The 226,168-nt window shown below is 61.7% G+C and carries 222 protein-coding genes, 2 tRNA genes and 2 other RNA genes (1 of these 226 cut by a window edge); 92 read left to right on the plus strand and 134 right to left on the minus strand.

The features are described 5' to 3' along the window. Positions 1–278: 278 nt before the first annotated feature. Positions 279–602 (minus strand): RcnB family protein, encoded by a 324-nt coding sequence (locus tag CO666_RS02435; protein WP_097610575.1) that lies wholly within the window; start codon positions 600–602, stop codon positions 279–281. Positions 603–920: 318 nt separating this feature from the next. Between CO666_RS02435 and CO666_RS02440 the strand changes: the two genes are divergently transcribed. Both CO666_RS02440 and CO666_RS02445 read left to right on the plus strand, forming a co-directional pair. Continuing rightward, positions 921–1,304 (plus strand): VOC family protein, encoded by a 384-nt coding sequence (locus tag CO666_RS02440; protein WP_085738981.1) that lies wholly within the window; start codon positions 921–923, stop codon positions 1,302–1,304. Positions 1,305–1,471: 167 nt separating this feature from the next. Then, positions 1,472–2,803, plus strand: a complete 1,332-nt coding sequence (locus CO666_RS02445) for a hemolysin family protein (RefSeq protein ID WP_097610576.1) — start codon at positions 1,472–1,474, stop codon at positions 2,801–2,803. 88 nt (positions 2,804–2,891) lie between these two features. On the opposite strand, the gene chrA is transcribed toward CO666_RS02445, so the two are convergent. Together chrA and CO666_RS02455 are read right to left on the minus strand one after the other, a co-directional pair. Then, entirely contained in the window at positions 2,892–4,325 is a 1,434-nt protein-coding gene (gene chrA, locus CO666_RS02450) for a chromate efflux transporter (RefSeq protein WP_097610577.1), read from the minus strand. A 1-nt stretch (position 4,326) separates the two neighbouring features. Next, complete coding sequence (locus CO666_RS02455) at positions 4,327–5,142, minus strand: chromate resistance protein ChrB domain-containing protein (RefSeq protein ID WP_097610578.1); 816 nt, start codon at positions 5,140–5,142, stop codon at positions 4,327–4,329. 367 nt (positions 5,143–5,509) lie between these two features. On the opposite strand from CO666_RS02455, the gene CO666_RS02460 reads away from it, so the two are divergent. Then, the gene (locus CO666_RS02460; RefSeq protein WP_097610579.1) at positions 5,510–5,827 is read left to right on the plus strand and encodes a hypothetical protein; all 318 of its coding nucleotides are present in this window, start codon (positions 5,510–5,512) and stop codon (positions 5,825–5,827) included. A 332-nt stretch (positions 5,828–6,159) separates the two neighbouring features. Here the strand turns inward: CO666_RS02460 and CO666_RS02465 are convergent, their stop codons facing one another. Then, positions 6,160–6,462 carry a hypothetical protein gene (locus CO666_RS02465; RefSeq protein ID WP_097610580.1) on the minus strand — a complete coding sequence of 101 codons (303 nt, stop codon included), beginning with the start codon at positions 6,460–6,462 and terminating at the stop codon, positions 6,160–6,162. A gap of 165 nt (positions 6,463–6,627) precedes the next feature. Here CO666_RS02465 and CO666_RS02470 point away from each other — a divergent pair, with 165 nt between their 5' ends. After that, positions 6,628–6,933 carry a hypothetical protein gene (locus tag CO666_RS02470; protein ID WP_245436732.1) on the plus strand — a complete coding sequence of 102 codons (306 nt, stop codon included), beginning with the start codon at positions 6,628–6,630 and terminating at the stop codon, positions 6,931–6,933. Between the two features lie 28 nt (positions 6,934–6,961). On the opposite strand, the gene CO666_RS02475 is transcribed toward CO666_RS02470, so the two are convergent. The 8 genes from CO666_RS02475 to CO666_RS02510 all read right to left on the minus strand — a co-directional run bounded on the left by CO666_RS02475 (position 6,962) and on the right by CO666_RS02510 (position 15,373). Next, complete coding sequence (locus CO666_RS02475; protein WP_097611013.1) at positions 6,962–7,258, minus strand: hypothetical protein; 297 nt, start codon at positions 7,256–7,258, stop codon at positions 6,962–6,964. A 153-nt stretch (positions 7,259–7,411) separates the two neighbouring features. Continuing rightward, positions 7,412–7,487 (minus strand) — tRNA-Lys (locus CO666_RS02480). Positions 7,488–7,715: 228 nt separating this feature from the next. Continuing rightward, on the minus strand, positions 7,716–8,627 hold the full coding sequence (locus CO666_RS02485) for a PhzF family phenazine biosynthesis protein (RefSeq protein ID WP_097610581.1): 912 nt from the start codon (positions 8,625–8,627) through the stop codon (positions 7,716–7,718). A 474-nt stretch (positions 8,628–9,101) separates the two neighbouring features. Beyond that, complete coding sequence (locus CO666_RS02490; protein ID WP_097610582.1) at positions 9,102–9,872, minus strand: NUDIX hydrolase; 771 nt, start codon at positions 9,870–9,872, stop codon at positions 9,102–9,104. Between the two features lie 8 nt (positions 9,873–9,880). Further along, complete coding sequence (locus tag CO666_RS02495; RefSeq protein ID WP_097610583.1) at positions 9,881–10,990, minus strand: endonuclease/exonuclease/phosphatase family protein; 1,110 nt, start codon at positions 10,988–10,990, stop codon at positions 9,881–9,883. Positions 10,991–11,686: 696 nt separating this feature from the next. Continuing rightward, positions 11,687–12,706: an ABC transporter ATP-binding protein gene (locus tag CO666_RS02500; protein ID WP_097610584.1), complete on the minus strand. Its 1,020-nt coding sequence runs from the start codon at positions 12,704–12,706 to the stop codon at positions 11,687–11,689. After that, on the minus strand, positions 12,694–14,388 hold the full coding sequence (locus CO666_RS02505) for an ABC transporter permease (protein ID WP_097610585.1): 1,695 nt from the start codon (positions 14,386–14,388) through the stop codon (positions 12,694–12,696). Before CO666_RS02505 ends, CO666_RS02500 begins: the two co-directional genes overlap by 13 nt. 7 nt (positions 14,389–14,395) lie before the next feature. Continuing rightward, positions 14,396–15,373, minus strand: coding sequence for an ABC transporter substrate-binding protein (locus CO666_RS02510; protein WP_097610586.1), 978 nt, complete (start codon positions 15,371–15,373; stop codon positions 14,396–14,398). A gap of 707 nt (positions 15,374–16,080) precedes the next feature. Here CO666_RS02510 and CO666_RS02520 point away from each other — a divergent pair. The 3 genes from CO666_RS02520 to CO666_RS02530 all read left to right on the plus strand — a co-directional run bounded on the left by CO666_RS02520 (position 16,081) and on the right by CO666_RS02530 (position 20,254). Further along, positions 16,081–17,139 (plus strand): aldo/keto reductase, encoded by a 1,059-nt coding sequence (locus CO666_RS02520; RefSeq protein WP_097610587.1) that lies wholly within the window; start codon positions 16,081–16,083, stop codon positions 17,137–17,139. Positions 17,140–17,233: 94 nt separating this feature from the next. Further along, a complete protein-coding gene (locus CO666_RS02525) occupies positions 17,234–18,277 on the plus strand; it encodes a DUF2278 family protein (RefSeq protein WP_097610588.1) in 1,044 nt (347 codons plus the stop codon). 270 nt (positions 18,278–18,547) lie between these two features. Further along, entirely contained in the window at positions 18,548–20,254 is a 1,707-nt protein-coding gene (locus tag CO666_RS02530) for an adenylate/guanylate cyclase domain-containing protein (RefSeq protein ID WP_097610589.1), read from the plus strand. 62 nt (positions 20,255–20,316) lie between these two features. On the opposite strand, the gene CO666_RS02535 is transcribed toward CO666_RS02530, so the two are convergent. Beyond that, positions 20,317–21,537: an aminotransferase-like domain-containing protein gene (locus tag CO666_RS02535; RefSeq protein WP_097610590.1), complete on the minus strand. Its 1,221-nt coding sequence runs from the start codon at positions 21,535–21,537 to the stop codon at positions 20,317–20,319. A gap of 302 nt (positions 21,538–21,839) precedes the next feature. Here CO666_RS02535 and CO666_RS02540 point away from each other — a divergent pair, with 302 nt between their 5' ends. The 6 genes from CO666_RS02540 (at position 21,840) to CO666_RS02565 (ending at position 24,914) form a co-directional block, all read left to right on the plus strand. After that, positions 21,840–22,940: a branched-chain amino acid aminotransferase gene (locus tag CO666_RS02540; RefSeq protein WP_097611014.1), complete on the plus strand. Its 1,101-nt coding sequence runs from the start codon at positions 21,840–21,842 to the stop codon at positions 22,938–22,940. 131 nt (positions 22,941–23,071) lie between these two features. After that, positions 23,072–23,281 carry an AbrB/MazE/SpoVT family DNA-binding domain-containing protein gene (locus CO666_RS02545; protein WP_097610591.1) on the plus strand — a complete coding sequence of 70 codons (210 nt, stop codon included), beginning with the start codon at positions 23,072–23,074 and terminating at the stop codon, positions 23,279–23,281. After that, on the plus strand, positions 23,281–23,658 hold the full coding sequence (locus tag CO666_RS02550) for a type II toxin-antitoxin system VapC family toxin (protein ID WP_097610592.1): 378 nt from the start codon (positions 23,281–23,283) through the stop codon (positions 23,656–23,658). Before CO666_RS02545 ends, CO666_RS02550 begins: the two co-directional genes overlap by 1 nt. Before the next feature lie 117 nt (positions 23,659–23,775). Next, positions 23,776–24,027 (plus strand): ribbon-helix-helix domain-containing protein, encoded by a 252-nt coding sequence (locus CO666_RS02555; RefSeq protein WP_097610593.1) that lies wholly within the window; start codon positions 23,776–23,778, stop codon positions 24,025–24,027. After that, positions 24,011–24,337, plus strand: a complete 327-nt coding sequence (locus CO666_RS02560; RefSeq protein WP_097610594.1) for a type II toxin-antitoxin system RelE/ParE family toxin — start codon at positions 24,011–24,013, stop codon at positions 24,335–24,337. The genes CO666_RS02555 and CO666_RS02560 overlap by 17 nt, the downstream gene beginning before the upstream one ends. Continuing rightward, a complete protein-coding gene (locus CO666_RS02565) occupies positions 24,327–24,914 on the plus strand; it encodes a class I SAM-dependent methyltransferase (protein WP_097610595.1) in 588 nt (195 codons plus the stop codon). Before CO666_RS02560 ends, CO666_RS02565 begins: the two co-directional genes overlap by 11 nt. 42 nt (positions 24,915–24,956) lie before the next feature. Here the strand turns inward: CO666_RS02565 and CO666_RS02570 are convergent, their stop codons facing one another. The 3 genes from CO666_RS02570 to CO666_RS02580 all read right to left on the minus strand — a co-directional run bounded on the left by CO666_RS02570 (position 24,957) and on the right by CO666_RS02580 (position 27,566). Beyond that, positions 24,957–25,718, minus strand: coding sequence for a hypothetical protein (locus CO666_RS02570; protein ID WP_143540221.1), 762 nt, complete (start codon positions 25,716–25,718; stop codon positions 24,957–24,959). A gap of 98 nt (positions 25,719–25,816) precedes the next feature. Next, positions 25,817–26,836: a ketol-acid reductoisomerase gene (gene ilvC / locus CO666_RS02575; RefSeq protein ID WP_004668557.1), complete on the minus strand. Its 1,020-nt coding sequence runs from the start codon at positions 26,834–26,836 to the stop codon at positions 25,817–25,819. A gap of 49 nt (positions 26,837–26,885) precedes the next feature. Further along, positions 26,886–27,566, minus strand: a complete 681-nt coding sequence (locus CO666_RS02580) for a TetR/AcrR family transcriptional regulator C-terminal domain-containing protein (protein WP_179869611.1) — start codon at positions 27,564–27,566, stop codon at positions 26,886–26,888. 171 nt (positions 27,567–27,737) lie between these two features. On the opposite strand from CO666_RS02580, the gene CO666_RS02585 reads away from it, so the two are divergent. Together CO666_RS02585 and CO666_RS02590 are read left to right on the plus strand one after the other, a co-directional pair. Then, entirely contained in the window at positions 27,738–28,181 is a 444-nt protein-coding gene (locus CO666_RS02585) for a hypothetical protein (RefSeq protein ID WP_097610598.1), read from the plus strand. A 21-nt stretch (positions 28,182–28,202) separates the two neighbouring features. After that, positions 28,203–28,568, plus strand: a complete 366-nt coding sequence (locus CO666_RS02590; protein WP_097610599.1) for a DUF4087 domain-containing protein — start codon at positions 28,203–28,205, stop codon at positions 28,566–28,568. A 76-nt stretch (positions 28,569–28,644) separates the two neighbouring features. Here the strand turns inward: CO666_RS02590 and CO666_RS02595 are convergent, their stop codons facing one another. From CO666_RS02595 to CO666_RS02605, 3 genes are all read right to left on the minus strand, one after another. Next, positions 28,645–30,327, minus strand: coding sequence for a hypothetical protein (locus tag CO666_RS02595; RefSeq protein WP_097610600.1), 1,683 nt, complete (start codon positions 30,325–30,327; stop codon positions 28,645–28,647). Next, on the minus strand, positions 30,327–31,382 hold the full coding sequence (locus tag CO666_RS02600; protein ID WP_097610601.1) for a glycosyltransferase family 2 protein: 1,056 nt from the start codon (positions 31,380–31,382) through the stop codon (positions 30,327–30,329). Before CO666_RS02600 ends, CO666_RS02595 begins: the two co-directional genes overlap by 1 nt. A 98-nt stretch (positions 31,383–31,480) precedes the next feature. Then, a complete protein-coding gene (locus CO666_RS02605; protein WP_097610602.1) occupies positions 31,481–32,389 on the minus strand; it encodes an AraC family transcriptional regulator in 909 nt (302 codons plus the stop codon). 204 nt (positions 32,390–32,593) lie between these two features. On the opposite strand from CO666_RS02605, the gene CO666_RS02610 reads away from it, so the two are divergent. Continuing rightward, positions 32,594–33,640, plus strand: coding sequence for an NAD(P)-dependent alcohol dehydrogenase (locus tag CO666_RS02610; protein WP_097610603.1), 1,047 nt, complete (start codon positions 32,594–32,596; stop codon positions 33,638–33,640). 255 nt (positions 33,641–33,895) lie between these two features. Here the strand turns inward: CO666_RS02610 and CO666_RS02615 are convergent, their stop codons facing one another. The 3 genes from CO666_RS02615 to CO666_RS02625 all read right to left on the minus strand — a co-directional run bounded on the left by CO666_RS02615 (position 33,896) and on the right by CO666_RS02625 (position 36,492). Further along, the gene (locus CO666_RS02615; RefSeq protein WP_097610604.1) at positions 33,896–35,161 is read right to left on the minus strand and encodes an NAD(P)/FAD-dependent oxidoreductase; all 1,266 of its coding nucleotides are present in this window, start codon (positions 35,159–35,161) and stop codon (positions 33,896–33,898) included. A 177-nt stretch (positions 35,162–35,338) separates the two neighbouring features. Next, positions 35,339–35,854 carry a BA14K family protein gene (locus CO666_RS02620; protein WP_097610605.1) on the minus strand — a complete coding sequence of 172 codons (516 nt, stop codon included), beginning with the start codon at positions 35,852–35,854 and terminating at the stop codon, positions 35,339–35,341. A 173-nt stretch (positions 35,855–36,027) separates the two neighbouring features. Continuing rightward, complete coding sequence (locus tag CO666_RS02625) at positions 36,028–36,492, minus strand: Lrp/AsnC family transcriptional regulator (RefSeq protein WP_097610606.1); 465 nt, start codon at positions 36,490–36,492, stop codon at positions 36,028–36,030. Between the two features lie 155 nt (positions 36,493–36,647). Here CO666_RS02625 and CO666_RS02630 point away from each other — a divergent pair, with 155 nt between their 5' ends. The 5 genes from CO666_RS02630 to CO666_RS02650 all read left to right on the plus strand — a co-directional run bounded on the left by CO666_RS02630 (position 36,648) and on the right by CO666_RS02650 (position 40,890). Then, positions 36,648–37,367: an aspartate/glutamate racemase family protein gene (locus tag CO666_RS02630; RefSeq protein WP_097610607.1), complete on the plus strand. Its 720-nt coding sequence runs from the start codon at positions 36,648–36,650 to the stop codon at positions 37,365–37,367. 255 nt (positions 37,368–37,622) lie between these two features. Further along, positions 37,623–38,540 (plus strand): bifunctional helix-turn-helix transcriptional regulator/GNAT family N-acetyltransferase, encoded by a 918-nt coding sequence (locus tag CO666_RS02635; RefSeq protein WP_097610608.1) that lies wholly within the window; start codon positions 37,623–37,625, stop codon positions 38,538–38,540. A gap of 65 nt (positions 38,541–38,605) precedes the next feature. Further along, positions 38,606–39,229 carry a TetR/AcrR family transcriptional regulator gene (locus CO666_RS02640; protein ID WP_097610609.1) on the plus strand — a complete coding sequence of 208 codons (624 nt, stop codon included), beginning with the start codon at positions 38,606–38,608 and terminating at the stop codon, positions 39,227–39,229. Between the two features lie 95 nt (positions 39,230–39,324). Continuing rightward, a complete protein-coding gene (locus tag CO666_RS02645; protein WP_097610610.1) occupies positions 39,325–40,560 on the plus strand; it encodes an MFS transporter in 1,236 nt (411 codons plus the stop codon). 96 nt (positions 40,561–40,656) lie between these two features. After that, a complete protein-coding gene (locus CO666_RS02650; RefSeq protein WP_097610611.1) occupies positions 40,657–40,890 on the plus strand; it encodes a DUF6429 family protein in 234 nt (77 codons plus the stop codon). 3 nt (positions 40,891–40,893) lie between these two features. Here the strand turns inward: CO666_RS02650 and CO666_RS02655 are convergent, their stop codons facing one another. Continuing rightward, complete coding sequence (locus CO666_RS02655) at positions 40,894–41,277, minus strand: winged helix-turn-helix transcriptional regulator (RefSeq protein WP_097610612.1); 384 nt, start codon at positions 41,275–41,277, stop codon at positions 40,894–40,896. Between the two features lie 148 nt (positions 41,278–41,425). Between CO666_RS02655 and CO666_RS02660 the strand changes: the two genes are divergently transcribed. Further along, positions 41,426–42,325 carry an SDR family oxidoreductase gene (locus CO666_RS02660; RefSeq protein WP_097610613.1) on the plus strand — a complete coding sequence of 300 codons (900 nt, stop codon included), beginning with the start codon at positions 41,426–41,428 and terminating at the stop codon, positions 42,323–42,325. Between the two features lie 176 nt (positions 42,326–42,501). Here CO666_RS02660 and CO666_RS02665 read toward each other — a convergent pair whose 3' ends face one another. Next, entirely contained in the window at positions 42,502–43,254 is a 753-nt protein-coding gene (locus tag CO666_RS02665; RefSeq protein WP_097610614.1) for a pyridoxine 5'-phosphate synthase, read from the minus strand. Positions 43,255–43,333: 79 nt separating this feature from the next. On the opposite strand from CO666_RS02665, the gene CO666_RS33465 reads away from it, so the two are divergent. Then, the gene (locus CO666_RS33465; protein ID WP_143540222.1) at positions 43,334–43,609 is read left to right on the plus strand and encodes a hypothetical protein; all 276 of its coding nucleotides are present in this window, start codon (positions 43,334–43,336) and stop codon (positions 43,607–43,609) included. A 78-nt stretch (positions 43,610–43,687) separates the two neighbouring features. After that, the gene (locus tag CO666_RS02670; protein ID WP_097610615.1) at positions 43,688–44,380 is read left to right on the plus strand and encodes a MerR family transcriptional regulator; all 693 of its coding nucleotides are present in this window, start codon (positions 43,688–43,690) and stop codon (positions 44,378–44,380) included. A gap of 51 nt (positions 44,381–44,431) precedes the next feature. On the opposite strand, the gene CO666_RS02675 is transcribed toward CO666_RS02670, so the two are convergent. Both CO666_RS02675 and CO666_RS02680 read right to left on the minus strand, forming a co-directional pair. Next, positions 44,432–45,559, minus strand: a complete 1,128-nt coding sequence (locus CO666_RS02675) for an ATP-dependent DNA helicase (protein WP_097610616.1) — start codon at positions 45,557–45,559, stop codon at positions 44,432–44,434. Between the two features lie 82 nt (positions 45,560–45,641). Further along, on the minus strand, positions 45,642–46,568 hold the full coding sequence (locus tag CO666_RS02680; protein ID WP_097610617.1) for a LysR family transcriptional regulator: 927 nt from the start codon (positions 46,566–46,568) through the stop codon (positions 45,642–45,644). A 131-nt stretch (positions 46,569–46,699) separates the two neighbouring features. Here CO666_RS02680 and CO666_RS02685 point away from each other — a divergent pair, with 131 nt between their 5' ends. From CO666_RS02685 to CO666_RS02695, 3 genes are all read left to right on the plus strand, one after another. Further along, positions 46,700–47,179, plus strand: coding sequence for a carboxymuconolactone decarboxylase family protein (locus CO666_RS02685; RefSeq protein ID WP_097610618.1), 480 nt, complete (start codon positions 46,700–46,702; stop codon positions 47,177–47,179). Between the two features lie 96 nt (positions 47,180–47,275). Next, positions 47,276–47,692: a cupin domain-containing protein gene (locus tag CO666_RS02690; RefSeq protein WP_097611015.1), complete on the plus strand. Its 417-nt coding sequence runs from the start codon at positions 47,276–47,278 to the stop codon at positions 47,690–47,692. Between the two features lie 95 nt (positions 47,693–47,787). Beyond that, positions 47,788–49,269: a cyclic nucleotide-binding domain-containing protein gene (locus CO666_RS02695; RefSeq protein WP_097610619.1), complete on the plus strand. Its 1,482-nt coding sequence runs from the start codon at positions 47,788–47,790 to the stop codon at positions 49,267–49,269. A gap of 16 nt (positions 49,270–49,285) precedes the next feature. Here CO666_RS02695 and CO666_RS02700 read toward each other — a convergent pair whose 3' ends face one another. Beyond that, the gene (locus CO666_RS02700; RefSeq protein ID WP_097610620.1) at positions 49,286–49,774 is read right to left on the minus strand and encodes an RrF2 family transcriptional regulator; all 489 of its coding nucleotides are present in this window, start codon (positions 49,772–49,774) and stop codon (positions 49,286–49,288) included. Positions 49,775–49,979: 205 nt separating this feature from the next. On the opposite strand from CO666_RS02700, the gene CO666_RS02705 reads away from it, so the two are divergent. Genes CO666_RS02705 through CO666_RS02715 form a run of 3 tightly spaced genes read left to right on the plus strand, consistent with a single transcriptional unit; the run spans position 49,980 to position 51,689 of the window. Continuing rightward, on the plus strand, positions 49,980–50,360 hold the full coding sequence (locus CO666_RS02705) for a COG4315 family predicted lipoprotein (protein ID WP_097610621.1): 381 nt from the start codon (positions 49,980–49,982) through the stop codon (positions 50,358–50,360). A 34-nt stretch (positions 50,361–50,394) separates the two neighbouring features. Next, the gene (locus CO666_RS02710) at positions 50,395–50,910 is read left to right on the plus strand and encodes an RNA polymerase sigma factor (protein ID WP_097610622.1); all 516 of its coding nucleotides are present in this window, start codon (positions 50,395–50,397) and stop codon (positions 50,908–50,910) included. Further along, positions 50,907–51,689 (plus strand): anti-sigma factor family protein, encoded by a 783-nt coding sequence (locus tag CO666_RS02715; RefSeq protein ID WP_097610623.1) that lies wholly within the window; start codon positions 50,907–50,909, stop codon positions 51,687–51,689. The genes CO666_RS02710 and CO666_RS02715 overlap by 4 nt, the downstream gene beginning before the upstream one ends. A gap of 3 nt (positions 51,690–51,692) precedes the next feature. On the opposite strand, the gene CO666_RS02720 is transcribed toward CO666_RS02715, so the two are convergent. The 4 genes from CO666_RS02720 to CO666_RS02735 all read right to left on the minus strand — a co-directional run bounded on the left by CO666_RS02720 (position 51,693) and on the right by CO666_RS02735 (position 53,842). After that, entirely contained in the window at positions 51,693–52,064 is a 372-nt protein-coding gene (locus tag CO666_RS02720; RefSeq protein WP_097610624.1) for a nitrile hydratase accessory protein, read from the minus strand. Further along, positions 52,051–52,710, minus strand: a complete 660-nt coding sequence (nthB, locus tag CO666_RS02725; protein WP_097610625.1) for a nitrile hydratase subunit beta — start codon at positions 52,708–52,710, stop codon at positions 52,051–52,053. The genes CO666_RS02720 and nthB overlap by 14 nt, the downstream gene beginning before the upstream one ends. After that, positions 52,707–53,351 (minus strand): nitrile hydratase subunit alpha, encoded by a 645-nt coding sequence (nthA, locus tag CO666_RS02730; RefSeq protein WP_097610626.1) that lies wholly within the window; start codon positions 53,349–53,351, stop codon positions 52,707–52,709. Before nthA ends, nthB begins: the two co-directional genes overlap by 4 nt. 95 nt (positions 53,352–53,446) lie before the next feature. Continuing rightward, positions 53,447–53,842 carry a hypothetical protein gene (locus tag CO666_RS02735; RefSeq protein ID WP_097610627.1) on the minus strand — a complete coding sequence of 132 codons (396 nt, stop codon included), beginning with the start codon at positions 53,840–53,842 and terminating at the stop codon, positions 53,447–53,449. Between the two features lie 163 nt (positions 53,843–54,005). Between CO666_RS02735 and CO666_RS02740 the strand changes: the two genes are divergently transcribed. Beyond that, positions 54,006–55,277 carry an SDR family oxidoreductase gene (locus CO666_RS02740; RefSeq protein ID WP_097610628.1) on the plus strand — a complete coding sequence of 424 codons (1,272 nt, stop codon included), beginning with the start codon at positions 54,006–54,008 and terminating at the stop codon, positions 55,275–55,277. Next, complete coding sequence (locus CO666_RS02745) at positions 55,277–55,753, plus strand: DUF2269 family protein (protein ID WP_097610629.1); 477 nt, start codon at positions 55,277–55,279, stop codon at positions 55,751–55,753. The genes CO666_RS02740 and CO666_RS02745 overlap by 1 nt, the downstream gene beginning before the upstream one ends. Here CO666_RS02745 and CO666_RS02750 read toward each other — a convergent pair. Then, positions 55,745–56,338 (minus strand): LysE family translocator, encoded by a 594-nt coding sequence (locus CO666_RS02750; RefSeq protein ID WP_097610630.1) that lies wholly within the window; start codon positions 56,336–56,338, stop codon positions 55,745–55,747. The genes CO666_RS02745 and CO666_RS02750 overlap by 9 nt on opposite strands. A gap of 151 nt (positions 56,339–56,489) precedes the next feature. On the opposite strand from CO666_RS02750, the gene CO666_RS02755 reads away from it, so the two are divergent. Next, on the plus strand, positions 56,490–57,338 hold the full coding sequence (locus CO666_RS02755; protein WP_097610631.1) for an aldo/keto reductase: 849 nt from the start codon (positions 56,490–56,492) through the stop codon (positions 57,336–57,338). 186 nt (positions 57,339–57,524) lie between these two features. On the opposite strand, the gene ilvN is transcribed toward CO666_RS02755, so the two are convergent. Beyond that, the gene (ilvN, locus tag CO666_RS02765) at positions 57,525–58,097 is read right to left on the minus strand and encodes an acetolactate synthase small subunit (RefSeq protein WP_097610632.1); all 573 of its coding nucleotides are present in this window, start codon (positions 58,095–58,097) and stop codon (positions 57,525–57,527) included. A 24-nt stretch (positions 58,098–58,121) separates the two neighbouring features. Continuing rightward, the gene (locus CO666_RS02770) at positions 58,122–59,912 is read right to left on the minus strand and encodes an acetolactate synthase 3 large subunit (protein WP_097610633.1); all 1,791 of its coding nucleotides are present in this window, start codon (positions 59,910–59,912) and stop codon (positions 58,122–58,124) included. Positions 59,913–60,254: 342 nt separating this feature from the next. On the opposite strand from CO666_RS02770, the gene CO666_RS02775 reads away from it, so the two are divergent. Continuing rightward, positions 60,255–62,279, plus strand: a complete 2,025-nt coding sequence (locus CO666_RS02775; protein ID WP_097610634.1) for an ATP-binding protein — start codon at positions 60,255–60,257, stop codon at positions 62,277–62,279. Here CO666_RS02775 and CO666_RS02780 read toward each other — a convergent pair. Both CO666_RS02780 and CO666_RS02785 read right to left on the minus strand, forming a co-directional pair. Next, positions 62,264–63,190, minus strand: a complete 927-nt coding sequence (locus tag CO666_RS02780; RefSeq protein ID WP_097610635.1) for a dihydrodipicolinate synthase family protein — start codon at positions 63,188–63,190, stop codon at positions 62,264–62,266. The genes CO666_RS02775 and CO666_RS02780 overlap by 16 nt on opposite strands. 20 nt (positions 63,191–63,210) lie before the next feature. After that, the gene (locus CO666_RS02785; RefSeq protein WP_097610636.1) at positions 63,211–63,825 is read right to left on the minus strand and encodes a LysE family translocator; all 615 of its coding nucleotides are present in this window, start codon (positions 63,823–63,825) and stop codon (positions 63,211–63,213) included. Between the two features lie 95 nt (positions 63,826–63,920). Between CO666_RS02785 and pdxR the strand changes: the two genes are divergently transcribed. Next, a complete protein-coding gene (gene pdxR, locus CO666_RS02790) occupies positions 63,921–65,387 on the plus strand; it encodes a MocR-like pyridoxine biosynthesis transcription factor PdxR (RefSeq protein WP_097610637.1) in 1,467 nt (488 codons plus the stop codon). Between the two features lie 99 nt (positions 65,388–65,486). After that, positions 65,487–66,185, plus strand: a complete 699-nt coding sequence (locus CO666_RS02795; protein ID WP_097610638.1) for a lysozyme inhibitor LprI family protein — start codon at positions 65,487–65,489, stop codon at positions 66,183–66,185. 10 nt (positions 66,186–66,195) lie between these two features. Here the strand turns inward: CO666_RS02795 and miaA are convergent, their stop codons facing one another. Further along, complete coding sequence (miaA, locus tag CO666_RS02800; RefSeq protein ID WP_097610639.1) at positions 66,196–67,095, minus strand: tRNA (adenosine(37)-N6)-dimethylallyltransferase MiaA; 900 nt, start codon at positions 67,093–67,095, stop codon at positions 66,196–66,198. On the opposite strand from miaA, the gene serB reads away from it, so the two are divergent. From serB to CO666_RS02815, 3 genes are read left to right on the plus strand one after another with little or no spacing between them, the layout of a single operon-like run. Continuing rightward, on the plus strand, positions 67,094–67,984 hold the full coding sequence (serB, locus tag CO666_RS02805; protein WP_097610640.1) for a phosphoserine phosphatase SerB: 891 nt from the start codon (positions 67,094–67,096) through the stop codon (positions 67,982–67,984). The genes miaA and serB overlap by 2 nt on opposite strands. Before the next feature lie 47 nt (positions 67,985–68,031). Next, complete coding sequence (locus CO666_RS02810; RefSeq protein ID WP_097610641.1) at positions 68,032–68,325, plus strand: BrnT family toxin; 294 nt, start codon at positions 68,032–68,034, stop codon at positions 68,323–68,325. Further along, entirely contained in the window at positions 68,318–68,590 is a 273-nt protein-coding gene (locus CO666_RS02815) for a BrnA antitoxin family protein (protein ID WP_280951771.1), read from the plus strand. Before CO666_RS02810 ends, CO666_RS02815 begins: the two co-directional genes overlap by 8 nt. A 13-nt stretch (positions 68,591–68,603) precedes the next feature. Here CO666_RS02815 and CO666_RS02820 read toward each other — a convergent pair whose 3' ends face one another. The 5 genes from CO666_RS02820 to CO666_RS02840 form a co-directional block, all read right to left on the minus strand. Next, positions 68,604–70,328: a Do family serine endopeptidase gene (locus CO666_RS02820; protein ID WP_097610643.1), complete on the minus strand. Its 1,725-nt coding sequence runs from the start codon at positions 70,326–70,328 to the stop codon at positions 68,604–68,606. A gap of 205 nt (positions 70,329–70,533) precedes the next feature. Continuing rightward, positions 70,534–71,493: a protease modulator HflC gene (hflC, locus tag CO666_RS02825; RefSeq protein WP_097610644.1), complete on the minus strand. Its 960-nt coding sequence runs from the start codon at positions 71,491–71,493 to the stop codon at positions 70,534–70,536. Positions 71,494–71,496: 3 nt separating this feature from the next. After that, positions 71,497–72,579, minus strand: coding sequence for an FtsH protease activity modulator HflK (gene hflK / locus CO666_RS02830; RefSeq protein ID WP_097610645.1), 1,083 nt, complete (start codon positions 72,577–72,579; stop codon positions 71,497–71,499). A 149-nt stretch (positions 72,580–72,728) separates the two neighbouring features. Then, a complete protein-coding gene (locus CO666_RS02835) occupies positions 72,729–73,247 on the minus strand; it encodes a dihydrofolate reductase (RefSeq protein ID WP_097610646.1) in 519 nt (172 codons plus the stop codon). 13 nt (positions 73,248–73,260) lie between these two features. Further along, a complete protein-coding gene (locus tag CO666_RS02840) occupies positions 73,261–74,055 on the minus strand; it encodes a thymidylate synthase (RefSeq protein WP_097610647.1) in 795 nt (264 codons plus the stop codon). Between the two features lie 111 nt (positions 74,056–74,166). Here CO666_RS02840 and ssrA point away from each other — a divergent pair. The 4 genes from ssrA (at position 74,167) to CO666_RS02860 (ending at position 75,746) form a co-directional block, all read left to right on the plus strand. Further along, positions 74,167–74,529, plus strand: a transfer-messenger RNA (tmRNA) gene (gene ssrA, locus CO666_RS02845). A 128-nt stretch (positions 74,530–74,657) separates the two neighbouring features. Then, complete coding sequence (locus CO666_RS02850; protein ID WP_097610648.1) at positions 74,658–75,173, plus strand: SspB family protein; 516 nt, start codon at positions 74,658–74,660, stop codon at positions 75,171–75,173. A 49-nt stretch (positions 75,174–75,222) separates the two neighbouring features. Next, positions 75,223–75,417, plus strand: coding sequence for a DUF4169 family protein (locus CO666_RS02855; protein WP_085738989.1), 195 nt, complete (start codon positions 75,223–75,225; stop codon positions 75,415–75,417). Positions 75,418–75,527: 110 nt separating this feature from the next. Beyond that, positions 75,528–75,746 (plus strand): ribbon-helix-helix domain-containing protein, encoded by a 219-nt coding sequence (locus tag CO666_RS02860; protein WP_097610649.1) that lies wholly within the window; start codon positions 75,528–75,530, stop codon positions 75,744–75,746. A gap of 10 nt (positions 75,747–75,756) precedes the next feature. Here the strand turns inward: CO666_RS02860 and CO666_RS02865 are convergent, their stop codons facing one another. From CO666_RS02865 to CO666_RS02875, 3 genes are all read right to left on the minus strand, one after another. Beyond that, positions 75,757–79,449, minus strand: a complete 3,693-nt coding sequence (locus tag CO666_RS02865) for an AsmA family protein (RefSeq protein WP_097610650.1) — start codon at positions 79,447–79,449, stop codon at positions 75,757–75,759. Between the two features lie 205 nt (positions 79,450–79,654). Then, positions 79,655–81,067, minus strand: coding sequence for an FAD-binding oxidoreductase (locus tag CO666_RS02870; RefSeq protein ID WP_097610651.1), 1,413 nt, complete (start codon positions 81,065–81,067; stop codon positions 79,655–79,657). A gap of 129 nt (positions 81,068–81,196) precedes the next feature. Continuing rightward, complete coding sequence (locus tag CO666_RS02875; protein WP_097610652.1) at positions 81,197–82,231, minus strand: aldo/keto reductase; 1,035 nt, start codon at positions 82,229–82,231, stop codon at positions 81,197–81,199. 90 nt (positions 82,232–82,321) lie between these two features. On the opposite strand from CO666_RS02875, the gene CO666_RS02880 reads away from it, so the two are divergent. The 3 genes from CO666_RS02880 (at position 82,322) to CO666_RS02890 (ending at position 85,552) form a co-directional block, all read left to right on the plus strand. Continuing rightward, positions 82,322–83,224 (plus strand): LysR family transcriptional regulator, encoded by a 903-nt coding sequence (locus CO666_RS02880; RefSeq protein ID WP_097610653.1) that lies wholly within the window; start codon positions 82,322–82,324, stop codon positions 83,222–83,224. Positions 83,225–83,449: 225 nt separating this feature from the next. Further along, positions 83,450–84,544: an AbrB family transcriptional regulator gene (locus CO666_RS02885; RefSeq protein WP_097610654.1), complete on the plus strand. Its 1,095-nt coding sequence runs from the start codon at positions 83,450–83,452 to the stop codon at positions 84,542–84,544. 87 nt (positions 84,545–84,631) lie between these two features. After that, positions 84,632–85,552, plus strand: coding sequence for a LysR family transcriptional regulator (locus CO666_RS02890; protein WP_097610655.1), 921 nt, complete (start codon positions 84,632–84,634; stop codon positions 85,550–85,552). Position 85,553: 1 nt separating this feature from the next. Here the strand turns inward: CO666_RS02890 and CO666_RS02895 are convergent, their stop codons facing one another. Together CO666_RS02895 and CO666_RS02900 are read right to left on the minus strand one after the other, a co-directional pair. Then, positions 85,554–86,507, minus strand: coding sequence for an NmrA/HSCARG family protein (locus tag CO666_RS02895; protein ID WP_097610656.1), 954 nt, complete (start codon positions 86,505–86,507; stop codon positions 85,554–85,556). A gap of 191 nt (positions 86,508–86,698) precedes the next feature. Beyond that, positions 86,699–87,097: a VOC family protein gene (locus CO666_RS02900; RefSeq protein WP_097610657.1), complete on the minus strand. Its 399-nt coding sequence runs from the start codon at positions 87,095–87,097 to the stop codon at positions 86,699–86,701. Positions 87,098–87,185: 88 nt separating this feature from the next. On the opposite strand from CO666_RS02900, the gene CO666_RS02905 reads away from it, so the two are divergent. After that, positions 87,186–87,893 carry a helix-turn-helix transcriptional regulator gene (locus CO666_RS02905; protein ID WP_097610658.1) on the plus strand — a complete coding sequence of 236 codons (708 nt, stop codon included), beginning with the start codon at positions 87,186–87,188 and terminating at the stop codon, positions 87,891–87,893. On the opposite strand, the gene CO666_RS02910 is transcribed toward CO666_RS02905, so the two are convergent. Further along, positions 87,888–88,775: an AraC family transcriptional regulator gene (locus CO666_RS02910; protein ID WP_097610659.1), complete on the minus strand. Its 888-nt coding sequence runs from the start codon at positions 88,773–88,775 to the stop codon at positions 87,888–87,890. The genes CO666_RS02905 and CO666_RS02910 overlap by 6 nt on opposite strands. Positions 88,776–88,801: 26 nt before the next feature. Here CO666_RS02910 and CO666_RS02915 point away from each other — a divergent pair, with 26 nt between their 5' ends. Then, positions 88,802–89,209, plus strand: coding sequence for a DUF2000 family protein (locus CO666_RS02915; protein ID WP_097610660.1), 408 nt, complete (start codon positions 88,802–88,804; stop codon positions 89,207–89,209). A 51-nt stretch (positions 89,210–89,260) separates the two neighbouring features. Here the strand turns inward: CO666_RS02915 and CO666_RS02920 are convergent, their stop codons facing one another. The 9 genes from CO666_RS02920 to CO666_RS02965 all read right to left on the minus strand — a co-directional run bounded on the left by CO666_RS02920 (position 89,261) and on the right by CO666_RS02965 (position 103,152). After that, positions 89,261–89,926 carry a YiaD family glycine zipper/OmpA-like lipoprotein gene (locus tag CO666_RS02920; RefSeq protein ID WP_085737761.1) on the minus strand — a complete coding sequence of 222 codons (666 nt, stop codon included), beginning with the start codon at positions 89,924–89,926 and terminating at the stop codon, positions 89,261–89,263. A gap of 446 nt (positions 89,927–90,372) precedes the next feature. Beyond that, on the minus strand, positions 90,373–91,371 hold the full coding sequence (locus CO666_RS02930; protein ID WP_097610662.1) for a flagellin N-terminal helical domain-containing protein: 999 nt from the start codon (positions 91,369–91,371) through the stop codon (positions 90,373–90,375). Positions 91,372–91,643: 272 nt separating this feature from the next. Continuing rightward, positions 91,644–94,799, minus strand: coding sequence for an efflux RND transporter permease subunit (locus tag CO666_RS02935; protein WP_097610663.1), 3,156 nt, complete (start codon positions 94,797–94,799; stop codon positions 91,644–91,646). Further along, the gene (locus tag CO666_RS02940; RefSeq protein WP_097610664.1) at positions 94,796–96,001 is read right to left on the minus strand and encodes an efflux RND transporter periplasmic adaptor subunit; all 1,206 of its coding nucleotides are present in this window, start codon (positions 95,999–96,001) and stop codon (positions 94,796–94,798) included. Before CO666_RS02940 ends, CO666_RS02935 begins: the two co-directional genes overlap by 4 nt. 264 nt (positions 96,002–96,265) lie before the next feature. Beyond that, positions 96,266–97,174 carry an adenylate/guanylate cyclase domain-containing protein gene (locus tag CO666_RS02945; RefSeq protein ID WP_097610665.1) on the minus strand — a complete coding sequence of 303 codons (909 nt, stop codon included), beginning with the start codon at positions 97,172–97,174 and terminating at the stop codon, positions 96,266–96,268. A 325-nt stretch (positions 97,175–97,499) separates the two neighbouring features. Next, a complete protein-coding gene (locus tag CO666_RS02950) occupies positions 97,500–99,050 on the minus strand; it encodes a SpoVR family protein (protein ID WP_097610666.1) in 1,551 nt (516 codons plus the stop codon). Beyond that, positions 99,047–100,321, minus strand: a complete 1,275-nt coding sequence (locus CO666_RS02955; RefSeq protein ID WP_097610667.1) for a YeaH/YhbH family protein — start codon at positions 100,319–100,321, stop codon at positions 99,047–99,049. Before CO666_RS02955 ends, CO666_RS02950 begins: the two co-directional genes overlap by 4 nt. Positions 100,322–100,333: 12 nt before the next feature. Then, positions 100,334–102,277 (minus strand): PrkA family serine protein kinase, encoded by a 1,944-nt coding sequence (locus tag CO666_RS02960; RefSeq protein WP_085737768.1) that lies wholly within the window; start codon positions 102,275–102,277, stop codon positions 100,334–100,336. Positions 102,278–102,675: 398 nt separating this feature from the next. Then, positions 102,676–103,152: a VOC family protein gene (locus tag CO666_RS02965; RefSeq protein ID WP_097610668.1), complete on the minus strand. Its 477-nt coding sequence runs from the start codon at positions 103,150–103,152 to the stop codon at positions 102,676–102,678. Positions 103,153–103,384: 232 nt separating this feature from the next. Here CO666_RS02965 and CO666_RS02970 point away from each other — a divergent pair, with 232 nt between their 5' ends. After that, entirely contained in the window at positions 103,385–105,862 is a 2,478-nt protein-coding gene (locus tag CO666_RS02970) for an ATP-dependent helicase (RefSeq protein WP_097610669.1), read from the plus strand. Positions 105,863–105,883: 21 nt separating this feature from the next. On the opposite strand, the gene CO666_RS02975 is transcribed toward CO666_RS02970, so the two are convergent. After that, on the minus strand, positions 105,884–106,231 hold the full coding sequence (locus CO666_RS02975; protein ID WP_097610670.1) for a hypothetical protein: 348 nt from the start codon (positions 106,229–106,231) through the stop codon (positions 105,884–105,886). A 396-nt stretch (positions 106,232–106,627) separates the two neighbouring features. Between CO666_RS02975 and CO666_RS02980 the strand changes: the two genes are divergently transcribed. The 3 genes from CO666_RS02980 (at position 106,628) to CO666_RS02990 (ending at position 109,419) form a co-directional block, all read left to right on the plus strand. Continuing rightward, positions 106,628–107,128 carry an EF-hand domain-containing protein gene (locus CO666_RS02980; RefSeq protein ID WP_097610671.1) on the plus strand — a complete coding sequence of 167 codons (501 nt, stop codon included), beginning with the start codon at positions 106,628–106,630 and terminating at the stop codon, positions 107,126–107,128. A gap of 316 nt (positions 107,129–107,444) precedes the next feature. Further along, positions 107,445–108,071 carry a bifunctional nicotinamidase/pyrazinamidase gene (gene pncA, locus CO666_RS02985; RefSeq protein ID WP_097611016.1) on the plus strand — a complete coding sequence of 209 codons (627 nt, stop codon included), beginning with the start codon at positions 107,445–107,447 and terminating at the stop codon, positions 108,069–108,071. 208 nt (positions 108,072–108,279) lie between these two features. Next, positions 108,280–109,419 carry a GGDEF domain-containing protein gene (locus CO666_RS02990; protein ID WP_179869604.1) on the plus strand — a complete coding sequence of 380 codons (1,140 nt, stop codon included), beginning with the start codon at positions 108,280–108,282 and terminating at the stop codon, positions 109,417–109,419. A gap of 118 nt (positions 109,420–109,537) precedes the next feature. On the opposite strand, the gene CO666_RS02995 is transcribed toward CO666_RS02990, so the two are convergent. Continuing rightward, on the minus strand, positions 109,538–111,127 hold the full coding sequence (locus tag CO666_RS02995; protein WP_097610673.1) for a hypothetical protein: 1,590 nt from the start codon (positions 111,125–111,127) through the stop codon (positions 109,538–109,540). 92 nt (positions 111,128–111,219) lie between these two features. Beyond that, on the minus strand, positions 111,220–111,465 hold the full coding sequence (locus tag CO666_RS03000) for a DUF2164 domain-containing protein (protein WP_097610674.1): 246 nt from the start codon (positions 111,463–111,465) through the stop codon (positions 111,220–111,222). Between the two features lie 132 nt (positions 111,466–111,597). Between CO666_RS03000 and CO666_RS03005 the strand changes: the two genes are divergently transcribed. Both CO666_RS03005 and CO666_RS03010 read left to right on the plus strand, forming a co-directional pair. Beyond that, entirely contained in the window at positions 111,598–112,329 is a 732-nt protein-coding gene (locus tag CO666_RS03005; RefSeq protein WP_097610675.1) for an AzlC family ABC transporter permease, read from the plus strand. 3 nt (positions 112,330–112,332) lie between these two features. Then, positions 112,333–112,641 carry an AzlD family protein gene (locus tag CO666_RS03010; RefSeq protein ID WP_097610676.1) on the plus strand — a complete coding sequence of 103 codons (309 nt, stop codon included), beginning with the start codon at positions 112,333–112,335 and terminating at the stop codon, positions 112,639–112,641. Positions 112,642–112,653: 12 nt separating this feature from the next. Here CO666_RS03010 and CO666_RS03015 read toward each other — a convergent pair whose 3' ends face one another. Next, positions 112,654–114,489 (minus strand): aminopeptidase P family protein, encoded by a 1,836-nt coding sequence (locus CO666_RS03015; protein WP_097610677.1) that lies wholly within the window; start codon positions 114,487–114,489, stop codon positions 112,654–112,656. A 278-nt stretch (positions 114,490–114,767) separates the two neighbouring features. Between CO666_RS03015 and CO666_RS34005 the strand changes: the two genes are divergently transcribed. Continuing rightward, complete coding sequence (locus tag CO666_RS34005; RefSeq protein ID WP_010068771.1) at positions 114,768–114,941, plus strand: hypothetical protein; 174 nt, start codon at positions 114,768–114,770, stop codon at positions 114,939–114,941. Between the two features lie 425 nt (positions 114,942–115,366). Here the strand turns inward: CO666_RS34005 and CO666_RS03020 are convergent, their stop codons facing one another. Then, positions 115,367–116,245, minus strand: a complete 879-nt coding sequence (locus CO666_RS03020) for a 50S ribosomal protein L11 methyltransferase (protein ID WP_097610678.1) — start codon at positions 116,243–116,245, stop codon at positions 115,367–115,369. Between the two features lie 68 nt (positions 116,246–116,313). Then, entirely contained in the window at positions 116,314–116,916 is a 603-nt protein-coding gene (locus tag CO666_RS03025; protein WP_097610679.1) for an SCO family protein, read from the minus strand. A gap of 323 nt (positions 116,917–117,239) precedes the next feature. Here CO666_RS03025 and CO666_RS03030 point away from each other — a divergent pair, with 323 nt between their 5' ends. Then, positions 117,240–117,710 (plus strand): chemotaxis protein CheW, encoded by a 471-nt coding sequence (locus tag CO666_RS03030; RefSeq protein ID WP_085737779.1) that lies wholly within the window; start codon positions 117,240–117,242, stop codon positions 117,708–117,710. Between the two features lie 271 nt (positions 117,711–117,981). Here CO666_RS03030 and CO666_RS03035 read toward each other — a convergent pair whose 3' ends face one another. Together CO666_RS03035 and CO666_RS03040 are read right to left on the minus strand one after the other, a co-directional pair. Continuing rightward, a complete protein-coding gene (locus CO666_RS03035) occupies positions 117,982–118,473 on the minus strand; it encodes a CreA family protein (RefSeq protein ID WP_097611017.1) in 492 nt (163 codons plus the stop codon). A gap of 78 nt (positions 118,474–118,551) precedes the next feature. After that, positions 118,552–119,142: a 3'-5' exonuclease gene (locus tag CO666_RS03040; RefSeq protein WP_085737781.1), complete on the minus strand. Its 591-nt coding sequence runs from the start codon at positions 119,140–119,142 to the stop codon at positions 118,552–118,554. Positions 119,143–119,413: 271 nt separating this feature from the next. On the opposite strand from CO666_RS03040, the gene CO666_RS03045 reads away from it, so the two are divergent. Further along, a complete protein-coding gene (locus tag CO666_RS03045) occupies positions 119,414–119,950 on the plus strand; it encodes a GNAT family N-acetyltransferase (protein WP_097610680.1) in 537 nt (178 codons plus the stop codon). On the opposite strand, the gene CO666_RS03050 is transcribed toward CO666_RS03045, so the two are convergent. From CO666_RS03050 to CO666_RS03100, 10 genes are all read right to left on the minus strand, one after another. Next, on the minus strand, positions 119,947–120,324 hold the full coding sequence (locus tag CO666_RS03050; RefSeq protein ID WP_097610681.1) for a helix-turn-helix domain-containing protein: 378 nt from the start codon (positions 120,322–120,324) through the stop codon (positions 119,947–119,949). The genes CO666_RS03045 and CO666_RS03050 overlap by 4 nt on opposite strands. Beyond that, positions 120,324–120,620, minus strand: a complete 297-nt coding sequence (locus CO666_RS03055) for a type II toxin-antitoxin system HigB family toxin (protein ID WP_097610682.1) — start codon at positions 120,618–120,620, stop codon at positions 120,324–120,326. The genes CO666_RS03050 and CO666_RS03055 overlap by 1 nt, the downstream gene beginning before the upstream one ends. A gap of 41 nt (positions 120,621–120,661) precedes the next feature. Beyond that, on the minus strand, positions 120,662–122,818 hold the full coding sequence (gene ligA / locus CO666_RS03060; protein WP_097610683.1) for an NAD-dependent DNA ligase LigA: 2,157 nt from the start codon (positions 122,816–122,818) through the stop codon (positions 120,662–120,664). A gap of 516 nt (positions 122,819–123,334) precedes the next feature. Next, positions 123,335–125,008, minus strand: coding sequence for a DNA repair protein RecN (gene recN, locus CO666_RS03070; RefSeq protein ID WP_097610684.1), 1,674 nt, complete (start codon positions 125,006–125,008; stop codon positions 123,335–123,337). 5 nt (positions 125,009–125,013) lie between these two features. Beyond that, complete coding sequence (locus CO666_RS03075; RefSeq protein ID WP_174824440.1) at positions 125,014–125,883, minus strand: outer membrane protein assembly factor BamD; 870 nt, start codon at positions 125,881–125,883, stop codon at positions 125,014–125,016. A gap of 268 nt (positions 125,884–126,151) precedes the next feature. Further along, entirely contained in the window at positions 126,152–127,108 is a 957-nt protein-coding gene (gene lpxC, locus CO666_RS03080; protein ID WP_097610685.1) for a UDP-3-O-acyl-N-acetylglucosamine deacetylase, read from the minus strand. Between the two features lie 261 nt (positions 127,109–127,369). Continuing rightward, positions 127,370–129,085, minus strand: coding sequence for a cell division protein FtsZ (gene ftsZ, locus CO666_RS03085; RefSeq protein WP_097610686.1), 1,716 nt, complete (start codon positions 129,083–129,085; stop codon positions 127,370–127,372). A 56-nt stretch (positions 129,086–129,141) separates the two neighbouring features. Beyond that, positions 129,142–130,473 (minus strand): cell division protein FtsA, encoded by a 1,332-nt coding sequence (ftsA, locus tag CO666_RS03090; protein ID WP_003565034.1) that lies wholly within the window; start codon positions 130,471–130,473, stop codon positions 129,142–129,144. After that, positions 130,470–131,402 (minus strand): cell division protein FtsQ/DivIB, encoded by a 933-nt coding sequence (locus CO666_RS03095; protein WP_085737786.1) that lies wholly within the window; start codon positions 131,400–131,402, stop codon positions 130,470–130,472. The genes ftsA and CO666_RS03095 overlap by 4 nt, the downstream gene beginning before the upstream one ends. Then, positions 131,390–132,316: a D-alanine--D-alanine ligase gene (locus CO666_RS03100; protein ID WP_097610687.1), complete on the minus strand. Its 927-nt coding sequence runs from the start codon at positions 132,314–132,316 to the stop codon at positions 131,390–131,392. The genes CO666_RS03095 and CO666_RS03100 overlap by 13 nt, the downstream gene beginning before the upstream one ends. A gap of 447 nt (positions 132,317–132,763) precedes the next feature. Here CO666_RS03100 and CO666_RS03105 point away from each other — a divergent pair, with 447 nt between their 5' ends. Beyond that, a complete protein-coding gene (locus CO666_RS03105) occupies positions 132,764–133,693 on the plus strand; it encodes an NAD-dependent epimerase/dehydratase family protein (RefSeq protein WP_097610688.1) in 930 nt (309 codons plus the stop codon). A 3-nt stretch (positions 133,694–133,696) separates the two neighbouring features. Here CO666_RS03105 and murB read toward each other — a convergent pair whose 3' ends face one another. The 18 genes from murB to CO666_RS03195 form a co-directional block, all read right to left on the minus strand. Next, the gene (gene murB / locus CO666_RS03110) at positions 133,697–134,671 is read right to left on the minus strand and encodes a UDP-N-acetylmuramate dehydrogenase (RefSeq protein ID WP_097610689.1); all 975 of its coding nucleotides are present in this window, start codon (positions 134,669–134,671) and stop codon (positions 133,697–133,699) included. Beyond that, positions 134,668–136,083: a UDP-N-acetylmuramate--L-alanine ligase gene (murC, locus tag CO666_RS03115; RefSeq protein WP_097610690.1), complete on the minus strand. Its 1,416-nt coding sequence runs from the start codon at positions 136,081–136,083 to the stop codon at positions 134,668–134,670. The genes murB and murC overlap by 4 nt, the downstream gene beginning before the upstream one ends. Then, positions 136,080–137,204 carry an undecaprenyldiphospho-muramoylpentapeptide beta-N-acetylglucosaminyltransferase gene (gene murG / locus CO666_RS03120; RefSeq protein ID WP_097610691.1) on the minus strand — a complete coding sequence of 375 codons (1,125 nt, stop codon included), beginning with the start codon at positions 137,202–137,204 and terminating at the stop codon, positions 136,080–136,082. Before murG ends, murC begins: the two co-directional genes overlap by 4 nt. Before the next feature lie 6 nt (positions 137,205–137,210). Continuing rightward, on the minus strand, positions 137,211–138,365 hold the full coding sequence (gene ftsW, locus CO666_RS03125; protein ID WP_085737791.1) for a putative lipid II flippase FtsW: 1,155 nt from the start codon (positions 138,363–138,365) through the stop codon (positions 137,211–137,213). A gap of 1 nt (position 138,366) precedes the next feature. Then, the gene (gene murD, locus CO666_RS03130) at positions 138,367–139,779 is read right to left on the minus strand and encodes a UDP-N-acetylmuramoyl-L-alanine--D-glutamate ligase (protein ID WP_097610692.1); all 1,413 of its coding nucleotides are present in this window, start codon (positions 139,777–139,779) and stop codon (positions 138,367–138,369) included. Positions 139,780–139,786: 7 nt separating this feature from the next. After that, a complete protein-coding gene (gene mraY / locus CO666_RS03135; protein WP_085737793.1) occupies positions 139,787–140,887 on the minus strand; it encodes a phospho-N-acetylmuramoyl-pentapeptide-transferase in 1,101 nt (366 codons plus the stop codon). A 22-nt stretch (positions 140,888–140,909) separates the two neighbouring features. Next, positions 140,910–142,343, minus strand: coding sequence for a UDP-N-acetylmuramoylalanyl-D-glutamyl-2,6-diaminopimelate--D-alanyl-D-alanine ligase (locus CO666_RS03140; RefSeq protein ID WP_097610693.1), 1,434 nt, complete (start codon positions 142,341–142,343; stop codon positions 140,910–140,912). Next, positions 142,340–143,860, minus strand: a complete 1,521-nt coding sequence (locus CO666_RS03145) for a UDP-N-acetylmuramoyl-L-alanyl-D-glutamate--2,6-diaminopimelate ligase (protein ID WP_097610694.1) — start codon at positions 143,858–143,860, stop codon at positions 142,340–142,342. The genes CO666_RS03140 and CO666_RS03145 overlap by 4 nt, the downstream gene beginning before the upstream one ends. 6 nt (positions 143,861–143,866) lie before the next feature. Continuing rightward, positions 143,867–145,624: a peptidoglycan D,D-transpeptidase FtsI family protein gene (locus CO666_RS03150; RefSeq protein ID WP_097610695.1), complete on the minus strand. Its 1,758-nt coding sequence runs from the start codon at positions 145,622–145,624 to the stop codon at positions 143,867–143,869. Beyond that, positions 145,624–146,133, minus strand: coding sequence for a cell division protein FtsL (gene ftsL / locus CO666_RS03155; RefSeq protein ID WP_097610696.1), 510 nt, complete (start codon positions 146,131–146,133; stop codon positions 145,624–145,626). The genes CO666_RS03150 and ftsL overlap by 1 nt, the downstream gene beginning before the upstream one ends. A 1-nt stretch (position 146,134) precedes the next feature. Beyond that, positions 146,135–147,160: a 16S rRNA (cytosine(1402)-N(4))-methyltransferase RsmH gene (gene rsmH / locus CO666_RS03160; protein WP_097610697.1), complete on the minus strand. Its 1,026-nt coding sequence runs from the start codon at positions 147,158–147,160 to the stop codon at positions 146,135–146,137. A gap of 17 nt (positions 147,161–147,177) precedes the next feature. After that, the gene (gene mraZ, locus CO666_RS03165; protein WP_164740448.1) at positions 147,178–147,615 is read right to left on the minus strand and encodes a division/cell wall cluster transcriptional repressor MraZ; all 438 of its coding nucleotides are present in this window, start codon (positions 147,613–147,615) and stop codon (positions 147,178–147,180) included. 428 nt (positions 147,616–148,043) lie between these two features. Continuing rightward, positions 148,044–148,441: RNase P RNA component class A (gene rnpB / locus CO666_RS03170), an RNA gene on the minus strand. 54 nt (positions 148,442–148,495) lie between these two features. Continuing rightward, a complete protein-coding gene (locus CO666_RS03175) occupies positions 148,496–149,671 on the minus strand; it encodes an NAD(P)/FAD-dependent oxidoreductase (protein ID WP_097610699.1) in 1,176 nt (391 codons plus the stop codon). Between the two features lie 10 nt (positions 149,672–149,681). Then, positions 149,682–150,869, minus strand: coding sequence for an NAD(P)/FAD-dependent oxidoreductase (locus CO666_RS03180; protein WP_097610700.1), 1,188 nt, complete (start codon positions 150,867–150,869; stop codon positions 149,682–149,684). A gap of 119 nt (positions 150,870–150,988) precedes the next feature. Beyond that, positions 150,989–151,516, minus strand: a complete 528-nt coding sequence (locus tag CO666_RS03185) for a lytic transglycosylase domain-containing protein (protein ID WP_097610701.1) — start codon at positions 151,514–151,516, stop codon at positions 150,989–150,991. A gap of 252 nt (positions 151,517–151,768) precedes the next feature. Continuing rightward, positions 151,769–152,539 carry an N-acetylmuramoyl-L-alanine amidase gene (locus CO666_RS03190; protein WP_097610702.1) on the minus strand — a complete coding sequence of 257 codons (771 nt, stop codon included), beginning with the start codon at positions 152,537–152,539 and terminating at the stop codon, positions 151,769–151,771. Next, positions 152,536–153,243, minus strand: coding sequence for a J domain-containing protein (locus tag CO666_RS03195; protein ID WP_097610703.1), 708 nt, complete (start codon positions 153,241–153,243; stop codon positions 152,536–152,538). Before CO666_RS03195 ends, CO666_RS03190 begins: the two co-directional genes overlap by 4 nt. A 389-nt stretch (positions 153,244–153,632) precedes the next feature. Between CO666_RS03195 and CO666_RS03200 the strand changes: the two genes are divergently transcribed. The 3 genes from CO666_RS03200 (at position 153,633) to CO666_RS03210 (ending at position 156,576) form a co-directional block, all read left to right on the plus strand. Then, positions 153,633–154,844, plus strand: a complete 1,212-nt coding sequence (locus tag CO666_RS03200; RefSeq protein ID WP_097610704.1) for a pyrophosphate--fructose-6-phosphate 1-phosphotransferase — start codon at positions 153,633–153,635, stop codon at positions 154,842–154,844. A 57-nt stretch (positions 154,845–154,901) separates the two neighbouring features. Then, the gene (locus tag CO666_RS03205; protein WP_085737804.1) at positions 154,902–155,537 is read left to right on the plus strand and encodes a LysE family translocator; all 636 of its coding nucleotides are present in this window, start codon (positions 154,902–154,904) and stop codon (positions 155,535–155,537) included. A gap of 115 nt (positions 155,538–155,652) precedes the next feature. Continuing rightward, on the plus strand, positions 155,653–156,576 hold the full coding sequence (locus CO666_RS03210; RefSeq protein WP_097610705.1) for a lytic transglycosylase domain-containing protein: 924 nt from the start codon (positions 155,653–155,655) through the stop codon (positions 156,574–156,576). 38 nt (positions 156,577–156,614) lie between these two features. Here the strand turns inward: CO666_RS03210 and CO666_RS03215 are convergent, their stop codons facing one another. Further along, on the minus strand, positions 156,615–158,039 hold the full coding sequence (locus CO666_RS03215; RefSeq protein WP_097610706.1) for a serine hydrolase domain-containing protein: 1,425 nt from the start codon (positions 158,037–158,039) through the stop codon (positions 156,615–156,617). Positions 158,040–158,231: 192 nt separating this feature from the next. On the opposite strand from CO666_RS03215, the gene CO666_RS03220 reads away from it, so the two are divergent. The 5 genes from CO666_RS03220 (at position 158,232) to CO666_RS03240 (ending at position 163,428) form a co-directional block, all read left to right on the plus strand. Continuing rightward, positions 158,232–159,476 (plus strand): BtaA family protein, encoded by a 1,245-nt coding sequence (locus CO666_RS03220; RefSeq protein WP_097610707.1) that lies wholly within the window; start codon positions 158,232–158,234, stop codon positions 159,474–159,476. Further along, a complete protein-coding gene (locus CO666_RS03225; protein WP_097610708.1) occupies positions 159,473–160,147 on the plus strand; it encodes a class I SAM-dependent methyltransferase in 675 nt (224 codons plus the stop codon). Before CO666_RS03220 ends, CO666_RS03225 begins: the two co-directional genes overlap by 4 nt. A 127-nt stretch (positions 160,148–160,274) precedes the next feature. Next, entirely contained in the window at positions 160,275–161,072 is a 798-nt protein-coding gene (locus tag CO666_RS03230; RefSeq protein ID WP_097610709.1) for a glycoside hydrolase family 25 protein, read from the plus strand. Positions 161,073–161,153: 81 nt separating this feature from the next. Continuing rightward, on the plus strand, positions 161,154–162,380 hold the full coding sequence (locus tag CO666_RS03235; RefSeq protein WP_097610710.1) for a lytic murein transglycosylase: 1,227 nt from the start codon (positions 161,154–161,156) through the stop codon (positions 162,378–162,380). A 142-nt stretch (positions 162,381–162,522) separates the two neighbouring features. After that, positions 162,523–163,428, plus strand: a complete 906-nt coding sequence (locus tag CO666_RS03240) for a DMT family transporter (RefSeq protein WP_097610711.1) — start codon at positions 162,523–162,525, stop codon at positions 163,426–163,428. Positions 163,429–163,888: 460 nt separating this feature from the next. On the opposite strand, the gene metF is transcribed toward CO666_RS03240, so the two are convergent. From metF to CO666_RS03260, 4 genes are all read right to left on the minus strand, one after another. Then, positions 163,889–164,791: a methylenetetrahydrofolate reductase [NAD(P)H] gene (gene metF / locus CO666_RS03245; RefSeq protein ID WP_097610712.1), complete on the minus strand. Its 903-nt coding sequence runs from the start codon at positions 164,789–164,791 to the stop codon at positions 163,889–163,891. A 1-nt stretch (position 164,792) separates the two neighbouring features. Continuing rightward, positions 164,793–165,818 (minus strand): ArsR/SmtB family transcription factor, encoded by a 1,026-nt coding sequence (locus CO666_RS03250; RefSeq protein WP_097610713.1) that lies wholly within the window; start codon positions 165,816–165,818, stop codon positions 164,793–164,795. A gap of 161 nt (positions 165,819–165,979) precedes the next feature. Continuing rightward, positions 165,980–167,629 carry an energy-dependent translational throttle protein EttA gene (gene ettA, locus CO666_RS03255; RefSeq protein ID WP_097610714.1) on the minus strand — a complete coding sequence of 550 codons (1,650 nt, stop codon included), beginning with the start codon at positions 167,627–167,629 and terminating at the stop codon, positions 165,980–165,982. Between the two features lie 98 nt (positions 167,630–167,727). After that, on the minus strand, positions 167,728–168,468 hold the full coding sequence (locus tag CO666_RS03260; protein ID WP_097610715.1) for a ribonuclease T2 family protein: 741 nt from the start codon (positions 168,466–168,468) through the stop codon (positions 167,728–167,730). A 159-nt stretch (positions 168,469–168,627) separates the two neighbouring features. On the opposite strand from CO666_RS03260, the gene CO666_RS03265 reads away from it, so the two are divergent. The 4 genes from CO666_RS03265 to CO666_RS03280 are packed head-to-tail and all read left to right on the plus strand — an operon-like array spanning position 168,628 to position 173,402. Then, entirely contained in the window at positions 168,628–169,578 is a 951-nt protein-coding gene (locus CO666_RS03265) for an alpha/beta fold hydrolase (RefSeq protein WP_097610716.1), read from the plus strand. Next, entirely contained in the window at positions 169,575–170,531 is a 957-nt protein-coding gene (locus CO666_RS03270; RefSeq protein WP_097610717.1) for a DMT family transporter, read from the plus strand. Before CO666_RS03265 ends, CO666_RS03270 begins: the two co-directional genes overlap by 4 nt. A 16-nt stretch (positions 170,532–170,547) precedes the next feature. Next, positions 170,548–171,747, plus strand: coding sequence for a succinate--glutarate CoA-transferase (gene caiB / locus CO666_RS03275; RefSeq protein ID WP_097610718.1), 1,200 nt, complete (start codon positions 170,548–170,550; stop codon positions 171,745–171,747). After that, on the plus strand, positions 171,744–173,402 hold the full coding sequence (locus CO666_RS03280) for a thiamine pyrophosphate-binding protein (protein ID WP_097610719.1): 1,659 nt from the start codon (positions 171,744–171,746) through the stop codon (positions 173,400–173,402). The genes caiB and CO666_RS03280 overlap by 4 nt, the downstream gene beginning before the upstream one ends. 49 nt (positions 173,403–173,451) lie before the next feature. On the opposite strand, the gene CO666_RS03285 is transcribed toward CO666_RS03280, so the two are convergent. The 3 genes from CO666_RS03285 to CO666_RS03295 all read right to left on the minus strand — a co-directional run bounded on the left by CO666_RS03285 (position 173,452) and on the right by CO666_RS03295 (position 175,119). Further along, positions 173,452–173,796, minus strand: coding sequence for a RidA family protein (locus CO666_RS03285; RefSeq protein ID WP_010066925.1), 345 nt, complete (start codon positions 173,794–173,796; stop codon positions 173,452–173,454). 72 nt (positions 173,797–173,868) lie between these two features. Then, positions 173,869–174,207, minus strand: a complete 339-nt coding sequence (locus tag CO666_RS03290; protein WP_012484529.1) for a protein tyrosine phosphatase family protein — start codon at positions 174,205–174,207, stop codon at positions 173,869–173,871. A 72-nt stretch (positions 174,208–174,279) separates the two neighbouring features. Beyond that, a complete protein-coding gene (locus CO666_RS03295; protein ID WP_097610720.1) occupies positions 174,280–175,119 on the minus strand; it encodes an aldose 1-epimerase family protein in 840 nt (279 codons plus the stop codon). 255 nt (positions 175,120–175,374) lie between these two features. On the opposite strand from CO666_RS03295, the gene CO666_RS03300 reads away from it, so the two are divergent. The 4 genes from CO666_RS03300 (at position 175,375) to CO666_RS03315 (ending at position 179,569) form a co-directional block, all read left to right on the plus strand. Then, a complete protein-coding gene (locus CO666_RS03300; protein WP_097610721.1) occupies positions 175,375–176,775 on the plus strand; it encodes a L,D-transpeptidase in 1,401 nt (466 codons plus the stop codon). A 192-nt stretch (positions 176,776–176,967) separates the two neighbouring features. Beyond that, on the plus strand, positions 176,968–177,936 hold the full coding sequence (locus tag CO666_RS03305) for an aliphatic sulfonate ABC transporter substrate-binding protein (RefSeq protein ID WP_097610722.1): 969 nt from the start codon (positions 176,968–176,970) through the stop codon (positions 177,934–177,936). A gap of 36 nt (positions 177,937–177,972) precedes the next feature. After that, positions 177,973–178,812, plus strand: a complete 840-nt coding sequence (locus CO666_RS03310) for an ABC transporter permease (RefSeq protein WP_097610723.1) — start codon at positions 177,973–177,975, stop codon at positions 178,810–178,812. Between the two features lies 1 nt (position 178,813). After that, positions 178,814–179,569, plus strand: a complete 756-nt coding sequence (locus tag CO666_RS03315) for an ABC transporter ATP-binding protein (protein ID WP_097610724.1) — start codon at positions 178,814–178,816, stop codon at positions 179,567–179,569. 58 nt (positions 179,570–179,627) lie between these two features. Here the strand turns inward: CO666_RS03315 and CO666_RS03320 are convergent, their stop codons facing one another. The 6 genes from CO666_RS03320 to CO666_RS03345 all read right to left on the minus strand — a co-directional run bounded on the left by CO666_RS03320 (position 179,628) and on the right by CO666_RS03345 (position 187,266). Beyond that, positions 179,628–180,326 (minus strand): ParA family protein, encoded by a 699-nt coding sequence (locus tag CO666_RS03320; RefSeq protein ID WP_097610725.1) that lies wholly within the window; start codon positions 180,324–180,326, stop codon positions 179,628–179,630. A 229-nt stretch (positions 180,327–180,555) separates the two neighbouring features. Beyond that, positions 180,556–181,707: an iron-containing alcohol dehydrogenase gene (locus tag CO666_RS03325; protein WP_097610726.1), complete on the minus strand. Its 1,152-nt coding sequence runs from the start codon at positions 181,705–181,707 to the stop codon at positions 180,556–180,558. Beyond that, positions 181,704–183,089 carry an aldehyde dehydrogenase family protein gene (locus tag CO666_RS03330; RefSeq protein WP_097610727.1) on the minus strand — a complete coding sequence of 462 codons (1,386 nt, stop codon included), beginning with the start codon at positions 183,087–183,089 and terminating at the stop codon, positions 181,704–181,706. The genes CO666_RS03325 and CO666_RS03330 overlap by 4 nt, the downstream gene beginning before the upstream one ends. A gap of 207 nt (positions 183,090–183,296) precedes the next feature. Then, positions 183,297–184,664, minus strand: coding sequence for a glutamine synthetase family protein (locus CO666_RS03335; RefSeq protein WP_097610728.1), 1,368 nt, complete (start codon positions 184,662–184,664; stop codon positions 183,297–183,299). A gap of 149 nt (positions 184,665–184,813) precedes the next feature. Then, complete coding sequence (locus CO666_RS03340; protein ID WP_097610729.1) at positions 184,814–186,376, minus strand: amino acid permease; 1,563 nt, start codon at positions 186,374–186,376, stop codon at positions 184,814–184,816. Positions 186,377–186,495: 119 nt separating this feature from the next. Further along, a complete protein-coding gene (locus tag CO666_RS03345) occupies positions 186,496–187,266 on the minus strand; it encodes an N-formylglutamate amidohydrolase (protein ID WP_097610730.1) in 771 nt (256 codons plus the stop codon). A 176-nt stretch (positions 187,267–187,442) separates the two neighbouring features. Between CO666_RS03345 and CO666_RS03350 the strand changes: the two genes are divergently transcribed. From CO666_RS03350 to CO666_RS03370, 5 genes are all read left to right on the plus strand, one after another. Continuing rightward, positions 187,443–188,315, plus strand: coding sequence for a MurR/RpiR family transcriptional regulator (locus CO666_RS03350; RefSeq protein ID WP_097611018.1), 873 nt, complete (start codon positions 187,443–187,445; stop codon positions 188,313–188,315). Positions 188,316–188,505: 190 nt separating this feature from the next. Then, positions 188,506–189,609: an ABC transporter substrate-binding protein gene (locus tag CO666_RS03355; RefSeq protein WP_003565135.1), complete on the plus strand. Its 1,104-nt coding sequence runs from the start codon at positions 188,506–188,508 to the stop codon at positions 189,607–189,609. A 71-nt stretch (positions 189,610–189,680) separates the two neighbouring features. Continuing rightward, on the plus strand, positions 189,681–190,574 hold the full coding sequence (locus CO666_RS03360; protein WP_097610731.1) for an ABC transporter permease: 894 nt from the start codon (positions 189,681–189,683) through the stop codon (positions 190,572–190,574). Continuing rightward, on the plus strand, positions 190,571–191,359 hold the full coding sequence (locus CO666_RS03365) for an ABC transporter permease (RefSeq protein WP_097610732.1): 789 nt from the start codon (positions 190,571–190,573) through the stop codon (positions 191,357–191,359). Before CO666_RS03360 ends, CO666_RS03365 begins: the two co-directional genes overlap by 4 nt. 12 nt (positions 191,360–191,371) lie before the next feature. After that, complete coding sequence (locus tag CO666_RS03370; RefSeq protein ID WP_097610733.1) at positions 191,372–192,433, plus strand: ABC transporter ATP-binding protein; 1,062 nt, start codon at positions 191,372–191,374, stop codon at positions 192,431–192,433. A 308-nt stretch (positions 192,434–192,741) separates the two neighbouring features. On the opposite strand, the gene CO666_RS03375 is transcribed toward CO666_RS03370, so the two are convergent. The 5 genes from CO666_RS03375 to CO666_RS03395 form a co-directional block, all read right to left on the minus strand. Then, positions 192,742–193,743, minus strand: a complete 1,002-nt coding sequence (locus CO666_RS03375; RefSeq protein WP_097610734.1) for an ABC transporter ATP-binding protein — start codon at positions 193,741–193,743, stop codon at positions 192,742–192,744. A 10-nt stretch (positions 193,744–193,753) separates the two neighbouring features. Then, positions 193,754–194,815, minus strand: a complete 1,062-nt coding sequence (locus CO666_RS03380; RefSeq protein WP_097610735.1) for a Gfo/Idh/MocA family protein — start codon at positions 194,813–194,815, stop codon at positions 193,754–193,756. Then, the gene (locus CO666_RS03385; protein ID WP_097610736.1) at positions 194,812–195,651 is read right to left on the minus strand and encodes a carbohydrate ABC transporter permease; all 840 of its coding nucleotides are present in this window, start codon (positions 195,649–195,651) and stop codon (positions 194,812–194,814) included. The genes CO666_RS03380 and CO666_RS03385 overlap by 4 nt, the downstream gene beginning before the upstream one ends. A 9-nt stretch (positions 195,652–195,660) precedes the next feature. After that, positions 195,661–196,608, minus strand: coding sequence for a carbohydrate ABC transporter permease (locus tag CO666_RS03390; RefSeq protein ID WP_097610737.1), 948 nt, complete (start codon positions 196,606–196,608; stop codon positions 195,661–195,663). Positions 196,609–196,854: 246 nt separating this feature from the next. Beyond that, positions 196,855–198,114: an ABC transporter substrate-binding protein gene (locus tag CO666_RS03395; RefSeq protein WP_097610738.1), complete on the minus strand. Its 1,260-nt coding sequence runs from the start codon at positions 198,112–198,114 to the stop codon at positions 196,855–196,857. Here CO666_RS03395 and CO666_RS33485 point away from each other — a divergent pair. From CO666_RS33485 to CO666_RS03405, 3 genes are all read left to right on the plus strand, one after another. Beyond that, complete coding sequence (locus CO666_RS33485; protein ID WP_143540226.1) at positions 198,104–198,535, plus strand: hypothetical protein; 432 nt, start codon at positions 198,104–198,106, stop codon at positions 198,533–198,535. The genes CO666_RS03395 and CO666_RS33485 overlap by 11 nt on opposite strands. Before the next feature lie 110 nt (positions 198,536–198,645). After that, positions 198,646–199,527: a glucosamine kinase nucleotide-binding domain-containing protein gene (locus CO666_RS03400; RefSeq protein WP_097610739.1), complete on the plus strand. Its 882-nt coding sequence runs from the start codon at positions 198,646–198,648 to the stop codon at positions 199,525–199,527. Further along, positions 199,524–200,288: a GntR family transcriptional regulator gene (locus CO666_RS03405; RefSeq protein WP_097610740.1), complete on the plus strand. Its 765-nt coding sequence runs from the start codon at positions 199,524–199,526 to the stop codon at positions 200,286–200,288. Before CO666_RS03400 ends, CO666_RS03405 begins: the two co-directional genes overlap by 4 nt. A gap of 3 nt (positions 200,289–200,291) precedes the next feature. On the opposite strand, the gene CO666_RS03410 is transcribed toward CO666_RS03405, so the two are convergent. From CO666_RS03410 to metH, 3 genes are all read right to left on the minus strand, one after another. Continuing rightward, entirely contained in the window at positions 200,292–200,693 is a 402-nt protein-coding gene (locus CO666_RS03410) for a type II toxin-antitoxin system VapC family toxin (RefSeq protein ID WP_097610741.1), read from the minus strand. Continuing rightward, positions 200,690–200,923, minus strand: a complete 234-nt coding sequence (locus tag CO666_RS03415) for a type II toxin-antitoxin system Phd/YefM family antitoxin (RefSeq protein ID WP_097610742.1) — start codon at positions 200,921–200,923, stop codon at positions 200,690–200,692. Before CO666_RS03415 ends, CO666_RS03410 begins: the two co-directional genes overlap by 4 nt. Before the next feature lie 182 nt (positions 200,924–201,105). Then, positions 201,106–204,879, minus strand: a complete 3,774-nt coding sequence (gene metH / locus CO666_RS03420; protein ID WP_097610743.1) for a methionine synthase — start codon at positions 204,877–204,879, stop codon at positions 201,106–201,108. A 167-nt stretch (positions 204,880–205,046) separates the two neighbouring features. Between metH and CO666_RS03425 the strand changes: the two genes are divergently transcribed. Further along, the gene (locus CO666_RS03425; protein WP_097610744.1) at positions 205,047–206,306 is read left to right on the plus strand and encodes an AGE family epimerase/isomerase; all 1,260 of its coding nucleotides are present in this window, start codon (positions 205,047–205,049) and stop codon (positions 206,304–206,306) included. Between the two features lie 3 nt (positions 206,307–206,309). On the opposite strand, the gene CO666_RS03430 is transcribed toward CO666_RS03425, so the two are convergent. From CO666_RS03430 to CO666_RS03465, 8 genes are all read right to left on the minus strand, one after another. Further along, positions 206,310–206,933: a DUF2799 domain-containing protein gene (locus tag CO666_RS03430; protein WP_097610745.1), complete on the minus strand. Its 624-nt coding sequence runs from the start codon at positions 206,931–206,933 to the stop codon at positions 206,310–206,312. 138 nt (positions 206,934–207,071) lie between these two features. Continuing rightward, positions 207,072–207,569: a heme-degrading domain-containing protein gene (locus CO666_RS03435; protein ID WP_097610746.1), complete on the minus strand. Its 498-nt coding sequence runs from the start codon at positions 207,567–207,569 to the stop codon at positions 207,072–207,074. A gap of 88 nt (positions 207,570–207,657) precedes the next feature. Continuing rightward, entirely contained in the window at positions 207,658–208,269 is a 612-nt protein-coding gene (locus CO666_RS03440; protein ID WP_097610747.1) for a flavin reductase family protein, read from the minus strand. Between the two features lie 4 nt (positions 208,270–208,273). Continuing rightward, entirely contained in the window at positions 208,274–209,017 is a 744-nt protein-coding gene (locus CO666_RS03445) for an aspartate/glutamate racemase family protein (RefSeq protein ID WP_097610748.1), read from the minus strand. Position 209,018: 1 nt separating this feature from the next. Next, positions 209,019–209,840, minus strand: coding sequence for an ABC transporter permease (locus CO666_RS03450; protein ID WP_097610749.1), 822 nt, complete (start codon positions 209,838–209,840; stop codon positions 209,019–209,021). A 1-nt stretch (position 209,841) separates the two neighbouring features. After that, positions 209,842–210,753, minus strand: coding sequence for an ABC transporter permease (locus CO666_RS03455; RefSeq protein ID WP_097610750.1), 912 nt, complete (start codon positions 210,751–210,753; stop codon positions 209,842–209,844). A gap of 411 nt (positions 210,754–211,164) precedes the next feature. Continuing rightward, positions 211,165–212,463 (minus strand): ABC transporter substrate-binding protein, encoded by a 1,299-nt coding sequence (locus CO666_RS03460; protein ID WP_097610751.1) that lies wholly within the window; start codon positions 212,461–212,463, stop codon positions 211,165–211,167. A 53-nt stretch (positions 212,464–212,516) separates the two neighbouring features. Beyond that, positions 212,517–213,605 carry an ABC transporter ATP-binding protein gene (locus CO666_RS03465; RefSeq protein ID WP_097610752.1) on the minus strand — a complete coding sequence of 363 codons (1,089 nt, stop codon included), beginning with the start codon at positions 213,603–213,605 and terminating at the stop codon, positions 212,517–212,519. 267 nt (positions 213,606–213,872) lie between these two features. Here CO666_RS03465 and CO666_RS03470 point away from each other — a divergent pair, with 267 nt between their 5' ends. Beyond that, the gene (locus CO666_RS03470) at positions 213,873–214,583 is read left to right on the plus strand and encodes a GntR family transcriptional regulator (RefSeq protein WP_097611019.1); all 711 of its coding nucleotides are present in this window, start codon (positions 213,873–213,875) and stop codon (positions 214,581–214,583) included. Positions 214,584–214,645: 62 nt separating this feature from the next. Here the strand turns inward: CO666_RS03470 and CO666_RS03475 are convergent, their stop codons facing one another. Continuing rightward, entirely contained in the window at positions 214,646–215,059 is a 414-nt protein-coding gene (locus CO666_RS03475) for a DUF4174 domain-containing protein (protein ID WP_097611020.1), read from the minus strand. A gap of 123 nt (positions 215,060–215,182) precedes the next feature. Next, entirely contained in the window at positions 215,183–215,566 is a 384-nt protein-coding gene (locus CO666_RS03480; RefSeq protein WP_097610753.1) for a BRA0787 family protein, read from the minus strand. Between the two features lie 348 nt (positions 215,567–215,914). Between CO666_RS03480 and CO666_RS03485 the strand changes: the two genes are divergently transcribed. From CO666_RS03485 to CO666_RS03495, 3 genes are all read left to right on the plus strand, one after another. Further along, positions 215,915–216,121, plus strand: coding sequence for a hypothetical protein (locus CO666_RS03485; RefSeq protein ID WP_085737847.1), 207 nt, complete (start codon positions 215,915–215,917; stop codon positions 216,119–216,121). A gap of 21 nt (positions 216,122–216,142) precedes the next feature. After that, positions 216,143–216,382 (plus strand): DUF2934 domain-containing protein, encoded by a 240-nt coding sequence (locus tag CO666_RS03490; RefSeq protein WP_097610754.1) that lies wholly within the window; start codon positions 216,143–216,145, stop codon positions 216,380–216,382. 220 nt (positions 216,383–216,602) lie between these two features. Beyond that, positions 216,603–216,899, plus strand: coding sequence for a GIY-YIG nuclease family protein (locus tag CO666_RS03495; protein ID WP_097610755.1), 297 nt, complete (start codon positions 216,603–216,605; stop codon positions 216,897–216,899). A 631-nt stretch (positions 216,900–217,530) separates the two neighbouring features. On the opposite strand, the gene CO666_RS03500 is transcribed toward CO666_RS03495, so the two are convergent. Further along, entirely contained in the window at positions 217,531–217,725 is a 195-nt protein-coding gene (locus tag CO666_RS03500; protein WP_097610756.1) for a hypothetical protein, read from the minus strand. Positions 217,726–217,848: 123 nt separating this feature from the next. Here CO666_RS03500 and CO666_RS03505 point away from each other — a divergent pair, with 123 nt between their 5' ends. The 3 genes from CO666_RS03505 to CO666_RS03515 all read left to right on the plus strand — a co-directional run bounded on the left by CO666_RS03505 (position 217,849) and on the right by CO666_RS03515 (position 219,653). Beyond that, positions 217,849–218,574: a LuxR family transcriptional regulator gene (locus tag CO666_RS03505; RefSeq protein WP_097610757.1), complete on the plus strand. Its 726-nt coding sequence runs from the start codon at positions 217,849–217,851 to the stop codon at positions 218,572–218,574. A 225-nt stretch (positions 218,575–218,799) separates the two neighbouring features. Next, positions 218,800–219,465: an acyl-homoserine-lactone synthase gene (locus tag CO666_RS03510; RefSeq protein ID WP_097610758.1), complete on the plus strand. Its 666-nt coding sequence runs from the start codon at positions 218,800–218,802 to the stop codon at positions 219,463–219,465. Continuing rightward, positions 219,462–219,653: a hypothetical protein gene (locus tag CO666_RS03515; protein ID WP_097610759.1), complete on the plus strand. Its 192-nt coding sequence runs from the start codon at positions 219,462–219,464 to the stop codon at positions 219,651–219,653. Before CO666_RS03510 ends, CO666_RS03515 begins: the two co-directional genes overlap by 4 nt. Before the next feature lie 120 nt (positions 219,654–219,773). Here CO666_RS03515 and CO666_RS03520 read toward each other — a convergent pair whose 3' ends face one another. Further along, the gene (locus CO666_RS03520) at positions 219,774–220,142 is read right to left on the minus strand and encodes a response regulator (RefSeq protein WP_097611021.1); all 369 of its coding nucleotides are present in this window, start codon (positions 220,140–220,142) and stop codon (positions 219,774–219,776) included. A gap of 220 nt (positions 220,143–220,362) precedes the next feature. On the opposite strand from CO666_RS03520, the gene CO666_RS03525 reads away from it, so the two are divergent. Continuing rightward, positions 220,363–220,438, plus strand: a tRNA-Ile gene (locus CO666_RS03525). A 162-nt stretch (positions 220,439–220,600) separates the two neighbouring features. Here the strand turns inward: CO666_RS03525 and CO666_RS03530 are convergent. The 3 genes from CO666_RS03530 to CO666_RS03540 all read right to left on the minus strand — a co-directional run bounded on the left by CO666_RS03530 (position 220,601) and on the right by CO666_RS03540 (position 221,950). Further along, positions 220,601–221,110 (minus strand): hypothetical protein, encoded by a 510-nt coding sequence (locus CO666_RS03530; protein WP_097610760.1) that lies wholly within the window; start codon positions 221,108–221,110, stop codon positions 220,601–220,603. A 68-nt stretch (positions 221,111–221,178) separates the two neighbouring features. Beyond that, the gene (locus CO666_RS03535; protein WP_097610761.1) at positions 221,179–221,631 is read right to left on the minus strand and encodes a hypothetical protein; all 453 of its coding nucleotides are present in this window, start codon (positions 221,629–221,631) and stop codon (positions 221,179–221,181) included. Between the two features lie 64 nt (positions 221,632–221,695). Next, positions 221,696–221,950 carry a DNA adenine methylase gene (locus CO666_RS03540; RefSeq protein ID WP_143540228.1) on the minus strand — a complete coding sequence of 85 codons (255 nt, stop codon included), beginning with the start codon at positions 221,948–221,950 and terminating at the stop codon, positions 221,696–221,698. 308 nt (positions 221,951–222,258) lie between these two features. Between CO666_RS03540 and CO666_RS03545 the strand changes: the two genes are divergently transcribed. Further along, positions 222,259–222,555 carry a hypothetical protein gene (locus CO666_RS03545; protein WP_143540229.1) on the plus strand — a complete coding sequence of 99 codons (297 nt, stop codon included), beginning with the start codon at positions 222,259–222,261 and terminating at the stop codon, positions 222,553–222,555. Here the strand turns inward: CO666_RS03545 and CO666_RS03550 are convergent. The 4 genes in view from CO666_RS03550 to CO666_RS03565 are tightly spaced (at most 2 nt apart) and all read right to left on the minus strand, a layout consistent with a single transcriptional unit that may run on beyond the window. Next, a complete protein-coding gene (locus tag CO666_RS03550) occupies positions 222,552–224,366 on the minus strand; it encodes a GDSL-type esterase/lipase family protein (RefSeq protein ID WP_097610763.1) in 1,815 nt (604 codons plus the stop codon). The two genes, CO666_RS03545 and CO666_RS03550, sit on opposite strands and share 4 nt — an antisense overlap. A 2-nt stretch (positions 224,367–224,368) precedes the next feature. Continuing rightward, positions 224,369–225,043: a DUF4376 domain-containing protein gene (locus CO666_RS03555; protein WP_097610764.1), complete on the minus strand. Its 675-nt coding sequence runs from the start codon at positions 225,041–225,043 to the stop codon at positions 224,369–224,371. Next, positions 225,040–226,056, minus strand: coding sequence for a hypothetical protein (locus CO666_RS03560; RefSeq protein WP_097610765.1), 1,017 nt, complete (start codon positions 226,054–226,056; stop codon positions 225,040–225,042). The genes CO666_RS03555 and CO666_RS03560 overlap by 4 nt, the downstream gene beginning before the upstream one ends. After that, positions 226,057–226,168, minus strand: the 3' portion of a protein-coding gene (locus tag CO666_RS03565; RefSeq protein WP_097610766.1) for a YmfQ family protein. The gene runs 485 nt beyond the window's last position; only the last 112 of its 597 coding nucleotides appear in the window; its start codon lies off the right edge, out of view — the gene reads right to left on this strand; its stop codon occupies positions 226,057–226,059.

Genomic DNA, 226,168 nt, shown 5'->3' on the forward strand with positions numbered 1-226,168 from the left:
GAATGACTGTCAGGCATGTCTCCGAACATCTGTCAGGTATGTATCCGGGCTTTACACTTGACCCTGGGATCCATGCCACGACTGCTGATGGATGCCGTGTGGATGCTCGGCTCAAGGCCGAGCAGGACGGAGGGTGGGGTTAGCGGGCGGAGCCGATCAGGACGCGGTAGCCTCGTGGCGGGACAGAGAGAGCAACGATGCTTATCGAAAAAGTGTCGCTTGCAAGGCCCTCAGTCAGAAAGGGCGGCCGATGCCGCCCTCTCTCATCCATCCACCACTCAGCGCCCGACGATGACGCTGGAGATGACGCCGCTGGTGACGCCGATCAGGAGGAAGTCTTTGTCGGCGCGGACCCAGCGATAGCCGTGCGGCGGCGGCGTCAGACGGTAGCGGTGGTAGTCGTTGACGTCGTGGAGCCGGCGACGCTCGCTGGCGTTGATGCGGTATCCTTTCTTCCAATGCGGCCGGACGACCGTCTTTTCGACGATCACCTTCTTCTCGACGACCGGCGGACGGTGGAAATCGTCGGCGCTAGCATGGGAAACCACGAAGGGCGACAGAAGGAAGGAAGCGGAAAGAAGAGCTGCAAAAACCTGTTTCATTTTGTGTTCCTCATGTTGGGCACGGGAGAAAATTAGGCCCTAAAAGATGAACCGAAACTGAAATTTAAATTACACTTTCGTAATGAAATCCGATGTCTGCAGGCCTAAATTTATATTTTAGATTAAACGTATACACCCTGACGGATAACCGTTTTGCGTGGCCGGAGACATCGACGCCCCGGCGCCAAGAGCCAAGCTCCCGAAGATCGGATTCGATTTTCGGCCGGATCAGGCGCAGATTCACAATCATTGAGCACCCTCCCCGCGTCCTGTCTGGCCTCGTCGGCCATCACGCGGGGAAAACAGATGGAGGAAACCATGCCCGGCATCAGCATGCGCTATATCGTCGACGACGTCGACGCCGCCTTGGAATTCTACACGAGACATCTCGGCTTCACGGTGGCGCTTCACCCCGCCCCCAGCTTTGCCATCCTGACCCGGGACGGTTTTCGTCTGCTCGTCAGCGGCATGGTGGGACCGGGCGGCGCGTCCCAGGCAATGCCCGACGGGCGAACACCGGAACCCGGCGGATGGAATCGCATCCAGATCGAAGTCGCAGACCTGGAGGCTGAAGTCGCCACGCTGCGCCAGGCGGGCGCGCGGTTTCGCAATGAAATCGTCCAGGGCATCGGCGGCAAGCAGATCCTGCTCGAAGACCCAGCCGGAAACCCGATCGAACTCTTCGAAGCGCCGAAGAGATGAAAGCTGCTGCAGCCGTCATGCTTTCCGCGTCGACTGAATCGCACGCGATACCCTGACGACGGCGGGCCGGCATCGGCGTTGCCAACGCCAAGAATGGTGGCTGCGCCTTGCTACCTCGGCCCGAGCGTGTAGTTTCGGACTCGGGTCAATTCAGAGGTAGGGAAAACATGTCCGAATCCGCGGGCGGGCTCTTCGACTATGTCGGGATACTAGCCGTGTTGCTTCTCGTGGCGGCCAATGGCTTCTTCGTCGCCGCCGAATTCGCGCTGGTGTCGGTGAGGCGCAGCCGTGTCACCGAACTCGCCGCGGCAGGCCGCATGAATGCCTCCGCCCTCCAGCGCGCCGTCGACAATCTCGACGCCAACCTCGCGGCCACCCAGCTCGGCATCACCATCTCCTCGCTCGCCCTCGGCTGGGTCGGCGAACCGGCGCTTGCCCATCTGATCGAGCCTCTGCTGTCCTGGCTGCCCGGACAGTGGGCGACAACAGGCGCCCATACCGTCGCCATCGTCATTGCCTTCGTCATCATCACGGCATTGCACATCGTGCTCGGCGAGCTCGCGCCGAAAAGCCTGGCGCTTCAGCGCAGTGAGGCCACCTCGCTTGCCGTGGTGCGTCCACTCGGGCTTTTCCTGGTGCTGTTCAAGCCGGCGATCTTCACCCTGAACGGCATGGGCAACCTCGTACTCCGGGCCGTCGGACTTCGCGCCGGGACAGGCGAATCGTCGTTCCACTCGCCGCAGGAATTGAAGCTGCTGGTCGCCGAGAGCCAGGAGGCCGGCCTCTTGAACCAGGTGCAGCAGCAGCTCGTCGAGCGGGTCTTCAACATCGGCGACAGACCGATCTCCGACATCATGACCCCGCGCCTCGATATCGAATGGTTCGATGCCGACGACAGCGAGGCCGAGATCCTGAAGACGATCCGCGAATGCGCCCACGAACAATTGCTGGTCGCCCGCGGCTCGATCGACGAACCGATCGGCATGGTGCTGAAGAAGGACCTTCTCGATCAGGTTCTCGACGGCGGCAAGGTCAGGCCGATGGCAGTGATCAAGCAGCCGCTGGTGCTGCACGAAGGCACCTCGGTTGTGCGCGTGCTCGACAGTTTCAAGGCGTCGCCTGTCCGGCTCGCCATTATCATCGACGAATATGGCAGCCTGGAAGGCATCGTCACCCAGACCGATCTGCTCGAAGCCATCGCCGGCGACCTGCCGGGATCCAACGAAGAACCCGACATCATCGTGCGCGAAGACGGATCGCTGCTGATCGATGCGATGATGCCGGCCTTCGACGCCTTCGAGCGGCTGGGCTTGCGCGATCGTCCGGATGCCGATTTCCATACGCTTGCGGGCTTCGCCCTGCATCAGCTCCAGCACATCCCCGAAGCCGGCGAAACCTTCGTCTTCGATAACTGGCGCTTCGAAGTGCTCGATATGGACGGCATGCGCATCGACAAGATGCTGGCGACGCGTATCCAAGCGGACGGGGTGGAAGCCTGATCGCATCAGGCTTCATGAGACGCTCTTCAGTTCTTTGTCTGTGCGTGTCGCCGCCCCGGAACCGCTGCACATATCGAGGCAGCAATCATCAGCCGACAGCCAGCGTCCAGAGCATTCCTGATATCGCGCAGACAAGCAGCGTCGTGATAACAGACGTCTTGAACCGGAAGATCGCGATGGCGGCGGCGACCGACAGCGCCATTGCCGCCGGAACGGCCGATTGCAGCACGGGAATATCGAGCCGCAGTCCGCCGAGCTGGACGGCGGCGACTTCGGCAAACAGCGTGTGCACGCCGAACCAGATGGCGAGATTGAGAATGACGCCGACCACTGCCGCCGTGATCGCCGACATCGCGCCCGCCAGCGCTGCGTTGCCGCGCAGTTTTTCGATGAAGGGCGCGCCGAGAAAGATCCAGAGGAAACAGGGCACGAAGGTCACCCATGTCGTCAGGATCGCGGCAAGCGTGGCGGCGAACATCGGATCGAGCGAGCCGGAATTGCGGTAGGCCCCCATGAAGCCGACGAATTGGACGACCATGATCAGCGGTCCCGGCGTCGTCTCGGCCATGCCGAGACCGTCGAGCATCTCGCCGGGCTTCAGCCAGCCGAAATGCTGCACAGCCTCCTGGGCGACATAGGCAAGCACGGCATAGGCCCCACCGAAGGTGACGACGGCCATTTGGCTGAAGAACAGGCCGATCTGGCTGAAGACGTCGCCTGGTCCCAGGGACACGTAAATGGCGGCGACGGGCACGAGCCAGAGGGCGAGCAGTGCCGCCGAGATGCGCAGCGACCAGCCAAGATCAGGGCGCGCATGCGCCGGTATGCCCTCGCCGAGCGCGGAGTCGGCATCCGACAGCACCGGTCCGCTCCCCGCCTTGTGGCCACCGCCCGGACTGAAGGCGGCGAGCCCGAACCGGCCGCCGAGGAAGCCCGCAAAACCGGCGGCCAGCACGATCAGCGGGAACGGCACGTGGAGAAAGAAGATGGCGATGAAGGCCGCTGCCGCAATTGCCAGCATGATGTTATTTCTGAGAGCACGGCTGCCGATGCGGATGACGGCCTGCACGACGACGGCAAGCACCGCCGCCTTCAACCCGAAAAACAGGCCGGCGACGATGCCGACGCTGCCATAAGCCGCGTAGATATAGCTGAGGCAAAGGATCGACAGGAACCCCGGCAGCACGAACAGCAGGCCGGCGACGAGACCACCCAGCGTGCGGTGCATCAGCCAGCCGATATAGATGGCGAGTTGCTGCGCCTCGGGTCCGGGGAGCAGCATGCAATAGTTCAGCGCATGCAGAAACCGGTGCTCACCGATCCATCGCTTCTCGTCGACGACGATCCGGTGCATCACGGCGATCTGGCCGGCCGGACCGCCGAAGCTCAGGGCGGCGACCCGCAGCCATACCTTGAAGGCCTCGCCGAAGGAGACGCCGTGGTGATGCCTCTCCCCTGTGTCTTTTCCCGCCGTTTGGCCCGTCGCTTCTGCCATGAGTGGATTGTCGGTCATCTCGGTCATCTCATGCCTTCTTCTTCGGCGCGGGCCAGTTGTGGGTTTCCTCGGTCGCGTCCCGGCACCAGCGGAAGAAGGCGTCGTAGAGAAGCATTCCGGCCTCGAGCTGTTCCAGATCGTCGGAATACATCCTGGAGAGGCCGAGCGATGCAGCCAGCAGGCCCGGCGCCTCCGGCGCGAGATCGAGCCTTGCAGTGTCGGCAGCCCGGACGATCCTTGCGAGGTGCTGCAGCGGCGGAGATGCCAGCCCGAACTCCTCGATCATCACGTCGAAAGTGCAGAGCTCGCCGCGATGGCTCCAGAACACGTCCTCGATATCGAAGGGCACAGCCTCGAAGCGCTCGCCGACGGCGATAACCTCAGGCGCCGGCACGAACAGGAAGACCGCGTGGGGATCGACGAAGCGCCGGATCAGCCACGGACAGGCAATCCGGTCGATCTTCGGCCGCGCCCTGGTCACCCAGACGGTGCGTCCCTGCGCGTCGCGGCGCGGCAACTTCGCCTCTGGTACGACAGGTCCGGCCGCAACCCAGGCCTCGAAGCCGCCTTCGAGGCTTTCCGCCTCGATCCCGGCATGTCTGAGATGAGCGGCAACGCCATGGCTGAGCTTGGCACCCCTCTGGCAGACCACCACGACGGCATCGGCATCGATGCTATCGACCCAGGATGAAACGTCGGCATGGTCGCGCCGGATCGAGCCCGGGACCAGGCGCGGATCGAGCGCGAAGTCCTCCTCCGTACGCACATCAATGATGGTAGGCGCACCGGGAGTTCCGATGAGGCGATTGAGCTTGTCAGGAGAAATTTCGAGAAATGACGGCATGACGCGTCCTCCGTTGATCGGGTTTACCGGACGCGATTCTTCAGCATGACGCCTCGTGGGGTGATCGCGACCCCAGAACCAAAGCATTGGCAAAGAGACGCCATCCTGTCAAGGATGACGCTTCCGCGGCGGTTATGACCGTCTACACGGCGGTTGTGCTGTGCGTATGACGATGACAGATCTCTTCGGATGTCATCCCCGCAATTGGCTTTTCGCTTCCTGCTCAAGGCGCTCGTCGCTAGCGCTCCTCCCCCCTCAAGGAACCGCTTCAGCACCAAAAACCCCGCCAACACAAACACTTCGGCCCCGGAATGGAACAAAAAGCCCACTCGGCCATTTCTCTCTCACCGAAAGAGGAGAAAGTACCATGACGTACGACCCCAATAATGCCAACGACCCGAACCGCCCGCTGAACCCGAATCTGGATCTGCGCACCACGCCTGCCGCGCGCAGCAGCAATACGTGGGTTGTCTGGGTCGCTGCATTGGCCGTGATCGCTGTCGCTGCATTCGCCTATTCGCAGTGGAGCACGCCCGGCACATCCCCGGACACGACGGCTTCCACGACGCAATCCGAGCCGGCGCCGGTCAAGCCGATCGCTCCGACCGACAACAGCGCAACGCCCGCACCGGCACCAGCAACGCCGGCTCCGGCCACGCCGCCGGCTGCCCCTGCCCAGCAGTAACCCTGCTCGGCGCATAGAAACTGGAAGCCTCCCTGGCGGGCCGTATCCGACACGCCAGGGATGGTCCATGGTTTTGATTGACCTATGATCGGGAACCGATCCCGACTTGCGGTCGTGTGCCGACAAGGGGCGAGTTTTTACCAGCAGCCCTTGAACCTCTTCGGACAAGCCTTATATTTCAGTCATTGAGCTTGTCTCCGACGGCTGACCACGGATGTACTGGCAGCCGTCGTCGAGACAAATCGAGGAAGGTCGGTGCGAATTTCGCCCGGCCTTTTTTCTTGTCCTGATCATCGCCGCCGAACCGGCTCGGCCTTCGCAGGCTCGATGAATTACCTGGGAATCCTGTTGTAGAAGGATTGCGGATCGTACACGCACTCATAGTCGAGCAGGCAGAGCTTGCCGTCGCCGTCCTTGATCCTCGCAGTGTCGTATTTGTCGCCCAGACTGCATCTCGCCGGCGGATAGCGGAAACTGCGCCCACCGAAACCCATGCGCACGAAGACCTTCTTGTCCTGGCGGATGATCTGCGCAAGCTGCCCGCAGCTATGATCCCTGGCATTGACCTCCACCGCCTCGGCGGCAAAGCCCGCGGAGGGAAGCAACAGCGCGACGGCCAGGACGAGGCTTTTCATGGAGACTCCTGAACATGAGAGGGCAGAGGCAGGCCACATGTATCCATGCCGCCAGCCTTCAACGCCTTATGATAGCCTGCAAACGGCCTGGACGGAATTGGCGCGCGATCGATCATGCCGAGCACATCCCCTATCCGTTAAGATGTTTGGCCTATCCTGCCGGTCATGAAACCGACCTTTGGACGCAGGCGCCCTGCAGCATTACTCGAGCGAAAGCGGATCGAGGCCGCTCCGGCGTCTGGCAATGCTGCGGCCTATGACTGGCGCAGGATCGGTCGATACGCCAGAAACGGCGCCCTTGCCCTTCTGATCGCCGCAAAGCTTGCCGTTGCGGCCATGCACTTCGCCGCCCTCGACAAGTCCTACTCTTTCTCGCAATACGCACCGCCCATGGCGGCAATGGCGGCCCTGGTGATTTTCATCCTTGGCGCCCTCTGGCTCCTCGGCGTGAAACCGACCGACCGCGACTGAGGCGCTTGCCAATCCTGCCGCCCGAATATCAAGGGAAATTATAGGACGATGCGGGATCGAGGACGCAGGCGTAATCGAGAATGCACTGCTTGCCCGCCGCATCGCGAAAGCTGGTCGTGGTGCGCTTGTCGCCCAGGCTGCATTGGGCCGGCGGATAGCGGAAGCTGCGGCCGCCGAAGCCGACGCGGACAAACACCTTCTTATTTTCCCGGATGATCTGCGCAATCTCCCCGCAGCTGTGATCTCCCGCCTTGACCTGGATCACCCCGGCGGCAAAAGCCGGCAGCGGCAAAGACAAGGCGACAGCGAAAATGACGCTTCTCATGACCCCCTCCAGTCTATCAGAGGAAGATAGGGCGAGCGGATCGATGCGGCCAGTGGCTCCGAGAAGGCGAACCACGACCTCTCGTTCCGGAATGATTCCGGCAGGCCGGAGAATCCGGCCTGAATTGAAATTCATCAATCTTATCAAGAGATTTGGTGGGTGATGTAGGGCTCGAACCTACGACCCGCTGATTAAGAGTCAGCTGCTCTACCAACTGAGCTAATCACCCGTTCGCGCTTGGCTGCGCGGTGTGACGGGGCGTATAAACAGGATCGGCAGGCTTGTCCAGCACATCGGCGAAATTTCTTTGGTTAATTGCAAAGATTTTTCGGCACGGCTGAAATACGGCACGCAGCCCCGAAAACCGGGACCGGTTTTCGCAAAGGATTATCCGCAGATTCAAACGCATAGAACGCCCGTGGCGCGGCCTGTCGGCCCGCGCGGCACTCTGATGAAATCAAAGGTCGAGCGTGCCACTCGCCAGCCTTACGGCCTGGCCGCCGATCCGCGCATTGGAAATCGCGCCGCCGTCGACATCGATATGCAGGTGGATGAAGGAGGGCCGCTCCATCTCGACGCCCTGCTCGATCATGATCGGGTGGTGCCCGTCTGTCAGCCGGTCGAAATGGTGGATGGCGCCAGAGAGTGCGGCCGCCGCCGCGCCGGTCGCCGGGTCTTCGACGATGCCCATGCCGCTTGCGAACATGCGCGCATGGAACTTCGCCACGTGATTGACGCCGCCGCGGCAATAGACATAGGCCGAGGCAAGCGCACCATCGACGAAGGGCACGATCTTTTCCCAGAGTTGCGGATCGAAATCGACGCGCTGCGCGGCGCCGACATCGTGCACCGGAATAAGCAGGAAGGGCACGCCGGCGGTCCAGACCGAGGGCACGTGATTTTCGAAGCCGATTTCCGTCACCTTCAGCGACAGCGCGTCGGCCATGCCGAGCTTGTCGAGCGGCATGACGGCCTGCTGCGATTTGCGCGGCAAGTCGAATTCGGCAAAGCTAGCCTCGCCTTCCCGGAGCCGCACGGCGCAGCGCACCGGCCCGACATTTTCCTCGATGACAGTGACGAGATCGCGGTTTACGGCGCCATGCGTCCGTTCGGCGAGCGCAATCGCCGTACCGACTGTCGGATGGCCGGCAAACGGCAGTTCGCGTCCCGGGGTGAAGATCCTGATCCTGGCCGCATAGGCCGGATTGGCCGAAGGCTGGACGAAAACCGTCTCCGAGAGATTGATCTCCCGGGTTATCGCCTGCATCGCCTCGTCGCTGAGATCGTCTCCGTCGAAGATCACCGCCAGCGGGTTGCCCGCAAGCTTTCGATCGGTGAACACGTCATAGACGCTGTAGCTTCGCGCCACATCGGCCTCCTTGAATCGGTCATCGCGCCGCCAACCTGCCCGACCGAGCGGTCGAGTGCAAGGCGGTAAGTCCGCTAAAAACAACGCACCCCCGGCAGGAAACGCCTGCAGTCTCGGATTTATGCGTGATCGTTAATGAAAATCGATTTTGTTTTTCGGGAGGCGGCGTTGGAGCGTGTCGGAACGCGCGGGTATTGCAGGAATGGAGAGGGTGTGCCGTGGGTCACCCCCTCTGCCCTGCCGGGCATCTCCCCCACAACAAGGAGGGAGATCGGCTGGCGCGACGGCTTCCCCAAACAACTCAAGCATTATGGTTGTCGGTGCCGTTTGAGAGGAGCGCTGGTCAAGCCTCTTGCCGATCTCCACCCTTGTGGGGGAGATGGCCGGCAGGCCAGAGGGGGGTACCATACGGCACGCCGGCGCGCAGGAATCCATGTACGGCGCGCCTCTGAGAAGCCTTACCCGTGGTATCTCTCACACCCCGCGTTTACCGAAATACCAATCAATCACCGGCAGCATCGCCCGATTATACGGATAGGCCGCATGATCAGCCGAGCGGATCGCCACCGCGCCCGCAATCTCCTTGTCTTCGGCGACCAGCATGTGGGCCTCGATCCGCTCGACCATTTCGTCGGCCGTCAGGTCGAAGCGGAAGAGGCGCATCAGCGTCACCGTTCGGTTGGCGTGGCTGGCATAGAGCTGCTGCCCTGCCACGGCGTCGGAAAGATTGAAGCCGGTCTCCTCGTGGACCTCGCGGCGCATGTTGGCCTCGATGTCGCAGCTGTTGTCGACGATATCCTCCGGTTCCAGCGAGCCGGCAGCGAAATAGACCTGGCCGGGATTGGCGGTATGGGCGCCCATGCGGATCGCCACCAGCGCACCATCGGCACTTTCGAGCACCGGATAGGCGAAAATGTGCAGTCCACCCCCGCGCTGCGGCTGCCGGCGCCAGTACATGAAGGCGGAAAAGGGAATGACGTAGCCCTCGCCCGATATGCCGGCTTCAGTAAGCGACAGCCGCTGCTGGAACACCAGGCGTCCGTCGAAGAGCGCCGGGTTGGCGGCCGTCTCCTTCGCCCAGTTCTCACGGATCGCCGCTCCTTCAGTGGCGACGAAGGGATGGGTGCCGGGCAGGACTTTGAGATCGACGCCGGCGATCGGGAAGACCGTGGCTTCCGGCGGCCAGCCGGCGAAATCATCGGAAAAATCGCTGTACGGAAAGTTCTTGTTCAAATTGGTTTTCATGTTCGCTTTCAGGGGAGATCCAGGGTCATGACGACGGGGCAATGATCGGAGGCTTTCGGCCGGTCCCAGCCGGTACGCGGGTAACGCTCCACCTCCTGCCCCGGCGGGAAGATCGTGCGATAGGGCTGGCCGCTGCGGATGATTTCAGGCAGGCGGCCGGCATTATGGGCGGCAAGTGCCGGCGAAAGCCAGAGATAATCGAGTTGACAAAGCCATTGCTCCTGCGGCCCGCGGGAGTGATAGAGCGTCCAGCGGTCGAGGGCATCACGGCGGCGCACGACGTTTTCGGCAAAGCCGTCATGACTAAAGACATCGAGCGCGCTTTCGGCCTCGTCCTGATGCTCGAAACGATAACCGGCGCCGCGGCGGCCGATGACGTCGACCCGCTCCTCGTAATCGTTCATATCGCCGCAGATGGCGAAACTCTTCTTATCGGTATGGCCGGCGCCGAAGCGATCCTCGACAATGCGGCGCACGGCGCGCGCCTCGGCGCGGCGGAGCGGCATGGTCGACTGGCGCCCGTCGAGCCCTTCGCGCGGACTGCCCATCGATTTGAAATGCACCACATAGAGCGACAACGGCCGGTCGCCGATCAGAAGGTCGAGCTCCAGGCAATCGCGCTTGAAGATCTTGTCGTCGATGCGGTTGGTGAGCGCCAGTTCCTCGTCGAAGAGATCGAAGTCGCGGTAGGTGGTCATCGCATGGCTTCTGATGTCCCGAAGCTCGATCTTCTGGCCGTCGCGGGTTTCCTCGCGCATCAGCACGGCGACATCGATGCCGCGGCTGTCATTGCCTTCGACCAGAAACTTCTGGCGATAGCCGTTACCGACCATGCGGAAGAGATAGCCGTATTCGAAGGCCTGCAGAGCGGCCATATTGTCGATTTCCTGCAGGCAGAGGATATCGGCATCCGCATCGGCAATCGCCAGCGCCGTCATCTGCCGGGTGTCGTCGGTCGCGGCGATCACGCGGGCCTGCTCGAGCTGCTGATAGACGCCCTCGCTGTTGACCTCGAAAAGCTTGACGACACGGTCCTGGCGAAGCTGGTTGCGGAAGCCGGTGAAATCGAAACGGCTCAGCAGATTTTCGACATTGAAGGTGGCGAGACGAAGCGACATGGCATGAGTCCGGTTGCGGACGCTACCTTAACCAGCAGAAGCGGCAGGAAAAGGTGGTGAGCCGAGAAATATGCGGACAGACGTGACTTTGAAGCTAGAAACAAGCCGCGTCGCCAGCCGGCTCCGCAAGCGGCCGCGAGTCTGTGGGCCACAATCACGCCAACCCGCAGATATCCAAAACCATACCGCAATGCATGCCGACGAACAGATCGCCTCGACGCGTTTTTTAATGGCGCTTATATATGGCTGGGCGGACTTGAAGTAGCGTTATCGTGAGGTTGGTGTTGCCCGCCATCAGGACTGCTCGACGAGCTGCTGTTGCTCGAACCGCCATATATCTCACTTGGCTTAAACGTTCGGGTTTTCCAATCATCGCCCCGTTTCTGCCGCTCCACGGATGGGCATCCCTGAAGCACGCTCGCGGCGCTTAAAAGAACCGCCGAAAGCACCAAAACGGAGCGGATACGCCTTACTTGAATTGGCATGCGAGTATAACCCCTCGATAAACTGATTGTCGCGCCGGCTTTGCTTGAGGCGCCTGCAATAACTTGTCGTCTGTTTTAATCACGGTTTGCGAAATCGAATTCGCAAGAGATATTCAACTTCTCAGCGATTCGGAAGAAGTCGCCGGCGACTTTCAACCTTATGCTGCGGAACTTCACCTGGTTTCGCCGTAGAAGTCCGGTTCTTCCTCCATCAAAGCCGCCACCCCGAACGGATGACGACACGAACCGCCTCACCGAGCACGACGACCACGCGGCTGTAGGCACGTAGCGTCTGGCCGTTGCCGAGCGTCAGCTTCACCTCATAACGCTCACCCTCGAACAGCACGGATTCGACAGTCGCCCGCGCCCCTTCGCCACCGATGACCACCTCCTCCGGCCGCACCAGGATATCGGCGCCATCGGTATTGGCGGCCTGCAGCGCGCCCTCAAGCTCGTCCCACTCCAGCTGGCGTTCGCCCCCCATGACAGGCAGTGTCAAGATCGCGCCGCGTCCGATCAGGCCGCCGACGATGCGCCCTTCCGGCCGGGCGTAGATCTCGGCCGGCGGCGCCACCTGGAGCAGTCGCCCCTCCGACATGACGGCGACATCGGTCGCCAGCGCCATCGCCTCGCTCTGGTCGTGGGTGACGTAGATCATCGTCGCGCCCGAGCGCTGGTGGAACTCGCGAAAAGTCTCTTCCATCTCCTGTTTCAGGTGCCGGTCGAGATTGGCGAGCGGCTCGTCGAGCAGCACGACGTCGGGCGATGTCACCAGGCAGCGGGCGAGCGCCACGCGCTGGCGCTGGCCGCCGGAGAGATCGGCCGGCCGGCGTGCGGCGTAATCGGCAAGCCGCACGGTGGCGAGCGCCTCGCCGACCTTCGCCCGGTAAGCCGCGCCCGAAATGCCGCGCACCTTGAGGGGATAGCCGACATTATCCGCCACGCTCATATGCGGCCAGAGTGCATAGGACTGGAAGACCATCGCCATGTTGCGCTTTTCCGGCGGCAGCGATTGGGCGGCATCGGCAAGCAGCCGCTCGCCGAGATGGATCGAGCCATCGGAGGGCGTCTCGAAACCGGCGATCATTCTGAGCACCGTCGTCTTGCCGCAGCCGGAAGGCCCGAGCAGCGCCAGGAAGCCGCCCTCGCGCACATCGAGCGAAAAATCGCTGACGGCAGCGCGCCCGGTGCCGAAATCCTTGGCCACCCGGTTGAGGATCAGTTGCGCCATGGGACCACTCCTTTCGGCAGGCGTTTCGCCAGGACTTCCAGGAGCAGCATCATGACGACGACCATGAGGACGATGAGCACCGAGAGCGCCGAGGCAAGGTCGGAACTGCCGCTGTCGTCGAGATTGTAGATGGCGACGCCGAGCGTCTGAGTGCCGGCCGACCAGAGAAGTGCCGAAATCGTCAGCTCATTGCAGGCGATCAGGAAGACGAGGATGACGGAGGCGCCGGCGGCCGGCGCAATCAGCGGCACGATGATATCGAAAAGCCTGCGGAAAAAGCCAGCGCCGGAAAGCCGCGCTGCCTCTTCCAGCGCCGGATCGAGCTGGTGGAAGGCGCTGACGACGGGTTTCAGGCTGACGGCGAAGAAGGAGGAGAAGTAGGCGATCAGGATGATCCAGATCGTGCCGTAGAGCGAGACGTTGAGGACCGGGATGGGTGCTGCGAAGACGAGGATGAAGGCAACCGCCATGACGATGCCGGGCAGCGAATAAGGTATCTCGATCAGGCTGGAAACGATGCGCGACAGCGCGTCCCTGCGCCGCGTCAGCGCATAGGCCGCAAGCACCGCCACCACGAGAAGGCCGAGTGCGGTCGCGCCGGCGAGCGACAGCGAATTTATAAAGGCCGTGCGCGTCACCGCCTGCCGAAACAGGATCTCCTGGAACGCATGCAGCGACACGGTCTTGAAGGTGAGCGGCACGCCATAGGCCGGCACCAGTGCGCCGGCGACCAGCGCGAAAAAGGGTGCTGCCAGCATGAAGAACAGGATAAACCAGAGCAGCGGCGTGAATAGCAGGTGCCAGGCGCCGAGCTCGAAAGCGGCACTCGCGCCCGACAGGCCGATGACACGGTAATCGCGGCCGCGCAGCGCCCGGTCCTGGATCATCAGTCCGGCGACCGAAATCATTGCAGTGATTGCCGCGAGCACGGCGACATCACCGAAAGTGCGGCTGGTGAAGGCTGAGAATTTGGTGAAAATCAAGGTCGGCAGCGTGAAGATCGAGGCCGGAATGCCGAGAATGGCGGGGATGCCGAAATTGCCGGTGCAGGAAACGAAGGAGATAGCCGCACCGGCGATGATGCCGGGCAGCGACAAGGGCAGGATGATATCGCGGAACACCCGCAGGCTGGAGGCGCCAGAAAGCCGCGCTGCCTCGACGCCGTCGCGCGGCAGCGTCATCAGCCCCGCCCTGAGCGCGAGGTAGACCAGCGGCGCATGCTGCACGCCATAGAGCAGCGCGATGCCGCCCACGGAATAGAGCGGCTGCGGCGAGCCAAGCGGTGGCGCGATATCAAGCGCCTTCAGCAGCGGGCTTGATGGACCTGACATCTGCACCCAGGCAAGCGCCGTCACCTGCGGCGGGATCATCATCGGCAGCACGAAGAAGAAGCTGAGCGGCCCCTTGGCGCGAATGTCTGTCAGCGTCAGCAGGAAGGCGAAGAGGCAGCCGATGAGGAGCGAGATGACCGTGCCGAGAACGGATGTGAGAACAGTGTAATAGGTCGCGGACCAGAGCGACGGCGCGGTCAGCACATCGATCACGCCGCCATTGGCGAAGGCCCCGATCCCGACCATGGCAAGGCGGGCGAGCGGTAGCACGCTGAGGATCAGAACGACCGCAACGACAAAAGGAAACAGCCAGACGGGCTGGCTGTTTCCTGTTTTGACATATCCGTGCATGGAAAGATCAGTTCGAGCCGTAGATACCCGAGAAGGTCTTCAGATCCTGGTCGGTATTCTTCAATGCTTCAGCCGCCTTGATCGGCAGCACCTTGATCGTGTCGCGCGCCGGAAAACCTTCCGGCACCTTCATGCCGTTGCGTGCCGGGATATAGCCGAGCTTCAGAAAGCCTTCCTGGCCCTTTTCGGAGAGCACGTAATCGACGAATTTCTTGGCGGCATCGGCATTCTTGGTGCTCGCCAGGATGCCGACCGGCTCGGTGACGGCGGATACGCCTTCGCTCGGGAAGACGAACTCGACCGGCGCGCCCTTGGCCTTCTCGCGGATCGGCAGGTAGTCGACGACCACGCCATAGGCCTTTTCGCCCGAGGCGACCGACTTCAGCACGGCGCCGTTGCCGCCGGCAGCGATTGCGCCGTTTTCAGCGAGCGACTTGTAGAAATCCCAGCCGAGGCCGGGAACGGCGGCGAGTGTCTGGGCGTGGATGAGGGCGGCACCCGAGGCAAGCGGGCTCGGCATGGTGACGAGGCCCTTGGCCTCAGGCTTGGTCAGGTCCTTCCAGCTCGCAGGCTTCATCGCGGCTGATGTGTTGTACATGATGCCTGTGGTGATCAGCTTGGTCGAATAATAATAGCCTTCGGCATCATAGAGTGCAGTGTCATACTGGGCTGCCTCAGGCGACTTGTAGGCGAGCAGCTTGCCGTCTTCCCTGAGGCGCTCCAGCGTTACCACATCGGCGATCAGCAGAACGTCGGCAACCGGGTTGCCGGCCTGGATCTCGGCCTGCAGCTTGGCGATGATCTTCGGCGTGCCGTCGCGCACCCAGTCGACCTTGATATCGGGATTGGCAGCCATGAAGCCATCGACGGTCGCCTGCGCGTCTTCGTTCGGCTGGCTGGTGTAGAGAACCAGGTTTGCGGCGGACGCCGGAACGGCAAGGAAGCTCGCGGCAAGAAGTGCAGCGGCGGAAACGATCGTTTTCATGGGAGGGATCCTCATTGCGGTCACCCCTCCCCTTATTAAGCGTCGTTGACAGGCATGTGACAAGGCGCCTTAGCTGGCGGGCCATCCGGCAAGCCGTCAGCAAAGCCAGTTGAACGTGTGCAGGATTTTGAGGGAGCCCGCATCAGCATGAGCGCAGTTTGTTGACGAACCTCTGTTCGTTACCGGGCGTCATCCCCGGCCTTGTGCCACCGCTGTCTGGTTAAAATATGGAACAGATGCATATTATTGATTCTATTTGGTTTAAGACATTTCGCGGCGTCTGAGACAGGAACAGGAAGCCTAAAAAGTCAGCTGCTTGCTCCCTCGCTAAGTCAGTTCAGCTCGGCGCGGGCATTGCCTGGTTTTCCTGATGATGTCATTCCTGAGGCGGTCGTCTACGCTGCGAATAGTTCCTTCCGCCCGCCCCTTGCTCCGTCATGCTTGGCCTTGAGCCAAGCATCCATACAGCACCCGCCGACGCTCGCGGCATGGGTCCTCGGCTCAAGGCCGAAGACGACGGAGAACGGGGCTGGCGTTCCAGCCAAACTCGCCGCCGGAGCGTTGGCTGCAATGGTTGCAGACGCTCGGGACCAGCATAACGAAAGAGGTGTTGACCGACTTTGTTGGCTACTCGGCTCACGCAGACAGCTCTTGCCATTCCGCCGCTCCGTATTACGTCAATCTCATTTCGATCAAGGGAGAGTTCAATGGAATATCGTCTGCTCGGCCGTTCCGGCCTCAAGATTTCGACTTTGACCATGGGCACGATGACCTTCGGCGGCGTCGGCTGGGCAAAGATGGTCGGCGATCTCGGCACCGCCGAGGCCAAGAAGATGATCGACATGTGCATCGATGCCGGCGTCAACCTGATCGACACCGCCAATGTCTATTCATCAGGCGAATCCGAAAATATCATCGGCGAAGCGCTCGCCGGCAAGCGGCCGCAGGGCGTGCTGCTCGCCACCAAGGCCCGTTTCGGCATGGGCGAAGGCCCGAATGACAGCGGGCTCTCGCGCTACCACCTGATCCGCGAATGCGAGGCGAGCCTGAAGCGCCTGAAGACCGATGTCATCGACCTCTACCAGGTGCATGAATGGGACGGCCAGACGCCGCTCGAAGAGACGATGGAAGCGCTCGACACCCTGATCCGGCAGGGCAAGGTGCGTTATGTCGGCTGCTCGAACTATTCCGGCTGGCACATCATGAAGGCGCTCGGCATCGCCAACGAGCACCGCTACCAGCGCTTCGTCAGCCAGCAGATCCACTATACGCTGGAAGCCCGCGACGCCGAATACGAGCTGCTGCCGATCTCGATCGATCAGGGCCTCGGCGTGCTGGTCTGGAGCCCGCTCGCCGGCGGCCTGCTTTCCGGCAAACACCGCCGCAACCAGGCGGCACCCGAAGGCACGCGCCAGTTCGCCGGCTGGACGGAGCCGCCGATCCGCGACGAGAACCGCCTGTGGAACATTGTCGAGACGCTGGTCGCGATCGGGCAAGAGCGCGGCGTTTCCGCCGCTCAAATTGCGCTTGCCTGGCTGATCGGCCGCAAGGCGGTCACGTCAGTCATCATCGGCGGGCGCACCGAAGCGCAGTTCCGCGACAACATCGCCGCCGCCGAACTGAAGCTCACGGATGAGGAGCGCAAGCGCCTCGACGCCGTCAGCCTGCCGCCGGTGATCTATCCCTACTGGCACCAGCTGAACACGGCGAGCGACAGGTTTGGTGAAGCCGATCTCGAGCTTTTCGGCCCGCATATCAAGCAATAAAGCAGTTACGGCATGCACGGTGAAAGTGACGCATCACAAAAGATGCACTTTATCAGTGCTATCGTGAGATCCCGCATCGCCAGGGAGGCTCGCCATGCTGAAGAATTACAAGGTGCTGAAGGGTACGGCGAGCGCGCTGGCGCTCGATGACGACAACGATCCGCATATCGAGATCCGCATCGAGGCGAACGGCGTCAGCTACCGCATCGCGCTCAACGTCCGCTCCAAGGAATCGCCGCACGACCTGCTCTATGCCAACATCGTCGATTTCAAGCACGGGACGCTGACCGAGGCGCTCGAAGCCCTGCCGATGGGCCTGACCGACATCCGCAAGGACCATCCGGAGCTGGCGATCGACTATGTCCGCGGCGGGCTGATCGAGCGCGAGGACATGAATGTCGCGCCCTTCCAGCTCTCCGGCCCGAAGAACGATCTGCGCGATTTCATCGAGCCGATCGTCCAGGAAGGCATCGCCGATACCGACGTGCATTTCTATGCCTTCGGCGAGGCCTGGGGACCTGAAAACAACAAGCCGGACGAATATTTCCATTTCGAGCCGGGCAACGGCATCCACGATATCCACATGAACCAGGGCGACGGCGGCAGCTTCAAGGCCACCAATGCGCCGAACCAGGACGGCGCGCTGCTCGTCCATTTCAACAATACCAACGAATGGGCGGCGATCTTCCTCTGCTTCCAGTCGCAGAGCTGGAACACCAACGCCGCAACCGGCCATCCCGTTTCCGACAGCAGCGGCGGCCAGGGCCGCGGCGAAGGCACCCGCCGGCCGCAGCCGGTCGTCGCCTCCTCGCTGCGCATCATCGCCGCGCTGATCAACCCGGTGAACGGTGCAGGCGGCGTGGAAGCCGAAACGGTGACGCTCATCAACCGCTCCGACATATCGGTATCGCTCGACGGCTGGAAGCTGGAGGACGACAACGGCCGAACCCAGACGCTGTCGGGAACGATTGCCGCCGGCGAGCTGCGCACCATAGCGCTTGACGCCGCAGCCGGCGGCCCGCAGCTCGCCAACAAGGGCGGCGATATCATTCTGCGCAACCGCGAAGACGCCGTCGCCGACCGCGTCGGCTACGGCAAGAGCGAGACGGCAAACGAAGGCTGGACGACGATCTTTTGATTGGGGTTCCGGCTGGCGGGCGAGAAGGAGTGTGAGGCAACGTCCTCCCACCAAGGATCGCTTTCGGCCGGAAGGAGACTGGTCGCATCTGGAGGGCGAGCCAGAAATGCAGACTCGGGTAGTTGCAGTTCGGGTTCACCCGGAAGTGCATTTCGCGGAATAGAACTAGGCGCTTATCAGTGCCGGGAATCGGATGTAACCTCTGCCGCTCGTTGACTCACCCGCGGTTGAGCAGTAGCTTGTGAAGTCGGTCATTAGGCTTGTCCTCACATGACGGGTCAATCTCTTCAGCGTCGCCTTGCCGCCATCGTCGTTGCCGATGTGGTGGGATATTCACGCCTGATGGAGGCAGATGAAGTCGCAACGCTGGCAAACCTCAGGGAACTCCGTTCCGGCACTATCGAGCCGGCTGTGATGCGTCACAACGGTCGCATCTTCAAGGTCGTGGGCGACGGCTTCTTGATCGAATTCGGTAGCGCGGTGGAAGCGGTCGCAGCAGCGTTGGAAATACAACGGGCCACCACTGCTGTTGAGGCTTCCGGAGACCGGCACCTGCTTTTGCGTGTAGGCGTCAATCTGGGAGATGTCATTGACGACGGTTCAGACGTCCTCGGCGACGGGGTCAATGTCGCGGCGCGCCTCGAGACGCAGGCCGCGCCGGGAGGTATCTGCATTTCAGCCAGCGTTCACGGCGAGATTGTCGGCAAGATCGACGACCTCTTCTTTGATGCAGGCGAACGCTACCTGAAGAACCTCACTCGCCCGGTCCACGTGTGGCATTGGCCGGATGCGCTGCAGAGCATATTGCCGCTGCCCGAAATTCCCTCGATCGCTGTACTGCCGTTCACGAATATGAGTGGGGATGAAGCGGACGCGCCTTTCGTCGACGGCATGACCGAAGACCTGATCACCGACCTTTCCCGTACGGCTGGCCTGTTCGTCATAGCGCGCAATTCCGTGTACGGCTACAAGGACAAGCCGGTCGACGTACGGCTGGTCGCCCAGGAACTCGGCGTCCGCTACGTCCTGGAGGGGAGCGCCAGACGCGCAATCGGCCGTGTCCGCATCAATGCTCAATTGGTCGACGCGCAAGGCGGCGGGCACTTGTGGGCCGAGCGGTTTGACAGGACGGTGGAAGATGTTTTCGAATTACAGGACGAGGTTAACGCCAAGATTGTTGAAGCCCTTGTCGGCCGGCTGACCATCCCGACGCCACGCAATCGGCCGAAAAACTTTGAGGCGTACGACCTGTGTGTGCGCGCCCGCCTCCTGACGGAAGAGTCGCCGCAAACTGAGCGTGAGGCCTATATATTGCTCCAACGCGCGGTCAAGCTCGAGCCATCATATGCCGAGGCGCTCGGTCTGCTCGCCTACAACCGTTGGCTTGCCTGGACTCATTTCGGCGAGCCCGAAGATCCCAACCGGAAGATGGCGACGACATCAGCGCAGAAGGCGGTCGACCTCGATCCCAACGATGCCGGCTGCCGTTACGTTCTGGGGACCATTTTGGCTTATGAGCGGCGATGGGAGGAATCGGAGGCCGCCTTCGCCAAGGCCCTGGAGCTGGACCCCAACCACGCCGACACCTGGGCCGCCATGTCGGACATGTCAGTGCTGGATGGCAGGGTTGCCGACGGACTGGCGCAGATCGAAAAAGCTCTGCGGCTCAATCCCTATCCAGCCTGCTGGTATCTCTGTCATCTTGGGCAGGCCCAATACGCCGCGCGTGACTATGAGGCGGCGAAAGCTACACTCCGCAGGGAAGAAACGTATCGTACCAACTCACGCAAATTCCTGGCGGCTACGCTTGCGCAGTTGGGCCACCATGAGGAGGCGCGGCGAGAAGCAGAATTGTTCCTGATCGCCCACCCTCATTTCACGATCGGCCATTGGCTCAGCTCCCAGCCGCTGCGCGATGCATCGGTACGAGACCACTTTGTGGACGGCTTCCGAAAGGCCGGCCTGCCGGAGATGTGACAGCGGGTGGGGACGGCTCTCATCAATCTTCGCTTCATAGCCGGCCGCCCCCGCCCTCTCACTCAGCCACCAATCTCCGCCGCAATCAGCTTGCCCAGCCGACTGATCCCATCCTCGATCATCTGCTCATTGGCGCAGGAGAAGCTGACGCGGAAGGTGTTGGCGCCGGAGCCGTCGGCGAAGAAGGCTTTGCCGGGCACGAAGGCGACCTTGGCGGTTTCGAGCGATTTGGCGAGAAGCTTGGCGCCGTCCATGCCCTCCGGCAGCGTGATCCAGATGAACATGCCGCCTTCCGGCTTCGTCCAGCTCGTGCCCTCGGGCATATATTTCTCGAGTGCGGCCAGCATGCAGTCGCGGCGATGGCTGTAGGCCGCCTTGATCTTGGCGACCTGCGTCTCGAATCCGCGCTCGACGACATTGGCGATCGCGATCTGGTTGATTGTCGAGGAATGCAGGTCGGCCGCCTGCTTCATCAGCACCAGCTTGCGGATGACGGGCGCATTGGCGACGATGAAGCCGACGCGCAGGCCGGGCGCCAGCGTCTTGGAAAAGCTGCCGCAATAAATCGTGCGCGTATCGTTGATATGGCCCTTTTCGGCAATCTCGAGCGCCAGGATCGGCGAAATCGGATCACCGTCGTAACGCAGCGACTGATAGGCCGCATCCTCGATGACGGCGATGTCGAGCTCTTCGGCGAGCGCCAGCACCTTCTTGCGGCCATCGAGATCGACCGTTTCGCCGGTCGGATTGGAAAAATCCGCGGAGAGATAGGCGAACTTCACCTTGCCGCCGGCAGCGGCCGCGGCAACGCGATAGGAATCGGGTGTCCGGTTGCCGTTCAGCGTCAACTGGTCATAGGCCGGTTCATAAGCGTTGAAGGCCTGCAGCGCGCCGAGATAGGTCGGCCAGGTCACCAGCGCGGTATCGTTGGGCGACAGGAAGAGCTTGCCGAGATAATCGAGCCCCTGCTGCGAGCCGGAGACGATGAAGACATTGTCGAATTCGCAGGGAATACCGAGCGCGCCCATCTGCCCAGCCAGCCATTCGCGTAACGGCTTGTAGCCTTCGCTGAGCGAATATTGCAGCGCCGAATTGACCGCAGGGCCCGAGAAAATATCGGCATAGGCCTGCTGGAATTCCTCGGCCGGAAACAACGTTGGATCCGGAATGCCGCCAGCAAAGGAAATAATGTCGGGCTGGTCGAGAAGCTTCAAGAGCTCTCGGATTTCGGATGCGCGCATGCGCGACGAGCGCGACGCAAACATGGTGTCCCAGTTCAGCATGGAGGTTTCCTCGTATTTTCTATACCGCCGACAAACCATGGGGCGGAAATTATGTCAACAATACTGACCTATTTTCTTGTTACCGTGACAAAGTTTGAAGATCCGGCATTCGAAAGCCCCAGCCAATTGGGCAGACGTTGGAGGTTTCACGCAAACGGCCCAGCCTGTTGCGTGAAAATTTGCCGCTTCAAGCGACTATTCGTCTGATCAAAAGCCGAAACCGGCCGATTCAGTCCTTTCCAAAACCGGCCCGGGGGCAGTAGTGTGCGCGCCATTATTCAATGGACTATCAAGGTGCCAGCATGACCGCGACGTCGACCTCTCCTGAAATCACAATCGAATTCCATAAGTCTCCCGTTCCCGACGCCGACCGCATCAAGGCACTGGAAACACCCGGCTTCGGCAAGATCTTCACCGATCATATGGTGCTGGCACGCTGGACGGCCGACAAGGGCTGGCACGATGCAAAGGTGACGCCGCGCCGCCCCCTGGAACTCGATCCGGCAAGCGCCGTGCTGCACTACGCCCAGGAAATCTTCGAAGGCATGAAGGCCTACAAGGCCGACGACGGCCGCATTCTGCTCTTCCGGCCGGAAGAAAACGCCCGCCGCTTCGCTCGGTCGGCAGCCCGCATGGCAATGCCGGAGGTACCGGAAGACCTTTTCCTGAAGGCCGTCGAAGAACTGGTCCGAGTCGATAAGAACTGGATACCCTCGGGCGACGCCAGTCTTTATCTCCGCCCCTTCATGTTCGCCAACGAGGCGTTTCTCGGGGTTCGTCCGGCTCAGGAATATATCTTCTGCGTCATCGCCTCTCCGGTTGGCGCCTATTTCAAGGGCGGCGCGAAGGCCGTCTCCCTTTGGGTAGAGACCGAATACACCCGTGCAGCCAGCGGCGGGACAGGTGCTGCAAAATGCGGCGGAAACTACGCAGCCAGCCTCGTGGCGCAAGCCGAGGCCTCGAAGAAGGGTTGCGATCAGGTCGTCTTCCTGGATGCCGCAGAGCATCGCTGGGTCGAAGAACTCGGCGGCATGAACGTCTTCTTCGTGATGAACGATGGATCGGTGGTAACCCCGCCGTTGGGCGGCACGATCCTGCCGGGCATCACCCGGGCCTCCGTCATCGTGCTCGCTGAGGAAAAGGGCCTGCGCGTGGAGCAGCGTCCCTACTCCTTTGCGGAATGGCAGGAGGATGCCGCCAGTGGCAGGCTCGTCGAAGCCTTCGCTTGCGGCACGGCCGCGGTCCTTGCGGGCATCGGCCTGGTTCGACATGCCGGCGGCGAGTTTCTGGTCGGAGACGGACAGACCGGCAAGCTGACCAGCGAACTGCGCCAGCAGCTCGTCAGCCTGCAGAAGGGCGTAACGAACGATGAGCACGGCTGGACACGCCTCGTCACGGCCTAAACTTCAGACCTTCCACGCGAAAGGCGGCGCCAACACCGACATGGTGGGCGCCGCTTTCCACCTCGCCTGCTCGCCATTGACCATCTTCAACCGAATTCTTACATTTGCTCCATCGAAGGAGAAAAGTAAGAATGGCGACAGCAACCCTTTCTTCAAAATTCCAGATTTCCATTCCGAAGGAAGTGCGCGATGAGCAGCACTGGGCGGCGGGTCAGGAATTCGTATTCATTCCGAAAGGCAAAGGCGTGCTGCTGATGCCAGTTCCCACCCTTGCCGACCTTCACGGCATGGCCGAGGGTGCGGACAAGAACAACTACCGCGACCGGAACGATCGCTTCTGATGCGTGTGGTCGATAGTTCTGCATGGGTGGAATGGCTGACGAAAAGTGTGGCGGGAAGCCGGCTGGCGGCTGAAATCCCGCCACGCGATCAATGTATCGTGCCGACGATCGTCCAGCTCGAGCTTTCCAAATGGTTGGCACGCGAAAGGGACGACGAAGCCGTCGACGGCTTCATCGCCTATACCGCCAGATGCATTGTGGCTCCCCTCGACACAGCGCTCGCCCGCCGCGCCGCCGAAATATCCGCAGCCTTGAAGCTCGCAACCGCCGATGCGATCATCTATGCGACGGCGGAGCGCCACAATGCCGATATCCTGACATGCGATGCCCATTTCAAGGGCCTGGAGCGCGCCCTCTACATCGACAAAAAAGACTGACCCGCATGTGACCCAAGTGCTCGACGGCGGCGGTTAACGCTTTTATCACAGTCGGGGGAATGATAATCTGGCATCAGGGACAGCTGATACCAGCATGGGCGGACGGCACCGAATTCAATGGCGAAAATGACGATCTCGCTTCCGGATCACCTGGCAGATTACGTCGCGCGCCGTGTCGCAAGCGGCAGATACAGCAGCGCCAGCACATATCTGACGGAACTCATCCTTAAGGACCAGGACCATCGCAAGCTGGATGACGACGAAATACGTGAGATTCTGAGACTGGCTGAGGAGAGCGGCATCAGCGACCGGCGCATTGCCGACATCCTGTTGGAAACGAAGGCGAAACTGCGTGACAACTACCTATAGGCTGACCCGAACCGCGGACGCCGTACTGTCAGGCATCGACGAATATGCCAGCCTGCATTTCGGCGAGGCGCAGGCGGATGCCTATCTTCTCGATTGGGACAGAATTTTCGTGCTTCTTTCACGCGTACCCTCCATGGGAGACAGGTGCGACGAGCTCGGCGCCGGGCTTCGCCGCCTCCTCCACATGCGCCATGTCGCCTTCTACCGCGAAATACCGGACGGCATCCTCGTGATCGACATCATCGGCGCTGACCGGCTTTCCGACAGACACCTTCAATCCAACCGACCGGCTGGCCCGCATGCCTCATGACACGACCTCCGCCTTTTACGAGGAAAACGCCGAAACATACGCCAATCGGGTACGCAGCCTGCCAAAGCAACAGCTCGAAGCCTTCCTCGCCGGTCTCGCGCCGGGTGGCGCAATCCTCGAACTTGGCTGCGGCGGCGGGCAGGACAGCGCCTATATGCTGTCGCAAGGTTTCGACGTGACGCCGACCGATGGGTCGGCCGAGCTGGCAAGACAGGCGGAACGGCTGATCGGCAGGCCGGTCAGGGTCATGCTGTTCCAAGAGCTCGACGCCGACAGCACCTTCGACGGCGTCTGGGCGCATGCGAGCCTTCTCCACGTCCCGAGGCCGGAACTGCCCGACGTCTTCGCCCGCATCCGCCGCGCCCTGCGCCCCGGCGGCCTCCTTCACGCGAGCTTCAAGGCCGGGGAAGCAGAAGGCCATGACGACTTCGGGCGTTACTACAACTATCCTTCCGCCGAATGGCTCTCGGAGCTTTTGACGAAAGGCGGCTGGCGGAATATCGCCATCCGCCCATATGACGGCGGCGGATATGACGGCAAGCCGACCCGCTGGCTCACCATCCGCGCGCAAAAATAAAGGCCGGAGCTTTCGCGCCGGCGGGACATCACGCCTATTTTCTCACGCCGGCACCTCAATGCGAGGAGGCAGACGTCGCAACTCTCTGATTTCATCGAGGAGGCGATCGACAATCCAGTGCCGTTGCGGCGGTATCGCATCGATCAGCCCGATGAACGCATTCTCGATCACATCCCCCTTGAACCATTCAAGGGCAAGATCGCGCTTTTCCCGCGCAACATCCTGCCAAAAACCGTTGCCCCGGTAGAGACTTTGAAGATCGGCATCGGCAAGCTGAATGAAAGCGTTCGGCGTCGGCTGTTTCAGCCACAGATCAAGGCATGCCTCGAACTGCAGGTCGAGTCTTGCCATCGCCACGATCCAGTGCCAAGCCGACGCATCGAAATCAGGATCCAGCAGTCTCTTATAGGCCCAGGCCGAGTAGAAAAAATTCGCGACAGCCGCCTGTTCGGCTATCGGCCATTGCTGCCAGTCGCACAATAAAAGCTTGGAAGCGATGATCGGCGGCTCGAAACCATACGAGGATGGGCTGAGGACGGCACAGTGCAGGATACGCGGCAGGAAATGCTTGAAATCATCGGCCGAGCCGACTGTCGTTATCGCACTTGCCGCATACTCGGCCAACTCCGCCGCCTGGATCTCGCGCAAAGGAGCGGACTTGAGTGCAGTCAGAAATTTCTCGGCGTCCCGCAGCGGCGAAGCGTCCAGGGACGACGGGAAGGGATATTCCAGGAATGCAGGATAGAGGGTTCCAAGTCCGTCTTCCAGGTCCTTCCTTGCCACCCGCATGATCGCTTCAAACACGTCAGATCCAATATACCAACTTCGACAACAGACGCACCAATAGCAAAGGAGGCCGGAGCTTTCACTCCGACCTCCCCGTTTTATTTCACTGGAACCGTTTAGTTGACGGACTTGTCGACCAGCTTGTTCTTGCCGATCCAGGGCATCATGCCGCGGAGCTTCGCGCCGACTTCCTCGATCTGATGGCTGTCGTTGTTGCGGCGGATGCCCTTGAAGCGGGCCGCGCCCGACCGATATTCCTGCATCCACTCGGAGGTGAACTTGCCGGTCTGGATGTCCTTGAGGACGCGCTTCATCTCAGCCTTGGTTTCTTCGGTGATGATGCGCGGACCCGTGACGTATTCGCCCCATTCGGCCGTGTTGGAGATCGAGTAGTTCATGTTGGCGATGCCGCCTTCATAGATCAGGTCGACGATCAGCTTCACTTCGTGCAGGCACTCGAAATAGGCCATTTCAGGCGCGTAACCAGCTTCGGTCAGCGTTTCGAAACCGGCGCGGATGAGCTCGACGAGACCACCGCAGAGAACGACCTGTTCGCCGAAGAGGTCGGTTTCGCACTCTTCGCGGAAGTTGGTTTCGATGATGCCGGAACGGCCGCCGCCGACGCCGCAGGCGTAGGAGAGAGCGAGTTCAAGCGCATTGCCGGAAGCGTTCTGGTGAACGGCAACGAGGCAGGGAACGCCGCCGCCCTTCTGGTATTCGCCGCGAACCGTGTGGCCCGGGCCCTTCGGCGCGATCATGACGACGTCGACGGAAGCCTTCGGCTCGATCAGGCCGAAATGCACGTTGAGGCCGTGGGCGAAAGCGATGGCAGCGCCGTCGCGGATGTTCGGAGCGATGTCGGCCTTGTAGATGTCGGCCTGCAGTTCATCAGGCGTCGCCATCATCATCAGGTCGGCCCAGCCGGCGGCTTCGGCAACCGTCATGACCTTGAAGCCATCGGCCTCGGCCTTCTTGACCGTGGGCGAACCGGCCTTGAGCGCGATGACGAGATTCTGGGCGCCGCTGTCCTTGAGGTTCAGCGCATGGGCGCGGCCCTGCGAGCCGTAGCCGATGACGGCGACCTTCTTGGCCTTGATGAGGTTGAGATCGGCATCACGATCGTAATAGACGCGCATTTGAAGTTCCTTCCCTTGTGCTTGTCTTGTTGACTGTCATGAAAGCGGGTCAGCCGAGAGCCGGCATCTCCGCCAGAACCTTGTCCGTGCCGTAGAGCCGGAGGAAGGCGGTCACCGCCCTCTCCGCCTGGCGCGCGGTATCCCTGAGGCCGGGTTCGCCGAGCAGCATGCGCACATGCAGGTCGGAAACGACCAGGCCGTAAAGCGTGTGATAGGCCTCGTCGGCATCGGTAAAACGCAGGAGCCCCGCCCTCTTTCCGGCGTCGATCAGGGCCATGGCGCGCCGGTCGATCTGGCGGCGGCCGCGTTCGAGCAGAAGCTTGCCGAGCTTCGAGCCGTCGCGGTTCGCCTCCGTCTTGTTGATTTGGCCGATCGCCAGCCGGTTCAGCGCCAGCGAGACGTCGCCGGCGAGCACTTCGAGAAGATCGCGTGCGAAGATGACGACATGGTCGTGCAGGCTCGCTGCCGTCAGCCGCTCGCCGTTGCGCTCGAAGGTGCGCACCTTGCTCGCCTGATAGGCGATCATCGCCGACAAGAGCCCGTCACGGTCGCCGAACCACTTGTAGAGGCTTTCCTTGGAGCAATTGGCGGCGCGCGCCACACCCGAGGTCGTCAGCGCCTTCTCGCCGCCGTCGACGAGCAACCGCAGCGCCTGCTCCAGAACAGCGTTCTGGCGCGGCGAGAATTCGCTCGGCTCTGCGGTATCGACGGACACGATTATGGCTCCCAGATAAGTACCGTACGGTACGGTTCGTGAGGTTTATGCGATAAACCGGTCAGGCCGTCAAGAAGGCCCCGACAGATTTTTTATACGGGAAACCTCGGTGAGACACCAGAATTGGATAGGCGCGCTCCGGGCGATTGCATAATGTCACGCCACGCCATTTGCCGGGAGCCTTTCATGTCGCGCCTGCCTATCCTTCTCCTGCTCGGAACAATAGTCCTCGCCGCCTCCGGCGCCTTCGCGCAATCGGAAAACGAGGTCTACAACAAGATCGAGGAGCTGCATGGCGATGCCGCGGGTTTCGACCGGCCGCTGCGCCAACTCGTTCTGGCGATGCGCACGGGCGATGCCGAGGCCATCGCAGGACTTGCCGAATATCCGCTGACCGTCAAGGCCAATGGCGAGACCTACGATGTGGAGAATGCCGAGGATTTCGTCGAGAATTTCGACGATCTGGTAACGCCGGAGACCCGCAGCGCCGTCGGGCGCCAGCAATATGGCGATCTCTTTGTCAACAGTGACGGCGTTATGCTCGCCGGCGGCGCCGTCTGGATGGGCGCGGTCTGCGAGGACGACGCCTGCGAGGCAAGTCATTGGGCGATCACGGCGATCAACAACTGACATCTACGGCTGGGGAAACCAATGAAAGACAAGATCGCCATGGCGGTGATAACCGCAGCCCTTGCCATCGCGGCGAATGCACAGGCCGCCGAGACCCGTTGCGGCTGGCTCGAGAACCCGACGCCCGCCAACTGGTGGCTGGAGGACGCGGAAAATACCTGGACGATCATGACCCAGGGCGAGGACGCCGACGCGGTGGACGGCATGGAGCTCATCCCCGACATCTCCGAGCACGATTACGTCAAAACCAACGGCAATTACGGCTATGCCTGCGCCTGCATGAGTGTGGAGACGGATGGGAAGGAGCGCATCACCAAAATCCTCTCCTTCCGCCAGCTTGCGCTCGCCAAATGCCGCAATGACAAGGCGCTGAAATTTCCCGGCTGATCAGCGGATAACCCGAACCGTATGGCGGCCGCCATCATGCCCGTTTCACAGGTAATCCTCCGTGAAGAGCCACAGTTTATGACGCCGTAGCGCAAGCGGCGGGGGGCATGAGAGGCTCTGCCGGCGTCGCCTTGTCGATCGCATAGAGCTTCGCGAAACCGGCGTCCTCGACCAGTCTCAGGCCCGTCGGCATGAAGGTGCCGACGGTGCGGTCGGGGAGATCGGCATTGGCGACAAGAATAAAATCGAAACGTCTGCGCCAGTCCGACAGATAGGGCGTGAAGCCCTTATATTCCTGCATCATTGCCGGGCATGAAAGCACGCCGATGGACAGCAGATTGCCCTCGGGAACGGCGATTTCGGACCACGGTGACAGAACCGATAGCGGCTGCTTGCCTTTTGCCGTGAAGATCGTCGGCACGAAAGCATGCGAGAAGGGCACGGCAAGCGTCGGCAGGTGCCAGAAAGTTTCCTCCTTCATGAAAAAATACCGGCTGGAGTAGGCAAAGCTGATCGTCGTCTCGGCATCGTGCTCCAGAGGCAGAACAGCGGCACCGGCCGGCACCTTTTTCAGCACAGTCTCGACAGCCGCGACGTCCTTCTGTGCCAGCCACCAGTTCCAGCCGATCCAGCCTGTACGGCCGAAGACGGCGAGATTGATGACGAGGGCAAGCAACATCGCCTGCCGGCGCGTGAGATTGGCGAAGGGACACATCATCGCCATGGCGACGAGCGCCGTCATGATCGGAAAGCGCCAACTGATCCATCCGGTGCCGAGCATGTGGCGAGGCGAAACACAGGAGAGCAGCAGCAGGCCGCAGGCGGCGACGGCGAGCCCAGCATGAATGCGGATGTCGCCGGCACGTGCGGCACGCGTGCAGATGAGGATCAGCGGCAGAACCAGCATGACATCCACGATCGGGATATAGGTCACGATGGCGGAGAGCAAATTCATGACGATCAGGACGATGCTGTCGTTCCAGGCAAGGGCAAGGCCGTCGCCACCGCCACCGGGCAAAGCCGGCGTCCGCAGATAAAGTACGAGTGGCGGCAGCGCGCAGGCGCCAAGCGCTAGTGCCAGCCGGCCGGCAAGCCTGAACAGACCCGCCCTTGATCGCACTATATCGAAGCGCCAGGAAAATTCGAGGCCGCAGACGATCGCCATATAGAAGCCGAGCGAGAAGATGTGCATCACCGTCAGCAGCAGCGCGGCTGCAAGACGCCAGGCAAAAAGCATGGCGGGATTTCGGCCCTGCAGTCGCAGGTCGACGCAGGCGAAGGCGAGCGCCATGCCAAGGCCGATCTGGAAATTGATGAAGCCGCCAATCATGGTGGCGCACCAGCCAAGCGACAGTATGGCGGTCTGCCAGTGGTGCCGGCCGCCGAAAAGCGCGCGGTGCAAGCTGACCGCGCCGAGCGGCGGCAGCACGATCGCCAGGAAAAGCAACGTCCGCGCCAACCTGTCAGGGCCGACAAGCGGCCCTAGCCAAGTGCCGAGAATGTCGATCCCGACATTGGTGAAGGTGCGGCTCCAGTCGATCGCATAGATTTGCGGAAATGGCTGTTCGCCGATCCCGCCCGAAAGCAGCCAGATCCGGGCGTAGTGATTGGCGTAATCGAGAACCGGCGGAAACGGAAACAGCATCACCAGGGCCGCGGCAAGCCCGACGAAAGCGACGATCGCAGCGGTCGAATCCTGTCCGGCGATCGTTTCCTCGGGATCGGCTGCGACCGCAGCAGGCGTGACGATATGGTCCATCATCCGATCCGGCTGGTCTTTTGCGACTGCGGCTCACCGGATGCAAAGGCCGCATCCAGCGCAGCGCGCTTGTCGCCGGCGCTCATCTCCGGAAAAACTGTCGACAACTCGGCGTGTTCGCTGCCGCGCAGGATCGTCTCGATCATGAACATCGGCCGCTTCTTGCTCTCCTGCACGAGGCGACCAAGATACTCGCCGATGATGCCGATGCAGATCAGCTGGATGGCGCTGAAGGCGCTGACCGCGGCCATGATCGACGACCAGCCGGTGACCGTCTCGCCTTCCAGCCAGCGAACGAAGGTATAGACGAGCAACGCCACCGCCACACCGGCGCTGATCATGCCAAGCCATGTGGCCATACGCAGCGGCGTCGTCGAAAAACTGGTGATCGCATCGAGCGCAAAATTGATCATCTTGCGCAGCGGATATTTCGTCGTGCCGGCAAAACGGGCGTCACGCTCGTAGGGGAGAGCCACCTGCTTGCCGCCAATCCAGCTGACCATGCCACGGATAAAGCGATCGCGCTCGGGCATTGCCAGCAGGATATCGACGACGCGCCGGCGCATCAGCCGGAAATCACCAGTATCGCGGGGGATCGTCACGGAGGCGAGCTTGGACAGCGCGCGATAGAAAAGCGAAGCGGAGGCGAGCTTGAACCAGGTTTCGCCCTCACGGCGCGTGCGCTGACCGTAAACGACGTCGGCACCACGCTCGAGGATCGGCATCATCATCAAAAGCAGCTCGGGCGGATCCTGAAGATCGGCGTCGATCAGGAGCACGCGCTCGCCCCGCGACACGGACAGACCCGCCGTCGATGCCAGCTGATGACCGTGATTGCGTAGGAGGCGAACACCGAGCACCTCAGGCACTTTTGCCGCCAGATCCGAAATGATCTCCCAGGTGCCGTCCGACGAGCCGTCGTCGACGAGAATGAGCTCGAAGGCATCACCGGCAACGCTCTGCGCGGCAGCGGCGGCCCGGCGGCAGAATTCGCGCAGGCCTTCTTCCTCGTTGTGACAAGGCGCGACGATGGAAAGTAACGGAGCTTGCGTCATGCGGACGGCGGTGCCTGCTTCATGGATGGCGCCAGCCTAGCCGGGAAACGTCAAACATCCTTTAATGGCTGGCCGGCAGCCGCCGAACGTCTTCAGCGCTATTCCGCCGCCATGATCTCGCGCACGCCGTCGACGTCGCGGGCGGGCGACGCGCCGTAGAGACGGCTGTATTCGCGGCTGAACTGCGACGGGCTCTGATAGCCGACGCGGTGTCCGGCCGTGCCGGCATCGAGCCGCTCGACGAGCATCAGCCGGCGCGCCTCGTGCAGGCGAAGCTGCTTCTGATACTGCACCGGCGTCATCGCCGTCACCGACTTGAAATGGTGATGGAATGACGACACGCTCATATTGACGCGCTCGGCAAGGTCTTCGATGCGCAGCGGCCGCGCGAAATTCTCCTTCAGCCAGGCAACGGCGCGGGCGATCCTATTGCTGTGGCTGTCTGCCGTGGCGATGTTGATCAGCCGGGCGCCGTGCGGTCCCGTCAGCACCCGGTAGAGGATTTCCTGCTCGATCAGCGGCGCCATGGCGGGGATGTCGCCTGGACGATCGAGCAAACGCAGCAGGCGGACGGCGGCATCCATCAGCTCCGGCGGCGCGACGTTGACCACCATGCCGCGCTGCCCGTCAGTATGGGCGGCCGGGCGGGGAATATCGATGCGGCTGAGCAGATCCAGCAGCTTCTCGGAATCGATCGCCAACCCCAGGCAGAGATGCGGAACCTCGGGACTTGCCTCCGTGACCCGCCAGGCGACCGGCAGGTCGAGCGAGGTCAAGAGATAGTCGCCGGTGCCGTAGCTGATCTGCTCCGTGCCGAGCTGCAGGCTCTTCGCCCCCTGCAGCACGAAGGCGAAACAGGGCCGGTAGCTGCTGTGCAAGGGATCGCTGGGTTTGGACCGGCGGCTGACGTGAAGATTGCCGATGGCAGTCGAGAACTCACCGTCGCCAGGCGCAAAGCGCATCGCGATGTCGACGATTTCCTGATAGGGGCTGAAGGGCAAGGTCATGCGGCAACTCTTTCTGTCGATTGTCCGACGCCGTCGATACCGCTCATATCTAGAGTGCCTCGGCCGTTTCGCAAACAGATAGGCGCCTCACTTTTGCAGGATCGTGCAAAAAGCTGAGAGGATCGCTCTAACCCTCTCCCGCCGTTCCGGGCAATAGTCCGCCATCCCGCTCAACCCCTCCCAAAGACGAAAAGGAAGGTTCCCATGCCTATTGCAAGAGGCTACGCCGCCACCGACGCTTCCAAGCCGCTGACCCCTTTCACCTTCGAGCGCCGCAACCCGAACCCCGATGACGTCGTCATCGACATCAAGTTTGCCGGTATCTGCCATTCGGACATCCACACCGTCCGCAACGAGTGGAAGAACGCCGTCTATCCGATCGTGCCGGGCCATGAGATTGCCGGCATAGTTTCCGCCGTCGGCTCGGCCGTCACCAAATTCAAGGTCGGCGACCGCGTCGGCGTCGGCTGCTTCGTCGATTCCTGCATCGGCTGTGCCGAGCGCGACCTCGACCGCGAGCAGTATATGCCGGGTCTTTCCGGCACCTACAATGACTTCGAAGCCGACGGCAAGACGCGCACCCAGGGCGGCTATTCCGACTCGATCGTCGTCAAAGAAGGTTATGTCATGTCCATCCCGGACAATCTGCCGCTCGACGCCTCCGCGCCGCTGCTCTGCGCCGGCATCACGCTCTATTCGCCGCTGCGCCACTGGAATGCCGGCCCCGGCAAGAAGGTCGCGATCGTCGGCATGGGCGGCCTCGGCCATATGGGCGTCAAGCTGGGTTCGGCCATGGGCGCGGATATCACCGTTCTCTCCCAGAGCCTTTCCAAGAAGGAAGACGGTCTGAAGCTCGGCGCCAAGGAATATTATGCCACCAACGACCCGGAAACCTTCACCAAGCTCGCCGGCAGCTTCGACCTGATCATCTGCACCGTCAGCGCCGAGATCGACTGGAACGCCTATCTCGGCCTGCTCAAGGTGGATGGCTCCTTCGTGGTCGTCGGCGCGCCGGAGAATCCGATCCCGGTCCATGCCTTCGCGATCATCCCCGGCCGCAAGAGCATCTCCGGCTCGATGATCGGCTCGATCAAGGAAACCCAGGAAATGCTCGATTTCTGCGGCAAGCACAACATCGTCTCCGAGATCGAGAAGATCGACATCCAGCAGGTCAACGAAGCCTATGAACGCGTCCTGAAAAGCGACGTCCGCTACCGCTTCGTCATCGACATCGCCTCGCTGGCGGCCTGAGGAAATGGAAGGCGGCTCGAAAGGGCCGCCTTTTTGACGTGAGCCAGCACCCTGCATCGGCGCTCGTGCTCAGGTGCAATGGGTGGATCTTTTCCGGTGTCACACGGCACGCCCTTGCCCACGGGAGACATGGCGACGGAGATGCTCGCTGAGGTACGAGTTCAAAACCCAGGGATGACACGCATCCCCGACGCACAACCCCATTATACAGCAACTGCAACGTACAAGGATGAGACCGGAGGCAGCGCAGGATGCCTACCCCTCCTCCCGCATCGTCTCCCTCTGCGTGATCAGCCGGGCGCTGTGCTGGCCGCTGAGATAGATCCACAGCCAGCTCCAGGCGACGGAGAAGCGGGAGCGGGTGCCAATCAGGAAGTAGATATGGGCAATGCCCCAGATCCACCAGGCGATCCAGCCCTTCAGCTTGATCCGGCCGAAATCGATGATCGCCGCACTCTGGCCGATCGTCGCCAGGCTCCCCTGGTGCCGATATTTGAAGGGCGCCGGCGCCGGTTTGCCCGATAGACGGGCGCGGATGACCTTGGCGACGTAACCGCCCTGCTGCTTGGCGGCGGGCGCGATGCCGGGCACCGGCTTGCCGTCCTCGCGCATGACCGAGGCGGTATCGCCGATGACGAAGACGTCGGGCAGGCCGGGCGCGCTCAGATCCTGTTCGACGGTGACGCGCCCTGCCCGGTCGGCCGGCACATCAAGCCAGCGGGCCGCCGGCGAGGCGGTGACGCCCGCCGCCCAGACGATCGTCCGGCTCGGCACGAAGGTCTCGCCGATCTGCACGCCGTTGGCGCTGCACTCGGTCACCGGCTTGCCGAGAAGCACCCCGACCCCGAGTTTCTCCAGCGCCTGCTGCGCATAGGCCGAAAGCTCCTCGGCGAAGGTCGGCAGCACCCGCGGGCCGGCCTCGGCCAGCACGACACGGGTCTTGCGCGTATCGATGTTGCGGAATTCCTTCGGCAGGGTGAAATGCGCGAGCTCGGCGATGATGCCGGCAAGTTCGACGCCGGTCGGCCCGGCGCCGACGATGGTGAAGGTCAGCAGCGCATCGCGCACGGCGGGATCGGCCTCCAGCTCCGCCTTCTCGAAGGCGAGCAGCACGCGCCGGCGGATCGTCGTCGCGTCTTCCAGCGTCTTCAGGCCCGGCGCCACCGGCTCCCATTCGTCACGGCCGAAATAGGCATGCGTCGCTCCGGTCGCCAGAACCAGCGTGTCGTAACCGAGAGTCATGCCGTTGCGTAACGAAACCGTCTTCGCGCCGCTGTCGACGCCGGTGACCTCGCCGAGCAGCACCGTCACATCGGGCCGGTCGGCGTAGAGGCGGCGGATCGGCCAGGCGATTTCCGAGGTGGAGAGAATGGTCGTCGCCACCTGATAGAGCAGCGGCTGGAAGAGATGATGGTTGCGCCGGTCGACGAGCGTGATCCTCACCCCTGCGCCCTTCAACCCGTTGACGAGCTGCAGCCCGCCGAAACCGCCGCCGACAACGACGACATGATGATCGCTCATGACCTGCCCCTTCTACGACATTTTGCTGAAAGCAAATTTGGCCTTCGCCGCGAAGGTTGCAACCGCTGTTTCGGCATGTCTCCCCTGCGCCGATCGCAGCCGAAAAAGGCCGTCCAACGGCTTGCAAGACGTTGGACGGCCTGGGACCAGTTCATAACGCAGATGCGTCAGCGCCAATCAATAGGGACCGAGGCACTGACGGCGGGGGCCATGATAGGGCTGGAAGCTATTGTCGTACGCCCTGTACGAACGATAACGGGCATAGCACCAGCTCTCGTGGCTGCCGCCCCCTCCATAATAGGCGGACGACGCATAGGCCCGATAAGGCCTGCCATAGTAGCCGCCGTAATAGCCGTAAGGCCTGCGGTAGTAGCCGTAGGGCGAGCCATAATAGCCATAGGGCGACCCGTAATACGAACCGTAATAGGGCTGCGCCAGTGCGCCACCGATGATGGTGCCGACGGCCAGACCGCCGAGAGCCCAGCCCCAGCCTGATCCATTGTGATGATGGCCGTAATACCCGCCTCCGTGATAGCCGCCACCCCAATGACCACCATGGCCACGCCATTGCACTTGCTCTATCTGCTGCTGTGCTTCGATCCTGGGTGGGTTCATAGCCGGAAACGCCTGAGCCGGCGTGACACCGGTGGCACCCATGATCAAGCCTAACGTGACGATTGCCAGCTTTCTCATGACTATTCTCCTCTTCCTCCAAGAGGAGGAATATCCTCCCCTCCTCCTGAACCAAAGGTGAACATAATATATCGTAAAACGTTCCGTATCGAGATAAATTAATAGCTATCGATGGCGCTGAGGATTGTCGGCTTTCCCGCAATCAAACCTTGTTTTTTACAGCATGACACTCTTCATCGGGCGTAGCCCACGGGTATCGCCATTCCATGTTTCAATTCTTCCATCGAGATCGACGCCGAGACGTCGAAGAGCTCGAGCTTGCGCACGATCTGCTTGTAGATCACGTCGTAATGTTCGACGCGGGGCAGGACAATCTTCAGTATATAATCGTGATTGCCGGTCAACCGGTGCGCCTCGACGATCTCGGGAATGTCGCTGATGATCCTGCGGAAGCTTTCCGTCCATTCGTCGGAATGGTACGCCGTCTTCACCAGTGCGAAGACCGTCGTCGGCACACCCATTTTCTCCCGATCGAGCACGACGATACGCCGGGCGATATGGCCGGCTTCCTCCAGCCGCTGGATGCGCCGTGAGCAGGCCGACACCGAAAGTGCCACGCGCTCAGCAAGGTCGGTCACGGAGATGCCCGCATCCTTCTGCAGCATATCGAGAATGCGTCTGTCGCGATCATCCAGCATGTGTGAGAAATAAACCTTCCGCCTTGATTTTGCGCGATCACTCCAAATCGCGCAAAATAATAGCACATACTGGGCGCAGAGGACAAACAACGCAAACACCGCGCGCGGGCATTGCGGCATCATTCTCGAAACTCGAAGCATGGGAGCATGAAGAGATGGAAACGATCGGCCTGATCGGTGGCATGAGTTTCGAAAGTTCGGCGGTCTATTATCGCCTCGTCAACGAGATGGTGCGCGCCCGCAAGGGTGGCCTCGCCTCGGCCGAGCTTATCCTGCATTCGGTCAATTTCGAGGAAATCGTCGCGCTTCAGAAGGCCGGCGACTGGGATATGGCCGCCCGCCGTCTCGCCGATGTGGCGCTGCGCCTGCAGGTAGGCGGTGCCGGCTGCGTCCTCATCTGCACCAACACCATGCATCTGATCGCCGACGAGGTCGCCAAGAAGATCTCCGTACCGCTGATCCACATCATCGACGAGACGGCGAAATCGCTGCATGCGAGCGGCCGCAAGCGCCCGCTGCTGCTCGCCACCCGCTACACGATGGAGCACGGCTTCTATGCCGACCGCATGAAGGGCCTCGGTCTCGACATCCTGGTGCCCGATGCTGCCGACCGCACCACCGTGCACGACATCATCTTCAACGAACTCTGCGCCGGCAGGGTGCACAATAGTTCGCGCGAGAAGCTGATCGCGATCATCGACCGCGCCATGGAAAAAGGCGCCGACAGCATCATCCTCGGCTGCACCGAGATCTGCCTGATCCTCGATCCCGACCGCCTGCCGCTGCCGGGTTTCGACACGACCACGATCCATGCCCGTGCGGCAGTGGAGTTCGCGCTCGGGGCTGAGGAAGAAGCGGAAGAGGAAGCCGCCTGAATCGGATCGACAATTTAGTTGACGCAGTCAACTAAATGCATGACAAAGACCTTCACGGAGACTTTTGTCAGTTTGTCGACACAGTCGGCCTTCTTTCGTCATGCTCGGGCTGTCCCGAGCATCTGCTTCCGGTCGATAGGGCAGCAGATGCTCGGGACAAGGCCGAGGATGACGTCGAGTAAAGGGCGACGTTTGTCAGCAGACCGATAAATCTCCGTCTGGAGGCACCGATGTCTCCACCTGGAGATCTTTGTCATGTCCGATATCGCCCTCATCGAAACCGCCCGCGATTTCAACCGCTTCTATACGAATTTCCTCGGCCTCCTGAACAAGGCCTATCTCGACTCGCCCTTCACGCTGACCGATGCCCGCATCCTGTTCGAGATCGGCTCGCATGCCGGCGTCAGCGCCGTGAGCCTCGTCCGCGACCTGCATCTCGACCCGGCCTATCTCAGCCGCATCCTCAAGCGCTTTCGCGCCGAGGGGCTGGTCGAGACCAGTCCCGATCCGGCCGACCTGCGCAGCCAGATCATCACTGTCACCGAGCGGGGACGAGAGCAGTTCGAGGAACTCGGCCGGCGCGCCAACGCGCAGATCGCCGCGCGTTTCGACACTCTGGCGCGCGGCGAGCCGGAGGCGGCGGTGCGTGCCATGGGCACGATCCGCGCCCTGCTCGACCCCACCGCAAAACCGGCGCCTGCCATCATCCGCGCCCACCGCGCCGGTGATATCGGCTGGATCGTCCAGAGCCAGAGCCGCTTCTATACCGAGGAATATGGCTGGGATCTGCGCTTCGAGGCGCTGGTCGCCGAGGTCGCCGGAAAATTCCTGGCCAATTTCGATCCGGCGCTCGAATATTGCTGGATCGCCGAACGCGGCGGTATCAATGTCGGCTCCGTCCTCGTCACCAATGGCGGCGGCGGCATCGCCAAGCTGCGGCTGCTTTATGTCGACAAATCAGCCCGCGGCCTTGGGCTCGGCAAGCTGCTGGTCGACGAATGCATCCGCTTTTGCAGGCAGAAGGGCTATAGCGAGCTCCAACTCTGGACCAACGACATGCTGGAAACCGCCCGCGCCATTTACGTCAAAACAGGCTTTCGCCTTGTCTCCGAGGAGAGACATCGGATGTTCGGTCCGGAAGCCAATGGCCAAAACTGGGTTCTGACCTTGTGATTCACCTCTGTTGCGGCGCAAAATTTTGCTTGATTTGGAAATGATCATTTCCTAATTAGGCAGACATGAACACGACGACTCTCGACCATCAAGCGAAGTCCCGGGGCCGCGGCCGCCCGCGGGAATTCGACGCAGAGGCCGCCCTCGACGCGGCGCTGCGCGTCTTTTCCGAACGCGGCTACAACGCCGCCTCGATCAGCGAACTCACCGATGCCATGGGGCTTGCATCAGGCAGCGTCTACAAGGCCTTCGGCGACAAACGCGGCATCTTCCTTGCCGCCTTCGATCGCTACCGCGCGGTGCGCCGCGGCCTTCTCGACGCCAGGCTCGCCGAAGTCGAGACGGGCCGCGACAAGCTCCATGCGCTGATCACCTTCTTTTCCTCCTCCTCACACGGGCAGATCGGCAGGCAGGGCTGCCTCGTCGTCGGCAGCGCCGGCGATCTCGCGCTCTTCGACGAAGAGGCGGCCGAGCGGGTCGCCACCGCCTTCACGACCGACGAGGCGCTTCTCGCCGACCTCATCCGCCTCGGCCAGTCCGACGGCTCGATTTCGGCGGATCTCGATGTGTCGGGAGTAGCCCTTGCCCTGCTCTGCCTCACCAAGGGCATGCGCGTCATCGGCAAGACGGGACGCAGCGGCGAGCAAATGGCGGCGGCGGCCGAAGCCGCGATGAAGCTGGTGACCTGACATTTCCCGGGGAAATGCCCTGCACTTTCCCGGCGGGAAACGGGTGGCGGCAGGACAATTTGCCACTAAATTTTTAAATCACACCGGAGTTTCTGATGAGCGTTTCAGCCACCACGCCGGATAAAGCCGTTCCACGGGCGTTATCTCCCTGGCTCACCTTCCTTTTCGCCGCCGCCTGCGGGCTGGTGGCCGCCAATCTCTATTACGGCCAGCCGCTTGCAGGTCCGATCAGCGCCGAACTCGGCTTCACGCCGGCCGCGACCGGCCTGATCGTCACACTGACGCAGATCGGCTACGGCCTTGGCTTGCTGCTGATCGTGCCGCTCGGCGACCTCACGGAAAACCGCCGCCTGGTGTTGATGCTGATCGCTGTCTCGGCCGTTGCGCTGATCGGCGCGGCACTGTCGTCGACGCCCACGACCTTCCTCGTCGCCTCGCTCTGCATCGGCCTGTCCTCGGTCGCCGTTCAGGTGCTGGTTCCCTTCGCCGCCAACATGGCGCCTGATGCAACGCGCGGCCAGGTCGTCGGCAACGTCATGAGCGGCCTGCTCTGCGGCATCATGCTGGCGCGGCCCTTCGCGAGCTTCGTCGCCGAGGCCTCCTCCTGGCATGTGGTCTATTACGTCACGGCGGCATTGATGATCGCGCTCGCCGTCGTCCTGCGCGCCAACCTGCCCGTCCGGCGGCCGAAGACGAAACTGCGTTACGGCGAACTGCTCGCCTCCATGGCCCATCTGGCGCTGACCTCGCGCGTGCTGCAGCGCCGGGCGCTTTATCAGGCCGGCATGTTCGGCGCCTTCAGCCTGTTCTGGACGACGACGCCGCTGCTGCTCGCAAGCCCGGCCTTCGGCCTGACGCAGAACGGCATCGCCCTCTTTGCGCTCGCCGGTGCAGCCGGCGCCATCGCCTCTCCGATTGCCGGCCGGCTCGCCGACCGCGGCATGACGAAGGTCGCCTCGACCATCGCCATGCTGCTCGGCATGGCGTCCTTCCTGATCAGCCATTTCGCAAACGACGGCTCGCTCACCGCCCTGATCCTTCTGACCGTGGCCGCGATCATGCTCGATTTCGGGGTCACGACCAATCTCGTCTGCGGCCAACGCGCCATTTATGGCTTGAACCCGGAACACCGCAGCCGGCTGAACGGCCTCTTCATGGCCACCTTCTTTGCCGGCGGCGCGCTCGGCTCGGCGCTCGGTGGCTGGGCCTATGCGACCGGCGGATGGACGATGACGGCCTGGATCGGTTTCTGCTTCCCGGCGCTCGCCTTCCTGCTGTTCCTGACGGAAGGGCGCGACAAGCAGGAAAGCAAAATCCGAACTGATGTCTGACACCTTGACAAGGCCCGCTTCTAAATGCGGACATTCGGGCAGCAGCTTACGCATCCACCGCTGCAGAATCTTCGGTTTTTATGGGATATTGCGAGCATGGACATAGACGAAGACAAGATCGACGACACTGTTCTGGCCTTGCTATGGCTGACGCTACATGATGGGGACCGGGCCTGGAAGGGTTTCGATTGGGACGCGATGGACCGGTTGTATAAGAAGGGCCTGATCGCAAATCCCGCCGGCAAGGCCAAATCGGTCGTTCTAAGCGACGAAGGTTTGCAACGGTCGGAGGAATTGTTCCGATCCCTGTTTACGCGAACGAAGGAATGATGGCTAAGCGTTGTCGGAATCGAAGCGCAAGCGGGCGGCGCGGACGGCCTCATGATTCATCTCCGCCCAGTTGAGAAGCTGCGACAGCGGCTGGTAAAGCGAACGGCCGAGATCGGTCATCGAATATTCGACGCTCGGCGGCTTGGTCGGGAAGACTTCGCGATTGATATAACCGTCCCTCTGGAGGTCGCGCAGCGTCTGGGTCAGCATGCGCTGCGAAATATCGGGCAGCATCCGCCGCAATTCGCCGAAGCGTCGGGGCTCGGCCGCCAGCACCTCCAGCAGCAGCGTCGACCATTTGCCGCCGATGTGCTGCATCATGTCCCTGACCGGGCAATTGGAAAAATCGAGACCGGAAAGATCGATCTCGCGCCGCATCCCCGGCATCCTGTTCTTGAGGCTGAGGACCTCATCTGGTGGTTCCCTTTTGGTAACTTGCAGCCGAAAAACTGCCTCCTTTACACCGCGAAGTCAATTCCTATTCTAGTGTTAGTCTCTTTTTGAGACCACCGTCAAACGCAGAAGGAAATGACGTATGAGCGAAACCATCCTGGTCACCGGCGCCGCCGGACAGCTCGGCCAGCGTGTCATCCACCACCTCATCGAGACCTATAAGGTCGCCCCGGGGAGGATCGTCGCGGCAACACGCAGCCCCGAGAAGCTCTCCGCTCTCGCAGAGAAGGGCGTCGTCACCCGCAAGGCCGATTTCGATGACGCGGCCGGCCTGGAGAAGGCTTTTTCAGGCGTCGACCGGCTGCTGATCATCAGCACCGACGCGCTTGACACCCCGGGCAAGCGCCTCGCCCAGCACAAGGCCGCCGTCGCTGCCGCCGTCAAGGCAGGCGTCAAGCACATTGCCTATACCTCGATGCCGGCGCCCGACGATTCGCTCGTCACCTTCGCGCCCGACCACCTCGGCAGCGAAAATGCCATCAAGGCAAGCGGCATCGCCTACACGATCATTCGCGACGCCTGGTATCACGACAATTACCTGCACGGCATGCCGCACAATCTTCAGGGCGGCAAATGGTACAGTGCCACGGGCGACGGCAAGATCTCGACCATTTCGCGCGACGACTGCGCCCTGGCGATCGCAGCCGCCCTTGCCTCCGGCACCTCCGAAAGCGCCACCTATACGCTGACCGGCGCTGAACTGCTGACCAACCGACAGATCGCCGCCATCGTCTCCGAAGCCGCCGGCAAGCCGCTCGAAGTGGTCGACGTCAGTGACGAACAGCTCGGCCAGGGTATGCGCGGCGCCGGCCTCCCCGGCTTCGTCGCCGACATGCTGGTGTCGGCCGACGCCAATATCCGCGCCGGCAAATTCGACATCCTCACCGGAGACTTCTCCAAGCTGACGGGCAGACAGCCGCAGCCGCTGAAGGATTTCTTCGTGGCGCACAAGGCTGTGCTGACGGCGGCCGGCGGCCATTGAGCCTTTCGCTCATCCCTGCGCAACGTCGCAGGGATGCAGCACAACCGGACTGTGAATGAAAAGGCCGTTACCGCATATGAGTCATTCACGGCGCGGACGCGCCGTGGTTGGATTCCTGTGCCTGTCACAGGAATCCAGCGCGCCCAAGTCCTTGGGCGCAGGATTCTCCTCTTCTCTCAAACCACCTGCCCGCACGCCCGGCAGAACCGCCGAACCGTTTCCGCCATGCCGTATTCCAGCGCATCGGCGGTAAGACCATGGCCGATCGAGACCTCGGCCAGATCCGGAATGCGCTTCACCAGATCAGGCAGGTTTGCCACTGTCAGATCATGCCCGGCATTCACGCCAAGGCCGATGGCCAGCGCCGCATCCGCCGTCTTCCCCAGCGCTTCGAGAATCGGCGCTGCCCGCTCCGGCGCGTCGTAGCAGCCGCCATAGGGGCCGGTGTAAAGTTCGATCCGATCGGCGCCGACCGCCTTGGCGATCTTGACCGCTTCCGCATCGCCGTCGCCGTCGGCGAAGAGCGAGACCCGGCATCCCATCTTCTTCAGCCGCGCGATGACATCGGTGAGGAACGCCTGGTGTTTGCGGAAATCCCAGCCGTGATCGGAGGTCGCCTGCGAAGGGTCGTCCGGTACCAGCGTCACCTGCTCGGGGGCAGCACCCGCGCAAAGATCGAGGAATTCGTCGGTGGGATAACCCTCGATGTTGAACTCGGCCTTCGGGAATTCGTCATCGATCAGGTTGCGGATGACGGGCAGGTCGGAAAATCTTATATGCCGCTGGTCGGGGCGCGGATGCACCGTCAATCCGCTGGCGCCGGAAGCAAGAGCCATTCGTCCGAGCGCTTCGACGCTCGGCCAGGGCAGATCGCGCCGGTTGCGCAGCATGGCGATGGCGTTGAGGTTCACGGAGAGCTTGGCGGGCATGGCTGATATCCATCGGTCACGGAAATAAGAGGCCCTGCTTTTAAGCCAAGTGCCGTGCGATGGCCAACGAGATTCGCAGATGGATGCGATGCAGATCGCTGATGGGCGCACCCCGCGCGTACCGCAAATAGTAATTCCCGTCGCCTTTGAAGACGACCGTCAGATACCGCAGCGCAGCAGACATTTTGCTGCAGCACACCCGACAGCCGGCGCAAAATATGCAGTCACGTTGCTATCCCATTTAAAAGAGATTATTTTTAGCACTTATAAAAAAGATCGTTCACGCATAACGTGGACATTGTATCGCGTAAACGTAGGCCGCGTACTGCTTCTTTCCCACGATAAGAATGCCTAGAGGAAAACCCCACTCGCCGCGCCCGGGAAGCAACTGGCAAATCAGCATGAGGTGCAACACGATGCCCTAGGAGGGTTCATGCCAGACGGTTCCAAACGCCTGTTTGCTACCGCCGGTATTGCGTCGGAGGCCCGGTCGAAATACCGGTTTCTGCCTTCGGCCGCGCTGCCGCCGGATCTGCCAGACGGTCCCGTGCCCATTGCCGATATGGCTAACGCATTCGGCGTTACGCACAGGACACTGCATTTTTACGAAGAAAAAGGGTTGATTTCGGCCAATCGTATCGGCCTCATGCGGGTCTACGGCCAGGATGACGTGATGCGCATGGCGGTCATCACCGTCTGTCGCGAGACGGGCATGCCGATTGCCGTCATCCAGGAACTGATGGACGAGCTTCGCGGCGCCGATTCGCAGGAATCGGCCGAAGCGATCTTCCGCGAGGCCCTGCAGGCGCGCAAGCGCGAACTGACGGCCGAGATGTCGACACTGCACCGCCAGCTCCAGCAGGTCGGCGATCTCCTCGATTTCGACGACAGCATCGAGACGCAGCCGCTCAACGACAATCAGGACAGTTCCAGCCTCACCCCGCGGGAACTTCGCTGTCTGGAACTGATGGCCGAAGGCTATTCCACCCAGCGCATCGCCCGGGCGCTCGACCTGAAGCATGACGAGACCAGGGATCTCGAAGCCGGAATTATCCTGAAATTCCGCGCCAACAACCGCTTCCAGGCGATTGCCAAGGCCGTTCTGCTCGGTGTCGTGCAGGCCTAAAGCACGAACCACGCCCCGACGGCCGCCACCGTCGCTTCCCCGCCAATCCGCTCAGCGAACGATCGTCAGCGTCTCCGCCGCACGCGTGATCGCGGTATAGAGCCACCGTTCCCGCGTGTCGCGAAAGGCCCAGCTCTCGTCGAACAGCACGACGTCGTCCCACTGGGAACCCTGCGCCTTGTGAACGGTGAGCGCATAGCCGTAGTCGAACTCGTCGTAGCGCTTGCGGGTATTCCACGGGATCTCGCCTTCGACATCCTCGAAGGCCTGCTTCAACAGCTTGATCTTCGCCGCCCCGCGATCCATGTCGTCATCCTCGGGACGGACCAGCAGATTGATGCCGGGCTTCGTCGTTTCCTTGGACGAGGTCATCACCTGCCAGAGCGAGCCGTTGAGCAAGCCCTTGGCCGGATCGTTGCGGAGGCAGACGAGCTTGTCGCCGGTCTGCGGATAATCGGCATTGAAGCCTTTCAACTCGCGCAGGCGCTGGTTGTAGCGGCGCCGCGTCCGGTTGGTGCCGACAAGCACCTGGTCGGCTTTCATCACGAGGTCCTGCGTCACCTCGCTCTTCGAGATCACCTTGGCCGTGCCGTAATCGCCGTACATGATCTCATTGCCTTCGCGCACCTGCATGGCAAGCTTGATGATCGGATTGTCGCGCGCCTGACGGTGGATATCGGTGAGCAGATAATCCGGGTCCTGGTTGGTGAAGTAACCGCCGCCGCTGACCGGCGGCAACTGGCCGGGATCGCCGAGCACCAGGATCGGCGTGCCGAAGCTCATCAGGTCCTTGCCGAGCGCCTCGTCCACCATCGAGCATTCGTCGACGATGATCAGCGCGGCTTTCGCGACCGGGCTCTGCCGGTTGATCGAAAACATCGGCGCGATCGAAGTCTTGCCGGTTTCCTCGTCCTCCACCGCTTCTTCGCCGCGCGGCCGGTAGATCAGCGAATGAATGGTTTTGGCGTTGGAGGCGCCGCGCGAGCGCAGCACCTGCGCGGCCTTGCCGGTGAAGGCGGCAAACAGCACGTCGCCATCGACATTCTCGGCAAAATGCCGGGCAAGCGTGGTCTTGCCCGTTCCGGCATAGCCGAACAGGCGAAAGAGCGGCGAGCGCCCTTCGTTCAGCCATTTCGAAACAGCCTTGAGGGCTTCGTCTTGTTGCGGCGCAAATTGCATGATCAGACGACTTGGCAGGATTCGCCTGACTTAGGCAAGGCGGAAACTGATGCGGCAGGGCCATGGCGGCAGATCCCTGCACTCATCCATTCCAGCCCGGGTCCGCGCCGCTTGCGCACATGGACGGGTCCTGCGCCATCGCATCTATCAGAAAATCCAGAACCGTTTTGACGCGCAGCGGCATATTGCGCCGCGAGGGATAGACGACGGTGACCGGCAGCCGGCTCGGCTGGAAATCCTCCATCACCGGGATCAGTCGACCGGCGGCGATGTCGGGCATTGCGACGATGTGGGAGAGCACCGCAAGCCCCGCGCCGGCAAGAGTGGCCCGGTGAATGGCGACGGCGTTGCAGGCCGTCAACCGCGGCGAGATCCGGACGGTTATGTCTTCCGAGCCGTTCGAGAAGGACCATATGTTGGCCTCGCCTGCCCTGCTATAGCACAGGCATTCATGGTCCTTGATGTCCTTCGGTGCGCGCGGCGCCGCCCTGCGGGCGAGATAGGCGGGAGATGCGACGAGGAATGCCGTCGTCCAGCCGATCCGCCGGCAGACCAGGCTGCTGTCGGCGACCGGGCCAAGGCACACTTCGAGATCGAGGCGCTCCTCGATCATATCCGAGCTCTGCTCCCTGAAAAGCAGCTCAATGGAGAGCTTCGGATGGGCGGCGAGAAGATCACCCAGCCGCTCGCTCAGATAGAGACCGAGTGGAGCCGGAACGCTGAGCCTGACCTTGCCTGAAGCGATCGCTGCATCCGATCCGGCAGCATCGCCGAGTTCCTCCACCGCCTCGAGAATCCTCAGCGCCATCGGCAGCATCCGTTCCCCCTCCGCCGTCAGCGACAGGCCGCTCGTCGTGCGATGCAGGAGGCGCGTGTTGAAATGGCCTTCCAGCGCCGCGACCTGCCGCGAGACCGCCGGCTGGGTCACGTCGAGATCGTGCGCGGCGGCTGAAAACGAGCCCGTCTCCACGACGCGCTGGAAAGTCCGCAATGTCGAAACGATATCCATGCCCGCCCCCTCATACTTTTGCGCATAGGCTTTATGCCGCCAGACTAAGTGAGAATGGCTTTACAGTCCATAAATTAAGGATATATTTTATCCATAAGGATATTAAGTATCCTTAATAAGAGGAGAAAGACATGACTCAGCGATTGAACTATGCCCAGCAGTCCCCCGAGCTTTTCAAGAAGTTCATGGAATTCAGCATGGCGCTCCGTAGCAGCGTCATCGACGAGAAGCTGCAGGCCCTGGTCGAAATCCGCGCCTCGCAGATCAACGGATGCGGCTTTTGCCTCGACATGCATGTGAAGCAGGCAAAGCTCCATGGCGAGAGCGAGCTGCGGATCTATCACGTCGCCATCTGGCGGGAATCGAACCTGTTCATCCCCCGCGAACGCGCGGCGCTGGCCTGGACCGAAGCCCTGACGAAGCTGCCCGAGGGCGGTGTTCCCGACGAGATCTATGAGCGGATTCGCGGCCAGCTTTCGGAGAAGGAAATCTCCGACCTGACCTTCGTCGTCATGGCCATCAATGCCTGGAACCGCGTCAATGTCGGCTTCAAGACCGTGCCCGGCACGGCCGACAAGGCCTATGGCCTCGATAAGGCAGGCCTGAGCTAATCCTAGCAATTCATTGAGAAGATTCAATTTTGACGCTGCCGCGCCCCGGCAGCGGAGAGAGATCCGTCATGAAAATCGTCAATTATGGAGATTCCGATGATCAGAACATCATTCCTCGCCGCCGCCCTCGCTTTCCTGGCAGCCACCGGCGCCAGCGCCGATGAGCACAGCAAGGCCGCCAAGGTCACGCTCGTCTACGAGCACGAACTTCCGAACGTGCCGGGCAAGAGCCTCAAGGGCGTGCTGGTCGAATACGGCCCGGGCGGCTTCTCGGACGGCCATACCCACCCTGACTCAGCCTTCATCTACGCCACCGTGCTCGAAGGATCGATCCGCAGCCAGGTCAATGACGGTCCGGTCAAGGTCTATCAGGCAGGAGAGAGCTTCTCGGAAATGCCGGGCGACCGCCACGGCGTCAGCGCCAACGGCAGCAAGACCAAGCCAGCCCGCCTGCTCGCCGTCTTCGTGGTCGACACCAATCAGAAGGAACTGACCTTCCCGCTGCAGAACTGACGCTCCGCCGATCGTCGCCCGCGCAAAACCCGCCGCTTGCGCGGGTGGCCGACATGCTCAATCATGTACCGCCCGCCCCTCCCGGAGACTGAGAGATGATCTACGATGCGCTCTTCGGTAAGCCGTTGATTTCCCTCATCGTGGTCGGCTTTGCCGGCATCCTCGTCTGGTACTTCCTGTCCAGCCAGCGGCCGACGACGCGGCTGGTGGTGCAGATCCTCTTCTTTGCCGTGATGACGCTGATCCTCGTCGGCAGCGGCATGGAGCCCCACCGCTTTCAGGGCTATCAGTCCGAAGACCCGCAGGCCCTGCTCGTCGTTCTCGCCAAATCGCTCTGGTGGGTCCACCTGGCATGGGCCGTCATCGGTTTCATCAGGCTGTATCTGGTGCTGGAGGGCAGCCCCCGGGAAGCCCGCCTGCTCCAGGATCTCGTGATCGGCGTCGTCTATATCGGCATGGCGCTCTCGATCCTCGCCTTCGTCTTCGGCGTACCGATCGGCACCCTCGTCGCCACCTCGGGCATAATCGCCATCATCCTCGGTCTGGCGCTGCAGAACACCCTCGCCGACGTCTTCTCCGGCATCGCTCTGACGCTCGGCCGGCCCTATGTCATCGGCGACTGGATCCTGTTGAGCGACGGGACGGAAGGGCGCATCGTCGAAAGCAACTGGCGCGCGACGCACATCCTGACCAGCGCCAATAATGTCGTCGTCCTGCCGAACAGTTTCCTGGCGAAACTCGGCTTGACCAATGTCAGCCGGCCGGACGAGACGCATTTGCTGATCCTCACCATCCGCATCGCGCCCACTCGGATGCCGGCATCGATCCGCCAGGTCATGCTCTCCGCGCTCACGAGCTGCAATTCCATCGTGCGCGAACCACCGCCGGTCGTCGCATTGAAGGGGCTGGATGCCACCGCGCTCGAAGTCGAGCTGCAGTTTCGGGTGATGAGCCCCAGCCAGCGCGTTCCGGCGCGAAACGAGGTCCTCGATCTCGTCTACCGCCATTGCAAATCCGCCGGCCTGATTCTTGCCGTTCCTCCCGCGGCCAATATCCTGACCGCCGACCTGCCGACGGAAGAAAACGCCAGGCCCCCGAGCGTAACGCCGCTTGCGCTGATCGAAGCCATTCCGGTCTTTGCGACACTGACATCCGATGAAAAGCAGAAGCTCGCCGAGACCACCACTGTCCGGCATTTCCGCAAGGGCGATGTGATCGTGCGGGAGGGCGAAATGCTGCCCTCGCTGATGATGGTGCGCGCCGGCATCATCGTGGCGCAGTGCGAGGGCGAAGAGCGCGGGCGGTTTGCGCCGGGCGATTTTTTCGGCGAGACCGGCCTGCTCGCCGGCATGCAGGAGATCTGCACCCTGGAGGCCCTGACCCCGGTGACGGCCTATGAAATCGACCAGAAGACCTTTGGGCCGCTGCTCACCGAACGCCCCGCCTTGGCCGAAGAGATCGCCGGAGCCCTCGCCGGCCGCGCCGAACGCTTTCGCGACGGCGCAGCCCGGCCCCCGGAACAGGCCCACAACGTGCACGCCATCCTGAAGACCATCAAGACCATTTTCAGGGCGTAAAAATCCGCATCCCCTCTCAGCCGGCGCGCTTCAGCACCCATTCGAAGGTGCTCTGCCAGAGGTCGGGCCGCACCTCCTCGGACAGAATGCCGACAAGATCGGAGAGCCGGACGCGCCTCAGCGTATCGCGCCAGGCCTCGTCGGCCTCCCACATGATGCGCGCGACCGCGCAAGGCTTGCTGTCGCAATAGCCCGCCGGCCGGCACGGGTTGTTTTCCCGGATGTTCGTGCAGGTGAAGCTGCGCGCCTTTCCCTCGACCGCCTCGACGATGTCGAGAAAATTGATCTCGGAGGAGGATCTCGCAAGCCTGTAGCCGCCGCTCGGGCCGAGCGTGGTATCGACGAGAGCGGCTTGGGAAAGGCTTTGCAGTGCCTTGGAGAGATATTCCTTCGGCAGACCATGAAGCTCGGCGAGCGCCTTGGTGGAGAGATACCTGCCCTCAGGCAGGCCCGCGAGAATGGCGCAGCAGTGCAGCGCCCACTCGACCTGGCTTTTCAGGATCATTCAGCAACTCGTAACGGCTGGTTCTGCGAACGGAATTAAGGATATAGAATATCCGCAAAACAGCATGATGTAAATGATCCGCCAAGGCAACCGGCGGCGCTTCCCCTGCGACGACTATTTTCGCTCCATCGGGAATAAAATCGCCTCCCCCCGTGTCTCATCTCCGGTATCGCAGCATTGCGTGCCCAACCCAAGGAGAGACATCATGACATCCGTGAAATTCCTGTCCGTAACGGCCGCCGCCGCCCTTGCCGCGACCGCTGCTTTCGCAGCCGCTCCCGTCAAGGAAGTCGAATCCGCCAAGGGCAAGGTGCTGGCCGGCGAAAACGGGATGACCCTCTACACCTTCAAAAAGGACGCCAAGGGCGTTTCCAACTGCAACGACGATTGCGCCAAGAACTGGCCCCCGCTGATGGCGGCTTCCGGTGCCAAGGCCGATGGTGCATATTCGATCATCGATCGCAAGGATGGCACGAAGCAATGGGCCAAGGACGGCATGCCGCTTTATTATTGGGTCAAGGACAAGAAGGCGGGCGACATTACCGGCGACGGCGTCGGCGGCAACTGGGAACTTGCCAAGCCTTGATGGTACAGGCCTCGATCAAAAGAGAACCGCTGGCGTGAAAACACCCGCACCCGACAGTTTCGAGGGCCAGATCCTGGCCCTCCTGCCCTCGCTCAGGCGCTATTCGCGCAGCCTGACGCGCTCGGATGCCGATGGCGAGGACCTGCTCCAGGACTGTGTCGAGAAGATCCTGACGCGCCGCGGCCAGTGGCGCGGCCTCAACCTGCGCGGCTGGGTCCTGACCATCATGACCAATCTCTATCGCAACGGCCGGCGCGGCAAGGCGCGCGACGGCCTCGTCGAGCTCGACGCCGCCGACGACATCGCCGCACCCGAACCGCCGGCCGATCCGCTGGAACGCGCGCGGCTCGACAACGCACTCAACAGCCTTTCGGAGGAGCACCGCGCCGTGCTGATGCTCGTGGTCATCGAGGGATATACCTATGGCGAGGTCGCCACCGCCCTCGATATCCCGATCGGCACCGTCATGTCCCGCCTGTCGCGCGCCCGCCAGCGCGTCGCCGAGCGACTGAAGGCCGACAACATCATTACGCTTCGGAGACCGAAATGAACGAAGCCGACCCGATCGTCACCGAAGCCGATCTCCACGCCTATGCCGATGGCCAACTGTCGGAAAGCTCGCGTGCCCGCATCGAAGCCTACCTCGCCGACAATCCCGACGCGGCGACGATGGTCGCCGAATGGCGGGCGCAGAACACGGGCATTCGGTCGCTGTTTTCAGCCTATGAAAAGGCGAAAGACACCGACCCCTTGCTCGTCATTCCCCCGCGCGCCGTGTCGTCAGAGCGCAAAGGCTGGGCGATCGCCGCCTCGGCTGTTGTCATCTTCGCGCTCGGCGCCGTCAGCGGCCATTATGGCCCCTCCTTTCTGGATAAGCCGGAATTGCAGCTTGCCAGCTCCGAAACCCTGCCGAAACAGGCGGAGACGGCGTTTGCCGTCTATGCCGCTGAGGTTCGCCATCCCGTCGAGGTCTTCGCCGACGAGGAGGCCCACCTCGCCACCTGGCTCGGCAAGCGCCTGGCAATCCAGAACCTCAAAATCCCGAGCCTGCAGCCGCTCGGCTTCAAGCTGGTCGGCGGCCGCCTGCTGCCCGTCGACGGTCGGCCAGGCGCCATGTTCATGTACGAGAACCAGACCGGCGAACGCCTGACCGTCCTGGTCGGCCGCAACACCGAAAATCGCACGACCAGCTTCCGTTTCGCCTCGTCAGGCAATGTCGAAACCTTCTACTGGATCGACGGCGAACTCGGTTACGCCGTCACCGGCGAAATCTCCCGCGAGACGCTGCGCGCAGTGGCCGAGGAATGCTACCGGCAGTTCCCGTCATGAGGCTCAGCGCAGCGGATCGTTGGCAAGCTCGATCGGCTTGCCATGCGGCGTGGCTTCGGCCGCCCGCTGCCAACTCTTTTGCAGGGCAAAGATGGCGGAGGCATCCGCCAGGCCGCGACTGACGAGCAGGTCCGAAAGCGCCTCCACCCAGCAGTCGAAATAATCGCTGCCGTCTTCGGCCCGGCCGGGCTTATGTAACTCTCGTGAGAGCACGGCAGCCCATTCGCTCCAGGTGAAGATGCCCTTTTCGTGCAGATGCACGGTCATGGCGAAAGCTTCGGCCGCCCAGGGCTCCGGGAAGACGGGATTGCCCTCCGGCGACTTCGGCAGATCAGGTGATTGCGAGAGCTGAGAAAGGTTTTCACACAGGCTCAAGATAGCTCTCCCACGCATCGATCGAGACCGTCAGCGACGGGTCGGCGCCCTCGCCCCAGATCTCCGCGCCATCGAAGACGACGGTATAGAGCCATTGCGGGTTCTCGCCTTTGCCATGGGCATTATCATCGGGAAAGACGAAAGACCCCTGCACCGCTTCGACGACGCCCACCTTGGCGCGCGCATAACGCGGCAGCCGCGTATGGGTCGCCGGATTGAAATTCTTCGTCCGCACACGCTCGCCGACCGCAAAGAGCGGCGCGGCCTCGACAGGACGATCGCAAGGCCCGCCTTTCGCCAGAGCCGCCGGCACCATATCCGCCTTCAGCACCCGCTTCGGCACCGTCCCATCCTGCAGCTTGTGGCCGGACGACAGCTCCTCGCGCGTCGCAAAACCGTGCCTTTCGAGCAGCGTCTCGACACCGCGCATCCAGATCTCGTAATAGCTCGCTGCGAGATAATCGGCCGGCGGAATATTCTCGCGCGCATGCCGGCTCTCATCGATCGTCCAGGCGCCGAAAGCGCCGCAGGAAAGCGTGATGCCGAGCGCCCGCTTTTCCCATTCGGCATGGAAATAGGGCTCATCCTTTTCGGGCGCGACAGGCCCGAAGCCCATCTGCCCGCCGAGATCGTGCGGTCCGTTCATGACAGAGCCTCCGAGCTGCCGGCAACGGCCGTCCCGATCATTGCATCGCGGCTGACGAGATCGGCAAGTGCTGCCTCGTCCATCCCTTCCGTCCCGTCCGGCCGCTCGGGAATGACGAGATAACGCAGCTCCGCCGTCGAATCCCAGACACGGATCTTCTTCTCCGGAGGCAGCGTCAGCCCGAACTCGGCCAGCACGCCGCGCGGATCGATGACGGCGCGCGAGCGATAGGCCGGCGCCTTGTACCAGACCGGCGGCAGGCCGAGCACCGACCAGGGATAACAGGAACAGAGCGTACAGACGATCAGGTTATGAGTGTCGGGCGTATTGAAGACGGCACGCATATGCTCGCCCTGCCGGCCGGTAAACCCAAGACTCGCAATCGCCGCCGTCGCATCGCGCTTCAGCCAGTCCGCGAACTCCGGATCGCTCCAAGCCTTGGCGACGACACGCGCGCCATTCCGCGGCCCCACCTTCGTCTCATAGGTCTCGACAATCGCATCGATCGCCGCCGGATCGATCAACCCCTTCTCCGTCAGCAACGTCTCCAGCGCTTTCACGCGCGCCTGCATGTCGGAGTAGTGATTGTGATCATGGTCATGCCGGTGCGCATGATCGTGCTCGTCGTCATGGTCGTGCAAAGCGAAGCCCTCCCGAAACTACCCGTTATTTCTAGGTCCTGTTGACAAAGTTTGCTTCGGTGTTGGTAGGTTTGAGTTTGGCCGAAGGCATAGTCTTAATCCTGATCTGGGAACTGAATGACGTTGCGATCGAAGTGACCGCGCAGAATGAAGATATTACGCGCCTGCTCCGCTGCTTTTCTCAATCGCTCCCATAGGGCGGTTCCGATTAGATCCTCGAGCCTGGAATAACCCTCAGGCATTTCATCCGCAACTGCATCCCAAATTCTATGAAACTCTCGGATGGCAATCTGCTCTTGGCGAGAGAAAACGGGCTCGACGTATGTGTCAAATCGTTCTCCTCGTATCCAGTCTTCCCACTGATTGATTGCTTCGTTAGGAACATTCACGTGGGGTACATCTGCCTGGTATTTCCTCTGAAGTTGGTAATCCCCGACCCATTCGAAGTAATCGATGATGCCTTCACGAATGCGTTGGTCCAGAAGAACCATAGGGGTAGACTCAGACACTTTTTGAACCTTGAGGCTGATTGCCGAAATTTCATCTGGCGACCATGACGCCGATGTTCTTAGGACTTCGTCAACGGGGCCAACATGCGCCGCGGGCCTGCCATTCCTTTCTATGCGCCGTCCTCTTTTCGGCTAATCTCCCGCCATGAACATCCTGATTCTCGGCGCAACCGGCTTCATAGGCTCCGTCGTCGCGGCCCGGCTCGCGGCCGATGGGCACGCCGTGACCGGACTCGGGCGTAATCCCGGGCGGGCGCAGTTGAAGCAGCCTGCAATCGGCTGGCTCCAGGCCGATCTCTCGCACATGACGAAGCCCGAGGACTGGGACGAACTCCTCGAGGGCCAGCATGTCGTCGTCAATTGTGCCGGCGCCCTGCAGGACGGTTTGTCGGATGATCTGGCGGCCACGCAGACGGATGCGATACTGGCGCTTTTCGCCGCCGCGAAACGTTCGCGCCCTCTGATCGTGCAGATATCCGCAAGGACGGCAGGCCCGGCGGGAGATCTGCCCTTTCTCGCCACCAAGCGGCGGGCCGACGAGGCGCTGGCGGCAAGCGGCCTGCCTCACCTCATCCTGCGCCCTGCCCTCGTTCTCGGCCGCAATGCTCATGGCGGCTCGTCGCTCATCCGGGCGCTGGCCGCCTTCCCCCTGATGCTGCCGCTCACCCATGCGGAAAGCCCGGTCGAAACGCTTTCCGTGGACGATGTGGCGGAAGCCGTGTCGCGGGCGGTCGCGGGAAATCTTCGTGGGGACGTGGTTCTTGCTGCCGACGAGGCACTGACACTTGCCGATCTCGTGCGCCTGCACCGGCAATGGCTGGGCCTGCCGCCTGTCCGAGTGATCGCCCTAGCTTCTTGGCTTGCGAAGCCGGTGACCTGGCTCGCCGATGTTGCGGGCTTGCTCGGCTGGCGTTCGCCGCTGCGCTCGACGGCCATGACCGTGATGTCGGAAGGTGTGCGGCGTGCCAAAGCAGAAGGCGCGCTTCCTGCGACATCAGCCGCAGCAACGCTCGCGGCCAATCCCTCCGGCGTGCAGGATCTCTGGTTCGCCCGGCTCTATCTCCTGAAACCGCTCGTCATAGTCGGCCTGTCGGCCTTCTGGCTGCTCTCCGGCCTCATCCCGCTGCTGGTGCCGGCACAAGCCAGCACCCATTTCCTGCCCTTCATGCCCGAGGCGGCGGCAACTGCGCTGACGATCATCACCTGCCTCATCGACATCGCACTCGGCGCCGCCGTCCTTGTCCGCCCGCTCGCCAAACGCGCCCTTCTCGGCATGCTGGCCATCTCACTGGCCTATCTCGCCGGCGGCACGCTTCTCGAACCGGCGCTCTGGCTCGATCCGCTCGGCCCCCTCGTCAAGGTGCTGCCATCGATCCTGCTGACGCTGACCGCCCTCGCCACGCTGGACGAACGCTGATGCTCGCCGAACTGTTGCTGCTTGCCCATGTGATCGGCGCGACCGTGCTCTTCGGCACCGGCGCCGGCATCGCCTTCTTCATGGTGATGGCGCATCGCACACGCGATCCCGCCCTGATCGCCCATGTCGCCGCAACCGTCGTCATCGCCGACACGGTCTTCACCGCCACCGCTGCCATCCTCCAGCCCATCACGGGCTACCTGCTGGCGCGATCGATCGGCTGGGATCTGTCTGAGGGCTGGATTGCGCTGTCGCTGCTGCTCTACGTCGTCACCGGCCTGTTCTGGCTGCCTGTCGTCTGGATCCAGATCCGGCTGCGTGATCTCGCCCGCGCCGCAATAAGCTCGGGACAAGCGCTACCGCCGGCCTATCACAGCCTCTACCACATCTGGTTCGCCTGCGGCTTCCCGGCCTTCTCAGCCGTCCTCGGCATTCTCTGGCTGATGCTGACCAAACCGTCGCTCACCCTATTTTAACATCGGCCAGAGGCTCGCCACCAAAAGCACGGCCATGCTGATGTTGAACCATTTCAGCCGCACCGGATCGGAAAGCCATTCCCGCAGCGCCGAGCCGAAGCCCGCCCAGGTCGAAACACTCGGAACGTTGACGACAGCAAAAGCCAGGCCGACGACCAGCACGCTGACGATATAAAGCTCGGGATTGGTATAGGTCGCCATGGCAGTCACCGCCATCACCCAGGCTTTCGGATTGACCCATTGGAACGCCGCCGCCGAGACGAAGGACATCGGCGCCGCACCGCTCTTGCCTTCGCTGAGCGAACGCGACGAAGCGATCTTCCAGGCGATCCAGACGAGATAGGCACCGCCCGTAAACTTTAGCGCCATATAGACGGCAGGCACCGTGTGCAGCAGCGCGCCGAGACCGAGGCCGACGCCGATGAGCAGCGAGAAGAAGCCCGCGCCGATGCCGAACATATGCGGGATCGTTCGGCGAAAGCCGAAATTCACGCCTGAAGCGAAAAGCATCATATTGTTCGGCCCCGGCGTGATCGACGTCGTGAAGGCGAAAAGAAAGAGGGCGAAAAACGTATCCAGCGGCATGCGACCTCCCGAAACCGGCCTTTTGCTTCTTGTTTTCATTTAGGTCAGCATAACTGCCATAAATTCCGGATGCCATTGCATCATTGTCATGGTGACAGGATTACTTGAAAGATGGCGACACGGCCCAATCTCTTGAGCAGGAAGAAGAGCCATGCAGGACGATCCGATTCCATCAGTCACATTCCCGAACGGCGCTGAAGTGCCGGCGCTCGGCCAGGGAACCTGGGCCATGGGCGAGGATGCCGGATATGCGAAGGCCGAAATCGAAAGTCTGAGGGCTGGCATCGATCTCGGCATGACGCTGATCGACACGGCCGAAATGTATGGCGACGGCGGCGCCGAGGAGATCGTCGGCCAGGCCATCAAGGGACGGCGCGACGAGGTTTTCATCGTCAGCAAGGTCTATCCCTGGAATGCCAGCCTGAAAGGCACGATCGAAGCCTGCGAGAACAGCCTCGAACGGCTCGGCATCGACCGCATCGATCTTTATCTCCTGCACTGGCGCGGCAACTATCCGCTCGCCGAGACGGTCGAAGCCTTCGAGACGCTGAAGGCTGCGGGCAAGATCGGCGCCTGGGGCGTTTCCAACTTCGATACCGACGACATGCAGGAACTGCTCCGCGTGCCCGACGGCGCCAATGTCGCCGCCAACCAGGTGCTCTATAACCTTTCCCGCCGGGGCATCGAATTCGATCTGCTGCCCTGGTGCCAGAGCCGCAACATCCCGATCATGGCCTATTCGCCGATCGAACAGGGCCGCATCCTGCACAATGCTGAACTGATCCGCATCGCCAAGGCCTATCAGGCAACGCCCGCCCAGCTGGCGCTCGCCTTCCTGCTCAAACGCGACGGCGTCATCGTCATCCCGAAGACATCGAATGCCGAACGCGTTCGCGAAAACCGCGACTGCGTCTCGCTCGACATAACCGACGAGGATTGGCACGCACTTGACGCCGCCTTCCCGCCGCCGACGAGCAAAAGGGTGCTGGAGATGCTGTGATCGCCGAGCCGGCCCCTCATCTGCCTGCCGGCACCTTCTCCCCGCAAGCGGGGCGAAGGGGATATGCCGCACCCTCTCCGTCCCTCGCCAACCTCTCGCAGGCCACGTCCCCTCTCCCCGTCAGAACGGGGAGAGGGCTAGGGTGAGGGGCAGCCCAGCGGCACGAACCAAACAGCCTTGGCCGGCTCACATCCCCTGCGCGCCGCGGTTCATCGCGGCAATACCGGTGCGGCAGACCTCGATCAGGCCGAGCGGCTTCATGATCGCCACGAACTGGTCGATCTTCGACGACTTGCCTGTGATCTCCAGGATGAAGTGATCGATCGTCGCATCCACCACCTTGGCGTGGAAAGCGTCGGCAAGGCGCAGCGTCTCGGCGCGGGTTTCGCCCTCGCCGATCACCTTGATCAGCGCCACTTCACGTTCGATCGGCCGTTCCTGGCCGAGTTCGCGGGCGCGCACCGTCAGATCGACGACGCGGTGCACCGGCACGATGCGCTCGAGCTGCGCCTTGATCTGCTCCAGTACCTGCGGCGTGCCGCGGGTGACGACGGTGATGCGGGAAAGATGCGCCTGGTGCTCGGTCTCGGAGACGGTGAGGCTCTCGATGTTATAACCGCGACCGGAGAACAGGCCGATGACACGGGCAAGCACGCCCGGCTCGTTGTCGACGAGCACCGAGAGCGTATGGCTCTCGACGGCCGTCGTTTCCGGAGAGATGAAGTAGGCAGAGCCGGTGGGTTGAAGGTGTGCGTTCATGATCCTGGGTTTCCTACCTTATCGTTATACTAGCTGACGGCCCTTGGCGTCGATCGCATTGGCGACCGCTTCATCCGTGGCTTCGTCAGGCAGCAGCATCTCGTTGTGAGCCTTGCCCGACGGGATCATCGGGAAGCAATTGGCGAGATTGGCGACGCGGCAATCGAAGATGACGGGCTTCTTGACCTCGATCATCTCCACGATGGCGTCGTCAAGCTCGTCCGGCTTGTCGCAGCGCAGGCCGACGGCGCCATAGGCTTCCGCCAGCTTGACGAAATCGGGCATCGCTTCCGTATAGGAGTGCGACAGGCGGTTGCCGTGCAGCAGCTGCTGCCACTGGCGCACCATGCCCATATACTGGTTGTTCATGATGAAGATCTTGATCGGCGCGTCGTACTGGATCGCCGTCGACATTTCCTGGATGCACATCTGGATCGAGGCGTCGCCGGCAATGTCGATGACGAGGCTGCCGGGATGGGCGATCTGCACGCCGAGCGCCGCCGGCAGGCCGTAACCCATGGTGCCTAAGCCGCCCGAAGTCATCCAGCGGTTCGGCTGCTCGAAGCCGAAGAACTGCGCCGCCCACATCTGGTGCTGGCCGACCTCGGTGGTGATATAGGTGTCGCGGTCCTTGGTATGCGCAAAGAGCCGTTCCAGCGCATATTGCGGCATGATGACGTCGCTGTTCTTCGTATAGGCGAAGGAGTTGCGCGCCCGCCAGCGGGCGATATCGCTCCACCAGCCCTCGAGGCGGTTTTTCTCCGGCTTCTTCGGCAGCGCCCGCCACAGGCGGACCATGTCTTCGAGGACATGGCCGACATCGCCGCGGATGCCGATATCGACGCGGACGTTCTTGTTGATCGAGGAAGGATCGATATCGATATGGATCTTCTTCGAGTTCGGGGAGAAAGCGTTGAGGCGGCCGGTGATGCGGTCGTCGAAGCGCGCGCCGATGCAGACCATGACGTCGCAATCATGCATCGCCATGTTGGCCTCGTAGGAACCGTGCATGCCGAGCATCTTCAGCCAGTTCTTGCCGGAAGCGGGATAGGCGCCGAGGCCCATCAGCGTCGAGGTGATCGGGAAATCGGTGAGGTCGACCAGCTCGCGCAGCAGCTTGGAGGCTTCGGGGCCGGAATTGACGACGCCGCCGCCGGAATAGATGATCGGACGGCGCGCATTCGCCATCATCTCGATTGCCGCGTGGATCTGGTTGAGATCGCCCTGGATCTTCGGCTGGTAGCTCTTCTGGATCGCGTAATCGGCGGGCGGCGTGTAGGTGCCGGTCGCAAACTGCACGTCTTTCGGAATATCGACGACGACGGGGCCCGGACGGCCGGACTGGGCGATGCGGAAGGCCTCGTGAATGATGGCGGCGAGCTGGTTGACGTCCTTGACCAGCCAGTTGTGCTTGGTGCAGGGCCGGGTGATGCCGACCGTATCGCATTCCTGGAAGGCGTCGGAGCCGATCAGCGGGGTCGGAACCTGACCGGTCAGGCAGACGAGCGGGATCGAATCCATCAGCGCATCCTGCAGCGGCGTGACGGCATTGGTGGCGCCCGGACCCGAGGTGACCAGCATGACGCCGACCTTGCCGGTGGAGCGGGCATAACCTTCGGCCGCATGGCCTGCCCCCTGCTCGTGGCGGACGAGGATGTGCTTGATCTCGTCCTGCTGGAAGATCTCGTCGTAGATCGGCAGGACCGCGCCGCCGGGATAGCCGAAGATATGTTCGACGCCATTGTCCTTCAGCGCCTTGAGAACGATCTCCGCTCCCGTCATCCGATTGCCTGCCGCCTGATTGTCCGTGGTCATCTGTCTGTTCCGTTTGATGCTGGGATTGCGTTTGTGGCCGGAAGCCCGAATTTCGGGCATAAAAAAAGGCCCCGGAGGAGCCTGTCATCTAGCGCATGGGTGGCTACCGCCGGATGGTTACACCATCCTGCCCATGCGCTTTCCCACCACGATAAGAGCCGTTGCGATTTTCATGGTCGGCAGTGATAGACAGAAAATTTCGCAGCGTCAACGCATGCCGCAATAAAAAACTGCCTGCGCGCCCGAGCCTCCCGAAATCCCTCAAGCCCCGAAAATCCATAGGCTGAAGGATTTGTTAAAGGATGGACTCTATCCTTGTTCCCTATTGCAGGGAGTAGCCCGTTGCTCAACAACGACTTGCGCGTGTCTGGCAAGGCAGGCGAGCACGATAGACGCGATGGCCATGCGCCAGGAAATCGCTTTCTCGGCCGCGTCGTCGCATGCAGCGGATCGCGGGCGACGATCGCTGCCGTCGCCGAACAGGGCGGCACCGATCTCACCGAACTCTGGTCCGTCGGCCGGCTGATTTCGATCAGCGTCGGCCGTAACCGTGTCGTCGCCCTCGTCTACTCGATGAATACCGGCAGCCATGCCTGGGGCGAAGGCGAGGACAATTATTTCAAGATCGAGACCGAGCTTCTCGGCGAAGTCCGCGTCGACGAGGACGGGCGCGAGGAATTCTCGACCGGCATCTCGCGTTATCCCTATCTCGGCGCCATCGCCCACCGCATCCGCTCCGCCGACCTGATGCGAATCTATGATGCCGGAGAGGGCACGACGGCCGTCATCGGCAAGCTGACGCAGGACGAAAGCATCGACGCGGCGATCCACATCCCCTCGATGCTCTCCAAGCACTTCGCCGTCGTCGGCTCCACCGGCGTTGGCAAATCGACGGCCGTGTCGCTGCTGTTGCACAAGGCGATCGCGGCAGATCCAAAACTGCGGGTGCTGATCCTCGATCCGCACAACGAATTCGCCGCCGCCTTTCCCAACCACGCCGTCACCATCGACACCGATACACTCGACCTGCCCTTCTGGCTGATGCGGCTGGAAGAATTTGCCGAGGTCGTGTTTCGCGGCCGCCCGCCAGTGCCGGACGAACTCGACATGCTGCGCGACATCATGCCTGAGGCCAAACGTGCCTTCCGCGGCAGCGACAATTCGCTGGTGCGCCGCACGACGGAAAAGAGCTCGATCACTGCCGATACGCCGGTTCCCTACCGCATGGCCGATCTGCTGGCGCTGATCGACGAACGCATCGGCCGCCTGGAAGGCCGCCAGGAGAAACCCTTCCTGCGCTCGCTGAAGATGCGCCTCATCGCCGCGATCAACGATCCGCGCTATCACTTCATGTTCTCCAACAACACGATCAGCGACACGATCACCGAGACCATCGCGCAGATCTTCCGGGTCCCCGGCGAGAACCGGCCGATCTGCACCTTCCAGCTGGCCGGCATTCCCTCCGAGGTGGTCAATTCGGTCGCCTCGGTGCTCTGCCGTATGGCCTTCGAGGTGGCGCTGTGGAGCGAAGGCGCCATTCACATGCTGGTCGTTTGCGAAGAGGCCCACCGCTACATCCCCTCCGACCCCAGCCTCGGCTTCGTGCCGACGCGCCAGGCGATCGCCCGCATCGCCAAGGAGGGCCGCAAATACGGCGTCTCGCTCGGCATCATCACTCAGCGGCCGGGCGAACTCGACCAGACGATCCTGTCACAGTGCTCGACGCTCTTTGCCATGCGCCTTGCCAACGACCGCGACCAGGAAATTATCCGTTCGGCCATCCCGAATTCGTCGATCTCGACGACGAGCTTCATCTCCTCGATCGGCAACGGCGAGGCGATCGCCTTCGGCGAGGCGATCAGCGTGCCGATGCGCATGCGCTTTTCCCGCGTCGACGAGACCCTCCTGCCGAAGGCGAGCAACGCCAACAACAAGCACAGCGAGGAGGATCCGGATAGCGTCGATCTGCGCAAGATCGTCACCCGCATGCGGGCGGTAACCGTCGGACCCGACATTTCGAATTTCCAGCAGAGCCTGGCCGCATCGGTGGTGGGCTTCGACGGGGCTGATGATGCCGAAGAAGATCTCGGCGACAAGCCCTATGCCCCGCCTGCGCCATCTGCTGCGCCGCTCGAATCCTACCGGCGCGAATTGCTGCCGCAGGCGCCGCGCCTCGACCCGGCCACATCACCCTCGATCGACCCGCGGCTTGATGCGCTGCGCCGCGAGATGCGCCGCGAAGAGCCGGTCTTTCCGCGGCCGGCACCGCCGGCCGACCAGCCGGCGATCACGCGCCGCGAACCCGGCACGTCGCTGCGCGAAAGCATCCTGAAGAAACCGCTGAGCAGCCTCTACAACAAGGATTGAGCCTTCAGCTCGTTTTCCAGCGCGATCAGAGGCTCGACGGCGTCGAGCACACGCCTCCGGTCCGTCGGCCCTAGCGGCAACAGCGGTCGTGGGAGTTCTGCCTCGATCGGCAGAAGAGGATTGACCACCGCATAGACCACGCGAAGACTTCCGAACTCATTGAACGATTTCCAGAGCGGCTGCAGAGCACTATCGAGACGCCGCGTCTCGCCGCCGTCGCCAGCAATCGCCGCCTTCGTCAGGGCAAGGGCAATGTGCGGCAGCAAGCCGCCGACGACGCTGTACCAGGCGTCGGCGCCGGAAAGCAGCGCTTCGGCCGCGCCCCAGTCGCCGCTATAGCCGATCGCGAGGTTGGTCTTCTCACGCAATGCCGCCAGTTCTCCCCGCAGATCGCCATCGACAGGCAGCGGCATCTTCACCGCCCTGATCGTCTCGATATCGGAGAGGCGGTGCAGAAGATCCCGGCTGAAAGTGAAATGCGTCGTGCCGGGATTATTGTAGATGCAAAGCGGCAGCGCCGCCGCTTTCGTGACCGCAAGGAAATGCTGGTAGGCTTCTTCCTGGGTCAATGGCGTGTAAGACACCGGCGCAAGCAGAAGCGCATCCGCACCGGCGGCCTCGGCATCCCTGGCAAGATCGACGGCATGGTCCGTCCTGAGAGCCCCGACACCGACGATAATGGGAACACGACCTTTAACGCATTCGACCGCAGCTTGAGCGGCGCGCCGTCGCTCCGCGCGTGTCAGAAAGGCGTAGATCCCGGTGCTGCCGAGAAGGCCGATGGAAGCGACGCCGGCATCGCACAGCGGTTCCAGCAGACGGCAGAGAGATTCGGTGTCCACCCGGCCATTCACATCGGCAGGCGTTGGCGGAAAAGCCGAAAGTCCATGAAAGGGAGAAACTGAAGACATGATGCGGTCCTGAATAGCGGTCAATGTGAAAACAGCAGGCGCGATCCGGCGCCGGCGAAGAAGACGGCGAGACCTCCCTCGATCCATCGCCGCGCACGCGCATAGCCGCGCACCATCGGCGCCGTCGAGAACAGCACGGCATAACCGGCGAAGATCGAAATCCCCAGCAGCACGCAGCCGCCGAACGCCGTGACCGCCATCTCCGGCGAAGCGCCGGGCTTAAGGCCAAGCGACATGATCGCGACCCAGGCCAGAACCGCTTTCGGATTGCCGAGATGCATCAGAACGCCGCGGCGATACAGCGTGCCGACTTTCGCTGGCGGCCTGGCGAACTCACCTGAAGGCCGATCCGGGGCCGCCGCCGAGCGGGCCGCCCTCCAGGCGAGCCAGAGGAGGTAGACCCCACCTGCGATCTTGAGGATCAGCAGAGCGTGGGAATAACGCACGAGGAGTGTCGAGATGCCGGTGACCGCAATCAGCCCCCAGCATGAGGACATGGTGATCACCCCGGCAGCAAGCACCAGCGCCGGTCGGCGCCCCTGGCTCATTGCGACATTCATGATGGCCATGTTGCTTGGCCCGGGACTGCCTGCCGCGATTGCATAGGCGATGTAGACGACGAGAAGATCCTGCATTTGCGGTTTCCGGAAACAATCAATTCGCTTCCTTCTCTTCGAAAACTGGTCCATCATGAAGCTCCATTTTGAGGAAATATTGTGGACCATTTGCAATGTCCAAGCGGCGCAGCACCATCGAAATCCCCTCGCTCAATGCGATCGATCGAACCGCCAATGTCGGCCGCCAGCTTGCCCAGTCCCTGCGCAACGCCATCGCCTGCGGGGAGCTGAGGCCAGGCGAACGCCTTCCTTCGACACGTACCCTTGCGGCTTCGCTGAAAATCGCTCGCGGCACTGTCGTCGAGGTCTTCGATCAGTTGACTGCTGAAGGTTATCTCGAAGCGCGGATCGGAGCTGGAACCCGTGTTGCCGCTCACCTCTTGGATGCAACGCCGGGCCTCCCGTCGGCCCCGGCGATGCCGCCGGCGGCGGATGCCGTCGACCTGCCTTCCCCGGCTGCCCGGTTGATCGCAATCGCCCGTGCGCTCACTCCGCACCCACCCATACCCTTCGCTATCGCCGTCCCGGCTTCCGGTATTGCACCTGACGACAACTGGCGCCGCCTCGGCAATCGTGTGCGCGCGTCGAGACAGGCCGCACCCTCCGGTTACCACGACCCTATGGGCGTGCTCGAACTCAGGCTTGCCATTGCCGACCACGTCCGCCGCTCGCGGGCCGTTCACTGCGAGCCGGAACAGGTCATCGTCACGTCAGGCACGCAGCAAGGCCTCTACATGGCGGGCCGGGTCCTTCTGTCCCGTGACGATCAGGTATGGGCCGAAGACCCGGCCTATCCCGGCCTGACGGCGGTGCTCGACGATCTCGGCGTAAAGACGCACCGTCTGCCGGTCGATGCGCAGGGAATGAATGTGGAACACGGCCTCGAGCTCTACCCGCAGGCGCGCGCCGCATTCGTCACCCCTTCACATCAATATCCGATTGGCATGCCGCTCAGCATGGCCCGTCGCAATGCCCTGATCGCCTGGGCCGATCAAAACCGCGCCTGGATCGTCGAGGACGATTACGACAGCGAGCTGCGTTATGCCGGGCACCCGTTTCCTTCGATGCAGGGGTTGCGTCCGTCACGTGTCATCTATCTCGGCACGTTCAGCAAGGTGCTTTTTCCCGCGCTGCGCCTCGGCTATGTCATCGCCCCTTTCCCGCTCGCAGAAGCCTTCGCCGGCGCCCGCGCCATTCTCGACCGGCATTCGCCGACAGCAGAACAGCATGTTCTGGCGGCCTACATGAGGGAGGGTTACTTCGAAGCGCATATCCGGCGTATCCGCGGACTCTATGCCGAACGGCGCGCCGTCCTGCTGGCGGCGCTCGAGCAAGCCTTGCCTGAGGGATGCCGCGTTCAACCGAGCGACCAGGGCATGCATATTCTCCTATGGCTTCCCGAAGGGGTCGACGACGTAAAGATCGCAGCCCGCGCTCTGTCGGTCGGCCTCGCCGTGCGCGCAATCTCGCCCATGTATGGCGGACAGCCGGCGCGCCACGGCCTGATGCTCGGCTTCGGCGGATTTCCGCTGGAGCAGTTGCAGGCGGCAGTCGGCGAACTCGTCAAACTGCTGCTGTAAACCCCGCCTGAATTAAAGCCCGCCGCATCGAAATCTCGAAAATCGTAACCGATCGGCAATGACGATGTCGGAGACTGCCGACCTTCAGGGAGAGCCTTCATGAGATCCGTCTTGCACTTCATCGTCGTCTGCGGCGCCGGCATCCTTCTCGCGACGGCGGCTGAAGCTGCCGGCTTCGACTGTTCCAAGGCGAGCAGCGCCGACGAAAAGATCGTCTGCGGCGACGACAGGCTTTCTCATCTCGATGAGCTTTTCAACGAACGCTATGCCGCAGCGAAAAAGGCATCGCCCGACGAAGATCTCGTCCACAAGGCCCGCAATTTCCTGGCTGATCGGCGCGATTGCGGCGACGACAAATCCTGCATTCTGAGCGCCTATCTCGCCGTCCTCTGGGAAATCTCGCCCGATAAAAGCGATTTCATGGGAGGGATTTCGGCCCGATCCCTGACAGGCAGCCGATTGCCCGAGACCTCCGCGATCCCTGAAAAAGTCGGGCAATGCGCGGCCACGACGGTCCTCGAGGTTCACCCTCGTCTGGACGATGGCAATGCGCCCGCTGCCGGCGCGGACTTCGACAGCGGCACGGGTATCGACTATGCCAATGATGGCTACCAGGTTTCTTATAACAGAGAGGAAGCGCTGATCAGCTCAAAGCCCGGCGATCCCGTCACCATGTGTCTGGTCGAGATCGATCGGGATTGCGGCCCTGATGACAGCGGGCGGCTGTTCCTCGTCACCAACGACCGCACGCGCGCAAGCTGGATTCTGCCCGACGCCCAGCACAAATGCGGTGGCTGACGGGTTCTCGTCAGCTAGCCGTCAGCCGCTCCCAACTCTCGTCCATCTGGTTGCGGAACCATGTCATCTGCCGCTTGGCATATTGCCGCGTCGCCGCAGCACCCTTCTCCAACACCTGGTCGCGGCTCATCTCGCCCTTCAGCATCGCCGCGATCTGAGAAACGCCGATCGCCTTCATGACAGGCGCCTCAGCGGGCAGCTTAAGCGCCAGCAGCGCCCTCACCTCGTCTTCCGCCCCCTCGCGCAGCATCTTTTCGAAACGGCCGTTGATGCGGGCGTGCAGCACGGCCCGCTCCGGCAGCACGACGATCTTGCGGGCCTCGGCGGCATCGATGACGACAGGTCCCGACCGGCCCTGGAAATCGGCGATCGACCGCCCCGTCGCCTTCATCACCTCCAGCGCCCGGACGACACGCTGCCCGTCCTGGCGATTGAGGCTTGCCGCCATGGCGGGATCGGCCTCGGCGAGTTCCGCATGGAGCCCGTCCGGCCCCTCCACCAGGAGCCGCGTTCGCAACTCTTCCCGCAGCGCCTCCGGAATCTCGGGCATGTCGGAAAGACCGCCGGTCAGCGCCTTGAAATAAAGCCCGGTGCCGCCGACGAAGACCGGCAGCTGTCCGGCAGCCCTGAGCTTCGGCAAGAGCCCCAAGACATCGCGCAGCCAGGCCCCGGTCGAATAGGCCTCACCCGCCGGCACATGTCCGTAGAGATGATGCGGCATACCCTGCATCTCCTCTTCCGAGGGGCGTGCGGTCAGCACCCGCAGCGTGTCGTAGACCTGCATGCTGTCGGCGTTGACGACAGCGCCTCCGTGGCGCCTGGCCAATTCGACGGCGAGCGCGGACTTGCCGCTGGCGGTCGGCCCGGTTATCAGGATCGCGTTCACTGTGCTCAGAAGGTTTTCCATCATGGCTCTCGTTGCCACGCTTGTTGCCAATCCGTCAAATCCCGTGCTGACACCCAGGATCGCCGAACAGGCGGCCGAGGCGGTCAATGCTTCCGGCCTCTACTGGCTGGCCGACGGCATCGCTTGCGATATCGTCCTGCGTGACGGCACCGATGCGCAAGCAGCCGAGGCCAATATTTTCGCCGTCATAACGAGCGCGCCGATCGACCTCGTCATCCAGGAGCAGGAGACCCGCCGCAAGAAGCTGCTGATCGCCGACATGGATTCGACCATGATCGGCCAGGAATGCATCGACGAATTGGCGGCCGAAGTCGGCCTGAAGGAGAAGGTTGCTGATATCACCGCTCGCGCCATGAACGGCGAAATCGCCTTCGAACCTGCCCTGCGGGAGCGCGTCGCCCTGCTGAAGGGCCTGCCGATATCCGTCGTCGATGACGTGATCGCCAAGCGCATCACGCTCACCCCCGGCGGCCCGGAACTGATCGCCACCATGAAGTCGAAAGGTCACTACACCGCGCTGGTCTCCGGCGGCTTCACCGTCTTCACCAGCCGCATTGCCGCCACGCTCGGCTTTGACGAGAACCGCGCCAACACGCTGCTCGAAGATGGCGGCATCCTCTCCGGCTTCGTCGCCGAGCCGATCCTCGGCAAGCAGGCGAAGGTCGATGCGTTGAACGAAATTTCAGCGCACCTCGGCATTTCGCCGAACGACGCGATCGCCGTCGGCGACGGCGCCAACGATCTCGGCATGCTCCACCTTGCCGGCTCCGGCGTCGCCCTCCATGCCAAGCCTGCCGTCGCCGCCGAGGCCGCGATGCGCATCAACCACGGTGATCTCACCGCCCTGCTCTACATCCAGGGCTACCGGAAGACGGATTTCGTTTCCCGATAGCCTCTTGAAATTTACAAATTTGTACGTACAATTTTATTGGATGGGACATGCCGCGGTTTCAATGGAACGACGAGAAAAACCGAACCAACAACGCTAAGCATGGCGTATCCTTCGAGACGGCGCGCCTGATTTGGAATGATCCGCAGTATCTTCTCATTCCAGACGCGGTCTATGACGGCGAACAAAGATGGCTGGCGATCGGCACCGTGGGTTTGGTGACTGTACTACTTGCCGTCCATGTCATCCACGACGCCGAGGATGAAGAGATCATTCGAGTAATCAGCGCTCGAAAGGCGACATCGCACGAGAGAAGACGATATGAGCAATCGACCCTTGACTGACTCGCAGCTCGCCGAACTCCAGGCACTGGAGAAGCTTCGCGACGAGGATATCGACACCAGCGACATTCCCGAGATCACCGACGAACAGTGGCGCCTTGCTCGCAAGGGCAATTTGTACCGGCCACTGAAGCAATCAGTTACCATCCGCCTGGACGCCGATATCCTAGACTGGTTCAAGAGCCATGCGGGCGGACGTGGTTACCAGACGGATATCAATTCCGCGCTGCGCACCCACGTCGCCAAGTATCAAAAAAGGAGCGGCTGACCGCTCCTCTCGCTTATTCCATCGGCACCGCCACAAACCGCAGATCGCCATTCGCCGATGCGATCATCAGTTGGGCGTTGCGGCGGCCTTCCTGTTTCAGGGCCTGCACCTTGGCGGCGACCGCATCCGGTGACTTCATGAACTCCTGCGCCACCTCGACGATCACGTCGCCGGGCTTGAGGCCTTTTTCGGCCGAGGCGGAGCCGGGCGTCACTTCGGTGACGACGACGCCGTCGACGCTCTCGGCAATGCCGAAAGCCTTGCGCGTCTCGGCGCTCAGAAGCGAGAGTGACAGCCCGAGCACGTTCCTCGGCGTGGCCGCATCCGGCGTCACCTGGCCTTTGTGCGGGTCGGGTGCATCCGGCGCCGGCTGCGCCTGATCGCCGCCGTCGGGCTGGTCCATATCATTATTCTCGTCGGGATCCGGTGTAATCACGCCATCGTCCTGCGAACCGTCACCATCGCCGGGTGCTGCCGCCTGATCGCTGTCTTCCAGCCGGCCAAGCTTCACCTTGACGGTCTGCTCCTTGCCGTCGCGCAGCACCACCACGTCGACTTCCTTGCCGACACTGCTTTCGGCCACGACGCGCGGCAGGTCGCGCATTTCGCTGACGGTTTTGCCGTCGAATTTAAGGATGACGTCGCCCGCCTTGATCGAGCCGTCGTCGACCGGTCCGCCCTTGATGACGCCGGCGACCAGCGCGCCCTTGGCGCTGTCGAGCCCGAGGCTGTCGGCGATATCGTCGGTTACCGGCTGGATGCGCACGCCGAGCCAGCCGCGCCGCGTCTCGCCATATTCGCGCAATTGCTCGACGACGCCGGAGGCAAGCTCCGATGGCACCGAGAAGCCGATGCCGATCGAGCCGCCGCTCGGCGAAATGATCGCCGTGTTGATGCCGATCACCTCACCCTTCATGTTGAAGAGCGGACCACCGGAATTGCCCTTGTTGATGGCCGCATCCGTCTGGATGAAATTGTCGTAGGGCCCGGCATTGATGTTGCGGCCGCGCCCGGAAATGATGCCGACCGTCACCGAACCGCCGAAGCCGAACGGATTGCCGATCGCCATCACCCAGTCGCCGATGCGCATCGTGCTGGAATCGCCGAACTTCACCGATTTCAGCGGCGTCTTCGGCTCCACCTTCAGCACCGAAAGATCGGTTTTCGTATCGGTGCCGATCAGCTTCGCTTTCAGTTTCGAACCATTGGCGAAATTGATCTCGATGTCGTCGGCACCTTCGATCACATGGTTGTTGGTGACGATATAACCTGTGGGATCAATGACGAAACCGGAGCCGAGCGAGCTGACATTATGGTTCCCGCCCTTGTTGCCCTGCTGTTTGTTGAAGAAATCATTGAAGAATTCCTGGAACGGCGAGCCGTCTGGCGCACGTGGCGCCGGGCCGGCGCCCTCGTCGTCCTTCACATTCTGCGAGGTCGAGATGTTGACCACGGCATCGAGCAGCCCCTCGGCAAGATCGGCGACCGAAGCCGGACCGTTGCCGGGCACCCCGGTTTGCATCGGCGCGGTCTGCTGCGGTGCGGCGGGTGCGGGCGGTGCGAGTGCGGGAGCAGCCGCCTCAGGAGCAGCCGGTGCCGGTGCAGCAACCCCGGGCACCGTCGTCTCAGCCGCGGCTTGCGCATAGGCGACCCCGTTCATGCCGGCATGCGCAAGAATTGCAGCGCTGGCCATAAGCGCGAGCGTTCGTCTGAAGGGCGAGCGATTCGTGGGGGCCATCAAGCTTCCTCATAGGGGGTAAATGCGCACATTGAGCACCAGCATAAGGCGGAATGATGGAGGGTGAAATCACCTTTTCGCGAAATCCCCGTGCAATGTGATGTGGCCTCGCAAATGCCGGATCATCTCAATCATCCCACGAAAAAAGGGCCGGCACGCGGGCCAGCCCTTCCAGATTGTCGGGATGCCAACGGCATCCTTGGCGTCAGTTCGCCGGCTGAGCGGGTGCTGCCGGAGCAGCCGCACCAGGAACTGCCGCAGCCGGATTTGCCGGCGCCCGCAGGGCACCGGCGGCATTGTCGAAATAGCGGAAGAATTCCGTATTCGGCGACAGCACCAGCGTCGTGTCCTGCGATGAAAGCGCCGAGGAGTAGGCGGCCATCGAGCGATAGAACTCGAAGAAAGCCGGATCCTTGCTGAAGGCGTCGGCGAAGACGCGGTTGCGTTCCGCATCGCCCTGACCGCGCAGGATTTCCGCGTCGCGCTGGGCGCCCGCGGTCAGTTCCACGACCTGGCGGTCGGCGACGGCCCGGCGCCGCTGACCTTCTTCATTGCCCTCTGCGCGGATGCGCTCGGCTTCGGCCAGGCGTTCGGAGCGCATGGCATTGTAGGTGTTGGGCGCAACCTCCGGCGAAAGGTCGGTGCGGCGGATACGAACGTCATCGATATGCAGGCCGAGATTTTCGGCATCCGTGCGCAGGTCGTCGCGGATCTCCAGCATCATCGCGACACGCTCTTCCGAAAGCGCGGCATTGTAGTCACGCAGGCCGTAGACGCGGCGAAGCGATGAATCGAGCTGCGCCCTCAGCCGCGCTTCGGCGGCCTCGCGGTCACCCGAAACCGTTTCGCGGAAGCGGCGCACATCCGAGATATTGTAGATCACGAAGGCATCGACATCGAAGGTCTGGCCGTCCTGAACCTGAACGCGGATATTATCGAGATCGAGCCTCAGCGCCTGCTTTTCAACCAGTTGGACTCGATCAGCATCCATGAAGCCGAAGGGCAGCTTGAAATAGATGCCGGGTTCGGTCTTGACCGACTGGATTTGGCCGAAGCGGACAACGATCGCCTGTTCGCGTGCATTCACCACGAAGATCGACGAATAGAGCCCGACCAGCACGATGGCGAGGATGAGGAGAATGATGGGAAGTCTGTTCGATGTCATGGTTCAACCTCCCTGCTGCGCCGGCTTGCCGAGCTCATTGAGCGGCAGATAGGGCAACACGCCCTGCTTCTCGTCGATGATGACCTTCTTCGAGCTCTTCAGCACCTGCTCCATCGTTTCGATGAACAGCCGCTTGCGGGTCACTTCGGGAGCCTTCGAATATTCGTCGTTGATCGCAGTGAAGCGCTGCGCTTCACCTTCCGCCTCCTTCACGACACGGTCCTTGTAGGCAGCTGCGTCTTCACGGATTCGCGCCGCATCGCCTCGCGCCTGGCCGAGCTTCTGGTTCGTGTAGCGGTTGGCGTCCTCGATCGTGCTATCGCGGTCCCGGCCGGCACGCTGCACTTCTTCGAAGGCATCGGCGACTTCACGCGGCGGCGCCACGTTCTGGATCGTCACGCCGGTCACGGTCACGCCCGCGCCATAGCGGTTCATCGTATCCTGCACGATATTGAGCACATCCACTTCGATCGGCTGGCGATTGCTGCGGAAGGCGTCCTGCGCCGGACGACGCCCGACGATTTCGCGCATAGCGCTGTCGGAAACCTGCTGCAGGGTCTCTGCCGGATTTTCGACGTTGAAGAGATAGGCCTTCGGATCGCTGACCGTATAGAAGACGGCGAACTGCACGTTGATGACGCTCTTGTCGCTGGACAGCATCAGGCCGTTCGAAGACGATGCCGAGGTCGCCCCGATATTCAACTGTTGCACGGTCACCTTGACCGTCTCGACGCTTTCCATCGGCCAGAAATGGAAATGCAGGCCGGGCATCGAGATCTCTTCCTTCGGCTTACCGAACCGCAGTTCGACGCCCCGTTCATCCGGCTGCACCACATAGACGCACTGAATCAGCCAGAAGATGGCGACGATCGCCGCGACGATCACCGCCACGCCGCCGTTGAAACCGCCGGGAACGATGTTGCGCAGCTGGTCCTGGCCGCGCCGGATAATGTCTTCCAGGTCGGGCGGTCCGCCCTTGCCGCCGCCGCGCGGGCGGTTCGGCCCCTGGCCCCATGGTCCCTGATTATTATTACCGCCGCCGCCGCCCCAAGGGCCGCCGCCGCCATTCTGATTGCTCCAGGGCATCAAAACCTCGTTGTTCGTTAAGTCTTCCACGCATCCGGAACCGTGGGGGCTGAGCGGTGGATGCGTTGGTGACCGTTATAGGTATCGCCGCATCGGCTTTCAACGCAACGTGAGAAACTTGGTCAATTTAATTGGAAAATAGTTCATTTTCAGGCGTGACGGCGTTCATAGACGACGAAGCGCGTGGGATAGGTATCCTTCTCGCCGGCCGGGACTGCGATCGTCTCCCCTGCCCGCCAGATATCGGGATCGATCGCCGGGAACGAAGCGTCCCCATCGAGATCGGCTTCGACATGCGTGATGCACATCCGGTCGGCAAGGTCGATCGCCTGTGTATAGACCTGCCCGCCGCCGATAATGCAGATCTCGTCGACGCCGGTTTCCCGCGCCAGCCTTTCCGCCGCCGTCATGGCCTCGGGCAGCGAATGCGCCATCTGCACATCCGGGTGGTCTATCGTTGCCTGCCTTGATATCACCACATTCGGCCGGCCCGGCAGCGGCTTGCCGATCGAGTCGTAGGTTTTGCGGCCCATCACGACGGGCTTGCCCAATGTCAGCGCCTTGAAGCGCTTGAGATCGCTCGAGAGCCGCCAAGGCATGTCGCCGTCGCGGCCGATGATGCCGTTGCGGGCAACGGCAACGACGATGGTCTTGTGGATGTCGGCCATGAATTTTCCCGGATCAGACGGCAATCGGCGCCTTGATGCTGGCATCGGCCTCATAACCGATCAGCTCGAAATCGTCGAAGGTGAAGCCAAAAATGTCCTTCACATCGGGGTTGATGCGCATGAAGGGCAGCGGCTTCGGCCGGCGCCCCAGCTGCAGCTTCGCCTGGTCGAAATGGTTGTGATAGAGATGGGCATCACCGAGTGTATGGACAAAATCGCCAGGCTTCAGCCCGGTTACCTGAGCCACCATCATCGTCAAAAGCGCATAGGAGGCGATGTTGAACGGCACGCCGAGGAAGATGTCGGCCGAGCGCTGGTAGAGCTGGCAGGAGAGCTTGCCGTCGGCAACGTAAAACTGGAACAGGCAATGGCAGGGCGGCAGCGCCATCTCGTCCACTTCCGCCGGGTTCCAGGCCGAGACGATGTGGCGGCGCGAATTCGGGTTGTTGACGATGCCTTTGACGAGATTGGCGATCTGGTCGATATGGCCTCCATCAGGCGCCGGCCAGGAGCGCCACTGGGCGCCGTAGACCGGCCCGAGATCGCCGTTTTCGTCGGCCCATTCATCCCAGATCGAAACGCCGTTTTCCTTGAGATAGCGAATATTCGTCTCGCCCTTCAGGAACCATAAAAGCTCGTGAATGATCGAACGCAGATGCAGCTTCTTCGTGGTCAGCACGGGGAAGCCTTCCTGGAGATCGAAGCGCATCTGGTAGCCGAAGACAGACCGCGTGCCGGTACCGGTGCGGTCGCCCCGGTCGGAGCCCTTTTCCATCACATGGGTAAGGAGATCGAGATATTGCTTCATGTCGCGCTGATTCCGTTTCGGTTAATTTAAGCCTCCAGCGGCAGGAAACCAATCACCGGCAGGCATTTTCCCAGTATTTCTGACGGGACGCATAACGCTTTTATGACGTTTGCCCTTTCCTTGGGCTGAGGAAACCACTATATCAGCCTTGCCGGCTTTCGGGCCGGCTATGGCGATAAATGAGCGGTGTAATAAACCTATTGGACCCGGGGGCGGTACCCGGCGCCTCCACCAAAAACCGGCGGCCTTGAAGGCCGGCTTTTGATGGGGGCGAAACAGGATCGACAAGGGTGTAAAGATCGACTTTTTGCTCGGCATTGTACCGCCGTTATCGGGCTAAAATTGTAGTTGCAAACGACAACTATGCGGAAGCTCGTCTCGCTGCTTAATCGCAGTGTGACACTTCAAATCAAGCCCTAGTGGTTCGCACCTCTAGGCGGGGTCCGAAGGCACCTGGCAACAGAAGCCTTCACCTTCTCCCTGCCGCCGAAATCATGTATGCTGCTGAAAAACGTGACTCGGCTCCGGTCTTTCCCAAGGCGCCCGGACGTGGCATATAACCGTGTGAAAAGACTTCCGAACCGACGAAAGACAGGAAAAGCATGGGGCAGGATCATATCCGCTACGACATTCTGGCACAGGATGCACTTCGCGGCGTCATCCGCAAGGTTTTGGCGGAAGTCGGAGCGACGGGCCGCCTGCCGGGCGACCATCACTTCTTCATCACCTTCCTCACCGGCGCTGCCGGCGTTCGCATCTCCCAGCACCTCAAGTCGAAATATCCCGAGCAGATGACCATCGTCATCCAGCATCAGTTCTGGGATCTGAAAATCACCGAGACGCATTTCGAGATCGGCCTTTCCTTCTCCGACGTTCCGGAAAAGCTGGTCATCCCGTTCAATGCGATCCGCGGTTTCTACGACCCCTCCGTCAATTTCGAGCTCGAATTCGACGTGCCGTTGGCCGATGGCGAGGAACTGCCGTCAGGCGAGATCACCGCCTATCCTGTCGACGCGGCAGGAAAGCCCGATGAGGCCGCGGCCGCAAAACCCGCCGACGGCGAGGAAAAGAAGCCAGGCTCCGTCGTCTCGCTCGACTCTTTCCGCAAGAAGCAGTGATCTGAGGGAGGCCAAGCCTCCCTTTTTCATAGGGAATTCAGGCAACCGCATGAGCGCCGAAATCGTCAATCTGCGCCAGTTCCGCAAGAAGCAGGCCCGCTCCGAAAAGGAGAAACAGGCCGAGCAGAACCGCATTTCCTTCGGCCGCACCAAGGCCGAAAAGCAACTGACCCGCAGCCTGAACGAAAAGGCCGACAGGGCTCATCGCGATGGACGGATCGAGACGGATGACGACGGCGCGTGACGGCTTCACCGACTGCTTAGTTCAAAGCCGGAATGGAGTCTGCGATCAGTCACTTGAGCGGGTTTATTGAATCGATCTGCCAACCCATACCCTGGATGTGAAGCCGCTTCATGATCCGCAAGCATTCGGCGACACTGCACGGCCATCGCACCAGTTTCTCACTGGAAGATGAGTTCTGGGACGAGTTGAAGACAATCGCCGCAAGCCGTTCGATGCCGCTTGCCGCCCTGATTTCCGAAATCGACGATCACCGTTCTGCCGACAGCAATCTGTCCTCGGCGCTGCGGCTCCATGTTCTCGCCTGGATAAAGGCGGGCGGCCGGCCATGACGACCGCGATCTATTGGGCCTGAACGCCCGGCAATTGGTCGAAGTTGAGTTGGCCCGGCTGTCCCTGCTCGCCGCGCCGCGCCGCCTCCGCCTCCGCGGCCGCTCTGGCTTGCGCTTCCGCCTTCGCCTTGGCTTCGGCCTCCGCCGCGGCCTTTTGTTCGGCCGCAGCCTGCGCCAATGCGCGCAGCCGCTCTTCCTCCGCCTGCCGTTGTCGCTCCATTTCGGCGGCCTTGACGCGCTCGGCGTCGTTGAACCGGTAGAGCGCCGCCTCGCGGCGCAGCCGCTGCTTTTCGAGCACGATCGCTTGCAGCCGCTCGACACGCCGGCGCTCGCGCTCGAAGGCGCGCAGCGACAGATAGCTGGTGATATCGGTCACATCCATCGTCTTGCCGGGCGACGGCAGCATGCCGGAAAAATTCAGCCTGAGCGCCGGCTCGGCGCCGGAAAGCACCTCCGCGCCGGGATTGAGCCCGACGCCCAGCGTGGCGCTGATCCGTTCCTCCGGCAGCGCAATCTGCGCATCGGCAGTGATGCGGGCGAGATCGTTGGCGACCGTGACATTCTGCACGCGCAGTGTCCCGTCGGTGATATTGAAGGGGATGCCGAGCGGTGGCAGCTTCGCCTCGCCGTTGCTGAGCAGCGTCTCGACGATCGGGTGTACCTTGCCGGCATTGATCTGCTCCTGCATCGTATCGGTCGCGGCAAGCAGCGGCGGAAGGATGGCAAGGTTCAGCCCGCGTATGCTGGTATCGCCGAGCCTCAACTCACCCGAACCGTTGAGCGAGCCGGCGATTTCGCCGACCGTCTTGCCCGAAGCCTCCATCGAAAGCGACAGGCCGAACTTGCCGTTGGCGATTGGCGCGCCGTCGCGCAGCCAGACGACACCGGAGAGATCGGAATCGGCAAGCGCGAGCTTCGTCTGCACGAAACCGGTGCCGTCGGCATTGGTGAACAGCAAATTGCCGGAGAGCTTTCCGCCGTCCCAATTGCCGGCCATGTCGTTGAGCTGCAACTCGTCGCCCTTATAGGCGACGTTGCTGGTAAAGTCGGACACCGCCGTTTCCGGCAGGCCGGGCCAGAACTGCTTGGCAGTCAATTTCACGTTGACGTCGAGATCCTTGAAGACGGGCAGCCCGAGCGGCGCCGTCGTCAGCGCGCCATTGGCAGGATCGACGATCTGGCCGAACACCGCCTCTCCAAGCCAGCCGGCATCCGCCTTGGAGAGCGTCAGCGCACCGCTGGCGGTCGTCTTCGCAGCCTCCCGGTCGAAGCTCAGCGCGCCTGAAAACTCGTTGTCGGCGGCATGGCCCTTGAGGTCGGAAAAGACAATCTTGTCGCTATCGATGCCGGCATTGACCTGCAGACCGAACGGCAGCCCGGTTCCCGTCTGCGGCAGGGCGATCCCGTTCATGATCAGATAGGGGTCGATATCGGCGCTGTCGAGCGAAAGCGCGATCTTGCCGTTCATGAAAGTCTCCGGCCGGACATCGACCTTGCCATTGGCGGTGAACGAGGTCCGGTCGGTCGCAAAGGTCAGCGCGGCATCGGCGGGGTCGTTGTCCGATGCCTTTACCTTCAGCGTCAGGCGGCCGTTGGCGCCGACATCGACCGGCAGCGGGTCGAGCCCGGCCTGCCCGAACAGGATGGATGGCACGGCATTTTCGAGCGTCGCCTCGAGGCTCGTGGTCCCGTTGCCGGTCAGCGCCAGGAGATCGGACATGCGGTAGTCGAGATTGACGCGGCTGCCGTTCGACACGCCGGCGAGCGTCACCGTCAGTGCGTTGCCCTCGTCGCCGCCGAGCGTCAACGCGCCGCGCAGCGCCGTATTGCCGTACCAGCCGGCATTGCGCACCAGCCGGTCGAGCACCGGGTGATGCGGCAGGTGCTCACGCAGCATGGTGAAAAAGCCGCCGGGATCGGCCGATTTGAAGGTGATCTCACCCGCGCCCTTATAGTCGAGCAGCGAGCCTTCCGCCCTGCCCGTTGCCGTCAGTTCGGCGCCGGCGATATTCTTGATCGACAGCCGGTCGACGGCCAGCGCCCCGTCGGCGATGGTGAAGGTGGTCTCGACATTCTCGGCATCGACGCCGAAGGCCGTGAACTTGTCTGCCTTGAGCTGGGCGGCGATCTTGTGGTCGAGCACGTTGTCACCGGCATCCTGGCCGGTCATGAGACCGCTCAGCGCCTGCAGCGCGTCGAGATCGAGGGTGTCGCCGTTCAACGCCACAGACAAGGTCGGCGTCTGGCCGGAGATTGCCTGCCGCTCCAGCCGGCCCTTCAGCGTCGCCGGTCCGATGGCGATCTCGAGATTTTCGAAACGCTGCAATTCGTGTGTCAGGCTGACGTTGGCGGAAAAGCCGGCCTGCCGCAATTGCCGGATGGCCGGATCGACCGAGCCGGCAAGCCAGGAGGCAAGTCCGGTCGGCTGGCTGGAGGCGACCACGATCTGGCCGTTGAACGAGGGGGCGCCCTGAAGCAGCAGCTTGCCCTTGCCTTCCACCTGCGTACGCCCCGGCAGCGTCCCGGTGGCGCTGTCGATCATCCAGCCGGTACCGGCCGGCTCCAGCTCCAGCTGCACGTCGCGCAGTGTCGTATCGCCGGCGACGATCGCCGGCAGCTTGACACTCGCTTTGCCCGGCACCTGCGGGATCGGCACCTGCGCGATGACATCAATCAGCGAGCTCAGCCGCTGGCGTGCCGAAACCGCCGCATCGCGCGTCGTCTTGCCGGACGCGCCCTGATTGCCGATGCGATTGACGTCGATCTGCTGGCCGTCGGCAGTCAACAGGAATTCCGGCGCATTGCCGGTATCGAGCGTCGCCTCGCCAGTTATGACGTAGGGATCGTCCGTCGGGCCGATCTCCATCCTGTATTCGGGAATGCGGATGCGTTCATTGGTGAGCTCGAAACGGCCCTTGACGCGCGGCGGCTGCTCGTTCTTGTTGGCGGACTTGGCCATGTTGCGGTTTTCGATCGCCGCCGAAAGCTGGCCCTGATAGTTCGGTTTGCTGTCGACGAGCTTCAGCTCTCCGTCGAGATCGATGCTGACGGGGTGCTTGTCCGGCGAAAGTTTCGTGCGCATGCGCAGCACGCCCTTTTCGTCCGGCTGACTGCTGGAAATCGAAAATTTGCCGTGGTCGCCGTCGAGCGCCGCATCGCCCTCGATGCGCCAGGGGCCGGCCAGCGACTTGGCCGACATTTCCGCATTGAGGCCGGTGATGCGGCGCGAGCGGCCCAACTGATCGTCGATGAACTCGACTTCGCCGCCATTGACATGCACGTTTTCGAGAACGACGGTTTTTGCCGGTATTTCCGCGCGGCTGCCGTGCGTCCAATCGAGCGTGCCGTCCTTGAGCAATCTCAGGCGCACCTTCGGATTGACGACCCGCATGTCGAAGATCAGCGCCTCACCCGACAGGAAGGGCGCGAGCTCCGCATCCATGGAAAACTGCTCGACCTTCACGATCGGCGTGCCGTCCGCTTCCTGGCCGACGCGCACGTCATGCAGCGTCACCGACGGAAACGGCAGCAGGCGTGCATCCACTGTGCCGTAGACGGTGACTTTCTTGCCGATGATGCGGCTCGCCTGATCCTCAAAATTCTTGCGGAAATCCGTCCAGTCGATGAATAGCGGCGCAAGCAGCGCCATAAACAGCACTACGACGATCACTCCCCCCAGAAAGACGAGGAACCGGCCTACCAATGCAAGGAGTCTCCATTCGGGATTGTGTTGCCGACTCTAGAGCATGATGCCGAAAAGTGTGCGCGATTTTCGGACGACATCATGCTCTAACTCTTTAATTGAGAACAGGATTCGGACTTATGCCCGATCGGCCTAAATCCAAATCCTGTTCTAGCGCTATTCATGCCGGGAGCAAGGCCCAAGTTCATGAGAATATTCCGCGCTTTCAGCCATGGTGGAAAATCTTGCCGGGATTGAAGATATCGTCCGGATCGAGCGCCTGTTTCACCTGTCGCATCAGATCCACGGCGCCTCCGAGCTCCTGTTCCAGAAACGCCATCTTGCCTTGCCCGATCCCGTGTTCGCCGGTGCATGTCCCGTCCATGTCGAGCGCCCGCCGGTTGAGCCGCTGCACGAAGCTCTCGGCCATGGCGATGTCTTCCGCGCTTTTGTCGTCGAACAACAGCAGCACATGGAAGTTCCCGTCGCCGGCATGGCCGACGATCGGTCCCAGCAGCCCGTGCGCCTCGATATCCGCCTGCGTTTGCGAAACGCAATCGGCAAGCCTCGAGATCGGAACACACACATCGGTCGAAAGTGCGGCAAGCCCGGGCGCCAGCGCCCTTGCGGCCCAATAGGCATCGTGGCGCGCCTTCCAGAGCCTCGTCCGCTCCTCGGCGTTGGCGGTCCAGAGGAATTCGCCGCCGCCGCACTCCGCGGCGATCTCGCCAAAGGTTGCCGATTGCAGCGGCACCGTCTCGTCGGTGCCGTGGAATTCGAGAAAGAGCGTTGGGCTTTCGGCGTAGGAAAGTTTGGAATAGGCATTGCAGGCCCGCATCTGCACCGTATCGAGCAGTTCGATGCGCGCCACCGGAATGCCCATCTGGATCGTCATGATGACGGCATCGCAAGCGGCCTTGATGCTCGGAAAGGCGCAGGCCCCGCCGGCGATCTTCTGCGGGATCGCTTGCAGGCGCAGCGTCACTGAGGTCAGAATGCCAAGCGTGCCCTCGGCGCCGACGAAGAGCCGCGTCAGATCGTAACCGGCCGAGGATTTGCGGGCACGCCGGGCGGTGCGGATCTCCTCGCCATTGGCGGTGACGGCGGTAACGGCAAGCACATTGTCCTTCATTGTCCCATAGCGCACGGCATTGGTGCCGGAAGCCCGCGTCGAGGCCATGCCGCCGATCGAAGCATTGGCACCGGGATCGATCGGGAAGAACAGGCCGGTATCGCGCAGATGGATGTTCAGCGCCTCGCGCGTCACACCCGGCTCGACGGTGCAGTCGAGATCCTCCGGATTGACCTCGAGCACCCGGTTCATGCGGCTGAAATCGATCGAAATACCGCCATTGGCGGCATTGACCTGGCCCTCCAGCGAGGTGCCGACACCGAAGCCGATCACCGGCACCTTGTGGGCGGCACAGACCTTGACCGCCGCCTTCACGTCCTCGGCACTCTCGGCAAACAGCACGCCGTCCGGCAACTGCGGCGGGATGTAAGTGGTCGTGTGGGCATGCTGTTCACGGAAGGATTGACCGGTCTGGAAGCGTTCGCCGAAGCTCTGCTTGAGAATGCCGAGCACGGCTGATATCCCCGCCTCGTTGCGTATGCCGGCCTTCGCGTCCTTGAGCGCCATCCCTTTGATCTCCCTGCCATTCCGCAGAAACCATATCGTGTTTCGCTGGGTATGCGGCAAGTCAAAGCGGCTGTCCAGTTAAGAATGGGGAAGATTTCATTCCCCTTTTGTTATACGCCAGTGCGTCGTCTAGACGATCGGTGGATTGAGCCGCGCAAAACCTTCCTGCCGCCGATAGGGGAAATAGGGATAGGGAGCCGTCACGGCGCTGACGGCGTCGAGCCTTTCGATCTCATCCTTCGACAGGCTCCAGCCGACTGCGCCGAGGTTCTGCCTGAGTTGCTCCTCGTTGCGGGCACCGATGATGACGCTCGATACGGTCGGCCGGCCGAGCAGCCAGTTGATGGCGATCTGCGGCACCGTCTTTCCGGTCTCGGTGGCAATGGCATCGAGGACCTCGACAATGTCGAACAGTTTCTCGTCGTCGACGGGCGGGCCGTATTGCGCAGTCTCATGCAGCCGGCTTGCCTGAGGCAGCGGCTGGCCGCGGCGGATCTTGCCGGTCAACCGCCCCCAGGCGAGCGGGCTCCACACCAGGGCTCCGACACCCTGATCGGCGCCGAGCGGCATCAGCTCCCACTCATAATCGCGTCCCGCCAGCGAATAATAGACCTGATGGGCGACGTAACGCGGATGGCCATCACGTTCAGCGGCCGCGAGTGACTTCATCAGTTCCCAGCCGGAGAAATTGGAAACCCCAACATACCGGATCTTGCCTGACGCCACGAGACCGTCGAGCGTCGATAGCACTTCCTCGACCGGCGTCGAGGCATCGAAAGCATGGAGTTGCAGCAGGTCGATATAATCGGTGTCGAGCCGGCGCAGCGCATCCTCCGTTGCCCGGATCAGCCGCGCCCGCGACGTGCCCCAGTCCTGCGGCCCCTCACCCATCGGCAGCGCCGTCTTCGTCGAGATCAGCACGGCATCACGCCGCCCACGGATCGCCTGACCGAGCACCTCTTCGGAAGCGCCGGCGGAATAGACGTCGGCCGTGTCGAAGAGATTGACGCCGGCCTCGAGGCAGATGTCGACGAGCCGCCGCGCCTCTTGCGCATCCGTCGTGCCCCAGGCGCCGAATAGCGGGCCGCTGCCGCCAAACGTGCCGGCCCCGAAGCTCAGCACCGGCACCCTCAGGCCCGATGCGCCAAGATTTCTGTATTCCATGATTCAATCTCCTGTTTTTTAAGAGATAGATCCGATCGGATTGATGATATAGATTGCCTTAAAGCATATCATCTATGATTTGAATTCATCATGAGCCGTCAGGACATCAATCGATCGGGCGAAATGGAAGTTTTCGTCAGCGTCGTCGAGCGTGGTGGTTTTTCCGCTGCCGCGCAAGTGAAGCGCATGACGCCTTCAGCCGTCAGCAAGCTCGTCGCCCGGCTGGAGGCGCGTCTCGGCGCCCGCCTCGTCAACCGCTCAACCCGCAAGCTGCAACTGACGCCGGAGGGCTGCGCCTTCTACGAGCGCAGCATCGCGATCCTTGCCGATATCGCCGAGGCCGAACGTCAGGCTTCGTCAGGCGAACAGGCCTCGGGCCGCATCCGCATCAACACCAGTGGCTCCTTCGGCAATCATGTGCTGGCGCCGCTCCTGCCCGCCTTCATGGCGCTTCATCCCGCCGTGACGCTCGATGTTGCCCACACCGACAGGGTCGTCGACCTGATGGAGGAGCGCGCCGACGTCGCGATCCGCACAGGCCCCTTGAAGAACTCCAGTCTCATCGCCCGCAAGCTCGGCGCCACCCGCAAGCTCATCGTCGCCTCCCCCGATTATCTCAAGCGTCACGGCGAGCCGTGCACGATCGCCGATCTCCGCCGCCACTGCCGCATCGGCTTTTCCTACGCCCGCGCCGTCGAGGGCTGGCCGCTGCGCGAGGGCGGCGAGATGGTGACGGTGCCGATCACGCCGGGCGTGCAGGTCGGAGACGGCGAAGCCATGCGCCATCTCGCGATTGCCGGCGCCGGTCTCGCTCGCCTTGCCGCCTTCACCGTGCGCGCCGATCTCGAAGCCGGCCGGCTGATACGGGTGCTGGAAGCGGCCAATCCTGGCGACACGGAAGAATTCTACGCTCTCTATATGGGCCAGGGCGGACCACTGCCGGCGCGCGTGCGCGCCCTGCTCGATTTCCTCGTCAGCCATGTGCGTCTCTGATGAGATAACAAGGACTTGCGGCGGCGGCTTGAATCAAAATCGCATGACAGATCGCCGGGAAGCCAGATTTCGCACCAGATTTCGCAATTGACCGCGCTCGCGGCAGCCGCCTATACCGAGGCCGCGCCGACCGGCCCTTCAGCCGGCCTCTCTTCGTCATGCCGGAGCTTCCTCCCAATCTTCAGCCTGAGGGCTTGGCACCGGCCGGGAAAGATACGGGGATTCATGTCACTCAGCCATGCACGCCGCCTGCTGCGGGATGCCGGCCTGCCGAAATGGGCGTTACTACTCGCGCTGTCCACCGCCTTCACCGTCTTTCTCGAACTCTTCGCCCTGCCCGCCTCGCTGCTGATCGGACCGATGGTCTCCGCCATCGTGCTGGCGCTGACCGTCGGCAAGGGAAAGCTTCGCATACCGCTTCAGCCGCTGCAGTTCGGCCAGGTCCTCGTCGGCCTGATGATGGCGCGCACCATCACCCCTGATATTCTCGGCGCCATGGCGAAGGACGCGCCGCTCTTCCTGCTGTTCGTCTTCTCGGTTATCGCCATCGCCACCGGCCTCGGCTGGCTTCTGACACGCTGGCAGGTCCTGCCGGGAACGACCGCCGTCTGGGGTTCTTCGCCGGGTGCGGCCTCGGCCATGGTCATCATGTCGGAAGCCTATGGCGCCGATGCCCGTCTCGTCGCCTTCATGCAATATCTCAGGGTCGTCTTCGTCGCCGTCGGCGCTTCGGTGATCTCACGCCTTTGGGTGGCCGCAGACGGTACCCAGCCGCCGCCGCTCGTCCTCTTTCCCCCAGTCGACTGGCCAGCCTTTGCGGCGACGATCGCCTTCGCCGGCTTTTGCGCCTATGGCGTGCGCCGCCTGCGCATCCAGGGCGGCATGATCATCGTGCCGCTCTTCCTCGGCGCCTTCCTGCAGGGCATCGGCCTCCTGAAGATCGAGCTGCCGATGTGGCTGCTCGCCATCGCCTATGCGCTGGTCGGCTGGAGCATCGGCCTGCGTTTCACCCGCTCGATCATCACCCACGTCGCGCGCGCCCTGCCGAGGGTGGCAGCCTGCATCGTGCTGCTGATGGCGCTTTGCGGCTGCATGGCAGCGGCACTTCACCATTTCGCCGGCATCGATCCGCTGACGGCCTATCTCGCCACCAGCCCCGGCGGCGCCGATTCCGTCGCCATCATCGCCGCGTCAAGCGATGTCGACGTGCCCTTCGTGATGGCGATGCAGACCGGCCGTTTCCTGGTCATCCTGCTGATCGGGCCGGCGCTCGCCCGCTTCATCGCCCGCCGGTCCGGCCTTGCGGAAAATCCCGCCTAAGTCCGGAAATCGTCAGCGCACCTGGCCCACTAGCCTCACGCCCGGTTATTCCCTAAATTGCTTCAATGAACTTCACTGTGCTGAAAAATGGATAACTCAGGACTGTCTCTCGACAGAATGCGTACCTTTGTTCGCGTCGCCGAGCGAGGCAACCTCTCTACTGTGGCTAGGGAACTCGGCATCGGTCAATCCACCGTAACGCGGCATCTCAATGAACTCGAGGACGCGGTCGGTGTGCCTCTCCTCAGCCGAACCACGCGTCGTGTCACCCTTACGGACGAAGGCAGCCGCTATTATGCGAACTGCCTTCAGGTATTACGCCTGGTCGAGCAGGCTGCCGAGGAAGCCAGGAATGCGCGTCGCGCGGCCGCAGGCGCAGTCAGGCTTTCGTGTACTGCAGCGCTTGGCGTGATGCACATCACCCGCCTGATCTTCGAATTTCAGGACCAGCACCCTGATATCCGCGTCGACCTCAACTTGACCGACGAGCGCATCGACCTGGTACGCGAAGGCGTTGACCTGGCGATCCGGCTTGGACCTCTCACCGACAGTTCCATGAAGCTCCATGCGCTCGGAAAAAGCCACCGGCTGCTGGTCGGCGCTCCGGCCTATTTCTCCGCTCATGGGCGGCCGGAGCGCCCGGACGATCTCTCGCGACACGAAACCATCATAATGTCCAATGTGGCCGGGAGCGATCAGATCGCTCTCTCCTCCCGCCATGGCGAGAATCTGACGGTTCCAGTCAATGGGAGGCTGCGCGTCGATCACGGGCTTGCGGCGCGCGAAGCCCTTGCCGCAGGGCGCGGCATAGGTCCCACCCACCTTTGGCTGGTCCACGATCTCTTGGACGACGGCCGGCTCGAGGTCGTGCTCGAAGACTATCGTCCGTCGCCGGTCCCGCTGAGCCTGCTCATCGTGCCCGAGCGTTCCGCTCTTGCCCGCGTTCGCCTTCTCACCGACTTTCTTGTCGCCGAGATTTCCAAACTGCCGGGAATTCGGCAATCGTGATTTAGAGCCCGAAAGATCGCTTGTCGCCGCGCCAGCCCGTGGTCCGTAGATACTGCTCCCAATCGAGCGCCTCGGGATTGAGGCGACGGCTCCATTCCAGATCATGCTCCTTGCCGAAATAACCATATTCGACGGCATACTCGACCATCCCCAGAAGCTCGCGCACGAAAAGCTCGTTGGCGGCGAATTCCGGAAAATACCGCAGCAGGCCATCCCTGGTGAAAGCGTTTCGATATTCTGCCTTGAGGCCGGTTACCTCTCGGAAGGTTTCGACCATCTCGCGCGGCGAGATGATATCGCCGACGATCGGCAGCGTTTTGCCGTTGTAGCGCTCGGGATTTGAGAAAATTTCGAGCACTGCCGGCCCGGTCGCCGTGAGCGGATCGACAAAAGGCGCTCGAAAATCTTCGGGAAGATAGATCGGCAGCACGAGCGTGTCGCCTTCCATGCGCGGCGGATAATATTCGAGAAGGTTCGTGTAGAAGAATGCCAGCATGACGAAGGAATGAGAGATCGGCAGACCGCGAATATAGTCTGCAACGCGCGCTTTGTCGGTGAAGTGCGGAGCAAACTTCGTCCCGCCGGAGATGGCATCGACATTCTCGAGCGTGCTGAAGACGATATGTCCGACGCCTGCCTCAACCGCTGCATCCGCCAGTTGGCGGCCGATAGGAGCCTCTATGGTCGCCGGCGGCATGACGGGCGGCGTCATCAGAAATGCCCCGTCCGCGCCTTTGAAGGCAGCAACGAGATCCTTCTGGAAGCCAAGCTGGAGAGGGACGGTTACAATTTCAGCCCCAAGCCCCTCCAGGCTTAAAGCCTCGGGTGAATCCTTTTTTCGGGTTAGGGCGCGTACGCGAAAACGCTCGCTGCGAAGGAGCGATGATGCGACGCTTCGGCCCTGTTTGCTGGTGGCACCGACAATTGCGATGAGTGGCTTATCATTTGCTGACATAGTTGTGCCTCGAACTTTCCCTGTCACTGACTGCCGATTCCACAGCCAGGCGTCATACTGGAGAGAGCTTTCGGCTGATGCCGATCGCTCGGACCCGGGAGACAACTTATGTCATCAAGCTTTCTTGCTGTAGGCATGCGCAATGCATATGATAATGCCGTTTTACGGATAAATACCGTGGCCGGCCGCGCCTATCGACCGCTGAAGCGTTGTCTCGCAGCCTCGGTGACGGGCGTATAAAACGCGACGCGGGTGCCCTCCGGGTCAGAGAACTGAACCGTGCGATTTCCCCACGGCAAATTCTTGGGCTCATGCACCACCTCGACATGATCCTTGAGCCGAGCGAATTCAGCGTCGACGTCCGACACCATGAATTCAAGAATGGCGGTTTTGTTGGCGCGTGGCTCCGCACTGCCCTCCTTGAAGAGCGCGACCGTTTCCGCGCTCCCGATCGCCACGACGGCACCGGGTGTGACGATCTCGGCAAAGACGGGAGCAAGCCAGTCCGCGCGATAGCCCGTCACGAGCTCATAAAAGGCCACCATGCTTTCGATATCCGAAGCGACGAGACGGGTGGATACGAGTTTCATCATTTTCTCCTTCACGCATAATGATCTCTTTGGCTGCTCTTGTGACATAATCATCCTGCCAGCGTTGTGGCAGCAGGAGTCACCAGCCATGCGAAAAGCGGAACGGCTTTTTCAGATCATCCAGATACTTCGAAGATCAAACCGTCCGGTCACCTCGGCGCAGCTTGCGGACGAACTCGAGGTCGCACGACGAACCGTCTATCGTGACATTGCCCACTTGATTGGCCAGCGCGTTCCCATCGAAGGGGAAGCTGGCTTTGGCTACGTCCTCGACCCACGATACGATATGCCCCCGCTGATGCTGACTGCAGAGGAAATCGAGGCTGTTCTGCTGGGCGTTCAGATGGTGGCAAAGCTGGGTGACCCGGCAATCAACACTGCGGCCAGAGATGTCATCGCAAAGATTGCATCCACCGTACCGGACGACCTTCTTCCGTTCATTGCCGAACCTGCGGTCAGCCTGAAACCTGGCGAGGTCATGGACAGCCTGACGTTCGACAGTCGTCCAATCCGGCGGGCGATCAGGGAGGGGCGAAAGATTGAGCTTGAATATCGCGCCGCGAATGGCGCGGTAACCAGCCGTATCGTGTGGCCGGTGCTGCTCGGCTATGAGGATGCGCGCTGTCTTTTGATCGCATGGTGCGAATCGAAACAGGCCTTTCGCCATTTTCGCACCGAACGCATTCTCGATCTCAAGGTTCTCGAGGAGACCATCGGCCTGTCCAGAGGCAAATTGAGACAGCAATGGCTGCAATGGCGTGAAGCCGAACTTTCCCGTTCGCACCAAGCGCTATGATATGCTGCCGTTGCTGACCTTCGCTGTCCGCTGAAGCCCGGCCCAGCGCCCCGGCGTCACCCCATAGGCTTTCTTGAAATGCCGGATGAAATGCGCCTGGTCGGCAAAGCCCGTGGCGGCCGCCACATCGGCAAACCCCTCGCCCTCGCCCATCAGTGCCTTTGCCTGCTGCAGCCGCCGCATCAGCATGTAGCGGTGCGGGCTGGTGGCAAAGGCCGTGCGGAAATGCCGTGACAGGGTGAAACGGTCGAGACCGGTAATGCTCTCCAGCTCGCCGGAGCGCACTGGCCTGAGCGCATGCGCCTCCAGATAATCGCGCGCCGCCCGCACCTGTCTCCAGGCAACCGTGCCGAGAGCCCGGCGCCGCACCTGCGAATGCCGCGACAGGCCGCCGGCCACCCGGCTGACGAAATCATCGACGAAAAGCTCGTCCAGTTCCCGGTCGAGCTCACTGAGTGCTGCGAGCAGCACCTGCGCCAGTGCGCCGTCGGCGATCACGGGCTGATCGACGAAGGGAAGGCCTATCTTTTCCGCCTCAAGGCATTCCATCAACAGCGCTGGCTCCAGATAGAGCATGCGGTAATGCAGCCCGTCCTCGGTCCCCGCCCCACCGTCATGCTCTTCGTCCGGATGCAGCACGATCACCTGCCCCGGCAGGCTGAAGCGCCGCTCGCCGCGATAGGTGAAGGTCTGCACGCCCTGCAGCGTGACGCCGAGTGCATAGGTATCGTGCCGGTGCGGCTCGAAGACATTGCCGGAGAATTGCGCCTCGATGCGCTCGATACCCGGAAAGGACGGCGCAGTCAGGATGCCGCTGCCCCCTTGCGGCTCGCACAAACGTTCAAGACCCTCGAAGGCCTGTGGCGTTAGATCCTGGTTCAACGCGACACCCGATGAAAGAGACTGGAATGTTTGATACCAAAATTGCGATCGTCCTGCGAAACAATCTTACCGGCTGGCAGAAGCTGAATGTCACCGCCTTCCTGATGACCGGCGTTGCCGGCGGGCACCCCGAAATTATCGGTGAGCCCTACAAGGACCGGGCCGGTAACCTCTATAATCCGTTATCGATCCAGCCGATCATCGTGCTCTCCGCCGACGAGGCGACGATGCCAGCCATCCACCGCCGCGTGCTGGAACGCGATGTCACCGCTTCTCTTTTCATCGAGGAGATGTTTGCGACCGGCCACGATGCGGCCAACCGCGCCGTGTTCGCCGAATTCGCACCCGACGACGCCAAGGTGGTCGGCATCGCGTTGCGCGCCGAAAAGAAAATCGTCGATAAAATCACCAAGGGCGCAACGATGCAGCACTGACAAAAAAGGCCGGGAGCGACCCGGCCTTTCCTAGAAGGGCATGAGCCAGACTCAGCCTTGTGTGATCGGCGCGATCTGGATCTCGACGCGGCGGTTCTGGGCGCGGCCGGCCTCGCTGGCGTTGGACGCAACCGGCTGGGACGGGCCGAAGCCGACGGCGGAGACGCGGCGCTGGTCGATGCCCTGGCCGCCGAGATAATCGGCAACCGAAAGCGCGCGGCGCTGCGACAGATCCTGATTGTGCTGCAGGCTGCCGGTCGAATCCGTATGACCGTTGACGTCGATCAGCGTGCGATTGAATTTGCGCAGCACGATCGCCACCGAATTCAGTGTCGGATAGAAGCCGGGCTTCACCGCGTCCTGGTCGACGTCGAAGGTGATGTTCGACGGCATGTTGAGAATGATGTTGTCGCCGTTGCGGGTCACCGAAATACCGGTGCCTTGGAGCTGGGCGCGAAGCTCGGATTCCTGCTGATCCATATAATTGCCGATCGCACCGCCGGCGAGAGCGCCGACGCCGGCGCCGATCAGCGCTGCGTTACGCTTGCCGTGGCCGCCGCCGCCGACTGCCACGCCGACGAGAGCGCCGCCGATCGCGCCAAGTGCTGCGCCACCCGCCGTATTGGAAACCTTCTGCTCGCCGGTATAGGGATCTGTCGTCGTGCAGGCGCTGAGATAACTTGCTGCAACAGCCAGAAGTAGGAATTTCTTGATCATGGACAGGACGGTCTCCGTTCAAAACTGATGCGAGCAAATGGCAAGGATTGCGGCAAGAAAATGAAGATGTTCCCTTGATAGGGGAATTTCAGGCGCCGAAACAGCAGCCATGTTGCGGGAATGCGCTGATATCACCAGTTTTTGAAGGTGCAGCGCCTGCTTGCTTTATATAACGGCGTCCACCTCTCCTTCCTCATTCCTGTGCTCGTCACAGGAATCCAGCCACCGCGCGTCCGCGCGGTGAGTGACTCAATACGACGGTTGAAAAAGTCTCTCGCGCCCAAGGACTTGGGCGCACTGGATTCCTGTGACGTCCCTCGGGCAAAGCCCGAGGAGGGAATGAGGGAGAGTGAGGCTAACACAGCCCTCAAATCTTCCGCAGATATACAGGGACACCACATGATTCGAGAAACGGCGCAGCACTGCCCCAGCGTCCAATCGCCCCATCAGAAATTCTGGAACAGCTGCCTGACCGTGTCGTAGGTTGCATTGGCGATATTGAGCGATTGCAGCCCGAGCTGCTGCTGCGTCTGCAGTGCCTTGAGCTTGCTCGACTCTTCCTCCATGTCGGCATCGACGAGCCGGCCGATGCCGGCGGTGTTGTTGTCGTGCAGCTTGGTGGCGAAGTCGTTCTGCAGGTTGATGCGCTTTTCCAAAGCACCGAAAGCCGAGCCGACTGTCGTCAACTGCGACAGCGCAGCATCGACGACACTGATCATTTCACCGACCTGTCCTTGCGTCGTGGTGGACGAAAGCGAGATCACCACTTGTCCCGTGGTCGTGCCGTTTTTGCTCGTCATCAGCACGTAGTTTTGCGAGGTGCCGAGTTCGGTGGCGAAATGGTCGGATGTCAGCACGCCGTATTCGCCCGTCCCGGTGGCGCGATCGTCGATCAGATAACGCGCATCCTTGGAGGTCGTGGACCCTACAGGCGTATTGTCGATATGGTAGCTCAGCATGCCCACAGACACCGTGCCGTCGGCGTTGCGGATGAAGGAGGCCGGGATCTGGCGCGGCTGCGTCGGCGTCGTGTCGTTGTTGAGGACCACCCAATTGTCACTGTTGAAGGTCGCCGATTCCGAGACGCTGCGCAGCTGTTCCTGCAACTGCTTGATCTCTTCATTGATCTTGTCCTTGTCGACCCCGTCTTCACTCGCAGCCACCAGCTTGGCCTTGATCTCCGAGACGACATCGATGACGTTCTGGACGCCGGTATAGGCCGTGCCCATCGTGGCAGCTGCCATGCCGAGTGCATCCTGTACCGCGGAAATTGCCTTGTTGTCGGTACGCGCGGTGGTGGCGACCGACCAATAGACGGCGTTGTCACTGGCTTTGGCGACGCGCAGGCCCGTCGTGACGTGGTTCTGGGTGACATCCATCTTCCGGTTGATATCGCGCAATACATGGAGCGCCGCATCAACGGAGACGCGCTGGTAAATACTCACGGGACTAAACTCCAAAACACAACAAACGCAAACAGAACAAGAAATGAACCGTCCGCGCAGACAATCATGTCCGGGGTCGCCGGATTTCCAGCGCATTGCGGCCTTCAAGAAACGGCGAAGGCCAGTCGGTTCCTGCGAACGATCATTGCCGTTTTATGCTTAATAAACGGCTAATCTTCAGAAGTAATTTAGCTTATTTCTCAAGCCTTCATACACCATAGCAAACGCCGCCAAACGGGCGTCTGGCGGCGTTACGAAATCGGATGAAAGTCTTATTCGGCAGCCTGCAGCTGCTCATCGTCAGGCGCGGCACGCGGCCGCGTGGCGATCGCCATCTCCTCGTGCAGCCGTGCTTCCTCATGGGCGTGCGGCTTGGCGAAGCGGGCAAGCAGGAGATAGGCAACCGGCGTGATGAACAGCGTCACCAACGTCGCAGAACCGAGACCGCCAACGATCACCCAGCCGAGCGCGACGCGCGCTTCCGCGCCTGCGCCATGGGCAAAAACCAGCGGCACGCCGCCGAGGATGGTGGCGATCATCGTCATCATCACAGGGCGAAGGCGCAGCGCGCAGGCCTTCTCGATCGAGGAGCGAACGTCCTCGCCCCTGTCGCGCAGCTGATTGGCGAATTCGACGATCAGGATGCCGTTCTTCGCCATCACCCCGACGAGAAGCACGAGGCCGATCTGGCTGTAGATATTCAGGCTGGAGCCGGTGATCACCAGCGCGAAGACCGCGCAGGCAAGACCAAGCGGCACCGTCGACATGATGATCAGCGAGGACAGCACGCTTTCGAATTGCGCGGCCAGCACCAGGAAGATGATGACGATGGCAAAGCCGAAGGTCAGCGCCATACCGCTTGAATTCTCCTCGAGCGTTGCGGCCTCCGCCAGCGGCAACAGACGCGAACCTGCCGGCAGCAGCGGCGCGGCAAGTTCCGTCACCTGTTTGACGGCGACGCCGAGCGACATGCCGTTTTTGAGGCCGGCGGTGATCGCCACGGAAGCGAGCTGCTGCTCGCGGTTGAGCTGCGGCGCGACCGAGCCTTCTGTCATCGTGGCGATGACCGACATCGGCACGATCTTGCCGTCACCGGTCTTCAGGAACACGTTTTCGAGGTCGGTCGGGTCGTCGATCGGCCGCGTCGTCGAGGTCAGAAGCACGGGATAGGATTCGCCGTCGACGAAGACGTCGACTACCGAGCGCCCTTCGAGCAGCGACTGGATCGCCGTCGATAGCCCCGATATGTCGATGCCGAGATCGGAAGCGCGTTCGCGGTCGATCGCCACCGACACCTGCGCCTGGCTGGGCTCGTTGGTCAGGCGCGGCGTATCGTACTGACCGGTGGCGTCGAGCGCCTGGACCAGCTTGGCGGCCGCCGCCGTCAGCGCCTCGTGATCGTTGCCGATCAACGCCATCTGCACGCCGCTGCCGGCGCCGCGAATGCGCAGGCTGTTGGAGGAGATGGCGTTGCCGCGCAGTGCCGGCACCTTCGATGCCGCCTGATTGATGTCGCCGACGATCTCCGCCTGCGTCCTGTGCCGCTCTCCCCAGGGGGCAAGCGTCAGCACCATGAAGCCGCTATTCAGCGAACCGCCCTGGCCGGAGATCGAGAAGATGTTGCGAATGTCGCCGCTCGTCACCAGCGGCTGCAGATATTCCTCGACGAGCTGCATCTTGTCGCGGGTATATTCGAGGCTCGATCCCTGCGGCGTCGTCAGCCGCATCATCACCATCGACCGGTCCTCTTCCGGCGTCAGCTCGCTCTTGACGGTGGAAAAGGCGATGACCGCCGCACCGGCGAAGATCACCGAGAACAGAATGACGACGAAGGGCGCATTGAGGCAGCCGTGCAGCGCCCATTTATAGAGATCGGCAAGCGCCCCGCCGAAGCGGCCGAGCGCGCCATGATCTTCGAGCATCGGCTTCGTCAGCATGCGCGAGGCCAGCATCGGGCAGAGCGTCAGCGCCACGATCGACGACAGCCCGACCGAGAAGGCGAGCACGAAGCCGAATTCGCGGAACAGGCCGCCGACCTGCCCCGGCAGGAAGGAGAGCGGGATGAAGACGGCCGCCAGTGTCGCCGTCGTGGCGATGACCGCGAAAAACACCTCGCGCGTGCCGAGCACGGCGGCCGCCCGCGGCCCCATGCCTTCCGCGCGCCGGCGCACGATGTTTTCGAGCACGACGATCGCGTCGTCGACGACGAGACCGGTCGCCAGCACGATCGCCAGCAGCGTCAGGATGTTGATCGAGAAGCCGACCATATAGATCGCCGCCAGCGTGCCGATCAGCGCCACCGGCATGCTGACCGCCGGAATCAGCGTCGCCCGCCAGTCGCGCAGGAAGAGATAGATGACGGCGGTGACGATGACGGCGGCAAGCACCAGCGCCAGCACCACCTCGTGGATCGCCCCCTGGATGAAGACGGCGTCGTCGCTGGTGATCGCGATCGTCGTTCCCTCCGGCAGCGTCTTCGACAGTTGCTCGACGGCGGCCTTGATGCCGGTCGAAATGTTCAGCGTGTTCGACTGCGCCTGGCGGATGATGCCGAGGCCGATGCCCGGCTTGCCGTTCGAGCGCAGCGCCGTTTCGCCGTCTCGCGGCCCGAGCGTCACCGTCGCGACGTCGCCGAGCCGGACGCGGTCCTGCAGCATCACGTTGGAAAAATCTGCCGGCGTCTGGAGACTGGCGGTGGCGCGCACCACGATATCCTGCGTATTGCTCTTCAGCGAGCCGGCCGGCACGTCGAGCGCGGCATTATCGAGCGCCTTGATAAGGTCGCCGATGGTCAGTCCGCGGCTCGCCAGCGCGCCCTGATCGACATCGACACGAAAGACCTTCTCCTGGTCGCCATATTCCTCGACGTCGGCGACACCGTCGATGGAGGCCAGCCGATCGATCACCTCATTCTCGACCAGCTGCGTCAGGTCGTCCATGTTGAGCTTGGTGGAAGTAACGGCAAGACGCATGATCGGCGAGGAATCCGAATCCGCCTTGACGATCTGCGGCGCATCCGCCTCGTCGGGCAGGTTCTGGGTGATCCGGCCGATCGCGTCGCGCACATCGTTGGCGGCAACCGCGAGGTCGATCGCATCGGAGAATTCCAGCGTCACCCGGCTCTGGCCGAAGGAAGAGGTCGACGAGATCGACTTCAGGCCGCTGACGCGGGCGACCGCCCCCTCGATCACCTTGGTCAGTTCCTGGTCGATGGTCTGCGGCGACGCACCGTCGAAGCTGGTGCGCACGGTGACGACGGGACGGTCGACATCCGGCAGTTCGCGCACTTCGACGCCGACATAGGCCGCAAGGCCGGCGACGACCATCAGCGTATTGAACACCAGCGCCAGGATCGGGCGGCGCACGAAAAGCGCGGTGAAGCTCTGTTTGCCCGAGGCCCTGTCCTGATGAATCTCGGTCACGCTCATTGGGTCGCGACCTCCGCATTCGCGGCGACATCGGCGCTCACCCGCACCGCCCCGCCCTCACGCACACGCTGCAGGCCCTGCGTCACGATCTGGTCGCCGTCCTTGAGATCGGCTTTGACGAGCACGAAATCCGGGTTGCGCTGTACGACGCTGACCCGCACCTTGTGCGACTTGTCGTCGTTAACCTGCCAGACGAAGGATCCTTGAGAATCCCACTGCACGGACTGCGGGTCGACGGCCGGATATTTATCGCCGGGAAATTTCATGCTGACACTGAAGGACATGCCGGCGCGCAGTTCATCCGAACTGTTGTCGATCTTGGCGCGCAGGCGAAGCGTGCGGCTTGCCGCGTCGATGCGGTTGTCGACGGCCTCGACCATGCCCGAAAATACCTGTCCGGGCTTTGCCACCGACATCGCCTCGACCGGCTGGCCGACCGACACCGTGTTGGCGAAGCGCTCGGGCACCCAGAAGTCGACGAGGATTTCCGACCGGTCGTCGAGTGTGACGATCGGAATGCTTGTCGTGACGTTGTCGCCGATATTGACCGGTACGATGCCGACGATGCCATCGATCGGCGCAATAATGTTGCGCCGCGCGAGATTGAGTTCGGCCGCCTGCAGCTGCAGCCGCGCCCCCTGCTCGGCGATTTCGGAATCGAACACGTCCATGCGCGACACGCTGGACTTGATGTTGTGATAGAGATTGGATTTCTCGACGGCGGCCTTGACCGCCACATCCGCCTGGCCGCGAGCAATCACCTGTTCCTCGCTGTCGAGCTTGGCGAGCACCTGGCCGGCCTTCACCTTGTCGCCCGACTTGATGAGGATTTCGCGGATCGTGCCCGATGCCTGGGCCGTCACCGCGACCGAACGGATCGCGTCGCCCGTGCCGATGGCGTTCAGCCGGTCGTTGACGACGCCCTGGATGACGGCCTGCGTCGCGACGAGAGTGGCGCCGTTGCGTCCGCCGCCATTGCGGCGGTTCTGCCCCTGCCCTTCGCCCCGCTGCTGCCCTTGTGCCCGGGCGGGCGCGTCAGCATCCGCCGTCTCCTCAGCCTTCGGCGCGATCCTGGAAACGATGCCGTCTGGAATACCTGCATTGCGCATCGTATCGCCGGCCCCGGGCACAAAGAAAACCCACGCGGCAAAGCCGGCAACAATGACGATGAGCGAAAGTATAAACTGCTTCCAAAAAGCCATTCACGTCTCCGGAGGGACTCGAGGTTGGACCAGGGTCGGTCGAAAGAGGCGCTGCGGGATCACAATCCCATGGTGCGACAATATCGCGCGTTTACAGCTTACCGGCAAGCATAAGCAGCCGGCATTACCGATTTGTAATATCAGCGAAGAATGGAAATAACCCGGCCGCTCACTTTTGCTTGAACGAACGCCCGCCATGTCTTCGATACTGCCGATTGAAGGGCGGGATGTCGCACAAAATCTCTGCCGCTATCGGCTAGATGCCTATCGACGCATCGACCATCGCAGGCCCATGACAGCCGCAATCCCCAATATCGGCCATACCGCCCAGAACTGCCCCGTCCAGGTGAGGAGGTTGATGCCGACAAGGCCGAGCGCCACGATTGCCAGCGCGGTGATCTTGCGGTTGAACCGGGTTTGGTCGCGATTCCAGGCGAGCGCCGCGACGACGGCGAGCGCAAGCACCGGAAAGCGCGCCCAGAAAACGCCCTGCCACGATAAAAGATTGATGGCGATCAGGACAGCCGCGATGACGCCGAGCACAGCGAACAGCCTGCGCCTGCCAGGCACCGGTCTTGCCTCGGCGATTTCAGCCACCGGCTGCGGCCGTGCGGGGCCCGATCGTTCGGCAGGCGGCGTTTCGTCCCTGGCATTGCCGATCCTCACCGCATAACTCGGCACGCCTTCATCGACGTTCTTCACCATCAGCGGCCCGAGAAACTCGAAACCGACCGCGACCTTGTTGCGGACCTGATCGTAGACGGTACTGGATATGACGATGCCGCCGGCCGACGCCGAGGCCTGAAGCCGTGCAGCGATGTTGACGCCGTCGCCATAGATGTCGTCGTCTTCGACGATCACATCGCCGAGATTGATGCCGATGCGAAACAGCATGCGCCCCTCTTCCGGGCGGCGGGCGTTGAAACCGGCAAGTTCGTTCTGGGTGTCGACAGCCGCGCGCACCGCCTCGACCACGCTTGGGAAATCGGCGATCAGCCCATCGCCCCAGGTATTGATGATACGGCCGCCATGGCTTTCGATCAGCCGCCCCATCGCCTCCCGGCAGCGCTTCAGCGCCGCAAGCGTCCCCTCCTCGTCAGCCCCCATCAGCCGGGTATAATCCTGCACGTCAGCACAGAAGATCGTCGTCAGCTTGCGCCGCGTTTCACCCATGGTCTCTCGTCTCCGCGCCATCCGTTCCGGAATATTGCTGCAAAGGCCGAATTTGGTTGAGGACATCGATAGGGCGATCGCAGCGGCGGCAGATTACGAAGGCTTTGCCTTTGTTGCCACCGGTAATTGCTGATCGCCAACCCGCGTTTTCCGGCATGCGCGGCGGCATGGACAATTCAATGCCCTTCATTCGCCCAGTCATCGAGCTTCAAAAGCTCCGAAACGCGGACAAAACCCTCGTCACGCGTGACAAGGGTTGCGGCAGTTAGGCCCCTCCCATCGGCTCCCGACCCTTCCAAATCCGGCGCCTCAAGAGAAAACACTCTCACTGAACGATCTTGCGCGGGCTCGCCGTGTGTTCCCTTCCGACAGTGTTCGAACCGTCGATTTCCTGTAGCAAGACGTCATAGCCCCAGAGATCGGCGAGATGTTGCAGGACGAGTTTCGTATCGTCTTCCTGCAGATAGCAGCCATTCATGACGATGTGCTGCAGCAGCAGGCGCCGGTCGCCGGCAAGGTCGACATCGACGATATCGATGGCGGGATCGGTCCAGCCGATATCGTATTCGCGGGAGAGCTGGCGGCGAATACGCAGATAGCCGCGCTCGTTGTGGATGGCCGAAACGAGCACCCCCTCGGCCTGCTCCGGATCGTCGTAGAGATGGAACAGCCGCAACTGCCGGATCAGGTTGGGGCTCAGGAACTGGCTGATGAAACTTTCGTCCCGGTAATTGGCCCAGATGTCGCGCAGGACACCCATCGCATCGCCGCGGCCTGATATATCGGGGAACCACGCACGATCCTCTTCCGTCGGCGCCGTCACGATCCTCTCGATGTCCTGCATCATCGCAAAACCGAGCGCATAGGGATTGAAGCCCGAGAACGGCCGGTCGTCGTAGTTCGGCTGGAACACGACATTGGCATGCGACTTCAGAAATTCGAGAATGTTTCCGTCGCTGATCTGCCCGCGTTCGTGCAGCCGGTTCATGATCTGGTAATGGACGAAAGTGGCGGTTCCCTCGTTCATCACCTTGGTCTGCCGCTGGGGATGGAAATATTGGGCGACATGGCGGACGATGCGAAGGATCTCGCGTTGCCATGGCTGCAGCCGCGGCGCCGTCTTCTCGAGGAAATAAAGGATGTTGTCTTGCGGGAGGCCGAGGGCGGCGCGGCGCTTTTCCAGGCCGATGTCACCCGCCTTCTTCGCCTTGCCGACGGGAACCGTGCGCCACAGATCGTTGAACATCTGCTCTTCGTGGGCCCGGCGCTCCTGCAGCCGCTTCTCCTCCTGGCGGAGGTCGAGGGTGTTCTTGCCGGCATATCGGTGCACCCCATGCGACATCAGCGCGTGCGCCGCGTCGAGCGTGCGCTCGACGGCCACCTCTCCGTAACGTTCCTCGCAACGGGAAATATAGCCCTTGGCGAAATCGAGGTAGTCGAGGATGCCTTCCGCGTCGGTCCAGAGCTTGAAGAGATAGTTGTTCTTGAAAAAGTGGTTATGTCCGAAAGCCGCATGCGCGATGACGAGCGTCTGCATCGTCGCCGTGTTTTCCTCCATCAGATAGGAGATGCAAGGAGAGCTGTTGATGACGATCTCATAGGCAAGGTCGCGCATGCCGCGGCGGTAGAAGGCTTCATGATGGGCAAAATGCTTGCCGAAGGACCAATGGCGGTAGAAGAGCGGCATGCCGGTCGAGGAATAGGCATCCAGCATCTGCTCGGAAGTGATGACTTCGATCTGGTTCGGATAGACGTCGAGGCCGAGTTCGCCGAGCGCGATTGCCTCGCAGGCATCGTGGATCCGCTGCAGCGTTGAAAAATCCCAATCGGCACCTTCGAACAGAAGCAGCTCTTTCGACCTCAGCATCGTGGTCATGGCGTTACCTTCGATTGCGCGTCACGTTTCTGGAAGAGATCGTGGAAAACCGGAAATATCTCGTTTCGCCGGCAGACCTTGCGCATTGAGAGCGGCAGCAGTTCGGAGCGGATCCCATCATAGAGCATCCACAGAGGCGAACGGGATATCGAGGAGTCGCCGCCTTCTTCCCCGACCTCGATATAGGCGAAATACTGGCACAGCGGCAAAATCTCGCGCACCAGCTGGCCGGTCAGGTTTCCGTCCGAATGGGCGTTGTCGCCGTCCGAGGCCTGGGCGCCGTAGATGTTCCATTCCGCCGGGTCGAAGCGCGCCGCGATGATCGCCCGCATCGTCGCCAGCGCGCTGGATACCAGCGTGCCGCCCGTTGCCGGACCGTAAAAGAAGGTTTCCTCGTCGACTTCCTCGGCCCTGTCGGTATGGCGGATGAAGACGATCTCCACTTTCTTGTAGCGCTTCGACAGGAAGAGGTAGAGCAGCAGGTAGAACCGCTTCGCCAGGTCCTTCATGTGTTCCGACATCGAGCCGGACACGTCCATCAGGCAGAACATCACAGCCTTTGCCACAGGCTTCGGCTCGTTTTCAAAGCGGCGATACCGGACGTCGAGCGGATCGATATAGGGAATGCGCCGGCTTTTATCTCTCAGGGTCTTGAGTTTCGCCTCAAGTGCCACGCGGCTCTCGTCGTCCTCGCATTCCGCGATCTGCCGCTGCAGGGCTTCGATCTCTTCCCGGCGCGGACGGTGAAGCGCGACACGGCGCATCATCGCGAGCTTCGTCGTGCGACCGACGGCGATGTTGGAAGGCGATCCGGATACGGAATAGCCGGCCCGGAACGGCGTTTCCTCCTCGGTTTCGGCCAGGCGCCGTTTGGCAAGATCCGGCAGTTCCAGATCGTCGAGGAACACGTCGAGGAATTCTTCGCGCGTCAGCACGAAACGGAAGCCGTCCTCGCCGTCGCCCTCGCCTGCATCCTTGGGTTTTCCGCCCCGGCTCCCCGGCGGGCGCGGGAGGATGTCACCCTCGACGAAGGCCCTGTTTCCAGGCAGGATGTGATCGTGGATGCCTCCGCCGCCCCGGCGCAAATTCGGTTCGGCCATTCCATCGATCGGCAGGCTGATCTCCCCGCCGTCGAGCACGTCGCGGATGTTGCGGTTTTGCAGAGAGCGTTTCACCGCCTGCTGCACGGCGCCCTTCATGCGTCGAAGGAACCGCTGCCGATTTTCCAGACTTTTACCGCGCGGATTTAACCGCCGGTCGACAATGTGCATAATGGCTCCGCATTAACTTGCCTGTTTGACGCGCATGTACCATTCCACAAGGCGTCGAACCTGCCTCTCGGTGTAACCCCGCGCGGCCATGCGCGAGACGAATTCGCTGTGCTTCTTTTCCGTTTCGGAATCCTTCTTCGATCCGAAGGAAATAACCGGCAAGAGATCCTCGACCTGGGAGAACATCCGCTTTTCGATGACTTCCCGAATTTTCTCGTAGCTGGTCCATGACGGATTCTTTCCGCCGTTGGCTGCCCGCGATCTCAAGCAGAACTTGACGATTTCGTTGCGGAAATCCTTCGGATTGGCGATTCCCGCCGGCTTCTCGATTTTCGTCAGTTCCTGGTTGAGGAGCTCGCGGTCGAGAAGCTGGCCGGTATCGGGATCCTTGAAGTCCACATCTTCGATCCAGGCATCGGCATAATCGACGTAGCGGTCGAACAGGTTCTGTCCGTAGTCCGCATAGGATTCAAGATAGGCCTTCTGGATCTCATTGCCAATGAACTCTGCGTAACGCGGTGCAAGATCGGCCTTGATGAACTCCAGATAGCGCTTCTCGACATCGTCGGAAAACTGCTCGCGGCGGATCGACTGCTCCAGCACATACATCAGGTGAACCGGATCGGCGCCGATGTCTGTGGTGTCGTGGTTGAAGGTGGAGGCAAGCACCTTGAAGGCGAAACGGGTCGATATTCCGTCCATACCCTCATCGATGCCGGCAGCATCCCGGTATTCCTGAACGCTGCGGGCGCGTGGATCGGTTTCCTTAAGGCTCTCGCCGTCATAGGTGCGCATCTTCGAGAAGAACGTCGAGTTTTCGTGTTTGCGCAGGCGTGACAGCACGGAAAAACGGGCGAGCATTTCGAGCGTTGCCGGGGCGCATGGCGCATCGGCGAGTTCCGACCCCTCGATCAGCTTCTCGTAGATCTTCTGCTCTTCCATCACGCGCAGGCAATAGGGCACCTTGATCACGCAGATACGGTCGATGAAGGCCTCGTTGTTCTTGTTCGCCTTGAAGGTCTGCCATTCCGCTTCGTTCGAATGCGCCAGAACGATCCCCGAGAAGGGTATCGCGCCGATATTCTCGGAGCCGATATAGTTACCCTCCTGCGTCGCCGTCAGCAGCGGATGCAGCATCTTGATCGGGGCCTTGAACATCTCGACGAATTCGAGAATGCCCTGATTGGCGCGGTTGAGCCCGCCCGAATAGCTGTAGGCATCGGGATCGTTCTGCGAATAGGTCTCGAGCTTGCGGATGTCGACCTTGCCGACCAGCGACGAGATATCCTGATTGTTCTCGTCTCCGGGCTCGGTCTTGGCGATGGCGATCTGGCGCAACCGCGAAGGCTGAACTCTGACGACGCGGAAGCGGGAAATATCGCCGCCGAAATCGTCAAGCCGCTTCAGGCACCACGGGCTCATCAGCCCGTTCAGGCGCCGCAGCGGGATGCCGTATTGCTCCTGGAGCAGCGACCCCATCGTCTCCGGATCGAAGAGATTGAGCGGACTTTCGAAAACAGGGCTGATCTCGTCGCCGGCCTTCAGCACATAGATCGGATGAACCTCCATCAACAGCTTCAGCCGCTCCGCCAAGGACGACTTGCCGCCGCCGACCGGGCCGAGCAGGTAGAGGATCTGCTTGCGCTCCTCCAGCCCCTGCGCGGCATGCCGGAAGAAGGACACGATGCGTTCGATCGTTTCCTCCATGCCATGGAAGCCGGCAAAGGCCGGATAGATGCGGATGGTCCTGTTCATGAAGATACGGCCGAGGCGCGCGTCCCTGGCGGTGTCGACCATCTGCGGCTCACCTATCGCGGCGAGCAGGCGCTCGGTCGCATTGGCATAGGCGATCGGGTCCTTTTTGCAGAGATCGAGATACTCTTGCACCGACATATCGGTTTCACGGCGCGCTTCATAACTGCGCGTAAACGCATCGAATACGGATTCACTCAGCATGGTACCTCCATTAAGGTTATGCCGCAGGCTCTAAGCCGTATAACCATCCAGATGGTCACGGCGTTCCTAAGAATCAATAATTTCGCAGATATATTCGACGCCCACCGGCTGTTTCTAGCAATGCACAAAAGTGTGCATGCACCGGTTCTTTTTTGAACTCTACGAAACTGTTCATTATTGTAGTTGAGAAGGGTGCCTTCGCGATATCAGCACATTTCACGACGTGACAGAAAGATGAAAAGGGTGTGCAATGTCGCCCGTGATTCGAACTCTCGAAAAATCGACGATTGGCAGCCGGATCTGCGCAAAGTCGATGCTGGACAGCACGTGCCGATGCGCCCCAGACAGATGGAAGCGGGCGCATCCCGGCCGCTAGATCATGCGCCCGCCGAGATAATTCAGCCGTTGAACGCCTTTTCCAGTGCAGCGACATCGATCTTGACCATGCCGAGCATCACCTCGGTCACGCGCTTCGCCCGCTCGCGGTCGCTGTCGGCGATCATTTCAGAAAGAACACGCGGCACGATCTGCCAGGAAAGACCCCAGCGATCCCTAAGCCAGCCGCAGGCCTCCGGCGTGCCGCCATTGGCGAGAAAGGCATCCCAGACCCGATCGATCTCCACCTGGCTTTCCAGCAGAATCGCAATCGAGAACGAATGGTTGAAGCTGTCGAGCGGGCCGGCCTTCATCGCCAGGAAGGCCTGGTCGCCGAGCGTGAACTCGATCAGTTCGACGCTGCCGGGAGGCCCGCTCGGCGTTTCCGCCGGCAATATGGTGGTGCGACCGATCCTGGAATTCGGGATGATCGACACGTAGAATTCGACCGCTTCGCGGGCTTCCTCGGCAAACCAGAGATTTGAAACGACCTTCGGCATGAACAGCTTCCTTGTTGACGGTTGATCCGGACCGTTGTCCGATGAACCAAGGACGGCCGCCCCGGATCGGTTCCGACAGGCTGCACCAGGATTTTTTTCGGCCGCCTTCGCCGTAGGGAGGTCGCAGCCGCAACTTCCGCGCCTGGGAAACCTCTTGGGATAGCGGCGGTTCGGGAATGAAAGCAGAACATCTTTTCTGGTCTTTCCATCCCGAATCACTACATTACGCGCCATGAGCAACAGTTTCGACGATATTCCCTTTTTCGACGAAGAGCCGGGCGAGATGGCGCGCAAGCCGCAGCCGCCTGCCGCGCCCGCCGGAAGAGCGCCCGCCGGCGGCGGCATTGCCGCCCGCGCCATGGCGGCGCGTGACGGTGGCAAGCGGCCGGATTATCTCGCCGGACTGAATCCGGAACAGACCGAAGCGGTCGAAACCCTGGAAGGCCCAGTCCTCGTGCTCGCCGGCGCCGGCACCGGCAAGACGCGCGTGCTGACCACCCGCATCGCCCATATCCTCAATACCGGCCGCGCCTTCCCCTCGCAGATCCTCGCCGTCACCTTCACCAACAAGGCCGCCCGCGAGATGAAGGAGCGCATCGCGCTGCTCGTCGGCGGCGCCGTCGAAGGCATGCCGTGGCTCGGCACCTTCCATTCGATCGGCGTCAAGCTGCTGCGCCGCCATGGCGAGCTCGTCGGCCTGAGCTCCGGTTTCACTATTCTCGACACCGACGACGTCGTGCGGCTGATCAAGCAATTGATCCAGGCCGAGGGCCTCGACGACAAACGCTGGCCGGCCAAGCAGTTCGCCGGCATGATCGATACCTGGAAGAATAAGGGCCTCGGCCCCGCCGATATCCCCGAGGGCGATGCTCGCGCCTTTGCCAACGGCCGTGGGCGCGATCTCTATTTCGCCTATCAAAACCGCTTGTCTACGCTGAACGCCTGCGACTTCGGCGACCTGCTGATGCATCCGATCGCGATCTTCCGCAAGAACCCGGATCTCCTGAAGGAATATCACGGCCGCTTCCGCTATATCCTCGTCGACGAGTACCAAGACACCAACACCGCCCAATATATGTGGCTGAGGCTGCTGGCCCAGCGGACCAAGGGCGAGCCGCAGAATGTCTGCTGCGTCGGCGACGACGATCAGTCGATCTATGGCTGGCGCGGCGCCGAGGTCGACAATATCCTGCGCTTCGAGAAGGATTTCCCCGGCGCCAAGGTCATCAAGCTGGAGCGCAACTACCGCTCGACCGAACATATCCTCGGCGCGGCCGCCCATCTGATCGCCCACAATGAAGGCCGCCTGGGCAAGACGCTGTTCACCGACCGCGCCGATCCCGACGACGTCAAGGTGCAGGTCCACGCCTCCTGGGATTCGGAGGAGGAAGCCCGCGCCATCGGCGAGGAGATCGAGCAGCTTCAGCGCAACAAACATCTGCTGAACGACATGGCGATCCTCGTGCGCGCCTCCTTCCAGATGCGCGAATTCGAAGACCGCTTCGTCACCCTCGGCCTCAACTATCGCGTCATCGGCGGCCCGCGCTTCTACGAGCGCCTCGAAATCCGCGATGCCATGGCCTATTTCCGGCTGGTGGCGCAGCCGGCCGACGACCTCGCCTTCGAGCGGATCATCAACACGCCGAAGCGCGGCCTCGGCGATACGACGGTGCGCGCCCTCCACGATTATGCCCGCGCCCGCGACATCCCGATGCTGGCGGCCGCAGCCGACATCATCGAGACGGACGAGCTGAAGCCGAAGGCGCGAAAAGCCCTTTTCGACGTGATTCAATCTTTCCGCCGGTGGCAGGAACTGCTTGAAAACACACCACATACGGAACTTGCCGAGCAGATCCTCGAAGAGTCCGGCTATACCGATATGTGGAAGAACGACAAAAGCGCCGAGGCGCCCGGCCGCCTCGAAAACTTGAAGGAACTCATCCGCTCGATGGAAAGCTTCGAGTCGATGCGCGGTTTCCTCGAGCACGTCTCGCTCGTCATGGATGCAGAGACCAACGAGAATCTCGATGCCGTCTCGATCATGACGCTGCACTCGGCCAAGGGCCTGGAATTCGACACCGTCTTCCTTCCCGGCTGGGAAGAAGGCCTCTTCCCGCATCAGCGCTCGCTCGATGAGAGCGGCCGCGCCGGGCTGGAGGAGGAACGCCGTCTCGCCTATGTCGGCATCACCCGCGCCAAGCGCCGCTGCCACATCTGGTTCGTCTCGAACCGCCGCATCCACGGCCTCTGGCAATCGACCCTGCCCTCGCGCTTCCTCGACGAACTGCCGGAAACCCATGTCGAGGTCGCCGAGATGGAGCAGAGCTACGGCGGTTACGGCCGCGGCGGCTACGGCCAGTCGCGCTTCGACAAGGCCGAGCCCTTCGCCAATTCCTATTCCACCCCCGGCTGGAAGCGCGCCCAGGCCAACAAGAACGATGCCACCCGCGACAACTGGGGCAGCCGCTCCGGCCATGCCGTCGAACGCATCGGTTATGGCGAAAGCGGCCCGAAGGGGCGCACGATCGACGGCGAGTTGGTGGCGAAATCGACCTCGTCCGAGCCGTCGAAATTCACCCTCGGCGACCGTGTATTTCACCTCAAATTCGGCAACGGCAACATCACCGGCATCGAAGGCAACAAGCTGACGATCGAATTCGATCGCGCGGGCCAGAAGCGGGTACTGGACGGGTTCGTCGAGCGCGTGTGATCTTGCGGCGAGTGGGAACCCTCACCCGAACATCCGCATACTGCTGAGCCCGAGAATGTCGTTCAGCAGGGCGATCCCCATCCCGACGGCAACGATCGACAATCCGATCAGGAAGAGCCGCCGAGCCTTGTCGTATTTGAGCGCAAGCAGCGAGTCGCGCGCGAGCAGGTCGGCAAAAACCTTCACCTGAATGGCGATACCGACGGTCAGGAACGCCATCGGCAACAGATCGACACGGCTCCAGTCATTGGGATTGGACACCCAGAGACTGATGAAGTTGAGGGAGAAACCGAGGATGATCCCGGTCGCCGTCAGCGATCCGTTGCGGAACGTCGCATCGATTTTTTCGTCTGGCCCAGGCTCGGACATGGCTTCGCTTCCCGCTTTTGCGCAAGAAAGGCAGAAATCGCTGCGACGAGCAAGATCGATCCGGCGTTGCCCCGCTGAGAAGACGGACGAAATGCCGCAGCCGCACAAAGCAGGCCGCATCCTCCATCACTCTCCCACAAGCCGTGCCGGCACGATCTCATCCGATAAAAGGCATAAATTTGCCCGGCTGCGAACACGGAGGCAACCCAAAAAATCCAATATTTTCAATGGAACGATTTTGGTAACCGAAAGGTTAACGCGCGTTGCCCCGCCTCGTCAATCGCACTTCTCCCCTGTCAAAACGTCGCTTTGACGCTTTCCGCAAATCAGCTTAGCCCGGAGGCTGCCCACCCATGAAAGGCGGGCTTCACGACGAACTTTTCGAAGGAGGTTCAAGTGACCAGTGTTTCATCTCTCGGCAGTACATTAACCCAATACCAGTCTCCGCTTTCAAGCCTCGACAAAAATGGCGACGGCGTGATTTCGCCGGACGAACTCGCCGCCGCTTCCCAGTCCTCGACAGCGAGCAAGACCTCGACCGACGACAGCGACGACAAAAGCAGCGACATCGTCAAGAAGATCACCGCCGACATCCTGTCGCTGATGCTGTCCCTGCAGAAGACCGACGGCAGCGATGATCAGGGTGACGGCAGCGATCAGAGCGACGACTCTTCCAAGGGCGTTTTCGCCTCGATGGATACGAATGGCGACGGCAAGTTGACCGAGTCCGAATTCCTCGCCGCCGATACGAGCAGCATCAAAACGTCAGGCGACAGCGATCCGCTGCTCACCAAGGTGTTGAGCGACATGCAGACAGCGCTTCAGGCCTACAACAATACTTACGGCTCTTCCGCCGTGGCGACCGATACCGCAACCGACGACGTGGCGGCGGCCTGACCAGATGAGATGAGGCTCCGCCGGGGGAGCCTCGATCCATCGATTTGCGAAAGCGCCTTGTCAGGCAGCCTGGTTTGGCGGCAGTCGCCGCCTCTGTCGGCTTGCAGCTACCTGTGCTCCCTCGTCATTACTGTCCATTTCAACATGAGAGCCACCCCACATTCCCTCAATGATTGCATTAGCATGTGCTTTTTCAGCCGTTTGCTACCGTTAGTATCAGAATTAGCACTTGCATGTGCGCTCCCGGAAATTCACTAGTGGATGCGCTCAATGTGCTTGGCGTCTTACACTGAAATAAGCGAAGGGATTGGCCTTGATGAAAGCGCTGCTGCTCGTCGACATTCAGAACGGCTTCTGCCCGGGCGGCAATCTGCCGGTGCCGGATGGCGACAAAGTGGTTCCCATCGCAAACAGCCTGATCGACAGCGGCAAATACGACCTGATCGTCGCCTCGCAGGACTGGCATCCGCCGGGCCATGGCAGCTTCGCTTCCTCTCATCCGGGCGCGGCTCCCTTCGAGATGGGCGAACTCGCCGGCAAACCGCAGATGATGTGGCCGGACCACTGTATCCAGGGCACGCGCGATGCAGAACTGCATCCCGCGCTCAAATCGGCAGAGATCGACCTGATCCAGCAGAAGGGCGAAGATCCCGGGATCGACAGTTATTCGGCCTTCCGCGATAATGATCGGGATGCCTCCACCGGCCTCTCCGACTTCCTCGAGGATCAGGGCATCACCGATCTCGATGTCTGTGGGCTGGCGACCGATTACTGCGTCAAGTTCTCCGCGCTCGACGCGCTGGAGATGATGCCCCATGTGCGCGTCCGCTTCATCGAGGATGCCAGCCGCGGCATCTCGCCCGAAGGTGTGGCGGCCGCGATCGAGGAGATGCGCGCCCATGGCATCGCCATTATCGACAGCGCCAAGATTTTGACCGCCTGACATGGAGCGCCCTGCGTCCTTCCGGACGCACAAAGGACCTGTCGCCGGGCTGGGCTGGCGATCGCTGACGGAATGATCGCGGCCGCCGAGATCGGCCTGACGGCGTCCGTATTGGGGCGAACGCCCGGGACCAACGCCGCGCCAAGCAGGAATTTATTCATCCGCATCGCCTATGAATATCACACATGAGTGCAAGGGGTGCGGGGCAATGGGCGAGATGCGCGGACGCTTGTCGGAGATATCAAACGTTAAAGCTCGTTGGCACGGCCTGCTGATATCAGTGCTCCGGCCCTCGCGCGATTTCGCTGCCCGGCATTATGACGAGCACCGGTTCAATTGCCTCATCATGACGCTGGTCACAGGCGTGGCCGGCACCTCCCTCTGGACGTGGGACTTTACCCACGATCCCGTTGGCGCGGCCAATACGGTTTGGTTACGCCTCGCCACGCTGCCCATCGCATTGCCCTATATCGCAGCGCTTTGGTTGCGGCTCGACCGGCGCCTTGCCCTTGTCGCCGCATTGGTCATGTTTCTCGGTTGGGAGGCGTGTTTTTTCGTCATCATGGGACGCATCGAAGGCGGGTTCGTCTATGGCCTTGCCGGCTTCATGTACTTCGTCTTCATGCCTCTCCTGGCGACCCGATGCTTCACATTCGCCAGCAATGCGCTGCTGGTCTTTGCCATTGTCGCCTTTCCGGAAGTGATTGCCATGACGGGTGCCGTCCCGCTGTTTGCTGCGGACAAATACGCGGCCTTGCTGGTGCCGGCGGGAAACATGAGCATCATCGCTGCCTTTATCATGGCATGGCTTTATGGCGCCAATGACGCTTTCCGGCAAAAGCTCGAGCTTGAGGCTGCGACCGACGCGCTGACGGGCCTTTCCAACCGGCGGCGTTTCCGCCAGAGGCTTGAAGAAGTAGCGCGGCTGCAAGGCATGGTCGGCCTTTTGACCCTCGATCTCGATCATTTCAAGCAGGTCAACGACACGATCGGTCACTTCGGCGGTGACGAATTGCTCATTCAGGTCGCTCAACGCCTGCAAGCCTGCGTCCGCACCGGAGACGAAGTCGCCCGCCTGGGTGGAGACGAGTTCGCAGTCATCCTCGGCGGGGAAATAAATGAGCGCGAAGCGCGTCTCGTCGCCGAGAGGATGCTGGCGGCACTCGAGCGGCCGTTTTCGATCAGCGGCGAGAACTTGACGATTTCAGCCAGCATCGGGGTGTCGATCCGGCCGACCCACGACGGTACTGTGACGCAGATCTACGAAATTGCCGATGCCGCCATGTATGCGGTCAAGGCTAAGGGGCGGCGGGGATACGGCTTTGACGCGGTCAAGACGGCGGTCTGAGAAAAATCCCCTTTGGCGACTTCTCGCAGTCACAATGCCGGCGGTGGGCGCCTAAACGTAAGAATGCAGTTAGGCGCCGACGAGCGAAAAATTGAAGCTGAGAAGGCTGACCGCCACCTTATTTCAGGAGATAGGCGTCGTACGTCTCATCGCTCCCGGCGACCGGACCGAAGCGTTTGACGAGGTCGGCTGCGCTCAGGAAAGCTGCAATCTCCTCCGGCGTCAGCGACAACCGCCAGACGTAGCTCTCACGCAAGGAGACGGGTGCATTAATCTGATCAAGTCGCTGCGAAAGAAGAACGATAACAGGTACGTGCTCGCTCTGTCGCAGCCGGCGTGCCGTTTGCAGAACATCGGTAAGGCTGAGCGAAAGCCGCGCGTTGCGGGTATATCGTACGATGGCGCCGAACCGCTCCTCCCGCATCAGATAAGTGCGATTGGAAACATAATAAGGCAAGGCTTCCACGAGATAGTCGGGATCGGCCACGATGATCGCATCCTTGAGATCAGGGCGCGATTGAATGAACGCACCGAAATCCTTGCTTCGGCTCAAGGGGATTTCGGCGACGAAGGCCCGATTGAGTTTCTCGAGACCGGACGCAGCCTGTAGCGCCAACAACAGCAGGAAGCATAGACGCCCTAGCTTTACGATGCCGCCAGCAGCCGCCACGCCGGTAACGCCCGCCTTTTCGCGCTGGAAGTGTGCAGTGGCTGTGATCGCGATCATGAAAACCAGCCAGAGCGCCTGATGTCTGTATCCGCCGGGATAGACGAGCGTAAAAAGCAGCGAAAGCCCTAGAAGAACGAGTGCCGCTGCGATCATCGCCGGCGGCCGGTTCGCCAGCGCCAACAGACTGCCGTAGACGAGCGCGGACATCAACGTCGCGAAAATACGGGAAGCCAACGGATAGGCCACGATCAGTTCGAGGATCCTGTCGGGATAGAACTCCATAAAATGCGAACTGGGCGCCGCAAGAGCGCCAAGGGCCAGCAAAGCGAAACTCTTGCCGGCGAGATCGTTCTGTCCCGTATCGTTGAAGGTCGGGTAGACTGTCACGAAACATAAAACAATTCCAACCGCGGCGATGGCAGCGGCCGTTGCCAGGGCCCGATATTCCGTCACGGAAGGCCTTGGTCGCGCCAGAATCAAATCGAAAAACCAATAGGCAAGGAAGCCGCCGACGAGGACGACCGAATGGACGTTGGTGTTTGCCAGCAGGGCAAACAACAGACCAGGCAATATCCCGTTGCGTGTCCCTTTCTCCCAACTCAGCACGATGAGGAAAACTATAAGCATGCTGATGCCGTAATTTCGCGACATCGCGGCATAGTCGAAAATCAGAAAACTGCTGCACAACGACAACAGCATGATGGAAAGCGGCAGGTTCAGCCTAAAAACAAGGAGATAAGCCGCAGCTGCCGCAATCGTCAGCGCGAGGATCTTCAGGACGATCGGTGAGCCGACCACGATATAGGCGGCGCGCAGCAGGATATACCAGAGAGCAGGATGACCCTCGCCATGCATCTGGCGAAGCATATCGATGAAATTGTCCCCCTGAAGGGCGAGTGACAATGCACGAACCTCGTCACGCCAGACTGTTTCGGACCAGCAAAGCGCAGACGCCACCGCAAGCCAGGCCATAAAGATCAGGGCCTTGCCGAACTTGGCCGATCGAGTTTCACCGATAATAGACACCATCAAGGCCAAGCAGCACGCAACCCAGTGAACGAAAGCATGACGACCGTATCGGCGCGGAAATAATTTGGCGTTAAGTGTCGGCCTGAGTTGATTTTAGGAAGCTAGAATTTTCTTTCCCTCTCAAGAAGGTCAATATCCTCGGCGACATCTTCCATCCTCGCCAGCAAGGCGGCTTGGGCGTCCCTTAAGCCTCGATTGTAGAAGTCCGGCCCGATCTGCTGGGCGAAGAAATCGAGCAGGAATTCGGCCGGCAATGCGCCGATAGGGTCGAGCTCCCGGTCGAAATAAGCGCGGATGCGCGAAACGAGCTCAGCCTTTTCTTCCTTGGAAAATTCGATCTTTTTCATGCGTGCCTCTTTGCCGGATGCGCTCAGGACTTTGATGGTTCAGCGAAATCGATTGGTCAATCAACGAAATTCAATTGCCGCCGCAGGCCTTAGATCATAAGGAAAACCCGAATTTCCAACAGGATCACCCACATGAATCGCGCCGACTTTGTTGAAGGTTTGCGGGGCGGCTCGGCCGTTGCGCTGGCATCGGCGCCCTTTGGCGCCCTGTTCGGCGCTCTTGCGGTCGAAAACGGCATGTCGCTCGCAGAGGCCGCCTTCATGAGCGCCACCGTCTATGCCGGAGCCAGCCAGATGGTCGGCATCGAACTCTTCGGCCATAACGTCCATGCCTGGCTGATCGTGCTGTCGATCCTCGCCGTCAATTTCCGTCATGTGCTCTATTCGGCGGCCTTGGCGCGCTACATCGGCCATTTCACACCGCTGCAGAAATTCTTCACATTCTTCCTGCTCGTCGATCCGCAATTTGCCGAGGCCGCCAAGCGTAGCGAAACCGGCCGGCCGTTGACCTTCGCCTGGTATTTCGGCTTCGGCATCATCATCTACATCCCCTGGATCCTCATCAGCATCGCCGGCGGCGTGCTCGGCAAATTCATCGGCGACCCCAAGGCGATTGGTCTCGATATCCTGCTGCCGGCCTATTTCCTCGGCATCGTCCTCGGCTTCCGCAAGCGCGATAATTTCCTGCCGGTGGCGCTCGTCAGCGCCGTGGCATCCGTGCTCGCCTATCGCTATGTCGGCTCACCCTGGCATGTCAGCCTGGGGGCTGCTGCCGGCATCGTGCTTGCCGCCTTGCTGTCGCCGCCGCCGAAAGAGCTGGATCTCGAAGCCGACGCGCTTCAATCCGAAGTGCACGAGGTCTGAGCCATGGAATTCGATCTTCACATGGCGCTTGTCATCCTCGCCGCAGCAGCAGCCACCTTCGCCACCCGCATCGGCGGCTATATCCTCATCACCCGGATGAAGAGCATTCCGCCACGTATGGAAGCGGCGCTGAACGCCGTGCCGGCCGCCGTGCTGACGACGCTGGTCGCACCGGCCTTCTTCATCGGCGGATGGGAATCGAAGCTGGCGCTGATCGTCGCCCTCTTCGTCGGCCTGCGCTTCAGCCATACATGGATGCTGGTTGCCGCCTGGATCGTCGTGATGATCTGGCGCCATGCCGGCGGCTTCTGAGCCAGTATTCTCCTAATACTCCAGCGGCAGCGTGGCGTTTTCGAGCCATGCCCTGATATCGCGATCGTGGATCAGCGGCATCAGCGCCTCGCATGTGCGGCGGTGATAGTCGTTGAACCAGTGCAACTCGTCGTGGGTCAGAAGCTCAGGAATGACGAGACTGCGGTCGATCGGGCAGAAGGTCAGCGTTTCGAAGCCGAGCATAGGCGCATCGCCGCCATCGATCTCCTCGGCGCCGCGCACATAGACCAGGTTCTCGATGCGGATGCCGAAGCTGCCGGGCCGATAATAACCCGGCTCGTTGGAAAGGATCATGCCGGGCAGCAGTTCGTGCGTCGAAAGCCTGGAAATGCGCTGTGGCCCCTCATGCACCGAGAGATAAGAGCCGACGCCATGGCCCGTACCATGAGCGAAATCGGCGCCGGCCCGCCACAGAGCGATGCGCGCCAGCGGATCGAGGTCGCAGCCGCGCGTACCCTTCGGGAAACGCGCCGTACTGATCTGGATCATCCCCTTCAGCACCAGCGTGAAGAAGCGCCGATGCTCTTCCGAGACCGTACCAATGCCGACGGTGCGGGTGATGTCGGTCGTGCCGTTGATATATTGCGCGCCGGAATCGATCAGGAAGAGTTCGCCCGCCTCGATCATCCGGTTGGTCTCGGTCGTCACCCGGTAATGCATGATCGCCGCATGTTCGCCGGCGCCCGAAATCGTGTCGAAGGAAAGATCCTTCAGCGGGTTCTGCATGCTCTCGCCGACGCGAGCCCGCGTCGCTTCGAGATATTCGGCGGCGGCGATTTCGTTCACCGTGCCGGGCTTCGTTTGTGATAGCCAATAGAGGAATTCCACCATCGCCGCCCCGTCCTGCAGGTGCGCGGCCGCCGAGCCGTTGATCTCGACGTCGTTTTTCACCGCGCGCGGCAGCTTGGCGGGGTCGGCGCCTTCCACCACCTCGCCGCCGGCCTTGCGGATGATCTCAGCCAGCGCGTAGGAGGCGATATCGGGATCGATCAATATGCGGCCGCCGTCCCTGGAAACGGCGGAAAGCCTCTCTTCCAGCGCCGAGGGCGGCAGCTGCGTCGAGATCTGCCCGAGATAGGCTTCGGGCGCGATGCCAGTCTTGCGCTTGTCGAGGAAAAGCTCAGCCCGCCCGTCGGCATGGATGATGGCGCGCGCCAAGGGATGTGGCGTGTGAGGCACATCGGCGCCACGGATATTGAAAGTCCAGGCGACCGAGGAAGGATCGGCGATCAGCACTGCAGAAAGGTTCTTCTTCGAAAGATCGGCTGCGATCGTCGCGATCTTGTCGCTTGCCAGCACGCCTGCCTGGGCGACGTTCTGGATGCTGACGGCGCCGAGCGGCTCGGCCGGCCGGTCGCTCCAGAGCCTGTCGAGCGGGTTATGCGGCAGGAAGACCAGCGCCCCGCCGATCTGCGAAAGCGCCCCTTCCAGACGACGCACCTCGGCACCGGCATGCAGCCAGGGATCGATGCCGAGTCGCAGGCCCTTGGCGCCGTTGGCGCCCAGCCAGAGATGCGGCGGCTCATTGACGAGATCGCCGCCCGTAAAGACCGAACCGTCGACCTGTTCGGCAAGCTGCGTCACATAACGCCCGTCGACGAAGACGATTGCCTGCGTGCGCAGGATCAGCGCAATGCCGGCTGAACCCGTGAAGCCCGTCAGCCATGCCAGGCGTTCCGAACATGCCGGAACATATTCGCCATTGAACTCATCGGCGCGCGGCACAAGGAAGGCGTCGATGCCGAGCGAATCGAAAGCAGCGCGCAGCGCCGATACGCGATCCCTGCCGAAATGCGGCGTGGAAGTGACCTCGAAAGACTGGAACATGCTGGAAAACCCGAATGGTTGAGACGAATCCGGTTAAGGGGATGCCAGCCATGTTATCGAAATTTCAACCGATGGGGAGAAAAAGCGACGAAACGAGTCGAAACCCCTTGGCCACTCAACATTTTGACAGAACTGTGACGCCAAAAGTTAATTTGGCACGCTTTATGCATTGGCCGCATGGCTCCCATGAGCGAAACCCTCTGCCTCCGCATTTCAGAATAGCTATATAAGCGTCATCGAACGGTTCGCGATGAACCGGCAACAAAGGATTTTTTGAAATGACCGCCTCTCTCTCGCGCTTCGCATATGGCAGCCCGGTGCAGGCTGGCGAACGCCAGACCGTACGTCACGTGATCGGCGCCCGCCGCCCGCAGAATGAGGACAGCCTCAAGCTGCTCGGCGCCGGCCAGCGCGCCGCACGCCACAAGGGCGCCCCCAGCTACGCGTTCTAAGTCTGAAAGCCCGTCCGTCTCCTCCCTCCCGGACCGGCCTATTGGAACGCAGTAGAGCTCGCTCGAGCCCTCCTCCCCTTGAGCTCGCGAGCATTGACCGGATAGACCGGTCCAAGGCGGTGCCATCGGCGCCGCCTTTTTTATTGGGCTGGTGAGGGCTTTCTTGTCTTCAGGGCGGCGTAAGGAGCGGCTTCGTTTCTATAGGTGCGCAGACATCTCCCCACCCTCATCGCTGTGCTCGTCACAGGGATCCAGTGCGTCCAAGTCCTTGGGCGCGGGAAACTCTCTTCAGGGTCACGGAGTCATTCACCGCGCAGACGCGCGGTGGCTGGATTCCTGTGACAGGCACAGGAATGAGGGTGGGAAATGCCTTGCCCCAAACCAAACGCATCCTGCAGACATCCCCTCGCCGACAACTCAGAAAATCAAAGCCGATCGAAGTGAATCGTCACCCAGCCATTGCGCCAGATCGTCCTGACATGGCGAAGCCGCGCCCCGCTATAGGCGGCAATTACCTTCCAGCGCTGCGCGGCCAGAATCCCTGAAAGAATGACCGAACCGCCGGGCGCCAGATGCGTCGCAAGCTGCGGCGCCATCTTGATCAGCGGCCGGGCGAGAATATTGGCGATGATGAGATCGAAGGGGCCGTGCTCGGAAAAAGCCGTCGAATGAAAGCCCGGCGCGGTCCGGGCGACGATGCCGGAGGCGATGCCGTTGCGGCGCACGTTCTCGGCCGCCACCCGCGTTGCGACCGGATCAATGTCGGTGGCAAGGACCGGAATGTTCTTGAGCTTGCGCACCGCGATCGCCAGCACGCCGCTGCCGGTGCCGAGATCGAGCGCGTTGCGGACCGGGCGGGAGCGCACCACGGCGTCGATCACCTCCAGGCAGCCTGCCGTCGTGCCGTGATGGCCGGTACCGAAAGCCTGGCCGGCATCGATCTCGATGGCGATATCGCCGGGGCGGACCTTGTCACGGTCATGCGAGCCGTGCACCAGAAAGCGCCCGGCCCTGACGGGCTTCAGTCCCTCCAGCGATTTCACCACCCAGTCGACATCGGGGATGACTTCCCGCTGCAGCCGGGCATCGGGAAAGGCGCCCTTGAGAGCTGCCTCGACGCGGGAGCGCACATCGGCCTCGTCCTCGGTCATCATATAGATCGAGGCTTCCCAAATATCTTTCTTCTCATCAATTTCGGTGGTGCCGATGGCAAAGTCTTCTTCGCCGAAGACTTCGCTCAGAAGGTCGAGGATCTCTTCGGCCTTGCTTTCGGTCGTCGTCACGTAAAGGCGGATTTCACTCACGATAGGCGGTCTTTCCCGTTGCCGTTGCCCGCCACCGATCGAGCCGACGCCCTGTCATGCGCAAGCCGTCATCCCTTGTTGACGAGATTCTCCAGCTTCTTTACCGCCGTGTCCGGGTTTTCGCCATAGGCGATCGTTCCGGAAAACCGGCCGGCCGAATCGAGCAGGAAGACCGAAGCGGTGTGATCCATCGTATAGTCGCCGTTCGGATCCTTCTCGTCGACCGGCACTTTCTTGGCGTAGACGCGGAACCCCTTGATCACCTCGGCGATCTTGTCGGGCGGACCCGAAATGCCGGTGATGCGCTTGGAAACATTGGAGACATATTCGTTCATGATCTCGGGCGTGTCACGCTCTGGATCGACGGTCACGAAATAGGCCTGCAGCTTGTCACCCTTGGGATCGACCTTCTCCATCCAGCCGTTCAACTCGAAAAGCGTCGTCGGGCAGACTTCCGGGCAATGGGTGAAGCCGAAAAACAGCGCCGTCGGCTTGCCGCGCAGCGCCTCTTCGGTGATCGGCTGCCCGCTCTGGGAAACCAGGGTGAAGGGTACGCCGAAGGGCGGTTCCGCCACGACGTCGCCGGACATCGTGGGATAGAACCGAACCGCGCCGAGAACGCCGGCAAGTATCAGGACACCGACCCAGACGGCGATGCGGAATTTCTTCATTGGCATGATCCTCGATCCCGGCGGATATTTTCCGCCCACCCTTGCCCCGCGTGATTATAGCCCCGACCGGACGCGCGCAATTCAACAATATGTTTTCTGACCCGTGATTAATTGTCTCATCGGCAGTTGCCATCTGCAGCGGGAAATTCGCTCGCCGAAATTGGCACGGATCGAAAATGCCATGTGTTTGAATAGTTTGCCTTCAGAGCGCCGGACAATCCGCAAACACATATCGTTAGGAAAGACTTAAGCGGTCACATCTATATTTAACGGCGGTTCCGCATCGCCGCTCCCACTGGGGACAACTGGGAAGAATTCTGATCATGAACAACAACAATGCCATCAAGCAGTCGGGTGCTTATCTCGAAATCGTTTCGTTCCATCTGGGCGATCAGGAATTCTGCATCGACATCATGGCCATCCGCGAAATCCGCGGCTGGGCGCCGGTGACGCCGATGCCGCACACCCCGCCCTACGTGCTGGGCCTCATCAACCTGCGCGGCGCGGTTATCCCGGTCATCGACATGGCCTGCCGCCTCGGCATGAAAATGACCGAGCCCTCCGAGCGCTCGGCGATCATCGTCACCGACATCGCCGGTAAGCTGGTCGGCCTCTTGGTCGAACAGGTTTCCGACATGATGACCATCAAGAGCGAAGACCTGCAGCCGCCGCCGGAAATCATCCCGGAAGCCCAGCGCGCCTTCTGCCGCGGCATCGTCGCACTGGAGAAGACCATGGTCTGCTTCCTGAACCTCGACACTGTCATCGCCGACGAGCTGAATCAGGCGGCTTGATCCTATCTGGACATAGAATTCAGAGGCCCGGTTCGTCCGGGCCTTTTTTGTTTTGCTATGGTGCGTGAACGGATCTGGCTCAGCCTTAGGAAAACCCCTCCCCAACCCCTCCCCACAAGGGGGAGGGACTCACCTGGGGCTCCGCCTCGTTCCTTCTCGAAACGGCGCAGATATGGAAAGGGGGTGCGGCAGTTTAAGCCCCTCCCCCTTGTGGGGAGGGGTTTGGGGCGGGGTCTTCAGCCTCGATAGAGAAGTCGGAACTTCGCCACCCTCACGGCTTCCCATTCTTCCACGTCACGTTCTGCCCATAGAGCGGAATGGTCGAGATCGACATCTTCGCCGAACCATCGGTCAACTCGCGCGAATGGGCGAGGTAAATCAGCGTGTCGTTGGTCTTGTCGTAGATGCGGTTCACAACAAGCGTCTTCCAGATCAGCGACATGCCTTGCCGGAACACTTCGCTGCCATCTTTGGATAGGTCGATATTGCCGATCTCGATCGGCCCCGTCTGCCGGCAGGCGATGGAATTGTTGGAGGGATCTTCGAACCAGTTACCGTTCTTGAACCGATCGATCAGGCTGCGGTCGAAATAGGTAACATGGCAGGTGACGCCCTTGACCTCGGGATCGGAGACCGCCTCGACGATGATGTCATTGCCGATCCAGTCGACCCCGACCTTGCCGACGACTTCGGCCGAAACGGTGCCGGCGGAAAGGGCGGCGAAGGAAAAGGCAGTGAGAAAAAGCGTGTTGAGTTTGGACATGGCGGCTCCCTGGATGATCCGCATTCTAGATAAGCATGCGCCCATGCTTTGCAAGAAATGGTGCCCCGGGGGAAGCGATCAGCCTTTCCGGCAGGTGCAGGGCTCGTAGGCCCGCGCCGTCAACCGTCCGGGCTTCATACCGATCAGCGCCGGTATGGCGTGAACGGCGTTGGCCTTCACCGCCTTGGCCATCTCGATCGCTGCGGCCGCGCAGACAGCGGCATCTTCGGCGGCATTATGGTGTACGAAGCGCAGACCGAGATGCTCGGCAATCAGGTTCAGCCGGTGCGACAGGAAATGCGGCCAGATCCGCTGCGCCATCTTCAGACTGCAGAGATAGGTCAGTTCCGGATAAGATTGCCGATAATGATCGAGGCTCGCCCGCCAGACGCTGAAATCGAAGGCGGCATTATGTGCAATCATCGTCGCGCCGCTGATATCTTCGTGGAACTCGTCCATCACCTCGGGAAATTCCGGCGCATCCTCGACATGCTCCGGCCGGATGCCGTGGATCGCAATGTTCATCCCGGAAAAGCGCATCTCCCGCGGGCGGATCAGCCGTTCCTCGACGCGCGTCACCCTGCCCTCCTCGATCCAGGCAAGCCCGACGGAACAGGCGCTGCCACGCTGTTCATTGGCTGTCTCGAAATCGATGGCAATGGTCTTCAAGGGTAAAATCCGAATCGTCTGCCCTACCGGAATAATCATAGCCGTTGGCGAAGGCAAATTCGCAGCCTGTTGACATCCGCACGCAAATGGGGAAACTTTTGTGCATGATCAACTCTGTGACATCAACCATGCATCATATCGCCACGACCCTTCCAGGGTACGCGGGAGCGATGGTGCGTCACTAGCCGTTCGATCATCCCGAGAACCCTGCCGAGGCGAGCAGGGTTTTCGAAATCCGGCTCTCCTCCTCAAAACCCAAGGAGAGCGTCCCATGTCTGAAAACGAAGAGAATGAACCCCGCGGCCGAGCGCGCCTGCCGGACGACGTCGTCGTGCGCGCCGTCCGTCTTTCCGATGCCGAAGAGATCACCGATCTCATCAATTTGCCGGGCTACCGGGCCGGCACCCTGCGGCCGCCGTACCAGCGTATCGAGGAAGTCCGCAAGCACATGGAGAACCCCGCGCCGGGCGCGCTCAGCCTCGTCGTCACCCTGAATGGCAAGATCGTCGGCAATTGCGGCCTCAACCGCCTCTCCGGCCGCCGGCAGCACGTCGCCAGCATCGGCATGGGCGTGCATGACGACTTCACCGGCCGCGGCTTCGGGCGCATCCTGCTCGGCGCCATGGTCGACGCCGCCGATGACTGGCTCGACGTCAAACGGCTGGAATTGACCGTCTACACCGACAACGAGGCCGCGATCTGGCTCTACGAGAAGTTCGGCTTCGAGAAGGAAGGGCTTCTGCGCTCATTCGGCTACCGCGCCGGCGAGTATGTCGATGCCTATAGCATGGGGCGGCTAAGAGCCTAAGCAACCGCCAGGCGATAAGGTTTGACGAGGCATTCGGCGGGCACGCCCCATGCCTCGTTGAGTTTGAAAATCATGTCGACAGTCAAGGCACGCTTGCGATGCAGGATTTCCGAAGCGCGGGAGCGCGAACCCAGAATCTCGCCGAGATCAGCCTGGCTGCGGCCGGCCATTTCCATGAAGACATACAGAAAATCCACCGGTTCCAGTTCGACCGTGGGGAAATGCCGGTTTTCATAGGCTTCAATGAGATCGGAAAGCACGTCGAACCTGTCCGCATCCGCCGAGCCTCGCAACGGCGGATTGTCGAAATATGGAGCGACTTCGCCAAGCGCCCATTCCAGATCGCCATCGCTCCTGATCGGCCTTATGTCCATTACACAGTCTCCGGATCAATTCTGTCATATTCGGCATGCGTACCAACAAACTTGATCAATACACGCCGGTAGGCATAGGCAACGTGCACGATGAGGCGGTACTTGTTTCCGCCGATATCGAAAATCACCCTGTTGTCGCCGACAAAATCCACGTTGGCACCGAACATCCTTTTGATATCCGCCGGTCCCGCCCATTCCGCTTTGCTGACAACAGCGTGCCAGACACCGAGGGGCGCTTTAGCTTGCGGGTGCAACTGCCAAAACGCGCGCAATGTCGACTTGGCGATCACCTGCATGGAGAAACATATTCCCAATACGGGAACAAATCAAGCATCAGTCACCCGCCAATCAGCGCCAGCCACTCGTCCTCGTCCATCGTCTGCACGCCGAACTCGCGCGCCTTGTCGAGCTTGGAGCCGGCGCCGGGGCCAGCGACGACGATGTCGGTCTTCTTGGAGACCGATCCCGCCACCTTGGCGCCGAGGCTTTCGGCCCTCGCCTTCGCCTCGTCGCGGGTGAATTTTTCCAGTGAGCCGGTGAAGACCACGGTCTTGCCGGCGACCGGACTGCCTGCCGTCACCGGCTGTTCGGCCTCCTCCGGCGTCACCTCGCCGAGCAGGCGGCCGATCACCTCGATATTGCGCGGTTCCTTGTAGAATTCGACCATGGCGCGGGCCACGACCTCGCCGATGCCCTCGATGGCGTTGAGATCGTTCCAGGCGTCACCGGAGAGCGGTGCGGCCTCCTTCATGACAGTCGCAAAGGCCTCATAGGTGCCGTAGGAGCGTGCCAGCAGCTTGGCCGTCGTTTCACCGACATGACGGATGCCGAGCGCGTAGATGAAGCGGTGGAGCGCAATGCTGCGGCGTTCGTTGATCGCCGCATAGAGCTTGCCGACGCTGACCTTGCCAAAGCCATCGATATTCTCCAGCTTGGTCAGCGATTGCTGCTGGCGCTTCTCCAGCGTGAAGATCTCGGGCGCGGTGCGGATCTGCAGCGACGGATCCTCGTTTTCGAAGAAAAAGTCGATCTGTTTCGAACCCAACCCTTCGATATCGAAGGCATTGCGCGAGACGAAGTGCTTCAGATGCTCGGTCGCTTGCGCCCGGCAGATGAAGCCGCCGGTGCAGCGGCGCACCGAATCCATTTTGCCGGTCTTCTCGTTGACCTCGCGGACCGCATGCGAGCCGCAGACCGGGCAGGTCTTCGGAAACTCGTAAGAGCCGGCGTCGGCTGCACGTTTTTCCATTACCACGTCGAGGATCTGCGGAATGACGTCGCCGGCGCGCTGGACGATGACGGTATCGCCTTCGCGGATATCGTGATCATCAGGCCGAATGCGCTCGCCGCTATTGCCGATGCCCTTGATGTAGTCCTCGTTATGCAGCGTCGCATTGGTGACGACGACGCCGCCGACGGTGACCGGCTTCAACCGCGCCACCGGCGTCAGCGCCCCGGTACGGCCGACCTGGATTTCGATCTTCTCGACCTCGGTAAAGGCCTGCTCGGCCGGAAATTTGTGCGCCGTCGCCCAGCGCGGACTGCGTGAACGGAAGCCGAGGCGCTGCTGCAACTCAAGACTGTCGACCTTGTAGACGACGCCGTCGATGTCGTAATCGAGATCCGGACGCTCGAGGCCGATCTCGTCGTAATGCGCCAGGATATCGGCGACCGAATTCAGCCGCTTCATCAGCGGATTGACCGGAAACCCCCAATCCTTGAATGTCTGCACCATGCCGAACTGTGTATCAGCCGGCATGTCGGACATCTCGCCCCAGGCATAGGCGAAGAATTTCAGCTTGCGGCTCGCCGTCACCTTGGCGTCGAGCTGGCGCAGCGATCCGGCGGCCGTATTGCGCGGATTGACATAGGTCTGCTTGCCTTCCGCCTCCATCTGCCGGTTCAGCGCCAGGAAGTCGCTCTTGGCCATATAGACCTCGCCGCGGATCTCGACAACCGCGGGCACACCCTTCGGCAGTTGGTTCGGAATCTCGGCAATGGTGCGGATATTGGCGGTGACGTTTTCCCCCGTCGTGCCGTCGCCACGCGTCGCAGCCGTCGTCAGCCGGCCGTTCTCGTAGCGGATCGACATCGAGAGGCCGTCGATTTTCGGCTCGGCGGTAAAGGCGATCGACTGGTCCGGCAGGCGGCCGAGGAAGCGATAGACGCTGGCGACGAAATCCTGCACGTCTTCCTGCGAAAACGTGTTATCGAGCGACAGCATCGGCCGTGCATGGACGACGGGCGAAAAGGTGATGGAGGGTGCTGCACCGACACGCCGCGACGGACTGTCGTCGCGGATCAGCTCGGGAAACCGTGCTTCCAGCGCATCGTTGCGGCGCTTCAGCGCGTCGTAATCCGCATCCGAAATCTCCGGCCGGTCCTTGCCGTGGTAGAGCGCATCGTGATGCGCGATCTCCTTTGCCAGCCGCTCAAGCTCGGCGGCAACCTCTTCGATCGTCAACGTGTCGACGGCGGAACCTTCGGTGGACATGGAATATCACTCCAGGGAATCTGGCCAGAAATCTGCATTGTTTTTAGAGCAAAATCGCCGGATGAAAAGAGAGGCCGTGTATGTCTCATCGGGAAGATTGGCCTACCCATCCTGTTCCCAATCGCTCGCAATACGTAGCCGGATGCCGGACGTACATACGAGCGCTCATCTCTCGGCCCTCATCCCCTTCCTCGGGCTTTGCCCGAGGGATGTCACAGGGATCCAGCGTGCCCAAGTCCTTGGGCACGGGAGACTCTTCATTCGACGTCATTCACGGCGCAGACGCGCCGTGGCTGGATTCCTGTGACGAGCACAGGAATGAGGGAGATCGGGGTAAGCGTCGCGCCCAATTTCATGCCGGCGAATTGTGCAGGTAGGCCGAAGCATCATGCAGGCGCATAACAAAATCCTACCCAGCCTATTCCCAATCGCTGACATTGGCAACGGATCGCCGCTGATCGGAATGTCACGGATAGCGCGAAGCGAGACGCTCGTCACCGCCGACGGTGCTGGAAATCACCCGTTGCCGGCCAGCAGCCGCTTCGCCGCCGCCCTCGCCTCTTCGGTCACCGAAGCGCCGGCCAGCATGCGGGCGATCTCTTCGGTGCGATCCTTGTGCGCCATCGTCGCCACGCGTGTCGCGATCTTTTCCGATCCCTCGGCCGCCGGTCCCTTGGAAATCAACAGATGCGTCGCCGCCCGTGCGGCGACCTGCGGCGCATGCGTGACCGACAGCACCTGCACCCGCTCCGACAGCCGCTTCAGCCGCTGGCCGATCGCATCGGCCACGGCGCCGCCGACACCGGTATCGATTTCGTCGAAGACGAGCGTCGGGGCCGAGCCGCGATCGGCGAGCGCCACCTTCAGCGCCAGCAGGAAACGCGACAGTTCGCCGCCGGAGGCGACCTTCATGATCGAGCCCGGCCGCGTGCCCGGATTGGTCTGGACATGGAATTCGACCACATCGATGCCCTCGGCCAGCGCCTCGTGTGCATCCGTGGTGATCTCAACCATGAAGCAGGCCCGCTCGAGCTTCAGCGCCGGCAGCTCGGCCATGACGGCCGCAGCCAGTGCGGTGCCGGCGTGATGACGCTTGTCGGAGAGCGCGCGCGCCGCCGCATCGTAATTTTCCCGGGCCAGGCCGACCTCGGCTTCAAGCCGCGCAAGCCGCTCCTCGCCCGCATCGAGATCGGCGAGATCGGCGATCATGCGGACGGCAAGCGCCGGCAATTCGGTGACGGGCACGGAATATTTGCGCGAGGCGGCCCTCAGCGCAAAAAGCCGCTCCTCCACCCGCTCCAGCTCCCTCGGATCGTATTCGGTCTTGCGCAGTGCCGCCTCGACTTCCATCTGCGCGTTGGAAAGCTGGTCGAGCGCGGCATCAAGCAGTGTCACCGTGTCTTCGAGCAGGCCCGGCGCCTCATGGCTCTTGCGCTCCAGCCGGCGCACCAGCGAGGCGATATGCGGCACCGGCGACGCATTGCCGTTCAGGAACTCGGACGCTTCGGCGATATCGCCGGCGATTCGCTCGGCCTTCATCATTTTCTGGCGGCGGTCCGCGAGCTCGTCTTCCTCGCCATCCTGCGGCGAGAGCTTCTCCAACTCTTCGACGGAGGCGCGGAGGTAATCGGCTTCGCGCGCCGCACCTTCCACCTTCTCGCGATGTTTTTTCAGCGTCCGCTCGCTGTCGCGCCACAGGCGGTACAGGCGGGAAACCTCCGAGACTTCGTCGGCAAGGCCGGCGAAGGCGTCGAGCAGCGTGCGGTGGGCATTGGTGTCGACAAGGGCGCGGTCGTCATGCTGACCGTGGATTTCGACCAGCATCTGGCCGACCTGGCGCATCAGCTGCACACTGACCGGCTGGTCGTTGACATAGGCCTTGGTGCGCCCATCCGCCGATTGCTGGCGGCGGAAGATCAGGTCGCCTTCGTCGTCAATGCCGTTTTCACGCAGCAGCACGCGGGCGCCATGATCCATGCCGACGTCGAACACCGCCGTCACCTGCCCCTTGTCCTCGCCGTGGCGCACGAGGCCACCATCGCCGCGCCCGCCGAGCGCCAGCGAAAGACTGTCGAGCAGGATGGATTTTCCCGCCCCGGTCTCGCCCGTCAGCACGGAAAGACCGGTCTCGAAGGCAAGATCCAGCCGCTCGATCAGGACGATATCGCGGATCGAAAGCTGGATCAGCATTGGACTTATGAACCGAGCAGGAGTTTCTTGCCTGCCGCAGCGATCCAAGAGCCCTTGTTTTCCCGCGGCTCGGCGCCACCGGTCTGCAGCAGCTTATAGGAATCGGCGTACCACTGGCTGTCGGGATAATTGTGACCGAGAACGGCAGCGGCCGTTTGTGCCTCGTCGACGATGCCCATCGCGTAATAAGCCTCGACGAGACGCGCCAAGGCCTCTTCGATCTGGTTCGTGTTCGGATATTTCTCGACAACGATACGGAAGCGCGAGATCGCAGCGAGATATTCCTTCCGCTCCATGTAGTAGCGGCCGATCTGCATTTCCTTGCCGGCGAGCTGATCGCGCGCAAAGCGGATCTTCGCCTGTGCATCGTCGACATATTCGGAGTTCGGATAATTGTCGATGACGGCCTGCATCGCCTCGATCGTCTTTGCCGAGGCGCGCTGGTCCTGCGTCACGTCGACGATCTGCTTGGAATAGGTGAGACCGATGAGATACTGCACATAGGCAGCATCCTGGGACTTCGGATATTGCGACATGTAGCGGTTGCCCGATGCAAGCGCATCGTCCAGGCGGCCCTGCCGATATTTGACGAAGGTGCTCATCACGAGCGCCTTGCGCGCCCATTCGGAGAACGGGTTCTCGCGGTCGATCGCGTCGAACTTGCGCGCCGCTTCCGCCATATTGCCGGCCTTCATGTTGGCAAGGCCCTGGGTGTAGAGCACGTCAGGCGGATCGGTTTCGAGGCCGAGTTTGGTGATGTCGATATCGGGGTCCGACTGGCAGCCCGAGATCGCGGCGCCTGCGCTGAGCACCAGAAGCGATGCGAACAAAGCGCGCGCTGTCTTCATCATACCTTCAGATCCTGCATAACCCATTCGAAAGAACCCCACTGCCGCCGCTCGCTCCACGGCAGCCACGCCTCGCTGGCGTTTCTAGCCACAAATGTGCATCGAGAGCAACGCAATGATAAGGCATTAACGCATTTTTGTGGCAGCAGCCGCCAGAATGACCGGCTTTTCCTCTTCTCTCCACGCTGTGGCAGCTAAGCAACTGCGATAAAACACCTATCGCCGCAGCCTCGCACCGACATAAAAAAACCGCCTCCGGGAAAGAGGCGGCCTGGTCTTGAGAATATGCTGGAGGTCATGCCGACCAGGGAGCGAATTCGGAAGCGCTGACCGCAATCAGTTCGCGGGCAGCGACGCGCTGGCGCGGCGTCGACGTCTCCACCACCTCGTAGGCGGAGGGATCGGCGAGCAGCGCCTTCAGCGCATTGGCATTCATCTTGTGACCGCCGCGATAGGAACGGTAGCAGCCGATGAACTGGGCGCCGGCGAGCGACAGATCGCCGACGGCATCGAGCGTCTTGTGGCGGACGAATTCGTCCTTGGCGTAACGCAGCCCTTCGACGTTGATGACGGTATTGTCGTCCGAAATGACGACGGAATTTTCAAGCGAGGAGCCGAGCGCGTGGCCCGAAGCCCAGAGCCGCTCGACATCGCGCATGAAGCCGAAGGTGCGGGCGCGGGAAAGCTCGGCCTTGAAGACGGCGGCCGTCATGTCGCCGGCCCACTTCTGCCGGCCGATCAGCGGGCAATCGAAATCGATTTCGACTTCGAAGCGCGTACCGTCATAGGGACGGAATTCGCTCCAGGAGCCGCCGTGTTCGATGCGCACAGGCTTGGTGATACGGATATAACGGCGCTTGACGCCGAGCGAGACGAGGCCAACCTGCTCGATCGCCTCGACGAAGGGCAGCGAGCTGCCGTCCATGATCGGCATTTCGGAGCCCTGCACTTCGATCACCACATTGTCGAGGCCGAGCGCATAGATGGCGGCCATGACATGCTCGATCGTCGCGATCGAATGAGCCGGCGAGAAGCCGAGCACGGTGCAGAGATCGGTATTGCCGACCTGCGAGGAGACGGCCTTGAGTTCGGTGATGTCGCCATTGTCATGCAGGCGCTGGAAAACGACGCCGGTGCCCGATTCGGCCGGGTTCAGGGTGATCGAAACATCAGCGCCGGAATGCACCCCGATGCCCGAAAGCGTCACGGGACGCGATACCGTCGTCTGAAAACCCAGTAAGCCAATAGCCATAAAATCTGCCTTTATTTTTCCGCTCCAGCGGTTGGTGCCACGGCGCGGTTATCATTCCTTCTGCAGAAGGAGCTTTGTCCAGAGGACTCCTACGGCATTTTTCTTGCACCATACTTACGTGCGCCGGCGCTCCAATCCAAATCACTGTTTCTTTCGCTTTGTTACGAAGTCAGGCGATTGAAATCGCTCGCGAATCACAGGCCGAAAAACAGCAATGCCCGGGACCTCGATCCCGGGCATGAATGGTGCTGAAGCAGCCCCTCAATTCGACTGGCGACGCAGGAATGCCGGGATTTCCAGCTGGTCGTCTTCCTGCATCATCCGGGCCTGCGGAACCGCGCGGCCCTGGTCGTCGAGGTTGCCGCGACGCGGTGCGTAGAGGCTTGCCTCCGGCGACAGCGGACGGCGCTGCTGCGAAGCGGCCGGCGGTGCTGCCGTCATGTCGGCGGCAACGGCATCGTCTTCGCGGCGGCCGAGCGAATTGGTGATTCGCTTCAGCAGGCCCATCGGACCGCGCTCTTCCGCGGCATGGGCGGAAGCCGGCTGCGTGCGGTGGTCGAGTTCGGCCTGAACGACAGGCGGGAAATCCTCAACCTTCGGCATGCGCATCGGCTCAGGCGCCTGGCGAATGATCGGCTCCTGCCGGACCGGCTGCTGCTGGACGGGCTGGCTCACCACCGGCTGGCTCATCACGGGCGCCGGAGCTTGCTGCTGCACCTGGGGACGCATGACCGGAGCTTCCGGTGCAGGCGCGAAGATCTTGCTCTGCGGACGGAAGGTTTCCTGCTGTACCACCGGCTGCTGGAGCGGTGCGGCGGCACGCGGGGCCGGGATTTCGAGCTCGCGTTCCATCTCGGCTGCGCGGATGGTCTGCGCGATCGGATCCACGGCCTTCGGTGCCTGCATCACGGGGGCAGGCTGAACTGCGGCCGCTGCCGGAGCAACAGCCGCGGAAGGACGGATAGCAGGCTTTGCGGCCGGCTGGAAATTGCGCTCGGCGGCTTCGCTCACCGCCCGGTCGATGCCGGTCGCGACGACCGAGACGCGGATGATGCCTTCAAGCGATTCGTCGAAGGTGGCGCCGAGAATGATGTTGGCGTCGGGATCGACTTCCTCGCGGATGCGGGTCGCGGCTTCGTCTACTTCGAAGAGGGTGAGGTCGCGACCGCCGGTGATGGAGATCAACAGGCCCTGGGCACCCTTCATGGACGTCTCGTCGAGCAGCGGGTTGGCGATTGCAGCCTCGGCGGCCTGCAGCGCGCGGCCGGAGCCGGAGGCTTCGCCGGTGCCCATCATCGCACGGCCCATTTCGCGCATGACCGAGCGGACGTCGGCGAAGTCGAGGTTGATGAGACCTTCCTTCACCATCAGGTCGGTGATGCAGGCAACGCCCGAATAGAGAACCTGGTCGGCCATCGCGAAGGCGTCGGCGAAGGTCGTCTTGTCGTTGGCAATGCGGAAGAGGTTCTGGTTCGGAATGACGATCAGCGTATCGACAGACTTCTGCAGTTCCTGGATGCCCATCTCGGCCAGACGCATACGGCGGCCGCCTTCGAAATGGAACGGCTTGGTGACGACGCCGACCGTCAGGATGCCCTTGTTGCGGGCGGCCTGTGCGACGACGGGCGCAGCGCCCGTTCCGGTGCCGCCGCCCATGCCGGCGGTGACGAAGCACATATGCGTGCCGTTCAGGTGATCAATGATCTCGTCGATGCACTCTTCGGCGGCCGCACGGCCGACTTCCGGCTGCGAACCGGCGCCGAGGCCTTCGGTGACGTTGGCGCCGAGCTGGATGACCCGTTCGGCCTTCGTCATCGTCAGCGCCTGGGCGTCCGTGTTGGCGACGACGAAGTCGACGCCCTGGAGACCGGCGGTGATCATGTTGTTGACGGCGTTGCCGCCGCCGCCGCCGACGCCGAATACGGTGATGCGCGGCTTCAGCTCTGTGATGTCAGGCTTTTGCAGCTTGATGGTCATGGTACCTGTTCCTTCTCTCTCTGGCCGCATCGCCACGCCGGCCAATTACGCAAATTTCAGAAGCTTTCCTTCAGCCACTGGCCCATCCGGGCTATGCGGCTGTTATTTCCCCCAAGCGACATGAGCAGACCGCTCTGTGACGCATGTGTTTCCATGTCCGCGACCTGCGGATAGATCATCAGGCCGACCGCCGTCGAAAAGGCCGGGCCCTTGGCCGCCGTCGGCAGTCCCGAGACCCCCATCGGACGGCCGATGCGGACGTTGCGGGCAAGGATGCGCCGCGCCACATCGGCAAGGCCGGTCAACTGGCTGGCGCCGCCGGTCAGCACGACGCGCTTGCCGACGATCGGGCTGAAGCCTGAGCGCTGGATGCGGTCGCGGATCAGTTCCATCGTCTCCTCGATCCGGGCCGAAACGATGCGCGAAACCAGCGCCCGCGGCACCTGCGACGGCTGGTCGCGATCATCCTCGCCGATCGGCGGGATCGAAATCAGCTCGCGCTCGTCGGAGGAATTCGAAAGCGCCGTGGCATGCACGACCTTCAGCCGCTCCGCATCCTCGATGCGGGTCGAAAGGCCGCGCGCCAGATCGGTGGTAACGTGATGGCCGCCAAGGCCGACGGCATCGGTATGGACAAGCTTGCCTTCGGCGAAGACCGAAATCGTCGTCGTGCCGCCGCCCATGTCGATGGCCGCACAGCCAAGCTCGACTTCATCGTCGACGAGTGCGGCAAGACCGGATGCATAGGGTGTCGCAACGATTCCTTCCACCGAAAGATGCGCGCGATTGACACTGAGCTCGAGATTTTTGAGCGCCGAGCGTTCCGCGGTGACGACATGCATGTCGACGCCGAGCGCATCGCCGTACATTGCTAAGGGATCGCGGATGCCGCGCTCGCCGTCGAGCGAAAAGCCGGTCGCCAGCGAATGCAGCACCGAACGGTCCTGGCGCAGCGACTGCTGGCAGGCCGCCGACAGCACCTTCTTCAGATCGTTGAGTTCGACTTCCTGGCCGCCGAGATCGATCGTCGCGGTGTAGATGTCGCTGCCGAGGCGGCCGGCCGTCAGATTGACGATCAGGCTCTCGACGGTCAGCCCGGCCATGCGTTCAGCCGCGTCGACCGCCAGCCGAATGACGCCTTCCAGCGCGTCGAGATCTGCAATCACGCCGGTCTTGATGCCGCGGGAGCGCTGGTGGCCGATGCCGATGATCTCGATATTGTGCGTGCGGCCCGGCAGGATCTGGCTTTCCTCGCGCGGCGTCAGCCGGCCGATCATGCAGACGACCTTGGTCGAGCCGATGTCGAGCACCGAAACGACATGCGACCGCTTCGACGAAAGCGGCTTCAGGCGCGGCAATCCGAAATGGGATGAACCGAACAAGCTCATATATTCTGCCCCGCCTTCTTCAATTCCTTGGTACGCTCCGTCACCGCTGCCTGCCTGCGGACCGCCGCCTCCGGCGTCAGCTGGATCGCGGTTCTATCCGACAGCCTGAGATCGACCGCAGCAATGTCCCGCTCCAGGAGCTGGTGTTCCTTGTCGAACTTCGACAGCGTCGCCAGTGCCTGGTCGATACCGTCTTCCGGCAGCTTGACGACGACGCCGTTATCCATGTGCAGGTCCCAGCGACGGCCTGATATCCAGACATAGGCCTTCACACGGGCCTTCACATCGGGCCACTTCGAGAAGGCATCGTCGAGCGAGGCTGCTGCCGTTTCCGCATCGCGGCCGACGACGAGCGGCAGCGCCGAAAACTTGTTGTCGCGCAGCGGCGCAATGACGCTGCCGTTCTTTTCGATCAGCGAAAGCTCCTGCCCGTGCTGCCAGATGGCATAGGCCTGACGCTCCTTGAGCTTCACCTCGATCGTCTTCGGATAGACCTTGCGGACCTCGACGCTTTCGACCCAGGGAAGATGCGCGATCTTCCGGCGAGCGGCATCGACGTCAAGGGCGACCAGCGAGGTCGTGCCGTCGAGGCCGATCAGCTGCAGGATTTCGATTTCGGAAGTCTCCGAATTGCCGGAAACCTTCACGTCCTCGATGGCAAAACCAGCCGCCGTCGTCGTCGCCTGGGCGACGGCTTCCGTGTGACCGCCAAGCGACATGCCGTAAAGCCCGGTCGCAGCCAGGAAAACCAGCGCCGAAACCGTGCCCGTATGGGCGGGGATGTAGATGCGGCCGCTGCCGAGGCTGATCAGGAAGCGGGTGACGCGGCGCAGCGGGCGTGGCAGCACAAATCGCTCTTCGGCTTCCATCATCGGAAGCGCAGCATGATGGCTGGGGCGCCCTATCTTCTTGACCGTCAACGCAAACAAGACGCGTCCTCCACCATCCACCGGAGAAACTCACCAAAGGAATAGCCGGCATGACCGGCCATTTCGGGCACGAGCGAGGTTGGAGTCATGCCTGGCTGGGTATTGACCTCCAGCCAGATGATTTCGCCGTCTTCGGAGAAACGATCGTCGTAACGAAAGTCCGACCGACTGACGCCGCGACAACCGATTGCCTGATGCGCCCTTAGCGCCAATGTTTGTATTTTTTGGTAAATATTCGGTGAAATTTTCGCCGGGATGACGTGTTTTGAACCGCCTGCCGCATACTTGGAATCGTAATCATAAAAATTGTGGCCCTGCGGCACCACCTCGGTGACGCCAAGCGCGGTCTCACCCATGACGCCGCAGGTGAGTTCGCGGCCGTAGACATAGCGCTCGACGAGCACGTCCTCGCCGTAATGCCACTCGGGGGAACTGACGACCTGCGGCGGATGCGCCTGATCTTCCGTGACGATGACGACGCCGAAGCTCGACCCCTCACGCACCGGCTTCACCACATAGGGCGGCTTCATCGGATGCGCCGAGGGAAAAGCGAAACGATTGATGACTTGCGATTCGGCGACCGGAATGCCGGCGGCGGCAGCGACAAGCTTCGCCTTGTCCTTATCCATCGCCAGAGCCGAGGCGAGCACGCCCGAATGAGTATAGGGGATTTCGAGATATTCGAGGATCCCCTGGATCGTGCCGTCCTCACCGAAGGGCCCATGCAGCGCATTGAAGACGACATCCGGCTTCAGCGCCGCGAGTTTCTCGGAAACGTCACGCGCCACATCGATGCACGTCACCTTGAAGCCTCCGGCTTCGAGGGCCTCTGCGCAAGCCTTTCCCGAGGAAAGGCTGACCGGCCGTTCCGAGGAAAATCCGCCCATCAGGACAGCGACATGCTTGCGACTCATCAACACCCCCAAAAATAACTTCCATTCTCGAAATCGACGCTTGCGCGAAGCTGTCGGCACCGTTTCAGACCCTTGTCCGATCTGGCTGCAGTAGAGCATCATTATGGTTAATGAAGTGTTTACTTTCGTTAACTTCCTCTTGCCGCGCCTGCGATTTTTTAACTTTCGCTTCGTCGGACTACCGAAGCCAAGGTGCTTGCCGATCCATTGGCACAAAAGCGCCAACGCGGAAAAACCGCGCCGGCTCAATGGGATACCCCGATGTCTTGCAGTCAGTCGACGGCGTCGAGGAACGTCCACACCAGCCCACCGAGTGCCCTGTTGGAAAACGATGCAATCCAGAACAGCCAGAGCTGCTGGCCCGCAGCGGAAAACCTCGGCGATTTTTATTGATGCGATCATCAGTTCCGGCTAGCCAGAATTCTGCTCCAGCATAGGGAAAAGATCATGCGATGCCTCATCACCGGCGCAGCCGGGTTTGTCGGCCGTCCCCTCGTCGAAAGACTGCATAAGGAGAGCATCTCAGAGCTTTCGGTGACGACGCGCTTGGCGGCCTCAGCCTTCCCTGGGGATATCAGGCATTTTCCCATCGAGATGACCGAGGCGACCGACTGGACGCCGGCTCTTCAGGGCATGGATGTCATCGTCCATCTCGCCGCCCGCGTTCACATCATGAACGACCGGGCGGCCGACCCGCTTGCGGAATTCCGCCGAACGAACACTGCCGCCACGTTGAATCTTGCCGAACAAGCCGCCCGCGCCGGCGTAAAGAGGTTCGTCTTCATCAGTACCATCAAGGTCAACGGCGAAGAGAACGACCGGCCGTTTCGCCACGACGACACGCCGAAGCCCATCGATCCCTACGGCATTTCGAAGCTGGAATGCGAGATCGGCTTACGCGAAATCGCCGCCCGCACGGGCATGGAAACCGTCGTCATTCGCCCGCCGCTGGTCTACGGCCCCGGCGCCAGGGGCAACTTCGCCCTGCTCGTCAGCCTTGTCCGTAAAAGACTGCCGCTCCCCTTCGCTTCGCTGAAGAACCGCCGCACCTTGGTCGCGGTGCAAAATCTCATCGACCTGATCATCACGTGCATGGCGCATCCCGCCGCCGCAGGCGAGACGTTTCTTGCCGGAGATGGAGAGGATCTTTCAACGCCTGGGCTCATCGAGGGAATTGCCGCAGGGCTGGGCGTCAAGCCGGTGTTGCTTCCCCTCCCACCGATATTGCTGCACATGGCTGCGAAGGCGGTGGGAAAGGACGCCGTCTATCAGCGTCTTTGCGGCTCGCTGCAGGTCGACATATCCCAAGCGCGCAACGTTCTCGGCTGGTCGCCCATCGTCACGCCGCGCGAAGGTCTGAAGCTTGCCGTGACGTAAAACCTATTCGCTGGTGACGCCGTGGAACGGGCGCACTTCGCGGCCGGGCATGAAGACGCCGAGGCGCTTGATTTCCCATTCAAGCTTGATGCCCTCTTTCTCGAAGACCTCGCGGCGCACCTGTTCGCCGAGATATTCGAGATCGTAGCCGGTCGCCTGTCCCATGTTGATCATGAAGTTGCAGTGAAGCGACGACATCTGCGCACCGCCGATGACGAGGCCGCGGCAGTCTGCTTCGTCGATCAGCTTCCAGGCTGAATGGCCCGGCGGGTTCTTGAAGGTCGAGCCGCCGGTCTTTTCGCGAATCGGCTGCACCGTCTCGCGGTGATTGCGAACGGCGTCCATCTCGGCGCGGATCTGGGCGCGCTCTTCCGGATAGCCCTCGAACAGCACCGATGTGAAGATCAGGTCGGCGGGGGCCGTGGAATGCCGGTAGGAATAGCCCATCTCGGCATTGGACAGCACATGTTTGTTGCCCTTGCGGTCGACCGCGTTGACCTCGATCAACCGCTCGCGCGTCTCCACGCCGTTGGCCCCGGCATTCATGCGCGCCGCGCCGCCGATGCTGCCCGGAATACCGTAGAAGAAATGAAAGCCGCCAATACCGTTGTCCATCGCCATCGCCGCCACATGCTTGTCGGGGCAGATGGTGCCGGCCAGAATGCGGTTTTCGCCGGCAAGTTCGACGAAGCCGAACCCTTTGGCCGACAGGCGCAGCACGACGCCGGGAATGCCGCCGTCACGCACCAGAATGTTGGAGCCGACGCCGACCACCGTCAGCGGCACCTCTTCCGGCAAGATCTTCAGGAAGGCGACGAGATCATCGATGTCATGCGGCTGGAACATCAGCTCGGCGAGGCCACCGGCCCGGAACCAGGTGACGCGGTCCATGGGAGCATCCGGTGTGATACGGCCGCGGATATCCTTTACACCGTCCCCGAGAGACGCGAGAAGCTTTTCCCCATTTACCTGTTTCATGCGGACTTTCCCGATAGGCCTTCCAGTTGCTTGGGCAGCGCCGCCGCCCAGGATGTGATGCTCCCAGCCCCCAACAGAACCACGAAATCGCCAGGCTTTGCAACCTCCGCAACCATCTGCGGCAGAAGTTCCGCCGAGGTGAGAAAACGGGCGTCGCGATGGCCGCCGGATTTGATCCGCGAGACGAGTGAAACGGAATCGATGCCTTCGATCGGATCTTCGCCCGCCGCATAAACCGGCGCGAGGAAAATGCTGTCGGCATCGTTGAAGCAGGCGGCAAATTCCTCGAACAGGCTTGCAAGGCGGCTATAGCGGTGTGGCTGGTGGACCGCAATGATCCGGCCCTTGCAGGCTTCGCGGGCTGCCTTCAGCACCGCCTTGATCTCGACCGGATGGTGGCCGTAATCGTCGAAGATCTGCACCCCGTTCCATTCGCCGGTCAGCGTGAAACGACGCTTGACGCCGCCGAAGGAGGCAAGCCCCTTGGCGATATCGGCATTCGAGATGCCGAGCCGGTTGGCAACGGCGATCGCCGCCGTCGCGTTAGATATATTATGGCGCCCGGGCATCGGCATGACCAGCCCCTTGAGCTCGATCAACTGGCCGGTGCGGCGGCGGCGGATTGCGACATCGAAGATCGAGCGCGTGCCGTCGATGCGCACATTGGTGAAACGCACGTCGGCCTGCGGGTTCTCGCCATAGGTGATGATCTTGCGATCCTCGATGCGGCCGACCAGCGCCTGCACCTCGGGATGGTCGAGGCACATGACGCCGAAGCCGTAGAACGGCACGTTCTCGACGAACTGCCGGAAGGCGGCGCGCACGGCATCGAAATTGCCGTAATGGTCGAGATGCTCCGGGTCGATATTGGTGATGACGGCGACATCGGCCGGAAGCTTCAGGAAGGTGCCGTCCGATTCGTCGGCCTCGACCACCATCCACTCGCCCTCGCCCATGCGGGCATTGGTGCCGTAGGCGTTGATGATGCCGCCATTGATGACGGTCGGGTCGAGCCCGCCGGCTTCGAGCAATGTGGCGACCAGCGACGTGGTCGTCGTCTTGCCATGCGTGCCGCCGATAGCGATCGCATTGCGGAAACGCATCAACTCGGCAAGCATTTCAGCGCGGCGCACCACCGGCAGCAGCTTTTCGCGCGCGGCGATCAGTTCCGGATTGCTCTTCTTGATCGCCGTCGAGACGACGACGACTTCGGCCTCACCCAGGTTTTCCGCCCTATGACCGACGAAGACCTCGATGCCCTTGTCGCGCAGCCGCTGGACATTGGCGCTGTCGGCCTGGTCCGATCCCTGCACCTTGTGGCCGAGATTGTGCAGCACCTCGGCGATACCGCTCATGCCGATGCCGCCAATGCCGATGAAATGGACGAGACCGATCGCCTTCGGCAGTTTCATGCGCGTGTCCTCTTGAATTCCGCTATTGTCCGTTTGGCGGCAATAGCCTCAACCATGTCGGCAAGCAAGTTCGCGGCATCGGGTTTTCCAGCGAGTTTCGCCGCCGCCGCCATATGCGCAAGCTTTTCCGGATCGTTCATCACAGCCGTCAGGATCGCCGCGATCTTCTCTGGCGAAAGCTCCGACTGGGCAATGACCTTCGCTCCGCCGGTGGCCGCCAGCGCGGCGGCATTCGCCGCCTGGTCATGATCGAGAGCATGCGGGTAAGGCACGAGCACCGCAGGCCGGCCGATGACGGAGATTTCCGAAACCGTCGACGCGCCGGAACGGCAGATGACAAGGTGCGCCTTCGCCAGCCGCTCAGCCATGTCGGTGAAGAAGGGGGCGATATCGGCGCCCATCTCCAGCTTGGCGACACAGCCGCTGACCATTTCCATATCCTCGGGGCGCACCTGCTGGGTGATGCGCAGGCGCAGGCGAAGCGCGTCGTCGAGCAGGCTGATCGCCGTCGGCAGCGCCTTGGAGAAATATTGCGCGCCCTGGCTGCCGCCGAAGACGACGAGATTGAAGGCCTCGCCGGAATGCGAAGGCGTGTAAGGCACCTCGGCGGCGGCGATGACCGCCGGGCGAACCGGATTGCCCGTCGTCACCGTCTTCTCGGGGAAAGCAGCGCCCCCCTCCGGCAGGAAGCCGCCGGCGATACCCTGTACGCGGGTCGCCAAGGCCTTGTTGGCGCGGCCCATCACGGCATTCTGCTCATGGATCATCGAGGGCACGCCGAGCCGGGTGGCGGCAAGCAGCGGCGGCACGGTGGGATAGCCGCCGAAACCGACGACAATGACCGGCCGCAGCCGCTGGATCAGTGCCTTCGCCGCCCGCATGCCGCTCCACAGCGTCCACAGCGAGCGGGCGACGGCAACCGGGTTTTTCGAGCCGATCGTCGCCGATGGCACGACATGGATCTCCTCGGCCGGGAACTTGCCGGCATAACGCTCGGCCCGGCTGTCGGTGACGAGATGCACCGAATAGCCCCGCTCCTTCAGCTTGAAGGCCAGCGCCTCCGCCGGGAACACATGGCCGCCGGTCCCCCCGGCGGCAAGCAGCACGATGCCTTTGCTCATAATCTCTTACTCCGCCGGCATGCCGTGCGGGACGCGGAAGAGGCTCCGGTCCTGCGCACGTTTTTCCGGCCGATGGCGCGTCAGCGCCAGAATGAAGCCCGCGGTGACGCAGATCGCCACCATCGACGAACCGCCGTAGGAAATCAGCGGCAGCGTCATGCCCTTCGCCGGCAGCAGTTCGAGATTGACGCCGACATTGATGATCGACTGAATGCCCATCTGCAGCACCAGGCCGGCGACGGCGAAGCGGTTGAAATCGTTGCGCTCGCGATAGGCATGCGAGAGGCCGCGCAGCACCAGGACGGAAAACAGCGCGACGAGCGCCATGCAGAAGACGATGCCGAACTCCTCGGCAGCGACCGAGAAGATGAAGTCGGTATGCGCATCCGGGATGATGCGCTTGACGATACCTTCGCCCGGTCCCTGGCCGAACCAGCTGCCGCGGATGATCGCCTCGCGCGCCGTGTCGATCTGGAACGTATCGCCCTCGCCGGTCATGAACTTGTCTATTCGCAGCGCCACGTGCGGGAAGACGTAATAGGCGGTGACCAGGCCGCCGGCCCCGCCGACGCCGAGCAGCATGATCCAGATCCACGGCATGCCGGCCATGAAGAACATCCCGCCCCAGACGGCGGTCGTCAGGATGGTCTGGCCAAGGTCCGGCTGCGCGACGAGAAGAGCGGCGACGATGCCGAACAGGATGATGGCGAAGAGATTGCCGGGAATCTCAGGCTGGCGCGCATGTTCGGCAAACAGCCAGGCGCAGACCACGACGAAGGCGGGTTTCATGAATTCCGACGGCTGGATCGAAAGGCCGGCGATCCAGATCCAGCGCCTGCCGCCCTTGACCTCCTGCCCGACGAACAGCACCAGCACCATCATGGCAAGCGAGATGATCAAAAGCAGGATTGCGGTTCGCCGCACCTGGCGCGGCGTCAGGAATGACAGCCCGAGCATGACGCCGATCGAGGGGATCATGAAGGCGGCGTGGCGCTTGACGAAGTGGAAGGGCTCGAGCCCGATGCGCTCGGCAACCGCCGGAGAGGCCGCAAACGACAGCATGAAGCCGATACCCATCAGGAAGATGAACATCGCCAGGAAGAAGCGGTCGATGGTCCAGAACCAATCGGCCAGAGGCCCACGTTCCGCGCGGCTTACCATGTCATTTCTCTCCTGTTGCCGGACCGATCAGCATCGTCATTCCGTCAAGTGCCGCCACGTGGCCGACGAAGGCATCGCCCCTGACTTCGAAGTTCTTATACTGGTCGAAGCTTGCGCAAGCCGGGGATAACATCACGGCCGAAAAACCACTCTCGTCGCGCTCCGCGTCGGCTGCCGCATGCGCGACCGCCCGCTCCAGCGTGCCGGAGATCTCGTAAGGTACGGCCTCGCCGAGCGTCGCGGCGAACTCCGCCGCCGCCTCGCCGATTAGATAGGCCTTGGCGATGCGCGGGAAATAGGGCGCAAGCGTCGTGATACCACCTGATTTCGGCAGACCGCCGGCAATCCAGTAGATGCGATCATAGCTCGAAAGCGCCGGTGCTGCCGCATCGGCGTTCGTCGCCTTGGAATCGTTGACGAAGACGACGCGGCCGCGTTTACCCACAGGCTGCATGCGGTGCTTGAGGCCGGGAAAAGAGGCAAGGCCGGCGCGAATGTCGTCGGCGGAAACCCCGACGGCAAGGCAGGCGGCAACAGCGGCGGCGGCGTTCTGCGCATTATGGCTGCCGCGCAGCGTCTGGATGCCGTCGAGATCGGCGAAGGGCAGCATGGCGCCGCCGCCGGCCTGAATGAGCTTGCTGCCCTCGGCATAAATGCCCGAAGCCACCACGTTGCGGCGCGAGATGCGCACCACCTTGACGCCGGCCCGCTCGACGCGGTCGGCAATCAGCGCCGAATGGCTGTCGTCGATGCCGACGATCGCCACATCGCTGCCGGCGACCAGCCGCTCCTTGACATCGGCATAATGCTGCATCGTGCCGTGACGGTCGAGATGATCGGGGGTCAGGTTGAGCAGGATGCCGGCAGAGGGGTTCAGCGTCGGCGCCAGGTCGATCTGGTAGGAAGAGCATTCGACGACGTAGTAGCGCTCGGCCTTCGGCGGATCGAGCGTCAGCACGGCCGTGCCGATATTGCCGCCGAGCTGCGTGTCGTGGCCCGACGATTTCAGGATATGAGCGATCAACGCCGTCGTCGTCGACTTGCCGTTGGTGCCTGTTATGGCGATGAAGGGGCAATCCGGCGCATGGGCGCGGCGCTCGCGCACGAAGAGCTCGACGTCGCCGACGATATCGACGCCGGCGGCGCGCGCAAGATCGACGGTCCAGTGCGGTTTCGGATGGGTGAGCGGCACGCCGGGCGAGAGCACGAACAGTGCCTGCCGGCTCCAGTCGATCGTGTGCAGATCTTCCGTCAGGATGCCTTCGGCCGAAGCCTTGGCGACGCTGTCGGGATTGTCGTCCCAGACGGTCACCTCGGCGCCGCCTGCAACCAGCGCCCGCGCGGTGGCCAAGCCGGAGCCGCCGAGGCCGAAGAGCGCGACCTTCCTGTCCCTGAGCGTCGTGACCGGGATCATCGCCGCCTCACCGCAGCTTCAGCGTCGACAGGCCGAGCATGGCAAGGCCGACGGCGATGATCCAGAAGCGGATCACCACCTGGCTCTCGGTCCAGCCCTTTTTCTCGAAGTGATGATGGATCGGCGCCATCAGGAAGACGCGCCGGCCGGTCATCTTGAAGAAGCCGACCTGGATGATGACCGAGAGCGTCTCCATAACGAAGAGGCCGCCGATGATCGCCATGACGATCTCGTGCTTGGTGGCGACGGCGACGGTGCCGATCGTGCCGCCGAGTGCGAGCGACCCGGTGTCGCCCATGAAGATGGCCGCCGGCGGCGCGTTGAACCAGAGGAAGCCGAGACCGGCGCCGATGACGGCGCCGAGCACGACGGCAAGCTCGCCGGTGCCGGGCACGAAATTGATCTGCAGGTAGTTGGCAAACACCACGTTGCCGGCGAGGTAGGCGATGACGCCGAAAGAGGCGGCGGCGATCATCACAGGCACAATGGCAAGCCCGTCGAGACCGTCGGTCAGGTTAACGGCATTGCCGGCGCCGACGATGACGAAGCCGCCGAAGACGACGAACATGATGCCGAGATTGATCAGGAAGTCCTTGAAGAAGGGAAAGGCGATCGAGGAACCGAAGGTCGAGCCGGCAGTCCCCGACGCAAGAGCGGTGCGCATCATGAAGTAGACGGCGATGCCGGCGATAACGAATTCGATGCCGAGGCGCGCCTTGCCGGAGAAGCCCTTGTGGCTCTGCTTGGTCACCTTGAGATAATCGTCATAGAAGCCGATCGCGCCGAAGCCGAGCGTCACCAGCAGCGTGGCAACGACGTAGACGTTGGAAAGATCGGCCCACAGCAGCGACGCGCCGACGATGCCGGCAAGGATCATCAGCCCGCCCATGGTCGGCGTGCCGGCCTTCTTGAAATGCGTCTGCGGCCCGTCGGCGCGGATCGGCTGGCCCTTGCCCTGGCGGATGCGCAGCGAATTGATGATCGTCGGTCCGAACAGGAAAACGATCAGAGCTGAGGTGAAGAGAGCGGCCCCTGTGCGGAAGGTAATATATCTGAACAGGTTCAGAAATTTGAAATATTCCGACAGTTCGACAAGCCAGATCAGCATTCAGGGCCCCTTGTTTACCCGATCAAAGTTCGCGTTGCGTGTCGGAAAATGGTGGGAACTTGTCAAGGAGCGCGGCGACGATCTTGCCGAAACCGATGCCCAGAGACGATTTCACCATGAACACGTCGCCTGCTACGACCGAGTCCAGTACATAGTCCGTCAATTCGCTGGTGTTCTCGCGATATTCGACATGGACGCTTTCCGGCAGTGATTCCTTGAGCGCAGCCATCTCCGCTCCTGCGAGCCAGACATGTTCGATGCCGGCCGCAAGCAGCGGCACGGCGAGATCGCTATGAACCTTCTGCGCATACTCGCCCATCTCCAGCATGTCGCCGAGCACGGCGATACGACGCCCGCGGCCGGTCGGCTCGGAGGCCGCCAAGAGCGCGATCGCCGCGCGCATCGAAGCCGGATTGGCGTTGTAGCTCTCGTCGATCAGCGTGAAGCTGCCGTTGCCGATCGAAAGCCGGTGGCGCTTGCCCCTGCCCTTTTCCGGCTTCAGCGTCGCAAGCGCATCGATCGCCTTTTCCATGTCGGCGCCGACGATCCTGACGACGCCGAGCGCGGCGAGAGCATTCTCGGCGATATGGCGGCCGGGGGCGCCGATCGCGACTTCAAGCGTCTCGCCGCCGATCGTCAGCCACAGTGTCGAATTCTCGTCCGAGCCGTTGAATTCCGCCAGCCGGAATTCGGCCTTGGCATGCTGGCCGAAGGAGTGGATATGCTCGATGCCGAGCGACTGCGCCGTGCGGTCGAGGAAATTGAACTGGTCATTGTCGCGGTTGAGCACGACATGCCCACCGGGTTCCAGCCCCTCGAAAATCTCCGCCTTGGCGGCGGCGATCTCCTTGATACTCTTGAAATTGCCGAGATGGGCCGGCGCGATCGTCGTGATGACGGCAACGTCGGGACGGATCATCGCCACCAGCGGTCGGATCTCGCCCGGATGATTCATGCCGACTTCGAAGACGCCGTAATCCGTATCCCCGGGCATGCGTGCCAGCGTCAGAGGTACACCCCAATGGTTGTTGAAGGAGGCGACGGAGGCATGCACCTTGCCCGACGGCGACAGCACATGCCGCAGCATTTCCTTGGTGGTCGTCTTTCCAACAGAACCCGTCACGGCAATGATCCGGGCCCGCGAGCGCTCGCGCGAGGCAAGACCGAGTCGGCCGAGCGCGGCGAGCACATCTTCAACGACGATCATCGGCACCGTCAGACGGCCCATGGCGGGAAGCCTCGCCTCGCTGACGACGAGAAGCGCCGCGCCGTTCGCCATCGCCATCGATGCGTAATCATGACCGTCGACACGGTCGCCCTTGATCGCGAAGAAGGCCTCGCCTGGAGCAATCGAACGGCTGTCGATAGAAATGCCGGTGATGCCCTCGGGCAGAGTGCCGAAGGGGCGCCCCGCCATCGCCGCGATCATGTCTTCGGTCGTCCAGAGCCAGCTCAAGATTTCAGTTCCTCCAAGGCCTTGCGCACCTCCGCATGATCGGAGAACGGCAGTGTGACGCTGCCGATCGTCTGCCCTTCCTCATGCCCCTTGCCGGCGACGATCAGCGTATCGCCTGATTTCAGCATGCCGACCGCCTCGCGGATCGCCGCCGCGCGATCGCCGATCTCGGAGGCGCAGCTTGCTGCCGCCATGATCTCCGTCCGGATCGAAGCCGGCTCCTCCGAACGCGGATTGTCGTCGGTGACGATGACCACATCGGCAAGGCGGCAGGCGATTTCGCCCATGATCGGCCGTTTGCCGCGATCGCGGTCGCCGCCGCAGCCGAAAACGACGACGACGCGGCCTGTGGTGAAGGGCCTGACCGAGCTCAGCACGTTTTCCAGCGCATCCGGCTTGTGGGCGTAATCGACGTAGGCGAGCGCGCCGTCCTTGGTGTGGCCGACGAGTTCGAGACGGCCGGATGCGCCGATGAGTTTCTCGAGCGCCGCCATCGCGACCTTCGGCTCGATGCCGGTCGACATCGCAAGCCCCGCCGCAACCAGCGCGTTGGCGACCTGGAAATCGCCGGCCAGCGGTATATCCACCTCGAAAATCTCTCCGCCGATATGAATCTCCGCCGTCTGCTTGTGGCGGAAATGCTCGACACGCTTCAGCGTGAGATAGTCGCCCTTGCGCCCGACGGTGCGGACGTCGTGACCGGCGTCGGTCGCCGCCTTGATCGCCTCAGCCGACCAGGGATCGTCGGCAAAGATCACCGCCGGCGAGCCCTTCGGCAGCAGCACATCGAAGAGCCGCATCTTGGCGGCCATATAGTCCTCGATCGTCGGATGATAATCCATGTGGTCACGGCCGAGATTGGTGAAGGCGGCGGCCGCAAGCTTCACGCCGTCGAGCCGGCACTGGTCGAGACCGTGGCTGGAAGCCTCCATCGAGGCATGGGTGACACCTTCGTCGGCGAGTTCGGCAAGCAGCTTGTGCAGCGAGACCGGATCGGGCGTCGTCAGCGAGCCATATTCGTTGCGCGTCGGCGAAACCACGCCCGTCGTACCGATCATCGCGGCCGCGTGGCCCGCATGCGCCCAGATCTGCCGCGTGAATGAAGCGACGGATGTCTTGCCCGCCGTGCCGGTGACGGCGACCATGGTCTCGGGCTGCCTGCCGTAGAAACGCGAGGCGGCGATGGACAGGAAACGGCGCGGCTCGTTGACGGCAAGCACGGGGATGGGGGCCTCGACGACCTGGGAAGCGATCGCCACGACAGCGCCGCGGCCCGCGGCATCCGCGATGAAGCCCGCCCCATCCGCTTTGGTGCCGGCGACCGCGACGAAGGCATTACCCGGCGCCACATGGCGGCTATCCGACGACAGGCCTGAAATATCAAGCAAGCCTGCCGAGCCTTCGAGCTGTGCTTCAAGTTCCGGAAATTGATCTCCGGCCAGGTCTCGCAATTTCATCGCACGCACTTTTCTCTGTTGAAGCCGGTTCACCCCTCGCGAATCGGTGTCGTTATTCATTCACATTCAATAAGACACCAGCAAGGCCGATCCCCCCTCCCCGAATTTCGGCTCGATGCCGAGAATGGGGGCCGCGCGGCGGATGATCTCGCGGGCGATCGGGCCGGCGGTGCCGGCGGAGATCGTTCCGCCATATTGCTTTTCGCCGGTCTTCGGCTCGTCGCAGAAGGTGATCACCGCATATTTGGGATCGTTGATGGGGAATGCGGCAATGAAGGAGTTGAAGTTCAGCGTCGCCGAATACCGGCCGTTCACCACCTTGTCGGCCGTCCCGGTCTTGCTGCCGACGGCAAAGCCCGGCACGCGGGCGACGCGGCCAGATCCCTTGTAGCCGTTGAAGTCGAGCAGATAGCGGATCTCGTCGCTGGTCGTCTTCTTGATCACCTGCGTCGCGATCTCATCGGCCTGTTCGCGCGTGCGGGGCAGGAATGTCGGCTCGATAAGCTTGCCGCCGTTGACGAGAGCGGCGGCCGCCACTCCTGTCTGCAGCGCCGTCGTCGAGACGCCGTGGCCGAAGGAGATGGTGATCGAATTGATCTTCTTCCAGACGCGCGGCTGGCTCGGCATCTTCACTTCCGGCAGCTCGGTCTGCATCTTGGTCAGCAAGCCGAACTTGGTTAGATAATCCTTCTGCGCGTCGATGCCGACGATGTCGATGACGCGCGCCGTGCCGATATTCGAAGAATACTGGAAAATCTCGGGAACGGTCAGCCAGCGGCGCTGCCCGTGGAAATCGTGGATGGTGAAGCCGCCGATATAGATCGATTTGCTGGCATCGAAACTGTCGGTCATCTTCACCTTGCCGGTGTCGAGCGCCATGGCCAGCGAAAAGGTCTTGAAAGTCGAGCCCATTTCGAAGGTACCGTTGGTCATCCGGTTGAGCCAACCGTCCTTGGCGCCTTGCTGCGGTTCGTTCGGATCGAAATCCGGCGCCGACGCCATCGCCAGCACTTCTCCCGTATGCACGTCGATAACAGCGGCACCGGCCCCCTTGGACTGGAAGTTGTTGACGGCGTTGACGACTGCGTCGCGGACGATGTTCTGCACACGCAGGTCGATCGAAAGCCGCACCGGCTCGAGAGGCTGGTCGCTGGTCATGCCGACCGAAGCCAGGTCGGCAAGTCCCTGGTCGTCGATATATTTCTCCATGCCGGCGACGCCACGGTTGTCGATATTGACGTAACCGAGGATGTGCGCGGCGGTCGAACCGCCGGGATAGAAGCGGCGCTTCTCCGGCCGGAAGCCGATGCCGGGAATGCCGAGCGCCAGGATCTGGCTCTGCTGTTTCGGCGTCAGCTGCCGGCGCAGCCAGGCGAAATGCGAGCTCTTGACCGAGAGCTTCTTATAGGTGTCCCTGACGTCGAGCTCGGGCAGAACAGTTGCGAGCTTCTCCACCGCCTCGTCGGCATCGACGATCTTGTTCGGCTCGGCAAACAGTGAGACGGTGCGGATATCGGTCGCCAGCACCTCGCCGTTGCGGTCGAGGATATCGGGGCGCGAAGCCATCAGCCGGTCGGGCGGCAGGATGCTGGAGACGACCTCCTGATCCTTCATCGCATATTCAACGAGACGGCCGCCGATGACGACATAGACGCCCATGAAGCCGAGGATCAGCAGGCCGACGCGGCTTTTTGCCTGCCCCGATTTCTTCTTGCGCGTTCCCTCGATCGCCACGCCGGCGGAAGGACCACCGAAACGATTATAAACGCCGGCGGAAAAATGCGCCTGGCTCTTCAAAACCATGATGCGGGAAAGAAACGACATTATTCCACCGACCCCGTTTCGATCTCGTCTGCGTCTGTATCATCCTCCGCTCCGCCGTCGGGCGCCACCGCGCCGTGCGGCTCCACGGCGCCGCGCGGCGCAGGCGCCGGAACCGGCTGCGCCTTGGAGGCGCCGGCCGCGCCTTTGGCGCTGGCCACGGTCGCGCCCTTGGCGCTCGGCCCGTTGGCTTTGGCCTCCGTTACGTCGGGCACGGGAACCTCGGATTTCAGCATCGGCAATTCCTTGGCATGCACGAGCGCCGTCGAATCCGTCGGCTGCAGCTGCAACTCGTCGCTATAGGCGTTGACCAGCCGCTCCAGCCGGTTCGGCTGCGACTGCAGCGCCCAGTCGGCCTTGAGAAGGTCGATCGTGTCCTCTTCGAGCTTGATCTCGGCTTCGAGGCGATGAACCTCCTCAAGCTTCAATTCGGCGCGATGCTTGATCGTGTAGGTGACAGCGGCGGTGGCCGTCATAACGCCGATGAGCACGAGATCGAACGTTTTCAGCATATCAACCTCCAAGCTTTCCGAGACTGGCGAGATTGGGAAATCCGAAGAGCGACATATCCGCAGCCTCGGCAGCGGCATCCGTCCGGAGACCCGCACGCAGTTTGGCGGAGCGGGCGCGCGGATTGATCTGCGCCTCCGCCTCACTTGCCGAAACCATCGGCTTGCCCACAGCCGCAAAGGTTGCCGCCCGCTCATGCGCGACCGGCAGATGCCGCGACCCCGACGCCTTGCCGGCACGGTCGGAGAAGAATTTCTTGACGATGCGGTCTTCGAGCGAATGAAAGGTGACGACGACGAGCCGGCCGCCCGGCTTCAGCGCCGCTTCCGCCGCAAACAGCGCCTGCGCCAGTTCCCCGAGCTCGTCGTTGACGAAAATGCGCAAGGCCTGGAAGACACGCGTTGCTGGATGGATCTTATCCTTCATCTTGCGCGGCGTGACGAGCTCGATGAGACCGGCAAGATCGCGCGTCGTCTCGAACGGCTTTTCCTCGCGACGCTTCTCGATCGCATGCGCGATGCGCGGCGACTGGCTTTCCTCGCCGAGGAAATGAAAGATGCGGATGAGGTCGGCGACCTTGGCGCGATTGACGACATCGGCCGCCGAAACGCCTGTCGCCGACATGCGCATGTCGAGCGGCCCGTTTTTCTGAAAGGAGAAACCGCGCTCGGCCTCGTCGATCTGCATGGAGGAAACGCCGATATCGAGCACCACGCCGTCGAGTCCGCCTTGCGGCGCATGTTCGGCAAGATGTGAGAATTGCGAATGAACGAGCCGGAGACGACCGCCATGAGCAACGACCATTGCCTGGCCAGCGGCAATCGCGCTCGGATCGCGGTCGAGCGCGATCACTTCGGCACCGGCCGCAAGGATAGCCGAGCTGTAACCGCCCGCACCGAATGTGCCGTCAAGGATGAGCTTGCCGGGTGCGGGCGCCAGCGCCGAAAGCACTTCATCGAGAAGAACCGGAATGTGACGAACCGGTCCGCCACCGGCATCAGTTGAACCTCCGCCAGGATTCGCCACCATTCCGTTCCCTCGCTCTTTCAGGAACGCTTGCCCGCCAGCTTGCGCTCCCCTCGTGCCTGCGCCTGCGCGGCCACAAAAGCCTGCGGCTGCCAGAGCTGAAAATGATCCGCCCGACCGACGAAGGTCACTTCGTCCGAAATGCCGGTAAAGCCGCGAATGAAATCCGTGACCATCAGCCGCCCCTCGGCGTCGAGCTTCATGAAGACCCCGCCCCCATGAATGAGAAGCGACATCTCGTTGGCATCCGGCGAAAACGGATCCTCCGCAGCAATCTGCCGTTCGAATCTCTCGAGAAGATCCGGACCGCCGACGCTGATCGCCGGAAACACAAAGTCCTGGAAGCAATAGAGCTCCTGAACATTGCGCTGCGCCAGCACGGAACGAAATGCCGAAGGCACGGAAACCCTGCCCTTGGCATCGATCCTGTTGGTCGCGTTCGAAAGGAAGCGGTTCATCACACGAAACATCCGTTCCCGCAGGGATCCGGACCAAAAGACGCCCGAAACTCCCGATATCAGGCACAGCTTCGCAAGCCGGATGAGCGAAAACCCCTCCGACGCTTCCGGAGAGGAAGGCGCCTTTGCTTTGCGATGAACGGGCAGGTGATTGCCCCGGTGCAGTGCACATTTGGGATAGCATGGGACCATATGGGCGTCAATGGGATACGCCCAGCTTGCGATGGACGCATGATCAAAAATTTATAAGCTGTTAAGTTTAACAAAGGGTTAGGATCACCACCCGCAAGAGGCGCGGAGATGGCACTTTTACAAAAAGAGTTTCCGCCCGAAGCGATGCATCAGCATCCCCTTCAAAGCGTTTTATTTCAGCGGCTTATCTGGATAACTATCCCGCAATTCGGCGGTTGATCGCGCCACAAATGTTAATCGCCAGTTGGCCTGTAAGCCGGGTTCTGTATGGCTCCGGCGTGAACCGGAACGTGGCAGCCATTCCTCTGGGACAGCGTTCGCACGCTGCCTCACGCAACCCACCCGGATGACTGGCCTGGAAACCGGCCGGAAGGCCTTTCGGCCCACCGCGTCATCCCTATTCGGTCTTGCTCCCGGTGGGGTTTACCGTGCCATTTCCGTTGCCGGAGATGCGGTGGGCTCTTACCCCACCCTTTCACCCTTACCTGTAATGACAGGCGGTTTGCTTTCTGTGGCACTTTCCCTGAGGTCGCCCTCGCCGGACGTTATCCGGCACCGTGTTTCCGTGGAGCCCGGACTTTCCTCACCCTACCGCCTTTCGGCATTGGTAAAGCGCGGCTGCCCAGCCAACTGGCAGGGCTCCCATAAACGAGAGAGAGGGCAATTGCTATCGAATAAATGATATGCGTTAGCGAAATTGCGGTGTGAAATCCGTGGAGTAGCCCTGTCCGCTGATTCCGCCTGCCAAAAGCAGCTTGGCCCCAAGCCGGCCGATTTCATCCGAACTCTTGGCCGAAGTACCGGCACAGCCCGTCAGCACGGCGACCTCAGGCGAAGAGGTATAGCCGATCATCGGGTAGCCGCTTTCCGTCTGCGACACGACGCAGGCAGCCGTCGAAATCGAGAGCGGCACCATGCCGGGCACGAGACCTTCAACGATGCGGGCGAGATGCGCGCGCACGCTGTCTCGCCCTTCGGTCTTGAACCAGGCACGCATCGCCGCCTCGTCGCTGAGCGCCAGATCGTCTGGGTCGCCGCCGATCTTCAGGTAGAATTTGCCGTCGGGATAACGGATCGGCGGCAGCAGGTAGATATGGGTGCCGGGCACATCGAGAATGAGCGACGGCATGGCGGCAAAGCGGATAGCATCGGCCTCGCTCACCTCGAACAGCGTTACGGTCCGGGCATAAACCGTCATGGCAACGGGCCGCGGCAACAGATTCTCCGCAATGGAAAATCCGCCCGCGGCCAGCAGCACCTTTTCAGCACGATAACTCTGACCGCCCGATGTCTTGACGACGGCCGCCCCACCCTCGCTGCCGATCGAGACGACATAATCGCGGATGACCGCCGCACCCGCCTTTTCCGCCAGCAGCGACTGCGCCTTGACCAGCTTGCGCGGGCTGATGTGCCCCGCGCCTCTTGCTTCGAAAACACCGGCGGTTCCGGCGGGAAAGGCAAAATAGGGAAAGGCGGCCTTCAGCCCGGCCTCATCGAGAAAGCGGATCTCGACGCCGAGCGAAATGGCCGCTTTCCGGCTTCTCTCGAGATAATCGCTTGCATCAGGCGCGACGACGACGCAGCCGGCCTCCCGATAGAAGTCGATGCCGCTGTCGCGGGCAATCTCGCCGTAACGGCTGATCGAACGGTTGGCGAGCAGCGCCCAGTTGCGGTCGGGATCGATGGTGCGAGTAATGCGCCCCTCGTCGTAATGGCTGGCGAAGACGCCCTGATGCGCCTTGCGATCCTCAGGCTCATCCGGGCCGATCACCGCCACGCCATCCGCTTGGCGCGCCAGATGCCGCGCAGCCGCAGCCCCCATCAACCCGCGGCCGACGACGATATATTTGAAATCGACTGCCATGATATTCCTCTCAGGAAAAGACGGGCGTCAGCTCGCCGCCGAAGTCCTTGTCTTCAAGCGCGCCCTCCGCCAGAAGCAACGCTCCCAGCCGCCCGAGTTCGTCGGAGGATTTCGCCGCGACGAAATTGCCGCCGGTCAGCACCGCGACGCGCGGCGATTGCGTGAACCCGATATAGGGATAACCGGTCGAAGTGAAATTCGCCACGCACGGCGCCGACGTGACCGGGCAGCCGGCAAGCGCCGGCATCAGTTGCAGGGCGATGCGGCAGAGATGATCGCGCTCGGCGGCACTGCCGTCCGAACGGAACCATACGCCGGCATCCTCCAACCTGCCAAAGGAAAGCCCCTCGGTGTCGCCACCGAGCTTCAGATAGGTCTTGCCGTCGGGATAACGCACCGGCGGCAGGATATAGATATGATCCTCCTCCCGGTCGCCGAGCACGATGGTCGATGGCATATCGCCGAAGACCGCCCTCTCGCGCTCACCTATTTCATAGAAGACGACCGTGCGCGCCATGACCCTGGTATCGACGGGACGCGGCAGCAGGGCATGGAAATTGCTGAAACCGCCGGCCGCGACCAGCACCCGCTCGGCACTGTAACGTCTGTCGCCGGTCGTCACCTCGACATGGGAACCGACGTCGCGCACTGATGTCGCGGTTGCCTCGATCAGCGAGACGCCGCCGTGTTCGGCAAGCCTCGCCTGCGCCCGCACCAGCGCTCGCGGGTTGATGTGGCCGGCGCGCTTGCGCTCGAAATATCCTGTGAAATCGGGATCGACAGCAAGATAGGAAAAACGTTCGCGAAGTTGCGACGGCGCGATGGTCTCGATATCGCTGCCGAGCCTCCGGCTGACCGTCAGCGCCCGGTTGATATAATCCTGCTCATCCTTTGGCGTCGGACCGGCAAAGAGGCAGCCGACCTCGGAATAAAAGGAGATGCCGCTCCTCGCCTCGATCTCGCGGTAGCGCTCGAGCGCGCGGGCGGCGAAGGTTCCCCAGGCCAGATTACCGTCGAAGGTACGGGTGATGCGGGCTTCGTCGTAGTGACTGGCGAAGACTCCGTGATGGACCTTTCGCTCTTCCGGCTCGCGCGGGCCGATCAACGCAATGCCGTCGGCCATCGACGAGAGGTGGCGTGCGGCAGCGGCACCCATCATGCCGCGTCCGATGATGATAAACCTGAAATCGACTGCCATATCCCGCCTCATTTCGAGGTGGCCCACCTCGTTTCAAAGGTGGAGTATCACGGCAAGCGTCCTGATTCATATCGCAAAAATCCCGGGAAGGATTTTCACCCGGACGCACCCGGCCATGCTCAGTCGAGCATCGCCAGGACCTTGCCGCAATAGGTCTTCGACACCGGGTTCATGCGGGTTGCGGCATGGCCGGCATTGTATTTGAGGATGGTGTTGCAGGTTTCCCCGCCGCCGAGCTGATGGGCAGCCGCCAGATATTTCATGCCGTATTTGATGTTGGTCTCGGGATCGAACAGGCCCTTCCGCGTGCCGGCATAGCCCATCATCCTGGCCGTTGCCGGCTTGATCTGCATCAGGCCGATTTCGCCGGCGCTGCCGCGCGCTTTCGGATTGAAATTGCTTTCGACGCGAATGACGGCCTGGGCAAGCTCGACGGGCACGTCGTATTCAGCGGCATATTTATTGATCAGCGCAGCATAGGGAACGGCAGTCGAGAAGTCCGGCATGGCATAACCGCTCTGGCGATCGACGGTCTTCAGCGGGATGGTTTGCGCCCTGACACCCCAATCATCATTCGCCGAGGCAAAGTTATACCCTGCCAGCAGCATGCCGAAGCACGCCGCAGCGCCAACAATCAAATTCTTCATATAGTCTCTTCACTCCGACCCAAAGAATTTCAGGACTGCGCGCCTCGCCGTCATCCGGTCACACGCGATCAAGGACTGATCGCGTCCGCAGAAATTCTTATCGTTTCATTTGGCGCTCGCAATTACACTTGAAACCAGCCGCAAGCGCTGTTCAGCGGGCGTCCTTAGACCATCGCAATGAGGAGATAATAGGGAAATGATGTGGCGGGAGGGATTTCTCGCCGGTCGGAAGAAATCCGCCCGGATCTCCGGCTATTCGGCTGAGGAATAACGCGGCAGCGCCGACAGCAGCCGGTGCAGCGTGTCGATCGTCGAGAAATCGGCGATTCCATCGACCCGTTCAGGCCGGAAATGGCGCTGGAAAGCTTCCACGTCGCCCGCCGTCTTTTCGGAAAATTGGCTTGTGATCTCAGTGCCATAACCATAGAGCGACAGCATCGACTGCAGCGCTTCGACGGGCTGTCCGGCGTCACCGCGCTGGAAGAAGCGCCCGCCGGCGATCGTTGCCGGCTCGACCCAGTGTCCGATCCCCGCCCGATGGAGTTCGGCCCAGGGGAACTTTTCGCCCGGATCGACCTTGCGAACCGGGGCGACGTCGGAATGCCCCAGGACCCGTTCCGGCGCGATCGACCAACGTTTGACACAGTCGCGACACAATTCGATCACCGCGGCGATCTGCTCCTTCGGATAGTCGGGAAGCCCGCCCGGATGACCGACATTGGCGATCTCGATGCCGATCGACAGGGAATTGATATCCGTTTCGCCGTGCCAGCTGCTCTTGCCCGCATGCCAGGCGCGCCGCGCTTCCGGCACGAGCTGCACCACCTCACCGTTCTCATGCACGAAATAATGGCTGGAAACCTGGCTCTCGGCGCGGCAAAGCCAGTCGAGCGCGCCATCTGCCGTCGGCATGCCGGTATAGTGCAGCAGGACCATGTCCGGACGGCGCCCGTTCGCCCGCTCGCCATGGTTCGGCGAAGGCTGCACACGGGCGCTCCTGAAGTCGGCCTCGAAAGAGGTCATGCGGCGCGGCGTTCCTTCTCGATCGCCGCATAGGCGGCGTTCAACGCCGCCATGCGTTCATTGGCGATCACATGGAATTCCTTCGGCACCCCACGCGAGATCAGCCGATCGGGATGATGCTCGCTGACGAGGCCGTGGTAACGGCGGCGGATGGTCGGGAAATCATCCGAAGGCGAGACGCCGAGCACCTTGTAGGGATCGCGGCCGGATGAGACGTGGCGGGCGGCGATCTGCTCGAAGCGGGTCTCGCTCATCTCGAAGATCTCGCCAATATGGCGCAGGAAATTCAGTTCCTTCTCGTGGATCAGCCCGTCGGCCTTGGCGATATGGAAGAGGCCGTCGAGCACGTCTTCCAGCACCGTGCAATTAGCAGCACAAGTGACGCAGAGCGTCGAGAGCCGCTCGGCATAGGCTTCGTAGCCGGCCACATCCTGGCGTGCGAGATTATAGAGCCTGGCGACGTTCTTGGCCTGGTCCTCGGGAAATTCGAAGATTTCGCGGAAGGCTTCGACCTCTTTCTCGCTGACGATGCCGTCGGCCTTGGCCATCTTGGCCGACAGCGCGATGATCGCCACGGAGAAAGCCACTTTGCGCCGGGTCTCGGGATCGCCTTCGAAAACCGTTCGGATAGCCTCGACCACCGCAGAAAGCGCATTGCCCGCGGTATTGCCAATGGCATTCAACAGTTTTTCCCAGAAGGACATCGAAAATCTCGCACATGCTTGTCAACTTATACCAAACAGCTTGACCAAAGAATCATAGCCTTTGCAAGGCGACTATTGGTCGTAGGATCGAAAACACTTTTCACGATTCTGTAATTATTGCATCGCAACAAGCGATCGATCCGTTTCGCCTGATCGGCCGGAAAGGACGGCCCGCTTCATCGCCACTCAACGCTTAACCGTCAATTTCCACAACTGTTCCCGATCAGCAGATCGGGCTTGAAACGATTATATCGACGCTTCGCGCCACCTTTGCCGTTCAACCCGGCAGAAAGGCGCGTTTTCGTAAATTCTTTACTTTACAGGGCCCTTTCCCTGCCGCATCCATGCGCTAGCTAACGCTGCCGCATTGAAACACCATAGGAGGGATCATGGCCAAACAGAAAGTCGCAATGCTGACCGCCGGAGGCCTGGCGCCCTGTCTTTCCTCCGCCGTCGGCGGCCTCATCGAACGCTACAGCGACGTGGCGCCCGACCTCGATATCATCGCCTACAAGTCCGGCTACCAGGGCGTGCTCACCGGCAACAGCATCGAGATCACCCGCGACATGCGCGAAAAGGCGCCGCTGCTGCACCGTTACGGCGGTTCGCCGATCGGCAACAGCCGCGTCAAGCTCACCAATGCCGCCGATTGCGTCAAGCGCGGCCTGGTCAAGGAAGGCGAGAACCCGCTCAGGATCGCCGCCGAACGTCTTGCCAATGACGGCATCACCATTCTCCACACGATCGGCGGCGACGACACCAACACCACGGCCGCCGACCTTGCCGCCTATCTCGCCGCCAACGGCTACAATCTGACCGTCGTCGGCCTGCCGAAGACCGTCGACAATGACGTCGTGCCGATCCGCCAGTCGCTCGGCGCCTGGACGGCCGCCGAAGTCGGCGCGCATTTCTTCGACAATGTCGGCAACGAACAGACCGCCGCCCCCCGCACGCTCGTCATCCACGAGGTCATGGGCCGCCATTGCGGCTGGCTGACGGCTGCGACCGCCCGCGCCTATCTCCAGCGCACCAGCCGCAACCAGTATGTCGATGGCCTGATGATGGATGCGCATCTGAAAAGCATCGACGCCGTCTACCTGCCGGAGATGGCCTTCGATCTCGACGCCGAGGCCGCCCGCCTGAAGGAGAGCATGGACCGCAACGGCCACGCCACGGTCTTCGTCTCCGAAGGCGCCTGCCTCGACGCCATCGTCGCCGAGCGCGAAGCCGCCGGCGAGACCGTCAAGCGCGATGCCTTCGGCCATGTGAAGATCGATACGATCAATGTCGGCGCCTGGTTCCAGAAGCAATTCGCCAGCCTCTTGAACGCCGAACGTTCCCTCGTGCAGAAATCGGGCTACTTCGCCCGCTCGGCGCCTGCCAACGCCGACGACCTCAGGCTGATCCAGAGCATGGTCGATCTCGCCGTCGAAAGCGCGCTCAACAAAGTCTCCGGCGTCACCGGCCATGATGAAGCGCAGAATGGTAAATTGCGCACTATAGAATTCCCGCGCATCAAGGGCGGCAAGGCTTTTGACCTCTCTACGGCATGGTTTGCCGAAGTCATGGACAATATAGGCCAGAAATACAAAGAAGCGTGATTGACGGATGGTTAATATGATGTCTTTGCTTGTTCCTGAGGAATAGGAGGAGACACCATGTCAGTTGAAGCCTGGCTCGCTTTTGCCGCCGCATCCGCCATCATGCTGGCCATACCGGGGCCGACGATACTGCTCGTCGTCTCCTATGCGCTCGGTCATGGACGCAGGACTGCGCTTGCGACGGTCAGCGGCGTGGCGCTTGGTGACTTCACCGCGATGACGGCGTCCCTCTTCGGACTCGGCGCCGTCCTTGCCGCCTCCGCCACCCTCTTCACCGTCCTGAAGTGGATCGGCGGCGCCTATCTGATCTGGCTGGGAATCAAGCTCTGGCGGGCTCCGGTGATTGGCGAACCCGTTGCCGACAACGACAATCTGCCGGAGGAAAAATCGCTGAAGATCTTCCTCCATGCCTATATCGTCACCGCCCTCAATCCGAAGAGCATCATCTTCTTCGTCGCCTTCGTGCCGCAGTTCCTCAATCCGGCCCTGCCCTTCTTCGGGCAGATGGCGATCATGGAAGCAACGTTCCTCGTGCTGGCGATCCTCAACGCCTCCACCTACGCCTTTCTCGCCCATACTGCGCGCGGACTGATTCGCAAGGCAAGCGTCCAGCGCGCCGTAAACCGTACCGGAGGCACCCTGTTGATCGCGGCAGGCGCCGTAACCGCCGGGTATCGCCGTATTGCAGCCTAGAAATATTCCGTGGTTGCCGGAATGCCACGAATAGGTTAATGGGGGCGTCAGGGCTTAAGGTATTTAGTAACTTTTATACGCTGCCGGGGCGGCGCGATTTCACGAAAGTGGCGGAATGGTAGCGATCGGATTGTCCGGCCTGAAACGCAGTCTTGTCGTTTCGACGATACTCTGCGGTGTGATGACGGGATGCGCGAGCGTCGAATACACCTCGCAGGCCGAACTCACCGCCGCCCAGACCGTGGTGCCGATGCCGAAACCAGGCGAGGATGCAACACTCGCCGCGATCCCGACCGCCGAGGGCGCAGTTGGCCCGGCAGGCACCGCCATTGCCCAGGCATCTCCCTCTCTGACGGCAACGGCGATGCCCGCCGTCACAGGCGCTCAGCCGGCCGATCTCACCATGCAGCCGGCCGCCTATGCGCAGATCCCGCTGACGCCCGAGATGACGGCCATCCAGTCCGTGGTGCCGACGCCGCGCCCGGGAACCCCGGCACAGCCGACAACGCAGCTTGCCTTTGCAGCGACACCGCAAAACAGCGCACTTGCGGCACTTGCAGCAGTCGACACCACGCCGCGTGCCAGCATGGACTACGGTTTCGACGAATCCGGGCCAATCGATCCGCCGACGGCGCCGCCGATGTTCAGCGACGACGACAAAGACGATGCGCCGACGGTCGAAAAGAGCTTCGTCACCAAGCTTATCCAGAAATATTCGAAGATCTACGAAATTCCCGAGACGCTGCTCCATCGTATCGTCCATCGCGAGAGCCGCTACAATCCGAAGGCCTATAACAAGCGCGGCTATTTCGGCCTCATGCAGATCAAGTACAACACCGCCAAGTCCATGGGCTATGACGGTGCGCCAGGCGGCCTCTTCGACGCCGAAACCAATATCAAATATGCCGCGAAATATCTGCGCGGCGCCTGGCTCGTCTCCGACAACAAGGAAGACGACGCCGTCCGCCTCTACGCGCGCGGCTATTATTACGATGCCAAGCGCAAGGGCATGACCGACGTTGCCCAGGGCAACTACTGACGCCAAACAATTGCGGAAACTGCGATCGAAGCTCCAGCCTATGGCTGTGGCTGCGCCTGTTGCTGCGACCCGGCCTGCTGTTGCGGCGCCCCCGATTGCGGCAAGGCCGTCAGGATCGCCTTGAGAAGCGTCTGCGGCTGATAACCGAGCCAGCCCGGCGTCAGGCCGAGCCTGATAACGATCAGATCGGCTGAAGGCACGATCGCCATGCTCTGCCCGTCATGGCCCGTCAGCCAGAACGTATCCTCCGGCAGCCCGAACTGGGCGCTCGAGCCGCCCGGCGCAAGCCAGGCCTGGGCCTGCGTATACCGCCCGTTCGAAGCCACCGTCGGCGTGCGCATGGCGCCGACGAAACCTTCGGGCAACAGCCGCCGGCCGTTCCACACACCGTCCTGCAGCAGGAACTGCCCGAAGCGGGCCCAATCATGCGCCGTCGCATAGAGATAGGAACTACCGGCAAACGTGCCGCGCGCATCGAGTTCGAACACGGCGCTCGTCATGCCGAGCGGCGCAAACAGCGCATCGTGCGGATAGGAGAAGGCGGCCTGCGCATTGCCGACCCTGTCCATCCAGATGCGCGACAGGAGCACTGCCGTGCCGCTCGAATAAAGGAAACGCTGGCCGGGCGCAGCCTCGATCGGCGCGTTGGCCGGCAGCGATACCATATCGGGATCAAGATAGAGCATACGCGTCACATCGGCGACGTCGCCATAATCCTCGTTGAAGGCAAGGCCGCTCTCCATGCCGAGCAGATCCGACACCTTGATCTTGGCGCGCGCATCGTTCTTCCACTGTGCTAGCAGATGATCGTCGTCGAAGGAGATCTTGCCGTCGAGCATCAGCCGGCCGAGGATCGCGGCATTCACCGTCTTCGTCATCGACCAGCCGATCAGCGGCGTCTTCGCCGAGAACCCCGGACCATAGGCCTCGGCTGCAATGCGACCGTTGTGTACCACCACGATCGCCCGCATTGCCGGGCCGGCAAGCCGAGCATCGGCAAGCAGCGCGGCGATCTTCCCATCCGGTTGAGTGCCGACGCCCTCACCCTCCGGCCACACCGCCTCACTCGCTTCCATCCTGGGCGGCGCATCGAAGGGCACGGCTTTCGCCGCCGCCTCGAAATCGGCGTCCGGCACGGTCGTGCAGCCGAGACCGTTGCGATAGAGGGCGTAGCTCGGCGCAAACAGCCCCATGAAACGCGCCGTCACACGGTCGTTATCGCGGTCGACGCTGACGCGCATCAGCCGCAGCAGCGGATTTCCGGGCGCCTGGACATCGTCATGAAGCACGTCGTCCGCATCCCGGCCGGCGATGAAGACATTGGAGCAGACGATTTTGGCGGCGTAGCCGTCCCCGACGCGCAGGAGTTCCGGCGGCCGGACGGTGAGCCAGCCGGCGCCGGCGATGATGACGAGAACAAGGACGAGAGCAAACGCCTTCAGGACACGCAGGACAAATCGCATGGCATTCCTCCGAATGGCCGGAGAGAAGCAGGAATTGCGCCCGCCGGAAAGGGGGCGACGCGAAGAAGACCCGCCGCCCCGATCACTTTCCGAGGAGGAGGATGCTTTCGGAGAACGGCGCCCACAGCCCACGTCATCAAACTGTAGCAGTGGCGCGCTACACGCCCTGAACGCTAAAAAGGTGACAGACTCATGTCAGAATTTGCACCGGATGCCGGCTTCCGCAAGAACCGGAAACTCAAGGACGCCCTACTCCGCCACAAGGCTTTTTCGAAGGACGGTTTCTCCGAGCGTCTCTTCAGCCTTCTCTTCTCCGGCCTCGTCTACCCGCAGATCTGGGAAGATCCGGATCTCGACATGCAGGCGATGGAGCTGAAGCCGAACCATCGCATCGTCACCATCGGCTCCGGCGGCTGCAACATGCTCGCCTATCTCTCCAAGGCGCCGGCCTCGATCGACGTCGTCGATCTCAACCCGCACCACATCGCGCTGAACCGCCTGAAGCTTGCCGCCTTCAAGCACCTCCCGGGCCATACCGATCTCGTCCGCTTCCTGGCCATGCCGAACGAGAAGTCGAACAGCCGCGCCTTCGACCAGCACCTCGCCGCCAGTCTCGATGAGACGACTCGCAACTACTGGAACGGCCGCAAGTTCGGCCGGCGTCGCGTCACCGTCTTCGACCGCAACATCTATGAAACCGGCCTGCTCGGCCGCTTCATCGGCGCAGCCCATCTTCTGGCTCGCCTGCATGGCGTCAAGCTGCGTGAAATGACCAAGACCCGCTCGATCCGCGAGCAGCGCCAGTTCTTCGACGAGCAGATCGCGCCCTTGTTCGAAAAGCCGGTCGTGCGCTGGATCACCGGCCGCAAGAGCTCGCTCTTCGGCCTCGGCATTCCGCCGCAGCAATATGACGAACTCGCCAGCCTTGCCGACGATCATTCGATCGCGCCGGTGCTGAAGCATCGCCTGGAAAAGCTCGCCTGTCATTTCCCGATGAGCGACAATTATTTCGCCTGGCAGGCCTTCGGCCGGCGCTACGGCACCGAAGAGAAAGGCCCGCTGCCGACCTATCTGAAGCCGGAACACTACGAAGTGATCCGCGCCAATGTCGACCGCGTCAATGTCCACCATGCAAGCTTCACCGAGCTTCTGGCCCGCGAGCCGGCCGCCTCGCGTGACCGTTACATCCTGCTCGACGCGCAGGACTGGATGACCGACGCGCAGTTGAACGATGTCTGGCGGGAAATCACCCGCACGGCGCGCGACGGCGCCCGGGTTATCTTCCGCACCGCCGCCGAAAAGAGCATCATCGAAGGCCGCCTGTCGCCTTCGATCCGCGACCAGTGGGACTACTTCGAAGAGAAGTCGCGTGAACTGACGGCACTCGACCGTTCGGCGATCTACGGCGGCTTCCACATCTACGGGAAGAAGGCGTGAGCAAGGTCGGCACCGAAACGGCAGGAAACAGCGACGAACATGCCAGCCTGATGGATGGCATCTACCGCTACCAACGCCATATCTACGACATCACCCGCAAATATTACCTTCTCGGTCGCGACAGCACGATCCGCAATCTCGACGTGCCAGACGGCGGCACCTTGCTTGAGGTCGGCTGCGGCACTGGCCGCAACATGGCCTTCGCCCATAAGCATTTCCCGGCCGCCAAGCTCTTCGGCCTCGACATTTCCCAGGAAATGCTGATCTCGGCGCGCAAGACCTTCGCCACCAGGGCGACAATCCCGGACTTCCGCGTCGCCGACGCCACCGCGTACACGCCCCGCGAATTCGGCGTCAGCGGCTTCGACCGCATCCTGATTTCCTATGCCCTGTCGATGATCCCGGATTGGGAGCGCGCCGTCGATGCATCGATCGCCGCACTCAATCCCGGCGGCCAGTTGCACATCGTCGATTTCGGCCAGCAGGAAGGGCTGCCGGGCTGGTTCCGCCGCATGCTGCAGTCCTGGCTTGCGAAGTTCCACGTCACCCCGCGCGCCGATCTGCGCGAGGTTCTGGAAGCCCAAGCCCATGAAAACAACGCGAGATTGTTGTTTGAAACCGTCGGCGGCGGTTATGCCTGGCGGGCGGCTATTATCAGCAAGCGCTCATAATTCGCTTGAAACTAACCGATTTTTTACGTTGATATGGTGAAAAGAGGGTTATTCCTCTGCTGGACTCGTTTTTCTCGAAGGTCAGGCTGTGGGGCAAAGAGATCATTCGGTTCACGACGGGATACCCATGCGCCGGCTTTTGTTTTGCGTTTTGCCTCTGGCCATCCTGCTGGCTGGCTGCTCCTCTTCCGGTCACGACTATCTCGAAACCGCATCGATAAAGCCGAAGACGCGCTTCCAGGACACCGATCCGCAGGATTTCGGCCCCAAGCATCCGCAGCAGAATGCGATCCACGGCATCGACATCTCCAAATGGCAGGGTGATATCGACTGGGCGACGGTGAGAAATTCCGGCGTCGGCTTTGCCTTCATCAAGGCGACGGAAGGCAAGGACAGGGTCGACCCCCGTTTCGACGAATATTGGCGAGAGGCGCGCGCCGCCGGCATCCCGCATGCCCCCTACCATTTCTATTATTTCTGCTCCTCGGCCGATGAGCAGGCCGACTGGTTCATCCGCAACGTGCCGAAGGAGGCCATGCGCCTGCCGCCGGTGCTCGACGTCGAATGGAACGCCGAGTCGAAGACCTGCCGCTACCGGCCCGACCCGGAAACGGTGCGCTCCGAAATGCAGCGTTTCATGGACCGGCTGGAGGCTTATTACGGCAAGCGTCCGATCATCTACACCTCGGTCGATTTCCACCGGGACAATCTCGCCGGTTACTTCCAGGATTATCATTTCTGGGTCCGTTCCGTGGCAAAACACCCGGAAGTGACCTATTCCGACCGCCGCTGGGCCTTCTGGCAATATACCTCGACCGGCGTTATTCCCGGCATCAAGGGGCCGACCGATATCAACGTCTTTGCCGGCAGCGCAAAGAACTGGAACAATTGGGTCGCGGCCGTTTCCAAGGATAGAAATTCTTAGTAACGTCTTACAATGTTTCTTGCTTCCGTCACATTCCTCTGGGAAAGCGACGGACATCCGTTTGATATAAGGACCGTATTCATGCACCGCTCGCTCGCAAGCCGCTCTGCACTCGCCCTCCTGTTTGCCCTCGCCCTTGCCGGCAGCGCAGCCGCCCAACAGGCGCCAGCAGCCGCGGCCTCGGCCCCGGCAGCCCCTTGCGGCGGCGATCTCTCCGCCTTCCTCCAGGGCGTCAAGGCCGATGCAGTCGCCGCGGGCGCCAGTGCCGCAGCCGCCGACGAGGCCCTTGCCGGCGCCGAGATCGATCCCAAGGTCTTGAGCCGGGATCGTGCCCAGGGCGTCTTCAAGCAGACCTTCCTCGAATTCTCCCAGCGCACCGTCAGCCAGGCCCGTCTCGACATCGGCCGCCAGAAGATGAAACAATATGCCGACGTCTTCGCCCGCGCCGAGCAGGAGTTCGGCGTTCCCGCTGGCGTCATCACCGCCTTCTGGGCGATGGAAACCGATTTCGGCGCCGTCCAGGGCGATTTCAACACCCGCAACGCCCTGGTGACGCTGTCGCATGACTGCCGCCGCCCGGAACTCTTCCGCCCGCAGCTGATCGCTCTTATCGAAATGGTCGAGCACGGCGATCTCGACCCCGCGACCAACACCGGCGCCTGGGCCGGCGAGATCGGCCAGGTGCAGATGCTGCCGCGCGATATCATCGCCTTTGGCATGGACGGCGACGGCGACGGCCATATCCACGTGAAGCAGAGCGGCCCGGACGCCGTCCTGACAGCGGCGAAATTCATCCAGCATCTCGGCTTCGAGCGCGGCCAGCCCTGGCTGCAGGAAGTCACCGTGCCCGACAACCTGCCCTGGGAGAAATCCGGCCTCGGCGGCACGATGAAGGCCGGCGAATGGTTCGCGCTCGGCGTCAAGCCGCGCGACGGCAACACCGCTTTCGGCCATCTCGAAGGCGATCTCGTGCTGCCGCAGGGCCGCATGGGGCCGGCTTTCATCGCCTATCCGAATTTCAAGATCTATCTCGAATGGAACAAGTCGTTCATCTACACGACTTCGGCCGCCTATTTCGCCACCCGCCTTTCCGGCGCCCCGACCTATCTCAAGGGCGCGCCTGAACAGGGGCTTGCCAACGACCAGATGAAGGCGCTGCAGACGAAGCTGCAGTCGCTCGGCCATGATGTCGGCGAGATCGACGGCATCCTCGGCTCCGGTACGCGTATCGCGATCCAGAAGGAACAGCAGCGCTTGGGCATACCGGCCGACGGCTGGGCCACACCTGCCCTTCTCAACGCGCTCTGATCGCCGCTGTTGGCCTGCCGCCGCCCGCTTCGCAAGAAACGGGTGGCGGCGTTTCCCGCTTGCGCTAAAACTTCTCGGTGAAGCGCCGCCGGTTTTCCACCAGCGATCCGGCGGCGGCGGCATTTGCAGCGGAGAAAACGGCATGGACAGCAGAATGAATGCGTGGACCTGGAGCCTGCTGGTCCTGCTTGGCCTGATCTGGGGCGGCTCCTTCTTCTTTGCCCGCATCGCCGTCCAGCATGTGCCGCCGCTGACCCTCGTCTTCCTCAGGCTGCTGCTCGCAGCCCTGGCGCTGCATATCTATATCGCCGGCCGCCTCGACATCTATTCGATCCTCAAGGCTCGCTGGCGTGAATTCCTGATCCTCGGCCTGATCAACAATGCCCTGCCGCATGCGCTGATCTTCTTCGGCCAGACCCGCATCGGTGCCGGCCTTGCGGCGATCCTGAACGCGACGACGCCGATCTGGACCGTGCTCATCGCCAATTATTTCACGTCGGACGAGAAGCTGTCCTCGGCAAAGATCGCCGGCTGCCTCGTCGGCCTCGCCGGAACGATCGTGCTGATCGGCCCCGGCATCTCGGCCGGCGGCGAGGCGCCTCTCTGGGCGTTGCTGCTTCCGGTGCTGGCTGCCATCTCCTACGGTTTCGCCGCCACTTACGGCAAACGCTTCAAGAATGTTCCTGCGCCCGTCACCGCAGCCGGCCAGCTGACCGCCTCCTCATTGATCACTTTGCCGCTATCGCTGCTGGCCGATCGCCCCTGGACGCTCCCCTTGCCCGGGCTCGATATCCTCCTCGCCATTCTGGCGCTGGCGCTGGTATCGACCGCTTTCGCCTACATTCTCTATTTCCGCATCATGGCGGCGGCCGGCGCCACCAACGCCTCATTGGTCACCCTGCTGGTGCCGCCGAGCGCCATTCTTCTCGGCGTACTTTTCCTCGGCGAAAGACTGGCCGTCGGCGAATGTATCGGCATGGCGCTGATCGGTTTCGGCCTCGTCATTCTCGATGGCCGCGCCTATCGCCGGCTGACACGCACCGCCTGAAAGCCGGTTGCAGTTTCCCTATATTTTCAACCAGTTGCCGGCCGGCCATGTTTTGGGCGCATAGGTAAATGCGCAGTCGCCGGATTTAACGGCATGTTAAAATCTGTGAACAAAAATTTATTGAAAATTACCCAGTTATTTCAATGCATTGACGAGACAGTACTCGACCTGTCCAGCGGATCTTCCGCAGCGCAGCATCGAATCTTCTTCCCAACCGACATATTTCAGACATATTATTGGCCGGTTAACGCGAGGAGACAGACATGGGACTCACGCAATCCTTGAATGTTCTGTTGGTCAGTGCAGCGTTTGCTTTCGTCTTGTCCATGCTCTTCATCTGAGCCGGATGATGCGAAGGCGTAATGACTGGTAGTACCTGAACTCCCCTGATCAATCCGCCAATGAAAAAAGCGCATGTCCCGCCCGACATGCGCTTTTCACTTTTGAACGGCCGTTAGGATCAGGCGGCTGCGCCGGCGCTTTTTGCTGGCCGGCGGGAGAGGCCGAGATTGTCGAGCACGGCGGAAACCAGCGGCGAACGGTTCATCGTATAGAGATGGAAATCGCCAATGCCGCGCCGGACGAGATCTTCGATCTGTTCGGCGGCAACATCGGCAGCGACCTTCGCCCGCTCCTCGGGCTTGTCGTCGAAGCCGGCGAAGCGCTCGTCGAGGAAGGCCGGGATAATGGTGCCGCAGGCGCCTGCGAAACGCTTCAGCTGCGTCAGGTTCTGGATCGGCATGATGCCGGGCACGATCGGGATCGAGACGCCGGCAGCGCGCACCCGCTCCAGGTAGCGCTCGAAATTGTCGTTGTCGAAGAAGAATTGCGTCAACGCCCGGTCGGCGCCATTGTCGGCCTTGCGCTTCAGCATGTCGATATCGGCAGCGGTGTCACGGCTTTCCGGATGCTTTTCCGGATAGGCGGAGACCGAAATCTCGAAATCGCCGACCGATTTGAGGCCGGCCACCAGCTCCGCGGCATTGGCATAACCGCCGGGATGCGGCTGATAGGGCGCGCCGGCGCCGCCTGGCGCATCGCCGCGCAGTGCCACGAAATGCGTCACGCCGACCTTGCGGAAGGTCTCGATCATCTGATGCGTCTCTTCCTTCGTCGCGCCGACGCAGGTCAGGTGCGACGCAGTGGCAAGCGGCGTCTGCGACAGGAAGCGTGTGACGGCGGTGAGTGTCGGCGCCTTGGTCGTGCCGCCGGCGCCATAGGTCACCGAGACGAAATCCGGATCCCAGTCCTGCAGCTCGCTGACCGTCTGCCAGAGCTGGCCTTCCATCTCTTCCGATTTCGGCGGGAAGAATTCGAAGGAAATCCCGATGTTGCGGCCGCGTGCCTCGTTATTCAAAGCCATGTCATACTCTCCCGGCAAATGTAGGTTCAGCGCCTTCGCTGGTCTGCGAGGCCATGAGGCGCCTCGGATCGCGCGCGAGCCAGACGGTGACCGTCAACCCCTGCCCGCTCTGCTGACCCGGATGAAGATCAACGACCTGCTCGACATCGAGCCCGGCCCTGTGCAGCCAGTCGGATATCGCCTGGTGCGAAAAACCGAGACGGACATGCGCATGCTCGTCGCGGAGATATTCAAGCGTGTGCGGCGCAAGGTCGATGACCACGAGCCGGCCGCCCGGCCGCAGCATGCGCGCCGCTTCGGTGATCGCAATCTCCGGCTGGTCGAAGAAATGCAGCACCTGATGGATCGTCACCAAGTCGAAATCCTGGCCTTCGAACGGCAGGTTCAAGATATCGGCGTGACGCACGGTGGCCTTGGTGATGCGGGATTTGTCGAGATTGGCGCGCGCCACGCTCAGCATGTCGCGGCTGGCATCGACACCGACCGCCCGGCGGTAGAGCCCGGAAAGAAGTTCGAGGATGCGGCCGGTGCCGGTGCCGAGATCGAGCAGCGAATCGATCGGCTGGCTGCCGAGCAGCCGGATGACGGCGGCGTCGACCTCCTCGTCGGCCGCATGCAGGCGGCGAAGCTCGTCCCATTCCGCCGCGTTGCGGCTGAAATAGGCCTGGGCCCGCTCGGCCCGCTGGCGCTTGACCGCCGACAGCCGCTCGCCGTCGCGAAGGACGGTCGGATCGTTCTCGGAGACATGCTTCAGCAATGCCCGTACCAGCATGGCCGCCTTGCCGTCCTGCTTGAGACGGAAATAGGCCCAGGCGCCTTCCTGGTAGCGTTCGATCAGTTCGGCCTCGCCGAGCAGCTTCAAATGCCGCGAGATGCGGGGTTGGGATTGGCCGAGAATTTCGGTAAGGTCGGTCACCGTCAGGTCACCGCCATCGAGAAGCGCCAGAAGACGCAGGCGCGTGGGCTCGCCGGCCGCCTTCAAGACGTCCACCAGCGCATCCAGTCCAAGCTTCAAGGGTTCGCTCATCTTCGATCCAATCAAGATATAAAGATATCTTTATGTGAGTTGGATTGCGATGACAAGCGGCAATTCGCACTTAAGCGAAATTGCCTACTCAAATTGCGACAGCGCCGGATGTGAAAAAGCCCCGGCCGAACCGGGGCTTTCTCAAACGAAAAGAAGGGCGATCAGCGCGTCAGGCGCTTGTGGGCCTGGCTGCCCGGGTTCAGCGCATCGGGGCCGAGGCGGCGGATCTTGTCCTGTTCATAATCCTCGAAGTTGCCTTCAAACCATTCGACATGGCCTTCGCCTTCGAAAGCCAGAATGTGCGTCGCCAGACGGTCGAGGAACATGCGATCGTGGCTGATGATGATGGCGCAGCCGGCAAAATTCTCCAGCGCGTTTTCGAGCGCACCCAGCGTTTCCGTATCGAGGTCGTTGGTCGGTTCGTCGAGCAGCAGAACGTTGCCGCCAGCCTTCAGCATCTTGGCGAGGTGGACGCGGTTTCGCTGACCACCTGAGAGATTGCCGACCTTCTGCTGCTGGTCGCCGCCCTTGAAGTTGAAGGCGCCGCAATAGGCGCGCGAGTTCATGTCGAACTTGCCGAGCTTGATGACTTCGGCGCCGCCGGAGATTTCCTCCCAGACCGTCTTGTCGGCGGCCAGCGCGTCGCGGCTCTGGTCGACATAACCGAGGTGCACTGTCTCGCCGATGCGGATCGAACCGCTATCCGGCTTTTCCTGGCCGGTGATCATCTTGAACAGCGTCGTCTTGCCGGCGCCGTTCGGACCGATGATGCCGACGATGCCGCCCGGCGGCAGCTTGATGGACAGGTCGTTGATCAGCGTGCGGCCCTCAAAGCCCTTGGTGATGCCCTCCATCTCGATGACCACCTGTCCCAAGCGCTCGCTGACCGGGATGATGATCTGCGCATCGCCCGGACGCTGCTTCTCGGCGGCATCCACCAGTTGCTCGTAGGACTTGATACGCGCCTTGGACTTGGCCTGACGCGCCTTCGGGCTGGAGGCGATCCATTCCTGTTCGCGGCTGATCGCCTTCTGACGGGAGGCTTCTTCGCGGTTTTCCTGCAGCATGCGCTTGGCCTTCGCCTGCAGATAGGCGGAGTAGTTGCCTTCGTAGGGAATGCCCCGGCCGCGGTCGAGTTCGAGGATCCAGCCGGTGACATTGTCCAGGAAGTAGCGATCGTGGGTAATCATCATCACGGCGCCGGGATAGTCGCGCAGGTGCTTTTCGAGCCAGGCGATGGTCTCGGCGTCGAGATGGTTGGTCGGTTCGTCGAGCAGCAGCAGATCCGGCTGCGACAGCAGCAGGCGGCAGAGCGCGATGCGGCGACGCTCACCACCGGACAGGCTGGTGACTTCGGCATCGCGCGGCGGGCAACGCAGAGCTTCCATCGCCATCTCGACCTGGCTTTCCAGATCCCAGAGATTCTGGCTGTCGATGATGTCCTGAAGCTTGGCGCCCTCTTCCGCCGTCTCGTCGGAATAGTTCATCATCAGTTCATTGTAGCGATCGAGGATCGCCGTCTTCGAGGCAACGCCTTCCATGACGTTCTCGAAAACCGTCTTGTTGGGATCGAGGCGCGGCTCCTGCTCGAGGTAGCCCACCGTCGCTCCTTCGGCGAGCCAGGCTTCGCCGGTATACTCCTTGTCCTGGCCGGCAATGATGCGCAGCACGGTGGATTTACCGGCGCCGTTCGGCCCGAGAATACCGATCTTGGCATCCGGGTAGAAGGAAAGGTGGATGTTCTCCAGGATCTTCTTGTTGCCATAGGCCTTGTTGAGGCCGGACATATGATAGATGAACTGACGTGCCATGCTGCGCTGCTCCGGGCGGAAAACTTCGATTGTGCCGCTATGTAGGCGAAACGGCGCCTTCGGGCAACGTCGAAACCCGGTTTACGCAGGATTTCCGGTCAGAAGCCCGCAGCGTCGACAACACCCTCGTCGCAGCCGAAGGAGGTTTTTCCCGCCCCCTGGATCAGATCGGCAAGGCCGGCGCTTTTGGCTGACGCCGTCCCGGCGGCCTCCGAAAGCCCGATCGTCAACCCGCTGACCATCTTGACATTGCCGGCCCGGCGGCAGCTCATCTTGACGCGGTCGCCGGCACCCGGCCCGAAGCTCTTGTCGAAAGCCGCCTTGATCTCCTCGGCTTTAACAGGCTTGCCGATATTGGCGGCGAAGAGATCGCGCACCGCCGATGTGTTGAGTGCGCCGAGAAGATGCACGCCAACGCCGAAATAATCCTCGGCGCTCATTTTCGTGCAGGTGCCATGTTTGGTCCATTCATGCCGTTCCAGGCCGGATTGCGTGCCGGGCATCGCCTTTGCGAGCGCCGCCTTGGTCTCGGCCGAAAGCGTCACCTCAGGCAATGTGTTCCAGTTGCCGTCCTTGTCGGCGGCCTTCTGCTCAGCGCTCACGCCGCAATAATCCTGCCGCATCGGCCAGAGGCCGTGCAGCGAAAAATTCGTCGCATCGGGGCGTTCGCCGGTCTGGCTGGCGCATTCGGCCTTCTTCTGGTTCGTCTGGCAAAAGGCCGGCTGCCAGCTGGCCGCAAGAATAAAACGGGTGCGCCCGCCGGCCTCCTGCGCCACGGCGGCGCCGGCAAGAACCATCGACACGGCGAACGTCAAGGTACGCAACTGCATGCTGCTCATTTCAACCCCCAAAAAAGAACAATACAGGAACAAATAAGCACGAAGATCGAAAGCCCGCAACCCTGAATCGCAGCAGGAACGCAATTTGTTATCGGATAAACCCGGAACCGATGTTGCTTTTGAGCGCTGATCTGGTCTGTTGCGGCAAGGAGGACCCACATGTTTTCTGAAACGCAGAGGCTCGCCGTGCCGGGAGCGTCGCTCGCCTATCACCATGCCGAGGCCGCCGGCCCGCCACGCGGCATCCTGTTGATATCGCACGGTCTTGCCGAACATTCGAAACGATACCGCCGCTTTGCCGAGACGATGGCAAGCCGCGGCTATCACGTCTATGCCCATGATCACCGCGGGCACGGCGAGACGACAGCGCCCGACGCGCCGATCGGCCGTTTCGCCCGGCGGGACGGCGTCGAAAAAGTGATCGGCGACGTCCTTGCCGTGCGCAACTATGCAGCCTCCCGTCATCCCGGCCTGCCGGTGATCCTCTTCGGGCACTCAATGGGCGGCCTGATCGCCCTCAACGCTGCCATCACGGCGCCGGCCGATTTCGACGCCGTCGCCGTCTGGAATTCGAATTTCGCCGTCGGGCTTGCCGGCCGGGCCGCCCAGGCCATCCTGCTTGCCGAGCGCATGCTGAAGGGGTCCGACGTACCGAGCAGCCTGTTGCCGAAGCTCACCTTCGGCGCCTGGGGCAAATCGATTTCGGGCCACCGCACCGAGTTCGACTGGCTGTCGCACCTTCCCGATGAAGTCGACAAATATGTCGCCGATCCGCTCTGCGGCTTCGATGCTTCGGTCTCGCTGTGGCTCGATCTCTTCGAACTGACGTTTCGAGCGCCGCAAAAAGCCCATCTCGATCGGCTGCCGCACGACATGCCGATCCATCTGGTTGGCGGTGGAGAGGATCCGGCGACCGAGCGTGGAAAAGCCATCCTCTGGCTGTCAAACCATTTGAAAGCGCAAGGCTTCTCTCGTATCAGCACTGAGATATATCAGGATATGCGACACGAAACGCTGAACGAGATCGGCGCCGAGGCGGCGATCGCAGCCTTCGCTGACTGGTGCGACGAGGCCGTCGCAACCTCCGGCGCCGGAAAGATTCCATCATGAGCAGCACCTCCGCCCGCCCCGCTTCGTCCACCTCCGAGGTGACGACGGGGCTTGCGCTGATGTTTCTCTCGGTGATGTTCTCGCCGCTCATCGATATTTTCGCCAAGCTTGCCGTCGTCACCGTTCCCTCCGCCGAAGTCACCGCCGGCCGCTTCGTCGTCCAGGCGCTCTGCATGCTGCCGATCGTGATATGGCGGCGCAGCTTTGCTGATTTCTCCTGGCGCCAGAGCCTGTTCCATGCGATCCGCGGCGCCATCATCACCATCTCGATGATCTCCTTCGTCACGACGCTGAAATACATGGCGGTCGCCGACGCGATTGCGATCTTCTTCGTCGAGCCGATCATGGTGACGATCTTCGGCGGTATTTTCCTGAAGGAGACCATCGGTTGGCGGCGCTATACCGCCTGCGGCGTCGGCTTCTTCGGGGCGATGCTGATCATCCAGCCGAGTTTCGAGGAGGTCGGCTACATCGCGCTCCTGCCCGTCGTCAGCGCGCTCTGCATCGCAATCTTCGTGCTGATGACCCGCGTTCTGTCGCACCGGGAAGACCCTTGGTCGATGCAGTTCCAGATGGGCATCTGGGGGCTGCTCTTCTGCGCTATCCTGCTATTTATCGGCGAGGGAAGCGGCTCCGATCTCTTCGATCCCGTCATGCCCGTGGGGAGCGCCTGGTTCTACGTCGCCGGCGTCGGCGCCATGGCCGCGATCGCCGGCATCTTCGGCGTCTATGCCTATCGCGCCGCGCCGGCCTCGACGCTGGCGCCGCTGCAATATTTCGAGATCGTCTCGGCGACGATCTTCGCCTGGCTTGTTTTCGGCGACTTTCCGGATGCGATGAAATGGCTCGGCATCGTGATCATCATGGCGTCGGGTTTCTACATCCTCTGGCGCGAGCGCCGCTTTGCTTCAAAGCCTGTATCCGATACATCTGAGGTGACGCTGGCGCCGTAGAACCGGACGAGGGAATATGACGGAGACGACGAAAAAGCCGCCGCTTGCCGGTATCCGGGTGATCGAGCTTGCCCGCGTGCTCGCCGGTCCCTGGGCGGGGCAGATGCTCGCCGATCTCGGCGCCGACGTCATCAAGGTCGAAAATCCCGACGGCGGCGACGATACCCGCCAATGGGGGCCGCCCTTCGTCGAAGGTGCGGATGGCGAAAATCTCTCGGCCGCCTATTACCACGCCGCCAATCGCGGCAAGCGCTCGATCACCGCCGATCTGAAGAGCCCCGAAGGCCGGGATCTCGTCCGCCGCCTTGTTGCGTCAGCCGATGTGGTGATCGAGAATTTCAAGCGCGGCGGCCTCGTCAAATACGGGCTCGATTACGACAGCCTGCGCAAGCTGAACCCGAAGCTCGTCTATTGCTCGATCACCGGCTTCGGCCAGACCGGCCCCTATGCCGGCCTCGCCGGCTATGATTACATCGTCCAGGGCATGTCCGGCTTCATGTCGATAACAGGCGAGCCGGACGGCCAGCCGATGAAGGCGGGCGTCGCGATCGCCGATATCTTCACCGGCATCTATGCCGTCGCGGCGATCGAGGCCGCCCTGATCCACGCGCTCAAATCGGGCGAAGGCCAGCTCGTCGACATGGCGTTGCTCGACGTGCAATCGGCCGTGCTCGCCAATCAGAACATGAATTATCTGGTCTCCGGTGCCGCACCCACCCGCCTCGGCAACGCCCACCCGAATATTTCGCCCTATGAGGTCGTGCCGGTGGCGGACGGTTATCTCATTCTTGCGGTCGGCAACGACGGCCAATTCCGCCGCCTCTGCACTATCCTCGGTCTGGAGATCATGTCAGGCGACGAGCGTTTTTCCACCAACAAAGCCCGCGTCGCCAACCGCGGCGAAGTGCGCCGCCTCGTCTCCACCGAAACGCTGAAATGGCAGAAGGCGGATCTGTTGAGGGCCTGCGAGGAAAATGCCGTTCCTGCTGGTGCGATCAACACGATCGAAGAGATGTTCGCCGATCCGCAGATTGAGGCCCGCGGCCTGCGCATCGACCTTGCGGATGCCGCCGGCACCGTCATCCCCGGGGTCAGGACGCCGGTGGTGCTGTCGGAGACGCCCCTGCGTTATACCAGGCCGAGCCCGCGTCTCGGCGAGCATCAAGCTGAAATTCTGGCGGAACTCACTGAGCACGAGAGGAAGGCATCGTCATGAAGAAGACGGGCGGGGAACTCATCGTCGAGGCGCTGAAGGCGAACGGCGTCAAGCGTCTGTCCTGCGTGCCGGGCGAGAGCTTCCTCGCCGTCCTCGACGCACTGCGCGACAGCGAGATCGACGTGCTCGTCTGCCGCCAGGAGGGCGGAGCGGCGATGATGGCGGATTGCTGGGGCAGGCTCACCGGCGAACCCGGTGTCTGCATGGTCACCCGCGGTCCCGGCGCCACCAACGCTTCCGCCGGCCTGCATATATCAAAACAGGATTCGATCCCGATGATCCTTTTCATCGGCCAGGTGCAGCGGGAGGCGCGTGAGCGCGAAGCCTTCCAGGAGGTCGAATTCCGCCGCGCCTTCACCGAATTCGCCAAATGGGTGGGCGAGATCGACGATGCCGCCCGCATTCCCGAATTCGTCACCCGCGCCTTCGCGATCGCCACCTCCGGCCGCCCCGGCCCCGTGGTGCTGACCCTGCCGGAAGACATGCTGCGCGACGAGGTCGAGGCGCCCCGCGCCAGGCGTTATGTCAGCGTCGAGGCGCATCCCGGCCGCAGCCAGATCGACGATCTCTATCTGCGCCTCCTGAAGGCCGAGCGGCCGATGGTGATTCTCGGCGGCACGCGCTGGGATGCAGATGCCGTCGCCGATTTTGCAATCTTCGCCGAGCGTTTCAAATTGCCGGTCGGCTGCTCCTTCCGCCGGCAGATGCTGTTCGATCATCTGCATTCCTGTTATGCCGGCGATGTCGGCATCGGCATCAATCCGGCGCTGGCAAAAGAGATCAAGGAGAGCGACCTGCTGATCCTGCTCGGCGCCCGCATGTCGGAAATGCCCTCCTCGTCCTATACGCTGATCGATATTCCCTACCCCCAGCAATCGCTGGTCCACATCTATCCCGACGCGTCCGAACTCGGCCGTATCTACCGCCCGGACCTTGCGATCTGCGCCGCACCCGCCGATTTCGTTGAAGCGCTCGCCGATCTGGAAGCGCCGGCCGAGCCGCACTGGGCGGAGCGCACAGAGCGCATGCATCAGGCCTATCTCGCCTGGTCGAAGCCGCCGGCGACCGGTCCGGGCGCCGTCCATATGGGGCCGATCATGGAGTGGCTGGAGGCCAATACCGGGCCGGACGCGATCTTCACCAATGGCGCCGGCAACTATGCCACCTGGCTGCACCGCTTCCACCGCTTCCGTCGCTTCAACACCCAGGCGGCCCCCACCTCCGGTTCGATGGGTTACGGCCTGCCCGCCGCCGTCGCCGCCAAGCGGCTCTTTCCCGAGCGTGAGGTCATCTGCTTTGCCGGCGACGGCTGTTTCCTGATGCACGGCCAGGAATTCGCCACCGCCATCCGCTACGGCCTGCCGATCATCGCTGTCGTCGTCAACAACGGCATCTACGGCACCATCCGCATGCATCAGGAGCGCGAATATCCCGGCCGGGTCAGCAGCACCGATCTGACCAACCCCGATTTCGCAGCCCTTGCCCGCGCCTATGGCGGCCACGGTGAGACGGTAGAGAGCACGGAGGAATTCGCTCCGGCCTTCGAGCGGGCGCGCGCCAGCGGCAAACCCGCGATCATCGAAGTCAAACTCGATCCGGAAGCGATCACGCCGACGCGCACGCTGTCCGAAATCGCGCAGACAAAAAGCCGGTGAGTTCGTGAACTGAACTCACCGGCTTCAACCAATTTAAAATGAAAGCTTTTTAGTCGAGCGCAGCCGTGACGATGAACTCGACCTTGTACTTCGGTGCAGCGAGCTTGGCTTCGCTGGTGGCGCGGGCCGGCGGGTTTGCCGGATCGATCCAGGCTTCCCAGGCGGCGTTCATTTCGCCGAAATAAGCAATGTCGGAGAGATAGACGAGGGTCTGCAGGATCTTCGACTTGTTGCTGCCGGATGCAGCCAGCAGCCGGTCGACTTCGGCAAGCGCCGACTTGCACTGATCGGTGACACTTTCGCCCTCGCCGACCTGGCCTGCGAGATAGACCGTGTTGCCGTGAATGACGGCGCCGCTCATGCGCGCGCCGACGTCGATACGCTTAATGCTCATCATAGTCTCCTGAGTGAATGGAAGGTGGCGGCGCTGCGGCGCAGCGCCGGGAAATCGGCAGCCGGAACGGGTCTAGCTGCGGATATGGTGGGTCTTCTGGTAGATCGCCGTCGAGCGGGCGCCGGAGCGGCAATAGCCGAGCATCGGCCGCGGGAATTCATCGAGCGCATCGACCATACCCTGCACCGCTTCCTCGGTCACGCCCATCGGCCCGACAGGCACATGGGTGATCTCGAGACCGAGTTCTCTGGCGCGCGCCTCGATGACGGAGAACGACGTCTGATCCGGGCTCTCATGGTCGGGGCGGTGGCAGACGATCGATTTGAACCCCAGCGCCTTGATCTCGTCGAGATCCTCAAGCGTGATCTGACCCGAAACCGAATATTCATCGTCGATCTGGCGAATATCCATCGTCTTGTCTCCTCAAAAAATCGTGGGTTGAAGGTCTACGACGGAGGTCTGCCAGCGTCAACAACACTTCGCTCACAGGAAGGTAAAGCTCAGCGCATAGCTGCGGCTCTCGCCGGGCGCCAGCACATTGAATTCGCCCGCGGCCTGAAGCTCGTCGCGCAAGACCCATCGGTGTGAAACCGGCTCGATGCCGAGGATATGGGCCGGCGCCTTCTGGTTGCGCCACACCTGCAGATAAGGCAGCGTGTCGGCGCGGAAGCGTACGCTGAGCGTCTTGCCGCCGATCGCGGCGATCGGCCCGAGGCGGATTTCCGCAAAGCCCTCCTCCGTTGCCGGCGCCGGTACGCAGAAGATGCCGCCCGGCTCCTCGCCGAATGCCCAGGGGAAACCGCCATTTTCCAGCATCCGGCCTTCGAGCCGCGTGCCCTGGTCCAGCCATTTGCCGCCGGTGTTCATGTGATACATCAGGAAGGTCGGCACCGTCTGGTCGCTGGTATTGACGACCCGGTCCTCGAGCCGCACCTCGCCGGTCACCCCGTCGATGCGCCATAGCCGCTCGATGCGCTGCGGCAGTCCCTCGACCGTCACGATGTCGATATCGGCGCGGCATTCGGCATTGCCGTTCTCAAACTTCGTCCACAATAGCCTGGCCGCATGGCCGGAAGCCGATCCGTGCAGCGGATAGACCTTGCCGTCGTCCCGGCCGGCGATCGGCTGGCGATGGCGGATATGGTCCGGCCCGCAGGTGAAGAGGAAGCCTTCGAGCGAATGATCGATTCGCGGATCGCCGTCGTCGGGAATGGCGCGCTTCGGCGCGATGTCGACGCCTTCGACGATGCATCCGCCGATATCCAGCACCGATGTTTCATCGAGCATCAGGCGCGGCCCGCTTGCGGCGGCAAATTCGATCATCTCGGGTCTCCTCAGGAGTTTATATCAGCCGTAGCGTTAGGTTTCACACCGTCTTTCGTCAATCGGCGCCGTTCCCCTCTTGCGCTTTTGCTCCAGCCATGGATTTTGCGGAACTGATGCAGAGACGCAAACGTTTATGAGTAAAAGGAAATCTTAGGGATTTTCATATTTTGTTCAGCACGCTTTCATAAATTCCACACTAGCGTCAAAATTCGCAGGTGTGTGTCTGCCAGTCACTGTTCGAGGTTTTGAGACGTGAATCGCTTTTTGAAGTCGGCATTTTCGCTTGCGGCCGTGCTGGCAGCCCTTGCGGCTGCAGCGCCGGAAGCAGGCGCGCAGCAGTTCCGCGACCGCCGCCAGAGCGATGTCGTGCTGGTGACGCCAAGCGGCGAAATCCTCGACTATGTCCCGCGCGGCTATATCTACGCTCGCGACCGCAGCGGCAACCGCGTGCTGATCGACGACTACGGCAACGTCGTCGCCACCGAGATGCGCGCCCGCGGCTACTATCCGCCGCGGCCCGGCCCGCGCGACGTCTATGCCGACCAGAACGGCAACGATCCCTATTATGCCGACGACAATACCTATGGCGACACACGCTACGCCGAGCGCGGTGCGGTCACCGGCGGCATTCCGCGCGATGCGGCGATCGAACGCCGGCCGCTTGGCGACCAACCCTATCCCGACGACAACAGCATCGGTAATCCGCAACCGAACGACGACTATGCCTCGATCGATCCCGACCAGCAGATCCCGCCCGCCGACGCGCCGAAGGCGGCACCGGAAGAACCCGTCATCACGCTGAAGAACAAATCGAAGCCCGAGATCGTCGCGCTGCAGGTCTTCCTCGACCGCGCCGGCATCTCTCCCGGCGTCATCGACGGTCATATGGGCTCGAACGTCACCAAGGGCATCTATGCCTATGACCAGATGACCGGGTCGAAGCTCGATCCCAACGACACCGATGCCATTCTGGAAGAGCTGCGCATGAACGGCGGCCTGCCGGTCGTCAGCTACACGATCACGCCGGCCGATGCCGCCGGCCCCTTCGTCGCAGAGATCCCGGAAGACTATTCGCATAAGGCGCTGCTGCCGTCGCTTGCCTACACCTCGACCACTGAAATGCTGGCCGAGCGTTTCCACATGGATGAGGCCTTCCTCAAGGAGATGAACCCCGGCGCCGATTTCACCGTTGCCGGCACAGTCATCAAGGTCGTCAATCCGGGCGAGCCGAAGAGCGGCGAGGTTGCCCGCATCATCGCCGACAAGGGCCGCAAACAGGTCTTCGCCTATGACAGCGCCGGCAATCTGCTCGCAGCCTATCCGGCATCGATCGGCTCCACCGACACGCCCTCGCCGTCGGGCACCGTGACGGTCGAGCGCGTCGCGTTCAATCCCGGCTATACCTATAATCCGAAGATCAATTTCCAACAGGGCGCCAACGACAAGATCCTCAACATCCCGCCTGGCCCCAACGGCCCCGTCGGTACCGTCTGGATGGCGCTTTCCAAGCCCACCTACGGCATCCACGGCACGCCCGAGCCCTCCAAGATCGGCCGCACCCAGAGCCACGGCTGCATCCGCCTGACCAATTGGGACGCGACCGAGCTTGCCAAGATGGTCAAACCGGGCGTGACGGTCGAGTTCGTCGACTGACCGCAGCAACACGTCGTGAGGCGGATTTACCTCACAGCGGATAAGCCGTTCCGTCCGCTTTTTGACACAACAATCTACCGGCAGCCGCGGCGGCAGTTCAAATTTGCTCCCCCGTTTCAAAGTTTGGAACGTGAAAGCGCGTAAAAAGCTATCAAATCTGTAGATTTCATCTCCTGGCACTTAGGAGGTCTTATGAAATCGTTTATTCGCTTGGCTTTGAGCCTGTTCGCCGGTCTGGTCGCAGTCGGCACGGCGCGGGCTGCCGATATCTCGGAAATTCGCGTGGACTGGGCGACCTACAACCCGGTCAGCCTCATTCTGAAGGATGAAGGCATCCTGGAAAAGGAATTCGAAAAGGACGGAATCAAAATAACCTGGGTCCAGTCCGCCGGCTCCAACAAGGCGCTGGAATTCCTCAATGCCGGCTCCCTCGACTTCGGCTCGACCGCCGGTGCGGCGGCCTTGATCGGCCGCGTTAACGGCAATCCGATCAAGTCAATCTACGTCTATTCGCGTCCGGAATGGACCGCGCTCGTCACACGTAAGGATACCGGCATTGCCAAGGTCGAGGACCTCAAGGGCAAGTCGATCGCCGTGACGCGCGGCACCGATCCGCACATTTTCCTGGTGCGCGCGCTTGCCGATGCAGGCCTCACCGAAAAGGATGTTTCGCTTGTTCTGCTCCAGCATGCGGATGGCCGCCTTGCGCTGAAGCGCGGTGACGTCGATGCCTGGGCCGGCCTCGATCCGATCATGGCCTCCGCCGAGATCGAAGATGGCGACGTGCTCTTCTACCGCAAGCCGGAGAATAACAGCTGGGGCGTTCTCAACGTGCGCGAAGAGTTTGCCGCCGCCCATCCCGACCTCGTCAAGCGCGTGCTTGCTTCCTACGAAAAGGCCCGCGCCGAGGCCTTGAAAGATCCGGCCAAGCTGAAAACCGCCCTCGTCGCCGCCACCAAGCTGCCCGATACCGTAATCGAGCGCCAGCTGGAGCGCACGAACCTCGGCTATTCCGTGATCGGCGATGCCCAGCGCGAGACGATCCAAGCCGCGGGTCTCGCCCTGCAAAAAGCCGATGTCATCAAGGCGGATGTCGATGTCAGCAAGACCGTATCCGAGCTGATCGATCCGAGCTTCGCCTCCGCCGCTCTCGGCCAGTGAAGTGATAAAAAAGTGAAGCGATAGGAAACACATTCCATGTCGTTGGTCGACATCGCGCTGTCATGGCGCAATACCGAAACAGGAAGCGAGACCCGGGGCCGCCGGGTCTTGCCTTTCGGTCATCCGATCGTCGGGCTCGTGTTTCCAGTCGCATTGTTTGCCGGCTGGGAAATCCTCGTCCGCATGGGGATCATCGGCGGCCGCCTGATGCCCCCGCCCTCGAAGATTCTCTATACGGTCTATGCGCTGGCCGCATCCGGCGATCTGACAACCCATGTCGGTGCGACGCTGCGCAGAGTGGCGATCGGTTTTGCCTTCGGGTCGCTGGCGGGAACTGTGCTCGGGGCGCTGACCGGCTCCTCCAAATTGCTCGCACGGCTGCTCGATCCGACCCTGCAGGCCTTGAGAGCCATTCCGTCTATTGCCTGGGTGCCGCTGTTCATCCTGTGGTTCGGCATTTTCGAAGCCTCCAAAGTCGCCTTGATTGGCGTCGGCGTCTTCTTTCCCGTCTATCTCGGGGTCTACGGCGCCGTTACAGGTGTCGACAGGCGTATCGTCGAGGTCGGCCGCGTCTTCCGGCTTTCCGGGTTCGAGCTCATTCGACTGATCCTGCTGCCGGCAGTTCTGCCCGACTATATTCTTGCCCTGCGCGCTGGCTTGGGTCTCGGTTGGATGTTCGTCGTCGCGGCCGAGTTCATGGGCGCGTCGGAGGGCCTGGGATATCTGCTGGTGGACGGGCAGCAGCTCGGAAAACCGGATCAGATCCTCGCCGCCATCTTGATCTTTGCCATTGTCGGCAAGGCGACCGACAGCCTGCTTCTGATTGCGACCGCGCCGTTTCTGCGCTGGCGTGACAACCATGCGAGCGGGATCTGATATGCTCGATATAAATTCTCTATCGAAGATCTATCCCAACGGAACGCATGCGCTGCAGGATTTCTCTCTGAGCGTCGGGAAGGGCGAGCTGATCGCCGTCATTGGCGGATCGGGCTGCGGCAAGAGCACCCTGCTGAGGCTGTTGTCCGGCCTGGAAGCGCCCACCCGAGGCGACATCCGCCTGGAGGGACGGCGGCTGACGGAGCCGGACGGCCTCGTCAACCTCGTCTTCCAGGAGCCTCGGCTTTTTCCCTGGTTGACGGTCGCCGACAATATCGGTTTCGGCCTGCGTCACCTGGCAAGCGGCGAACGCGAGAAGCAGGTATCGGCAGCCCTGGAGAAGATCGGCCTTGCCGGCTACGAGAAGCGCTGGATCAAGGAACTATCCGGCGGGCAGGCGCAACGCGTGGCCTTGGCGCGCGCGCTCGTGACGAAACCATCCGTGCTTTTATTGGATGAGCCCTTCTCGGCACTCGATGCGATGACGCGTGTCGAACTCCAGGATCATCTGATCGATTTATGGCGCGTCGATAGCACGACGATGCTGCTGGTCACGCACGACATCGAAGAGGCCGCGTTTCTGGCAGATCGCGTCGTCGTGATGCGCCCCTGGCCGGGACGCGTTCTGGAGGTTGTCGATATAGGCCTGCCGCGACAACGCAATCGCATGTCGGACGAATTGGCCGCAGTCAAAAGGCGCCTTTCCGGCCTTCTGGCGCATTCTCTCCATGAGAGCGGCCGCACGGCAACCGCCTGAAAAGACAAATGCGTCGCGGGCGGGCCGGACGCATTTGGTCTGAGAGTGCGGGAGACTATCAGGCCGCGCTCGCCATGCGGGCCGAGGCCGTCAGCCTGACCGGCAGTTTGCGCATCATTTCCTCGGCAAAACAGGTGGCGTTTTCACGCGCCTTGTCGAGATTGCTGACACGCGTCGGGTCGATCGTGTGCAGCGTGCCGCCACAGTCGAAGATGTCGCGGAAAGCCGAGCGCTCGATGATCGCCGTGTCCAGCACCGGCACGTGCCGCTCGCTGAGCAGCGACTTGACGAGCTGCAGCGCCCGGGTCGTCACCATCGAGTTGACGCGGGTCAGTACCACCGAATGACCGATCTTGATGCCGGCCTTCTCATCCAGATATTGCAGCAGTTCGAGAACCTGCGCGCCGCCGCGCGCATCCATCGCACAGCCTTGGATCGGGATCAGCACGTGATCGGAAAGGCCGACGGCGGTGGCGAGCAGCGGATTGCGCGCGCCCGGCAGGTCGACGATGAAATAGTCGGTATTGTGCTTGTTCTCGCTGATATGCTGCGGCAGCGAGGCGGTGGTCACGAAATCGATCACCGAAACATTGGGCACATGACCCGATATTTCGTGCCAGCGTGAAATCCAGTGCTGCGGATCGGCATCGAGAATGGTGACGCGGTAACCCGTGCGGGCAAGCTCGGTCGCGAGCAGGAGAACAGCGGTCGTCTTGCCGGCGCCGCCCTTGGTGTTTGCGAATGTGATGACAGGCATGGTCGGTCCTCGGAAGGAGATGGTGCGAGCCGGAATCGCTCTTTTACGCACCCTCGGAGCATCGTGCGGTTAATCCATCCTTTCTAATCATGGTTAACAAATTCGAAACGCGCGCGGCGAAATTGCAGCCAGTATTTTTCACATCCCTAAAATTTGGGATGGGAACGCAACGAAAAAGCCTGGAAAACCGAGGTCTTCCAGGCCGATCCGCAGGTCCGGTCTTATGTCGTCAGAAGCAATCCCTGAAAAGCGCCTTGGTATTTTCAAGCGTTAGCGGGACCGGATTGCCGCCGGCACTCGGATCCTCGATCGCCATAGCCGACAATTCGTCGATGCGGTCGGGGGCGATTCCCATCGCCGTCAGCGTATCCGGCACGCCGAGATCGGAGCGGAGCTTCAGCACATAGTCGTAGAAACCGTCGAAACCGCCCGAGATGCCGAGATAGGCGGCAGCACGGCCGATCTTCTCCTCGATCGCAGCGCGGTTGAAGCGCAACACCGCCGGCATGACAACCGCATTGGTCATGCCGTGATGGGTGTTGTAGACGGCGCCGATCGGGTGCGACAGTGCATGAATGGCGCCAAGCCCCTTCTGGAAGGCGACCGCGCCCATGGCGGCGGCAGACATCATGTTGGCGCGGGCTTCGAGATCGGTGCCTTCCCGATAGGCGCGCGGCAGGAATTCCTTGACGAGCCGCATGCCTTCCAGCGCGATGCCGGCCGACATCGGATGGTAGAAGGGCGAGGAATAGGCCTCCAGGCAATGGGCGAAGGCATCCATGCCGGTGCCGGCCGTGATGATCTTCGGCATGCCGACGGTCAGTTCCGGATCGGAGATGACGACACCCGGCAGGAACTTCGGATGGAAGATGATCTTCTTCACATGCGTTTCGGAATTGGTGATGACGCTGGCGCGGCCGACTTCCGAACCGGTGCCGGCCGTCGTCGGTACGGCGACGATCGGCGCGATGCCCTCGAGGCTCGCACGTGTCCACCAGTCGCCGATATCCTCGAAGTCCCAGACCGGCCGCGTCTGGCCGGCCATGAAGGCGACGCATTTGCCGAGATCGAGACCGGAACCGCCGCCGAAGGCGACGACGCCGTCATGGCCGCCGTCCTTGAAGGCTTTGACGCCGGCTTCGAGATTCTTCTCATTCGGGTTCGGATCGACATCGGCGAAGATCGCGCGGCCAAGACCGGCATCCTCGAGGATGTCGAGCGCATTCTTGGTGATCGCCATCGAGGCAAGGCCGCGGTCGGTGACGAGCAGCGGCTTCTTGATGCCGAGGCTCTTGCAGGCGTCGGCCAGTTCCTTGATGCGGCCCCGGCCGAGCTTGACCGATGTCGGGTAGCTCCAGTTTGCGGTGATGTTGCTGCTCATGCTGTGACTTTCTTCAGGTGGAAGGATTTCGGACGAGTCAGATTCTGGAAGCCGATGATCGACAGCGAGCCGCCGCGGCCGGTCTCCTTGACGCCGGTCCAGCAGAGCGCCGGATCGAGATAATCCGCGCGATTCATGAAAACGGTACCGGTTTCGATGTCGCGGCCGAGGCGCGATGCCCGCTCGACATCCTTGGTCCAGAGCGAGGCCGTCAGCCCGTACTGGCTGTCGTTCATCAAAGCCAGCGCCTCCTCGTCGCTCTTCACCTTCATGATGCCGACCGCCGGGCCGAAGGTTTCTTCGCGCATGAAGGCCATGGAATGGTCGACATCGACGAGAACCTGCGGCGCAAGATAGGCGCCGCCGTCATCCTGGGGGAAAAGCTTGGGATCGACAAGCGCCTTGGCGCCCTTGGAAACCGCATCGGCAATCTGCTCGCGCACCACTTTGGCGAAGCGCTTGTTTGCCATCGGCCCGAGCGACGTTTCCGGATCGAGCGGATTGCCGAGCTTGTAGTTCGACACCCAGGCGACCGATTTCTCGACGAAGGCGTCGTAGAGCGATTCATGCACGTAGATGCGCTCGATGCCACAGCAGCATTGGCCCGAATTGTAGGTCGCGCCGTCCATCAGCGTATCGACGGCCGCCTCGAGATCGGCGTCTTCCATGACATAACCCGGATCCTTGCCGCCGAGTTCGAGGCCGAGCCCGGTAAACGTGCCGGCAGCGGCCCGCTCCATTGATCGGCCGCCTTCGACCGATCCGGTGAAGTTGACGAAATTGAAGCTGCCGGCGGCAATCAGCGCCGACGTGGTCTCATGATCGAGGAAGACGTTCTGGAACACATCTTCGGGAACGCCGGCCTCGAGGAAGGCCTGCACCAGCCGCTCACCGACAACAAGCGTTTGCGAAGCGTGTTTCAGCACCACCGTATTGCCGGCCATCAGCGCCGGTGCGATCGTGTTGATCGCCGTCATATAGGGATAGTTCCACGGGGCGATGACGAAGACGACGCCATGCGCTTCGCGCTCGATGCGGCGCTCGAAACGCTCGCTCTCCTCGACGACGAGCGGGGCGAGCGCATCTGCCGCAATCGAGGCGACATAGTTGGAGCGCTCGTTGAAGCCCTTGTATTCGCCGCCATATTTGACCGGCCGGCCCATCTGCCAGGCAAGCTCCGGCACGACGACGTCGGACATCTCGTTCAGCCGCGCGGCACCCTTCAGGACAAGCTGGACACGCTCTTCGAGCGGCCGTCGCGCCCAGGCCTTCTGCGCCTTGCGGGCGCGCGCCACCACGTCTTTAGCGGCATCGAGCGAAAGCGCCGGGCGCTCCGCGTAAACCGATCCGTCGATCGGTGAAATGCATTGGATCATTGCCATGATCGTTTCCTGTCCTCGTATGCGTCAAAAATTGAGTGAGGGCCTGGGCCCCTCATCCGCCTGCCGGCACCTTCTCCCCGCACGCGGGGCGAAGGGACATGCCGCGACCTCTCCGTTCCCCACCAACCTCTCGCAGGGCACGTCCCCTCGCCCCGTCAGAACGGGGAGAGGGTTAGGGTGAGGGGCAAACAACCCGCGAAATGCCTATTAAGCTCTTTCGAAACCGCGCGCCACTTCCCAATCGGTGATGCGGCGGTCGTATTCCTCCTGCTCCCATTCGGCAGCGCGGGTGTAATGGTCGATGACGTCGTCACCGAAGGCTTTGCGCAGCATCGCCGATCCCGTCATCGCAACGGCTGCCGAACGCAGCGTGCGCGGGATCTCCCGAATATCCTTGCCGCCATAGGCGTCGCCGACGAAGGGAGCTTCGAGCTCCATCTTGTTCTCGATCCCGTCGATGCCGGCCGCCAGCAGCGCGGCGAAGGCGAGATAGGGATTGAGATCGGAGCCGCCGACGCGGCATTCGATGCGGATACCCTTGGTCTCCTCGCCGCAGAGGCGATAGCCGGCGGTGCGGTTGTCCTTGCTCCAGATCGCCTTGGTCGGCGCGAAGGTGCCGGCCATGAAGCGCTTGTAGGAATTGATGTAGGGCGCCAGGAAATAGGTGATCTCGCTCGCGTGGGCGAGAAGCCCGGCAACATAATTGTGCATCAGCGGCGACATGCCGTATTTGCCGGTATGGTCGAAGAACAGCGGCTTTTCCTCCAGGCTCCAGAGCGACTGGTGAATATGCGAGGAACTACCGGCGGCGTTGTAATTCCATTTGGCCAGGAAGGTGATGGCCTTGCCTTTCGACCAGGCGATCTCCTTGCAGCCGTTCTTGATGATAGCATGCCGGTCGGCCATGGCGAGCGCATCGGCATAACGCACATTGATCTCCTCCTGGCCGGCGGAAGCCTCGCCCTTGGAGTTCTCGACTGGAATGCCGGCGCCCTGCAGGCCGGTGCGGATCGCCCGCATCACCTCTTCTTCCTTGGTGGTCTGGAAGATGTGGTAGTCCTCGTTATAGGCGCTGGCGAGCTTGAGATTGCGGTAACCTGAAGCGTGCGCCGCCTCGTAGCTCTGGTCGAACAGGAAGAATTCGAGTTCGGAGGCCATATAGGCCTTCATGCCCATGTCTTCGAGGCGCTTCACCTGCTTCTTCAGGATCGCGCGCGGCGAATGGGCGACCTCCTCATGGGTGTGATGGTCGAGCACGTCGCAGAGCACCAGCGCGGTACCCTCGAGCCAGGGAATACGGCGCAGCGTCCCAAGATCCGGCTTCATCGTATAGTCGCCGTAGCCCTTCTCCCAGCTCGTCGCCTTATAGCCGGAGACGGTCTCCATCTCGATATCGGTCGCCTGCAGGTAGTTGCAGCTGTGCGTTTCCTTCCAGGCGCTCTCGACGAAATATTCCGCCTGGAACCGCTTGCCCATCAGCCGGCCCTGCATGTCCACCTGGCAGGCCAGAACCGTATCGATGCGCCCCTCGGCAACATCCTTCGTGAGATCGTCGATTGTGTAGCTGCTGCTCATGATTGATCCGCCTGAAATTTGGAATTGAGAAGATCGGGGCAACGAAAGCGCATGCGCTCGGCCTGGTATCGCGGCCTGATGCCTTTTCGTTGATCCGGTGATGGGGCCGCAGGATGCGGCCCCGCCATTTGAGAGGGAAGCCTCGATGCTTACTTTTCGCCGCTCTCGCCGACCGCCGCTTCGGCGGCCGCGATCTCGGCCTGGCGCTTTGCCACTTCGGCGCCGATCGGCGGTCCCTTGAAGCGCCGGCTTTCAAAACCGAACCAGACGATCCCGGTCAGCACTAGGAAGCCAACGGTAACGTAAAGCGCGGCACCGTTCGGCGGCTGAATGCCGAGAATGAAGATCAGGATCATCGAGATGATCGTGAGCACGGCAAAGAGCTTGAAGGCGCCTTCGCCGAGGTTCCATGGACCCATTTTGTCCCACTTCGACGTGCCCCAGGCGAACAGGCCGAGCGTGATCGGAATTGCGAAGGAGAAGAACAGGAAGATGACGGTGCACGAGACAACGATCGTATAAACCGGCGTATCACCGATTTTCATGAAGTCGAGCGAGGTGAACCAAACGAAAAGTACCGACAGGATCGAACCGGTCCAGATCGCAGCCACCGGCGTACGATACTGCGGGCTGACCTTCGACAAGGCCTTCGACGCCGGAAGACCGCCGTCACGAGAGAAGGCGAAAATCATGCGCGAGACCGAGGTGACGGTAGCAAGACCGCACAGCCACTGGCTGACCAGGATGGCGAGATAGAGAATGTCCTTGACGATCGGGTTTACCTGGCTGTCCATCGCCCAGAAGAACACGTTCCAGCCCTGTTTTGCCGCATCGTCCATATTCGGGAGCATGAGGACGAAGGCGCACAGCATGATGTAGCCGAAAAGTGCCGACCAGAGAACGGATGCGACCATGCCGCGCGGGACCGACTCCGCGGCCTTGACCGTTTCTTCCGAGGTATGCGCCGAGGCGTCATAACCGGTGATGGTGTAGATCGGCAGCAGCAGGCCGACGAGGAAGACCCAGGCGCCCGAAGTCGACGGCCAGACATTGCCACCGGCTTCGCCGGAATAGTTGGCGAAGGTGAACAGACGGCCGATCTCGTAGGAGGGCGCTGCAATCAGGCAGACGGCCGCCAGCGCGATCGAGGTCGCGAAGATGAGATAACCCGAAAAGTCGGTCAGCTTCGCCGTCAGCCCAATACCCATGTGGTTCACCAGCGCCTGCGCACCGGTGATGATGACGAGGAAGACGATGCGCACCGTCGTGGTATCCGTCAGCCCGAGATAGCTGGTGCCGAACGAACCCATGAAGAAATAATAGGTGCCGACATTGATGGCGCCGAGCACAGTGACGAGACCGAGCAGGTTGAACCAGGCGGTCAGCCAGCCGGTGAAGCGGTTGCCGAGGATCGAGCCCCAGTGATAAAGCCCGCCGGCCGTCGGATAGGCCGAGCTGATCTGCGCCATGGCGACGGCAAAGACGAGCGAGATGAAGCATCCAACCGGCCAGCCGATGCCGATGGCGGCTCCGCCGGCACCCGAGGTCGCCTGCGCCAGCGAATTGATGCCGCCGGAGAGGATGCAGATGATGGAGAATGAGACGGCGAAGTTCGAGAATGAACTCATGCGTCGCTCAAGTTCCTGGGCGTAGCCCATCGAATGCAGGATGTGCACATCCTGCTTTTTGTCCAGATCGGTATAGTCCGACATGACTTCCCCCTGTTCACGATCGGCCGCGGGATTGCGGGCCGGTTCAGTGCCAAATTGTCCGCGGCATTTTCGCGTGCGGACGCTCGCAGTTAGACTGCTCCCTCGGGTCTTCTTTTTTGTCAGGCGTCCAGGCTTTGCTGGAGCAACCCTTTTAGATAGTCGGCCATGACCCCTTGGCCGACATCGTCTGTGATGAGGTCATTGCGGACCTCGATCATTACATTGCGCAAGCCGTTCGAAAGCCCGTGCAGGATCAGCGTGTGGGTCACGCCGTCCTCGGGCCCGTAAGGCTGGTTGCGTTCCGTCCTGTAAAGCGGCGCTTCGGCCGCAGCCTCCAGCATGCGATCGGCAAGCCGGCTGTCCTCGTCGTGCAATATGCCGAGTTCGACGGCGCGTTCGCGGCCATGATAGACCGGCGTGAAGCTGTGCATCGTCACGATGATACTGTCTTGCCCCCTCGCCCGGCGATCGCGGATCAGCCCGCGAATGGCGTCGTGGAAGGGCACGTAGAGCGCGTCGGTTCGGGCAAGGCGCTCTTCGGCGCTCAGATCCTTGTTGCCGGGAATGACGTAGATTTCGCTCGCCTCCGGCATGGCGCCGGGAGAAGTGGGCGGCCGGTTGCAGTCGTAGATCAGCCGTGAGAACCGCTGGTAGACGAGCGTCGCGTCGAGTCCTTCCGATATGCCGCGGGCGACTGCCAAAGCCCCTGGATCCCAGGCGATATGGCTCGACAGCGCTTCCTCAGGCAAGCCGAGATCGCCGAAAGATGCGGGAAGCGCCTTCGAAGCGTGTTCGCAGACGATCAGCACCGGGCTCCGGCCGTCGACCCGCTCGATCCCGACGCAGTCGCCGTCCGCTTCACTGAGGATTTTCGGCCGGGCCAGCACCAAAGGCGCCACTCCTTATCCCTTAATAAAATATTTATAGAAAAGAATTCTTCAGGTTTCGATCGCTGTCAAGCGCTCTCTGAAAATTTCTTTTCATGACAGCAGTTGACATGGATTATGACAGCGTTGTTAACTTTGGTTGGGAAAGTGGCGCCAGACCATCCCGGGGAGCATTGAAAGTGACAGTTGCGTCGAAGACGGTTTCGGACGTCATACACTCGCATTTGGGCGTGTTGACGCGCGCCGAGAAACAACTGGCCGAAAGCCTTCTCGACAACTATCCGGTTTCCGGTCTCGGCAGCATCACCACCATCGCCGAGAACGCCGGCGTCTCGACGCCGACCGTCGTGCGCATGGTGCAGAAGCTCGGTTTTAAAGGCTATCCGGACTTTCAGGCGCATCTGCATCTGGAAGTCGAGGCGACGATCTCGAACCCGATCGCCAAGCATGATCGCTGGGCGCAGAACGCGCCGGGCACCCATATTCTCAACCGTTTCGCCGATGCCATTATGGGCAATCTGCGCCAGACGCTGACCGATCTCGATACCGCGACCTTCGACAGCGTCGCCTCTCTGCTGTCCGACCGCAAGCGCGGCCTCTATTTCGTCGGCGGCCGCATCACCGGCGCGCTTGCCGAATATTTCTTCACCCACATGCAGGTGATCCGGCCGGCAACGACGCTGCTGTCGTCGCATTCCAGCAGCTGGCCGCAATATGTCCTCAACATGAATGCCGGCGACATACTGATCATCTTCGACATCCGCCGCTACGAGCAGGAGATGGTCAGCCTTGCCACCGCCGCCCGCAAACGCGGCGCCGAAATCGTCGTCTTCACCGACCAGTGGGGCTCGCCCGCCGCCAAGCTTGCCCGGCATGCCTTCCGCGTCCGGATCGAAGCACCCTCGGCCTGGGATTCCTCCGTCGTCACCCTGTTCATCGTCGAAGCACTGATCGAGGCCGTTCAGAACTCGACCTGGGACGAGACGAAGGAGCGCATGAAGACGCTGGAAGGCCTGTTCGAGCAGACCAAGCTTTTCCGTAAACCGGGTTAGGAGGACAAGACTAAACAAAAGAAAAACAATGACGGATTTTCACGGAAACAGACCGCACTGTCGCAAATAGAACGCCTGTCGCAAACGCCTGATATTCAGGGTGAAATGAACGTCATCCAATCGTCATACAAGCTTCATGTAAGCTGATTAACAGCATCGCCAGACACTGAAAACCCGAAGGAGAACAACAGTGATCTCTAACATTTCTCGACTGCTGTCGCTTTCTACTGCAATGATCGTGGCTTCGACCGCGATCGCCGCAGCTGAGCCGAGCGCCGAACTGATCGCCGCCGCCAAGAAGGAAGGCACCCTGACGACGATCGCTCTTCCGCACGACTGGTGCGGCTATGGCGACGTCATTGCCGGCTTCAAGGCCAAATATGGCCTCGAAGTCAACGAACTGAACCCGGATGCCGGTTCGGGCGACGAAGTCGAAGCGATCAAGGCCAACAAGGGCAACACCGGTCCGCAGGCCCCTGACGTCATCGACGTCGGTCTTTCCTTCGGTCCGTCTGCTAAGAAAGACGGCCTGATCCAGCCTTACAAGGTCTCCACCTGGGATTCCATTCCGGACAGCGCCAAGGATGCCGAAGGCTACTGGTATGGCGACTATTACGGCGTTCTGTCGTTCCTCGTGAACAAGGACCTCGTCAAGGAATCGCCGGCCGACTGGGCCGATCTGAAGAAGAGCGACTACGCAAACACCGTCGCCCTCGCCGGCGACCCGCGCACCGCCAACCAGGCCGTCCAGGGCGTTTACGCTGCTGGCCTTTCCGCTTCCGGCGGTGACGCGGCCAAGGCAGGCGAAGAAGGCCTGAAGTTCTTTGCCGAACTGAACAAGGCCGGTAACTTCGTGCCTGTCGTCGGCAAGGCTGCTCCCTTCGCGCAGGGCTCCACGCCGATCATCGTCGCCTGGGACTACAACGCTCTCTCCTGGGGCCAGAGCCTGAAGGGCAACCCTCCGTTTGAGGTCATCGTTCCGAAGACCGGCGTCGTTGCCGGCGTCTACGTCCAGGCGATTTCCGCCTTCGCTCCGCACCCGAACGCTGCCAAGCTCTGGATGGAATACCTCTATTCCGACGAAGGTCAGCTCGGCTGGCTGAAGGGCTATTGCCACCCGATCCGCTTCAACGATCTTGCCAAGAACAACAAGATCCCGAAGGACCTGCTCGACAAGCTGCCGCCGGCAGCAGCCTATGAAAAGGCCGTCTTCCCGACGCTCGAAGAACAGGCAGCCGGCAAGGAAGCCATCACCAAGAACTGGGATAGCGTCGTCGGCGCCGCCGTCAAGTAATCTCCGATCCTGCCTCCCCGCCCGAAAGGCGGGGAGGTTTTCTCACTCCGACGCCCCAGGATGAGCTTTCCATGAGTACCGTTTCAACGCCGATGGTAAGCAGCGCCCCCTTGATCAACAAAGACCGCGTGATCGACTGGCTGGGCATTGCACCCTTTATTATTTTCTCTTTGCTGTTCCTGATCATCCCCACGCTTTATCTTGTGGCGGGCGCGTTCCTGACGCCCGAGGGCAATCTCACGCTGAAGAATATCGGCGATCTCTTTACCCCATCGATTATGAGCGCTTACTGGATCAGTATCCGCGTCTCGGTGGCATCGGCCCTTGGCGGCGCGCTGATCGGCTTCTTTCTCGCCTGGGCCGTCGTGCTCGGCGGCCTGCCCGCCTCGGTGCGCTCGACGCTGCTGACCTTTTCCGGCGTCGCCTCGAACTTTGCCGGCGTGCCGCTTGCCTTCGCCTTTCTGGCAACGCTCGGCCGCACCGGTCTTGTGACGATGTTCCTCCGTGAGTGGTTCGGTTTCAATCTCTACGGCACCGGTTTCAACCTGCTGTCCTTCCTCGGCCTCACCATCACCTATATGTATTTCCAGATCCCGCTGATGGTGCTGATCCTGACGCCGGCCCTCGACGGCATGAAGAAGGAATGGCGCGAAGCATCCGAGATTCTTGGTGCTACCAATCGCCAATACTGGACGATGGTCGCAATGCCGATCCTCTGGCCGAGCCTGCTCGGCACGACGCTGCTGCTCTTTGCCAACGCCTTCGGCGCCATCGCCACCGCCTTCGCACTGACCGGCAGCTCGCTGAACATCGTGCCGATCCTGCTCTACGCGCAGATCCGCGGCGACGTCCTGCACAACGCCAACCTCGGCTATGCCATCGCGCTCGGCATGATCGTCATAACAGGCGTCTCGAACATCCTGTACCTCATGCTGCGCATGCGCGCCGAACGGTGGCAGAAATGAAAGCTCAACGTTTCGGAGCCTGGCTGGCCATTATCCTGGGCGCTTCCTATTTTGTTATTCCGTTGATCGGCACCATCGAGTTTTCGCTGCGCATGCGCCGTGGCGAATACAGCCTCGATGCCTATCAGTCGGTCTTCTCGGACGCCCAGTTCCGCGAGACCTTCGGCTATTCCATGTTGATGGCGTTGCTCACCATCGTCTTCGGCATGCTGCTCGTCGTGCCGACCGCCTATTGGGTGCGGCTGCGGCTGCCGCAAATGCGCCCCGTCGTCGAATTCATCACGCTGCTGCCGCTCGTCATTCCGGCGATCGTCATCGTCTTCGGTTACCTCAGGATGTACAATTCATCGTCCTACCTGCCGCTGACGGGCTCGACGACCGGCACCAACATCCTGCTGGTCTTCTCCTATATCACCCTGTCCCTGCCCTATATGTACCGAGCCGTCGATACCGCCATGCGCGCCATCGACGTCCGCACGCTGACGGAGGCTGCCGAAAGCCTCGGCGCTCGCTGGACGACCATCATGTTCAAGTGCATTTTTCCCAATGTCATGAGCGGCGTGCTCTCCGGCGCCTTCATCACGCTCGCAATCGTCATGGGCGAATTCACCTTCGCCGCGCTGCTCAACCGTCCGGCCTTCGGTCCCTACCTGCAGCTCGTCGGCGCCAACAAGGCCTATGAGCCTTCGGCGCTCGCCGTCATCGCCTTCTCGATCACCTGGCTCAGCATGGGCCTGCTCAACCTCGTTTCCCGCGTCGGCAAAGCCCGCCCGGCAAAGGCTTAAGGTATCTGGCTCATGTCCTTTCTCACACTGAACAACATTCAGAAATCCTTCGGCCCGGTCCAGGTCGTCAAGAACTTCAACATGAACATCGAGAAGGGCGAGTTCGTCTCCTTCCTCGGACCGTCGGGCTGCGGCAAGACGACCGTTCTGCGCATGATCGCCGGCTTTGAAACACCGACCGGCGGCACGTTGACCATCAACGGCAAGGATCAGAGCTCGCTGAAGCCGAACCAGCGCAATATCGGCATGGTCTTCCAGGCCTACGCGCTGTTCCCGAACATGACAGTGCACGACAACGTCGCCTTCGGCCTCAAGGTCGCCGGCGCCGCCAAGCCTGAGATCAACGCGCGCGTCAAGGAAATGCTCGGCCTGATCAAGCTCGACCACTTGGCCGATCGCTTCCCGTACCAGATGTCGGGCGGGCAGCAGCAGCGTGTGGCACTCGCCCGCGCGCTTGCCGTCAAGCCACAGCTGCTGTTGCTCGACGAGCCGCTCTCAGCACTCGACGCCAAGATCCGCGTGTCGCTGCGCGAGGAAATCCGCCAGATCCAGCAGCAGCTCGGCATCACCACTGTTTTCGTCACCCACGATCAGGAGGAGGCGCTGTCGATCTCCGACCGCATCGTCGTCATGAATGCCGGCAAGGCCGACCAGATCGGTTCCCCCTTCGAGATCTACAATACGCCGGCAACCCGCTTCGTCGCCTCCTTCGTCGGCACGCTGAACCTGATCGAGGCCGAGGTCGTCGATCCCGATACCAACCGCATCCAGATCGGCGATCAGAAGATCACACTGAAGCAGTCGGTCGCAGCCCATAAGGCCGGCGAGACCATCTCGCTGGCGCTGCGCCCGGAAGCAGGCTCCCTCTCCGACACCGCCAGAAGCGATACGGCTCTCACCGGCCAGGTCGTCTCGGCTCACTTCCTGGGTTCGGTCATCCGCACCCGCATGAATGTCGGCGGCAACGTCATCTCGTTCGACATGTTCAACAGCCCCGGCGTCACCCCGCCACAAGCTGGCGAAACCGTAACGCTGCGCTTCATGGCAGCCGACCTGCTCGTAATCCGCGACTGAGTTCACCAGCACCGCTCACGCAAAAGGCGCCGCAAAACGGCGCCTTTTCGTTATTCGGAATATATGGAGGAGACAGCAGCCTTGTCAGATCTTTCTCGCTTCGGCCGGGGAGAAGGGGACGAAGGCATTGCCACTTGTCTCTTCTCCCCAGCGGGGAGAAGTGCCGGAGCGATAGCGAGGCGATGAGGGGGCCACACGGCACAGCATTCATTGCCCTTCACTTTGGCTCAGCGCAATAACAAATGTTCTGCCGTGCAGCCCCCTCATCCGCCCTACGGGCACCTTCTCCCCGCTGGGGAGAAGGGGAATCACCGGATCGCCCTGTCGTCCACATCGAAGCGGTGGACACGCGCCTGATCCGGCGTCGCATAGACGATCTCGTCGGGCTCGTACTGATGCTCGCCGAAGAGGCGCGCCGTCAGCAGCCCGCACTGGTCGGATTCCAGATAGATGATCGTGTCGGCGCCGAGATGCTCGACATGCACGACTTTCGCGGCCCAGCTCCCCTGTTCGCGCGACAGCGTCATGTGTTCTGGACGCACGCCGATCGTCTTGGCGCTGTGATCGCCGACCTTCTCGGCCCCGATGAAATTCATCTGCGGCGAGCCGATGAAGCCGGCGACGAAGACATTGGCCGGGCGGTTGTAGAGTTCCATCGGCGAGCCGATCTGCTCGATCGTGCCGGCATTCAGCACCACGATCTTGTCGGCAAGCGTCATCGCCTCGACCTGATCGTGGGTGACGTAGATCATCGTCGCCTTCAGGCTGCGATGCAGCCGGGCGATTTCGAGGCGGGTCTGGACGCGCAGCGCCGCATCGAGGTTCGACAGCGGCTCGTCGAACAGGAAGAGCTCCGGTTCGCGCACGATGGCGCGGCCGATCGCGACGCGCTGGCGCTGGCCGCCGGAGAGTTCGGCCGGCCGCCGCGCCAGATAGGGCGCGAGCGACAGCATGCCCGATGCCTTGCTGACGCGCGTGTCGATCTCGTCCTTGGGGGTACCGGCCTGTTTGAGGCCGAGCCCCATATTGTCCTTGACCGTCAAGTGCGGATAGAGCGCGTAGGATTGAAACACCATGGCAATGCCGCGCTTGGCCGGCGGCGTCAGCGTCTCGTCGCGGCCGTTGATGACGACGGCGCCCGACGTGACGTCCTCGAGGCCGGCAATGCTGCGCAAGAGCGTCGACTTCCCGCAGCCCGACGGCCCGACGAAGATGACGAATTCGCCGTCCTTGACCTCGAGGTCGATGCCTTTCAGCACCTCATGCGTGCCATAGGTCTTGCGGATGGATTTGAGTTGAAGCGATCCCACTGTTTTTCCCTTACAATCTGACCGGCTGGCCGGTGCGCACGCTCTCGTCGGCGGCAAGACAGATGCGCAGCGACGCTACCGCATCCGCCATATGGCGGTCGAGGTTCAGATCCTCGCGGATCGCCCTCAGCATGAAGGCCTGCTCAAGGTCGCAGAGAGCCTGATGACCGGGCTCGCCCGTCATCCTCATATCCTGATCGGGCCGGATGAACTTGCCGTCCGGGCCGGTCGCGGCCGTGTGCAGACGGATCACCGAAGTCTTGGTATGCGTGTCGATATCGTCGGACTTGGCGTTCGGATCCATGACGATCGACACCGCGCCTTTCGGCGACATCACATCCTTCACGAAGAAGGCGGTCTCCGAGATCATCGGTCCCCAGCCGGCCTCGTACCAGCCGACCGAACCATCCTCGAACAGCACCTGCAGCTGGCCGTAATTATACATGTCGGCAGCGATCTCGTCGGACAGGCGCAGCCCCATGCCGCGCACCTCGACGGCCCTGGCGTCGGTGATCTGGCACATGACGTCGACATAATGCACGCCGCAATCGACGATCGGCGAGGTCGTGCGCATCAGCGACTTGTGTGTCGCCCAGGTTGGGCCGCTGGACTGCTGATTGAGGTTCATCCGGAAGACGTAAGGCGGGCCGAGTTTGCGCGCCTCCTCGATCAGCTTCACCCAGGACGGGTGATGGCGGAGAATATAGCCGATCACCAGCTTGCGCCCCGCCGTCTTCGCGGCGGCGACAACACGCTCAGCATCGGAGACGGTGGTCGCCAGCGGCTTTTCCACGAAGACATGACAGCCGGCTTCGAAGGCGGCGACCGCATAATCGGCATGACTGTCGGAATAGGTGTTGATCGAACACAGATCCGGCTTCAGCTCGGCGAGCGCAGTCACGAAGTCGGGATGAATGGTATAGGCCTGCAACTCGGGCTCCAGCGCCGGCGTCGAGCGGTTGACGAGACCGACGATCTCGAAGCCGGGATCGTTATGATAGGCGAGCGCATGGCTACGACCCATATTGCCGAGGCCGGCTACGAGGACACGGATCGGTTTCCCCTGGTTCATTTGACGGCTCCCGACGTGATGCCGCGGATCAGTTGCCGCGAGAAGATGACGTAGAGGACGAGGATCGGCAGGATGGCGAGCGAGAGCGCCGCCAGAACCGCATTCCAGTTGGTGACGAACTGGCCGATGAAGATCTGCGAACCGAGGGTCACCGTCTTTGTCGCTTCGGCCGGCGCCAGGATCAGCGGGAACCAGAGGTCGTTCCAGATCGGGATCATGGTGAAAACGGCAACCGTCGCCATGGCCGGGCGCACCAGCGGCAGCACCAGGCGGAAGAAGATCGCATATTCGGAAAGCCCATCGATGCGGCCGGCATTCTTCAGATCGTCCGAAACCGTGCGCATGAATTCCGACAGGATGAAGATCGCGAGCGGTATGCCCTGGGCGGTATAGACAAGGACGAGGGCCGTCAGCGTGTTGACGAGGCCAGCCGCCACCATGCCCTGCAGGATCGCCACCGTGCCGAGGCGGATCGGGATCATGATGCCGATCGCCATGTAGAGCCCGAGCAGCATATTGCCGCGGAAGCGATATTCCGACAGCGCGAAGGCCGCCATGGCGCCGAAGAGTAGCACCAGCAGGATCGAGACGATCGTGACGATGAAGCTGTTCTGGAAATAGGTGGCGAAATCGCCCTGCCCCAGCACCGTCTGATAGCCGACGAGGCTGAAGGTCGACGGCGTCGGGATCATCAGCGGCTCGCGGAAGATCGAGGCGCGATCCTTGAACGAGTTGACGATGGTCAGGAACACCGGAAACAGCGCGACCAGCGTATAGGCGCTAAGCGCCAGATGCACGAGGCCGGTGCGGACGGGAGATGTGCGTGCCTTGGACATGCGCGCTCCTCAGAACTGGTAGCGACGCATGCGTCGCTGGATGACGAAGAGATAAAGCGAAACGCCGGCGAGGATGATGAGGAACATCACCGTGGCGATTGTCGCGCCCATCGAGCGGTCGCCGAGCTGGAGCTGGAAACCAAAGAAGGTGCGGTAGAGCAGCGTACCGAGAATATCGGTCGACATGTCGGGCCCGGCAAGCGCGCCCTGCACGGTGTAGATCAGATCGAAGGCATTGAAATTACCGACGAAGGTCAGGATCGAGATGATGCCGATCGCCGGCAGAATGAGCGGCAGCTTGATCTTCCAGAACTGGGCCCAGCCGGTGATACCGTCACATTCGGCCGCCTCGATCACCTCTTCCGGGATGCTGAGCAGTGCGGCATAGATCAGCATCATCGGAATGCCGATATATTGCCAGTTGGAGATCAGCGACACCGCGATCAGCGCCGAGCCCGGCTTGCCGAGCCAGGGCGCGAACAGGAATTTCAAACCGATGAGATCTAGCATCCAGGGTGCCACACCCCAGATCGGCGAAAGGATGAGCTTCCAGATGAAGCCGACAATGACGAAAGAGAGCAGCGTCGGCAGGAACATCGCCGTGCGATAGAAGGCGACACCGCGCAGCTTCGGCACCGACAGCAGGGCGGCAAGTGCCACACCGATCGGGTTCTGCACGCACATGTGGATGGCAAAGAAGATCAGGTTGTTGACGAGCGCATTCCAGAAATCATGCGCCCAGCGCGGATCGCCGAACAGCACTTTGAAATTCGCCAGTCCGACGAAGGCCGGCTGACCATCGACGACATTGTAGAGCGAAAGCCTGAGCGTTTCGATGAGCGGCAGCACCATCACCGCGGAATAGACGATCACCGCCGGCAGCATGAAGACGAAAATGTGCCAGCGCACCGGGCGCTTGATCGGGACGATTTCGGCCGCGTTGTCGGTTTGGCTCATGGCTTTTGCCTTGTTGTTAGATAGATCTTGGAGCCAGGAAGTTGGACTTTATGCACCGGCAAGGTGCCTCTTCGCTAAGGCGAACCGCCACGCCTCGGCGTGACGAAAGACCCCTTCTGGCCTGCCGGCCATCTTCCCCACAAGGGGGAAGAAGACTCGCGGCGCGATCCTCCCCACCAGAACCGCAATTGCGGCAGGTCTAGCCCCTCCCCCTTGTGGGGAGGGGTTGGGGAGGGGTTTTTCACATCACTTCTTCGGCTTGTACCAGCTGTCGAGGCCCTTCTGCAGCTTCTCGGCAGCAACGGCCGGCGTGTCGGTGCCGTTGATGACGTTGGCCGATTCGACCCAGGTCTCGTTTTCGAGGTTCGGCGTGCCGCGCGACAGGATCTGGTAGGTCGAGCGCACGGTCGACTTGTACGGGCCGCGCCAGGAGACGAATTCCTGGGCAAGCGGATCGGACATCTTGACCGGGTTCGAGTTCAGGCTGAAGAAGCCCGGCAGCGAATTCGCGTAGATGTCGGCGAACTCGGGCGAAGCGACCCAGCTCAGGAACTTCTTGGCTTCCTCGGCATGCTTGCTCTTGGCATTCAGGGCAACGCCGATATCCGGATGGTCGGAGATATAGCCCGTGTCGCCGGCCTTCGGAACCGGCGGCGGGAAGGCGCCCATCTTGAACTGCGCCTGCGTGTTGAAGAGCGCAATTTCCCAGGAACCGGCCGGGTAGATGGCGGCACGGCCGAGCGTGAAGAGGTTCTGGCTGTCCGAATAGGTCTGGGCTTCGAAGCCGTCGCCGAGATAGGGCTTCCACTTGGCAAGCTCTTCATAGGGCTTGACCCAGTCGGCGTCCGTCAGCTTCTGCTTGCCGGCGATCAGGGCTTCGCGGCCCTCTTCACCCTTCCAGTAGTTCGGGCCGATATTCTGGTAGCCCATGGTGGCGGCTTCCCAGAGATCCTTGGTGCCCATGGCGAGCGGAATATAGGTGCCGTCGGCCTTGATCTTGTCGAGAGCGGCGAAGAACTCGTCTTCCGTCTTCGGAATGGAGATGCCGAGCTTGTCGAAGGCATCCTTGTTGTAGATGAAGCCGTGGATGACCGAAGCCATCGGCACGCAGAAGGTCGACTTGCCGTCGTCGGTCGACCAGGCGGCCTTGGCGACCGGCGAGAAGTTCTCCATGCCGGGCAGGCTGGTGATATCGACGAGCTGCTTCTTGTTGAAGAGTTCGAGCGAGGCGTCGAACGGACGGCAGGTGATGATGTCGCCTGCAGAACCGGCGTCGAGCTTGGCGTTCAGCGAGGCGTTGTATTCGGTCGGCGCGGTCGGCGAGAAGACGATCTTGATGCCCGGGTTCTTGGCTTCGAAAGCCGGGATGATCTTCTCCTGCCAGATCTGCAGGTCGTCGTTACGCCAGCTTTCGACCGTCAGCGTGACGTCGGCGGCATGGACGAGACCTGCCGACGTCAGCAGGCTGGATGCAAGCAGGAAGCTTTTCAGAGCAGTGTTTTTCATTTCCCTCTCCTGTTTTCAGGCGCCGGAGGGCGCCGTTTTCGATCTGAAACAAGCAATTGGCGTGTCTGAGGAAACACCCAACGCCCCTTGGAGGCCGCCAGCGACTGCCGGCCCGAAAGCTCGATGGACGCAAAGACGGATCGCCTGCGGCCGGACTGTGCGCGCCGTGCCGGTGACTTGCACCGGACGCGCCGAAATCATGGGAAAAGCCGATGGATGCCTGAATTCCACCGCCGGCCCGACAGGCCTCCGGCATTCCGGCAATCATCCCCCGAAGCGGTTCCGGCTTGGCTTTGCTGCCGGTTTTCGTGGGCTTCGAAACGCTGTTCCCTTTTGCCGAATTAAGGCCAAAAAAATACCAATTGTCCAGCCGAATTTTAACTTTTTGACCGTCAAAGCTTCATTAAAAATTTTTATCTAGTAAAATCAATATGATAAAAAGATACATTTTCATTATCATTCTCACTTGGTAAATGGTATTTTTTTGGTATTGTATTCAAAACGGGTAGGAACGGCGTATTCGGAGGTCCGATGACGGAGCTTGCAATCGGCATAGATGGCGGCGGAACGAGCTGCCGGGCCGCGGTGGCGGACAGAAACGGCAAGATCATCGGCCGCGGCAAATCGGGCCCGGCCAACATCCTGTCCGATCTGGAAAACTCTCTCCTCAATATCGTCGAATCCGCCCGGCAGGCGTTGCGCGATGCCGGAATTGCCGCTGAAACCATCTCCTCCGTTGCAGCGGTCGTCGGCGTCGCCGGCGCCAATGTCACGGATTACGGCCAGCGGATCGAAAAGGCCCTGCCCTTTGCCGAAGGCCGCGTCGTCACCGATGCATTGATCGCCCTGCAGGGGGCGCTCGGCGATGCCGACGGCATCGTCGGCGCCTTCGGCACCGGCTCGGTCTATAATGCCCGGAAAGATGGTCGGCTGAGCGGCATCGGCGGCTGGGGCTTCGTCGTCGGCGACCAGGCAAGCGGCGCCCGTCTCGGTCGCGACCTCATGGAACGCTCGCTGCTCGCCCATGACGGCGTGCGCCCGGGATCGCCGATCACCGGAGCGGTCATGGCCGAATACGGCAATGATCCCGAGCGCATTGTCGAATTCGCCCATTCGGCAAGACCGACGGATTTTGCCCGTTACGCGCCCATGGTCTTCGAACATGCAACGAGAGGCGATGCGGTCGCGGTCGGCATCGTCACCGATGCGGCAACGGCGATCGGCGAAAGCCTCGAAGCACTGCTCTGGCCCGGATGCCCGTCCATCTGCTTGCTTGGCGGCCTTGCGGGAGCCTATGAACCTTGGCTTTCCCGCTACCGGCCGCTGCTAGCCAAACCGAAAAACGATGCCCTTCACGGCGCGGTGGAGCTTGCGGTCAAGCTTCTGACCGATCCCCAGAGAGGTGCGGCATGACCGACGATCTCGCCACAATCCTGTCCCTGGAACGCCTGCAGGCGGCCGGCACCGGCCCGCTTTATGTCAAGCTGCGCCGCACGCTCGAAGAGGCCGTGCGCACCGGCACGCTCGGCCACGGCGATGCGCTGCCGCCGGAGCGCGACATCGCCGAACTTGCCACCGTCAGCCGGGTCACCGTGCGCAAGGCGATCGACGAGCTCGTCGCCGACGGCCTGTTGGTGCGCCGCCACGGCTCGGGCACCTTTGTCGCCAAGCCGGTCTCCAAGGTCGAGCAGCGCCTGTCGCAGCTCACCTCCTTCACCGAGGACATGGCGCGCCGCGGCATGTCCTCGCGCTCCGAATGGCTTCACAAGGGCATCCACACCCCCTCGCCCGACGAAATGATGATCCTCGGCCTCGCCGCCGACGTGAAGGTTTCGCGCCTCTCCCGCCTGCGCATCGCCGACGACCAGCCGCTGGCAATCGAAAACGCCAGCGTCTCCGGCGAATTCCTCCCCGACCCCTCCGCCGTCACCAATTCGCTCTACGCCGAACTCGAGCGCCTCAACGTCCGTCCGGTCCGCGCCGTCCAGCGCATCTCGGCGACCAATATGAAGGAAGCCGACGCCCAGCTTCTCGGCGTGTCGGTGGGTGCGGCCGGCCTGTCGATCGAACGTATCTCCTATCTCGGCTCCGGCCGCGCCGTGGAGTTCACTCGCTCGCTCTATCGCGGCGACGCTTATGACTTCGTGGCCGAGCTGACGATCGGGGTGAGCTAAGGCTTACCAGAAACGGGCAATCCAAAGCTGATTTCCGGCGAGTTCATCGAAAATCGTGTCGGCGGAAATGATCGGTATCCCATTCTGCATGGCAGTCGCCGCAAGAAACCGGTCGAACGGATCACGGTGCGCCCAATCCATCGTGGCTGCGGCCAGGCAGACTTCCGGTGTCAATGCCGCGGCAATAGCACCCTGCTCCTGCAGCAGGTCCGGCAGCCGGCCGACGAAAGGCTCCATCTCCGGCCATTTACCAAGACGAACCTTCTGCCCGATTTCAAACAGGGATATCGGGCTGACGAGAATACTCTCCGCCCTTTCGATCAGAGCAATCGCCTTGGCCGAGAGCCGCTTGTCGCCGGTCAGCGACCACGCCCAGGCATGGGTATCGAGCAGCAGCGAATTCACTCGATCCCTTCCCAGGCCGCGACTTCGCTTTCATCAACAGGCTCGAAAAAATCCGGCCCATCTCCAGCAACCTGCCCTTTGAGCAGACCGATTTTGAAGGAAGACTGCACAATCGGAATGATCTTCACGACAGGTTTGCGCCCCTTGGCGATCACCACTTCCTCACCGGAGAGGGCAGCGTCGATCAGTTTCGACAGATTGGTCTTTGCAGCATGGATGGTCACTTGCATTGCAGCCTCGTTAGCTAACTTGACTAAGCATACCATCGCTTTGTCACTTCCGCTATCGAATTCAAACGGCCTGAGCGCGACCAATTATCGAGCCAGATCAAAAGCATGAAGCCGGAAAGTGAATCACTTTCCGGCTTCATCGTCTCTTGATTCATTGCATTAAGAACGGCGGGAAGCGGTTGTTATGCCGCGTCGTCGATGTCCTCGTCCGCCTTGCGCGGCACGTAGTTCAGCACCGGGCCCAGCCAGCGCTCGACTTCGGAAATCTCCATGCCCTTGCGCTTGGCATAGTCCTCCACCTGATCACGCTCCACCTTGGCGACGCCGAAATAATAGGAGTCGGGGTGGCCGATATAGAGGCCGGAGACCGACGAGCCAGGCCACATCGCATAGCTCTCTGTCAGCTTCACGCCGGCGGCTTTTTCCGCGTCGAGCAGCTTGAAGAGCGTAGCCTTTTCGGTGTGGTCGGGCTGGGCGGGATAACCCGGCGCCGGCCGGATGCCGGCATAGGCTTCGGTGATGAGCTCCTCGTTGCTGAGCGTCTCATCCTTGGCATAGCCCCAGTAGTCGCGGCGCACCTGTTCATGCATGCGCTCGGCAAAAGCTTCGGCGAAGCGATCGGCCAGCGCCTTGACGAGGATGGAGGAATAATCGTCATTCGACCGCTCGAAACGCTCGGCGATGGCGATTTCCTCGATGCCGGCCGTCACCACGAAGCCGCCGACATAATCCTGCACGCCGCTTGCGACAGGTGCGACGAAGTCCGAAAGCGCGACATTCGCCCGGCCGTCCCGCTTCGAAAGCTGCTGGCGCAGCGTGTAGAAGGTGGCAAGCTCCTTGCTGCGGCTTTCGTCGGTGAAGAGGCGAATATCGTCGCCGACCGCACCGGCAGGCCAGAAGCCGATAACGGCGCGCGGACGGAACCACTTCTCGTCGATGATCTTCTTGAGCATAGACTGCGCATCGGCCCAGAGCGCCCGCGCTGCCTCGCCCTGCTTCTCGTCCTCGAGAATGGCGGGGAAACGGCCGCGCAATTCCCAGGTCTGGAAGAACGGCGTCCAGTCGATGTATCTGGCAAGCTCGGCGAGATCGTAATCCTCGAACACCCGCGTGCCGAAGAATTGCGGCTTGGTCGGCTGATAGGCCGACCAATCGGTCTTGTGCGCATTCTCGCGGGCGCGGACCAACGGCAGGCGCACCTTCTCGGCCTCGCTGCGCGCATGGGCGGCCGCCACCTTGGCATATTCGGCTCTTACATCGTCGACATAGCCCTGGCGTGTTTCCGGCGAGAGCAGCGCCGAGACGACGCCAACGGCGCGGCTCGCATCGGTCACGTAGACCGCCTGGCCCTTGTTGTAGCCGGGATGGATCTTCACGGCCGTATGCACGCGGCTGGTCGTCGCCCCCCCGATCAAGAGCGGGATGTCGAAACCCTGCCGCTCCATTTCGGCCGCGACATGCACCATCTCGTCGAGCGATGGCGTGATCAGGCCGGAAAGGCCGATGATATCGACTTTTTCGGCGATCGCCGTGTCGAGGATCTTCGTCGCCGGCACCATGACGCCGAGATCGACGATTTCGTAATTGTTGCAGGCGAGCACGACGCCGACGATGTTCTTGCCGATATCGTGCACGTCGCCCTTGACCGTCGCCATCAGGATCTTGCCGGCCGACTGGCGCTCTTCGCCGCCATTGAGGCGCTTTTCCTCTTCCATGTAGGGCAGCAGCACGGCAACCGCCTGCTTCATGACGCGCGCCGACTTGACCACTTGCGGCAGGAACATCTTGCCGGAGCCGAAGAGGTCGCCGACCACATTCATGCCGGCCATCAGCGGCCCTTCGATGACGTGCAGCGGCCGGGCGGCCTGCTGGCGCGCCTCTTCGGTGTCCGCCTCGATATACTCGGTGATACCGTTGACCAGCGCATGTTCGAGACGCTTCTCGACGCTCCATTCGCGCCAGGAGAGATCCTGGACGCGGCCTTCCCTGGCGCCGGCGCCGCGGAAACGCTCGGCCACTTCGAGCAGCCGTTCGGTGCTGTCGGGACGGCGGTTCAGCACCACGTCCTCGCAGGCCTCGCGCAGCTCGGGATCGATGTTGTCGTAGACGGCGAGCTGGCCGGCATTGACGATGCCCATATCCATGCCCGCCTGAATGGCGTGGTAGAGGAACACGGCGTGCATCGCCTCGCGCACCGGTTCGTTGCCGCGGAACGAGAAGGACAGGTTGGAGACGCCGCCGGAGATATGGACGAGTGGCATGCGCTCACGGATCGTCCGCGTCGCCTCGATGAAGTCGACGCCGTAATTATTGTGCTCTTCGATGCCGGTCGCGACCGCGAAGATGTTGGGGTCGAAGATGATGTCCTCGGGCGGGAAGCCGACCTTTTCCGTCAGCAGCTGATAGGCACGCGTGCAGATCTCCACCTTGCGCTCATAGCTGTCGGCCTGCCCCGTCTCGTCGAAGGCCATGACGACGACGGCCGCGCCGTAATTATGCAGCAGCCGCGCCTGGGCGAGGAAGTTCTCCTCGCCTTCCTTCAGCGAGATCGAGTTGACGATCGCCTTGCCCTGCACGCGCTTCAGGCCGGATTCGATGATCGAGAATTTCGAACTATCGATCATCACCGGCACGCGGGCGATATCGGGCTCGGCGGCGATCAGGTTGAGGAACTCGACCATCGCCTTTTCGGAATCGATCAGGCCCTCGTCCATGTTGATGTCGATCACCTGCGCACCGTTCTCGACCTGGTCGCGGGCGACATCGAGCGCTGCGGTGTAATCGGCATTGGTGATCAGCTTGCGGAACTTCGCCGAGCCGGTGACGTTGGTGCGCTCGCCGACATTGACGAAGGGAATATCCTTGGTCAGCTCGAAAGGTTCGAGGCCCGACAGCGACATGAAGGGGCGATGCTCGGGGATCGGCCGCGGCTTGTATTTCGCCACGGTCTCGGCGATCGCCCGGATATGCTCAGGCGTCGAGCCGCAGCAGCCGCCGACGATATTGACCAGGCCCTCGCGGGCAAAGCTGTCGATCTGCGCCGCCATCAGCTCCGGCGTTTCGTCGTACTGGCCGAACTCGTTCGGCAGGCCGGCATTCGGATAGGCGCAGATGAAGGTGTCGGCGACACCCGACAGTTCCTGCAGATGCGGGCGCATCGCGTTAGCCCCGAGCGCGCAGTTGAGGCCGATCGTGAACGGGTTGGCGTGGCGCACCGAGTTCCAGAAAGCCGAGGGCGTCTGGCCGGAGAGCGTGCGGCCGGACAGGTCGGTGATCGTGCCGGAGATCATCACCGGCAGACGCACGCCCTTGGCGGCAAAGCGCTCCTCGCAGGCGAAGATCGCCGCCTTGGCGTTCAGCGTGTCGAAGATCGTCTCGATCAGGATGATGTCGGCGCCGCCGTCGATCAGCCCGTCGATCTGTTCGCCATAGGCCGACCGCAGATCGTCGAAGGTGACGGCGCGGAAGCCGGGATTGTTGACGTCGGGCGAGATCGAGGCGGTGCGGTTGGTCGGCCCGATGGCGCCGGCGACGAAGCGGCGGCGGCCGTCCTCGCGCTCGGCCCGCAGCGCTGCCCGGCGCACGATCTCGGCGCCTTCCTTGTTGAGGTCGTAGACCGCCCCTTCCATCTCGTAGTCGGCCTGCGCGATGCGGGTCGAGGAGAAGGTGTTGGTCTCGAGAATATCGGCGCCGGCCTTGGCATATTTGTAATGGATCTCTTCGATCGCGTCCGGCTGGGTCAGGATCAGCAGATCGTTATTGCCCTTCTGATGGCAGGCGCAGCCGATGAAGCGGGTTCCGCGGAACTGGTCTTCGTCATAACCGAGCCCCTGGATCTGCGTGCCCATGGCGCCGTCGAGGACAAGGATGCGCTCGCTCGCGGCTTTCTTCAAAGCGGCGAAAACTTCACTGCCGTCACGCTTGCCCGTTTCCGGACCAAAGAGGGTATCAAACACGGGAGGGCTCCTTGACGTCGTAAGACCAGACTTCCAGATCACATAAAGATATCTTTATGTCAATATATGCCTATCGATTTCGTGCTTTGCAAGCTTGCCTCATGACAGACTCGCCCGACCTCTATATAGGCGTTTGCAACGCTTGTGCACGAAATCGAAGGAGCATCATGGCACCCGCAACCGGCAACACCGCGCTTGGAAACTGGACGACCCGCGCCTACCATCGCGGCTGGCTGTTGGCGCAGGCAAACGGCCTTTTCGATTTCTTCCAGCACAATTCGGTCAACCCGAAGGGCGGCTTCTACGACCTCGACGATCAGGGCCGGCCGCTCGACGCCGAGGGCCAGGTGCGCGGCATCCATATTGCGGCGCGCGCCGTGCACTGCTTCTCGATCGGCGCCCTGCTCGGCCGTCCGGGCGCTGCCGACCTCGTCGACCACGGCATGGACTATCTCTGGAACCACCATCGCGACCGCAAAAACGGTGGCTATTTCTGGTCGCTCAATAATGACGGTCCGGTCGATTCCAACAAGCAGGGCTACGGCCACGCTTTCGTGCTGCTTGCCGCCTCCTCCGCAAAGACCATCGGCCATCCGCTGGCCGACGGCATGCTCGACGATATCACCGAGATCCTGAATACCAGGTTCTGGGAAGCCAGGCACGGCGCGATCGCCGAGGAATTCACCGCCGACTGGCAGCCGCTCGACGGCGGCGCCTATCGCGGCCAGAACTCCAACATGCACCTGACCGAGGCGCTGATGGCGGCCTTCGAAGCCACCGGCGACAGACAGTACCTGACCAAGGCCGAAAGCATCGCCGATCTTGTCATCCGCCGCGCGGCCGGTTCGGTCGACTGGCGCGTCGCCGAGCATTTCGACGCCGACTGGAATCTCGACAAGACTTACTATCATCCGAACGAAATGTTCCGCCCGGCCGGCACGACGCCCGGCCACTGGCTGGAATGGGCGCGCCTCATCCTGCAGCTCTGGGCGCTCGGCGGCAAACGCATCGAATGGATGCCGGATGCGGCCAAGGCGCTGTTTGCCCAATCCATGGCGCTCGGCTGGGACAGCGACAAGGGCGGCTTCTTCTACACGCTCGACTGGGACGACAAGCCCGCCAAGCGCAACAAGCTCTGGTGGCCGGCCTGCGAGGGTGCGGCGGCCGCCCATTTCCTCAACGAGCATCTGCCGAGCGATTTCCACGAGGAAAGCTACCGCAAGATCTGGAACGTGATCGAGCGCGCCTTCATCGACCACAGGAACGGCGGCTGGCACGAGGAACTGACGGAAGATCTCGTCCCCTCGCATTCGCTCTTCCCCGGCAAGGGCGATATCTACCACGCCCTGCAGGCCTGCCTCATCCCGCTCTTCCCGGCCACCGGCAGCCTGACGAAGGGCATCACTGACGCCGGCGGTAAGCTCTGAGCTTCAGTAGCCCGGCGCCGGCAGTTCGGCGCTCGGGTTGCGCTGAAACCATTCGACATCCTCGTTGACGCGGTCGAGATCGTCCTGCACGTCGCGCTGGTCGCGGCGAATGTCGTGCATGTCGTCTTCGAGATCCTCGATCCGCCGGCGCAGTTCCGACCGGTCGCCGTCCTTGGCATCCTTCAGCCTGTCGGAAAGCTCGTCGATCTCGGTCTCTTTGGAGCTGTAATCGTTCTGCATCGAATTGAGGCGCTCCTGCAGTCCATGCTGCTTGGCTCCGAGATTGAAGCCGCGCAGGAAGCCGGACGCGGTTTCCGGCGGGCAGACATTGGCATAGCCGCCGCCCGACTGGCCGCGCGCCAGCCCGCTGAGCGGCGTGCAGTAACGCACCAGACCGGTCTGATACCCCTGGAACCAGATGGTCTGGTCGGGCACGATCTTGACCCGCTCGCAGGATTTGGCATGGGCGGCGAAACGCTGTTGCGGCTCGTAGCCCGCCGCACCGTCGCTCTCGCCGATCACCCGCCAGTCGGCGGCGACGCATTCCTCCTTGGACAGCGTGTTGCAGGAGGCAAGGAGCAGGCCGAAGCCGACAGTGGCGGCAAGCGCAAGAAGCAAGCGGATCATGGCGTCCCGGGTAAAATGAGGAGTGCGATGCCGCAGCTTAGCCGCAGGATAAGCCCGCGTCACCGGAGCGGCGACGCGATTTTGCAATTTTCATGGCTTTTTTCTGTCAAAATTACGGCGACAGAAACTGCATCCGCATCAGAGCGGCGGAGCAAGCCGCAGCGTATCCAGATCCTTCGCCAGCATCAACGCCAGAGCTTCAACCGCGAGATTGTGGTCGTCGCGCTGGGGCAGGCCGGAGACGGTGACCGCGCCGATGCAGCCGGTGCCCTTGACGTTAATCGGAAAACTGCCGCCATGCGGCGCATAGTCGGCGCCATCAAGCCCGTTATCTTCGACCGTCTTGCCATCCTTCGCGAGCTTCAGGCCGGAGGCATAGCTGCTGCGGAAATAACGCAGCACCATGTTGCGCTTGCGCCGGACCCAGCTGACGTTATCGGGTGTGACGCCCGGCAGCGCCGCATAGAAGACCGGCATCGAATGCAGGGTGACATCGATCGCGATGCCGAGGCCGCGCTCGGTGGCGAGTTCCTGCAGAAGCTTGCCGAGCTGCCAAGCCGTGGTCAGATCGAAGGCGTCGAAGCTCAGCGCCTTTTCCTGCTCGGCGATCCGGCTGAGATCGTTCTCGATTGTCATAATAGGCGCTCCTCTCCTGCAATGATCCGATGCAGACCATTCTCACCAGAAGAGAAAAAGTAAAGCAAAACTTGGGGCTATGGAGACGTCAGAGTTTCGGCGTCAGCATCTCGAAACGGTCGCGGATGGTGGCGCAGGTATCGCCGCCGAGCCTCGCAATGGCGTCGATGGCGGCCGGATCGACGTGCAACCTTTCGGGATCGACGACGCCATCGCGATAATGCGCATAGACGATCTCGCCCATGACAATCTGCCGCGAGCGGCCGAGCTCCAGCGTCACATGCCGCCGGCATTCGAAGGCGGCAGGCGCCTCGGCGATGTAGGGCGAGGCCACTTTCTCGCCGGGGATCGCGGTCAACCCCGCCTCCTTCAGCTCATCGACGCCGCGCGGATATCTGGCGCCGCAGACATGCATCGCCTCGGCGATGGCGAAGGAGACGATGTTGACGGTGAAGACCTCGGTCATGCGGATATTGTGGCCGGTGTCCTTGAACGACATGTCGGCATTGTTCTCGACGCCGATCGCCACGATCGGCGGATCGGCCGACAGGCAGTTGAAGAAGCTGAAGGGTGCGGCATTGATCCGGCCATGCTCATCGACCGTCGTCACCAGCGCGATCGGCCGCGGAATAATCGTGCCGATCATCAGCTTGTAGCGTTCGCGCTCCGTCAGCTGCTCGAAGTCGAAGGAAACGGCCATCGGTTCAGACGACCTTCAGAACCGGCGAGAAACCGCTCATCGCGCCGATGAAGGGTTTCGGCAACGGCGAGGCATAGGAGCCGCGTTTGCTGGTGGATAGCCCGAGCGACACCAACGCCTCGGCCTGCTTGACGGCCGCGGCGACACCATCGACGACAGGCACGCCGTAGATCTCCTGCAATTTTCTGGCGAGATCGGTCATGCCGGCGCAGCCGAGTACGATCGCCTCGGCGCCGTCTTCCGCAAGCGCTCGCTCGATCTCGGCGCGAAGCTTGCCGATCGCACCGGACGCCGCATCCTCCAGCTCCAGCACGGGGATATCGGAGGCGCGCACCTTGGCGCGTTCGCCCATGCCGTAGCGGCGCACCAGATTGTCGATCAGCACCCGTGAGCGCTCCAGCGTCGTCACCACGGTGAAGCGCTGCGCCAGAAAACCCGCCGTTGCCACAGCGGATTCGCAAAGCCCGAGGATCGGCACATCGGCAAAACTGCGTGCCGCTTCGAGCCCGGTATCGTCGAAGCAGGCGATAACGGCCGCGTCATAGCCCTCGCTTTGCCGCTCCTTGAGTTCGGAGAGCAGACCGGGGATCGCCAGCGCGCCGTCGTAATGGCCTTCGATCGAGACGGGTCCCATGCGCGAGGTGGCCGCGATGATCTCTGTGCCTGACGCGGCCACCGCGCGCGCGGCGGTCGCGGCCTTCTCGGTCATGGAGGCCGTGGTGTTCGGATTAACGAGGAGGATGCGCATTTCAGCCCGTCTTTGCCTGTCTCCGGCTGAGCATGGTCATGATGCCGAGCGCAATGAGAATGATGGTGAAGGAAAACAGTGTCGTCACCGTGCCGAGTGCATAGAGCACCGGCGTCGTGACGTTGGTCGTCATGCCGTAGATTTCCAGCGGCAGCGTGTTGTAGGTGCCTGACGTCATCAGTGTGCGGGCAAATTCGTCATAGGAGAGCGTGAAACCGAATAGGCCGACGCCGATCAGGCTCGGCGCGATCATCGGCAGCACGACATGGCGGAACGTCTGCCAGGACGTGGCGCCGAGGTCGCGCGCCGCTTCTTCATAGGCCGGCGAGAAGCGGTTGAACACGGCAAACATGATCAGCACGCCAAAGGGCAGCGTCCAGGTGAGATGCGCACCGAAGGCCGAGGAATACCAGGCGGGCTTCAACCCGCCTTCCTGGAAGACGACGCCGATGCCGAGCGAGATGATGATCGACGGCACGACAAGGCTGGCGACCGTGGCGTAGAACAGCGCCGTCGAGCCGCGGAAACGACGGCGGAAGGCAAGGCCGGCAAGCAGCGACACGACGACGGTCACCACCATCACCATCAACCCGAGGGTGAAGGAGCGGCGGAACGAGGCGCCGAAATCGCCGACCGCCTGCTTTTCGAACAGGTTGAAGAACCAATGCGTGGAAACGCCGTTCATCGGGAAGGTCAGGCCGCCATCCGGCCCCTGGAAGGAGAGGATCAGGATCGCCGACAGCGGGCCATAGAGGAACAGCACGAAGAGGACGAAGAAAATCGCCAGTAGATAGAATTCCAGGCCGCGTTTTTCGTGGTTCATGTCAGAGCTCCTTGCGGATGTCGACGACGCGCAGGATGGCGGCGACCATCAGGAGCACGACGGCGAGCAGCACCACGGCATTGGCGGCAGCCGCCGGATATTGCAGCAGCGACATCTGGTTCTTCATCATCAGCGCCACCGAGGCGCTCTGTCCGCCGGACATCACCTGCACCGTCGAGAAATCGGCCATCACGAGTGTCACGACGAAGATCGTGCCGATCGCCATGCCGGGCTTGGCAAGCGGAATGACGACATTCCACAGCACCTGCCAGCCGGAGGCGCCGGCATCGCGCGCCGCCTCGAACAGCGACCGGTCGATGCGCATCAGCGTATTGAAGATCGGCGTCACCATGAACAGCGTGTAGAGATGCACCATGGCGAGCACGACGGCGAAATCGGAATAGAGCAGCCATTCGAGCGGCTGCGGGATGATCCCCATCTGGATCAGCGTCGAATTGACGAGGCCGTTGCGCCCGAGCACCGGGATCCACGAGATCATGCGGATGATGTTTGAGGTCATGAACGGCACGGTGCAGACGAGGAAGAGGATCATCTGCGTCGAGGTCTTGCGGATGTGGAACGCCAGGAAATAGGCGACCCAGAAACCAATGACGAGCGTCAGCCCCCAGACGATGGCGGTGAATTTCAGCGTGTTGAGATAGGTCTTCCACGTTACCCATGAGCCGAGCGTATCGGTGTAGTTCATGGTGAGGAAGTCGGGATAGAGGCCGGCGAAGTCGTAGTCCCAGAAGCTGACGACAGCGATCATCGCGATCGGCAGCAGGAAGAAGAAGCCGAGAATGGCGATCAGCGGCGTCGCCTGGAGATAGGAGATGGCTGAGGGGGAGAGGCGGAAGGTGCGGCCGCGTGCGCCTTCCTTGTCGTCTTCCGTTTCCGCTGCGATGGTCGCCATATCCGCTTCTCCGTTTCGATTACGTCAGGCGGGACCAAGGTGGGTGCCGCCCCCTCATCCGCCTGCCGGCACCTTCTCCCCGCTGGGGAGAAGAGAATCGTGGCAGCGTCTGCGCCATCACGAATCCTACCTTTGTCGCGTTGCCCGGCGACGAGTTCCCTCTTCTCCCCAGCGGGGAGAGGATGCCCGAAGGGCAGATGAGGGGGCGGAGCGGAGCGACGTCTTGAGCATCAGCGAAAGACAATATTGCTCATCCGCCCGCCGGCGCCTTCAGGCAGGGAGGACTCAAAGAGACCCCTCCCCAACCCTCCCCACAAGGGGGAGGGAGTTTCTGTGCCGCACCGCCTCCGGGCTCCCTCCCCCTTGTGGGGAGGGTTCGAGAGGGGAAAAGCGGCAAACGCCGACCGGGCCTTAGGCCGCGATGAACTCGTTCCAGCGGCGGACCATGTAGCGGTCTTCGTCCATGACCGAGTTCCAGCAGGCGACCGCGCCCATGCGGGCTTCGAAGGCGCCGCCATCGCGCACCGCACCGGCCTTTTCCATGACCTTGCCCTCGGGCGAGAGGATATCGCCCTGCGCCGGCTTGCCCTCGATCCAGTAGCCCCATTCGTCTGCCGTCATGAAGTTCTTGGCGGTCTCCATGCAGGCGGAATAGTAGCCCTGGCGGTTGAGGTAGCCGCCGACCCAGCCCGACGTGTACCAGTTGATGTATTCATAGGCCGCATCGAGCTCAGCGCCCTTGAGGTGCGAGGCAAGGCCGAGGCCGCCGCCCCAGGCGCGATAGCCTTCCTTGAGCGGCTGATACTTGCATGCAATGCCCTTGGAGCGGACGGCGGCGACGGCCGGCGACCACATCGACTGGATGACGACTTCGCCCGAGGCCATCAGGTTGACCGACTCGTCGAAGCTCTTCCAGAAGGCGCGGAACTGGCCGTCGCCCTTGGCCTTGATCAGGAATTCGATCGTCTTGTCGATCTCTGCCTTGGTCATGTTGCCCTTGTCGGCATATTTGATGTTGCCCATGGCTTCCATGATCATCGCCGCATCCATGATGCCGATCGACGGGATGTTGAGGATCGAGGTCTTGCCCTTGAACTTCGGGTCCATGATGTCGGCCCAGCTCGTAATGTCGCGGCCGACGAGATCCGGGCGGATGCCGAGCGTATCGGCGTTGTAGATGGTCGGAACCATCGTCATCCACTGCGTCGGCTCCTTGGCGAACTTCTTGGAACCCTGCGCCTCGACGAAGCCGACCGTGTGCGGCGCCGTGCCCTGGGCAATCACGCTGTCCGGCTTCATCTTGCCGTTGATGAACAGCGGCACGATCTTGTCGTAATATTTCAGCTTCTTGACGTCCATCGGCTGCAGCACGCCTGTCGGGAACACCTTCTTGGCGATCCAGTATTCGATGTCGGCGATATCGTAGCTGTCGGGCTGGGTGACGGCGCGCTGGGCGGCGGCGTCGGAATCAGTCGCCGTCATCTCCAGCGTGATGCCGAGATCGGCCTTGCACTTTTCGGCAATGGCATTGATGTTCGAAACACCGGTGCCGAACTGGCGAAGCGTGATGTTGGTCTTCGCCCAGATCGTGGGGAAGCCGGTGATCGCGCCGGAGCCGGCGATGGCGCCGACGGCGGCAGCACCCGTCTTCAGCAGCGTGCGGCGGGAAAGACCCTTCTCCGCCTTGGTCGATGGTGTCTCAGTCGTCATGTCAGTTCCCCTTTTCTTGGTATGGAAGGTTCATGGTTCTTGATGGTGATGGTCTATGCGGAAGCTCGGCCGAGCAGCACGGCATCTTCGGGCGCCCAGCTGAGCGAAACGGTGTCGCCGACAGCAACCGGCCGGGCGAAATAGTCGCTGTCGTCCGCTATGACGGTGAAGTCGTCGCTGCCGGCGCCGAGAACGGTGATCTTCACCGAAGAGCCGCGATATTCGATGTTGGAGACAATGCCATCGAAGCCGAGCGTCCATTCGGTCGCCACCTGCAGACGCACCCGGTCGGTGCGGATGCCGATATCGATGGGCTCGCCGACCTCCCGGCCCTCGCCTCGCACGGAAAAGCTCTGCCCCTCCGGCACCGTCATGACGATCACGCCGTTCTCGCTCGACGTCACCCGGCCGGAAAGCACGTTGTGATCGCCCATGAAGCGGGCGACGAAGGCGGTTGCAGGCTTCTCGAAAACCTCACGGGGCGCTGCCGCCTGCTCGATCCGGCCGTCATTCATGATGACCATGATATCGGCGAGCGCCATCGCCTCTTCCTGGCTGTGGGTGACATGCACGAATGTGATGCCGAGCGACTTCTGCAGTTTCTTCAGTTCGGCGCGCATGCGGATCTTCAGGAACGGATCGAGCGCCGACAGCGGCTCGTCAAGCAACAGCGCCTCCGGATCGGTGATCAAAGCGCGCGCCAGCGCCACACGCTGCTGCTGGCCGCCGGAAAGCTGGGCCGGGCGCCGGTTGGCATAGGGCTCCATCTGCATCAGCTTGAGCATCTCCAGCGCCTTGGCGCGACGCTCCGCCTTGTCGACGCCCTTCATCTTCAGGCTGAAGGCGACATTGTCGATCAGGTCGAGATGCGGAAACAACGCATAGGACTGAAACATCATCGCCGTGCCGCGCTTGGCCGGCGGAAAATCGGTGACGACTGTTCTGCCGAGCCGGATATCGCCCGACGAAATGCTCTCATGGCCGGCGATCATGCGCAGCGTCGAGGTCTTGCCGCAGCCCGACGGGCCGAGGAAGCAGCAATAGGAGCCGGCCGGAATCTTCAGGCTGATCGCCTGGACCGCGGTCGTCGCCCCATAGACCTTCGAAACGGATACTATATCGATCTCTGCCGCTTTCGACATCATGCTTCTCCTGTTCGGACAAGACAATGCATCTGCCGTGCCAATTCGGCGATTGGCCAACAACCTATTGTAAATAGAGGATTTTACCGGCGACAGATCTCGGAGAACAAATTATCGTCACGACGATGTCTGCACATGATTTAGGCTTTTGTCTGCAATTAAAGCAGATGATCGTATACAATTAGATCGTTGCTTCGAGCACAAATTCCGTTTAACTTTTGCGGGGAAGCCGGGTATGGTTTGCCGATCATCAGGAAATCGATTTTCATGAAATCCGCTGCCAAGGCCACGCCGGCCGAAGACTCCGCTGAAACCAGCACACAACTGATCCGTGATTCCATTCGCGTAGCAATCGTCGAGCGCAGACTTTCGCCCGGGACCAAACTTTCGGAAAACGATGTCGGCAATCTCTTCAACGTCAGCCGCACGCTTGCCCGGGCGGCGCTGCAGGCGCTCTCCTATGAAGGCCTCGTCAGCGTCGCGAAGAACCGCGGCGCCTTCGTCGCCTATCCCTCGCCCGATGAGGCCCGCCAGATCTTTGCCGCCCGCCGCCTGGTCGAGCCCGGCATATTGCGCGAGGCGGCGGCGCGGATCACCCCTGACGACATCAGCCAATTGAAACAGCTCCTACTGGAGGAAGGCCGCCTGATGAGCGAGCGCGGCCAGACGGCGCGGCGCGCCGAGATCAAGGCCTCAGGCGATTTCCATCTAAGGCTGGCGGAAATCTCCGGCAATGCGATCATGCAGCGCTTCATGGAAGAGCTCGTTGCCCGCTCGTCGCTGGTGATCGCGCTTTACGGCCAGTCGACCGTATCGAGCTGCGGACATTCCGAACATGGCGACATCATTGCGGCGATCGAAGGCGACGACCTCGACCGCGCCTGCCGGCTGATGCTGCATCACATCGCCCATATCGAGGCCGATCTCGACCTGCGCGAACGCAAGAGCCTCGGCCTCAAGGAAGCCTTCGAGCTCTGAACGTGAAATGGGCGGGTACCGCTTTCGCTGCCCCGCCCTATCGATTCAAACGGACATCCCGATTACCAGGGCGTCTTCTTCGGCAGCATTTCGAAGGCCGCGAAGATTTCCTCCGCGCTCATCGGCTCGCTGGAGCGCAGCTTGACCATTCCGTCACGCCCGATCAGGATCAGCCCGAACTCGCCGGACGGCGGCCCTTGCAGCCGCTCCCGGATATCATCGGCATCGAGGTCCCAGTCGTCGTCGAACAGCGCAAACGCGCCGCCGCCGGCGATGCTGAACACCTCGACGTCCTCCTCGATGAGCCGCATATGCGCCTTGCGCAGCCATTCGTCCTGGATGTCGGCGCGGTCGTCCTGCGCGTCGGCGAAGATGATCAGCACCCGCTTCCTGTCGCGAAATTGTTCAAGCGATTGCGGAAGTTCAGGCACGCGCCTGGACGTGCCGATGAGTTCATGAACGATGGATTTCAGCAGGGCATTCATTCCTCGCCCGTCACTGGCGGCGGGCTGTGCATGCCGGATTAAACGGCTGGGAATGAGCGAGGTTCCGCCGGGAAGCGGAAAAGGATCGCAGCCTTGGCCGCGATCCTCATCCCGTCAGTCGCGGTTCTGCTCTTCGGCCGCGTGGGCCGAAACGGCGACGAGATCGGCCGTGCCATTGGCAAGAAGGCGCTTGCGCACCAACACGCCCATGACGCGCGCCGCCGTCGAGAAGGTCATCTGGTCGAGCGGGCCTTCGCCCTCCCACGGCTTGGTCAGCCGTTCGGTGACGGCGCCGACAATATTCATCGGCACGATGTCGGTGCATGTACGCATGGCTTCGAAAACGAAGCTGATGGGGATGACCCGTCCTTCGTGAGTCACGATCGGCTCGGTCAATTCGCTGTCCCATTCTTCGAAGGCATAGAGCGCTTCGCGAAACAGCTGCTGGAGGTTGAACGGCGCGTGGCCGTCATGAAGTGGCGGCAGGGCATTCATCATGTCTGTCTCCTCTTGATGGGTGGAAGCCAAAGTCCTCCGGTATCGGTCGCGCCAACGCGGGGAATGAGCGATTTGCTGCCCCTGCGAACCGATTAACACGATTGATTCTATAGAGTAACGCGCTGGGGTAAAGCCCATTTATCGGCCATAGCGGAAGCGAATTCCATAACACCCTGAAATTTCAGCGTGTTTTAGTTGAAATTTTCTCAACGACCATCGTTCCCGAAAATCCATGCCGCCGGATTCCGTTGGCGCGACCGGGCGAAAAAACCCTGAAAATTCACGGAACCTTTATCGCTGTAATCTGTTTTGTTCTCATATTCGCAAAACAGTCTGGGGTTACTACCAATGACGCAAATCCGAGAGCCGGAGCGCCGAAGCAGGATCCTGCGCGGCCGCCCCTACAGTCTTGATGAATTCGCCTCCAAATATGGCCTGGGCGGAGAACAGGCCGAGAGCCTCTTCACCCGGTTCGGGCCCTCCTCGATCGAACTCGACCTGCTCATGGCGGCCAAGCGCCGTTCGCCGGTTTTGCAGAACAAAATTGCTGAATAACGCTTTTAAGGAATGGAATAGATGAGCAGCCGACGTCACGAATGGATCAGCAAAAGAGCTTATGCGATCTGGGAAGAACAGGGCCGCCCGCACGGCCGTGATGATGATCACTGGCGCCAGGCCGTTGCCGAGCGCGATGAGCTGGAGCGCACGCAAGCCTCTTCCGACGGGCGCGAGGTGCTGGTGAAATTTCGGCCGAAGCCGCAACGGCCCGAACTGCCACGCGACGGCTGGGTCAGCCCTTCGACAAAGGTCGGCTGAGGCCATTGCCGGCGGAGAGGCGGCCGCAGTGGCCACCCCCGTCCTTCGAGGCCCTACGGGGCACCTCAGGATGAGGGTGGAGAGAGGGCACCGCGTGCCTCACAGCATATACTGAAAACCCGGCTCCCACACCGGAGCCTCGAAGGACGAGGGCGGGTGGCTGGAACACTTTAGCGCCAGACGATTGTCGCCCGCCTCCACCGCATGCTAGCCTCCCGCCATGGAAGTCACCGTCTATATCCTCCGCTGCAGCGACGGCTCTTATTATACCGGGCTGACCAAGCAGGAGGTCGAGGCGCGTGTCTGGGAGCACAATTCCGGGACCTATGACGGCTATACCGCCAAGCGTCGACCCGTCGAACTCGTTTTCACCGAAACCTATGACCGCATCATCGACGCCATCGCTCGCGAGCGTCAAATCAAGGGTTGGTCGCGCCGCAAGAAGGAGGCGTTGATCGCGATGGATTACGAAGCTCTGCCTGATTTGTCGAAACGCGGGCCAATCGAGGCCAAGTGAGCGCGGGTGACCGGTGGCCACCCTCGTCCTTCGAGGCCCCGGCGGGGCACCTCAGGATGAGGCTGGAGAGAGGTAGCAGCCCGGCTCGACGGGAAGCAACGTTATCCAAGCGGCAGGCACTACAACTAGCCCTCATCCTGAGGTGCGCAGGCCGAAGGCCGGAGCCTCGAAGGACGGGGGCGGGTGATGGGCGCTGCCGCATCCATTGCCGGAGGAGATACCGTTGGCCGGCCTCGTCCTTCGAGGCCCCTGCGGGGCACCTCAGGATGAGGACGGAGAGAGGGTGCGGCTTCCCGCACTGGAGGGCGGAGAGAGGGCGGGGCTTGCCTGCCGCAAGGGAGCAAGAAAGCGGCCGCATTGGCACAATGTAAACCGTTCCCGCTCCCATTAGAAACGCTTCATCAAGCATATTTGCATAAATCCAGGGGATAAGCGCTATCTGCTCCCCCTGCCCGCGACATTGCCGCTCGACACTCCCCTTGCAAAATCGGAAACGGATGAGACTGAAAAACGTGTTCGTTCGCACGCACGGATTTCATCTCGCCGCCAGGCGCGCCGCAGCATCGATTCCGATGCCGGCTGAGCCTGCTTATATTGGGGAAAAGACTGAAACCCGCCGGGGCGGGCCGTGTCAGAAGACCTTGAGTTCCGTGCAAAGCGTCCGGTGGACCTCTGTCCAGAACAGTGCCAGCGGGGTGTCTCCGTTGCGTTCGGCAACGAGGGCGCGGATCAGCGCTTCGGAGCCCGCCATGTCCTGCCAACTGGATTTCAGGCCCTTGGCGGCCTGTTGGCATTCGGCAATCTCGAATGGTCTCTTGCTGTCCATATGAGGTCTCCTCGTGAAAGGCGCTAGCAGGCGGAGCCGGGATTGTCATTCCCCGCATATGTGGGGATGCCTTGTATTTGTGACGGTCCTCACGGTAGGATTGAGGGAATTGGGGCAGTGGAAATGATCGACAATACCTATAGCGAAAAGTTCGAACCCGCATTCGAACAGATCAAGGCCGCGGCCAATGTGGATGCCGCCATCCGCATCCTGCAGGCGGAATATGGCCTCGATTTCGTCACCTACCACCTCGCCCAGACGATCGCGAGCAAGATCGATTCGCCCTTCGTGCGCACCACCTATCCGGATGCCTGGGTCTCGCGCTATCTCTTGAACAGCTATGTGAAGGTCGACCCGATCGTCAAGCAGGGCTTCGAACGCCAGCTGCCCTTCGACTGGAGCGAGGTCGAGCCGACGCCGGAGGCCTATGCCATGCTGGTCGACGCCCAGAAGCACGGCATCGGCGGCAATGGCTATTCCATTCCCGTCGCCGACAAGGCGCAGCGCCGCGCGCTTCTGTCGGTGAATGCCCGCATCCCGGTCGACGAATGGACCGCGCTCGTCCGCCGCTGCCGCAGCGAATGGATCGAGATCGCCCATCTGATCCACCGCAAGGCCGTCTATGAGCTGCACGGCGAGAACGATCCGGTGCCGGCCCTGTCGCCGCGCGAAATCGAGTGCCTGCACTGGACGGCACTCGGCAAGGATTACAAGGATATCTCGGTCATATTGGGCATATCCGAGCACACGACGCGCGATTATCTGAAGACCGCCCGCTTCAAGCTCGGCTGCGCCACGATTTCGGCCGCCGCCTCGCGTGCCGTGCAATTGCGCATCATCAATCCCTAGCATCGTAACATCGGCCCGAAAATCAGATCAGTTTCGGAAAGCACCATGCCTCGATTAACAAAGCCGGAGCGTCGGGGTCCTTGCCGCACCGCACTTGCACCTGACCCGATTCATCATACTTTTGGGCTAATCCCCTCATCTGAGGGGGCCTATCTGAGGGAATTTCCGATCCGGCCTGCCTGAACCATTCTGCCTTCCACGGACTTGCAAACGCTGGAGGGCAAAATGTTCGCTATCATTCAGGCACATGAGTATCAAAAATACGCTGCCGTACTCGACCAGATGTTTCGCCTGCGCAAGAAGGTTTTCGCCGATACGCTCGGCTGGGATGTTCCGGTCGTCGGTCCCTATGAACGCGACAGCTACGATGCGCTGGCGCCCGCCTATCTCGTCTGGTGCAACGACAGCCGCACCCGTCTTTACGGCGGCATGCGCCTGATGCCGACGACCGGCCCCACCCTTCTCTACGATGTCTTCCGCGAAACGTTCCCCGCCGCCGCCGATCTCGTCGCGCCGGGCATCTGGGAAGGCACGCGCATGTGCATCGACGAGGAGGCGATCGCCAGGGATTTCCCCAATATCGATGCTGGCCGCGCCTTTTCGATGATGCTGCTTGCGCTCTGCGAATGCGCGCTGGACCACGGCATCCATACGATGATTTCCAACTACGAACCCTATCTCAAGCGCGTCTACAAACGCGCCGGCGCCGAAGTGGAAGAACTCGGCCGCGCAGACGGCTACGGCAAGTATCCCGTCTGCTGCGGCGCCTTCGAAGTGTCGGACCGCGTGCTGCGCAAGATGCGCGCCGCCCTCGGCCTGACCCTACCCCTTTATATCAGACACGTCCCGGCCCGTTCGGTCGTGACCCAATTCCTGGAGATGGCAGCATGAAACGCATCGTTGAAACCGCGACTGAGAAAGACATCGGCATGCTGGAGCGCCATGTTCTCGCATCCCGCGACATCGCCACTGCGATAGGCGATCCCTTCCTCTCCTATCTCCTCTCGATGGCGCTGTTCACGATCTACGAGAAGAAGGCTCACCACGAGAACGAGGCGCTGAAGAGCAGCTTCGGCTGAGGGCGCGACCCCCTCCGCTGCACCCGAAGACGAGCATGTCTCCCGGCGCCTCGCGCGCAGCCGCAAAACCAGTCCCCGTTTTGCGGCTGCGCGCCCCTGTCATGTCACCAGGCGAACCGATCACGTCATCAGGGAATTGATCGTCGAGATCAGTGCGTCGTGCATATAAGGCTTCGGCAGGAAGGCAGTGTTGGCGGGCAGCGCCATCGGGTCGAGCTGCACCATGCCCGAGGTGATGATGATACCGATATTCGGCCGCATCGCCCTCACCCGCTTGGCAAGCTGAATACCGTCCATCGAACCGGCCATGTTGACGTCGGTGAACAGGATATCGACATCCTGCCTGCCCTTCAGCACCACCAGCGCCTCATCGGCATTCGCCGCCTCCAGCGCCACATGGCCGACATCCTCCAGCACATCGAGGACATTGAACCGGATCACCGGCTCATCCTCGACGATCAGCACCACGGCACTGTTCAAACCCACCATCAGCAATCGCCTTCTTCATCGAATCCGATCTCTGTAATTGTCGCCCGCGCGGCAAGGTTCCAGTGCCCGCACCGACGAAATATGCATCGTCCACAGATGCTTGCGCTCTGCGCTTGTGGCTCTCTGCAATTTGCGTTAGAGCGAACCGATGCTGCGGGAACCATTGCCCCGGCATCACGGTGCCGGCCTCCGGCATCAAGGCGCCGACCTGCGGCGCCGCGGGCCTGTAGCTCAATGGTTAGAGCCGGCGGCTCATAACCGCTTGGTTGGGGGTTCGAGTCCCTCCGGGCCCACCATTTCTTTTCGCTCGCCGCATCGCCAGTCGTCAAGCATTTCATCATTGTAGCCGGTGTAGCCGGACGCGAAATTCCGGAATTTTGACACTAGGATCCGGAATTTTGATCTTCGTTCGAGCGGCTTTCGAAGATCATTTTAGGGGTAAAGACCGCTCCGTTAACCTAAATGAATGCGTACTTAGTCAGGTCTGCCGTCATCCACTTTTCTAAAGCGGCCTCTGCAGCAAGTTTCCTCTCATCATACAGGGTCGGCGTGTCGGAATTTCCCGCCAGTAATTGTAGGACGCGCTGTGCTTGTTTCTCCATTTCCGCCTCAAAGTCCTCGTCTGAAAAAATGAGACTTGAATAGACGAACGCACGCTGCGCCATCTGAAGCCGTTGCAGGACCTCTGCCGAATCGGTCGCTGTTTGGAGATCGCGACGAGCAAGCATTATCGAATTGCCCGCAGCAACTCCAAGAACGCTTGCCTCGATCGATATGAGGCTGTTTCGAATCCCACTCGTCTCCACAAATTTCCTTAAATCGGGCGTGGCGTCGATCTCTGCGAGCGCCTTGCTGCACACCACATCAGAGCCGCCCGCACTTCGAATATCGCTTAAGAGTGCGGCAATCTCTCGCGTCGCCATTCTTGTCGCAATCACCGACACGATCTTGTCGAGCAACCATTTCATATATTCACTTCCCCCATTTCCGGATTTCTTAAAGCCGTTCTCAAAGAGCGTTTGAAGGGGCTTCGAAGCTACATTCCTTCCGGCAGCTGGAATACAAACCAACGCATGCATATTCGCTGCGTTCTTGCCAACGCGCCTGGGGCTATCGCTGTGCCGCCGGTAGCGATAGCGCCCTTGCCCTTTTCAACTTTAAACTCCGGCGGATTGACGTTGAGGGCGGCAACAGGTTCGCCGGCCGTATCGAGTAGCAAAAAGTCCGCAGCAAAATAGAGGTCGGTCGACACCTGGCTCTGAATTGCGAGGCTGATAGAGACGCCTGCGACCTGATCATTCCAAGCAGCGACCTTCTCGCTGATCGTGAAATTGGCAAGTCGCACTTCCTTCACTGCCGACGAGGTTTCTTCGAAATCGGATTTTGCGACACACTGGAATGCAGCATCATTGCCGGGCTTCTCATCGGCTTTCGCGACGCCAGAAGACGCCGCCAAGATGATACCAAAAACTAATCCCCGGCCGATCACGCTACTCTCCCCTCAATTATTAACTCTCTCGCATTGGTACCAACTCCATTGGAGATGGAATAGGTCAATTCGACAGGCTGAATTTGGCACCCGCTGAATAGCTCTCGGATTTCTCGTCGCCGCCGATGTCGTTGATGACTTCCATCTTCGGTGCCAGATCGCGGCGGAGGAAAACCCCTCCCATGCCTACAAACGGCTCTGCGTACACCTGGTGAGGCGTGGAGTTGATGCGCTGAATGACCTTCTTGGATAGAATACGCTTGCCGCCGATATACGGGGCGGCAGGATTGGCTGGCTCGATCGGCCGTAGATTCACCATTTCAAATATCTCTCGACTCAGTCACTGGAGTCCCGCCCTGCGGGGTACGAGTGTGACGGTTATCGATAGGTGCTGTCGGACGGGTCTGGTCGCCAAACTAAGGCCCGTCGCTTGGGGGCTTTTGCGAGCCCTCAGCCACCCGATGTTTTTGAGCAGCTTCTTCTTAGTTCGGATGGAACGTCGGCTTCTCCGCCGACAGATGCGGGACCAATTTTGGTCTTTTGCTGCAACCAACGTCGCGCCCAATTTACGAGCATTTCACAGCCTGCTATTCGGCGCTCCTGGGTTGCGAAATGCGGGGGCGCAAGGTGCCATATACACAGGAAATCGATAAGCTTTTGACGACTATTGCGGCAGCAGGAGGCCACGTCACTGGCCTCGGTCTGGCTGACGAAGACGTCGTCAAAGCGGCTGCAGTTCTCGGCTTGATCGAGGTGACCACCGGCAATGGGTGGACCCTTGTTGATACTGTGTCTCTTGCTCCTCAACAGCGCTTGCAAATGGGCCTGCCTCCTGTCGTTCGAAAGCCTTCCGCTATCGCATTGGCGATGCATGCCGTTGCGGCGAAAGTAGGCAAGATCTTCGGAAACCAATCTCCGACTTAGGCCGCAAATATCCCGCTGTCTCTCACGTACTTGTAACCTGCCTGCAGCGGATGCAAACCGCCGCTGTTCGTCATGGGCGTGTAACCGGCAGGGCACTTCCAAATTCCGGAATTCCGTGCCGTGCTGACGACATCCGAAACATCATAGTAGCCATCAAGATTGGCTATTCCGCCGGCCCGCACCGCGTCGTTGATCTCCGTAATTTTCGGGGTAATCGTTGCGTTGGGGGTTTGGTTTCCCGTGGTCGCAAAAGCGTCCGTCGAGGTGGCGAGAGGCGTCGTTGTCGTCTGGTAGATCTTGATGCCCGGTGCCACAGACTTCAGGTAGGCGTAGAGCGTGGCCCTATCTGCCAGGCACTGCGCTGCTGTTCGGGCTTCTACGGTTCCGATATCATTCGGGCCGTATTCGATGATCGCCTTCGTGGCGTACTGAGCGAGAGCTGCTCGCTTTGCGAAATTCCCCGTGCCGAGGACGTTTACAGCCCGATAGGCGCTGTCGCCACGTACCCCGCAATTGATGTAACCGAAATTAACACCGGCTCCGCGGGCGATGATGCCTAGATCGAGTGTTGAATCCAGGGTGTCGTTCTCGCCATGGGTGATCGAAGTACCGAAGGCAATGATGCTCTCTCTTGCGCTGACGGAAAGCACGGCGATGGGACCATAGTACGCGCCAGGTCCGTTGTTGGTGTAGGCATCTGCCGCATTCTGGGTGTTATCGGCCAGAGAATTGACGGTCGCCGCACTATCGAAGGCATCCCCGAATGCTGAGCTTGTTACCGCAGGTGACGTCGCGCTCACATAGACGAGGCCGCCAGTGCCATTGATGCGCCAGCGGATGGCATACTGCGCATCCTCGGGTATCGAGAGGGCGGTATCGTCGCTGACAAGATTGGCGCCAGCCGGAATGGTCCCTGTAGTAGACCCACTGAACAATATGGGCGTGAAGACGCCGGCCGGGTATTCGACGGCGGCTTGTATAGACAGTGCCGAAGGCCCGTTTTGCTCGATGTAGGGGCTTGTTGCTCCAAACTGCGCTGCGAACCAATTTGGGAAAACAAATTTAGCTGAGGTGATCGCATCACGAGCAATCATCTGCGATCGGCCTCTGGCCGACTTGATTGCCGTGGAGCTGACACTCGGCAGAAGATTACGTGTGGAAACGTTTCGGAGCGAGCCGCCCTCGACGATGGTGACGGTGATGCCCAGGGTGCGGCCGGTCGAGGTGGTAACGGTCGCGTTGATCGTGCCGGCAGTTGAGGCAGATAGTCCCTTGACCACCTGGTTGCCGCTGGCGATAGCGAGGCGACCATCGTTCGGCGTGATGCCTACTATGGTCTCGTTCGCACCGGCATCCAGGCCGGTCACGGTCGCGATCACAGTGCCAGCCGCGTTGGTGGTCTGGAAGTTCGCCGTCGTCGGGCCAAGCGTTCCCTCGATCACGTTCGCAACCGCGATCGAGAAGGTGCGAGAGATCGGCGCATCGACGCCATTGTTTGCCTGCACAGTGACGCTGTGCGAGGTCTTTGTTTCATAGTCGACCGCCACGGCGAGATTGAGATTTGCGCCCGAGATGGCGAACTTGCCATCGGGATCGGCGGTCTTGGTAAAGATATAAGAACCAGACCCAAAGAGGACCGACAGTGCGCCAATAGTTGTTCCAACAGTCGTGCCTTCGGAGACGACGGCACCCGCTAGCTCCAACGAAGGTTCTTTTGGCCCAAAAGCACTGGTAGGCGTGACGATACCCCGCGAAATCGGGCGGTCGGAATAGCTGACCAGCGGCGGCCGGCGGATAGCGGATGCAGCCATGATTATTCAGCCTCCCAGACGATCGCCGCGACGGCCTCGGCCGAGGCGGCCGTCATCACCTGTGCACTCAGTTGGCCGAGCTTGGTCTGGCACTCCAGGACGTGCGCCTTGCCAACGACGCCGGCGGCCTGAATCTCGGTTGCTGTGTGAAGACGGAAGGCCCAGACGCCGCTTTCATCGGCACACCAGAATGGCGTCGTCCAGTCGGGCGACTGTCCAGGCAACAGAGAGTCGGTGACCGATCCCATCATGTTGATCTGGTCGGTGACCTTCGAAGGATATCGGTGCTCGCTTCCGAGCGCCGAGGAGGAATAACCGCCGATGATCGCCTCCGCGCAGGCGGTCGTCAGAACCGCGATCCGCGACGCCTTCAACTCCGCGAGCTGGTCGGCGGCATTGACCAGGCGCCAGCCATCCGCGTCCTTCACCAGCTCGGCGTCGAAGCTGCATTCCACTTCCTGGCGGCCGGCGCCGGCGACGGCATACTTGCGGCCATCCTCGCCGACGAAAAAGGCGTCCAGAGTAGCGAGGTCGACGATCGCCTCACCATCCCAGCCGAGCCGGTCGGCCGGCAGGACAGAAAGGGCGCCATCAAAGGCAATCGCGGTTTCAGGGGCGACCAGGTCTCCCGACAGAATGCGCGTGACCAGGTCATTTTCAACGATAGCGTAACTCATGCGGAAATCCCAATCAGATAGGGGCAAGTGATGTAGCCGGAGGGTGACGTGGCGGTGATGAGAAAGTTGAAGCCGTAGCGCGTCCGGGTGTTGGCGATGAACCCTTGAAGACTGTCGTCATTGCTAGTGACGTTCGCATTCGTGGTGTCGAGGTTGATCGTCGGCTGCCGTGCCCAATCCAGGGTGATCGCGTCATAGACCCAGCCAATGGAGGCGTTCGCGTTGATAACGTAGGTTGTTCGCTGGGCGCTCGCCGTCAGGCGGGAGGCATTCTTGAGCGGCTTGACGGTTGGCACGTTGCCGGCGCTCGTGGTCACCAGCGCTATAATCATGTCGTCATAGCCGGTATCGAAGGCCACGTTGCCTTCAGCCAAGGCGGAAGGATTGTAGCCGGCCGAGGACAGATCCTTCAGGCTCAAGGTCTGCACACCGGTATTGACGTCGTAGGCCAGCCGAAGATGGTAGGTTTTGCTGGCAGCCGTCGCGAAGGTGCGGGCGGCGAGATTGAGCGCCGCCAAATCAAGTGTCTTGAACTGGCGCCAGACCCACTGGAAAGGCGTGACGACTACCTGGCCGGCGGATGGGGTAACGGTCGCCTTGTTGTTCGCCGCGAGAATGGTCGGATAAACGTTCAGATACGTGACAACAGCAGGGTCCAACGGCCCGGCGGCGAGCTTGACCGCGAGAACATCGGCCAGCGTCTTCGGATTGATGATCTTGTTGAGAAGAGCGCCGGCGATGGCCTCGGCCGTGGTCGCATATGGAAATGCAGCCTCGACGTCAGCGAAGAGCGCATCCATCATGATGCCGATCGCCTGATAAAGCTGCGTCCAGTCGGCTTCGCTTGGCGACAATCCGGCCATGGCGCAAACCTTCATGATCTCTTCCTGGATCATGTTGAGGTAGAGCGCGGTAAGCTCGGTTCCTTCTACGCCGGCTCCTAGGTTTTCATCGCGGAAGCCACGCCGGCCGCCGCCAATATCTATCGTTCCCGCACCGTTGACGCGATCCATTTAGGCCTCTCCATAGGCAAAAGTGATTTGTGTGTGAGCAGGCTTCACGCGCCGCAGATCGCATTCGATCGATGACAGCTTGAAGCTGCCCAGGCGCTGTCCGGCACGGCCG

Source organism: Rhizobium chutanense, assembly GCF_002531935.1.
Classification (GTDB): domain Bacteria; phylum Pseudomonadota; class Alphaproteobacteria; order Rhizobiales; family Rhizobiaceae; genus Rhizobium; species Rhizobium chutanense.

Coding starts and splice junctions, on each gene's coding strand:
- CO666_RS02785 (WP_097610636.1), bottom strand. CDS start 63,825: ATGCAGGATCTTCTCGTCGTCTACATCGCCTATGCAATCGCGGCAGGC.
- CO666_RS03145 (WP_097610694.1), bottom strand. CDS start 143,860: ATGAATAACGACACCGATTCGCGAGGGGTGAACCGGCTTCAACAGAGA.
- CO666_RS03460 (WP_097610751.1), bottom strand. CDS start 212,463: ATGACGACTGAGACACCATCGACCAAGGCGGAGAAGGGTCTTTCCCGC.
- CO666_RS03395 (WP_097610738.1), bottom strand. CDS start 198,114: ATGAAAAACACTGCTCTGAAAAGCTTCCTGCTTGCATCCAGCCTGCTG.
- CO666_RS02890 (WP_097610655.1), top strand. CDS start 84,632: ATGGATAACTCAGGACTGTCTCTCGACAGAATGCGTACCTTTGTTCGC.
- CO666_RS02465 (WP_097610580.1), bottom strand. CDS start 6,462: ATGAAAAGCCTCGTCCTGGCCGTCGCGCTGTTGCTTCCCTCCGCGGGC.
- CO666_RS03220 (WP_097610707.1), top strand. CDS start 158,232: ATGTCAGAATTTGCACCGGATGCCGGCTTCCGCAAGAACCGGAAACTC.
- CO666_RS03560 (WP_097610765.1), bottom strand. CDS start 226,056: ATGGATCGCGTCAACGGTGCGGGAACGATAGATATTGGCGGCGGCCGG.
- CO666_RS02600 (WP_097610601.1), bottom strand. CDS start 31,382: ATGACGCAAGCTCCGTTACTTTCCATCGTCGCGCCTTGTCACAACGAG.
- CO666_RS02630 (WP_097610607.1), top strand. CDS start 36,648: ATGGAAACGATCGGCCTGATCGGTGGCATGAGTTTCGAAAGTTCGGCG.
- CO666_RS02875 (WP_097610652.1), bottom strand. CDS start 82,231: ATGGAATACAGAAATCTTGGCGCATCGGGCCTGAGGGTGCCGGTGCTG.
- CO666_RS03340 (WP_097610729.1), bottom strand. CDS start 186,376: ATGTCGGACTATACCGATCTGGACAAAAAGCAGGATGTGCACATCCTG.
- CO666_RS02955 (WP_097610667.1), bottom strand. CDS start 100,321: ATGCACATTGTCGACCGGCGGTTAAATCCGCGCGGTAAAAGTCTGGAA.
- CO666_RS03515 (WP_097610759.1), top strand. CDS start 219,462: ATGAAACGCATCGTTGAAACCGCGACTGAGAAAGACATCGGCATGCTG.
- CO666_RS03200 (WP_097610704.1), top strand. CDS start 153,633: ATGGCCAAACAGAAAGTCGCAATGCTGACCGCCGGAGGCCTGGCGCCC.
- CO666_RS02495 (WP_097610583.1), bottom strand. CDS start 10,990: ATGTCGCTTCGTCTCGCCACCTTCAATGTCGAAAATCTGCTGAGCCGT.
- CO666_RS03415 (WP_097610742.1), bottom strand. CDS start 200,923: ATGCAAGTGACCATCCATGCTGCAAAGACCAATCTGTCGAAACTGATC.
- CO666_RS03260 (WP_097610715.1), bottom strand. CDS start 168,468: ATGAGCAGCATGCAGTTGCGTACCTTGACGTTCGCCGTGTCGATGGTT.
- CO666_RS03365 (WP_097610732.1), top strand. CDS start 190,571: ATGAAAGCTCAACGTTTCGGAGCCTGGCTGGCCATTATCCTGGGCGCT.
- CO666_RS03035 (WP_097611017.1), bottom strand. CDS start 118,473: ATGTCCAAACTCAACACGCTTTTTCTCACTGCCTTTTCCTTCGCCGCC.
- CO666_RS03490 (WP_097610754.1), top strand. CDS start 216,143: ATGAGCAGCCGACGTCACGAATGGATCAGCAAAAGAGCTTATGCGATC.
- CO666_RS03270 (WP_097610717.1), top strand. CDS start 169,575: ATGAGCAGCACCTCCGCCCGCCCCGCTTCGTCCACCTCCGAGGTGACG.
- CO666_RS03555 (WP_097610764.1), bottom strand. CDS start 225,043: ATGAGTTACGCTATCGTTGAAAATGACCTGGTCACGCGCATTCTGTCG.
- CO666_RS02675 (WP_097610616.1), bottom strand. CDS start 45,559: ATGCAATTTGCGCCGCAACAAGACGAAGCCCTCAAGGCTGTTTCGAAA.
- CO666_RS03550 (WP_097610763.1), bottom strand. CDS start 224,366: ATGGCTGCATCCGCTATCCGCCGGCCGCCGCTGGTCAGCTATTCCGAC.
- CO666_RS02460 (WP_097610579.1), top strand. CDS start 5,510: ATGACGTACGACCCCAATAATGCCAACGACCCGAACCGCCCGCTGAAC.
- CO666_RS02565 (WP_097610595.1), top strand. CDS start 24,327: ATGCCTCATGACACGACCTCCGCCTTTTACGAGGAAAACGCCGAAACA.
- ftsZ (WP_097610686.1), bottom strand. CDS start 129,085: ATGACCATCAAGCTGCAAAAGCCTGACATCACAGAGCTGAAGCCGCGC.
- CO666_RS03370 (WP_097610733.1), top strand. CDS start 191,372: ATGTCCTTTCTCACACTGAACAACATTCAGAAATCCTTCGGCCCGGTC.
- CO666_RS02615 (WP_097610604.1), bottom strand. CDS start 35,161: ATGAGCGATCATCATGTCGTCGTTGTCGGCGGCGGTTTCGGCGGGCTG.
- CO666_RS02620 (WP_097610605.1), bottom strand. CDS start 35,854: ATGAGAAAGCTGGCAATCGTCACGTTAGGCTTGATCATGGGTGCCACC.
- CO666_RS02650 (WP_097610611.1), top strand. CDS start 40,657: ATGGACATAGACGAAGACAAGATCGACGACACTGTTCTGGCCTTGCTA.
- hflK (WP_097610645.1), bottom strand. CDS start 72,579: ATGCCCTGGAGCAATCAGAATGGCGGCGGCGGCCCTTGGGGCGGCGGC.
- ettA (WP_097610714.1), bottom strand. CDS start 167,629: ATGGCACGTCAGTTCATCTATCATATGTCCGGCCTCAACAAGGCCTAT.
- CO666_RS03195 (WP_097610703.1), bottom strand. CDS start 153,243: ATGTCCTTCTGGGAAAAACTGTTGAATGCCATTGGCAATACCGCGGGC.
- CO666_RS02750 (WP_097610630.1), bottom strand. CDS start 56,338: ATGCCGCTGGATACGTTTTTCGCCCTCTTTCTTTTCGCCTTCACGACG.
- CO666_RS02475 (WP_097611013.1), bottom strand. CDS start 7,258: ATGAGAAGCGTCATTTTCGCTGTCGCCTTGTCTTTGCCGCTGCCGGCT.
- CO666_RS03250 (WP_097610713.1), bottom strand. CDS start 165,818: ATGAGCGAACCCTTGAAGCTTGGACTGGATGCGCTGGTGGACGTCTTG.
- CO666_RS02795 (WP_097610638.1), top strand. CDS start 65,487: ATGAGATCCGTCTTGCACTTCATCGTCGTCTGCGGCGCCGGCATCCTT.
- CO666_RS03235 (WP_097610710.1), top strand. CDS start 161,154: ATGCACCGCTCGCTCGCAAGCCGCTCTGCACTCGCCCTCCTGTTTGCC.
- CO666_RS03390 (WP_097610737.1), bottom strand. CDS start 196,608: ATGAGCCAAACCGACAACGCGGCCGAAATCGTCCCGATCAAGCGCCCG.
- CO666_RS03280 (WP_097610719.1), top strand. CDS start 171,744: ATGAAGAAGACGGGCGGGGAACTCATCGTCGAGGCGCTGAAGGCGAAC.
- CO666_RS02735 (WP_097610627.1), bottom strand. CDS start 53,842: ATGGTTCTTCTGGACCAACGCATTCGTGAAGGCATCATCGATTACTTC.
- CO666_RS02535 (WP_097610590.1), bottom strand. CDS start 21,537: ATGCTGAACTGGGACACCATGTTTGCGTCGCGCTCGTCGCGCATGCGC.
- CO666_RS03425 (WP_097610744.1), top strand. CDS start 205,047: ATGGCACCCGCAACCGGCAACACCGCGCTTGGAAACTGGACGACCCGC.
- CO666_RS02945 (WP_097610665.1), bottom strand. CDS start 97,174: ATGGGTGAAACGCGGCGCAAGCTGACGACGATCTTCTGTGCTGACGTG.
- CO666_RS03190 (WP_097610702.1), bottom strand. CDS start 152,539: ATGACCTCTTTCGAGGCCGACTTCAGGAGCGCCCGTGTGCAGCCTTCG.
- CO666_RS02520 (WP_097610587.1), top strand. CDS start 16,081: ATGGAATATCGTCTGCTCGGCCGTTCCGGCCTCAAGATTTCGACTTTG.
- CO666_RS03075 (WP_174824440.1), bottom strand. CDS start 125,883: ATGGGTTATGCAGGATCTGAAGGTATGATGAAGACAGCGCGCGCTTTG.
- CO666_RS02905 (WP_097610658.1), top strand. CDS start 87,186: ATGCGAAAAGCGGAACGGCTTTTTCAGATCATCCAGATACTTCGAAGA.
- CO666_RS03455 (WP_097610750.1), bottom strand. CDS start 210,753: ATGGCGACCATCGCAGCGGAAACGGAAGACGACAAGGAAGGCGCACGC.
- CO666_RS03305 (WP_097610722.1), top strand. CDS start 176,968: ATGAAATCGTTTATTCGCTTGGCTTTGAGCCTGTTCGCCGGTCTGGTC.
- CO666_RS02870 (WP_097610651.1), bottom strand. CDS start 81,067: ATGGCGCTCAAGGACGCGAAGGCCGGCATACGCAACGAGGCGGGGATA.
- CO666_RS02500 (WP_097610584.1), bottom strand. CDS start 12,706: ATGGCGCAACTGATCCTCAACCGGGTGGCCAAGGATTTCGGCACCGGG.
- CO666_RS03505 (WP_097610757.1), top strand. CDS start 217,849: ATGATCGACAATACCTATAGCGAAAAGTTCGAACCCGCATTCGAACAG.
- CO666_RS03000 (WP_097610674.1), bottom strand. CDS start 111,465: ATGAAAAAGATCGAATTTTCCAAGGAAGAAAAGGCTGAGCTCGTTTCG.
- CO666_RS02695 (WP_097610619.1), top strand. CDS start 47,788: ATGATCTACGATGCGCTCTTCGGTAAGCCGTTGATTTCCCTCATCGTG.
- CO666_RS02665 (WP_097610614.1), bottom strand. CDS start 43,254: ATGCCCGCCAAGCTCTCCGTGAACCTCAACGCCATCGCCATGCTGCGC.
- CO666_RS03405 (WP_097610740.1), top strand. CDS start 199,524: ATGACCGACGATCTCGCCACAATCCTGTCCCTGGAACGCCTGCAGGCG.
- ilvN (WP_097610632.1), bottom strand. CDS start 58,097: ATGAACGCACACCTTCAACCCACCGGCTCTGCCTACTTCATCTCTCCG.
- CO666_RS03215 (WP_097610706.1), bottom strand. CDS start 158,039: ATGCGATTTGTCCTGCGTGTCCTGAAGGCGTTTGCTCTCGTCCTTGTT.
- CO666_RS02700 (WP_097610620.1), bottom strand. CDS start 49,774: ATGATCCTGAAAAGCCAGGTCGAGTGGGCGCTGCACTGCTGCGCCATT.
- CO666_RS02510 (WP_097610586.1), bottom strand. CDS start 15,373: ATGAAAACGATCGTTTCCGCCGCTGCACTTCTTGCCGCGAGCTTCCTT.
- ftsL (WP_097610696.1), bottom strand. CDS start 146,133: ATGCTGAAAACGTTCGATCTCGTGCTCATCGGCGTTATGACGGCCACC.
- CO666_RS02835 (WP_097610646.1), bottom strand. CDS start 73,247: ATGGCCGACATCCACAAGACCATCGTCGTTGCCGTTGCCCGCAACGGC.
- CO666_RS03030 (WP_085737779.1), top strand. CDS start 117,240: ATGAACAACAACAATGCCATCAAGCAGTCGGGTGCTTATCTCGAAATC.
- CO666_RS02860 (WP_097610649.1), top strand. CDS start 75,528: ATGATCCGCAAGCATTCGGCGACACTGCACGGCCATCGCACCAGTTTC.
- CO666_RS33465 (WP_143540222.1), top strand. CDS start 43,334: ATGGATGCGATGCAGATCGCTGATGGGCGCACCCCGCGCGTACCGCAA.
- CO666_RS03315 (WP_097610724.1), top strand. CDS start 178,814: ATGCTCGATATAAATTCTCTATCGAAGATCTATCCCAACGGAACGCAT.
- CO666_RS03470 (WP_097611019.1), top strand. CDS start 213,873: ATGAAATCCGCTGCCAAGGCCACGCCGGCCGAAGACTCCGCTGAAACC.
- CO666_RS03520 (WP_097611021.1), bottom strand. CDS start 220,142: ATGGTGGGTTTGAACAGTGCCGTGGTGCTGATCGTCGAGGATGAGCCG.
- CO666_RS02965 (WP_097610668.1), bottom strand. CDS start 103,152: ATGCCGAAGGTCGTTTCAAATCTCTGGTTTGCCGAGGAAGCCCGCGAA.
- CO666_RS02885 (WP_097610654.1), top strand. CDS start 83,450: ATGTCACTCAGCCATGCACGCCGCCTGCTGCGGGATGCCGGCCTGCCG.
- CO666_RS02670 (WP_097610615.1), top strand. CDS start 43,688: ATGCCAGACGGTTCCAAACGCCTGTTTGCTACCGCCGGTATTGCGTCG.
- ftsA (WP_003565034.1), bottom strand. CDS start 130,473: ATGAGCTTGTTCGGTTCATCCCATTTCGGATTGCCGCGCCTGAAGCCG.
- serB (WP_097610640.1), top strand. CDS start 67,094: ATGGCTCTCGTTGCCACGCTTGTTGCCAATCCGTCAAATCCCGTGCTG.
- CO666_RS03385 (WP_097610736.1), bottom strand. CDS start 195,651: ATGTCCAAGGCACGCACATCTCCCGTCCGCACCGGCCTCGTGCATCTG.
- CO666_RS03480 (WP_097610753.1), bottom strand. CDS start 215,566: ATGATGAATGCCCTGCCGCCACTTCATGACGGCCACGCGCCGTTCAAC.
- CO666_RS03175 (WP_097610699.1), bottom strand. CDS start 149,671: ATGGCAGTCGATTTCAAATATATCGTCGTCGGCCGCGGGTTGATGGGG.
- pdxR (WP_097610637.1), top strand. CDS start 63,921: ATGTCCAAGCGGCGCAGCACCATCGAAATCCCCTCGCTCAATGCGATC.
- CO666_RS02940 (WP_097610664.1), bottom strand. CDS start 96,001: ATGGCTTTTTGGAAGCAGTTTATACTTTCGCTCATCGTCATTGTTGCC.
- CO666_RS03325 (WP_097610726.1), bottom strand. CDS start 181,707: ATGAGCAGCAACATCACCGCAAACTGGAGCTACCCGACATCGGTCAAG.
- CO666_RS02610 (WP_097610603.1), top strand. CDS start 32,594: ATGCCTATTGCAAGAGGCTACGCCGCCACCGACGCTTCCAAGCCGCTG.
- CO666_RS02680 (WP_097610617.1), bottom strand. CDS start 46,568: ATGGATATCGTTTCGACATTGCGGACTTTCCAGCGCGTCGTGGAGACG.
- CO666_RS02920 (WP_085737761.1), bottom strand. CDS start 89,926: ATGATCAAGAAATTCCTACTTCTGGCTGTTGCAGCAAGTTATCTCAGC.
- nthB (WP_097610625.1), bottom strand. CDS start 52,710: ATGAACGGACCGCACGATCTCGGCGGGCAGATGGGCTTCGGGCCTGTC.
- murD (WP_097610692.1), bottom strand. CDS start 139,779: ATGATCCCGGTCACGACGCTCAGGGACAGGAAGGTCGCGCTCTTCGGC.
- CO666_RS03295 (WP_097610720.1), bottom strand. CDS start 175,119: ATGATCGAATTTGCCGCCGCAAGCGGGCCGCGCCTGATGCTCGATGAA.
- CO666_RS02850 (WP_097610648.1), top strand. CDS start 74,658: ATGGGGCAGGATCATATCCGCTACGACATTCTGGCACAGGATGCACTT.
- CO666_RS02935 (WP_097610663.1), bottom strand. CDS start 94,799: ATGAGCGTGACCGAGATTCATCAGGACAGGGCCTCGGGCAAACAGAGC.
- CO666_RS02505 (WP_097610585.1), bottom strand. CDS start 14,388: ATGCACGGATATGTCAAAACAGGAAACAGCCAGCCCGTCTGGCTGTTT.
- CO666_RS02685 (WP_097610618.1), top strand. CDS start 46,700: ATGACTCAGCGATTGAACTATGCCCAGCAGTCCCCCGAGCTTTTCAAG.
- CO666_RS03540 (WP_143540228.1), bottom strand. CDS start 221,950: ATGGTGAATCTACGGCCGATCGAGCCAGCCAATCCTGCCGCCCCGTAT.
- CO666_RS02445 (WP_097610576.1), top strand. CDS start 1,472: ATGTCCGAATCCGCGGGCGGGCTCTTCGACTATGTCGGGATACTAGCC.
- caiB (WP_097610718.1), top strand. CDS start 170,548: ATGACGGAGACGACGAAAAAGCCGCCGCTTGCCGGTATCCGGGTGATC.
- CO666_RS03180 (WP_097610700.1), bottom strand. CDS start 150,869: ATGGCAGTCGATTTCAGGTTTATCATCATCGGACGCGGCATGATGGGT.
- CO666_RS02990 (WP_179869604.1), top strand. CDS start 108,280: ATGGGCGAGATGCGCGGACGCTTGTCGGAGATATCAAACGTTAAAGCT.
- CO666_RS03100 (WP_097610687.1), bottom strand. CDS start 132,316: ATGAGTCGCAAGCATGTCGCTGTCCTGATGGGCGGATTTTCCTCGGAA.
- CO666_RS03440 (WP_097610747.1), bottom strand. CDS start 208,269: ATGGCCGTTTCCTTCGACTTCGAGCAGCTGACGGAGCGCGAACGCTAC.
- ligA (WP_097610683.1), bottom strand. CDS start 122,818: ATGTCCACCGAAGGTTCCGCCGTCGACACGTTGACGATCGAAGAGGTT.
- CO666_RS03015 (WP_097610677.1), bottom strand. CDS start 114,489: ATGTTCCAGTCTTTCGAGGTCACTTCCACGCCGCATTTCGGCAGGGAT.
- CO666_RS03530 (WP_097610760.1), bottom strand. CDS start 221,110: ATGAAATGGTTGCTCGACAAGATCGTGTCGGTGATTGCGACAAGAATG.
- CO666_RS02490 (WP_097610582.1), bottom strand. CDS start 9,872: ATGAAAACCAATTTGAACAAGAACTTTCCGTACAGCGATTTTTCCGAT.
- recN (WP_097610684.1), bottom strand. CDS start 125,008: ATGCTGATCCAGCTTTCGATCCGCGATATCGTCCTGATCGAGCGGCTG.
- CO666_RS03210 (WP_097610705.1), top strand. CDS start 155,653: ATGGTAGCGATCGGATTGTCCGGCCTGAAACGCAGTCTTGTCGTTTCG.
- CO666_RS02960 (WP_085737768.1), bottom strand. CDS start 102,277: ATGCTGAGTGAATCCGTATTCGATGCGTTTACGCGCAGTTATGAAGCG.
- CO666_RS34005 (WP_010068771.1), top strand. CDS start 114,768: ATGACCGCCTCTCTCTCGCGCTTCGCATATGGCAGCCCGGTGCAGGCT.
- CO666_RS03495 (WP_097610755.1), top strand. CDS start 216,603: ATGGAAGTCACCGTCTATATCCTCCGCTGCAGCGACGGCTCTTATTAT.
- rsmH (WP_097610697.1), bottom strand. CDS start 147,160: ATGGTGGCGAATCCTGGCGGAGGTTCAACTGATGCCGGTGGCGGACCG.
- CO666_RS03205 (WP_085737804.1), top strand. CDS start 154,902: ATGTCAGTTGAAGCCTGGCTCGCTTTTGCCGCCGCATCCGCCATCATG.
- miaA (WP_097610639.1), bottom strand. CDS start 67,095: ATGATGGAAAACCTTCTGAGCACAGTGAACGCGATCCTGATAACCGGG.
- CO666_RS02745 (WP_097610629.1), top strand. CDS start 55,277: ATGCTCGCCGAACTGTTGCTGCTTGCCCATGTGATCGGCGCGACCGTG.
- CO666_RS03285 (WP_010066925.1), bottom strand. CDS start 173,796: ATGAGCATTAAGCGTATCGACGTCGGCGCGCGCATGAGCGGCGCCGTC.
- metF (WP_097610712.1), bottom strand. CDS start 164,791: ATGGCTTTGAATAACGAGGCACGCGGCCGCAACATCGGGATTTCCTTC.
- CO666_RS02855 (WP_085738989.1), top strand. CDS start 75,223: ATGAGCGCCGAAATCGTCAATCTGCGCCAGTTCCGCAAGAAGCAGGCC.
- CO666_RS03465 (WP_097610752.1), bottom strand. CDS start 213,605: ATGTCGAAAGCGGCAGAGATCGATATAGTATCCGTTTCGAAGGTCTAT.
- CO666_RS03380 (WP_097610735.1), bottom strand. CDS start 194,815: ATGAACCAGGGGAAACCGATCCGTGTCCTCGTAGCCGGCCTCGGCAAT.
- CO666_RS03290 (WP_012484529.1), bottom strand. CDS start 174,207: ATGGATATTCGCCAGATCGACGATGAATATTCGGTTTCGGGTCAGATC.
- murG (WP_097610691.1), bottom strand. CDS start 137,204: ATGAGCAAAGGCATCGTGCTGCTTGCCGCCGGGGGGACCGGCGGCCAT.
- CO666_RS02900 (WP_097610657.1), bottom strand. CDS start 87,097: ATGAAACTCGTATCCACCCGTCTCGTCGCTTCGGATATCGAAAGCATG.
- CO666_RS03485 (WP_085737847.1), top strand. CDS start 215,915: ATGACGCAAATCCGAGAGCCGGAGCGCCGAAGCAGGATCCTGCGCGGC.
- CO666_RS03320 (WP_097610725.1), bottom strand. CDS start 180,326: ATGCCTGTCATCACATTCGCAAACACCAAGGGCGGCGCCGGCAAGACG.
- CO666_RS03005 (WP_097610675.1), top strand. CDS start 111,598: ATGAATCGCGCCGACTTTGTTGAAGGTTTGCGGGGCGGCTCGGCCGTT.
- CO666_RS02455 (WP_097610578.1), bottom strand. CDS start 5,142: ATGCCGTCATTTCTCGAAATTTCTCCTGACAAGCTCAATCGCCTCATC.
- CO666_RS02820 (WP_097610643.1), bottom strand. CDS start 70,328: ATGGCCCCCACGAATCGCTCGCCCTTCAGACGAACGCTCGCGCTTATG.
- CO666_RS03025 (WP_097610679.1), bottom strand. CDS start 116,916: ATGAAGAAATTCCGCATCGCCGTCTGGGTCGGTGTCCTGATACTTGCC.
- CO666_RS02780 (WP_097610635.1), bottom strand. CDS start 63,190: ATGTCTTCAGTTTCTCCCTTTCATGGACTTTCGGCTTTTCCGCCAACG.
- CO666_RS02660 (WP_097610613.1), top strand. CDS start 41,426: ATGAGCGAAACCATCCTGGTCACCGGCGCCGCCGGACAGCTCGGCCAG.
- CO666_RS02880 (WP_097610653.1), top strand. CDS start 82,322: ATGAGCCGTCAGGACATCAATCGATCGGGCGAAATGGAAGTTTTCGTC.
- CO666_RS02645 (WP_097610610.1), top strand. CDS start 39,325: ATGAGCGTTTCAGCCACCACGCCGGATAAAGCCGTTCCACGGGCGTTA.
- hflC (WP_097610644.1), bottom strand. CDS start 71,493: ATGACATCGAACAGACTTCCCATCATTCTCCTCATCCTCGCCATCGTG.
- CO666_RS03045 (WP_097610680.1), top strand. CDS start 119,414: ATGTCTGAAAACGAAGAGAATGAACCCCGCGGCCGAGCGCGCCTGCCG.
- CO666_RS02970 (WP_097610669.1), top strand. CDS start 103,385: ATGAGCAACAGTTTCGACGATATTCCCTTTTTCGACGAAGAGCCGGGC.
- CO666_RS02540 (WP_097611014.1), top strand. CDS start 21,840: ATGACCGCGACGTCGACCTCTCCTGAAATCACAATCGAATTCCATAAG.
- CO666_RS02440 (WP_085738981.1), top strand. CDS start 921: ATGCCCGGCATCAGCATGCGCTATATCGTCGACGACGTCGACGCCGCC.
- CO666_RS03055 (WP_097610682.1), bottom strand. CDS start 120,620: ATGCAGGTGATCGCCAAGTCGACATTGCGCGCGTTTTGGCAGTTGCAC.
- CO666_RS02640 (WP_097610609.1), top strand. CDS start 38,606: ATGAACACGACGACTCTCGACCATCAAGCGAAGTCCCGGGGCCGCGGC.
- CO666_RS02690 (WP_097611015.1), top strand. CDS start 47,276: ATGATCAGAACATCATTCCTCGCCGCCGCCCTCGCTTTCCTGGCAGCC.
- CO666_RS03105 (WP_097610688.1), top strand. CDS start 132,764: ATGCGATGCCTCATCACCGGCGCAGCCGGGTTTGTCGGCCGTCCCCTC.
- CO666_RS03310 (WP_097610723.1), top strand. CDS start 177,973: ATGTCGTTGGTCGACATCGCGCTGTCATGGCGCAATACCGAAACAGGA.
- CO666_RS03500 (WP_097610756.1), bottom strand. CDS start 217,725: ATGGACAGCAAGAGACCATTCGAGATTGCCGAATGCCAACAGGCCGCC.
- ilvC (WP_004668557.1), bottom strand. CDS start 26,836: ATGCGCGTCTATTACGATCGTGATGCCGATCTCAACCTCATCAAGGCC.
- CO666_RS03265 (WP_097610716.1), top strand. CDS start 168,628: ATGTTTTCTGAAACGCAGAGGCTCGCCGTGCCGGGAGCGTCGCTCGCC.
- CO666_RS02915 (WP_097610660.1), top strand. CDS start 88,802: ATGTTTGATACCAAAATTGCGATCGTCCTGCGAAACAATCTTACCGGC.
- CO666_RS03150 (WP_097610695.1), bottom strand. CDS start 145,624: ATGTCGTTTCTTTCCCGCATCATGGTTTTGAAGAGCCAGGCGCATTTT.
- CO666_RS02530 (WP_097610589.1), top strand. CDS start 18,548: ATGACGGGTCAATCTCTTCAGCGTCGCCTTGCCGCCATCGTCGTTGCC.
- CO666_RS03335 (WP_097610728.1), bottom strand. CDS start 184,664: ATGAGCAGCAGCTACACAATCGACGATCTCACGAAGGATGTTGCCGAG.
- chrA (WP_097610577.1), bottom strand. CDS start 4,325: ATGACCGAGATGACCGACAATCCACTCATGGCAGAAGCGACGGGCCAA.
- CO666_RS02770 (WP_097610633.1), bottom strand. CDS start 59,912: ATGACCACGGACAATCAGGCGGCAGGCAATCGGATGACGGGAGCGGAG.
- CO666_RS03050 (WP_097610681.1), bottom strand. CDS start 120,324: ATGGACATAAGGCCGATCAGGAGCGATGGCGATCTGGAATGGGCGCTT.
- CO666_RS03240 (WP_097610711.1), top strand. CDS start 162,523: ATGGACAGCAGAATGAATGCGTGGACCTGGAGCCTGCTGGTCCTGCTT.
- mraZ (WP_164740448.1), bottom strand. CDS start 147,615: ATGAACCGCTTCCTTTCGAACGCGACCAACAGGATCGATGCCAAGGGC.
- CO666_RS02590 (WP_097610599.1), top strand. CDS start 28,203: ATGAAAGACAAGATCGCCATGGCGGTGATAACCGCAGCCCTTGCCATC.
- CO666_RS03510 (WP_097610758.1), top strand. CDS start 218,800: ATGTTCGCTATCATTCAGGCACATGAGTATCAAAAATACGCTGCCGTA.
- CO666_RS02550 (WP_097610592.1), top strand. CDS start 23,281: ATGCGTGTGGTCGATAGTTCTGCATGGGTGGAATGGCTGACGAAAAGT.
- CO666_RS03330 (WP_097610727.1), bottom strand. CDS start 183,089: ATGGCAATGATCCAATGCATTTCACCGATCGACGGATCGGTTTACGCG.
- CO666_RS03430 (WP_097610745.1), bottom strand. CDS start 206,933: ATGATCCGCTTGCTTCTTGCGCTTGCCGCCACTGTCGGCTTCGGCCTG.
- CO666_RS03360 (WP_097610731.1), top strand. CDS start 189,681: ATGAGTACCGTTTCAACGCCGATGGTAAGCAGCGCCCCCTTGATCAAC.
- CO666_RS02705 (WP_097610621.1), top strand. CDS start 49,980: ATGACATCCGTGAAATTCCTGTCCGTAACGGCCGCCGCCGCCCTTGCC.
- CO666_RS03400 (WP_097610739.1), top strand. CDS start 198,646: ATGACGGAGCTTGCAATCGGCATAGATGGCGGCGGAACGAGCTGCCGG.
- murC (WP_097610690.1), bottom strand. CDS start 136,083: ATGAAACTGCCGAAGGCGATCGGTCTCGTCCATTTCATCGGCATTGGC.
- CO666_RS02715 (WP_097610623.1), top strand. CDS start 50,907: ATGAACGAAGCCGACCCGATCGTCACCGAAGCCGATCTCCACGCCTAT.
- CO666_RS02755 (WP_097610631.1), top strand. CDS start 56,490: ATGCAGGACGATCCGATTCCATCAGTCACATTCCCGAACGGCGCTGAA.
- CO666_RS03450 (WP_097610749.1), bottom strand. CDS start 209,840: ATGAACCACGAAAAACGCGGCCTGGAATTCTATCTACTGGCGATTTTC.
- CO666_RS02555 (WP_097610593.1), top strand. CDS start 23,776: ATGGCGAAAATGACGATCTCGCTTCCGGATCACCTGGCAGATTACGTC.
- CO666_RS03435 (WP_097610746.1), bottom strand. CDS start 207,569: ATGACAATCGAGAACGATCTCAGCCGGATCGCCGAGCAGGAAAAGGCG.
- lpxC (WP_097610685.1), bottom strand. CDS start 127,108: ATGGCTATTGGCTTACTGGGTTTTCAGACGACGGTATCGCGTCCCGTG.
- CO666_RS02840 (WP_097610647.1), bottom strand. CDS start 74,055: ATGAAGCAATATCTCGATCTCCTTACCCATGTGATGGAAAAGGGCTCC.
- CO666_RS02810 (WP_097610641.1), top strand. CDS start 68,032: ATGCCGCGGTTTCAATGGAACGACGAGAAAAACCGAACCAACAACGCT.
- CO666_RS02950 (WP_097610666.1), bottom strand. CDS start 99,050: ATGACCACGATGCTGAGGTCGAAAGAGCTGCTTCTGTTCGAAGGTGCC.
- CO666_RS02655 (WP_097610612.1), bottom strand. CDS start 41,277: ATGCCGGGGATGCGGCGCGAGATCGATCTTTCCGGTCTCGATTTTTCC.
- CO666_RS03445 (WP_097610748.1), bottom strand. CDS start 209,017: ATGCGCATCCTCCTCGTTAATCCGAACACCACGGCCTCCATGACCGAG.
- CO666_RS03010 (WP_097610676.1), top strand. CDS start 112,333: ATGGAATTCGATCTTCACATGGCGCTTGTCATCCTCGCCGCAGCAGCA.
- CO666_RS03230 (WP_097610709.1), top strand. CDS start 160,275: ATGCGCCGGCTTTTGTTTTGCGTTTTGCCTCTGGCCATCCTGCTGGCT.
- CO666_RS02740 (WP_097610628.1), top strand. CDS start 54,006: ATGAACATCCTGATTCTCGGCGCAACCGGCTTCATAGGCTCCGTCGTC.
- CO666_RS02525 (WP_097610588.1), top strand. CDS start 17,234: ATGCTGAAGAATTACAAGGTGCTGAAGGGTACGGCGAGCGCGCTGGCG.
- CO666_RS02975 (WP_097610670.1), bottom strand. CDS start 106,231: ATGTCCGAGCCTGGGCCAGACGAAAAAATCGATGCGACGTTCCGCAAC.
- mraY (WP_085737793.1), bottom strand. CDS start 140,887: ATGCTGATCTGGCTTGTCGAACTGTCGGAATATTTCAAATTTCTGAAC.
- CO666_RS02585 (WP_097610598.1), top strand. CDS start 27,738: ATGTCGCGCCTGCCTATCCTTCTCCTGCTCGGAACAATAGTCCTCGCC.
- CO666_RS02435 (WP_097610575.1), bottom strand. CDS start 602: ATGAAACAGGTTTTTGCAGCTCTTCTTTCCGCTTCCTTCCTTCTGTCG.
- CO666_RS02545 (WP_097610591.1), top strand. CDS start 23,072: ATGGCGACAGCAACCCTTTCTTCAAAATTCCAGATTTCCATTCCGAAG.
- CO666_RS02625 (WP_097610606.1), bottom strand. CDS start 36,492: ATGCTGGATGATCGCGACAGACGCATTCTCGATATGCTGCAGAAGGAT.
- ftsW (WP_085737791.1), bottom strand. CDS start 138,365: ATGGTAAGCCGCGCGGAACGTGGGCCTCTGGCCGATTGGTTCTGGACC.
- pncA (WP_097611016.1), top strand. CDS start 107,445: ATGAAAGCGCTGCTGCTCGTCGACATTCAGAACGGCTTCTGCCCGGGC.
- CO666_RS02595 (WP_097610600.1), bottom strand. CDS start 30,327: ATGGACCATATCGTCACGCCTGCTGCGGTCGCAGCCGATCCCGAGGAA.
- CO666_RS02635 (WP_097610608.1), top strand. CDS start 37,623: ATGTCCGATATCGCCCTCATCGAAACCGCCCGCGATTTCAACCGCTTC.
- CO666_RS02470 (WP_245436732.1), top strand. CDS start 6,628: ATGAAACCGACCTTTGGACGCAGGCGCCCTGCAGCATTACTCGAGCGA.
- murB (WP_097610689.1), bottom strand. CDS start 134,671: ATGAAACAGGTAAATGGGGAAAAGCTTCTCGCGTCTCTCGGGGACGGT.
- CO666_RS03185 (WP_097610701.1), bottom strand. CDS start 151,516: ATGAAGAATTTGATTGTTGGCGCTGCGGCGTGCTTCGGCATGCTGCTG.
- CO666_RS02605 (WP_097610602.1), bottom strand. CDS start 32,389: ATGACCTTGCCCTTCAGCCCCTATCAGGAAATCGTCGACATCGCGATG.
- CO666_RS02895 (WP_097610656.1), bottom strand. CDS start 86,507: ATGTCAGCAAATGATAAGCCACTCATCGCAATTGTCGGTGCCACCAGC.